Source organism: Kribbella sp. NPDC050459 (assembly GCF_040655315.1).
Classification (GTDB): Bacteria; Actinomycetota; Actinomycetes; order Propionibacteriales; family Kribbellaceae; genus Kribbella.
The window spans coordinates 509649-735291 of sequence record NZ_JBFAJQ010000001.1 but is presented as its reverse complement, the minus strand read 5'-3'; the positions used below and the strand labels follow the sequence as shown (position 1 = coordinate 735291).

The 225643-nt window shown below is 70.1% G+C and carries 220 protein-coding genes (2 of these 220 only partly in view); 84 read left to right on the top strand and 136 right to left on the bottom strand.

From position 1 onward, the window contains the following. Positions 1 to 1357: the 3' portion of an FAD-binding oxidoreductase gene (locus tag AB0I12_RS03480; RefSeq protein ID WP_359923928.1), read on the top strand. It extends 23 nt beyond the left edge of the window; 1357 of the gene's 1380 nt are visible here — the last part of the coding sequence; the start codon falls outside the window, past its left edge; it ends in the stop codon at positions 1355 to 1357. Here AB0I12_RS03480 and AB0I12_RS03475 read toward each other — a convergent pair. Further along, positions 1300 to 2184: an NAD(P)-dependent oxidoreductase gene (locus AB0I12_RS03475; protein ID WP_359923927.1), complete on the bottom strand. Its 885-nt coding sequence runs from the start codon at positions 2182 to 2184 to the stop codon at positions 1300 to 1302. The genes AB0I12_RS03480 and AB0I12_RS03475 overlap by 58 nt on opposite strands. A 68-nt stretch (positions 2185 to 2252) precedes the next feature. On the opposite strand from AB0I12_RS03475, the gene AB0I12_RS03470 reads away from it, so the two are divergent. The 4 genes from AB0I12_RS03470 (at position 2253) to AB0I12_RS03455 (ending at position 4666) form a co-directional block, all read left to right on the top strand. Next, entirely contained in the window at positions 2253 to 3392 is a 1140-nt protein-coding gene (locus AB0I12_RS03470; RefSeq protein WP_359923924.1) for a pyridoxal phosphate-dependent aminotransferase, read from the top strand. A gap of 70 nt (positions 3393 to 3462) precedes the next feature. Continuing rightward, entirely contained in the window at positions 3463 to 3711 is a 249-nt protein-coding gene (locus tag AB0I12_RS03465; RefSeq protein WP_359923921.1) for a hypothetical protein, read from the top strand. A gap of 6 nt (positions 3712 to 3717) precedes the next feature. After that, positions 3718 to 3927 carry a hypothetical protein gene (locus AB0I12_RS03460; protein ID WP_359923919.1) on the top strand — a complete coding sequence of 70 codons (210 nt, stop codon included), beginning with the start codon at positions 3718 to 3720 and terminating at the stop codon, positions 3925 to 3927. Positions 3928 to 3934: 7 nt separating this feature from the next. Beyond that, on the top strand, positions 3935 to 4666 hold the full coding sequence (locus AB0I12_RS03455; RefSeq protein WP_359923918.1) for an alanyl-tRNA editing protein: 732 nt from the start codon (positions 3935 to 3937) through the stop codon (positions 4664 to 4666). Between the two features lie 22 nt (positions 4667 to 4688). Here AB0I12_RS03455 and AB0I12_RS03450 read toward each other — a convergent pair whose 3' ends face one another. Continuing rightward, on the bottom strand, positions 4689 to 5060 hold the full coding sequence (locus tag AB0I12_RS03450) for a DUF5997 family protein (RefSeq protein WP_359923916.1): 372 nt from the start codon (positions 5058 to 5060) through the stop codon (positions 4689 to 4691). Positions 5061 to 5093: 33 nt separating this feature from the next. Here AB0I12_RS03450 and AB0I12_RS03445 point away from each other — a divergent pair, with 33 nt between their 5' ends. Together AB0I12_RS03445 and AB0I12_RS03440 are read left to right on the top strand one after the other, a co-directional pair. After that, on the top strand, positions 5094 to 5756 hold the full coding sequence (locus AB0I12_RS03445) for a LysR family substrate-binding domain-containing protein (RefSeq protein WP_359923913.1): 663 nt from the start codon (positions 5094 to 5096) through the stop codon (positions 5754 to 5756). Positions 5757 to 5788: 32 nt separating this feature from the next. Continuing rightward, on the top strand, positions 5789 to 6304 hold the full coding sequence (locus AB0I12_RS03440) for a VOC family protein (RefSeq protein WP_359923911.1): 516 nt from the start codon (positions 5789 to 5791) through the stop codon (positions 6302 to 6304). Positions 6305 to 6382: 78 nt separating this feature from the next. Here the strand turns inward: AB0I12_RS03440 and AB0I12_RS03435 are convergent, their stop codons facing one another. Then, positions 6383 to 8335 carry a GMC family oxidoreductase gene (locus AB0I12_RS03435; protein ID WP_359923908.1) on the bottom strand — a complete coding sequence of 651 codons (1953 nt, stop codon included), beginning with the start codon at positions 8333 to 8335 and terminating at the stop codon, positions 6383 to 6385. A gap of 68 nt (positions 8336 to 8403) precedes the next feature. Between AB0I12_RS03435 and AB0I12_RS03430 the strand changes: the two genes are divergently transcribed. Further along, positions 8404 to 9501, top strand: coding sequence for an aldo/keto reductase (locus tag AB0I12_RS03430; RefSeq protein WP_359923906.1), 1098 nt, complete (start codon positions 8404 to 8406; stop codon positions 9499 to 9501). Here the strand turns inward: AB0I12_RS03430 and AB0I12_RS03425 are convergent. Together AB0I12_RS03425 and AB0I12_RS03420 are read right to left on the bottom strand one after the other, a co-directional pair. After that, on the bottom strand, positions 9488 to 10072 hold the full coding sequence (locus AB0I12_RS03425) for a TetR/AcrR family transcriptional regulator (protein ID WP_359923904.1): 585 nt from the start codon (positions 10070 to 10072) through the stop codon (positions 9488 to 9490). The two genes, AB0I12_RS03430 and AB0I12_RS03425, sit on opposite strands and share 14 nt — an antisense overlap. A gap of 22 nt (positions 10073 to 10094) precedes the next feature. Next, positions 10095 to 11096, bottom strand: coding sequence for a hypothetical protein (locus AB0I12_RS03420; protein ID WP_359923901.1), 1002 nt, complete (start codon positions 11094 to 11096; stop codon positions 10095 to 10097). A 63-nt stretch (positions 11097 to 11159) separates the two neighbouring features. Between AB0I12_RS03420 and AB0I12_RS03415 the strand changes: the two genes are divergently transcribed. Next, positions 11160 to 11768 carry a helix-turn-helix domain-containing protein gene (locus tag AB0I12_RS03415; RefSeq protein WP_359923899.1) on the top strand — a complete coding sequence of 203 codons (609 nt, stop codon included), beginning with the start codon at positions 11160 to 11162 and terminating at the stop codon, positions 11766 to 11768. Here the strand turns inward: AB0I12_RS03415 and cpt are convergent. Both cpt and AB0I12_RS03405 read right to left on the bottom strand, forming a co-directional pair. Next, positions 11747 to 12280 carry a chloramphenicol phosphotransferase CPT gene (gene cpt, locus AB0I12_RS03410; RefSeq protein ID WP_359923896.1) on the bottom strand — a complete coding sequence of 178 codons (534 nt, stop codon included), beginning with the start codon at positions 12278 to 12280 and terminating at the stop codon, positions 11747 to 11749. The genes AB0I12_RS03415 and cpt overlap by 22 nt on opposite strands. Continuing rightward, positions 12277 to 13527 (bottom strand): MFS transporter, encoded by a 1251-nt coding sequence (locus tag AB0I12_RS03405; RefSeq protein ID WP_359923893.1) that lies wholly within the window; start codon positions 13525 to 13527, stop codon positions 12277 to 12279. The genes cpt and AB0I12_RS03405 overlap by 4 nt, the downstream gene beginning before the upstream one ends. 71 nt (positions 13528 to 13598) lie before the next feature. Between AB0I12_RS03405 and AB0I12_RS03400 the strand changes: the two genes are divergently transcribed. From AB0I12_RS03400 to AB0I12_RS03370, 7 genes are all read left to right on the top strand, one after another. Then, the gene (locus AB0I12_RS03400) at positions 13599 to 15548 is read left to right on the top strand and encodes a potassium transporter Kup (protein ID WP_359923890.1); all 1950 of its coding nucleotides are present in this window, start codon (positions 13599 to 13601) and stop codon (positions 15546 to 15548) included. Positions 15549 to 15674: 126 nt separating this feature from the next. Then, positions 15675 to 16037, top strand: coding sequence for a hypothetical protein (locus tag AB0I12_RS03395; RefSeq protein ID WP_359923888.1), 363 nt, complete (start codon positions 15675 to 15677; stop codon positions 16035 to 16037). Beyond that, positions 16018 to 17241: an FAD-binding oxidoreductase gene (locus tag AB0I12_RS03390; RefSeq protein ID WP_359923885.1), complete on the top strand. Its 1224-nt coding sequence runs from the start codon at positions 16018 to 16020 to the stop codon at positions 17239 to 17241. The genes AB0I12_RS03395 and AB0I12_RS03390 overlap by 20 nt, the downstream gene beginning before the upstream one ends. Then, positions 17238 to 17792: a dihydrofolate reductase family protein gene (locus tag AB0I12_RS03385; RefSeq protein ID WP_359923882.1), complete on the top strand. Its 555-nt coding sequence runs from the start codon at positions 17238 to 17240 to the stop codon at positions 17790 to 17792. Before AB0I12_RS03390 ends, AB0I12_RS03385 begins: the two co-directional genes overlap by 4 nt. Then, entirely contained in the window at positions 17789 to 18397 is a 609-nt protein-coding gene (locus tag AB0I12_RS03380; RefSeq protein WP_359923879.1) for a DinB family protein, read from the top strand. The genes AB0I12_RS03385 and AB0I12_RS03380 overlap by 4 nt, the downstream gene beginning before the upstream one ends. A gap of 131 nt (positions 18398 to 18528) precedes the next feature. Continuing rightward, complete coding sequence (locus AB0I12_RS03375) at positions 18529 to 19536, top strand: glycoside hydrolase family 43 protein (RefSeq protein WP_359923876.1); 1008 nt, start codon at positions 18529 to 18531, stop codon at positions 19534 to 19536. 17 nt (positions 19537 to 19553) lie between these two features. Continuing rightward, the gene (locus AB0I12_RS03370; RefSeq protein WP_359923874.1) at positions 19554 to 20327 is read left to right on the top strand and encodes an endonuclease/exonuclease/phosphatase family protein; all 774 of its coding nucleotides are present in this window, start codon (positions 19554 to 19556) and stop codon (positions 20325 to 20327) included. 6 nt (positions 20328 to 20333) lie between these two features. Here the strand turns inward: AB0I12_RS03370 and AB0I12_RS03365 are convergent, their stop codons facing one another. After that, entirely contained in the window at positions 20334 to 20948 is a 615-nt protein-coding gene (locus tag AB0I12_RS03365; RefSeq protein ID WP_359923871.1) for a maleylpyruvate isomerase family mycothiol-dependent enzyme, read from the bottom strand. Between the two features lie 85 nt (positions 20949 to 21033). Between AB0I12_RS03365 and AB0I12_RS03360 the strand changes: the two genes are divergently transcribed. The 6 genes from AB0I12_RS03360 to AB0I12_RS03335 all read left to right on the top strand — a co-directional run bounded on the left by AB0I12_RS03360 (position 21034) and on the right by AB0I12_RS03335 (position 28916). After that, positions 21034 to 22248, top strand: coding sequence for a hypothetical protein (locus tag AB0I12_RS03360; RefSeq protein WP_359923869.1), 1215 nt, complete (start codon positions 21034 to 21036; stop codon positions 22246 to 22248). A gap of 145 nt (positions 22249 to 22393) precedes the next feature. After that, the gene (locus AB0I12_RS03355) at positions 22394 to 24274 is read left to right on the top strand and encodes a PQQ-binding-like beta-propeller repeat protein (protein WP_359923866.1); all 1881 of its coding nucleotides are present in this window, start codon (positions 22394 to 22396) and stop codon (positions 24272 to 24274) included. Next, positions 24271 to 26217 carry a hypothetical protein gene (locus AB0I12_RS03350; RefSeq protein WP_359923864.1) on the top strand — a complete coding sequence of 649 codons (1947 nt, stop codon included), beginning with the start codon at positions 24271 to 24273 and terminating at the stop codon, positions 26215 to 26217. Before AB0I12_RS03355 ends, AB0I12_RS03350 begins: the two co-directional genes overlap by 4 nt. A 16-nt stretch (positions 26218 to 26233) precedes the next feature. Beyond that, positions 26234 to 27466, top strand: a complete 1233-nt coding sequence (locus AB0I12_RS03345; protein ID WP_359923861.1) for a DegT/DnrJ/EryC1/StrS family aminotransferase — start codon at positions 26234 to 26236, stop codon at positions 27464 to 27466. Next, entirely contained in the window at positions 27463 to 28191 is a 729-nt protein-coding gene (locus tag AB0I12_RS03340; protein ID WP_359923859.1) for a hypothetical protein, read from the top strand. Before AB0I12_RS03345 ends, AB0I12_RS03340 begins: the two co-directional genes overlap by 4 nt. Beyond that, positions 28185 to 28916, top strand: coding sequence for an amidohydrolase family protein (locus AB0I12_RS03335; RefSeq protein ID WP_359923856.1), 732 nt, complete (start codon positions 28185 to 28187; stop codon positions 28914 to 28916). Before AB0I12_RS03340 ends, AB0I12_RS03335 begins: the two co-directional genes overlap by 7 nt. A gap of 139 nt (positions 28917 to 29055) precedes the next feature. Here the strand turns inward: AB0I12_RS03335 and AB0I12_RS03330 are convergent, their stop codons facing one another. From AB0I12_RS03330 to AB0I12_RS03315, 4 genes are all read right to left on the bottom strand, one after another. After that, positions 29056 to 29577 carry a GNAT family N-acetyltransferase gene (locus AB0I12_RS03330; RefSeq protein ID WP_359923853.1) on the bottom strand — a complete coding sequence of 174 codons (522 nt, stop codon included), beginning with the start codon at positions 29575 to 29577 and terminating at the stop codon, positions 29056 to 29058. Positions 29578 to 29621: 44 nt separating this feature from the next. Further along, positions 29622 to 29960, bottom strand: coding sequence for a hypothetical protein (locus AB0I12_RS03325; protein WP_359923851.1), 339 nt, complete (start codon positions 29958 to 29960; stop codon positions 29622 to 29624). A gap of 72 nt (positions 29961 to 30032) precedes the next feature. Further along, positions 30033 to 30908, bottom strand: a complete 876-nt coding sequence (locus AB0I12_RS03320) for a type II CAAX endopeptidase family protein (RefSeq protein ID WP_359923849.1) — start codon at positions 30906 to 30908, stop codon at positions 30033 to 30035. 3 nt (positions 30909 to 30911) lie between these two features. Then, positions 30912 to 31496 (bottom strand): TetR/AcrR family transcriptional regulator, encoded by a 585-nt coding sequence (locus AB0I12_RS03315; protein WP_359923846.1) that lies wholly within the window; start codon positions 31494 to 31496, stop codon positions 30912 to 30914. Between the two features lie 46 nt (positions 31497 to 31542). Here AB0I12_RS03315 and AB0I12_RS03310 point away from each other — a divergent pair, with 46 nt between their 5' ends. Continuing rightward, complete coding sequence (locus tag AB0I12_RS03310; protein ID WP_359923843.1) at positions 31543 to 33957, top strand: glycoside hydrolase family 3 C-terminal domain-containing protein; 2415 nt, start codon at positions 31543 to 31545, stop codon at positions 33955 to 33957. 19 nt (positions 33958 to 33976) lie between these two features. On the opposite strand, the gene AB0I12_RS03305 is transcribed toward AB0I12_RS03310, so the two are convergent. Then, positions 33977 to 34948: a helix-turn-helix domain-containing protein gene (locus AB0I12_RS03305; RefSeq protein WP_359923840.1), complete on the bottom strand. Its 972-nt coding sequence runs from the start codon at positions 34946 to 34948 to the stop codon at positions 33977 to 33979. A 59-nt stretch (positions 34949 to 35007) separates the two neighbouring features. Between AB0I12_RS03305 and AB0I12_RS03300 the strand changes: the two genes are divergently transcribed. Genes AB0I12_RS03300 through AB0I12_RS03290 form a run of 3 tightly spaced genes read left to right on the top strand, consistent with a single transcriptional unit; the run spans position 35008 to position 37641 of the window. Then, complete coding sequence (locus tag AB0I12_RS03300; RefSeq protein ID WP_359923837.1) at positions 35008 to 36234, top strand: hypothetical protein; 1227 nt, start codon at positions 35008 to 35010, stop codon at positions 36232 to 36234. Further along, a complete protein-coding gene (locus tag AB0I12_RS03295; protein WP_359923834.1) occupies positions 36173 to 36988 on the top strand; it encodes an ABC transporter ATP-binding protein in 816 nt (271 codons plus the stop codon). Before AB0I12_RS03300 ends, AB0I12_RS03295 begins: the two co-directional genes overlap by 62 nt. Further along, on the top strand, positions 36985 to 37641 hold the full coding sequence (locus AB0I12_RS03290) for a hypothetical protein (protein WP_359923831.1): 657 nt from the start codon (positions 36985 to 36987) through the stop codon (positions 37639 to 37641). The genes AB0I12_RS03295 and AB0I12_RS03290 overlap by 4 nt, the downstream gene beginning before the upstream one ends. Here the strand turns inward: AB0I12_RS03290 and AB0I12_RS03285 are convergent, their stop codons facing one another. Together AB0I12_RS03285 and AB0I12_RS03280 are read right to left on the bottom strand one after the other, a co-directional pair. Continuing rightward, on the bottom strand, positions 37642 to 38700 hold the full coding sequence (locus tag AB0I12_RS03285; protein WP_359923828.1) for a LacI family DNA-binding transcriptional regulator: 1059 nt from the start codon (positions 38698 to 38700) through the stop codon (positions 37642 to 37644). Positions 38701 to 38704: 4 nt separating this feature from the next. Next, on the bottom strand, positions 38705 to 41062 hold the full coding sequence (locus tag AB0I12_RS03280; protein WP_359923825.1) for a glycoside hydrolase family 3 N-terminal domain-containing protein: 2358 nt from the start codon (positions 41060 to 41062) through the stop codon (positions 38705 to 38707). Positions 41063 to 41319: 257 nt separating this feature from the next. Between AB0I12_RS03280 and AB0I12_RS03275 the strand changes: the two genes are divergently transcribed. From AB0I12_RS03275 to AB0I12_RS03265, 3 genes are read left to right on the top strand one after another with little or no spacing between them, the layout of a single operon-like run. Beyond that, on the top strand, positions 41320 to 42684 hold the full coding sequence (locus AB0I12_RS03275; RefSeq protein ID WP_359923822.1) for an extracellular solute-binding protein: 1365 nt from the start codon (positions 41320 to 41322) through the stop codon (positions 42682 to 42684). Then, positions 42681 to 43622, top strand: coding sequence for a sugar ABC transporter permease (locus AB0I12_RS03270; RefSeq protein ID WP_359923820.1), 942 nt, complete (start codon positions 42681 to 42683; stop codon positions 43620 to 43622). The genes AB0I12_RS03275 and AB0I12_RS03270 overlap by 4 nt, the downstream gene beginning before the upstream one ends. Position 43623: 1 nt before the next feature. Further along, positions 43624 to 44514, top strand: a complete 891-nt coding sequence (locus AB0I12_RS03265; protein ID WP_359923817.1) for a carbohydrate ABC transporter permease — start codon at positions 43624 to 43626, stop codon at positions 44512 to 44514. Here the strand turns inward: AB0I12_RS03265 and AB0I12_RS03260 are convergent. Beyond that, positions 44511 to 44867 carry a DoxX family protein gene (locus AB0I12_RS03260; protein ID WP_359923815.1) on the bottom strand — a complete coding sequence of 119 codons (357 nt, stop codon included), beginning with the start codon at positions 44865 to 44867 and terminating at the stop codon, positions 44511 to 44513. The genes AB0I12_RS03265 and AB0I12_RS03260 overlap by 4 nt on opposite strands. Before the next feature lie 74 nt (positions 44868 to 44941). Between AB0I12_RS03260 and AB0I12_RS03255 the strand changes: the two genes are divergently transcribed. After that, positions 44942 to 45517 carry a TetR/AcrR family transcriptional regulator gene (locus AB0I12_RS03255; RefSeq protein ID WP_359923812.1) on the top strand — a complete coding sequence of 192 codons (576 nt, stop codon included), beginning with the start codon at positions 44942 to 44944 and terminating at the stop codon, positions 45515 to 45517. 29 nt (positions 45518 to 45546) lie between these two features. Then, the gene (locus AB0I12_RS03250; RefSeq protein WP_359923809.1) at positions 45547 to 46194 is read left to right on the top strand and encodes a hypothetical protein; all 648 of its coding nucleotides are present in this window, start codon (positions 45547 to 45549) and stop codon (positions 46192 to 46194) included. Here the strand turns inward: AB0I12_RS03250 and AB0I12_RS03245 are convergent. From AB0I12_RS03245 to AB0I12_RS03235, 3 genes are read right to left on the bottom strand one after another with little or no spacing between them, the layout of a single operon-like run. After that, entirely contained in the window at positions 46175 to 46936 is a 762-nt protein-coding gene (locus AB0I12_RS03245; RefSeq protein WP_359923806.1) for an FAD:protein FMN transferase, read from the bottom strand. The two genes, AB0I12_RS03250 and AB0I12_RS03245, sit on opposite strands and share 20 nt — an antisense overlap. Next, positions 46933 to 47406, bottom strand: a complete 474-nt coding sequence (locus AB0I12_RS03240; protein ID WP_359923804.1) for an FMN-binding protein — start codon at positions 47404 to 47406, stop codon at positions 46933 to 46935. Before AB0I12_RS03240 ends, AB0I12_RS03245 begins: the two co-directional genes overlap by 4 nt. Before the next feature lie 5 nt (positions 47407 to 47411). Further along, on the bottom strand, positions 47412 to 48761 hold the full coding sequence (locus AB0I12_RS03235; RefSeq protein ID WP_359923801.1) for a ferredoxin reductase family protein: 1350 nt from the start codon (positions 48759 to 48761) through the stop codon (positions 47412 to 47414). 259 nt (positions 48762 to 49020) lie between these two features. On the opposite strand from AB0I12_RS03235, the gene AB0I12_RS03230 reads away from it, so the two are divergent. Then, complete coding sequence (locus tag AB0I12_RS03230; protein WP_359923798.1) at positions 49021 to 51240, top strand: ATP-binding domain-containing protein; 2220 nt, start codon at positions 49021 to 49023, stop codon at positions 51238 to 51240. On the opposite strand, the gene AB0I12_RS03225 is transcribed toward AB0I12_RS03230, so the two are convergent. Together AB0I12_RS03225 and AB0I12_RS03220 are read right to left on the bottom strand one after the other, a co-directional pair. Continuing rightward, positions 51209 to 51610 (bottom strand): cupin domain-containing protein, encoded by a 402-nt coding sequence (locus tag AB0I12_RS03225; protein ID WP_359923795.1) that lies wholly within the window; start codon positions 51608 to 51610, stop codon positions 51209 to 51211. The two genes, AB0I12_RS03230 and AB0I12_RS03225, sit on opposite strands and share 32 nt — an antisense overlap. A 2-nt stretch (positions 51611 to 51612) precedes the next feature. Beyond that, positions 51613 to 52479, bottom strand: a complete 867-nt coding sequence (locus AB0I12_RS03220; RefSeq protein ID WP_359923793.1) for a helix-turn-helix transcriptional regulator — start codon at positions 52477 to 52479, stop codon at positions 51613 to 51615. 101 nt (positions 52480 to 52580) lie between these two features. Here AB0I12_RS03220 and AB0I12_RS03215 point away from each other — a divergent pair, with 101 nt between their 5' ends. From AB0I12_RS03215 to AB0I12_RS03205, 3 genes are all read left to right on the top strand, one after another. After that, complete coding sequence (locus AB0I12_RS03215) at positions 52581 to 53618, top strand: alcohol dehydrogenase catalytic domain-containing protein (protein WP_359923790.1); 1038 nt, start codon at positions 52581 to 52583, stop codon at positions 53616 to 53618. Positions 53619 to 53732: 114 nt separating this feature from the next. Beyond that, positions 53733 to 56150 carry a transglycosylase domain-containing protein gene (locus AB0I12_RS03210; protein WP_359923788.1) on the top strand — a complete coding sequence of 806 codons (2418 nt, stop codon included), beginning with the start codon at positions 53733 to 53735 and terminating at the stop codon, positions 56148 to 56150. A gap of 43 nt (positions 56151 to 56193) precedes the next feature. After that, the gene (locus tag AB0I12_RS03205) at positions 56194 to 57465 is read left to right on the top strand and encodes an aminotransferase class I/II-fold pyridoxal phosphate-dependent enzyme (RefSeq protein ID WP_359923786.1); all 1272 of its coding nucleotides are present in this window, start codon (positions 56194 to 56196) and stop codon (positions 57463 to 57465) included. On the opposite strand, the gene AB0I12_RS03200 is transcribed toward AB0I12_RS03205, so the two are convergent. Continuing rightward, positions 57456 to 57968, bottom strand: coding sequence for a PaaI family thioesterase (locus AB0I12_RS03200; RefSeq protein WP_359923783.1), 513 nt, complete (start codon positions 57966 to 57968; stop codon positions 57456 to 57458). The genes AB0I12_RS03205 and AB0I12_RS03200 overlap by 10 nt on opposite strands. 65 nt (positions 57969 to 58033) lie before the next feature. On the opposite strand from AB0I12_RS03200, the gene AB0I12_RS03195 reads away from it, so the two are divergent. After that, positions 58034 to 58522 (top strand): helix-turn-helix domain-containing protein, encoded by a 489-nt coding sequence (locus tag AB0I12_RS03195; RefSeq protein ID WP_359923780.1) that lies wholly within the window; start codon positions 58034 to 58036, stop codon positions 58520 to 58522. Positions 58523 to 58600: 78 nt separating this feature from the next. Then, positions 58601 to 59260, top strand: coding sequence for an excalibur calcium-binding domain-containing protein (locus AB0I12_RS03190; RefSeq protein ID WP_359923778.1), 660 nt, complete (start codon positions 58601 to 58603; stop codon positions 59258 to 59260). Here the strand turns inward: AB0I12_RS03190 and AB0I12_RS03185 are convergent. After that, positions 59200 to 60096: a hypothetical protein gene (locus AB0I12_RS03185; RefSeq protein WP_359923775.1), complete on the bottom strand. Its 897-nt coding sequence runs from the start codon at positions 60094 to 60096 to the stop codon at positions 59200 to 59202. The two genes, AB0I12_RS03190 and AB0I12_RS03185, sit on opposite strands and share 61 nt — an antisense overlap. Before the next feature lie 85 nt (positions 60097 to 60181). Beyond that, entirely contained in the window at positions 60182 to 61543 is a 1362-nt protein-coding gene (locus AB0I12_RS03180; protein ID WP_359923772.1) for an NAD-dependent succinate-semialdehyde dehydrogenase, read from the bottom strand. 206 nt (positions 61544 to 61749) lie between these two features. Here AB0I12_RS03180 and AB0I12_RS03175 point away from each other — a divergent pair, with 206 nt between their 5' ends. After that, the gene (locus tag AB0I12_RS03175) at positions 61750 to 63837 is read left to right on the top strand and encodes a M6 family metalloprotease domain-containing protein (RefSeq protein ID WP_359923770.1); all 2088 of its coding nucleotides are present in this window, start codon (positions 61750 to 61752) and stop codon (positions 63835 to 63837) included. Here AB0I12_RS03175 and AB0I12_RS03170 read toward each other — a convergent pair. Continuing rightward, positions 63802 to 64443 (bottom strand): histone deacetylase, encoded by a 642-nt coding sequence (locus tag AB0I12_RS03170; protein ID WP_359923767.1) that lies wholly within the window; start codon positions 64441 to 64443, stop codon positions 63802 to 63804. The genes AB0I12_RS03175 and AB0I12_RS03170 overlap by 36 nt on opposite strands. 144 nt (positions 64444 to 64587) lie before the next feature. Between AB0I12_RS03170 and AB0I12_RS03165 the strand changes: the two genes are divergently transcribed. Further along, entirely contained in the window at positions 64588 to 66618 is a 2031-nt protein-coding gene (locus AB0I12_RS03165; protein WP_359923764.1) for a phosphocholine-specific phospholipase C, read from the top strand. A 65-nt stretch (positions 66619 to 66683) separates the two neighbouring features. Here AB0I12_RS03165 and AB0I12_RS03160 read toward each other — a convergent pair whose 3' ends face one another. The 6 genes from AB0I12_RS03160 to AB0I12_RS03135 all read right to left on the bottom strand — a co-directional run bounded on the left by AB0I12_RS03160 (position 66684) and on the right by AB0I12_RS03135 (position 75418). Then, on the bottom strand, positions 66684 to 67571 hold the full coding sequence (locus tag AB0I12_RS03160; RefSeq protein ID WP_359923762.1) for an ABC transporter ATP-binding protein: 888 nt from the start codon (positions 67569 to 67571) through the stop codon (positions 66684 to 66686). Next, the gene (locus tag AB0I12_RS03155) at positions 67568 to 68389 is read right to left on the bottom strand and encodes an ABC transporter ATP-binding protein (protein WP_359923759.1); all 822 of its coding nucleotides are present in this window, start codon (positions 68387 to 68389) and stop codon (positions 67568 to 67570) included. Before AB0I12_RS03155 ends, AB0I12_RS03160 begins: the two co-directional genes overlap by 4 nt. Then, entirely contained in the window at positions 68382 to 69257 is an 876-nt protein-coding gene (locus AB0I12_RS03150) for an ABC transporter permease (RefSeq protein WP_359923757.1), read from the bottom strand. Before AB0I12_RS03150 ends, AB0I12_RS03155 begins: the two co-directional genes overlap by 8 nt. 5 nt (positions 69258 to 69262) lie before the next feature. Further along, a complete protein-coding gene (locus AB0I12_RS03145) occupies positions 69263 to 70357 on the bottom strand; it encodes an ABC transporter permease (protein WP_359923754.1) in 1095 nt (364 codons plus the stop codon). Then, positions 70354 to 72195, bottom strand: a complete 1842-nt coding sequence (locus AB0I12_RS03140) for an ABC transporter substrate-binding protein (protein ID WP_359923751.1) — start codon at positions 72193 to 72195, stop codon at positions 70354 to 70356. Before AB0I12_RS03140 ends, AB0I12_RS03145 begins: the two co-directional genes overlap by 4 nt. 250 nt (positions 72196 to 72445) lie before the next feature. After that, complete coding sequence (locus AB0I12_RS03135; RefSeq protein ID WP_359923748.1) at positions 72446 to 75418, bottom strand: hypothetical protein; 2973 nt, start codon at positions 75416 to 75418, stop codon at positions 72446 to 72448. Positions 75419 to 75497: 79 nt separating this feature from the next. Between AB0I12_RS03135 and AB0I12_RS03130 the strand changes: the two genes are divergently transcribed. After that, positions 75498 to 76292 (top strand): SGNH/GDSL hydrolase family protein, encoded by a 795-nt coding sequence (locus tag AB0I12_RS03130; protein ID WP_359923746.1) that lies wholly within the window; start codon positions 75498 to 75500, stop codon positions 76290 to 76292. On the opposite strand, the gene AB0I12_RS03125 is transcribed toward AB0I12_RS03130, so the two are convergent. From AB0I12_RS03125 to AB0I12_RS03115, 3 genes are all read right to left on the bottom strand, one after another. Beyond that, positions 76189 to 77091 (bottom strand): GNAT family N-acetyltransferase, encoded by a 903-nt coding sequence (locus AB0I12_RS03125; RefSeq protein WP_359923743.1) that lies wholly within the window; start codon positions 77089 to 77091, stop codon positions 76189 to 76191. The two genes, AB0I12_RS03130 and AB0I12_RS03125, sit on opposite strands and share 104 nt — an antisense overlap. Beyond that, a complete protein-coding gene (locus AB0I12_RS03120) occupies positions 77088 to 77255 on the bottom strand; it encodes a hypothetical protein (protein ID WP_359923741.1) in 168 nt (55 codons plus the stop codon). The genes AB0I12_RS03125 and AB0I12_RS03120 overlap by 4 nt, the downstream gene beginning before the upstream one ends. 73 nt (positions 77256 to 77328) lie before the next feature. Further along, positions 77329 to 77823, bottom strand: coding sequence for a MarR family transcriptional regulator (locus tag AB0I12_RS03115; RefSeq protein ID WP_359923739.1), 495 nt, complete (start codon positions 77821 to 77823; stop codon positions 77329 to 77331). 66 nt (positions 77824 to 77889) lie between these two features. Here AB0I12_RS03115 and AB0I12_RS03110 point away from each other — a divergent pair, with 66 nt between their 5' ends. Further along, positions 77890 to 78633 carry a hypothetical protein gene (locus AB0I12_RS03110; RefSeq protein WP_359923736.1) on the top strand — a complete coding sequence of 248 codons (744 nt, stop codon included), beginning with the start codon at positions 77890 to 77892 and terminating at the stop codon, positions 78631 to 78633. Next, positions 78630 to 79394: a hypothetical protein gene (locus AB0I12_RS03105; protein ID WP_359923733.1), complete on the top strand. Its 765-nt coding sequence runs from the start codon at positions 78630 to 78632 to the stop codon at positions 79392 to 79394. The genes AB0I12_RS03110 and AB0I12_RS03105 overlap by 4 nt, the downstream gene beginning before the upstream one ends. 39 nt (positions 79395 to 79433) lie before the next feature. Here the strand turns inward: AB0I12_RS03105 and AB0I12_RS03100 are convergent, their stop codons facing one another. Together AB0I12_RS03100 and AB0I12_RS03095 are read right to left on the bottom strand one after the other, a co-directional pair. Continuing rightward, positions 79434 to 80141, bottom strand: a complete 708-nt coding sequence (locus AB0I12_RS03100; protein ID WP_359923731.1) for a DUF2071 domain-containing protein — start codon at positions 80139 to 80141, stop codon at positions 79434 to 79436. Continuing rightward, positions 80138 to 80452: a hypothetical protein gene (locus AB0I12_RS03095; RefSeq protein ID WP_359923729.1), complete on the bottom strand. Its 315-nt coding sequence runs from the start codon at positions 80450 to 80452 to the stop codon at positions 80138 to 80140. The genes AB0I12_RS03100 and AB0I12_RS03095 overlap by 4 nt, the downstream gene beginning before the upstream one ends. Between AB0I12_RS03095 and AB0I12_RS03090 the strand changes: the two genes are divergently transcribed. Continuing rightward, on the top strand, positions 80411 to 80938 hold the full coding sequence (locus AB0I12_RS03090) for an epoxide hydrolase N-terminal domain-containing protein (RefSeq protein ID WP_359923727.1): 528 nt from the start codon (positions 80411 to 80413) through the stop codon (positions 80936 to 80938). The two genes, AB0I12_RS03095 and AB0I12_RS03090, sit on opposite strands and share 42 nt — an antisense overlap. Next, entirely contained in the window at positions 80939 to 81124 is a 186-nt protein-coding gene (locus AB0I12_RS03085) for a hypothetical protein (RefSeq protein WP_359923724.1), read from the top strand. Here AB0I12_RS03085 and AB0I12_RS03080 read toward each other — a convergent pair. The 8 genes from AB0I12_RS03080 to AB0I12_RS03045 all read right to left on the bottom strand — a co-directional run bounded on the left by AB0I12_RS03080 (position 81121) and on the right by AB0I12_RS03045 (position 94946). Next, positions 81121 to 82122 carry a sugar phosphate isomerase/epimerase family protein gene (locus AB0I12_RS03080; RefSeq protein ID WP_359923722.1) on the bottom strand — a complete coding sequence of 334 codons (1002 nt, stop codon included), beginning with the start codon at positions 82120 to 82122 and terminating at the stop codon, positions 81121 to 81123. The genes AB0I12_RS03085 and AB0I12_RS03080 overlap by 4 nt on opposite strands. A gap of 169 nt (positions 82123 to 82291) precedes the next feature. After that, positions 82292 to 87670: a ThuA domain-containing protein gene (locus AB0I12_RS03075; protein ID WP_359923720.1), complete on the bottom strand. Its 5379-nt coding sequence runs from the start codon at positions 87668 to 87670 to the stop codon at positions 82292 to 82294. Positions 87671 to 87758: 88 nt separating this feature from the next. Next, a complete protein-coding gene (xylA, locus tag AB0I12_RS03070; RefSeq protein ID WP_359923718.1) occupies positions 87759 to 88919 on the bottom strand; it encodes a xylose isomerase in 1161 nt (386 codons plus the stop codon). Further along, on the bottom strand, positions 88916 to 90079 hold the full coding sequence (locus tag AB0I12_RS03065) for a Gfo/Idh/MocA family oxidoreductase (protein WP_359923715.1): 1164 nt from the start codon (positions 90077 to 90079) through the stop codon (positions 88916 to 88918). Before AB0I12_RS03065 ends, xylA begins: the two co-directional genes overlap by 4 nt. 11 nt (positions 90080 to 90090) lie before the next feature. Further along, on the bottom strand, positions 90091 to 91131 hold the full coding sequence (locus tag AB0I12_RS03060) for a substrate-binding domain-containing protein (RefSeq protein WP_359923712.1): 1041 nt from the start codon (positions 91129 to 91131) through the stop codon (positions 90091 to 90093). A gap of 13 nt (positions 91132 to 91144) precedes the next feature. After that, positions 91145 to 92173, bottom strand: coding sequence for an ABC transporter permease (locus tag AB0I12_RS03055; RefSeq protein ID WP_359923709.1), 1029 nt, complete (start codon positions 92171 to 92173; stop codon positions 91145 to 91147). Further along, complete coding sequence (locus AB0I12_RS03050) at positions 92173 to 93675, bottom strand: sugar ABC transporter ATP-binding protein (RefSeq protein ID WP_359923707.1); 1503 nt, start codon at positions 93673 to 93675, stop codon at positions 92173 to 92175. Before AB0I12_RS03050 ends, AB0I12_RS03055 begins: the two co-directional genes overlap by 1 nt. Then, positions 93672 to 94946: an ROK family transcriptional regulator gene (locus AB0I12_RS03045; RefSeq protein WP_359923704.1), complete on the bottom strand. Its 1275-nt coding sequence runs from the start codon at positions 94944 to 94946 to the stop codon at positions 93672 to 93674. The genes AB0I12_RS03050 and AB0I12_RS03045 overlap by 4 nt, the downstream gene beginning before the upstream one ends. 159 nt (positions 94947 to 95105) lie before the next feature. On the opposite strand from AB0I12_RS03045, the gene AB0I12_RS03040 reads away from it, so the two are divergent. After that, positions 95106 to 96605, top strand: coding sequence for a lectin (locus AB0I12_RS03040; protein ID WP_359923701.1), 1500 nt, complete (start codon positions 95106 to 95108; stop codon positions 96603 to 96605). Here the strand turns inward: AB0I12_RS03040 and AB0I12_RS03035 are convergent. From AB0I12_RS03035 to AB0I12_RS03020, 4 genes are all read right to left on the bottom strand, one after another. Continuing rightward, on the bottom strand, positions 96602 to 97315 hold the full coding sequence (locus tag AB0I12_RS03035) for a hypothetical protein (RefSeq protein WP_359923699.1): 714 nt from the start codon (positions 97313 to 97315) through the stop codon (positions 96602 to 96604). The genes AB0I12_RS03040 and AB0I12_RS03035 overlap by 4 nt on opposite strands. 225 nt (positions 97316 to 97540) lie before the next feature. After that, positions 97541 to 98338 carry a dienelactone hydrolase family protein gene (locus AB0I12_RS03030; RefSeq protein WP_359923697.1) on the bottom strand — a complete coding sequence of 266 codons (798 nt, stop codon included), beginning with the start codon at positions 98336 to 98338 and terminating at the stop codon, positions 97541 to 97543. Then, on the bottom strand, positions 98335 to 99684 hold the full coding sequence (locus AB0I12_RS03025) for an amidohydrolase (protein ID WP_359923694.1): 1350 nt from the start codon (positions 99682 to 99684) through the stop codon (positions 98335 to 98337). The genes AB0I12_RS03030 and AB0I12_RS03025 overlap by 4 nt, the downstream gene beginning before the upstream one ends. Then, positions 99685 to 101748, bottom strand: a complete 2064-nt coding sequence (locus AB0I12_RS03020; protein WP_359923692.1) for a hypothetical protein — start codon at positions 101746 to 101748, stop codon at positions 99685 to 99687. Between the two features lie 224 nt (positions 101749 to 101972). On the opposite strand from AB0I12_RS03020, the gene AB0I12_RS03015 reads away from it, so the two are divergent. After that, a complete protein-coding gene (locus tag AB0I12_RS03015; RefSeq protein WP_359923690.1) occupies positions 101973 to 102617 on the top strand; it encodes an alpha-ketoglutarate-dependent dioxygenase AlkB in 645 nt (214 codons plus the stop codon). 58 nt (positions 102618 to 102675) lie between these two features. Here AB0I12_RS03015 and AB0I12_RS03010 read toward each other — a convergent pair whose 3' ends face one another. After that, positions 102676 to 103194 carry a hypothetical protein gene (locus tag AB0I12_RS03010; protein ID WP_359923688.1) on the bottom strand — a complete coding sequence of 173 codons (519 nt, stop codon included), beginning with the start codon at positions 103192 to 103194 and terminating at the stop codon, positions 102676 to 102678. 121 nt (positions 103195 to 103315) lie between these two features. On the opposite strand from AB0I12_RS03010, the gene AB0I12_RS03005 reads away from it, so the two are divergent. The 3 genes from AB0I12_RS03005 to AB0I12_RS02995 all read left to right on the top strand — a co-directional run bounded on the left by AB0I12_RS03005 (position 103316) and on the right by AB0I12_RS02995 (position 106423). Then, the gene (locus AB0I12_RS03005) at positions 103316 to 104572 is read left to right on the top strand and encodes an MFS transporter (RefSeq protein WP_359923686.1); all 1257 of its coding nucleotides are present in this window, start codon (positions 103316 to 103318) and stop codon (positions 104570 to 104572) included. Continuing rightward, the gene (locus AB0I12_RS03000; RefSeq protein WP_359923684.1) at positions 104572 to 105210 is read left to right on the top strand and encodes a pyridoxamine 5'-phosphate oxidase family protein; all 639 of its coding nucleotides are present in this window, start codon (positions 104572 to 104574) and stop codon (positions 105208 to 105210) included. The genes AB0I12_RS03005 and AB0I12_RS03000 overlap by 1 nt, the downstream gene beginning before the upstream one ends. Before the next feature lie 79 nt (positions 105211 to 105289). After that, positions 105290 to 106423 (top strand): sensor histidine kinase, encoded by a 1134-nt coding sequence (locus AB0I12_RS02995; RefSeq protein WP_359923681.1) that lies wholly within the window; start codon positions 105290 to 105292, stop codon positions 106421 to 106423. A 15-nt stretch (positions 106424 to 106438) separates the two neighbouring features. Here AB0I12_RS02995 and AB0I12_RS02990 read toward each other — a convergent pair whose 3' ends face one another. Next, complete coding sequence (locus AB0I12_RS02990; RefSeq protein ID WP_359923678.1) at positions 106439 to 107650, bottom strand: alpha-hydroxy acid oxidase; 1212 nt, start codon at positions 107648 to 107650, stop codon at positions 106439 to 106441. Positions 107651 to 107724: 74 nt separating this feature from the next. Here AB0I12_RS02990 and AB0I12_RS02985 point away from each other — a divergent pair, with 74 nt between their 5' ends. Next, positions 107725 to 108486 (top strand): FCD domain-containing protein, encoded by a 762-nt coding sequence (locus tag AB0I12_RS02985; protein ID WP_359923676.1) that lies wholly within the window; start codon positions 107725 to 107727, stop codon positions 108484 to 108486. Here the strand turns inward: AB0I12_RS02985 and AB0I12_RS02980 are convergent. Further along, positions 108409 to 108936 (bottom strand): DUF6069 family protein, encoded by a 528-nt coding sequence (locus AB0I12_RS02980; protein WP_359923673.1) that lies wholly within the window; start codon positions 108934 to 108936, stop codon positions 108409 to 108411. The two genes, AB0I12_RS02985 and AB0I12_RS02980, sit on opposite strands and share 78 nt — an antisense overlap. Positions 108937 to 109093: 157 nt before the next feature. On the opposite strand from AB0I12_RS02980, the gene AB0I12_RS02975 reads away from it, so the two are divergent. The 6 genes from AB0I12_RS02975 to AB0I12_RS02950 all read left to right on the top strand — a co-directional run bounded on the left by AB0I12_RS02975 (position 109094) and on the right by AB0I12_RS02950 (position 113991). Next, complete coding sequence (locus AB0I12_RS02975; RefSeq protein ID WP_359923671.1) at positions 109094 to 110233, top strand: histidine kinase; 1140 nt, start codon at positions 109094 to 109096, stop codon at positions 110231 to 110233. Further along, the gene (locus AB0I12_RS02970; protein ID WP_359923668.1) at positions 110230 to 110877 is read left to right on the top strand and encodes a response regulator transcription factor; all 648 of its coding nucleotides are present in this window, start codon (positions 110230 to 110232) and stop codon (positions 110875 to 110877) included. Before AB0I12_RS02975 ends, AB0I12_RS02970 begins: the two co-directional genes overlap by 4 nt. A gap of 9 nt (positions 110878 to 110886) precedes the next feature. Further along, positions 110887 to 111552 carry a response regulator transcription factor gene (locus AB0I12_RS02965; RefSeq protein ID WP_359923666.1) on the top strand — a complete coding sequence of 222 codons (666 nt, stop codon included), beginning with the start codon at positions 110887 to 110889 and terminating at the stop codon, positions 111550 to 111552. 166 nt (positions 111553 to 111718) lie between these two features. Beyond that, a complete protein-coding gene (locus AB0I12_RS02960; RefSeq protein WP_359923664.1) occupies positions 111719 to 112144 on the top strand; it encodes a hypothetical protein in 426 nt (141 codons plus the stop codon). A gap of 76 nt (positions 112145 to 112220) precedes the next feature. Further along, positions 112221 to 113156: an ABC transporter ATP-binding protein gene (locus AB0I12_RS02955; RefSeq protein WP_359923661.1), complete on the top strand. Its 936-nt coding sequence runs from the start codon at positions 112221 to 112223 to the stop codon at positions 113154 to 113156. Beyond that, on the top strand, positions 113146 to 113991 hold the full coding sequence (locus tag AB0I12_RS02950) for an ABC transporter permease (RefSeq protein ID WP_359923658.1): 846 nt from the start codon (positions 113146 to 113148) through the stop codon (positions 113989 to 113991). The genes AB0I12_RS02955 and AB0I12_RS02950 overlap by 11 nt, the downstream gene beginning before the upstream one ends. On the opposite strand, the gene AB0I12_RS02945 is transcribed toward AB0I12_RS02950, so the two are convergent. Genes AB0I12_RS02945 through AB0I12_RS02930 form a run of 4 tightly spaced genes read right to left on the bottom strand, consistent with a single transcriptional unit; the run spans position 113984 to position 119289 of the window. Beyond that, the gene (locus AB0I12_RS02945) at positions 113984 to 115252 is read right to left on the bottom strand and encodes a glycoside hydrolase family 125 protein (RefSeq protein WP_359923655.1); all 1269 of its coding nucleotides are present in this window, start codon (positions 115250 to 115252) and stop codon (positions 113984 to 113986) included. The genes AB0I12_RS02950 and AB0I12_RS02945 overlap by 8 nt on opposite strands. Before the next feature lie 8 nt (positions 115253 to 115260). Then, entirely contained in the window at positions 115261 to 116490 is a 1230-nt protein-coding gene (locus tag AB0I12_RS02940; protein WP_359923652.1) for an ROK family transcriptional regulator, read from the bottom strand. After that, positions 116483 to 118048 carry a hypothetical protein gene (locus AB0I12_RS02935; RefSeq protein WP_359923650.1) on the bottom strand — a complete coding sequence of 522 codons (1566 nt, stop codon included), beginning with the start codon at positions 118046 to 118048 and terminating at the stop codon, positions 116483 to 116485. The genes AB0I12_RS02940 and AB0I12_RS02935 overlap by 8 nt, the downstream gene beginning before the upstream one ends. A 35-nt stretch (positions 118049 to 118083) precedes the next feature. Beyond that, positions 118084 to 119289: a cysteine desulfurase-like protein gene (locus AB0I12_RS02930; RefSeq protein ID WP_359923647.1), complete on the bottom strand. Its 1206-nt coding sequence runs from the start codon at positions 119287 to 119289 to the stop codon at positions 118084 to 118086. A 100-nt stretch (positions 119290 to 119389) separates the two neighbouring features. Between AB0I12_RS02930 and AB0I12_RS02925 the strand changes: the two genes are divergently transcribed. Beyond that, the gene (locus AB0I12_RS02925; RefSeq protein ID WP_359923644.1) at positions 119390 to 120346 is read left to right on the top strand and encodes a DMT family transporter; all 957 of its coding nucleotides are present in this window, start codon (positions 119390 to 119392) and stop codon (positions 120344 to 120346) included. A gap of 119 nt (positions 120347 to 120465) precedes the next feature. Here the strand turns inward: AB0I12_RS02925 and AB0I12_RS02920 are convergent, their stop codons facing one another. The 4 genes from AB0I12_RS02920 to def are packed head-to-tail and all read right to left on the bottom strand — an operon-like array spanning position 120466 to position 124387. Further along, positions 120466 to 121458, bottom strand: a complete 993-nt coding sequence (locus AB0I12_RS02920) for a DMT family transporter (RefSeq protein WP_359923641.1) — start codon at positions 121456 to 121458, stop codon at positions 120466 to 120468. Between the two features lie 48 nt (positions 121459 to 121506). Then, the gene (locus AB0I12_RS02915; protein WP_359923638.1) at positions 121507 to 122913 is read right to left on the bottom strand and encodes a transcription antitermination factor NusB; all 1407 of its coding nucleotides are present in this window, start codon (positions 122911 to 122913) and stop codon (positions 121507 to 121509) included. After that, entirely contained in the window at positions 122910 to 123842 is a 933-nt protein-coding gene (fmt, locus tag AB0I12_RS02910) for a methionyl-tRNA formyltransferase (protein WP_359923635.1), read from the bottom strand. Before fmt ends, AB0I12_RS02915 begins: the two co-directional genes overlap by 4 nt. Continuing rightward, positions 123839 to 124387, bottom strand: a complete 549-nt coding sequence (gene def / locus AB0I12_RS02905; protein ID WP_359923633.1) for a peptide deformylase — start codon at positions 124385 to 124387, stop codon at positions 123839 to 123841. Before def ends, fmt begins: the two co-directional genes overlap by 4 nt. Positions 124388 to 124547: 160 nt before the next feature. On the opposite strand from def, the gene AB0I12_RS02900 reads away from it, so the two are divergent. Both AB0I12_RS02900 and AB0I12_RS02895 read left to right on the top strand, forming a co-directional pair. Next, positions 124548 to 125876: a C39 family peptidase gene (locus AB0I12_RS02900; RefSeq protein WP_359923631.1), complete on the top strand. Its 1329-nt coding sequence runs from the start codon at positions 124548 to 124550 to the stop codon at positions 125874 to 125876. Next, entirely contained in the window at positions 125877 to 127016 is a 1140-nt protein-coding gene (locus AB0I12_RS02895; protein ID WP_359923629.1) for a hypothetical protein, read from the top strand. It abuts the gene before it with no gap. Here AB0I12_RS02895 and AB0I12_RS02890 read toward each other — a convergent pair. The 3 genes from AB0I12_RS02890 to AB0I12_RS02880 are packed head-to-tail and all read right to left on the bottom strand — an operon-like array spanning position 127013 to position 129405. After that, a complete protein-coding gene (locus AB0I12_RS02890) occupies positions 127013 to 127546 on the bottom strand; it encodes a DUF1707 domain-containing protein (protein ID WP_359925121.1) in 534 nt (177 codons plus the stop codon). The two genes, AB0I12_RS02895 and AB0I12_RS02890, sit on opposite strands and share 4 nt — an antisense overlap. 13 nt (positions 127547 to 127559) lie before the next feature. Next, positions 127560 to 128180: an HAD family phosphatase gene (locus AB0I12_RS02885; protein WP_359923628.1), complete on the bottom strand. Its 621-nt coding sequence runs from the start codon at positions 128178 to 128180 to the stop codon at positions 127560 to 127562. A 10-nt stretch (positions 128181 to 128190) separates the two neighbouring features. After that, positions 128191 to 129405, bottom strand: coding sequence for an MFS transporter (locus tag AB0I12_RS02880; protein WP_359923625.1), 1215 nt, complete (start codon positions 129403 to 129405; stop codon positions 128191 to 128193). 64 nt (positions 129406 to 129469) lie between these two features. Here AB0I12_RS02880 and AB0I12_RS02875 point away from each other — a divergent pair, with 64 nt between their 5' ends. Both AB0I12_RS02875 and AB0I12_RS02870 read left to right on the top strand, forming a co-directional pair. Next, positions 129470 to 130459, top strand: coding sequence for a winged helix-turn-helix domain-containing protein (locus AB0I12_RS02875; protein ID WP_359923623.1), 990 nt, complete (start codon positions 129470 to 129472; stop codon positions 130457 to 130459). A 190-nt stretch (positions 130460 to 130649) separates the two neighbouring features. Continuing rightward, positions 130650 to 131723, top strand: a complete 1074-nt coding sequence (locus AB0I12_RS02870) for an aminoglycoside phosphotransferase (RefSeq protein WP_359923621.1) — start codon at positions 130650 to 130652, stop codon at positions 131721 to 131723. Between the two features lie 4 nt (positions 131724 to 131727). Here AB0I12_RS02870 and AB0I12_RS02865 read toward each other — a convergent pair whose 3' ends face one another. The 11 genes from AB0I12_RS02865 to AB0I12_RS02815 form a co-directional block, all read right to left on the bottom strand. Continuing rightward, on the bottom strand, positions 131728 to 133764 hold the full coding sequence (locus AB0I12_RS02865; RefSeq protein ID WP_359923619.1) for a primosomal protein N': 2037 nt from the start codon (positions 133762 to 133764) through the stop codon (positions 131728 to 131730). 74 nt (positions 133765 to 133838) lie between these two features. Next, positions 133839 to 135032, bottom strand: coding sequence for a methionine adenosyltransferase (gene metK / locus AB0I12_RS02860; RefSeq protein ID WP_359923616.1), 1194 nt, complete (start codon positions 135030 to 135032; stop codon positions 133839 to 133841). Between the two features lie 189 nt (positions 135033 to 135221). Beyond that, positions 135222 to 136334, bottom strand: coding sequence for a winged helix DNA-binding domain-containing protein (locus AB0I12_RS02855; RefSeq protein WP_359923615.1), 1113 nt, complete (start codon positions 136332 to 136334; stop codon positions 135222 to 135224). Positions 136335 to 136344: 10 nt separating this feature from the next. Then, on the bottom strand, positions 136345 to 136845 hold the full coding sequence (locus AB0I12_RS02850) for a GNAT family N-acetyltransferase (protein WP_359923613.1): 501 nt from the start codon (positions 136843 to 136845) through the stop codon (positions 136345 to 136347). A 4-nt stretch (positions 136846 to 136849) separates the two neighbouring features. Continuing rightward, positions 136850 to 138079, bottom strand: coding sequence for a bifunctional phosphopantothenoylcysteine decarboxylase/phosphopantothenate--cysteine ligase CoaBC (gene coaBC, locus AB0I12_RS02845; RefSeq protein WP_359923611.1), 1230 nt, complete (start codon positions 138077 to 138079; stop codon positions 136850 to 136852). Positions 138080 to 138089: 10 nt separating this feature from the next. Continuing rightward, entirely contained in the window at positions 138090 to 138392 is a 303-nt protein-coding gene (rpoZ, locus tag AB0I12_RS02840; RefSeq protein ID WP_355478349.1) for a DNA-directed RNA polymerase subunit omega, read from the bottom strand. Positions 138393 to 138394: 2 nt separating this feature from the next. After that, positions 138395 to 139015 (bottom strand): guanylate kinase, encoded by a 621-nt coding sequence (gmk, locus tag AB0I12_RS02835; RefSeq protein WP_359923608.1) that lies wholly within the window; start codon positions 139013 to 139015, stop codon positions 138395 to 138397. Between the two features lie 66 nt (positions 139016 to 139081). Continuing rightward, positions 139082 to 139396, bottom strand: coding sequence for an integration host factor, actinobacterial type (gene mihF, locus AB0I12_RS02830; RefSeq protein WP_132145957.1), 315 nt, complete (start codon positions 139394 to 139396; stop codon positions 139082 to 139084). Positions 139397 to 139513: 117 nt separating this feature from the next. Next, entirely contained in the window at positions 139514 to 139888 is a 375-nt protein-coding gene (locus AB0I12_RS02825; RefSeq protein WP_359923605.1) for a hypothetical protein, read from the bottom strand. Positions 139889 to 140003: 115 nt separating this feature from the next. After that, positions 140004 to 140381, bottom strand: a complete 378-nt coding sequence (locus tag AB0I12_RS02820) for a hypothetical protein (RefSeq protein ID WP_359923602.1) — start codon at positions 140379 to 140381, stop codon at positions 140004 to 140006. Between the two features lie 9 nt (positions 140382 to 140390). Then, positions 140391 to 141380, bottom strand: a complete 990-nt coding sequence (locus tag AB0I12_RS02815) for an EamA family transporter (protein WP_359923599.1) — start codon at positions 141378 to 141380, stop codon at positions 140391 to 140393. 70 nt (positions 141381 to 141450) lie between these two features. On the opposite strand from AB0I12_RS02815, the gene AB0I12_RS02810 reads away from it, so the two are divergent. Further along, positions 141451 to 142314, top strand: a complete 864-nt coding sequence (locus AB0I12_RS02810; protein WP_359923596.1) for a LysR family transcriptional regulator — start codon at positions 141451 to 141453, stop codon at positions 142312 to 142314. On the opposite strand, the gene AB0I12_RS02805 is transcribed toward AB0I12_RS02810, so the two are convergent. The 9 genes from AB0I12_RS02805 to pyrR all read right to left on the bottom strand — a co-directional run bounded on the left by AB0I12_RS02805 (position 142284) and on the right by pyrR (position 153011). Continuing rightward, complete coding sequence (locus AB0I12_RS02805; RefSeq protein ID WP_359923593.1) at positions 142284 to 143243, bottom strand: DUF4037 domain-containing protein; 960 nt, start codon at positions 143241 to 143243, stop codon at positions 142284 to 142286. The genes AB0I12_RS02810 and AB0I12_RS02805 overlap by 31 nt on opposite strands. 112 nt (positions 143244 to 143355) lie before the next feature. Continuing rightward, complete coding sequence (gene pyrF / locus AB0I12_RS02800; RefSeq protein ID WP_359923591.1) at positions 143356 to 144192, bottom strand: orotidine-5'-phosphate decarboxylase; 837 nt, start codon at positions 144190 to 144192, stop codon at positions 143356 to 143358. A 24-nt stretch (positions 144193 to 144216) separates the two neighbouring features. Beyond that, complete coding sequence (locus tag AB0I12_RS02795; protein ID WP_359923590.1) at positions 144217 to 145263, bottom strand: quinone-dependent dihydroorotate dehydrogenase; 1047 nt, start codon at positions 145261 to 145263, stop codon at positions 144217 to 144219. Beyond that, positions 145256 to 148558, bottom strand: coding sequence for a carbamoyl-phosphate synthase large subunit (gene carB / locus AB0I12_RS02790; RefSeq protein WP_359923588.1), 3303 nt, complete (start codon positions 148556 to 148558; stop codon positions 145256 to 145258). The genes AB0I12_RS02795 and carB overlap by 8 nt, the downstream gene beginning before the upstream one ends. Continuing rightward, entirely contained in the window at positions 148558 to 149679 is a 1122-nt protein-coding gene (gene carA, locus AB0I12_RS02785) for a glutamine-hydrolyzing carbamoyl-phosphate synthase small subunit (RefSeq protein ID WP_359923585.1), read from the bottom strand. Before carA ends, carB begins: the two co-directional genes overlap by 1 nt. Then, entirely contained in the window at positions 149676 to 150161 is a 486-nt protein-coding gene (locus AB0I12_RS02780) for a hypothetical protein (RefSeq protein ID WP_359923583.1), read from the bottom strand. Before AB0I12_RS02780 ends, carA begins: the two co-directional genes overlap by 4 nt. Continuing rightward, a complete protein-coding gene (locus AB0I12_RS02775; RefSeq protein ID WP_359923580.1) occupies positions 150158 to 151483 on the bottom strand; it encodes a dihydroorotase in 1326 nt (441 codons plus the stop codon). The genes AB0I12_RS02780 and AB0I12_RS02775 overlap by 4 nt, the downstream gene beginning before the upstream one ends. Further along, positions 151480 to 152418: an aspartate carbamoyltransferase catalytic subunit gene (locus tag AB0I12_RS02770; RefSeq protein WP_359923578.1), complete on the bottom strand. Its 939-nt coding sequence runs from the start codon at positions 152416 to 152418 to the stop codon at positions 151480 to 151482. Before AB0I12_RS02770 ends, AB0I12_RS02775 begins: the two co-directional genes overlap by 4 nt. Continuing rightward, on the bottom strand, positions 152415 to 153011 hold the full coding sequence (gene pyrR, locus AB0I12_RS02765; RefSeq protein WP_359923575.1) for a bifunctional pyr operon transcriptional regulator/uracil phosphoribosyltransferase PyrR: 597 nt from the start codon (positions 153009 to 153011) through the stop codon (positions 152415 to 152417). The genes AB0I12_RS02770 and pyrR overlap by 4 nt, the downstream gene beginning before the upstream one ends. A 204-nt stretch (positions 153012 to 153215) precedes the next feature. Between pyrR and AB0I12_RS02760 the strand changes: the two genes are divergently transcribed. Then, positions 153216 to 153731 carry a transcriptional regulator gene (locus tag AB0I12_RS02760; protein ID WP_355478378.1) on the top strand — a complete coding sequence of 172 codons (516 nt, stop codon included), beginning with the start codon at positions 153216 to 153218 and terminating at the stop codon, positions 153729 to 153731. A gap of 221 nt (positions 153732 to 153952) precedes the next feature. On the opposite strand, the gene nusB is transcribed toward AB0I12_RS02760, so the two are convergent. Together nusB and efp are read right to left on the bottom strand one after the other, a co-directional pair. Then, complete coding sequence (nusB, locus tag AB0I12_RS02755) at positions 153953 to 154363, bottom strand: transcription antitermination factor NusB (RefSeq protein WP_355691682.1); 411 nt, start codon at positions 154361 to 154363, stop codon at positions 153953 to 153955. 33 nt (positions 154364 to 154396) lie between these two features. Continuing rightward, on the bottom strand, positions 154397 to 154930 hold the full coding sequence (gene efp / locus AB0I12_RS02750) for an elongation factor P (protein WP_359925118.1): 534 nt from the start codon (positions 154928 to 154930) through the stop codon (positions 154397 to 154399). Positions 154931 to 155095: 165 nt separating this feature from the next. On the opposite strand from efp, the gene AB0I12_RS02745 reads away from it, so the two are divergent. Then, positions 155096 to 155902: a hypothetical protein gene (locus AB0I12_RS02745; protein ID WP_359923571.1), complete on the top strand. Its 807-nt coding sequence runs from the start codon at positions 155096 to 155098 to the stop codon at positions 155900 to 155902. A gap of 13 nt (positions 155903 to 155915) precedes the next feature. Here AB0I12_RS02745 and AB0I12_RS02740 read toward each other — a convergent pair whose 3' ends face one another. Next, the gene (locus AB0I12_RS02740; RefSeq protein ID WP_359923568.1) at positions 155916 to 156413 is read right to left on the bottom strand and encodes a MarR family transcriptional regulator; all 498 of its coding nucleotides are present in this window, start codon (positions 156411 to 156413) and stop codon (positions 155916 to 155918) included. A 74-nt stretch (positions 156414 to 156487) separates the two neighbouring features. On the opposite strand from AB0I12_RS02740, the gene AB0I12_RS02735 reads away from it, so the two are divergent. After that, on the top strand, positions 156488 to 157396 hold the full coding sequence (locus AB0I12_RS02735; protein ID WP_359923566.1) for an EamA family transporter: 909 nt from the start codon (positions 156488 to 156490) through the stop codon (positions 157394 to 157396). A gap of 2 nt (positions 157397 to 157398) precedes the next feature. Beyond that, positions 157399 to 158007: an NAD(P)H-binding protein gene (locus AB0I12_RS02730; RefSeq protein WP_359923564.1), complete on the top strand. Its 609-nt coding sequence runs from the start codon at positions 157399 to 157401 to the stop codon at positions 158005 to 158007. On the opposite strand, the gene AB0I12_RS02725 is transcribed toward AB0I12_RS02730, so the two are convergent. The 3 genes from AB0I12_RS02725 to AB0I12_RS02715 all read right to left on the bottom strand — a co-directional run bounded on the left by AB0I12_RS02725 (position 158004) and on the right by AB0I12_RS02715 (position 159823). Then, entirely contained in the window at positions 158004 to 158720 is a 717-nt protein-coding gene (locus tag AB0I12_RS02725) for a response regulator transcription factor (RefSeq protein ID WP_359923562.1), read from the bottom strand. The genes AB0I12_RS02730 and AB0I12_RS02725 overlap by 4 nt on opposite strands. Positions 158721 to 158783: 63 nt before the next feature. Beyond that, complete coding sequence (aroQ, locus tag AB0I12_RS02720) at positions 158784 to 159221, bottom strand: type II 3-dehydroquinate dehydratase (protein WP_359925115.1); 438 nt, start codon at positions 159219 to 159221, stop codon at positions 158784 to 158786. 14 nt (positions 159222 to 159235) lie between these two features. After that, the gene (locus AB0I12_RS02715) at positions 159236 to 159823 is read right to left on the bottom strand and encodes a TetR family transcriptional regulator (RefSeq protein WP_359923559.1); all 588 of its coding nucleotides are present in this window, start codon (positions 159821 to 159823) and stop codon (positions 159236 to 159238) included. 56 nt (positions 159824 to 159879) lie between these two features. Between AB0I12_RS02715 and AB0I12_RS02710 the strand changes: the two genes are divergently transcribed. Continuing rightward, positions 159880 to 161838, top strand: a complete 1959-nt coding sequence (locus AB0I12_RS02710; RefSeq protein ID WP_359923556.1) for an AAA family ATPase — start codon at positions 159880 to 159882, stop codon at positions 161836 to 161838. 7 nt (positions 161839 to 161845) lie between these two features. On the opposite strand, the gene AB0I12_RS02705 is transcribed toward AB0I12_RS02710, so the two are convergent. The 5 genes from AB0I12_RS02705 to AB0I12_RS02685 all read right to left on the bottom strand — a co-directional run bounded on the left by AB0I12_RS02705 (position 161846) and on the right by AB0I12_RS02685 (position 166216). Beyond that, complete coding sequence (locus tag AB0I12_RS02705) at positions 161846 to 162931, bottom strand: Gfo/Idh/MocA family oxidoreductase (protein ID WP_359923554.1); 1086 nt, start codon at positions 162929 to 162931, stop codon at positions 161846 to 161848. Between the two features lie 249 nt (positions 162932 to 163180). Beyond that, entirely contained in the window at positions 163181 to 164272 is a 1092-nt protein-coding gene (aroB, locus tag AB0I12_RS02700) for a 3-dehydroquinate synthase (protein ID WP_359923551.1), read from the bottom strand. Then, positions 164269 to 164769: a shikimate kinase gene (locus tag AB0I12_RS02695; RefSeq protein ID WP_359923549.1), complete on the bottom strand. Its 501-nt coding sequence runs from the start codon at positions 164767 to 164769 to the stop codon at positions 164269 to 164271. Before AB0I12_RS02695 ends, aroB begins: the two co-directional genes overlap by 4 nt. Next, the gene (gene aroC, locus AB0I12_RS02690) at positions 164766 to 165965 is read right to left on the bottom strand and encodes a chorismate synthase (RefSeq protein ID WP_359923546.1); all 1200 of its coding nucleotides are present in this window, start codon (positions 165963 to 165965) and stop codon (positions 164766 to 164768) included. Before aroC ends, AB0I12_RS02695 begins: the two co-directional genes overlap by 4 nt. A gap of 50 nt (positions 165966 to 166015) precedes the next feature. Beyond that, entirely contained in the window at positions 166016 to 166216 is a 201-nt protein-coding gene (locus tag AB0I12_RS02685; RefSeq protein WP_355691658.1) for a hypothetical protein, read from the bottom strand. A gap of 120 nt (positions 166217 to 166336) precedes the next feature. On the opposite strand from AB0I12_RS02685, the gene AB0I12_RS02680 reads away from it, so the two are divergent. Next, a complete protein-coding gene (locus AB0I12_RS02680) occupies positions 166337 to 167464 on the top strand; it encodes an ADP-ribosylglycohydrolase family protein (RefSeq protein WP_359923543.1) in 1128 nt (375 codons plus the stop codon). Here AB0I12_RS02680 and AB0I12_RS02675 read toward each other — a convergent pair. From AB0I12_RS02675 to AB0I12_RS02595, 17 genes are all read right to left on the bottom strand, one after another. Next, positions 167449 to 169032 (bottom strand): FAD-binding protein, encoded by a 1584-nt coding sequence (locus AB0I12_RS02675; protein ID WP_359923541.1) that lies wholly within the window; start codon positions 169030 to 169032, stop codon positions 167449 to 167451. The two genes, AB0I12_RS02680 and AB0I12_RS02675, sit on opposite strands and share 16 nt — an antisense overlap. A gap of 90 nt (positions 169033 to 169122) precedes the next feature. Continuing rightward, positions 169123 to 169830, bottom strand: a complete 708-nt coding sequence (locus tag AB0I12_RS02670; protein ID WP_359923539.1) for an A24 family peptidase — start codon at positions 169828 to 169830, stop codon at positions 169123 to 169125. Between the two features lie 20 nt (positions 169831 to 169850). Beyond that, complete coding sequence (locus AB0I12_RS02665) at positions 169851 to 170900, bottom strand: DUF2330 domain-containing protein (RefSeq protein ID WP_359923536.1); 1050 nt, start codon at positions 170898 to 170900, stop codon at positions 169851 to 169853. Between the two features lie 14 nt (positions 170901 to 170914). Next, positions 170915 to 172507: an FAD-binding oxidoreductase gene (locus tag AB0I12_RS02660; protein WP_359923533.1), complete on the bottom strand. Its 1593-nt coding sequence runs from the start codon at positions 172505 to 172507 to the stop codon at positions 170915 to 170917. Then, positions 172494 to 173318, bottom strand: a complete 825-nt coding sequence (locus tag AB0I12_RS02655) for a shikimate dehydrogenase (protein WP_359925113.1) — start codon at positions 173316 to 173318, stop codon at positions 172494 to 172496. Before AB0I12_RS02655 ends, AB0I12_RS02660 begins: the two co-directional genes overlap by 14 nt. Continuing rightward, positions 173318 to 174511: an endolytic transglycosylase MltG gene (gene mltG, locus AB0I12_RS02650; protein WP_359923530.1), complete on the bottom strand. Its 1194-nt coding sequence runs from the start codon at positions 174509 to 174511 to the stop codon at positions 173318 to 173320. Before mltG ends, AB0I12_RS02655 begins: the two co-directional genes overlap by 1 nt. Beyond that, positions 174508 to 174966, bottom strand: a complete 459-nt coding sequence (gene ruvX, locus AB0I12_RS02645) for a Holliday junction resolvase RuvX (RefSeq protein WP_359923527.1) — start codon at positions 174964 to 174966, stop codon at positions 174508 to 174510. Before ruvX ends, mltG begins: the two co-directional genes overlap by 4 nt. 13 nt (positions 174967 to 174979) lie before the next feature. After that, a complete protein-coding gene (gene alaS / locus AB0I12_RS02640) occupies positions 174980 to 177649 on the bottom strand; it encodes an alanine--tRNA ligase (RefSeq protein WP_359923526.1) in 2670 nt (889 codons plus the stop codon). A 5-nt stretch (positions 177650 to 177654) separates the two neighbouring features. Then, the gene (locus AB0I12_RS02635) at positions 177655 to 177891 is read right to left on the bottom strand and encodes a DUF6167 family protein (protein ID WP_359923523.1); all 237 of its coding nucleotides are present in this window, start codon (positions 177889 to 177891) and stop codon (positions 177655 to 177657) included. Next, a complete protein-coding gene (locus tag AB0I12_RS02630; RefSeq protein ID WP_359923521.1) occupies positions 177888 to 178298 on the bottom strand; it encodes a DUF948 domain-containing protein in 411 nt (136 codons plus the stop codon). Before AB0I12_RS02630 ends, AB0I12_RS02635 begins: the two co-directional genes overlap by 4 nt. A gap of 187 nt (positions 178299 to 178485) precedes the next feature. After that, on the bottom strand, positions 178486 to 179244 hold the full coding sequence (locus AB0I12_RS02625; RefSeq protein WP_359923518.1) for an excalibur calcium-binding domain-containing protein: 759 nt from the start codon (positions 179242 to 179244) through the stop codon (positions 178486 to 178488). 84 nt (positions 179245 to 179328) lie between these two features. After that, a complete protein-coding gene (locus AB0I12_RS02620) occupies positions 179329 to 180756 on the bottom strand; it encodes a replication-associated recombination protein A (protein WP_359923516.1) in 1428 nt (475 codons plus the stop codon). Between the two features lie 51 nt (positions 180757 to 180807). After that, positions 180808 to 181743: a hypothetical protein gene (locus AB0I12_RS02615; RefSeq protein ID WP_359923515.1), complete on the bottom strand. Its 936-nt coding sequence runs from the start codon at positions 181741 to 181743 to the stop codon at positions 180808 to 180810. Further along, entirely contained in the window at positions 181740 to 181988 is a 249-nt protein-coding gene (locus tag AB0I12_RS02610; protein WP_355691629.1) for a hypothetical protein, read from the bottom strand. The genes AB0I12_RS02615 and AB0I12_RS02610 overlap by 4 nt, the downstream gene beginning before the upstream one ends. Then, entirely contained in the window at positions 181989 to 182618 is a 630-nt protein-coding gene (locus AB0I12_RS02605) for a VC0807 family protein (RefSeq protein WP_359923512.1), read from the bottom strand. Between the two features lie 70 nt (positions 182619 to 182688). Continuing rightward, positions 182689 to 185391, bottom strand: a complete 2703-nt coding sequence (locus tag AB0I12_RS02600; RefSeq protein ID WP_359923509.1) for an accessory Sec system translocase SecA2 — start codon at positions 185389 to 185391, stop codon at positions 182689 to 182691. Positions 185392 to 185445: 54 nt separating this feature from the next. Further along, entirely contained in the window at positions 185446 to 186243 is a 798-nt protein-coding gene (locus AB0I12_RS02595; RefSeq protein WP_359923507.1) for a GNAT family N-acetyltransferase, read from the bottom strand. 64 nt (positions 186244 to 186307) lie between these two features. Here AB0I12_RS02595 and AB0I12_RS02590 point away from each other — a divergent pair, with 64 nt between their 5' ends. Beyond that, complete coding sequence (locus AB0I12_RS02590; RefSeq protein WP_359923504.1) at positions 186308 to 186928, top strand: hypothetical protein; 621 nt, start codon at positions 186308 to 186310, stop codon at positions 186926 to 186928. A gap of 51 nt (positions 186929 to 186979) precedes the next feature. Here AB0I12_RS02590 and AB0I12_RS02585 read toward each other — a convergent pair whose 3' ends face one another. Together AB0I12_RS02585 and AB0I12_RS02580 are read right to left on the bottom strand one after the other, a co-directional pair. Further along, the gene (locus AB0I12_RS02585; RefSeq protein WP_359923501.1) at positions 186980 to 189001 is read right to left on the bottom strand and encodes a GxGYxYP domain-containing protein; all 2022 of its coding nucleotides are present in this window, start codon (positions 188999 to 189001) and stop codon (positions 186980 to 186982) included. 173 nt (positions 189002 to 189174) lie between these two features. Next, on the bottom strand, positions 189175 to 189720 hold the full coding sequence (locus AB0I12_RS02580) for a hypothetical protein (protein WP_359923499.1): 546 nt from the start codon (positions 189718 to 189720) through the stop codon (positions 189175 to 189177). A 57-nt stretch (positions 189721 to 189777) separates the two neighbouring features. Here AB0I12_RS02580 and AB0I12_RS02575 point away from each other — a divergent pair, with 57 nt between their 5' ends. Beyond that, complete coding sequence (locus tag AB0I12_RS02575) at positions 189778 to 190482, top strand: methyltransferase domain-containing protein (RefSeq protein WP_359923498.1); 705 nt, start codon at positions 189778 to 189780, stop codon at positions 190480 to 190482. On the opposite strand, the gene AB0I12_RS02570 is transcribed toward AB0I12_RS02575, so the two are convergent. Genes AB0I12_RS02570 through AB0I12_RS02560 form a run of 3 tightly spaced genes read right to left on the bottom strand, consistent with a single transcriptional unit; the run spans position 190466 to position 191717 of the window. Further along, the gene (locus AB0I12_RS02570) at positions 190466 to 190819 is read right to left on the bottom strand and encodes a GntR family transcriptional regulator (RefSeq protein ID WP_359923495.1); all 354 of its coding nucleotides are present in this window, start codon (positions 190817 to 190819) and stop codon (positions 190466 to 190468) included. The genes AB0I12_RS02575 and AB0I12_RS02570 overlap by 17 nt on opposite strands. A gap of 12 nt (positions 190820 to 190831) precedes the next feature. Then, a complete protein-coding gene (locus tag AB0I12_RS02565; protein WP_359923492.1) occupies positions 190832 to 191257 on the bottom strand; it encodes a VOC family protein in 426 nt (141 codons plus the stop codon). Between the two features lie 34 nt (positions 191258 to 191291). Next, the gene (locus AB0I12_RS02560; protein WP_359923490.1) at positions 191292 to 191717 is read right to left on the bottom strand and encodes an AraC family transcriptional regulator; all 426 of its coding nucleotides are present in this window, start codon (positions 191715 to 191717) and stop codon (positions 191292 to 191294) included. 92 nt (positions 191718 to 191809) lie between these two features. On the opposite strand from AB0I12_RS02560, the gene AB0I12_RS02555 reads away from it, so the two are divergent. Continuing rightward, complete coding sequence (locus tag AB0I12_RS02555) at positions 191810 to 192454, top strand: methyltransferase domain-containing protein (protein ID WP_359923487.1); 645 nt, start codon at positions 191810 to 191812, stop codon at positions 192452 to 192454. Between the two features lie 80 nt (positions 192455 to 192534). On the opposite strand, the gene AB0I12_RS02550 is transcribed toward AB0I12_RS02555, so the two are convergent. Beyond that, on the bottom strand, positions 192535 to 192732 hold the full coding sequence (locus AB0I12_RS02550) for a hypothetical protein (RefSeq protein WP_359923484.1): 198 nt from the start codon (positions 192730 to 192732) through the stop codon (positions 192535 to 192537). A gap of 26 nt (positions 192733 to 192758) precedes the next feature. Between AB0I12_RS02550 and AB0I12_RS02545 the strand changes: the two genes are divergently transcribed. From AB0I12_RS02545 to AB0I12_RS02535, 3 genes are all read left to right on the top strand, one after another. Beyond that, positions 192759 to 193439: an arginase family protein gene (locus tag AB0I12_RS02545; protein ID WP_359923481.1), complete on the top strand. Its 681-nt coding sequence runs from the start codon at positions 192759 to 192761 to the stop codon at positions 193437 to 193439. Positions 193440 to 193544: 105 nt separating this feature from the next. Continuing rightward, positions 193545 to 194915 (top strand): chloride channel protein, encoded by a 1371-nt coding sequence (locus AB0I12_RS02540; RefSeq protein WP_359923478.1) that lies wholly within the window; start codon positions 193545 to 193547, stop codon positions 194913 to 194915. Between the two features lie 112 nt (positions 194916 to 195027). Then, positions 195028 to 195930: an MIP/aquaporin family protein gene (locus tag AB0I12_RS02535; RefSeq protein WP_359923475.1), complete on the top strand. Its 903-nt coding sequence runs from the start codon at positions 195028 to 195030 to the stop codon at positions 195928 to 195930. Here the strand turns inward: AB0I12_RS02535 and AB0I12_RS02530 are convergent. The 5 genes from AB0I12_RS02530 to AB0I12_RS02510 all read right to left on the bottom strand — a co-directional run bounded on the left by AB0I12_RS02530 (position 195924) and on the right by AB0I12_RS02510 (position 202049). After that, positions 195924 to 196652, bottom strand: coding sequence for an ion channel (locus AB0I12_RS02530; RefSeq protein WP_359923472.1), 729 nt, complete (start codon positions 196650 to 196652; stop codon positions 195924 to 195926). The genes AB0I12_RS02535 and AB0I12_RS02530 overlap by 7 nt on opposite strands. 34 nt (positions 196653 to 196686) lie before the next feature. Further along, the gene (locus AB0I12_RS02525; protein WP_359923470.1) at positions 196687 to 198129 is read right to left on the bottom strand and encodes a DUF2252 domain-containing protein; all 1443 of its coding nucleotides are present in this window, start codon (positions 198127 to 198129) and stop codon (positions 196687 to 196689) included. Between the two features lie 127 nt (positions 198130 to 198256). After that, positions 198257 to 200035 (bottom strand): aspartate--tRNA ligase, encoded by a 1779-nt coding sequence (aspS, locus tag AB0I12_RS02520; RefSeq protein ID WP_359923467.1) that lies wholly within the window; start codon positions 200033 to 200035, stop codon positions 198257 to 198259. Next, a complete protein-coding gene (hisS, locus tag AB0I12_RS02515) occupies positions 200032 to 201363 on the bottom strand; it encodes a histidine--tRNA ligase (protein ID WP_359923465.1) in 1332 nt (443 codons plus the stop codon). Before hisS ends, aspS begins: the two co-directional genes overlap by 4 nt. A 2-nt stretch (positions 201364 to 201365) precedes the next feature. Continuing rightward, complete coding sequence (locus AB0I12_RS02510; RefSeq protein WP_359923462.1) at positions 201366 to 202049, bottom strand: MBL fold metallo-hydrolase; 684 nt, start codon at positions 202047 to 202049, stop codon at positions 201366 to 201368. 237 nt (positions 202050 to 202286) lie between these two features. Here AB0I12_RS02510 and AB0I12_RS02505 point away from each other — a divergent pair, with 237 nt between their 5' ends. After that, the gene (locus tag AB0I12_RS02505) at positions 202287 to 203513 is read left to right on the top strand and encodes a DUF349 domain-containing protein (RefSeq protein ID WP_359923459.1); all 1227 of its coding nucleotides are present in this window, start codon (positions 202287 to 202289) and stop codon (positions 203511 to 203513) included. A gap of 21 nt (positions 203514 to 203534) precedes the next feature. Here AB0I12_RS02505 and AB0I12_RS02500 read toward each other — a convergent pair whose 3' ends face one another. Beyond that, positions 203535 to 204209 carry an HNH endonuclease family protein gene (locus AB0I12_RS02500; RefSeq protein WP_359923457.1) on the bottom strand — a complete coding sequence of 225 codons (675 nt, stop codon included), beginning with the start codon at positions 204207 to 204209 and terminating at the stop codon, positions 203535 to 203537. A 69-nt stretch (positions 204210 to 204278) separates the two neighbouring features. Between AB0I12_RS02500 and AB0I12_RS02495 the strand changes: the two genes are divergently transcribed. Both AB0I12_RS02495 and AB0I12_RS02490 read left to right on the top strand, forming a co-directional pair. Then, positions 204279 to 205142: a hypothetical protein gene (locus AB0I12_RS02495; protein WP_359923454.1), complete on the top strand. Its 864-nt coding sequence runs from the start codon at positions 204279 to 204281 to the stop codon at positions 205140 to 205142. A 148-nt stretch (positions 205143 to 205290) separates the two neighbouring features. Continuing rightward, positions 205291 to 206451, top strand: coding sequence for a hypothetical protein (locus tag AB0I12_RS02490; RefSeq protein WP_359923452.1), 1161 nt, complete (start codon positions 205291 to 205293; stop codon positions 206449 to 206451). A gap of 136 nt (positions 206452 to 206587) precedes the next feature. On the opposite strand, the gene AB0I12_RS02485 is transcribed toward AB0I12_RS02490, so the two are convergent. Both AB0I12_RS02485 and AB0I12_RS02480 read right to left on the bottom strand, forming a co-directional pair. Continuing rightward, a complete protein-coding gene (locus AB0I12_RS02485) occupies positions 206588 to 207370 on the bottom strand; it encodes a hypothetical protein (protein WP_359923449.1) in 783 nt (260 codons plus the stop codon). 1 nt (position 207371) lies between these two features. Next, positions 207372 to 207953 carry a papain-like cysteine protease family protein gene (locus AB0I12_RS02480; RefSeq protein WP_359923447.1) on the bottom strand — a complete coding sequence of 194 codons (582 nt, stop codon included), beginning with the start codon at positions 207951 to 207953 and terminating at the stop codon, positions 207372 to 207374. A gap of 185 nt (positions 207954 to 208138) precedes the next feature. Between AB0I12_RS02480 and AB0I12_RS02475 the strand changes: the two genes are divergently transcribed. Next, the gene (locus AB0I12_RS02475; protein WP_359923444.1) at positions 208139 to 209038 is read left to right on the top strand and encodes a hypothetical protein; all 900 of its coding nucleotides are present in this window, start codon (positions 208139 to 208141) and stop codon (positions 209036 to 209038) included. 79 nt (positions 209039 to 209117) lie between these two features. On the opposite strand, the gene AB0I12_RS02470 is transcribed toward AB0I12_RS02475, so the two are convergent. The 12 genes from AB0I12_RS02470 to AB0I12_RS02415 all read right to left on the bottom strand — a co-directional run bounded on the left by AB0I12_RS02470 (position 209118) and on the right by AB0I12_RS02415 (position 221363). Continuing rightward, on the bottom strand, positions 209118 to 210095 hold the full coding sequence (locus tag AB0I12_RS02470) for a hypothetical protein (protein ID WP_359923441.1): 978 nt from the start codon (positions 210093 to 210095) through the stop codon (positions 209118 to 209120). A gap of 19 nt (positions 210096 to 210114) precedes the next feature. Further along, on the bottom strand, positions 210115 to 210510 hold the full coding sequence (locus tag AB0I12_RS02465; RefSeq protein ID WP_359923439.1) for a hypothetical protein: 396 nt from the start codon (positions 210508 to 210510) through the stop codon (positions 210115 to 210117). Between the two features lie 80 nt (positions 210511 to 210590). Continuing rightward, positions 210591 to 212780 (bottom strand): bifunctional (p)ppGpp synthetase/guanosine-3',5'-bis(diphosphate) 3'-pyrophosphohydrolase, encoded by a 2190-nt coding sequence (locus AB0I12_RS02460; protein ID WP_359925111.1) that lies wholly within the window; start codon positions 212778 to 212780, stop codon positions 210591 to 210593. Positions 212781 to 213085: 305 nt separating this feature from the next. After that, positions 213086 to 213625: an adenine phosphoribosyltransferase gene (locus AB0I12_RS02455; protein WP_359923437.1), complete on the bottom strand. Its 540-nt coding sequence runs from the start codon at positions 213623 to 213625 to the stop codon at positions 213086 to 213088. After that, a complete protein-coding gene (gene secF / locus AB0I12_RS02450) occupies positions 213625 to 214800 on the bottom strand; it encodes a protein translocase subunit SecF (RefSeq protein WP_359923434.1) in 1176 nt (391 codons plus the stop codon). Before secF ends, AB0I12_RS02455 begins: the two co-directional genes overlap by 1 nt. Then, positions 214800 to 216551, bottom strand: a complete 1752-nt coding sequence (secD, locus tag AB0I12_RS02445; RefSeq protein WP_359923431.1) for a protein translocase subunit SecD — start codon at positions 216549 to 216551, stop codon at positions 214800 to 214802. Before secD ends, secF begins: the two co-directional genes overlap by 1 nt. 87 nt (positions 216552 to 216638) lie before the next feature. Continuing rightward, the gene (yajC, locus tag AB0I12_RS02440; protein WP_359923428.1) at positions 216639 to 217121 is read right to left on the bottom strand and encodes a preprotein translocase subunit YajC; all 483 of its coding nucleotides are present in this window, start codon (positions 217119 to 217121) and stop codon (positions 216639 to 216641) included. A 237-nt stretch (positions 217122 to 217358) separates the two neighbouring features. Then, a complete protein-coding gene (gene ruvB / locus AB0I12_RS02435) occupies positions 217359 to 218411 on the bottom strand; it encodes a Holliday junction branch migration DNA helicase RuvB (protein ID WP_359923426.1) in 1053 nt (350 codons plus the stop codon). A gap of 3 nt (positions 218412 to 218414) precedes the next feature. Then, positions 218415 to 219017, bottom strand: coding sequence for a Holliday junction branch migration protein RuvA (gene ruvA / locus AB0I12_RS02430; protein ID WP_359923423.1), 603 nt, complete (start codon positions 219015 to 219017; stop codon positions 218415 to 218417). A gap of 41 nt (positions 219018 to 219058) precedes the next feature. Continuing rightward, positions 219059 to 219655 carry a crossover junction endodeoxyribonuclease RuvC gene (gene ruvC, locus AB0I12_RS02425; protein WP_355478490.1) on the bottom strand — a complete coding sequence of 199 codons (597 nt, stop codon included), beginning with the start codon at positions 219653 to 219655 and terminating at the stop codon, positions 219059 to 219061. Positions 219656 to 219728: 73 nt separating this feature from the next. Then, positions 219729 to 220889 (bottom strand): GNAT family N-acetyltransferase, encoded by a 1161-nt coding sequence (locus tag AB0I12_RS02420; protein ID WP_359923420.1) that lies wholly within the window; start codon positions 220887 to 220889, stop codon positions 219729 to 219731. Positions 220890 to 220898: 9 nt separating this feature from the next. After that, positions 220899 to 221363, bottom strand: coding sequence for a hotdog fold domain-containing protein (locus AB0I12_RS02415; protein ID WP_359923418.1), 465 nt, complete (start codon positions 221361 to 221363; stop codon positions 220899 to 220901). Between the two features lie 81 nt (positions 221364 to 221444). On the opposite strand from AB0I12_RS02415, the gene AB0I12_RS02410 reads away from it, so the two are divergent. The 6 genes from AB0I12_RS02410 to AB0I12_RS02385 all read left to right on the top strand — a co-directional run. After that, positions 221445 to 221831: a VOC family protein gene (locus AB0I12_RS02410; RefSeq protein WP_359923416.1), complete on the top strand. Its 387-nt coding sequence runs from the start codon at positions 221445 to 221447 to the stop codon at positions 221829 to 221831. A 138-nt stretch (positions 221832 to 221969) separates the two neighbouring features. After that, positions 221970 to 222869: an alpha/beta hydrolase gene (locus tag AB0I12_RS02405; RefSeq protein WP_359923413.1), complete on the top strand. Its 900-nt coding sequence runs from the start codon at positions 221970 to 221972 to the stop codon at positions 222867 to 222869. 80 nt (positions 222870 to 222949) lie between these two features. Continuing rightward, positions 222950 to 223966, top strand: a complete 1017-nt coding sequence (locus AB0I12_RS02400; protein WP_359923410.1) for a LacI family DNA-binding transcriptional regulator — start codon at positions 222950 to 222952, stop codon at positions 223964 to 223966. Beyond that, a complete protein-coding gene (locus AB0I12_RS02395) occupies positions 223966 to 224601 on the top strand; it encodes a DUF1961 family protein (RefSeq protein ID WP_359923408.1) in 636 nt (211 codons plus the stop codon). The genes AB0I12_RS02400 and AB0I12_RS02395 overlap by 1 nt, the downstream gene beginning before the upstream one ends. Before the next feature lie 261 nt (positions 224602 to 224862). After that, on the top strand, positions 224863 to 225480 hold the full coding sequence (locus tag AB0I12_RS02390; RefSeq protein ID WP_359923406.1) for a DUF624 domain-containing protein: 618 nt from the start codon (positions 224863 to 224865) through the stop codon (positions 225478 to 225480). Positions 225481 to 225490: 10 nt separating this feature from the next. Next, positions 225491 to 225643, top strand: partial view of an extracellular solute-binding protein gene (locus tag AB0I12_RS02385; RefSeq protein ID WP_359923403.1) — the 5' portion only. 1395 nt of this gene lie beyond the right edge of the window; 153 of the gene's 1548 nt are visible here — the first part of the coding sequence; its start codon is at positions 225491 to 225493; the stop codon falls past the right edge of the window.

Below are 225643 nucleotides of genomic sequence, written 5' to 3'. Positions count from 1 at the left end.
GCTGCGGGGCGAGGTCGCGGGACCGGTGCTGGCGCCGGGTGACGAGGGGTACGCCGAGGAGCTGTCCGGGTTCAACCTGGCGGTGACGCACACGCCGGACGTCGTGGTCGGGCTGACGTCCGAGGACGACGCGGTCGCGGTCGTGCGGTCAGCGGCGGCGACCGGTACGCCGGTCCGCGTGCTGGCGACCGGCCACGGCATCCCGAACCCGATCCGGGACGGCATCGTCGTGACGACCGGCCGGATGACCGGCGTGACCGTGGACGCCGAGGCGCAGGTCGCGCACATCGCCGCGGGCAGCCGCTGGGCCGAGGTGGTCGCGGCGGCCGCACCGCACGGGCTGGCGCCGATCACCGGCGCGTCCGACGCGGTCGGCTGCATCGGGTACACGCTCGGCGGCGGGCTCGGCCCGCTCGCCCGGACGTACGGCTTCTCGTCCGACTGGGCCCGCGGCTTCCGGGTCGTGACCGCGGCCGGCGAGGTCGTGACCGCGAACGAGACCGAGCATGCGGACCTCTTCTGGGCGTTGCGCGGCGGCAAGGGCGGCTTCGGCATCGTCACCGCGATGGACTTCGGGCTGGTCGAGCTGGGCACCCTCTACGGCGGCTCGGTGTTCTTCGACGCCGAGTACATCGCGCCCGCCCTGACCACCTGGGCCGAGTGGACCAAAACGCTGCCGGAGAGCGCCAACACGTCGGTCGTGATCCTGCGGCTGCCGCCGCTGGAGTTCATCCCGGAGCCGTTGCGCGGCAAGACGGTGCTGAGCGTGCGGTTCGCGTACGTCGGCGCCGCGGCCGACGGGAAGGCGCTCTTCCAGCCGATCCGGGACGCCGGCACGACGCTGATCGACGCCGTCGGCGAGATGCCGGCGAGCGACATCGCGCTGATCCACAACGACCCGAAGGACCCGACGCCCGCCTGGGACCGCGGGCTGATGCTCGACGAGCTGGACGCCGAGTTCGTCACCGCGTTCCTGGAGGTGGCCGGCCCGGACCAGCAGCTCCCGCTGGTCGCGGTCGAGCTGCGGCACCTCGGCGGCGCCACCGAGCGCGACGTCCCGGAGGGCAGCGCGGTCGGCGGCCGCAGCGGTGCCGGCACGCTGACGATGATCGGCGTACCGGACCCGAACCTGTTCGAGAAGGTGCTGCCGGCAACGGTCGACGCGGTGCTCGGCCGGCTCGAGCCGTGGGTGTGCACGGAGACCACGGTGAACTTCGCCGGCGGCTTCGCGCTGCCCGGGTCGTACCAGGCGTCGTGGCCGGCCGACACGTTCGCGCGGCTGGCCGACGTCCGCGCGGCCTACGACCCGGACTCGCTCTTCCCGTTCGGGCCCCGCCAGGAGAACTCGGGCTCGTAGCCGAGCAGGCGGCGCGCCTTCTCGATCGACAGCAGGGTGTCGTTCGGGCCGAACGGCCGCTTCACCGGAACGCCGGGGAACACCTCGGCGAGCAGCTCCTCGTTCGGCCGGGACATCACCGTGTCGGCGTTCGCGACGATGAACACGTCCGTCCCGGTCACGTCGTACTCGAGCGACTTCCGGACGGCCTGCGCGCCGTCGCGGGCGGCGATGTACCCCCAGAGGTTCCACTTGCGCGCGTGCGCGTCCGCGTCGAACCCGGGGAACCGGGCGTAGTCCTCCGGGTACATCACGTTCGAGAAGCGCAGGCCGATCAGCTTCAGGTCCGGGTGCCACCGGCACAACTGCCGGGCCAGCTCCTCCTCGAGCGTCTTGACCAGCGAGTAGGTGCTGTTCGGCCGCGGCGGGTAGTCCTCGTCCACGGGCACGTACGGCGGGAACTCGTCGAACGGCAGCCCGAGCACGGTCTCGCTGGACGCCCAGACGATGTTCCGGACACCGGCCCGCAGCGCGGCCGAGAACACGTTGTACGTCACGGTCATGTTGTTGTGGAAGGTCGCCGCGTTCGGCCGCAGCCCCGGCGCCGGGATCGCGGCGAGGTGCACCACCGCGTCGACGCCGTCGTGCCGGTCGTCGATACCGGCGATCGCCTCGTAGGTCTGACCGAAATCGGTCAGGTCCACGCGTGTCGACGTCACATCGGCCCGGGCCGGTGCAGCCTGGTCGAGAGCGACCACGTCCCAGCCGTGGTCCGCCAGGTGGTCGACGACGGCCTTGCCGAGCTTGCCGCTACTTCCGGTGACCGCTACCCGCCTCGCCTCGTTCACGCCGAGATCATCGCACTAATGTGTGACATGCCACCGTGGAAGGACACATCGTGAAACTTGCTGGCCGGATGGATCGGTTGGGAACCGAGTCGGCGTTCGAGGTGCTCGCCAAGGCGAAGGCCCTGGAGGCCCGGGGACGCGAGATCGTGCACCTGGAGATCGGCGAACCCGACTTCGACACGCCGCCGCACGTGATCGCGGCCGCGCAACAGGCCCTCGACAAGGGGTTCACGCACTACGTCCCGGCGCCCGGCATCCCCGAGTTGCGGACCGCGGTCGCGGACTTCCTCGGCCGCACGAACCGGCTGACCACGACGCCCGACCGGGTGCTGATCACCCCGGGCGCGAAGCCGATCATGTTCTTCACGATCCTGGCGCTCTGCGAGGAGGGCGACGAGGTCCTCTACCCGGACCCCGGCTTCCCGATGTACGCGTCGATCACGTCGTTCGCCGGTGCGACGCCGGTGCCGGTACCGCTGCGCGAGGAGAACGGGTTCGTCATCGATCCCGACGAGCTGCGGTCGCTGGTGACGGACCGGACCAAGCTGCTCATCCTCAACTCCCCGCACAACCCGTGCGGCAGCGCGTCGACGCCGGAGCAGCTGCAGGCGATCGCCGAGATCGCGATCGAGCACGACCTGGTCGTGCTCAGCGACGAGGTCTACTGGGCGCTGCGGTACGACGGGGAGCACCACAGCGTGCTCGACCTGGACGGCATGGCGTCGCGGACGATCCTGCTCGACGGCTGGTCGAAGACGTTCGCGATGACCGGCTGGCGACTGGGGTTCGGCGTGTTCCCCGAGCCGCTGGTCGAGCCGGTGACCCGGCTGATGATCAACTCGGTCTCGTGTACGTCGGCGTTCAGCCAGCACGCCGCGATCGCCGCCCTCGAAGGTCCTTGGGACGACGTCGACCGGATGCTCGAGGCGTTCCGCGAGCGGCGTGAGGTGATCGTGTCCGGGCTCAACGCCGTACCGGGCGTGTCGTGCGTGGAGCCGGGCGGAGCGTTCTACGCCTTCCCGAACATCACTGAGCTCGGCGTCTCCGCCGCCACCCTGGCCGACCGCCTGCTCGACGAGGCCGGCGTCGCCTGCCTGCCCGGCACGTCGTTCGGCACGTACGGCGAGGGCCACCTGCGCTTCTCGTACGCGAACTCGGTCGAGAACATCCGCCGCGCCCTCGACGCCTTCACGACTCTCGTGCGCTGACCGCCATCAGCCAGTCGGCGCCCACCACCCGGTAGCCGAGCCGGTACAGACCACGCAGGATGCCGGGCACATGCTTGGCGCCGTACACCACAGCCACCTCGAGCTCCTCGTCGCCGCGGTCCCGGACCACTTCCGCGACCGCCGCGACAGCACGGTCGTCGCGACGGTCGAGCAGCAGGTCGAAGAAGCGGTCCCACTCCGCGCCGCGCAGCTCCTCCTGCCGGGTCGGCAGGTCGTCGACCTCGATGTCAGCCCGGACTCCGCATCGGCCGGCAACACCCGGTACGTCATGGTCATCCCCTCGACCGCCGAGGACTGACCCTGGATGCCTTCGACGACGAGCAGGTCGCACCTCCGCAGCCGCGCCTCGACGTCGCGGAAGAACTGCGGCTCGGCCACGTGCAGCATCGGGAAGATCACGATCGCCGGTCCCCCGCCGCGCTTGGTCAGCCGCAGTACGGCGGACCGGGTGCCGACGATGCTGTTCTCGATGATCTGCATGTCCCCATCCCCCAACGGCCGTGTGGCACAGTGAGCTGATCATGACTGATCAGCACGGGCACACCCATCGGCTCGACCTCGACGACGCGTCCGTCCGGGAGTGGGACGCGACGGTGGTCGGCTCGGATCCCGAACGCGGGATCGTGCTCGACCGGTCCGCGTTCTACCCGGGTGGCGGCGGGCAGCCGCCGGACCAGGGGGTGCTGCTGTGGGGCGGCGTCCGGACCCGGATCGTCGGGACCACCAAGGGTGACGACCTGTATCTCGTACCGCACGAAGACGACCCGGTCCCGCCGGCCGGGACCGCCGTCCGCGGGGCGCTCGACGACGAACGGCGTACCCAGCTGATGCGGACGCACTCCGGCCTGCACGTGCTGACCGGGGTGGTGTTCCGCGACTTCGGCGCCCTCGTCACCGGCGGGAACATGGAGCCGCTGTCGGCGCGGATGGACTTCGACCTGGCCGAGGTGCCGCCGGACTTCAAGGACCGGGTCGCCGAGGCGGTGAACGCGGAGATCCGCACCGACCGCCGGATCACGGTTAGCAACTTGCCGCGCGACGAGGCGTTCGCGATCCCGGACATCATCCGGACCGCGACCAACCTGCTCCCGCCCGATCTCGAAGTGGTCCGGATCGTCGACATCGCCGGCCTCGACACCCAGGCCGACGGCGGCACCCACGTCGCCTCTACCGCGCTGATCGGCCGCATGGAGGTCGTCAAGATGGAGAGCAAGGGCCGCGGCTTCCGGCGCCTCCGGGTGCGGATCGTCTGAGATCGTCCGAACCGGCCGACGGTCAGTCGGCCGGCTGCTGCTTCTGCTCGGCGGCCTGCCTGCGCACGTCGGCCTGGACCGCGCGCTCGTGGTCGAGCCAGTCGGGGTTCTCGGTCTTGATCGCCTCGATCTGGGTGCTGGTGAGCGCCTCGGTGATGCCGGCCCGGGCCAGCCCGCTGATCGACACCCCGAGCTTCGCGGCCACCACCGGGCGCGGATGCGGACCATCGCGACGCAGGTCGCGCAGCCACTCGGGCGGGTCCGCCTGCAGCGCGTTCAGCTCGTCGCGCGACACCTCGCCGTCCTGGAACTCCGCCGGGGTGGCCGGCAGGTACACGCCGAGCTTCTTCGCCGCCGTGGCAGGCTTCATGGTCTGGGTCTTGCGCGCCGTCATGGCAGCAGCGTAACGGCAGGTAGCCTGACCACCGTGACCGGATTCCGGCTGGGCTACGTCCCCGGCGTGACGCCCGCGAAATGGGCCCGGATCTGGACCGAACGGCTCCCCCGCGTCCCGCTCGAGCTCGTCCAGGTCACCGCCGCGGACGCCCCCGGCGTCCTGCGCCGGACGGAGGCCGACGCCGCCCTGCTCCGGCTCCCGATCGACCGCACCGGGCTGCACGCGATCCCGTTGTACGTCGAGCAGACGGTCGTCGTGGTCCCCAAGGACCACCTGATCACCGCCGCCGACGAAGTCACGCTCGACGACCTGGCCGACGAGCTGATGCTGCATCCGCGCGACGACGTCCTCGACTGGGAGCATCCGCCCGGCCGGTTGATCGACGACCGCCCGGCCCGGACCGCCGACGCGGTCGAGTTGGTTGCCATGGGCACCGGGCTGCTGGTCGTACCGCAGTCGCTGGCCCGCCTGCACCACCGTAAGGACCTCACCTACCGCCCGCTGGCCGGCGTGCCGGAATCGCAGGTCGCGCTCAGCTGGCCCGAGGACGAGACCAGCGAACTCGTCGAGCACTTCATCGGCATCGTCCGCGGCCGGACTGCGAACAGCACCCGCGGCCCCGCCGTCGCGAAGAAGCGGCCGGCCCGGACCCCGCCGCCGGCCCGCCCGAAGAAACCGCGCCGCCGCCGCTAGATTTCAGTTGAGCCTTCAACTATCATCGTCGTATGGCGATCTTCCGGTTGAACCACGCGGTCCTGTACGTGCGCGACGTCGCGGCGAGCGTCGCGTTCTACCGAGACGTTCTCGGCTTCGGTTACACCGAGACCGGTGACGCCATCCCCGGCGCGGCGTTCCTGCGCGCGCCCGGGTCCACCAACGACCACGACCTGGGCCTGTTCCAGATCGGTTCGCAGGCCGGCCCGTCGGGCGCCGGGCGGACCACGGTCGGGCTGTACCACCTCGCCTGGGAGGTGGACACGCTCGGCGACCTGGAGGACCTGGCCGCCGCGCTCAGCGAGCACGGCGCCCTGGTCGGCGCGTCCGACCACGGCACCACGAAGTCGCTCTACGGCAAGGACCCTGACGGCCTCGAGTTCGAGATCGTCTGGATCATCCCCGCCGATCTGCTCACCGACGAGGACCGGACCAGGACCGGCATCGCCCGGCTCAACCTCCCGGCCGAGATCGGCAAGTACGGCCGCGAGGCGCGGAGCGGCGTCGGCATCTCTCGCGTCGGCTGACACTGACGACAGGAGGTGTGCCGCGATCCGCGCCGGTTCGCGGCGAACTCAGGCGGGCGACGGCATCTACGTAGACGACTACGTCCTGTCGTCACGGCACAGGTGGTCGGCGATGCGGAGAGCATTGGCGAGGACGGTGAGGACCGGGTTGACCCCGCCGTTGGTGACGTGGACCGAGGCGTCGGCGATCCAGACGTTGTCGTGGCCCCAGACCTTGCCGTACGGGTCGGTGACCGAGCGTGCGGCGTCGTCGCCCATCCGGCAGGTGCCGGCCTGATGCTGGCCGGTGCTCGCCCCGCCCAGCGTCCCGAGCTTGCCGACCGCCGTCCGGACCGCGCCCGCTTCCTCGAGCCAGGCCTTCGCCTTGGCGCTCATGAAGCCGTGCGCACGGACGTCCTCCGGGTGGATCGACCCGCTGGTCACCACCACGGGGTTGCCGAGACGGTCCACGACGGCCGGATCGACGCGGACGCGTGAGTCCGCCGACGTGACTTCCTGGATCGGGCCCACCACCCGGAGCATCCGCCGTACCTGGTGACGCATCGCGTCCACGCTCTCCGCGCCGGCCGGCGGGATCAGCCCGGCACCGGTCAGGTAGTCGTACGTCGCCGCGGGCGTCGGCACGAACTCGTTCGCGAGCATGCCGCCGCCGACGATCCCCTCGTTGCCGTGCCGGAAGTCGCAGGTCGCGATCGACACTCCCGGCCCGACGAGATCGGCGACCTCGTCCGCGAACAGTCCGACCGCACCGGCGTACACATGCGCCTGCAGGTGCCGGCCGACCTGGTCCTGGTTGTTGCCGATCCCGTCCGGTTCGCCGTCGTGCGCGCTGTTCAGCAAGAGCCGCGGTGTCTCGGACGCTCCGGCGGCGACCACCACCTCATCGCACGAGACGGTACGCCGCCAACTCCCGTCGCTCGCAGCCAATGCGACGCCGACGACTCGACCGGTCGAGTCGGTCACGAGACGCTCGGCCGTGGTCTCGGTGACGAGCGTGCAGTTCCCGGTCGCGAGCGCCGCGGGCAGTGCGGTGTTGTGCGTCCCACCCTTCGCCTCCACCGGGCAGGCGAACCCGACGCACAGGCCGCACCGCACGCACCCCGAGCGTCCTTGGTAGTCGACCGAGTTGATGAGCAGCGGTACGTCGAGCGTCCCCCACCCCAGGCGGTCCGCCGCGGCGGCCAGCGCCGAGGCCGGTCCGGTCCGCGGCAGCGGCGGCATCGGCAACGGGATCGACCGCGGCCCGTGCCACGGATCGGTCCCACCACCGCTGACCCCGAAGCGCTGTTCCGCCAGCGAGTAGTAGGGCTCGAGGTCGTCGTAAGAGATCGGCCAGTCGGCGAGCGCGCTCCCGTCCGGTACGCCGTACGTCGTGGCCATCCGGAAGTCCCGCGGCACGAAGCGCCACGCCTGCGCGCCGTACACGCGGGTGCCGCCGCCGACCGTGAACGCGTTGTTCCCCCAGCCGCCGTCGGGCGGGAGCACCGCGCTCCGTACGCCGTCCACCAGGGACACCCGCGGACGCCCTGCCGGATCCGGGTCCGTCAGCGCCGGAAGGCCGGCCACCGACCGCGGATTGCGGAGGTGGTCGCGCGCCAACGACTCCGTCGACGGGTAGCTGCCCAGGTCGACGACGAGCACCGACCGCCCCGACTCGGCCAGCACCTGAGCTGCCGCGCCGCCGCCTGCGCCGGACCCGATCACCACGCAGTCGTACCGCTCCGCGACCTGCTCCCGCGGCGTCACGCGCAACTCGGTCCGCACCGGCTCGACCTCGTCGCTCCGCCAGCCGACCATCGCCCAGGCCACCGGATCCGCGTAGAACCCCTGCGCGATCAACCGCACCAGCCAGGCCCGGTCCGCGTCCGTCGCGTTCGAGAGCCCGCGCTCCACGCGACCGAGCCAGTCCGGCCGATCCTGCGTCAGCACCTGCTCGACGAAGCCGACCGCCGCCCGCTGCCACCCCTGCCCCGGCACCACGGACTCCGCCAGCCGCTCCAACCCGACCCGTTGCTCTTCAGACAAGCGCACCCGCAGATCCTTTCACGGGTCGAGGTTCTGTACTTGCCGGTCCATTTTTTGCGAGCAACGCTGTGGGCATGGCACTTGACGACTATTACCTGCTCGGGCGATCGGGGCTGCGGGTCAGCCGGCTCGCCCTGGGCACGATGAACTTCGGGCAGTCCGGTTTCCATGCGCCGTACGGCAGGACCGAGGACGAGGCGCGGGCGATCTTCCGGGCCTATGTCGAGGCCGGCGGCAACTTCATCGACACCGCCGACTTCTACACCGCAGGTGAGAGCGAACGGATCCTCGGCCGGCTGATCGCCGAGGCCGGCGTCCGGGAGCGGATGGTGCTCACCACGAAGGCGACCAACAGCGTCGACGCCGGCGACCCGAACGCGGGCGGCAACAGCCGCAAGCATCTGATCCGCGCCCTCGACGAGTCCCTGCGCCGGCTCGGCACCGACTACGTCGACCTGTTCCTGCTGCACACCTGGGACCGCATCACGCCGGTCGACGAGGTGCTGCGGACCCTCGACGACCTCACCCGCGCCGGCAAGATCCGGTACGCCGGGCTGTCCGACGTACCGGCCTGGTACGCCGCCCGCGCGCAGACCCTCGCCGACGCGCACTCGCTGACCCCGATGGTCAGCCTGCAACTGCCGTACTCGCTGGCGGAGCGGACGATCGAGACCGAGCACGTCGGGATGGCGCAGCAGCTCGGCCTCGGGATCACGGCGTGGAGCCCGCTGGCGGGCGGCTTCCTGACCGGCAAGTACCGGCGTAACGACACCCACGGCGTGACAGGCGACGGCCGGCTGACCGGGGACGGCGCACCGGAGCGCAGGTGGACGGAGGAGCACTGGGACCTGCTCGCGACGGTCCGGGACGTTGCGGACAAGCTCGGCGTGACACCGGCGCAGGTTGCGGTCAACTGGGCCGCGACCCAGCCCGGGATCGCGTCCGCGATCGTCGGGGCGAGCCGCCCCGAGCAGCTCGAGTCCAGTATCGCGGCGCTCGGTTTCGAGCTGCCGGCCGAGCTCCGGGCCGCCCTCGACGAGGCCGGCGCCGTCCCGCCGGACTCGGTCTACCGGATGTTCACGCCGCAGTACCAGGGCTGGCTGGTGAACCCGGGAGCGAAGGTGGCCGACAAGCCGGCCGGGTATCAGCCGCCGGTGCTCAACTGGCGCTGAGGTAGTCCAGGCACAGGTCGAGCGCGTACTCCAGGTGCGTCGACGAGCCGGACGACATCAGGATCGCGACGCCGCCCTGGATCGCGGCGATGAGTGCGCCGGCCGCGCGGGCGGGATCCACATCGGCACGGATCTCGCCCGTGGCCTGCATCTCCCCGATGCCGAGCTCGAGCCGGTGCTGCCACTGCGCGAGCAGCTGGCCGGTCACCGCCTGCGCGGCCGGGGTGTGCCGGCCGATCTCGGTGATGAGTACGCCGAGCGGGCAGTGCACACCCTGCCGGCGGTACTTCTCGACGACGGCGTCCCGCCAGTCGTGCCACGCGTCCCAGGTGGTGAGCTTCCCCAGGTGCGGCTCCTGGTCCTCGAGCACCTGCTGGGCCTCGCGCTCGGCGACGGCGAGCAGCAACTGCTCCTTGCCCTCGGGGAAGTAGTGGAACAGCTGGCTCTTCCCGGTCAGGCTGCGCCGGCCGATGTCGTCCAGCTTCACCGCGGTGATGCCACGCTCCCGGATCTCCGCCGCGGCCGCCGTCACGATCCGCTCGCGCGTCGCCACGCCCTTCGCTGTCAGCACACCGTCAAATGTACCTGCGGGTTCATTCGTTCAGCGCGGCCAGCCTCGCGAACACCGGCTTCGGCTCCCAGTGCCCGTCGTCGTCGACCGCGACCAGCCCGTACGACGAGAGGTCGAGATCGTGCTCCGGGTCGTCCGGACGGTGCGGCAGCGCGAAGCCCGCGAAGCTGAACCAGAACGCCGCCGCCAGGTCGATCCGGTCGAACTCCTCGACGAGCTCGATCAGGTACTCCACCTGCTCCTCCTCGTCCCGCTCGTACCCGCCGTTGATGACCGGCGGGTCGACCTCGCGGTTCACGATCATCCAGCCCGTTCCGCCGCGGTCGGCCGCGCCCCGATAGGCACAGCAACCGAACTCGGTCGCGACGACCGGCTTGCCCCACTTCTTCCGTGCCGCCAACTCCTCGGCGAAGGTCGCCGCGTTGGCGGCGTCCCGGTACGCGTCGACGGCGACGATGTCGAACAGGTCCCAGTTCACGTCTTCCCACAGCCCCGCGGCGTACGTGATCCGGCCGCCGAAGACACTCCGCGCCGCGGATGCCAACTGCTGCTGCACCTCGCCCCAGCGCGCGAGTCCCGCCTGCAGCTGTGTGAGCTTAGCGGGATCGGCCCAGGTCGCGGGATCGGCCATCAACGCGAGCCGCTCCCCCGACGTCTCGCCGGGCACGAAACCCTTGCAGAACACGGACAGCTCGCACCCCAGCACGAGCACCACGTCTCCCCGGCCCGACTGCCGCAGCGCCTCGGCGCGCCGGCCGCAGTCGGTCAGGAAGGCGATGAACTCGTCCGGCTCAAGGTCCATCGGCACCGGCGAGAACCACAGCTCCAGGCCCGCCGCCAGCGCGGCCTCGCCGGCTGTCCCGAGCCGGTCCGGATCGTTGCCCGACACCCGGACTGCGGGCGCGTGCAGCTGGTCTGCGATCACCGTCAGGTCGCGGCGCACCTCCTCCGGGTCGAAGCGCTCGCGGGTACTGCGGCCGTCGTACCGCAGGCCGGTGTCGTAGTTCACCCCGATCGAAAGCATGACCAGCACGGTAGCAAGCAAAATCATACTCAGTACATCTTTTTATCCGGTATGGTCAGCGCCATGGAGGGGCGCCGGGAGCGGAAGAAGGCAGAGGTCCGGACCCGGATCTCGGAGATCGCGACCGCGCTGTTCCTCGAGCGCGGGTTCGACGCGGTGTCGGTCTCGGAGGTCGCCGAGGCGGCCGACGTCGCGCGGCCCACGGTGTTCGCGCACTTCGCGCGCAAGGAGGACCTGCTGTTCGACCGCTACCCCGAGGCCGAGGCGCTGGTCGTCGCCGCGGTCGAGGATCGTCCGGCCGGGACGTCCGCGGTGCAGGCACTGTCCGGTCTGCTCGTCACGCTCGCCGACGAAGGGCATCCGCTGTCGGCGATGCGCGGGCAGTTCCGCCGCTTCTGGGAGGTCGTCGCCGAGTCCAGGGCGCTGCAGTCCCGCGCTCGCGAGCTCCTCGACCAGCTAGAGCAGGCGATCGCCGCCGCGATGGCGCACACCGCCGTACCGGAGCCGCGGCTGACCGCCGCGCTCGCAGTCGCTGCGTATCGCACCGTCCATCTGGAGGCGGTACGCCGGATCCTCGCCGGCGAAGACGCCACGGCTGTCGCGGTGGACCACCGCGCGCAGACTCTGCACGCCATCGCCGTCGTCGACGGTCACCTGGCAGACGTCAGGTAGGCGGCGATCGCGCGGGCGCAGTCGACGGACTCCGCGTGCGAGCTGTCCACCTCGACGTCGTACGTGACGCCCTCGTGGACGACGTATGCCTGCTGCGCGGCCATGCCGCGGGTGCGGTCGCCCCGGGCCAGTTCGCGCCCGGCGGCGACCTCGGGGTCGCAGTGGACGCCGACGAACAGCGTCTCGACGTCACCGGCCGCGTCCCGCCAGCGCTGCTGCGAGCCGGCGCCGCCGAGGAAGACGTCGTCGACGATCACCCGGCCGCCGGCCCGGCACATCGCCACGATCCCGGCGGTCCAGGCCGCGTCCAGCTCGCGGAACGCGGGCCCGACCGAGACCTCGCCGTCCGGTCCGAACTCGATCCCGCCGTCCATCACCGCGGGCAGCGCGTCCACGAAGTCGTCCACGCTGAACCCGAGCCAGGGCTCCGGCAGCACCGCCTGCAGGCACCGCACGATCCCGGTCTTCCCGGAGCTGGAGCCGCCGTTGATGATGATCAGTCGAGCCGTCACCCGCGCAAGGCTAGGGCCTGACCGGCCGTCGCCTCGACAGATTTCCGGCGCCGCGCGAGCCCGAGCAGCGGCAGCGCCAGGGTCTGGATGCCCGCCGTCAGCAGGTACGCCGGCCCGTAGCCCCAGGCGTCCGCGGACCGGCCGAGCACCGGCTGGATCACGACGCCGCCGGCCGATCCCAGCAGACTGTCGAAGGACAGCACGGTCGCCCGTTGCGCCGACGGGATGTGGCTGTTCAGGTACGCCTGCCGCACCGGTGACATCGCCGCGAACAACGTGCCCCACAGCATCAGCAGCACGAGCGCGACGCCGAACGACGTGACCAGCCCGATCACCGCGATCACCACTCCGGACGCGGTGATCGCCCCGATCAGGATCCCGATCCGGTCCCGGAACACGCGGGCGACGGACGCCGCGGACGCACCGCCGGCGATCTGCGCCGCGGCAACGATCCCGGCCGACAGACCTGCGATCGCGTACGAGCCGGTGTGTCCGTACAACTGCAGCAGGTACGGCTGTGCGGCGTAGAAGCCGTAGACGGTCGCCCCCGCCGTGAACGGCCCGGCCAGCATCACCCAGCGCACCCGCCGGTCGAGCAGCCCGTGCCGCAACGACGCCCGGACGATCCCGGCCATCTCGCCCCGCACGGACCCGCGGGCCTTGGGGGTGAAGCCGATGTCGCGCATCGACCGCGCGGCCACCACGAAGGTGACCAGCAGCAAGGCGGCCCGCACGACGTACGGCGTGCCCAGGTTCGTGAGCTGCGCCAGCACCCCGCCGCCGATCGTGCCGGCCATCATCGCGATCCCGTTCACCACCTGCCCCTTCGCGAACGCCGCGTCCAGCGACCCGGTGTACCCGGTCGCGTGCAGCCCGTCGACGAGCCACGCCTCGGTCGCGCCGCTGAAGAACGTGAACCCGAGTCCGAGCAGCATCGACACGATCGCCCACCACACGAACGGCGCGTGCGCACGCCACAGCAGCAGGTACAGCACTGTGGTCCCGATCAGCGTGGCGGTGCCGAGCAGGTACGACGTACGCCGCCCGACCGTGTCCGCGACCACGCCGGTCGGCACCTCGAACAGCACCATGCCCGCGGTGAAGAACGCGTTCGCGGCGAACGTCTGCCCGATCCCCAGTCCGGCGTCGAGCAGGAACAACGTGTTGATGCCCCAGATCATCGACGACGCGCCCGTCGACACCGCGACCAGCGTGAGGTAGGTCCGTAGTACCCGTTCGGCTGTCATATCCACTACGTCGGAGCCGGGAGCGGCGGTTCGACACGCCGTAGCTCCGGGGGCGGGTATCGTCCGGGGACGTGACGGACCAGAAGGCGGAGACGGCGGAGGCGCCGCAGCCTCATCACAACGCCCACGACACGGCCAAGCTCGCGGTGATCGTCGGCGCGCTCGGCGTCGTGTTCGGTGACATCGGAACCAGCCCGATCTACACCCTGCAGACGGTCTTCAACCCCGAGGACCCGCACCCGGTGCCGCTCAGTGACCACAACGTGTACGGCGTGGTGTCGCTGATCTTCTGGTCGGTGATGATCATCGTCACCGTCACGTACATCCTGCTCACGATGCGCGCGGACAACAACGGCGAGGGCGGCGTGGTGGCGCTGATCACGCTGCTCCGCAAGTGGACCCGTACGCACCCGGGCCGGAAGGCCTCCGCGGTGCTGGCCACGGTTGGCCTGTTCGGCGCGTCGCTGTTCTTCGGCGACGGCATGATCACGCCCGCGATCTCGGTACTGTCAGCGGTCGAGGGACTCAAGACGGTGCAGCCGTCCCTGGGCGAGTACGTGGTCCCGATCACCGCGGTGATCATCGTCGGGCTGTTCATGGTCCAGCGCCGCGGCACCGAGCAGATCGGCCGGGCGTTCGGGCCGGTGATGATCGTGTGGTTCGCCGTGATCGGCGCGGCCGGGATCGGCGGCATCCTCGAGCACGGGGCGATCCTCAAGGCGCTCTCCCCGACGTACGCGATCGGCTTCCTGACCGGGCACTTGCACATCGCCTTCTTCGCGCTGGCGGCGGTCGTGCTGTCGATCACCGGCGCCGAGGCGCTGTACGCCGACATGGGGCACTTCGGCCGGAAGGCGATCAGCCGCGGCTGGCTGTTCTTGGTGCTGCCGGCCCTGACGCTCAGCTACATGGGCCAGGGTGCGCTGATCCTGAAGAACCACGAGAACATCACCAGCCCGTTCTTCCTGCTGGTCCCGGGCTGGGGCCGGCTGCCGCTGGTACTGCTCGCGACCGCGGCGACCGTGATCGCGTCGCAGGCCGTCATCACCGGTGCCTACTCGGTGATGGCCCAGGCCGCCCGGCTCGGGTACCTGCCCCGGCTCCGGGTGACGCACACGTCGGCGACGACGATCGGCCAGATCTACGTACCGTTCGTGAACTGGCTGCTGTTCGTGTCGGTGCTGACGCTGATCTTCGCGTTCCGGAGTTCGGCCGCGCTGGCGTACGCGTACGGCATGACCGTGACCGGGACGATCACCATCACCACGCTGCTGTTCTTCTACGTCGCGCACTACCGCTGGAACGTGCCGCGCTGGCTGATCCTGGCCGGCGCCGTACCGCTGCTCCTGATCGACGGCCTGTTCATCGCGGCCAACCTGACGAAGCTGCTGCACGGCGCGTGGCTCCCGCTGCTGATCGCGCTCACCGCGTTCACGGTGATGACGACCTGGCAGCGCGGCCGTGAGGTCGTCACTCGCGAGCGGGAGCGGGCCGAGGGTTCGCTGCAGGAGTTCATCGACGAGCTGAGCTCCGGCAAGCTGCCGGTCCGGACGGTCCCCGGTACGGCGATCTTCCTCAACCGCGGCGGCGTCAGCGCACCGCTCGCGCTGCGGGCGAACGTCGAGCACAACCAGGTCCGGCACGAGCACGTCGTGATCGTCGCGATCGAGACCGAGCCGGTACCTCGGGTCCCGGACGACCGGCGGGTCACCGTGAACGACCTCGGGTACGGCGACGACGGGATCACCCACGTCACGATCAAGTTCGGGTACATGGAGTCGCCCGACGTACCGACTGCCCTCGCGCGGCTCGATCCGGCCGCCTCCGAAGGCCCACTCGACCTCGGCAAGGCGTCGTACTTCCTGTCGAAGATCGAGCTCCGGCGGGGCAAGGAGCCGACGATGGCGGGGTGGCGCAAGCAGTTGTTCCTGGCCACCTCGCACATCACCGCGGACGCGGCCGAGCACTTCGGGCTGCCGCGGGACCGGACCGTGATCATCGGCTCGCACATCGAGCTCTGATGGACCAGACGTACGACGAGAGCGCGCCGGTGCCCGCACTGGCCGGCCTCGTCCGTACGGTCTGGATCCAGCGCACCGGCGCGCAGCCCTATCCGCAACCGGGGCGCGGGCCAGCCGCTGCTCGGCGTGCCGGCGGACGAGCTGGTCGACTGCGCCGTCGACCTGTGGGGCCCGGCCGCGGACGCGCCGAGCCCGCAGGCGGCGCTGCTCGGCGTGCAGCGATACCTCACCGGGCAGGAGCTGCACCCGGATCCGGTCGTGGCGGAGCTGGTACGGCGACTCATGCCGTGGGAGCGGACCGGGATCGCGTCGCTGGCCGACGAGCTGGCGTTGTCGGAGAGCCAGCTGCGGCGGCGGTGCCTGACGGCGACCGGAGTCGGGCCGAAGGCGTCGTACCGGCCGTTCCTCGCCGGGTGGTACGACCGTTTCGTTCAAGCGCGGCGTGGCGGTCCGCTTCTAGCGTCGGCTCATGGAACTGATCGGTCCTGACCACGAGCTGTACGACGCACTGCGGCGCCCGGCGATGCCGCAGTACGAGGACGTCCGCCCGCGGGTGATCGCCCGCTGCGCTTGCGTCGACGACGTCGTCGAGGCGCTCGGCTACGCACGCTCGCACGGTCTGCCGGTGGTTCCCCGCGGTGGCGGCCACTGCTTCGCCGGTCGCTCGTCGACGACGGGTTTGATGATCGAGCTCTCGGCGCTGTCGGCGATCTCGGTGGAGGCCGAGCTCGCGACCATTGGGGCGGGTGCTCGGCTCGCGGATGTCTACCGCGGGCTGCACGAGTACGGGCTGACGATTCCGGCGGGGTGCGGGCCGACGGTCGGGATCGTGGGGCTGACGTCGGGCGGCGGGCTCGGGTTGCTCGGTCGGCGCTACGGGCTGACGTGCGACCGGCTCGTCGCCGCGACCGTCGTCCTCGCGGACGGCGACGTCGTGACGTGCGACGCGGAGCGGGCGGCCGACCTGTTCTGGGCGCTGCGCGGGGCGGGCGGTGGTCAGTTCGGCGTCGTCACCTCGCTGGTGTTCGCCGCCGTACCGTCGCCGGCCGCGACCCGGTTCCGGCTGACCTGGCCTCGCGACCGGGCGCCCGACGTGATCGCTGCGTGGCAGGAATGGGCGCCGGCCGCGCCGGACGAGATGACCGCGTGCCTGCAGGTGACCGCTGATGGGGTGCGGGTCTTCGGCGCCACCCTCACCGCCTTCGACGTCGGTCCGCTGGACGACGCTTCTGAGGTCGACGTCCGCAGCGATCTCAGCTGGCCCGCGCTGAAGGCCTCGCTCTCGGAGGGTGATCCGGACGACCGGGTCGTGCACAGCAAGTCCGAGTTCTTCCGTTCCGCGCTGCCGCCGGAGGTCGTCGGCCGGCTGCTCGGCACCGGCTGCGAGCTGAACTTCACGCCGATGGGCGGCGCCTACAACCGCGTCCCGGTCGACGCCACCGCCTTCGCCCACCGCACCGAACGCTTCCTGCTCGAACATGTCGGGCCGGATCGGACCGCCGTACGCCGGTCCTGGTCCATCGCGCACGCCTACGGCTCAGGGCATGTCTATCCCAACTTCCCCGATCCCGATCTGACCGACTGGGCCGCCGCCTACCACGGCGCGAACCATGCCCGGCTCGAGAACGTCAAGGCCGCCTACGACCCTGGCGACGTGTTCCACTTCCCCCAATCGCTTGGAGGTGGCAGATGATCCGGCTGTACATGAGCATGTCGGTCGACGGCTTCGTGGCCGGGCCCGGCGACAGCACCGAGGAGCCGATGGGGCGCGGCGGGTTCCGCCTGTTCAACTGGCTCGACGACCGCAACTCCGACGGGCCGAGCGGACAGGTCTATCGCGAATGCCTGGCCACGGGCGCGCTGATCGCGGGCCGTCGCACGTACGAGCACGCCGGACGCTGGAACGGCGACCACCACGACGGCGTACCGATGTTCATCCTCACCCACCACGCCGACGACGATCCGCCGGGAAGCGCCGTCTACATGACCGACGTCGCCGAGTGCGCCGCCCAGGCGAGGGCGGCCGCTGGCGACCGCGACGTGATGGTCCACGGCGCCGGCGCTGCCCAGTCCCTGCTCCGCGCCGGCCTCCTCGACGAAATCGAACTCCACGTCGTCAACGTGCTCCTCGGCCAGGGCCGCCGCCTGTTCGACAACCTCCCCGCCGAATACATCGAACTCGAACCACTCCGCCAACTCCCCGCCCACGACGTCACCCACCTGCGCTACCGCGTCCTGCGATGACACCGGAGAAGGAGCTCCTGCTCAAGCAGCTCACCGCGGTCCAGGAATCGCTCCTCTGGAAGGTCGAAGGGCTGAGCGACGACGAGCTCCGGCGGCCGATGACGCCGACGGGAACGAACCTAATCGGCATCGTGAAGCACCTGACCGGCATCACCGGTGGCTACTTGTGCGAGGCGTTCGGGCGGGACCGGGAGAAGCCGCCGCACGAGTACGACGAGGAGCTGTTCTTCGGTCTGGACCTGTGGGCGACGCCGGACGAGTCGACCGACGAGCTCGTCGGCGCTTACCGGCGAGCGTGTGCAGACGGCGCGCGGGCGATCGAGGAGCTGGACCTCGACACCGTCGGCACGCATCACACCGGCTCCGAGGTCACGCTGCGGGAGATGATCCTGACCGTGCTGCTCGACACGACACGGCACACCGGCCACGCCGACGTCGTCCGCGAGCTGACGGACGGACGTGTCGGGAGCCGGCCCGGCGATCCGATGTCGCCGGACGATCCCGAGTACCTGCGGATGTACCGAGCACGGATCACCGGGGAGATCGACCGGGACACCTGGATGACGTACGTCCGGAACCGGCCGGACCACGACCCGTCGGCGTAGACCGAGGTCGTGCCGCGGACACGGCGTTCACTGCAGGTGGGAAGAATGTTCGGGCTGGAGCCTTGAGCTGGTTGGAATTTGGCTTCACGATGTGGTGCGACTGATCCCACGCCCCTGGGAGGTTCGTTCGCATGTGGAAGGCTGCGCTTCTCGTTCTTGCCGGTTCGTTGGTCGCCGTGCTGCCTGCGCAGGCTGCCGCGCCTGGTCCTGTGTACGCGCCGGACAACTCTGTTGCCGATCCCGGCGTACTGCGGTCCGGTGGTGACTTCTACGCCTTCACGACCGGGCCCAAAGGGCGCGTGAGTCGTGGGGACACGGCGAGCGGGCCGTGGCAGAGCGTCGGTGCGGCGCTTGATCTGTCGACGCCGCCGGCTTGGATGGACACCAGCGCCGACGTCTGGGCGCCGGACGCGTGGCAGACGTCGGCCGGATACGTCCTGTACTACTCGGCCGTCGCGAAGAGCTTCGGTGGCCAGCGCTGCATCGGGGTTGCCACGTCGAGCGATATCGGCGGGCCCTACACGCCGATCGGCGACACCCCGCTCGTCTGCCCGGGAGGGCGGCACGGCGGCGAGGACGCCGTACCCGGGCGGCCGATCGCGGCAGCCGGCGTGATCGACCCGTCCCCGTTCCAGGACAGCGAAGGGCGGCGCTTCCTGCTGTACAAGACGCAGCAGGTCCCGTCGTCGTTGCGCATGGTCCGTCTCACCGACACCGGCCTGCACTGGGCGGGCAGCGACAGCCGCGAACTCCTGCAGCGCGACGGCATCATCGAGAACCCGACAATGGTCCAGCGCGGCTCGCAGTACGTCCTGTTCGCGTCCCGCTACGGCTACGACAACTGCAGCTACGCGACCGTCTGGCTGCGCTCGACGGATCGCTGGAACTTCGCCGGCGCGACCGAACACTCACTGATGACGTCGTCCGGCACCGGCCTGTGCGGCCCCGGCGGCGCGGACGTCACGCCGTCCCTCGACGGCGGCTGGCGCGTCTTCCTGCACGCCTGGGTCTGCGGCACCGGTACGTCGCCCTGCACCGACAGCCAGATCGCCAACGGCGTCGCCCACCGCCGCGCCCTGTACGCCGCGATCCTCAACTGGGCCTCCGACGCCACACCGTCCGTCGGCATGTTCCTCTGACCAGAACGGGAATCCCGATGCGCCGCACAACTCTCATCCTGGCCACGCTGCTCGCCACGCTCGCCGCGACCTTGTCCGGCCCGCCGGCCTCGGCCGCCTCCGCCGTACAGCTGCGTTTCGTCACCGCGAACGTCGACTTCGGCGCGCCGGAGACGACCCCCGCCAAGTGGCGGAACCTGATCGCCCCGAACGCCGACATCGTCTTCCTGCAGGAGGCGAAGAACCTCCGGCTCGCCGATTTCGTCGACACCTCGACCTGGATCATCCGGCACGGCACGGTCGCGAACGAGGCCGACTCCGAGGACCGGCTCGGCAGCGCGGTGCTGATCCGGCGCTCGGTCGTCACGGACCTGACCGACTGGGACCTGGTCAGGGGCGTCGACGCCAGTCCCTGCCCGGACGGCGGGATCATGACGCGCTGGATCGCGAAGCTGAAGGTCAAGCTCACGAACGGCCGCTGGGTGCGGATCGCCTCCCTGCACATGCCGCCACCGCGCTGCCAGACCGGCGTCGGGAGCCCGTACGACCGGATGTCCGGCAGCGTGGTCGACTTCGTCCAGCGGACCGACATGTTCACGGTCCTCGGCGCCGACTGGAACAAGACCGTCGACGACGACCCGAACGAGATCGGCCGTCGCTCCGGACTCGAGCCCAACGGACCCGACACCGGTGACCGCATCGACGGCTTCCTGTACTCACCGCAGCTGACCAACTGCTGCATGACGCAGCTCGGCCAGGTGAGCGACGGTCACCAAGCGGTCCAGCTCAAACTCACGGTCTCCGCGCCGTGACCCCGCTCAGAGCCAGGGCGGGAGCGACGCCGCGGGAGTGCCGTCCGAGCTGACGACATCGGCGTACGGACGACCGGACAGGTACGCCGCGAGCTCGGGCAGGGGCCCGCGGACCTCGGGTACGTCGCCGCGCTGCGTGCGGATGTCCTCGCACAGCGCCTCGAGGAAGTCCGGCGGAAGATCGGCGAACGTCACCCCGGCGCCGAGGTCGACCGCGTGGATCATCACCTCGCGGGACCGCATCCACGGGATCTTCGTCGCCGGGACCGGAACGCCTTGCGCGGTCCGGACCGCGGCCTGCCACTGCGCGTCCGTCAGCGTCGCCATCGACGCGTTCAGCCCGGCGGACGACGCGTCGAACCAGGACCGCAGTTCGTCGGCCGACCGCGACGTACCGGCCTCGATGTCGGCGTTGCGCGCCGCAGCGGACGGGTACATCGGCCGCTCCTCGCCGGTGCGCGCCCACTCGACCAGGTTCCCGAGCGCTTCGGCGTTGAGCGACAGGTGCGCGGCCACGTGCCGCCGCGACCAGCCCGGTAACAGCGACGGGGCTTCCAGGTCACCCAGTGCAGTCCGGCACAGCGCCGTACCCTCGTCGATCCACTCCAGCACGCGCTTCATCAGGCGAACGTAGCCCACGTCGGCGCGGGTTCTTGCAGCGGTGGGGTCTTGTGGTGAGACTGGCCCGCATGAAGGGGGCCCGCGCATGGTGACGACGATCGGCGTAGTAGGACCGTCGGACCTGGTCACCTCCACCAGCAGGATCATCAAGGGACTGCGGGGCGTCGAGGTGGTCCCGCTGCGGTACCGCCGGGAGACCGACACACCCAAGGTGATGGCCGATGCACCGGGCAGTGTCGACGCGTGGCTGTTCACAGGTGTCGTCCCGTACCAGATCGCCGCCGCGCAGGACCTGCTGGACCGCCCGGCCGCCCACGTCGAGTACACCGGAGCCACCTTGATGCGCGCCCTGGTGCAACTGCTCCGCGACGGGCAGGACGTGACCTCGCTCAGCATCGACGTCCTCGACGAGGCCGACGTCCGGGAGACCTTCGACGAGGTCGGGCTCCCGATGCGCGGCGTGCAGGTGCTGCCGTACCGGCCCGGGCTGAGCCTCGACGAGATCGTGGCGTTCCACCAGGACGCCGGCGCGACCGTCGCGATCACCTGTCTGCGGACGGCGTACGAGAAGCTCCGGACCGAGCAGACCACGCTCCGCCTGGCGCCCTCGGTGCACTCGGTCCGCGCCGCGGTGAACAGACTGCTGCTCGTCCATGACGCTTTGCGCAGTGACGATGCGCAGATCGCGCTCGGCCTGGTGGAGATCTCCCCGGACGCCGAGACCGCGCTCCGGCGCGAGGCCGGGTCGCTCGGCGGCAGCGTGATCCGGTACGACGACAAGCGCTGGCTCGTGGTGGCGACCCGCGGACCGCTCGAGCAGGCGACCGCGGCGTTCACCGAGCTCGGCATGCTGACCCGGCTGAAGGAGCAGTTCGGGCCGGTGCGGATCGGGTTCGGCATCGGGGGGTCCGGGACCGAGACCGAGGCCTTGGCCCGCCGCGCGCTAGGCCGGGCGAAGACGGCCGGCCGGACCGCGGCCGTGGTGTCGCTGCGCAACGACATCGATCTCGTGCTGGTCGGCGGCGCGGCGCCGCGGGCGCAGCAACGGTCGAAGCTGCAACTGCTCGCCCAACGCGCCGGTCTCTCGAAGGCCACCCTCGAGCGGCTGCAGGAGCTCGTCCACTCCACCCCTGAGGAGGGGCTGACCACGCGCTCGGTGGCCGACTACCTCGGCATCCAGCCGCGCACCGCGCGCCGCGTCCTCAACCGGTTGGAGCGCGCCGGCCTGGCGGACGCCACCGGCACCCAGCTCGGCACCGGCAGCGGCCGCCCGCTCGTTGTTTATCGCGTTCATCTCTGATTATTTCTCAGGCGGTTGACGCACTGACGCACGTCCGGCTAATTTCAGCCATGACCGTAATTCGGTGCGTACTGTCCCGGGAGGCCTTGTGGACAAGCGATTCGCACGGGGATTGATTGCTCTACTGGTCAGCTGCGCAGGATGGATGAGCGTTTCCGCTCCAGCCGGCGCCACGATTCCGGTCGGGACCGAAACCCCGACCGTGACCAGCCTCGGTCCGGCGTCCGCCGTGACCTCGACCAGCGTCGCCGAGCAGGTCGGCGACCGGATCTGGACCATCACGTCCGGCGTCTCGCCCGTCCAGGTCGGCGCGTTCGACCCGGTCGGCAAGACCGTCGACCGTAAGTTCTCGCTGCCGACCGGCGCCGGGGCCTGGGCGATGACCCACCTCGGCACCGACCTGTACATCGGCCTTTACACCCCCGGTGACGTCTACAAGGTCGACACCACCACCGGCACCGCGGCCAAGGTCGCGCAGTTCGGCTCGTTCATCTGGTCGCTGGCCGCGACGCCGGACGGCAAGATCGTCGCCGGCACGTACCCCGACGGAGCCGTCCACGAGTACGACCCGGCGACCGGCGCCACCAAGTCGTACGGCGCGGCCGTCGCCGGCGAACAGTACGTGCGCAGCATCGCTGCCGACGCCACCACGATCTATGCGGGCGTCGGGACGAAGGCGCACCTGGTCGCCATCGACCGCGCGACCGGCGCTCGCCGCGACGTCCTGCCGGCCAAGTACGCGGACCGCACGTTCGTCGCCACGCTGGCGCTCGACGGGACGAAGCTCGCCGCGAGCCTGTCCCCCACCGGCACGATGCTGGTCTACGACACCGCCGACCTGAGCAACCCCGTCGAGGTCCAGACCCCGGGCGGCGATCAGTACATCACCGCGATCACGATCGACGGCCCGGACATCTACCTCGGCACCCGCCCCTCGGGCACCCTCTACCGGTACCGCGACGGCACGCTGACGCGCCTGGGTTCGCCGTACGACGGGGCGTACTTCAACCGGATCTTCGTCGACGGCGCCGCCCTGCGGGCCGAGCTGACCAGCCAGGTCGTCGACTTCGACGAGGCGAGCGGGACCTTCACCGGCACCGATCTCGGTCAGGCCGGTCTGCCGCCCGCGCCCGAGCAGGCGATGGCGATCGCCGCCACGCCGACGTCCGTCCTGGTCAGCGGCAAGGCCGGTGTCCAGGTGCACGACCTCGCCACCGGCGGCAGCAGCCGCACTTTCCTGCCCGGCGAGGCGAAGACCATGACGCCGGTCGGGAACAGCGTGTACCTGGGCGTCTACACACTGGCCCGGCTCTGGCAGATGCGGCCCGACGGCACCGGCCTGCACGAGCTCGGCCAGATCGGCAACGAGCAGACCCGCCCGACCGACGCCGCGTACGACGACCGCTCGCGGACGTGGCTGATCTCCACCGAGCCCGACTACGGCAAGTACGACGGCACACTCGTCGAGCAGCATCTGGACGGCGGCGCACGCGAGGTGCACCGCGGCGTCGTACCGCACCAGTCGGTGCGCTCGGTGACGACCGCGGACGGGATCGCGTACCTCGGCGGCGCGACCCGCAACAGCCTCGGCACCGACCCGATCCTGCCCAAGGCCACCGTGGTCGCCTTCGACCCGCGCCGCAACCGGGTGCTGTGGGAGTCGGCCGCACTGCCCGACGCACAGACGTACAGCGATCTCGTGCTCTATCGCGGCCGTCTGTACGCGACCACCGACGACGGCCGCCTCGCCGTCATCGATCCGGCCACCGGCAAGCTCGTCGGCAGCGCCACGCTCGGTACCGGCCAGAGCCGGCTGACGATCGCCCGCTCCGGCCTGTACGGCACCGACAACAAGCGCGTCTTCAAGGTCACGCCGAGCCCGACGGGTGCTCCGACGGTGAGCACCGTGGTCGACGGCCTGGCCGCGCAGATCTACAGCTACCCACTCATCACCACCTCGTCGACGGGTGACGCCCTGTACACGATCAAGGGCCGTGACCTCGTCCGGATCGGCGGACTCCGATGATCATCTCCCGACGGACCGCGCTCGCCGGCGCGCTGGCGACCGGCGCGGTCACCGCTCTCCCCACCACCGCCCACGCGGAGGACAGTCCCATCGACGGATCCACGCTGCCCACTTCCGGTCCCGCGGTCGTCACGGCCGCCGTCGTCGCGATGGCGGTGCACGACGGCCACGCCTACGTCATCAGCCGCGGCATCGTGCCGCCGCGGCTGACCGAGATCGACCTGACCACCCGGCGCGTCACCAGGACGGTCGAGCTACCAACCGGCGAGGGCGGCTGGGGCATCACCGTTGCCGCGGGCAAGGTGTACGCCGGTCTGTACCCGACCGCCGACGTCTACTGTTTCGACCCGGCCGACGGGTCCGTCGTCCACGTCGGGGCCCTGGCCGGCCCGGGCGGCTTCGTGTGGGACATGACGACGGCGCCCGACGGGCAGGTGTTCGCGGTCAGCTACCCGAACGGTGCGGTCTGGCAGATCGATCCCGCGACGAACGTCCCCACCCGGCTCGGCGCCCCGGTGGCCGGCGCGCAGTACGGCCGGTACGTCGGGGCCGCGGGCAACTACGTGTACGCCGGGATCTACACGCCGGCGCAGCTAGTCGGATACGACCGTGGCACCGGCGCCTTCCGGGATCTCACGCCCGAGGCGTTCCGCGGCCAGACCTTCGGCCCGGTCACCGGCGCCGGCGACCGGGTCTACGTGGGCACCGGCAAGACCCTGCTGACCATGGCCCTCGACGGCACCGACGTACGGAGCGTGCCGCTGCCCGCGGGCGAGTCGAGCGTCGACGCGATCACCGTCGCGGCGGACGGTACGGCGTACCTGACCACCCGGACCTCCGGGACCGTGTGGTCGTGCGGGCCGCAGGACACCAGCCTGACCGCGGTGGCGACGCCGGCGCCGGCGGACGAGCACCGCCGGCTCGTGATGCTCGACCCGGCCACGCTGCTCGGTTCGACCGGGTCCGGCGTGCTCTGGTGGCTCGACGTCGGAACGGGTGAGTTCGAGCTGCTCGACCTCGTCGACGCCGGGTTCACGCCCGCGCCCGACAAGCCGCAGTCGATCATCACCGGCGACCCGCACCTGTACGTCGGCGGGCACTGGGTCGTCACCGAGCACGCGATCGACACCGGCGCGACCCGCCGGATCCGGGTCGCCGGCGAGGCCAAGACGCTGACCTGGGTGCAGGGCGAGCTGTACTCCGCCCTGTACCCGAGCACCGAGGTGGTCCGGATCAACCCGCGCACCAAGGAGGTGCACAGCTTCGGGCCGATCGGGCACGAGCAGATCCGTCCCTGGCAGGCGGCGTACGACGCGAAGTCGAAACTGCTCGCGATCGCGTCGGCGCCGGGCACGGGCAAGCTCACCGGCGCCCTCACGCTGCTGGACATCCGGACGGGCGAGCTGGACGTGCACTACGGCGTGCTCCCCGACCAGAGCGTGATGACGGTCGCGGTCGTCGACGGCATCGCCTACCTCGGCGGGGACGTGGTCGGCGGCGGTGGCATCCCCCCGACCCGCACCTCGGCGGCGATCGCGGCCTTCGACCTGTGCCGCCGGGAGCTGCTGTGGACCGTCGAGCCGCTCGCGGGGGAGCGCTCCCTGCAGAGTGTCGCCGTCCACGACGGCGTCCTGTACGGCGTGCTGAAGCGGACCAGCGGCGCGTGGTTCACCTACGACCTGCGAACGCGCGCTGTCGTGCGCGGCGCGAACAAGCTCTCCGGCTACGGTCAGATCCACACCGACCGGACCGGCGTCTACTGTGAGACGAACTTCGGCGGGAACCTGTACCAGCTGGGTCCGGGGCTCAGTACGGCGAAGCTGCTCGTGAACAAGCTCGGCGACGGGTGGTACACCGTGCCGCAGCTGACCCCGGTGCGCGGCGCCCGGCACAGCGTCTGGGGCCTGTCCGACCGCGATCTCGTCCAACTGCCGTTGCCATAAGCAAAGGATTCGTGTGATGGAGAACAGTCAGCTCGCCCGCGACGGCGGGACGCCGGTGCGCACCGAGCCGCTGCCGTCGGTGATGAACGCCAGCGGCCGGCGCTTCGGCGACGACGAGGTCAAGGCGGTCGAGCGGGTGCTGCGCAGCGGCATGCTCTCGGCCACCTGGGGCACCGAGGTGCCCGCGCTCGAGCTCGAGTTCGCGTCCCTGCTCGGCGCCGGGCACGCGGTCGCGTGCAGCTCGGGGACGGCGGCCCTGCACCTCGCGGTGGCCGCGGTGAACCCGGAGCCGGGCGACGAGATCATCACCACGCCGATCAGCGACATGGGCACGGTGTTCCCGATCATGATGCAGAACGCCGTCCCGGTGTTCGCGGACGTGGACCCGATCACCGGGAACCTGACGCCGCAGACCGTGGCGGCCGCGATCACGCCGCGGACCAAGGCCGTGATCGTCGTTCACCTGTTCGGCAAGCCGGCCGCGGTCCGGGAGCTGCGCGAGCTCTGCGACCGGCACGGGATCCTGCTGATCGAGGACTGCGCGCAGGCGTACCTCGCCCCGGTCGGCGACAGCTACGTCGGCCGGATCGGGCACATCGGATGCTTCAGCCTGCAGCAGACCAAGCACATCAGTGCCGGTGACGGCGGCCTGGCGGTGACCGACGACGCGCAGCGGGCCCGCCGGATGCGGCTGTTCGCCGACAAGGGCTGGCCGCGCGACACCGACGAGCGGACCTACCTGTTCCTCGCGCTCAACTACCGGATGACCGAGCTGGTCGCCTCGGTCACCCGTGCCCAGCTCACCAAGTTGCGCGGCGTCGTGCAGGATCGCCGTGCGGCGGCCGCGCGCCTGTCCTCCGCGATCGAGGACCTGGCCGGGGTGACGGCACCGCGGGACGGTGGCGACCACGTGTACTGGCAGTATCCGCTGATCATCTCCCCGGAGGCGGGCGACATGCGCGAATGGGCGGCCGCCCTGACCGCCGAGGGTGTGCCCGCGAACGGCGGCTACCTGACCAGCCCGCTGTACGCCGCGCCGGCCGTCCGCGAGCGGATCACGTACGGTCGGTCCGGGTTCCCGCTGCAGGACGTCTCGTACCCGGCCGGCCTGTGCCCGAACGCCGAGGAGCTGATCGAGCGCCGGCTGCTCGTCCTCGGCTGGAACGAGAACTACACCGAGTCCGACGTCGACGACATCGTGGCGGCGATCCGCAAGGTCCACCACGCCCTGGCCCAGGAGACCCCATGACCGACTCTCCCCTGCTGCTCGACTGCGACGTCCTGGTCGGGCACGACGTGACGACGGGCCGCTGGGGGCGGCCCGAGAACGTCGCGAAGGTGTTCACCGACAGCGGGATCTCCGGCGGCGCCGTGGCCGCGCTGCGCGCGGTGCACTTCGACGTACCGTCCGGGAACGACGAGGCCCGGCAGGTTGCCGACGGCAACGGGTGGACGACGTGCCCGGTGCTCGACCTGCGGGACCCGCTCGGCGCGGAGAAGGAGCTCGAGCGGCAGCTGGCGAGCGACGCGCCGCCGCGGGCGATCCGGCTGGCGCCGACCGCCCAGAGCGTCGAACCGACGTACCCGGCCTTCGGTCACGTCGTGCAGCTGCTGGTGAACGCCGGGCTGACCATCTTCGTCGAGGGCGACGTCCGCAAGGTCGGGCCGGCGCTGCGCGGGCTCGGCGCCCGCGTGGTGTTCCTCGACACGCACTTCTACTACCTCGGCGACTTCGTGCTGCTGGCCCGCGCCGAGCCCGGGTTCCACACCTCGACCCGGATGCTGACCGGGCCGGACTCGCTGGAGATCGTGGCCGCGGAGGTCGGCGCCGAGCGGCTCGTGCTCGGCTGCCGGACGCCGTTCCACGAGACCCGCTCGGTGATCCGCCGGCTGCTGTCGTCCAAGCTCAGCGCCGACGAGATCGCCCAGGCCGGAAGCCGCAGCCTCACGACCCTGCTGGAGCCCGCATGCTGATCGACGTCCACGCGCACTGGGGACCGTGGTTCTTCTCGATGGACGTGGCGAGTATCGACACCAACATCGACGGACTCGACCGGTTCGGCATCGACCTGCAACTGGTCTCCGCGATCGAGGCCATCGTGTACGACGCCCCACTCGGCAACCGCTCGCTCGCCGCGCAGCTGCCGGCCGATCCGCGGCTGCGCGGGATGGTCGTCGTCGACCCGCGCCGCCTGGACGAGGCCCGGACCGATCTCGACGAACTGCTCGCCGGCGACGGGCGGAGCCGGTGGGTCGGCGCGAAGATCCACAGCGAGTACAGCCGGACGCCGATCAGCTCCCCCGCGATGCAGGCGGCGATTGAGCTGACCACCGAGTACGGGCTGCCGACGCTGGTGCACACCTGGGGCGACACCGTCGTCGATCTCGCCGACGTCGCCGCCCGGGTGCCGGGGGCGCGGCTGCTGGCCGGCCACATGGGCGCGAACGGCTGGCCCCGGGTCCCCGAGGCTGCGGACCGCTCGGACCGAATCTGGTTCGAGCCCTGCTGGTCGGCGCCCGAGGCGAACCGGATCCGCTGGATCCTGGACCGGATCGGCCATGACCGGATGATGTTCGGCACCGACGCCACCCTGATCGACCCGTCCGTCGCGCTCGGCGCCCTGGAGGCGGCCGACCTGACGCCCGAAGAACACGCCGCGGTCACCCACGCCAACGCCATCGCGCTGTTCGGCCTCTGACACCGCCGGGTTGCCCCCTCTGCTCTCCGCCCTGTGCAACCTCGACAGGACGTATACGCCCACTCCCGCGACCGCACAGCGGGCGACAGGCCGCATGGCCGCTCAGTGGGCGTATACGTCCTGTTGACCTTGCACGCAGTCACAGCGTGACGAACACGACGATGTCGTGTTCGGGGCCGCGGACCTCGGGCTCGCGCCAGCCGACGTGGCGGTAGAAGGCGATCGCGTCGTGATTCTGGTTCCAGGCGAGGAGCCAGGCTCGGGGGTGTTCGCGGGTGGCGGCTTCCAGGAGCCGGCGGGCGAGGCCGGAGCCGCGGGCGTGCTGGAGCACTCCGAGCTCGTCCACCTCGAAGGCGCCGATCAGCAGCTCTTCCACCTGCTCGGCACCGAGCCGGTCCAGGACACTGCCGTACGACCGGTCGGTGCGGAACGGCGCCGGCGTCGTCCAACCGGTCACGAACCCGGCGATCCGCCCGTCCGCCGACCGCTCGACCCACGCCTGGAACCCGTCCCGCCCGGCGTCGGCCGCGAGCCGCTTCCGGAACGCGGCCGCGGTCTCCCGGGGATCGCGGTGCGCGAACGGCGGCGCGGTGAACACATCGACGTACGCCGTGGTGAGCTCGTCCGCGATCTCCAGGATGTCCCGCCCATACGTCTGCACCGCTCCAACCTACTGACGGAGCGGTGCGTCCTGCGGGGACCGCGTCAGCTGGTCGTCGCGGCCGCCGACTCGAGGCTCGCCGGCGCGCTCTCCGCGACCGCCGGCGGTATGCCGGTGGTCATCGAGCCCGGCGCCGCCGCGATCGTCTCCAGCTCGTCGCGGAACTGCGGGAGCATCCAGCGCAGCGGCTGGTCGAGAACGCGGGCGATGGCGGCCTCGTCGACCTTCAGCAGCGCGCCGATCCGGGCGAGCGCGTCCGGCTCGTCGGTGGCGGCGTACAGCAGGTGGACGACCTCGTGCCGGTGCGCGAACACGGCGAGTGCCGCGGCCGCGAGGCCGGCGTCGATTTCGGGCGGACTGGTGATTTCCCCGTTGACTGTCACGACACCAACAACCCGTCGGGGCCCTGATCGGTTACGTCCGGGCCTTGACAGTTGACCAATGCTCAACAGCCGTCAGCTGGGCAGCCAGGACACTTTGCCGAGCAGATACGTGGCGCCGATGAGCGCGGCGGTGTCGATCAGGGCGTGCGCGACCACGAGCGGCATGACCCGGCCCCAGCGCCGGTACAGGTAGGTGAAGATCACGCCCATGATCACGTTCCCGGCGAACCCGCCGAGCCCCTGGTAGAGGTGGTACGAGCCGCGCACCAGCGCGCTGGTCGCGGTCGCCCGGCGCACCGACCAGCCGAGCTGGTCCAGGCGGTGGTTCAGGTAGCCGAGCACGATGACTTCCTCGAGGACGGCGTTCTGCGCGGAGACCGCGACCAGGATCGGGATCCGCCACCAGTAGTCCGGCAGCTGCGACGGGTCGACGGTCAGGTTCGCACCGGTCGCGTGTGCACCGATGTAGAACAACAGCCCCGCTCCGCCGACGGCGGCCGCGATCGTCGTCCCCCGGCCGAGGTCGCGCAGCCGGTCCCGCAGATCGAACCCGATCGTCCGGAACGACTCCCGGCCCCGTGCCAGGAAATGCCCGACCAGCGCCACCGGCACCAAGGCGGTCACCACCGCGAACACCTGCCACGCGAGATCCAGCCACGGCCGCCCAGGAGCCCGGGATCCGACGATCACCGCCGTCTGCCCGCTGATCGGCTTCGCCGACGTCAGCACACCGGCGAACGAGATGATCGCCGCCACCCCGGAGGCGCCGAGGGACAGCGCCAGCACGAGCCAGACCTCTTTTGTCAGCACCGACCGGGTGATGGCAGCCGGCTCGACAGGTGCTGCAGGTGCAGGAGTCGCGGCGGAGGTCCCGGACGCCGCCGAAGCTGCGGCTGGTGGACTGGCGAGCTCCGCCGGAGGGTCCTGGTCGTCGGCGGCACTCGTCATGGTTCAACTATCGCGCGTAGGTCCAGCCAGCAGGGTGAGCAGGTGGTCGAACAGGTCGCCAGGGTCGGTGGACAGCTCGTACTGGGTCTGAATCTGGAGGCCGTCGGACAGGGCGATCAGCAGCGTCGCGATCGCGTCGGGATCGGCGGAGGGGTTGAAGGTGCCGGCGGACTGGCGGGCCCGGACCGCGTCGGCGAGGGCCTCGCGAATGCCGGCGTACCGCTCGACGAAGTACTCGTGCGAGGTGTGGTCGGGGTCGCCGGCCTCGGCGGAGAACGTCGAGTACAGCTGCACGAGCCCCGGCACCGACCGGTTGTGCCGGACGATCGCGGTCAGGTTGTCGATCGGATCGGCGGTCCCGAAGCGGGTCATGTCCGCCTCGTCCCGCGCCCGGAGCACCGCCTCGAAGAGCTGTTCCTTCGAGCCGAAGTAGTGCAGCATCCCGGCCTCGCTGAGCCCGGCCGCGGCGGCCAGCTCGCGCGTCGACGTCTTCCGGTAGCCGTGCCGCGCGATCACCTCCAGCGCCGCCCGCAGGATCTCGGCGCGCTTGGCCACGCCCTTCGCATACGGACCCCGGGAATTCGCCATGGCCAAAACCTAGCATCACTTGGTTTTCGCACGTAGCATCGGCGCCATGAACGTCGACGACCTGCTCGGCCGCCTCTCCCTGGAGGAGAAGGTCCGGATCCTGACCGGCCAGGACTTCTGGTCCACGCACGCACTGCCCGCGATCGGGCTGCGCTCGATGGTGCTGTCCGACGGCCCGAGCGGCGTCCGCGGCGCGGTCTGGGACGAGCGCGACCCGTCGCTGAACCTCCCGTCCGCCACCGCGCTCTCGTCCTCCTGGGACCTCGGCATCGCGCATCGGTACGGCGTGGTGTCGGCGCTCGAGGCCCGGCGGAAGAACGTCGACGTCGTGCTCGGCCCGACGATCAACCTGCACCGCTCCCCGCTCGGCGGCCGGCATTTCGAGGCCTTCAGCGAGGACCCGGTGCTGACCGCGGACCTCGCCGCGGCGTATGTCGCCGGCGTGCAGGAGCTCGGTGTCGGCGCCACCCCGAAGCACTACGTGGCCAACGACTTCGAGACCGACCGCTTCACCGCGAACGTCGTGGTCGACGAGCGCACGCTGCGCGAGGTGTACCTGCTGGCCTTCGAGAAGGCGGTCACGCAGTCGAAGGCGTGGCTGGTGATGAGCGCCTACAACTCGATCAACGGCGCCACCGCGTCGGAGAACGAACTGCTCGAGACCCCGCTCAACACCGACTGGGCGTTCGACGGTGTCGTCGTCAGCGACTGGACGGCGGTCCGGAGCGTGGAGAGCGCCAAGCACTCGCAGGACCTCGCGATGCCGGGGCCGGTCGGCGCCTGGGGCGACGCGCTCGTCGGCGCCGTCCGGTCCGGCGAGGTCAAGGAGGACGCGATCGACCGCAAGGTCCGCCGGATCCTCGCGCTCGCCGCGCGCGTCGGCGCCCTCGAAGGCTTCGAGAAGCCCGCCGATCCGCCGCAGATCGACGGCGTGGCCTTCGCCCGTACGGCGGCCGCGGAAGGCACCGTCCTGCTCCGCAACGAGGGCGCGCTGCCCTGGAGCGACGTACGCAAGCTCGCGGTCATCGGCCACAACGCCCGGGACGCCCGGACTCAGGGCGGCGGTAGCGCGACCGTGATCCCGGAGCAGGTCGTCTCGCCACTCGACGGCGTCCGCGCTGCTCTCCCCCACGCCGAGATCACCTATTCGATCGGCGCGATCGTCCAGGAAGGCGTGGCCGAGCTGCCGCCGGCGACCATGACCAACCCGGAATCAGGTCAGCAGGGCGCCCGCGTGCGGTTCCTCGGCGCCGACGGTGCCGAACTGTTCGCGGAGGACCGGTTCTCCAGCGCACTCGTCTACCTCGGCGGCGACGCCCCGGTCGTCGAAACCGCGACGTTCGAGTTCCGCACCACCTGGACACCGGCGGAGTCCGGCGCCGTCCGGCTCGGCTTCGCGTCGGTCGGCCACGGCCGGATCTTTGCCGATGGCAAGCTTCTCCGCGAGGACACCGCGGTGCCGGTCGGCAACGACCTCGGCGCCGCGATCCTGTCGCCGCCGTCGATCTCCACGCCGCTCGACGTGACCGCGGGAACGCCGGTCGACGTGCGCGTCGAGCTCGACCTGCACACGGCCGAGGGCGGGCTCGGCAACGCGCTCAGCATCACGGTCGGCGTCGAGCCGGCCGACGACGACCCGCAGGCCCTGATCGACGAAGCGGTCGCGGCGGCGCGGGCGGCGGACGTCGCGCTGGTTGTCGTCGGCACCAACTCGAAGGTCGAGTCCGAGGGGTACGACCGGACCTCGCTCGCCCTCCCCGGTCACCAGGACAACCTGGTCCGCGCGGTGGCGGCCGCGAACCCGCGCACGGTCGTGGTCGTGAACGCGGGCTCGCCCGTCCTGCTCCCCTGGCGCGACGACGTCGCCGCGGTGCTGGCGACGTACTTCGGTGGTCAGCAGTACGGCGACGCGCTCGCCGACGTGCTGCTGGGCCGCGTCGAGCCGGGAGGTCGCCTCCCGACCACCTGGCCGCGGACGCAGGAGGACGTCCCGGTCATCGACGTGACCCCGAAGGACGGTGTCGTCCGGTACGACGAGGGCGTCCACATCGGGTACCGGGCGTGGTTGAAGGCCGGGACCGAGCCGGCGTACGAGTTCGGGCACGGGCTCGGCTACACCACCTGGGAGCTGTCCGAGCTGCGGGCGAACGACCCGTCGTCCGTGGCGCTGACCGTGCGCAACACCGGCGACCGCGCCGGCAAGCACGTGGTCCAGGTGTACGTCGAACGCCCGGAAAGCACCGTCGACCGGCCGGTGCGCTGGCTGGCCGGGTTCGCCGTCGTCCGCCTCGACGCGGGTCAGGCCCGCGAGATGACGGTGCACCTCCACGAGCACACCTTCGAGCACTGGGCTGTCACCGACCAGGGGTCGGGCTGGACGACCGAGCCCGGTGCCTTCACGATCCGAGCCGGCTCGTCGGTTTCGGACCTCCCGCTCTCCACGGAGCTCGAGGTCCGTTAGCTGCCCGGCTGCACGAGCTTCATCGGGGCTCGGGGCGGTTCGACGCCGGTCGCCGGACGACCCGGCGGCCGGTGTCGGACTGCCAGTACAGGACCGATCGGCCCGAGCGGCGGCGTTCCAGCAGCCCGGCGCCGGTCAGGACACGCAGGTGATCGGACACGGTGGCGAGCGACAGCCCCGTGGTCGCCACCAGCACGGTCGTGCTCACCGGTTCGGCCGCCTCGACGAGAATGCGGGCGCGGTTGCGGCCGAGGAGCTGGACCAGCGGTTCGTCGGGAGTCGCCGTGGTCGCGAAGATCCCGCTCACGGGGTACGTCAGCGCGAACCGGTCCGGCAGCCGCCAGCTCACGTTGACCTTCTGGGTGTGCGCGGCGATGAACATCAGGTCCCGGCCGCGTACGTCGGTCACCGGGTAGTCCCAGCGGTTGACCTGGATCCGCCCGTCGCCCAGCCACCGCACGTCGGGGCCGAGTCCGCGCAGTACACCGGACCACCCCTGCTCGCTGAGACGCGATGTCCGCGACACGACGTCGGCCTGCAGCACCCGCAACCGCCGCGGCCAGTCGGGCTCGACCGTCTCCTTCCACACCCAGCGCAGCAACTCCGCGGCCTCCGCGGCAAGCCCGGACGCCTCACTCAGCACGGCCGGCACCGGCGTCCGTACGACGCTGAGATCGGCGCGGATGCGGTCGTCGTCGAGCGATGTCAGGTACTCGAGCTCCTCCTCGATCGTGAGATCGGGCTCGAGCGGCGGAACGGTCAGGAAGTCCGCGACCCAGCTCCGCCCGAACGCACTGTCCACCAGTGCCGCCCACACCGGATCGGCGGCCACCGCGGCCTGGAACGCGGCGCTGTGCGTCTGTTTCCACGGCCGGAACCACGGCTCGACCGGCGCCCGCAGCAGCTTCAGCGCGGACACCGTCTCGGTGAGCTGCGACGTACCGAACCGCGCGTTCACCAGCGTGTCGGCATCGACCAGGAACTCGGACAACGTTTCGCCTCCACCCGAAACTGTAGGTGACCCGCGGCCGCCGGTCGATGCTGCCGGGCATGGGCACCTACCGGGCGATCTTCGCCAACCCCGAGTTCCGGAACCTGTGGATCAGCAGCGCGCTGGGCAACGCGTCCTCGACCATGACCAGCCTGACGCTCGCGATCCTGGTCGACGCCGCGACCGGCTCCGCGTTGCTCGCGGCGGCCGTCATGTTCGGGCCGTCGCTCGCGCAGGTTCTCGGTGTCTCCACGCTGATGTCCGCCGCGGACACCGCGCGGCCCCGCCAGGTGCTCACGCTGCTCGCGGTGCTCTCGACCGTCGCGGTCGCCGTCCAGGCCGCGGCCGATCTGTCCGCCGGCCTCCGGCTCGTGCTGTCGCTCGCGGTCGCGTACGGGCTCTCGATCGGCGCCGGCGTTCGCTGGGGTCTGCTCGGCGAGGTGGTGTCGCCGGACGAGTTCGTGCTCGGCCGGTCGGCGATGAACCTGTCGGTCGGCGCGATGCAGATCGCCGGCTTCGGCGTCGCGGGCGTTCTCCTGCAGGCGGTCGGCCCGTCGACGGTGCTCTGGATCGCGACCGGATGCGCGGCGCTCGCCGTACCGGTCATTCGCTTCGGTCTGCACGACCGCGCGCCGCGCCGGGTCGCGCGGACCGGCCTCGCCGAGACGTGGCGCGGCAACCGTACGCTGCTCGCCCAGCGCCGTACTCGTCCGCTGCTGCTCGCACTCACGCTCCCGAACGGCCTCATCGTCGGCTGCGAAGCCCTGTTCGTCCCGTACGCCGGTTCGCGCGCCGGTTGGCTGCTGGCCGCCGGAGCCGCCGGCATGATGACCGGCGACCTCGTCGTCGGCCGCTATCTCAGCTGGCAGCGGCGCCGCAGCGTGGCGCACTGGCTGCGCTTCCTGCTCGCCGTACCGTTCCTGGGCTTCGCGTTCGATCTCCCTCTCGCGGTGCTCTGCATCTTGGTCGCGGTCGGCAGCAGCGGGTACTCCGCATCGCTTGCACAGCAGGAGATCCTCGTCGACCTCACGCCGCCCGAGATGCGCGGTCAGGTCCTCGGGCTGGAGTCCGCGCTCCGGATGACGACGTTTGGCGTGACGGCGATCCTGGCCGGCGCGCTCGCCGACCTGACGGCGGCCGCGCCGGTGATGACAGCCTTCGCGGTCGCGTCCCTGCTGGTTTCCGTCGTCCTGAGTAGACCGCTGGCCCGGATAGGCTCGCCGCATGGAAGTGGTCCGGCTGCGGAAGGTCTCCAAACGGTACGGGCGTCGGGAGATCCTCGCTGACGTCGACCTGGGCCTCGACGCCGGCGAACTGCTGGCCCTGGTCGGTGCGAACGGCTCGGGCAAGTCGACGGTGCTGCGGCTGATGGTCGGCCTGTCGCAACCGTCCGCCGGAACGGTGCAGCGCAACGCCCGCGTCGTCAGCTACGTGCCCGACGTGTTCGCGTCCCACGATCGTCTGTCGGCGTCGGCGTACCTGCGGCACATGGGCCGCATCCGCGGACTCAGCACGAGAGCGGCGCGCGACCGGTCGCTCGAACTGCTCGACCGGCTCGCGCTCGCGGGCGGTGCGGACACCCCCATGCGGAAGCTGTCGAAAGGCAACGCGCAGAAGGTCGCGCTGGCGCAGGCGCTGCTCGATCCGCCGCAGCTGCTCGTCCTCGACGAGCCTTGGGCCGGACTCGACGCCACCGCCCACTCCACGCTGCGCGAGCTTCTCACCGAGGCTGCTGAGCAGGGCACCGCGGTCGCGTTCACCGAGCACTCCGCCGACGTCGTCCGTTCGACCGCGACCCGGGTCTGCGAGCTCGACCGCGGCCGGTTGACCACAGTGCACCGGCCGGCCGATCTCACCGAACTCCACCTGATCCCCGGCGCCGGCCTCGACTGGGATCACCACCCGGACGTGCTCGACGTACGGCGTACCGATGCCGGCGTCGTCCTGCTGCTGCCGACCGGCCGTCACGACGCCGCCCTGCTCACCGCGCTGAACCACGGCTGGTCGGTCGTCACCGTGCGGCAGGTGAAACCCGAGTGAGCGCGCTCTACCGCTACCTGCTGACCAGCGTCTTGCTCTCCCAGCGGTACCTGCCGCCGACGCTGATCTTCCTCGCCGCGATGGCCGTCGGAACGACGTCCGACAACGGGCCGCTGCAGTCGTCGTACGCGTTCTGCGTGCTCGCGATGCTCGTCTGCACCACGTGGCTCGCCGTCAGCGTCGTGAACCACGAGGATCCGACGCAGCGCCAGATCACCGTCGTGACGGTCGGCAGCTCGTTGCGCGTCCTGACGGCCACGGTCGCCGTCGTCGTCACCTGGTGCGTGCCGCTGCTGGTGATCGGTCTCGTCTACCCGATCGTCACCGGCAAGCACACCGTCACCGCCGCGGACCTCGCCGTCGGCGCCGCGGCCCAACTCGGGGCGGCGATGACCGGGATCGCGATCGGCCTGCTCTGCTCGCGTCTCGTCGTCGCGCGGATCGGCGTCGCGATGCTGACCGCGGCAGCCGCGATCCTCGCCGTCCTCCTGGTCCGCTGGATCTCGCCGATCCGCCCGATCATGACCGTGCTGTCCGACGAGAAGCCCGCCGGCACCAACGCCGTACCGCTGACGCTGCTCGCCGTCGTCTCGGCGATCCTGCTGACCGCCGCAGTGCTCGCGACGAAGGTGCTCGCCGACCGGAAGGAATGATCAGGACGCCGCGATCGACGTCAGCCCGTGCGGGGCGGCCGAGCCACGGATGATCAGCGTCGTGGCCAGCTCGACGTGATGCGACGCGACCGGCTCCCCCGCGGCCAGCTGCAGCGCGGTGCGGACCGCGACCGCGCCCATCTCGCGCAGCGGCTGCCGGACCGTGGTGAGCGGCGGCGAGGCGAGCCGGGAGACCTCGGTGTCGTCGAAGCCGACCACGCTGAGATCCTCCGGTACCCGCAGGCCGCGCGCCCGCGCCGCCTCCAGAATCCCGAGAGCGACCTCGTCGCTGCCCGCGAAGATCGCGGTCGGCCGGTCCGGCAGGTCGAGCAGCTTGGTACCGCCGGCCAGCCCGTCCTCGTACAGGAAGTCGCTCATCCAGAGGTACTCGGCCGGTACGCCGGCACCGACCGACTCCATCGCGCTGCGGTAGCCGCTCAGCCGGGCCTGGTTGCAGCCGGACGTCGGCGGGCCTCCCACGTAGCCGATCCGGCGGTGGCCGAGGGACAACAGGTGCTGCGCCGCGGCCATCCCGCCGGCGAAGTTCGTCGAACCCACGCTGATCACGTCGGGCTCCGGGGTGTTCGCGGGGTCGATGACCACCAGCGGCAGCCTCGCCCGGGCCAGCGCTGCCAGGTCCGCGGCAGACAGCTCGCTGGTGACACCGATCGCGGCCAGCCGGCTGCTGGCGGTCAGCTGCCGGATCCAGCCCGCCGCCCGGCCCGCGGTCGCGCCGCCGCTCGCGGTCGGCGGATGCTTCGGATGCGAGGTCAGCACGACGTCGACGCCGGCTGCCTGACCGGCCTCGACCACGCCCTGGATCACCTCGACCGAGTAGGCGTTGACGACGCCCTGGTAGAACAGCTCGATCGTCTCCCGTTGCACCGTGTCCGGGCGGCGACCGACGTACCCGTGCTTCTCGAGGACCTCCTGGACCCGTGCGCGGGTCGCCGACGACACGTCGCTGCGCCCGTTCAGCACCTTGGAGACCGTGGCGACCGAGACCCCGGCCGACCCGGCCACGGTGGCCAGGGTGACGCGACCCTTCAACCGCGACATCTCATCACCCTCCTCCAGGGTCCTCGCTGATCGTCACCGGGGTGGTCAGCACCCGGTCGTGCCCGACTACCCTCACATCTCCGGTGATCCGCAGCATCGCACGACACGGCAGGTCGAGTGACGACGTGCCCACCATCACTTCGACGTCACCGGGCTCGACGATCCGCCGCAGGCCGGGATCCGTGTACGCCGCGCGGTCGGCGTGCACCCGGAACGTGACGTCGGCCGCCTGTCCCGGCGCGAGCGACACCCGGGCGAACCCGGTGAGCAGCTTCAACGGCCGGGCGACCCGGGCGACGACGTCGCGCAGGTACAGCTGCACGACCTCGTCGCCGCCCCGGTCGCCCGTGTTCGTCACCCGTACCGTGGCGGTGAACTCGCCGTTGCTGCCGATCTCCGGCACGCTCAACCGGAGATCGGCGACCGTGAAGTCCGTGTACGACGCGCCGTACCCGAACGGATAGAGCGGCCTCGTCTCGAGCCCGCTGATGCCCGCGCTCTCCACACTCCCGAGCGCCGGCTGCAGGTAGGTGCCGGGCTGGCCGCCGACGTGCCGCGGGATCTGCACCGGCAGCTTCCCGCTCGGCACGATCCGCCCGCTCAGCACACCCGCGATCGCCGCGCCGCCTTCCTGCCCCGGGATGAACGCCTGCACCAGCGCCGCCGCGCGATCGGCGTACTCGCCGAGCGCATACGGCCGCCCCGACACCACCACGAGCACGACCGGCTTGCCGGTCTCCAGCAACGCGTCGAGCAGCTCACCCTGGACCCCGGGCAACCGAAGGTCCTCGGCGTCGCACCCTTCCCCGGACGTCCCGTGCCCGAACAGACCCGACAGATCACCGACGAACGCCACCGTCAGCTCACAGTCCTCGGCCAGCGCGACAGCTTCCGCGAACCCGGAACGATCCGCGCCGGTCACGTCACAGCCCTTGGCGTACGACACATTCGGCAGCTCGTTGCGCAAGGCATCCAACGGCGTGGTGATGGTGATCCCGAGGCCCCGCTCGGGGTACCGCGGCAGCACATGGTTCGGGAACGCGTAGCAGCCCATCAGCGTGCGTGCGTCGTCGGCGCACGGTCCGACGACCGCGACCTTGGTGGGGGCGGCGATCGGGAGCACCGAACCCGCTTCGAGAAGAACCACCGATTTCTCGGCCAGTTCGGCGGCGACGGCCCTGTTCGCGTCCGAGTCCAGGTCGACACCCCCTGCCTGGACCGAGCGCTCCGGGCTCCAGTCCTCGTCCAGCAGGCCGAGTTGTACCTTCTGCAGCAGCACGCGGCGCGCCGCGCGGTCGACCAGGTCCTCGGGGACCTCGCCGGCCTTCACCTTCTCCAGCAGGCCGGCATACCCGATCGCGTCCGGGAGTTCGACATCGGTGCCGGCTGTCAGCGCCAGCGCGCCGGCGGCATCGTCGTCCGCGGCCACCCGGTGCATCGACGCGAGGAACGGCACCGCCCAGTAGTCCGAGACGACCGTCCCCTCGAAACCCCAGTCGTCGCGCAGGACGTCGGTGAACAGCCACGGGTCCGCACTCGCGGGCAGGCCGTCGAGGTCGGAGTACGAGCTCATCACCGACCCGGCGCCGGCCGTCGCGATCGCGGTCTCGAACGTCGGCAGGATGATGTCCAGCAGCTCCCGGCGCCCCATCGACACCGGCCCGTGGTTCCGCCCGGCCCGCGAGGCGGAGTACCCGGCGAAGTGCTTCAGGGTCGCGACGACACCACCGCTCTGCAGACCCCGCACGTACGCCGAGCCCAGCATCGCCACCAGGTAAGGATCCTCGCCCATCGTCTCCTCGACGCGCCCCCACCGGTAGTCCCGCACGACGTCCAGCACCGGCGACAGTCCCTGGTGCACGCCGACCGCGGCCATGTCCCGCCCGATCGCCGCCGCCATCCGCTCGATCAGCCCCGGGTCGAACGTGGCGCCCCAGGCGATCGAGGCCGGGTAGACCGTCGCGCCGTACGTCGTGAACCCGGTGAGGCACTCCTCGTGGACGATCGCGGGCACGCCGAGCCGTGAGCCCTTCAGCACCACCTCGTGCTGCCGGATCACCTCGGCGACGCCCTGCTCGACCGTCTGCGGGTAACTGCCCCAGACGCGGGTCAGATGGCCGAGGCCCTCGCGACTGGCGTCCTCCAGCGACAGCGAGCCGCCGACCGAGAACACGTCCTCCATCGGCGCGACGTTGATCGTCTCGTCCTCGGGCAGCTCGTCGTCGGCCATGTCGTTGCCGGCCCAGCGACTGCCGAGCTGCGCGATCTTCTCCTCCAGGGTCATCGCCGCCAGCAGCAGGTCCGCCCGCTCCGCAGCCGGCCGCGCCGGGTCGCGCCAGGGCCGCTCAGTGTCGATGGACAAGAAAATCTCCCTTGATGAACGTTCGTTTCGGTGAGCAATTATCGAAAACTTTTCGATACTCTCCGTTCGACCCGGCGAGTGGACTCCGGTCGTTGAATCGCCTGCGTAACAGGGGATTGCGTGACCTTACTGTGACCCCGAACTGGGGTTAGTTCAAGTCTTGACAGCACTATCTCCGAAATCTATGTTTCGAAAACAAGTCATATCGGCAGGTGCTTCCGCAACCTGTGGGGGCAGCACGGACGACGGAGATCACTGTGGATCCCAACACGACATCCCGGCGGACCTTCCTGGGTCTCGTCGGTGGCGGCGCACTCGCTGCCGGCCTCGCCGCGTGCGGCAGTTCCGGCCCGACGAGCACGCCGGGGTCGACCACCGGAGCCAGCGGCAACGCCGGCAGCGGGGCGACGTACTGGTTCCTCACCGGCCAGCCGCAGCAGGGCATCCGGGAGGCGCAGGTCAAGCGGTTCAACGACGCCAACTCGGGCACCAAGATCAAGACCACCGAGTTCCAGAACGACGCGTTCAAGCAGAAGATCAAGACCGCCATCGGCGCCGGCCAGGGCCCGACGCTGATCTGGGGCTGGGGCGGCGGCGGCCTGAAGAGCTACGTCGAAGCCGGCCAGGTCGAGGACCTGACCGACTGGTTCAACAACGAGCAGGCCGACCTGAAGAACTCGATCTTCCCGTCCGCCTTCACCGCGGCGACCGTCAACGGCAAGCTCTACGCGATTCCGGGCGAGACGGTGACGCCGATCGTGCTGTTCTACGACAAGCGCTCCTTCGAGAAGATCGGCGCGCAGCCCCCGCAGTCCTGGGGCGACATCATGGACCTGGTGCCGAAGTTCAACGAGAAGGGCATCGCACCGTTCTCGCTCGGCGGCCAGTCGCGCTGGACGAACATGATGTGGCTGGAGTTCCTGTTCGACCGGATCGGCGGCGCCGAGGTCTTCCAGAACATCTTCGACGGCAAGAAGGACGGCTGGTCCGACCCGTCCGCGATCAAGGCGCTCGAGGAGATGCAGAAGCTGATCAAGGCGAACGGCTTCGTCAAGGGCTTCTCCTCGATCACCGCCGACTCGAACGCCGACCAGGCGCTGCTCTACACCGGCAAGGCCGCGATGATGCTGCACGGCGCCTGGACCTACGGCAACATGAAATCGTCTGGTGGCGACTTCGTGACCGGCGGGCACCTCGGCTACATGAACTTCCCGCCGGTCGACGGCGGCAAGGGCGACCCGAGCGACACGGTCGGCAACCCCGGGCAGTACATGTCGATCTCCTCCAAGGCCAGTGACGCCGACAAGCAGACCGCGAAGAAGTTCATCGCCAACAACACCCTCGACGACGCGACCGTGTCGGAATGGGTGAAGTCGGGCAACATCCCGGTCGTGAAGAGCGCGAAGGACAAGCTCTCCTCGATCACGGACAAGAACGACTCCGCATGGCTGAACTTCGTCTACGACACCGCGGCGAACGCGAAGAACTTCGCGCAGTCGTGGGACCAGGCGCTCAGCCCGACCCAGGCCGAGACGCTGCTCGACAACATCGCGAAGCTGTTCCAGCTGTCGATCTCGCCGCAGCAGTTCGCCACCAACATGAACGCGGTGATCGGCCAGTGACGGCGACCGCTCCGCCCGTAGCGCCGGCAACCGGGCGGAAGGTCTCGTCCGGCGCCGGGCGGGGCGGCGCCGGGCGGAGCGGTCCGGTTGCCTGGATGGTGCTGCCCGCGCTGATCATGTTCGTCGTGTTCGGCGTCGTCCCGCTGGTCGGCGTACTGGTCCTCAGCTTCGTCCACTGGGACGGCCTCGGCGCGATCACCCCGGCGGGCCTGTCCAACTGGCGGACGATCCTCACCGATTCGTCGTTGCCGCACAGCATCTTCGTGACGTTCGAGATCATGATCTTGTCGTGGGCGGTGCAGACTCCGATCAGCCTGCTGCTCGGGACGTTCCTGGCCGGCCGCCAGCGCTACCGCGCGTTCCTGGCCGTCCTCTACTTCATCCCACTGCTGCTCAGCTCGGCCGCGATCGCCATCACCTACAAGGCCCTGCTCGACCCGAACTTCGGTCTGGGCCCGGGACTGCACCTCGATTTCCTGACCCAGGACTGGCTCGGCAACAGCAAGCTGGCCGTCGGCGTGGTCGTCTTCATCGTCTCCTGGCAGTTCATCCCGTTCCACTCGCTGATCTACCAGGGCGGGGTCCGGGCGATCCCGACCACGATGTACGAGGCCGCCTCGATCGACGGCGCCGGCCGGATCCGGCAGTTCTTCAGCATCACGATCCCGCAGCTCAAGTACACGATCATCACGTCGTCGACGCTGATGGTGGTCGGCTCGCTGACCTTCTTCGACCTGATCTTCGTCCTGACCGCGGGCGGACCGGGCGACGCGACCGAGGTTCTTGCCCTCGACATGTACAAAACCGGATTCATGTCGAACCAGATGGGCCCGGCGAGCGTGATCGCCGTGATCCTCGTACTGCTCGGCCTGGCTCTGGCTCTGCTGCTGCGCCGCCTCGGAGGCAGCACGACCGCCAGCCAGCAGGAAGGTGCATGACATGGCAGTGGCCACCAGCAGCACGAGTACGGCGACCAGGCCCGCGCGGGGCGGGCCGGTCCGCGCCCACAAACTGCTCCAACTGAACTGGTTCGGCGGTCTGGCGGGCTGGATCTGGCTGGCGATCGTGATGATCCCGCTGTACTGGATCGTCGTCACCAGCTTCAAGGACCAGAGCGCCTACTTCACCCAGAACCCGTTCGCGCTGCCGTCCGCCCCGACGTGGGCCAACTACAAACTGGTGATCGAGTCCGACTTCCCGCGGTACTTCCTGAACAGCGTGATCGTCACGATCGGCGTGATCATCCCGGCGGTCGCGATCTCGTTCATGGCGGCGTACGCGATCATCCGGGGCGCCGGCAGCCGCTGGCTGGCCGGGGTCAACGGCCTGTTCCTGATGGGGCTCGCGATCCCGCTGCAGGCCACCATCATCCCGGTCTACCTGCTGATCATCCGGATGCACCTCTACGACAGCCTGGTGGCCCTGATCCTGCCGTCGATCGCGTTCTCGATCCCGCTGTCGGTGCTGGTGCTGACGAACTTCGTCCGGGACGTGCCGAAGGAACTGTTCGAGTCGATGCGCGTCGACGGCGCGACCGAGTGGGACATGATGCGCAAGCTCGCGCTGCCGCTGACCCGCCCCGCTCTCGTCACGGTCAGCATCTACAACGGCCTCGCCGTCTGGAACGGCTTCCTCCTGCCGCTGATCCTCACCCAGAGCCCCGACAAGCGCACGCTGCCGCTCGCGCTGTGGACCTTCCAGGGCCAGTACAGCGTGAACGTCCCGGCGGTCCTCGCCTCCGTCGTCCTCACCACCCTGCCCATCGTCATCCTCTACGCCGTCAGCCGCCGCCAACTCCTCAGCGGCCTGACCGCAGGCTTCAGCCGCTAGATCCTTCTGCTCCGGGGACGGGTCGCCCACGACGCGAACGCCAGGACGGCGAACGCGGCGGGGGCGATCATCCCGGCGTACTCGTGTGCGGCGGCGTTCGACGCCGCCGCACCGGTCATGTTGATCAGCACGCCGGCGTACGCCCATTCCTTCAGCCGCGGCAACCTCGGTACGGCGATCACCACCGCGGCAGCGAGTTTCGCCGTACCGAGGATCGTGGCCAGGTAGCTCGGATACCCGAGGTCGATCAGCATCGGGTAGAACGGCGCCATCCGGAACAGGTCCATCGCACCGCCGACCGCACACTCCGCCACCACGATCGAGGTCACCGTCCAGTACGTCGCGGTCCTCATCGCGATCACCTTCTATCGAAACGGACCCGTACTCTTCACTAACGGTACGATAGCGTTTCGATGGAGGTGGATCAATGGTCTCGCGGGGAGATGGCGCGCGGCAGCGGATGCTGACCGCCGCGCTCGACGTACTGGACGAATCCGGGCTGGCGGGGTTCACCATGGAGGCCGTAGCGCGGCGGGCCGGGGCGAGCAAAGCCACGCTGTACCGGCGGTGGCCGACCACCGGCGCGTTGCTGGTTGACGCGATGGATGCGACCTACCGGCCGTTTCCCACGCCGGACACCGGGTCGGTGACCAAAGACGTCGCGGAGATCCTCACCGCGTTCGTGTTGCTGCTCGAACGGACACCGTTCCCGCGGCTGCTGGCGGCGTTCATCGATGCCGCCGAACGCGATCCCGCCCTCTCGAAGCTCCACACCGATCTGACCAACCGGCGCCGCGAACCGCTGCTCACGGTCCTGCAGCGTGGCCGGGACCGCGGCGAACTTCCTGCCGACACCGATCCCGAACTCACCACGGATCTGCTCACCAGTCCGTTCTTCTACCGTCACTTCGTCGCCCACCGCCCCATCCCCCGCCGAATGGTCACCGACGTCATCGCCCGCGTGCTGAATCCGGGCCGTGTCCGTGGCCTCACGGACTGCTAGCCTCGACGCTCGGTCTGGCCAGTGGGGTGATGAGTGCGTTGGTGGATGAGAAGCCCGAAACGAACAGCTGGTTCGACAGGCACCAGAGGAGTGCGTGGATCGCTGCCGCGGCGTCGATCGCCACCGCTCTGATCGCCACGCTGGTGCCGATTTTCGCCAACTCCGGTGACGACAAGGACACGGCGGGCGGCCCGGCCGCCGTACCCACGTCCTCGGCTTCCACGTCGTCGACGGCGTCGGCACCGGCCAGTGCGCCGACGACGACGCCCGGCGAGAACGAGTCGCCGAGCTCCAACGGCTCGCCCGCCGGGAGCGAGCGGTGGAAGGGGGCGCTGCTGGTCGACGCCGAGCCCAAGGATCTGGACGCGTTGCCGGACCCCGATGGTGCCGACGACCAGGGCGACGTGTTCATGGTGCTCAACTACGAGTTCGGCGGTCAGAACAGCACGCGGATCGCGCAGTGGGCAGGGGCTTCCGGTGCCCTGCCCGGCTACCAGGAATGCTCGGATGCGATCGACGCGCTCGGGAGCCGCGACAACGTGAAGCTCTCGAAGAAGACCGTGCTCTGTGTGCGGACCAGCGCCGGGAACGTCGTCAGGCTCAAGGTCTCCAAACTCGGCGAAACCAGCATCGACACCCACACCACCTTCGACGCGGTCATCTGGAACGGGAGCTGAGCCGGGCAGTCTGTCCGATGATCTGGCGGGTTCCGTCGACGAGGATGGCGAGCCCGGTGCGGTTGGGGCGGGCGTGGAGCCAGGCGGGGCCGTCGGGGCCGAGGGCGAAGGCGGTGGTGGCGTCGATGTCGGCGTGGGTGAGCGACCGGTGGATGACGGTGACCGACGCGAGCGCAGTCGGTGTCTCGCCGTTGCGGGCGTCGGTGATGTGCGGACCGCGGCGGTGCAGGCCGGACGTGGCGACGGCGCCGTTGCGGATCGGCACGATCGCCGCGATCTTCTCGGGGGCGAACGGGTCTTCGATACCGATCCGCCAGGCATCGGACTCCGGTCCGACGACGTGGCAGATCAGGTCACCGCCCGCGGAGAGGCAGTAGTCCGTGCCGGCCAGCCGCTCGAAGGCGGCCGCGGCCCGCTCGACGGCCCAGCCCTTCACGACGCCGCTCGGGTCGAGTAAACCAGCGCGTCGTACGTCGAAGGCGCCGCCGGACTCGAGCCGTGCCCGCTCGCCGAGCCGGAGGACCTCGGCGACCTCGGGCGGGCAGTCGACGACGGTCAGCTCGCCGCGGTTCAGGCGGGAGATGTGCGAGTCGGCGCGATACGTGCTGAAGATCCGGTCGGCGGTGTGCAGGACGTCGAGGGCGTCGGCCCAGGCCTGGGCGGCGAGTTCGTCGTCGGTGTGCCGGCCGCGCAGCGCGAGGCTGATCGGCATGCCCATCACGTGCTCGACGTACCGCTTCACTTCGTCTGGTCCAGGGCGCTCTGCAGGGACCGGATGTAGCCGTCGCTGGTGACGGTCGCGCCGCTGACCATGTCGATCTGCGCGTTCTGGGCCTTGACGGTCTCGTCGATCAGGATCGGCAGTGCGTAGTCGTTGATCTCGACGTCGCGGTGGTTCCCGTTCGGGTACTGCAGGACGTTGACCGCGGTGATCTTGCCGCCCTGCACGGTGAGCTGCACCTGTACCGGACCCCACTGCGTCTGCGCGACGTCCCCGGTGACCGTCGACGATCCCGACGAGGCCGACGGCGTCGCCGACGGCGTGGTGGATGGCGTTGTTGTCGGCGTGCTCGGAGCGCTGTTGCTGTCGGCGCCCTCGCCCCCGGCGATCGGCGTGACCGCGGCCTCCGGGCCGGACGTCGAGGTGTGGTAGCCGAACATCAGGACGACCGCCGAGACGGTGCCGAGGAGCCACAGGACGATTCGTTTCACGGCGGTCACCACTTGAAGGTCTCGAGATGGAGCCGCTCGACCGGCAGGCCGGCGGCGGTGAGGCTGGAGCTGACCAACGCGGTCCACGCCTCGGGTCCGCACAGGTACACGTCGCGATCGGCGATGTCCGGTATCCACTGCAGAAGCGCCTGTACGTCGTCGTACTCCCGCACGCCGGCCCCGAACCACGAGTCCGGGCGCCGCCGCGATCCCGGCAGCGTCAGCAACGACAGGCCACGGTCCCGCCACAACGCCTGGAACTCGTCGTGGAAGAGCTGCTGGTCCGTGTACCGCTGCACCAGCACCGCATCGCCCGGCGCGTAGTCGAGTCCCTCGGCGAGCGCCCGCAACGGCGTCACGCCGACACCCGCGCCGATCAGCGCGACCTTGCGCCGGGTCCGGGCCCGCGGGCTCATCCGCCCGTACGGTCCTTCGATCAGCACCCGCGTTCCCGGCAGCAGCGAACCGACGGCCGCGCTACCGTCCCCCGCGTCCTGCACCGTGATGCGCAGACCTCGACCGTCAGGCGCGGCGGACAGCGAGTACGGGTTCGCCCGCGTCCAGCCGGGCCGCCCGAGGAACCGCCACGAGAAGAACTGCCCGGCCTCGGCTCGCAAACGGTCCAGCCGGCGCCCGGCGACGTACACCGACACGATCCCCGCGCCCTCCGGTACGACGGCGGTCACCCGGAGCCGATGCCGCACGTTGCGGTGGATCGGTACGCCGACCCGGAAGACGAGCACGGCCCCGGCGGCGACCGCCCAGGCCGTCCACCAGAACACGGTCCGCCCGGTCGACGACAGGAACTCCTGGCCGGTCCACAACTGGTGCGGGAGCGCGATCCCGACTCCGAGGTACGCGTAGAGGTGCAGGAGATGCCACGACTCGTACCGGATCCGGCGACGAGCCGCCCTGATGCTCGTCAGCACACTCAGGCACAAACAGACCGTGCCGCCGACCGCGAGCAGCATGCCCGGGTAGTCGACCGTCAGGTCCCACAGCGTCGAAGGAGTCCGGTGCAACTCCCCCGCCGCGTAGCCCCAGGTGATCGTGACGACATGCGCCAGCATCAGGTTGAAGGACGTGAAGCCGGTGATGCGGTGGATCCGCGCGAGGCGGTCCTGCCCGAAGGCCGATTCCAGCACCGGTACGCGGGCCATCAGCACGACCTGCGCGAGCAGCAGCACCGAGGCGACCAGTCCGGTGATCCGGCCGATCGAGGTCAGGCCGGTCGCCCACCCGCCGAGCTCCTGCACGCCGCCACCGGCGACCCACCAGTACACGACGAGCAGCAGGCTCAGCCACAGGGCTGCCAGCGCGCCGAGCCGCACGGCGCTGTCGTTACGAGACCGCATGCCCGTCAGTCTCACGGCGCCTGCTGAGCGGGTCCTTCGGGTTGTCTGTGAGCCGGCTGTGAAGCGCTCGTTTGGCCGCCGCTGGTTGCCGGACGCCCCGGAAATAGATACCGTTGAGATTTGTGCCGGAAAACAAAAAAGAAGCCCTCTCCGGGCTTCTGAGTTCAGAATATCAGAGCTTTTCGGGCAACGCAAGAAACGATCGGGGGCAGGGGTGCTGGAGCAGGAGATCGCTGCAGAGCAAGGCGAAGTGACGCTCATGTACGAACGGCTCGACGTGCTGCGAGAAAAGGCCCGCGGCGAACTCGGCCGCGTTCAGGTCGAGGAAACCACCGGGACCGATCAGGCCTGGTCGGAACGCGAATCGTTCACGGAGCTGTTCTCCGGACGATTCTCGCAATTGTCGTCGGTCGAACGCGGATTGTGTTTCGGGCGGATCGACGAGACCGCCGGCGAGCGGTTCCACATCGGGCGGATCGGCCTGTTCGACGACGACTACAACCCGCTGCTGATCGACTGGCGGACGCCGGTGGCGCAGGTGTTCTACCGGGCCACCGCCGCCGAGCCGCTCGGCGTCAAACGCCGGCGGCACATCCGCCTGCACGGCCGGACCGTGGCCGGGATCGACGACGACCTCCTGGACGCCGAAGCACTGGGAGACGGCGAACGCAGCACGCTGATCGGCGACGCGGCGCTGCTGTCGTCGCTCGGCGCGAGCCGCACCGGGCGGATGAACGAGATCGTCGCGACCATCCAGTCCGAGCAGGACGAGATCATCCGCTCCGGACTGCCCGGGGTGCTGGTGGTGCAGGGCGGTCCGGGGACCGGCAAGACCGTGGTCGCACTGCACCGGGCGGCGTACCTGCTCTACACGCATCGCGAGCAGCTCGGGCGGAGCGGCGTCCTGGTCGTCGGGCCGAACAGCACGTTCCTGCGCTACATCGACCAGGTGCTGCCGTCGCTCGGCGAGAACGACGTCGTGCTCGCGACGATCAGCGAGATGTTCCCGGGCGTCGTCGCCTCCGCGCCGGAGCCGGCCGACGCGGCGCGGATCAAAGGCAACCCGGCCATGACGGAGGTGATCGCCCAGGCGATCGCCGGCTTCCGGGTGGTTCCTGCCGAGCCGATCCGGCTGAACGTCGACCAGGACGAGCTGGTGCTCCGGCCCGCCGCGATCCGCACGGCGCAGCAGGCAGCGCTCGCGGCGCAACCGCTGCACAACCGGGCCCGGCCGCTCTTCGCCCGGCGCATCCTCAAGACCCTGACCAACCAGGTCGTCGACCGCATCGGCCGGCAGTACGTCGGGGAGGCGGACATCGAGGACATCCAGCGGGAACTGTTCGAGGACGAGCGCGTGCTGCAGCTGCTCGACCGCTTGTGGCCCGAGCTCACGCCACAGCTCCTCGTCTCGGTCCTCTTCTCGTCCGACGATCGACTGGCCGCCGCGGCGCCGCACCTCACCGGGGCGGAGCGTGCCGCCGTACTGCGACCACTCACCGCGGGCTGGGCTCCGTCGGACGCCGCCCTGCTCGACGAGGCGGCCGAGCTGCTCGGCGAGACCGCGGAGGTCGTGGTCGGACGCAAACGCCGGGCGGCCGAGGAATCGGCCGCGGCGGAGGCGAGCCGGGTGTACGCGCACGGCATCGTCGACATCGAGCTGACCGCCGAGCGGATCACGATCGAGCCCTGGGAGATCGAGCAGTTCAAGGACCTGGTCGCCCAGCGCACGCGCGTCTTCGACAATCCGGCGGGCCCTACCGGCAGCGTCGGGTACGACCGCAGCTGGGTGTTCGGGCATGTGATCGTCGACGAGGCCCAGGAGCTGTCCGCGATGGACTGGCGGATGCTGATGCGCCGCTGCCCGCGGCGGTCGATGACGATCGTCGGCGACATCGCGCAGACCGGATCCGCGGCCGGCGTCCGGTCCTGGGCGGAGCTCCTCGACCACTACGCCCCGCGCCGCTGGCGCACCGCCGAGCTCACCGTCAACTACCGCACCCCGTCCGAGATCATGACCGTCGCCGCCGACGTCCTCGGCGCGATCGACCCGGCCCTGACCCCGCCGACCTCGGTCCGCGAGACCGGCACCGAGCCCATCCTCGACCCGGTCCCGGCCACGTGCCTCACCGATTCGGTCCGCACCGCGATCAAGTTCGAACGGAGCGAGATCGGCGACGGCCGACTGGCGGTGATCGTCCCGGCGGGCCGGTACGACGAGTTCGCCGCCGCCCTTCCGGAAGTTGCCCACGGCCATGACCCGTCGGTCCTCGACGGCACGGTCGCGCTGCTCGACGTAGCGCAGTCCAAGGGGCTGGAGTTCGACGCGGTCCTGATCGCCGACCCGGCCGGCATCGTCGCCGAGTCGGACCGCGGCCTGTCCGATCTCTACGTCGCGATCACGCGTGCGACCAAGCGGCTGGTCGTCCTCGGCGACCTCCCGGAGGTGCTCACTCAGGTACGACGTACTCCGCGTCGGTGACGTGCTCGCCCCACTCGGTCTCGGGCTCGTCGCTGTCGACGCCTTCCCAGATCGCGGTGTGAACCATGAAGTTCTCCGGGCAGCCACCGTGCCAGTGCCACTCCCCCGGCGGTGTGTAGATGACGTCGCCGGGGCGGATCACGGTGACCGGACCGCCCCGGGACTGGATCAGGCCGACGCCGTCGGTGACGTGCAAGGTCTGGCCGTTGGCGTGCCGGTGCCAGGCGGTCCGGGCGCCCGGAGCGAACCGGACGGTGTTCACCCGGACGCGCGACGGGACCTCGCCGCGGATGATCACGTCGAACCAGACGTCACCGGTGAACCACTCCGCAGGACCCTTGGCGGTCGGCGGTTTGGGAAGGATCTGCACAGCTATTCCTTGTCGTGAGCAACGGTTTCCTGGGTGGCCGCCCAGCTGGCCAGCAGCTGCAGCGCGTCCGCGGTCGGCGAGCCGGCCGGCGCGGTGTAGACGACCATGGCGAGCCCTGGGTCGGACGGGAAGTCCATCGCCTCGAAGTCGATCTCGAGGTCGCCGACCACCGGGTGGTGCAGCTTCTTGCGCCCGGAGCGGTGGAAGCGGACGTTGTGGTCCGCCCAGCGGGTCCGGAACGTCTCGCTGCGGGTCGACAGCTCACCGATCAGATCGCTGAGCGCCTTGTCGTGCGGGTTCTTGCCGGCCTGCAGTCGCAGGACCGCGGCGATGTCGTCGGCGGCCCGGTCCCAGTCCACGAAGAACTCCTGCGAGGCCGGGTCGAGGAACGTGAAGCGGGCGGTGTTCGGCGGCCGGTGCGGATCGGCGAACATCGACGTGTACAGGGCACGCGACATCCGGTTCGCCGCCAGGATGTCCAGGTGGCCGTTGCGGATCCACGCCGGGGAGTCGGTGATCGCGTCGAGGACCTGCTGCAGGGCCGGGCGGACACCCGGGCTCGGAGCGCGCCGGCGGACAGGGGTCGCGTCCGACTCGTGGGCGAGCGTGAACAGGTGATCGCGCTCGGCCTCGTCCAGCTGAAGTGCCCGGGCGAGCGCCTCCAGCACGCTCTCGGAGGCGCCGGCCAGGTTCCCCCGCTCCATCCGGACGTAGTAGTCCACCGAGACACCGGCGAGCAGGGCGACCTCCTCGCGCCGCAGCCCTCTCACGCGGCGGTTGCCGCCGTACGCCGGCAGGCCTGCCTGCGCGGGGCTGAGGCGGGCGCGGCGGGAGCTGAGGAACTCCTTGATCTCCGCTCGGTGGTCCATGTCGTCCAGCCTACGGACCGCGCGCGACCCGAGGGAGGCACTGGTGTTACCTGGAACGACAGGCACTGCCACGTCGCCGTACGACGTCCTTCACTGGAGCCATGCGAGCTACTTATCTGTACGGCGCCGGAGATGTGCGTGTCATCGACGTACCGGATCCGGTGATCCAGCAACCAACGGACGCGCTGGTGCGCGTCGTCAGGTCCTGCATCTGCGGCAGCGACCTGCACCCGTTCCACAACCTGCCCGCGACACCGGCCGGCAAGACCATGGGCCACGAGTTCGTGGGCGTGATCGAGGACGTCGGGCGGGACGTGACCACGCTGCGGAAGGGCGACTTCGTGATCGCACCGTTCGCGTGGTCGGACGGGACCTGCGACTTCTGCCGGGAGGGACTGCAGACCTCCTGCCGCCACGGCGGCTTCTGGAACGCGAACGGCGTCGACGGCGGACAGGCCGAAGCGGTCCGGGTACCGCTGGCGGACGGCACGCTGGTCAAGGTGCCCGGCGGTGAGGACCCCGCGCTGCTGCCGTCGCTGCTGACACTGTCCGATGTCTACGGCACCGGGTACCACGCGGCGCTCAAGGGCGGCGTCTCGGCGAGGACCACGGTCACCGTGATCGGCGACGGCGCGGTCGGGCTGCTCGCCGTCCTCGCCGCGAAGCAGTTCGGAGCGGAGCGGATCGTGCTGATGGGCCGGCACAAGGACCGCACGGATCTCGGGGTCGAGTTCGGCGCCACCGAGGTGGTGGCCGAGCGCGGCGCGGAAGGGATCGCGAAGGTCCGCGAACTGACCGGCGGCGACGGTACGCACGTGGTCCTCGAGGCGGTCGGCCATTTGCCGGCGTACGAGCAGGCGCTGGGCGTGGTCCGCGCGGGCGGGGTGATCAGCCGCGTCGGCGTGCCGCAGTACGACGAGGCGCCGATCGGCTTCGGCACGCTCTTCCTGCCGAACCTCACGCTCACCGGCGGCCCCGCACCGGCCCGTGCGTACATCGAGCGGCTGCTCCCCGGCGTCCTCGACGGCTCCGTTGCGCCCGGCAAGGTGTTCGACCGGACCGTCGGCTTCGACGACATCCCGGCCGGCTACCGCGCGATGGACGAGCGCACCGCGCTGAAGGTCATCATCGAGCCCTGACGATCGGCGAACAGTGAAGATATGGTCACTGCGGGTGAGATTGTCATTCAAGTGAGTAAATTCCGTGACACCTGAGCTGCCGGGAACCCCTTCCCTCACGTACTCTGCCCAACCATGCACAGAGGCGAGCGGCGGGCCAAGCGGCCCAATGTCGTGTGGTCCGTGTTCGTGTTCCTCGCGGTCAGTGCGCTCGCCGGTGCGCTCACCGCCGGACTGGCCCTTCCGTTCGCCGGTCTGGCCGGTGTGACCACGTCCGCGGCGCACGACAGCGTGCAGTACCTGCCCCAGGACCTGCAGACGGCACCGCTGGCGCAGAAGTCGATCATCCAGGACAGCGACGGCAAGGTCATCGCGACGCTGTACCAGCAGAACCGGACGCCGGTGACGCTGAAGCAGATCAGCCCGGTGATGCTGCAGGCGATCGTCGCGATCGAGGACGACCGCTTCTACGAGCACGGCGCACTCGACTTCAAGGGCACCCTGCGCGCGCTGCTGCGCAACCAGTCCTCCGGCGGTGTCCAGCAGGGCGGCTCGAGCATCACCCAGCAGTACGTGAAGCTGAGCCTGATCAACAAGGCCCAGACGCCGGAAGAGGTCAAGCAGGCCACCGCCGAGACCTACGAGCGGAAGGTCGCCGAGCTGCGCTACGCGATCGCGGTCGAGAAGGAGGTCAGCAAGAGCGAGATCCTGAACCGCTACCTGAACCTGGCCTTCTTCGGCGACCGGTCGTACGGCGTCGAGGCCGCGGCCATGCACTACTACGGCGTGCACGCCGCCAAGCTGACGCTGCCGCAGGCCGCGATGCTGGCCGGCCTGGTGAAGAACCCGACCGGCTACGACCCGATCGACAACCCGAAGCGCGCCAAGGCCCGCCGCGACGTCGTCCTGCGCCGCATGCAGGAGCTGAACGTCATCAACGCCAAGCAGGCCGCGGACGCGATCAAGACACCGGTGATCGACCCGGCCAAGGTCCGCGTGATCCCGAGCGGCTGCGCGAACTCGACGTTCCCGTTCTTCTGCGAGTACGTCGTGTCCAAGCTGAAGGCGAACAACGCGTTCGGCAAGACTCCGGAGGAGCGGGAGAACTACATCGAGACCTCGGGCCTGGTGATCAAGACCTCGCTCGACCGGAAGATGCAGGCCGGCGCGGAGGCCGCGGTCCGGAGCCACTCGAAGCCGACCGACCAGGTCGTCGCCGCGATCACGCTGGTCGAGCCGGGCACCGGCCTGGTGAAGGCGATGGCGCAGAGCCGCCCGTACGGCGCGAAGAAGGGTCAGACGGCGTACAACTACAACGTCGAGAAGACCTACGCCGGCGGGTTCGGCGGCTTCCAGAACGGTTCGACGATGAAGGCCTTCACGATCGCCGCCGCGATTGCAAAGGGCGTGCCGACGACGTACCGGATCCGCTCGCCGCAGACGATCGACCTCAGCGGACAGAACTTCAGCACCTGCAACGGCCCGGTGGCCGACGACTCGTACAACCCGAAGAACTCCACGAAGACCGTCCTCGACCCGTCGATGGTCGACGCGGCCCGCGCCTCGACCAACACCTACTTCCTGCAGCTGTCGCAGCAGATCGGGATCTGCCCGATCGCGACGATCGCCTCGAAGCTCGGCATGTACAACGCACAGACGCTGAAGCCGCTCGAGCAGGTGGTCTCGTTCACGCTCGGCTCCGCGGGTCTGGTCACGCCGCTGATGCTGTCGAACGCGTACGCGACGTTCGCGGCCCGTGGGATGTACTGCACTCCGCAGATCATCACGTCGGTCGCCTCGCTGAAGACCGGCAAGGCGATCCCGACTCCCGGCCCGAGCTGCCACCGGGTGCTGTCGCCGGGCGTCGCGGACGGCGTCAACTACGTCCTGCAGCAGGTGATGGACAAGGGCGGCACGGGCGCCAAGCTGAAGTTCGGCAAGAGCGACCTGGCCGGCAAGACCGGTACGACCGACGAGAACAAGGCGGTCTGGTTCGCCGGGTACACGTCGAGGCTCGCGGGGGCCTCTGTGGTCGCCGACGCCGATCCGCCCGCGGAGAACATGATCAACCAGGTCTTCAACGGCGAGAAGCTCAAGGACGCCTCGGGTTCCGGGACCGCCGGCCCGATCTGGGAGGCCGCGATGCAGGCGGCGCTGCAGGGCATTCCGACGAGCAAGTTCGTGAAGCCGGACGACAAGATCATCCGCGGCAACGTGAAGGACCTGCCGTACCTGAAGGGCATGACGCCCGCGGACGCAGCCGCGAAGCTGCTGTCGATGGGCTTCAAGGTCCAGATGAGTCACGGGCCCCAGGTCGACTCGGACGCTCCGGCCGGCACGGTCGCGTGGACGACCCCGCGGCAGGAGGACGGCGCCCCCGAAGGCTCCACGGTGCTGCTCTACATCTCCAACGGCAGCAAGGCCCAGCCCCCGACGCCCCCGGTCACCCCGCCGGTCCCGCCGGGTACCCCACCGCCGACCATCAAACCCCCGCCGGGCTGGCCCACCTGCCCACCATGGGACCCGCGCTACCCCAAGTGCAATCGCCGCTGACTAGGCTGGGGTCCAACACCTAGTACTTGTGAAAGGACCCCCCGTGAGTGTGGATGAGCTGACTGCCCAGGTCGAGCGTGCGCGCCAGGACTACGAAGCGCTGGTGGCGAAGGGGCTCAAGCTGGATCTGACGCGGGGGAAGCCGTCGCCGAAGCAGCTCGACGCGGCCAACGGGGTGCTCGGCCTGAGCGGTGAGCCGGTGGGCGCGGACGGCACGGACCTGCGCAACTACGGCGGGCTGAACGGCCTGCCCGAGGTGCGGGCGATCTTCGCCGCGGACCTGCAGGTTCCTGTGGAGCAGCTGCTCGCGGCCGGGAACTCGAGCCTCGAGCTGATGCACGACGCGGTCGTGTTCGCGCTGCTCGGCAAGGTACCGGGCGCCGAGCAGCGGTGGGCCGACGTGGAGGGGTTGACGTTCCTGTGCCCGGTCCCGGGGTACGACCGGCACTTCGGGATCTGCGAGCGGTACGGCATCAAGATGGTCCCGGTGCCGATGACTCCCGAGGGCCCGGACATGGACGTGGTCGAGCGGCTGGTCGCCGAGGACGCCGCGATCAAGGGCATCTGGTGCGTGCCGAAGTACAGCAACCCGGACGGCACCGTGTACTCCGACGAGACGGTCCGGCGGCTGGCCGCGATGGAGACCGCGGCGCCGGACTTCCGGATCTTCTGGGACAACGCGTACGCCGTCCACCACCTGACCGACTCCCCCGCGCAGCTCGCCGACATCCTCGCGCTGAGCGCCGAGCACGGGCACCCGGACCGGCCGTTCGTGTTCGGCTCGAGCTCGAAGATCACCTTCGCCGGCGCCGGCGTCGCGTTCTTCGGGTCCTCGCCGGCGAACATCGAGTGGTGGCTCAGCCACACGGTCAAGCGGAGCATCGGCCCGGACAAGATCAACCAGCTGCGGCACGTGCAGTTCCTCCGCGACGCCGACGGCCTGCACGAGCACATGCGGACGCTGGCGGAGCTCATCCGGCCGAAGTTCGACGCGGTCGACAAGATCCTCACCGCCGAGCTCGGCGGCACCGGCCTGGCCTCCTGGACCGCTCCGGCCGGCGGCTACTTCGTCAGCCTGCAGGTCCCCGAGGGCTGCGCGCGCGAGGTGGTCGCGAAGGCGAAAGCCGCCGGGATCGCGATCACGCCCGCCGGCGCCACGCACCCGTACGGCGACGACCCGACCGACCAGACGATCCGGATCGCCCCGACGTACCCGGAGCTGCCCGAGGTCGAGACGGCGATCGCGGGCCTGGCCACCTGCGTCCGGCTGGTGGCCAGCGAGAAGCTGCTCGCCGACCAGGACCGTCAGGCCTGAGGCAGGTCGAAGATCAGGCAGTTCGACGTCGCGTGGGCGAGGAGCTTGCCGCGTTCGTCGTACAGGTGCGCCTCGGCGACCGCCGTACGACGACCGCGGCTGATGATCCCGCCCTCGCAACGGAGCAGGCCTGAATCGATCGTGACCGGCCTGACGAAGCGGGTCATCAGGTCGAGCGACGTGTAGCCGACGCCGGGCGGCAGCGTCGAGTGGACGGTGCACCCGGCGGCGGTGTCGAGCAGGGTGGCGATCACGCCGCCGTGCACCGTGCCGAGCGGGTTGTAGTGGAACTCGGCCACCGGCATCAGCACCGTGACCTTGCCTTCCTCGACCTCGATGCCGGACCCGCCGACCAGGTGCAGGATCGGCGGCGCCGGGAGCTCCCCGTCGCGCATCGCCCGCAACATCTCCAGCCCCGACGACCGGCCGACCCGGGCCGCGGTCTGCGCCGGGTCCGACCACGAGAACGTCCGGCTCCTGGTCGCCTGCTGAGTCTCAGTCATAGATCGAGCCTCACACCGGCGACCTGGGTCTGTCAACGAGACCTAGACCTCACTACCATGACGGCATGAGTGGTACGACGTACAACGCGCTCGACTGGTCGGTGGCGAACTGCCCGATCGGCCGCGCCATGGAGATCATCGGCGAACGCTGGACCGTGGTCGTGCTGCGCGAGGTGTTCAACGGCATCCGCCGGTTCGACGACCTCCGGGTCCGCACCGACATCCCGCGGCAGGTGCTGTCCAATCGGCTCGCCACGCTCGTCGAGCACGGCATCCTGCGGCGGACGCCGTACCGTGAACCGGGCGCGCGGCAGCGGTACGAGTACCGCCTCACCGAGCAGGGGCTCGACCTGTACCCGGTGCTGATCGCGATCCGCGACTGGGGCGACAAGTACCTGGCCGGCCCCGAGGGCTCGCCGCTGACGATCGAGCACCGCGACTGCGGCGCCCCCGTCCACACCGAGATCCGCTGCGCGTCGGATCATCGCGTGCCGTCACCGCGCGACGCCGTACCGCGACCGGGTCCGGGCGCACGCCGACGGACAAGCGCTTAAATTACTGGGATTTCCGGCCCTGCTGTCTCTCTGTGACCCGTAACTCGCTAGTCTTCTGCGGGTACTGGGGGAGGAAGAGTGAGGCAGTTCAACGCACCGCCCGGATGGCCCGACCCGCCGACCGCGCGCTGGCGACCACCGAAACGCTGGCAACCGCCCGAGTCGTGGCCGCCTGCACCGCCCGGCTGGGCGTTCTGGGTCGACGCGTCCGGCAAACGGGTTCGCGGTCCGATCGGCAGGTACGGCGGACCCGGCAGGATCAAGGTCGGCGCGATCGCGGCCGTACCGCTCGCGCTGATCACGCTGGTGCTGCTCAACCCGTTCGGCAACGGCGACGAGTCCGCGAGCACGGCGCCCGTGCGGACCTCGGAGCCCACGTCGGCGCCGACGAGCACACCGGTCACGGAGCCGACGACCACCGGGCCGACAGCGACGACGGAGCCGACGACTCCGCGCCGGGCCGAGCCGAGCCCGGAACCGACGCCGACGCCGTCAGCGGTACCGTCGGAGAGCCGGACGCCAAGCGTGACGCCGAAGCCGACCGAGCCGTCGCCGACGAGCTCGCGGACGGAGCCGACGCCGACCACGGTCCCGGTCACCACCGGGGCGGCCGTGTACCAGAGCTGCGCGGAGGCTCGGGCGGCAGGCGCGGCACCGCTGCACCGTGGGGACCCCGGCTACTCGGCGGCGCTCGACCGCAACGGCGACGGCGTGGCCTGCGACCGCGGCAACTCCTGACGCAGGCCCTCGTTCCACAGCTCCTGCGTCTGGCTGATCCAGAAGGCGGCGAACAGCACGATCAGCGTGCCCTCGATCCACAGCACGGCATGCTCCCAGCCGAAGACCTTCTTCCAGCCGACCATCAGGAGCGGTACGACGACCATCGCCGCCGCGATCACGGAGTACCGGTTGGCCGGTGAGTGCCGGACCGCGTGCGTGCGCTGCTTGCGCCGGAACTGCTCGGCGTTCAGCAGGACGACCGCGACAATGCACCCGAACATCACGATCGCGGCCGCGTAGTGCGCGTCGCCGATGAACCCGGACCGGTCGACCAGGAACCAGGCCAGCCCGCCGCCGAAGATCAGCGCCGCGACCGCGAGACCGAGCACGTACATCGGCGTCCAGCCAGCGGGCTGCCGGATCCGGTCCCGGATGATGAAGACGGCGGCCAGCAGCAGGCACGGTACGCCGACCACGAAGACGGCGAGCATGTTGTTCGTGACGTTCGCGGCCGCGTCACCGAGCACGACCGGCACCGAGTGGCACCGGCCCTGCCCCGGCGTCGGCACCAGCGCGACGCCCGGAGCGAGGATGCCGGCCACGTTGAGCAGGATGTCCTCCGGCTCGGTGTTGCCCTTCAGCACCACCATGCAGACGCCGATGGTGATCAACGAGCCGACGAAGATCGCCCGCACCGGCGTGTAGTAGTACGCGCTGATCGAGGTCTGCAGGCAATGCGGATCAGTCGTGGACCACTCGATCACCAGCGACACGGCGAGCAGGGCGATCATGGCCACCATCGCCATCCGCAGGTACCGATAGGTCTTGATGGCGTAACCACCCGGCACGGTCATCCGCGGCCCCCTCGCGACGAGCTCCCTGGTGCCGTCAGTATGCGCCCGTTCACGGACCGACGCCGACCGGACGGAGCGCCGCCTGTCAGCCGAGCCGGATGGACTTCTTGTTCATGAACTCCTCGATGCCGGCCGGGCCGAGCTCGCGGCCGAGGCCGGAGCGCTTGATGCCGCCGAACGGCAGGTCCGCCTGCGAGCCGCCGGCGCGGTTGAGGTACACCATGCCGGCGTCGATCCGGTCGGCGACGCGGCGGTTGCGGTCGGGGTCGGTACCCCAGACCGAGGCGCCGAGGCCGAAAGGCGTGTCGTTGGCGAGCTCTACCGCGTGGTCCTCGTCCCGTGCTTCGAAGACGATCGCGACCGGGCCGAAGATCTCCTCGTAGTACGCGTCCATCTCCGGCGTGACGTCGGTGAGCACGGTGGCCTCGAGGTAGGCGCCGGGGGTGATCCGGTTCCCGCCGGCGCGCAGCGTGGCGCCTTGCTCGACCGCCTTCGCGACCTGTGCGGCGACCTCGTCCGCGGCGGCGGCCGAGGCGAGCGGCGGGAGCTTGGTCGCGGGATCGGCCGGGTCGCCGGGCAGGTAGTACTCCGTGACGCGCTTGGTCAGCCGGTCGACGTACTCGTCGTAGAGATCGGCGAGCACGATCATCCGCTTCGGCGCGTTGCAGGACTGCCCGCAGTTCCGCATCCGCGCGGTCGCGGTGGCGTTGACGGTCTCGTCCAGGTCGTCGGTGTCGAGGACGATCAGCGGGTCGGAGCCGCCGAGCTCGAGCACGGTCTTCTTCAGGTTCTTCCCGGCCTCGGCGGCGACCGAGATGCCGGCCTGTTCGCTGCCGGTCAGCGAGACGGCGGCGATCCGCGGGTCGGCGAGGATCGCCGGGATCTGCCGGCTCGAGGCGAACGTGTTCACGTACACGTCGGCCGGGACGCCCGCCGCGTGCAGGACCTCCTCGATCGCGCGCGCCGACCGCGGGCAGATCGAGGCGTGTTTGAGCAGGATCGTGTTCCCGAGCACCAGGTTCGGCGCGACGAACCGGGCGACCTGGTAGCACGGGAAGTTCCACGGCATGATCCCGAGCAGCGCGCCGATCGGCCCCTTGGTGATGACCGCCTGCCCGCCCTTGATGTCGATCGGCTCGTCGGCGAGCAGCGCCGGTCCGTGCTCCGCGTAGTACCGGAAGATGTCGACGACGATCCCGACCTCGCCGAGGCCTTCGCTGACCCGCTTGCCCATCTCCAGCGTCATCGTCGCGGCGAGCTCGTCGGCCCGCTCCGCGAACAACTCCGCCGCCCGCGCGACGATCCCCGCCCGCGCCTGCACACCGCGCCGCCGCCAGTCCGGGTACGCCGCATGCACCCGCCCGATCGCCGCCCGCACCTCCTCCTGCGTCGAGTTCGCCACTTCCTCCACCAGCACCCCGCGCGCCGGGTCGACAACCGAGTACATGGGCAACCTCCATCCAGAAGCCGAAGACGCCACCATACTGTATGCAATCCTGCTTTGAGCACCCATCAACCGTTTCGGACGCCGCGAACTGGTTGGTGGGTGCTCAAAGTCGCGGTGCAGCGCGCCGGGTCGTGTTGTGTCAGTTGTGTCTTGCGGGCATGCTCGTGGCTGCCCGTTGTCCCGCCTCTTTGATCGGATGCCCGCCCGTGTCTGAGCAACGGAAGTTTCGTCGTGTTGTGCAGCTGGTCGCCGTACTGGCTGCTGTTTCGGTGCCCTCGATGGCGCTTGCCGCGCCTGCGGCGCCGCCGGATCCGGTGAACGCCTGGCAGTATCCGCACTGGCCGCAGAAGCAGCCCTGGCAGGAGTCGGGGCCGGACTCGCGCGTCGCGAAGACGCTGTCGAGCGGTCTGCCGGGGCCGATCGACCCGCAGAACTGGGAGAACCCGGACCACATGACGTGGGACGACTACGTCAAACCGCCGGGGACCAACTGGGCCGACCCAAAGGTCCTGGGATCCCAGCGCACCTTCAAGGGCGCGCTCGTGCTGCTCGACTACCCGAACCAGGACTTCGTGGTCACCCAGCCCAAGGGCTCCACCGTGTTCGGCAACCCGAGCGCCGCCGCGAACGGCGTACCGCGGGACCAGGTCGCGAGCTTCTACCACGACTTCCTCAACAAGCCCGAGCCGCTGAACCACGGCCACACGCTGCACGAGTACTGGATGGAGGACTCCGGCGGCCGGTACGGCGTCGACCTCACCGCGTTCGGCCCGTACCGGATGCCCGGCAAGTCGCACGAGTACGCGATGGAGTTCCAGGGCCCCACGGCCTGCCCCGCCGGCGACACCTGCGACCGCGACATCCGCACCGACGGCCGCGCCGCCTGGGTCGCCGACCAGGGGCCCGACGTACCGGCCGGCTACGACTTCGTGTTCTTCCTCAGCGCCGGCCAGGACGAGTCGTCCACCTGGCAGGAGTTCGGGATGATGAAGTTCCCGACCAAGGAGGACGTCACCGACGACTTCGGCCCGCCGGACCCGGCGCTGCCGAACTGGTCCGACACCCGGTACGTCGACTGGACGTCGTGGGCCGCGGGCGCGTCGATCTGGCCGAACGCCGGCGGCGGCTCGTCGACCCAGGCGGAGAGCTCCGGGATGGCCGTGTTCGCGCACGAGTTCAGCCACATCCTCGGCATCGGCGACAACTACAACAATCCGTACGGCGTCCCGCCCCGGCGCGCGTACACGGGCATCTGGGAGATGCTCAGCCGGGGCAGCTTCAACGGCCCCGGCGGACCACACAGCCGCTGGATGATCCCGGCCACCGGCGGCGCCTCGATGGGCGCGCAACACATGCTGCGCAACAAGATCAAGCTGCAGATGGTCGACGAGCAGAACGTGCTGCGGCTGTCCCGCGAGGCGCTCGCGTCGTCGGGGGTGGTGATCGCGAACGTGAAGGCCCGCAGCGTGAACCCGGGCGCGAAGGACCTGTCCGGGATCAACATCGAGCTCGGCGGCGCCGGCGATCTGGACGCGCCGTGCAGCACCGCCACCGACCCGATGTGCGACGGCCGCGGCTACCAGAACTACACGGTCGAGGTCGTCGACCGGATGGGCACCGACTCGTTCACGCCCGACGCCGGCGTCCTGCTCGCGAAGACCAAGAACCAGGACCGCGCGCCGTTCGAGTGGGTCATCGACGCCAACCCGCAGAACATCAACATGACCGACTATGTGCTGCCCGACGGCACGAAGGTCCCGATCACGATCGGCGACTACCGGCAGCTGTCCGACGCGCTGTTCCACGCCGGCACGAACTCCGGCAGCGAGTACGAGTACACCGACACCGCGAACCGTCTGCACTTCTACGTCACCAACGTGCACCGCAACCGCCAGGGCATCCTGTCCTACACCGTCGCCATCCGCTCCCTCGACGGGGCGGGCGCCCAGCAGCGCGGCGTACGGCTGCTGCCGGCCGTCGCGAAGCCGGACCGCAGCGGCGTCCAGACCTGCAGCTTCAGCCTCACCAACACCGGCAAGGCCGGTACGACGTCAGGCCCCGAGGACATCACGCAGTACGTGAAGGGCGACGTCTACCGCCTGTCCGCCAAGTCCGACGGCTGGCCGATCTCCCTGCCGAACGCACTCGCCACCGCGAACGCGGGCCAGCAGGTGACCGTCCCCGTCCACACCAAGGCCGGTGCCGGTCCACTGGCCAAGATCACCCTGACCGCCACCTCCGAAAGCGATCCGACGAAGTCAGCGACCGCCACCTGCATCGCCGTCAAGCGCTGACCGCAGCGCGCCGGGCGTCCACGCCAGACCGACGCCCGGCGCCGCGTGCAGGTAGTCGATCACGCGCGTGAGCGCCCAGCCGTGGGCCTCGACCAGGCCGGTCGCGATCCAGCGCAGGTACGGCGCGGTGGGCGCGACCGGTTCGAGGTCCGCGGCGCTGTCGTGGGTGACGGTGAACATCGGGACGCCGTCGCGCTCCCCCAGGCGGACCACGGTCTCGTAGCGGCCGGGGCCCATGGTGTGGATCGCGTCGACGTCGGGCAGCAGCGCCGCCACGTCGCACGCGAACTCGCCGCCGGGATCGCGACGCATTTCCTGCGCGGCGACGTCACCGACCTGGCCGGGCGTCAGCAGGTACCCGCGCGCGGCCACCTGACCGGGCGCGGAAGCGTCGTAGAACGCGGAGCCGCCGCCCCAGACCTTGGAGGCGCCGGCGAAGACCAGACCGCCGGGAATCAGGACACCTGCGGTGCGGGCGGGATCGGAGCGATCACGGCAACCGGGGTACACCCGGGCGCCACCGTGTGGCCGTCCGCCGGACAGGTAGCAGCGGAATCGTGCGAGGGCGAGGTTGGAGCCGTAGGCGACGTACCAGACGCGATCCACCGCACCTCCGTGAGCCGGCCACCAGCTGCCCGCTCACAATAGTTTGAAACTCACTGCAACTGAACAGCACGGTTCACCTTCCGTCAGTTAAACGTTCAGACTAAGGTGCCGGGAGGCTCCACCCGCCCCGACAAGGAGACCCGCATGCCAGACATCAATCGCCGGAGATTCCTGCAGCTGGCCGGTGCGTCGGCCGCGTTCGCCGCGATGGCGGACAGTATCGAGCAGGCCGCCGCGATCCCGGCGCACCGCCGCCTCGGCAGCATCCAGGACGTCGAGCACATCGTCGTGCTGATGCAGGAGAACCGGTCCTTCGACCACTACTTCGGCACCATGAACGGCGTCCGCGGTTTCGGTGACCCGCGGCCGGTCACGCTGCCGAGCGGGAAGCCGACGTTCTACCAGAACGCGCTCGGCAAGGAGATCCTCCCGTTCCGGCCGGAGGCGGACAACCTCGGTCTGCAGTTCATCCAGGACCTCGCGCACAGCTGGCCGGACGCGCACCAGGCGTTCAACAACGGCAAGTACGACCAGTGGATCCCGGCGAAGAGCTCGACCACGATGGCGTACCTGACCCGCGAGGACATCCCGTTCCACTACGCGCTCGCGGACAAGTTCACGGTGTGCGACGCCTACCACACCTCGTTCATGGGCTCCACCGACCCGAACCGGTACTACATGTGGACCGGCTACACGGGCAACGACGGCACGGGCGGCGGCCCGGTCCTCGGCAACGACGAGGCCGGCTACGGCTGGACGACGTACCCGGAACGGCTCGAGCAGGCCGGTGTCTCGTGGAAGATCTACCAGGACATCGGCGACGGCCTGGACGCAGCAGGCAGCTGGGGCTGGATCAACGACGCCTACCGCGGCAACTACGGCGACAACTCGCTGCTGTACTTCAACAAATACCGCAATGCGCAGCCCGGGAACCCCCTGTACGACAAGGCGCGCACCGGCACGAACGCGAAGGCCGGCGAGAGCCTGTTCGCCCAGCTCGCCGCGGACGTGCAGAACAACCGGCTGCCGAAGATCTCGTGGATCGCGGCGCCGGAGGCGTTCACCGAGCACCCGAACTGGCCGGCCAATTACGGCGCCTGGTACATCTCCCAGGTCCTCGACGCGCTCACCGCGAACCCCGAGGTGTGGAGCAAGACCGCGCTGTTCATCACCTACGACGAGAACGACGGCTTCTTCGACCATGTCGTACCGCCGTACCCCCCGATGGACGCCAGCCAGGGCCTGTCGACCGTCGACCCGAACCCGGACCTGTACACCGGCAGCAAGGCCGCGCACGGCCAGTACGGTCTCGGTCAGCGCGTCCCGATGCTGGTGGTGTCACCGTGGAGCACCGGCGGCTACACGTGCTCGGAGGTGTTCGACCACACGTCGATCATCCGGTTCATGGAGACGCGATTCGGCGTCCACGAGCCGAACATCTCGCCGTGGCGCCGCGCGATCTGCGGCGACCTGACCTCGGCGTTCGACTTCGGTACGTCGGCCACGCGCCCGGCGCAGCTGCCGGACACCAGCGCCTATGAGCCGCCGGACAACAAGCGGCACCCGGACTACGTCCCGACGCCGCCCGCGGTCGGTCAGCTCCCGGCCCAGGAGCGCGGCTCCCGTCGTACCCGCCCGCTGCCGTACGCACCGGTCGTCGACGGAGCCGTTGCCGACGGCAAGTACCGGCTGAGGTTCGGGTCCGGGGCACGCGCCGGCGCGCAGTTCCTGATCACGTCCGCGAACCGTACCGACGGTCCGTGGACGTACACCACCGAGGCCGGCAAGACGGTCGCCGACAGCTGGAACCCGATCTACTCGGGCGGCGTCACCGACCTCACGGTGCACGGCCCGAACGGCTTCCTCCGCACCTTCAAGGGCAAGCCCGCCACCGGCCTGGAGATCACCGCCCGCGAGAACCCGGCCACCGGCAACGTCGACCTCACCTTCACGTCCGACGCCGCCCGCACGGTCACCCTCGCCGACTCCTACGGCGGCACGCCGAAGCAGATCGCCCTCCGCACAGGCAAGACCACCTACACCGTCACCACCACGAACCGCTGGTACGACGTCTCCGTCACCACCACCGCCGACACCACCTACCTGCGCCGCTTCGCCGGCCACGTCGAAACCGGCGCCGCGGGCGTGAGCGACCCCGCGATCAAGACGGTCTGACCACAGCAAACGGGGTCCTTGGACAAGCAATACCTTGTCCAAGGACCCCGGGGCTTGTCGCCGGTTCAGATGATCGGCGCCTCCGGCTTCGTGGTGTCGGCCGGGGTGTTGTCGTCGACCTGGTCGAGTTCGTCGACGGCGATGCGGCTGGTCCAGCGCTGGTCGGGGTCGGGTTGCGGGATGGAGTCCAGGAGGAGCTTCGTGTACGCATGCGACGGCTCGTGCATCACCTCGGAGACCGGGCCGCGTTCGACGATCTGGCCCTTGGTGATGACCATGACCTCGCCGCCGAGGTAGTAGACCGTGGACAGGTCGTGAGTGATGAACAGCGTCGTCATGCCGTGCTCGCGCTGGAAGTCGAGGAGGATGTCCAGGAAGTGCCGGCGCACCTGGGCGTCCAGCATCGACACCGGCTCGTCCGCGATGATGAACGACGGCCGCAGCATGTGCACCCGGGCCAGCATGATGCGCTGCCGCTGACCGCCGGACAGCTGGTGCGGGTACCGTCCGAGCACGTTCTCCGGCTCCAGCCGGACGGCGCGCAGCGACTCCTCGATCAGCGCGAGACCGGCCTCCCGGGTGGACGCCAGCTTGAACTTCTTCACCGCCTTCCAGAGCACGCGATCGACCCGGTAGAACGGGTTGAAGATCGCGTACGGGTCCTGGAAGACCGGTTGCACGTCGCGCCGGTACTCGTCGTACTCGGCCCGGCTCAGCTTGAAGATGTCCTTCCCGCCGTACAGCACCGATCCGGCCGTGGGCTTCTGCAGGCCGAGCACGTTGCGGGCGATCGTGCTCTTCCCGCTGCCGCTCTGGCCGACCAGGCTGATGATCTGCGGCGGCGACGCGGCCAGCGTGAAGCTCACGTCGTCGACCGCGGTCACGTACCCTTCCGCGACCCCGCGGGCGTGGAACCGTTGCTGTACGCCGCGGAGTTCGAGTTCCGACTTCATGAGGCCCTCCGTCCGACCTGCGGGATCGAATCGATCAGCTGCCGGGTGTACGGGTCCTGCGGATCCTTGAACACCTGCCGTACGCCGCCCACCTCGACCAGCCGGCCCTCGTACATCACCGCGACCCGGTCGGCGAGCTGTGCGTGCACGCCCATGTCATGCGAGATCACCATCAGCGTGACGCCGAAGTCGGTGCGCAGATCGGCGAGCGACTGCAGGATCACCCGCTGGATCGTCACGTCCAGCGCGGTGGTCGGCTCGTCGGCGATCACCAGGTCGGGCTCGAGCGCGACCGCGATCGCCATCAGAATCCGCTGCTTCATCCCACCGGACAGCTCGTGCGGGTACATCCGGGCCACCCGCGGCTCGAGACCCACCTGCGCCAGGAGCCGCGGAATCAGCTCGCCCAAGGAGTCCCTGCGCTGCGGCGCGTGTTCGAGGATGACGTCCTTGAACTGGTCCTCGACGCGCATCACCGGGTTCAGTGAGCTCATCGAGCCCTGCGGCAGGTAGGAGAGCGCCGACCACCGCAGCACCCGCAGCTCCTCGCCCTGCACCTTCAGCAGGTCGACCGGCGATCGGCCGGCCGGATGGAACATCGCTGAACCGCCCGTCACCTTGCCGGGCGCCTTCAGGAGCCGCAGCAGCGCGACCGCGAGGGTGCTCTTCCCGCTGCCCGACTCCCCCGCGATCCCGAGGATCTCGCCGCGGCGGACGTCGAGGTCGATCCCGCGGACCGCCTTCACGTCGCCGCGGTTGGTGGAGTAGGCGACCTCGAGTCCCTTGACCTCCAGGACGTTCCCGGACACGTCACTCACCGGCCACTCCCCTCAGCCGCGGGTTGTAGACCTCTTCCAACCCGATGTTCACCATGTTCAGCGCCGCGAACAGCAACGTCAGCAGCGCGATCGGTACGACGAACATCGGCCACGCTCCGAGCGTCAGCGCACCGGTGCCGATCGCGTTGAAGATGATCTGGCCCAGGTCGATCACGCCGCCCGGCCCGAGCCCGATGATCTCGAGTCCGACCAGGCCGAAGATCGCGCCCAGCGCCGACGACGCGAACCCGACGCCGATGAACGGCAGCAGGTTCGGCAGCAGCTCGGTGACGATGATCTCCATGTCGCGCGACTTGCTGACCCGCGCCAGGTCGACATACGGCCGGGTGCGCAGGCTGAGCACCTGGGACCGGATCGTCTTGGCCGCGAACGGCCAGGAGAAGATCGAGATCATCACGCCGACCTGGAACAGGCTGACGTTCTTCGCGTACGCCGACAGCGCGATCAGCAGCGGGAACGTCGGGATGACGAGCAGGATCCCGGTGAACGTCGAGAGCACGTTGTCGATCCAGCCGCCCTTGTAGCCGGCGACGAACGCGACGACGACACCGGCGACCGTCGAGATGACACCGGCGATCGCGCCGATCTGCAGTGAGACCGAGAGCGCCTTCACCACCATCGCGAACACGTCGCGGCCGAACTGGTCGGTGCCGAGCAGATGATCGGGTCCCGGGACCAGCCATTTGTCGTACGCCGCCAGCTCGATCGGGTCCTTGCCACCACCGATGGCCTTGGTGATCAGCGGGCTGAACAGCGCGATCAGCACCAGCGCCCCGAGGATGGCCAGTCCGGTCGCGAGGCGCCTGCTGTTCCGGATCGTCCGCAGTACCGCGGTCAGGATTCTCATCGCCATCACTTCCAGTACTTGACCCGCGGGTCGAGCAGCGGGAGCAAGAGGTCGAGGAGCAGGACAGCGGTCAGCACCGAGAAGATCGCGATGTCGGTGACGCCGAGGATGGTGTTGAAGTCGAGCTGCTGGATCGCGGTGACCAGCGTGGTGCCGAGCCCCGGGTAGTTGAACAGCTGCTCGACCAGCACGTTGCCGTTGAAGATGAAGCCGAGCGAGATGCCGAACGCGGTGACCTGCGGGAGGTAGCAGTTCCGCAGCGCGTACCGGGTCAGGATCCGCCAGCCCTTCAGGCCCTTCGCCTCGGCGTACACCAGGTAGTCCTCGCCGAGCACGGGGATCATCAGCATCCGGGTCGACAGGATCCAGCTGAACGTCCCGATGATCACGATCGACAGGCCGGGCAGCAACCCGTACTTGAGCACGCTGCCGATGAACTCCGGCGTGATCCCCGGATTGATGTTGGAGTCGTACGCCGATCTCGCAGGCAACACGCCCATCGAGTACGCGAAGATGTACACCAGGATCAGCGCGACGAAGAAGTACGGCACGTGCGACAGCGCGATCGACAGGTTGGTGGCGATCGCGGAGCCGAGCTTGCCGCGCCGCCAGCCGGCGATCGCGCCGATCACGACGCCGAGGATCCAGGCCAGCACCGCCGAGATGCCGAGCAGACCGATGGTCCAGGGCAACGACCGGAGGATGACGGTCTGGGCCGGCGTCGGGTAGTTGATCAGGCTCGGGCCGAGGTCGCCGTGCAGCACCAGCTTCTGCATGTACGTCACGTACTGCGTCAGCAGGTTCCCGTCCAGGCCGAACTCGTGCCTGTAGCGGGCGATGATCTCCGCGCTCGCGGTCTGGTTGTAGATGTAGTTCTGCTGCAGGGTCTGGATCAGTGTGTTGATCGGGTCACCCGGCATCAGCCGGAAGAAGAAGAACGCGATGGTGAGGGCACCCCACAGCTCGACCACGTACAACCCGAGCCTGCGCAGGGCGTACGCCGCCAGCGGATGCCGCGACAGCCAGGCCCGCACCCCCGATCGGGGCGCGGAGTCCTGGCTCTTGTCGACAGCTACCACCGGCGGGGCTTCCGCCGTCACGCCGGGCCCTTCTGCCCGGTGGGCTCGATCTTGCCGAGGACGAAGATGAAGTGCTGCCACCAGTTCAGCGGGACCTCGTACAGGTCGTCGTCGGTCGGCCAGCCCTTCCAGAACGTGGTGTTGAAGTACGACGGGTAGCCGGTCTGGATCACCGACAGCATCGGGAGCTCCTGGAAGTAGATCTCCAGCGCCTCCTTCAGCAGCGGCTTGGCTTCCTCGCTCTCCGGGTTCAGCCCGGCCAGCTTCTTGGAGATCTCGTCGAACTTCGCGTTCCGGAACCGCAGCTTGTTCTTGCCGGCCGCGTTCTTGCCGACCGGCTGGTACTTGTCGCTGGTCCAGTCGGTGTAGAGCTGCTCGGGGTCGATCGCGATCCCGGCCCAGCTGGAGTCGATGTCGTACTCGCCGCGCTGGAACTTCTCGTCGTGCACGTTGCCGGCCAGGCTGCGCAGCGTGGCCGGGACGCCGACCTTCGCGAGCTCGGTCTTCAGCACGTTCGCGATCGCGTACTCGCCGCCGTCGACCGGCGACGGCGTGATGATCTCGAGGTTGATCTCCTTGCCCTTGTACGTCCGCTTTCCGGCGGCGTTCTTCGGGGCGATCTCGTCGAGCAACTGGGCGGCCTTCTCGGGCGAGAACTCGAACTTGTACTTGTTCGCGATCTCGTCGTCCTTCCACTTGTCGTTGGTCGGGTAGTCCGCCCACGGGTACTGCGCCGGCGGCACCGGAACGGGCCAGATCGACTTGCCGATCTTCTCCCGGTCGAGGCAGTAGTTGATCGCCCAGCGCATCTTCGGCTCCGAGATCACGCCCCGCGACGGGTCGCAGTTCAGCCACATCACCCGCGGGTTCGGGTCGTGGAACTGGGTGGTCTGCAGGGCCGGGTAGCCGGTGTTGCGCAGCTGCTTGGCGTGCTGCTCGTCGATCGAGCCGACGTCGAACTCCGCGCGCTCGAACGCCAGTGACGCCTGGTCGAGCTGCTTCGACGTGCTCTGAAAGACGACGTACTGCGGCTTGACGTCGAGCTTGTCCTTGTTCCAGTAGTTCGGGTCCTTCTCCCAGACGAACATCTTCTGGGCGCGGATCGCCTGCTTCAGCTTGTACGGACCGCTGTGTACCGGCGGGTTGTCCTTGTACTTTGTCGGGTCCTGGGTCTTCCAGATGTGCTCGGGCATGATGCCGAGCGGCGGACCGGCGATCGCGGAGATGAAGTTGTAGTGGAACCGGGGCGTCGGCTTGAGCAGCTTGACGACCGCGGTCTGGGCGTCCGGAACGTCGATGGCCTTGACGAACTCCTTCAGCTCACCGCCGCCGCCGAACAGGTCCGGCCGGTCCTTCAGCAGCATGATCGTGAACTTGAAGTCGGCGGCGCCGAGCGGCTTGCCGTCGTTCCAGTGCGCCTTCGGGTCGAACTTGAACGTGACCTCGGTGAAGTCGTCGTTGTACTTGTACTCGGTGGCCAGCCACGGCTTCATCTCGCCGGTGGCGAAGCTGAGGTAGAACAGCGGCTCGGTGCTGAGCTCGACGCCGGCGCCGCCGGGCGAGCCGTTCGGGATCATCCCGTTGAAGCTGTCGAAGACCGTGTACTCGACCTGGCCCACGATGACCGCCTGGTCCCGCGGCACCGGGATGTTGGCCTTGCCGATCTGGATCGACTTGGTGGCGACGGGCTTGTTGTTGTTCGCCGGTTTGTCGGAGTACGAGGAGCCACCGCCGGAGCAGGCCGCCAGGAAGGCGGTCATCGCGGCCGCGGCACCTCCTCCGACCAGGCTTCGCCGACTCAGTTGATAGCGGACGACGTCGTTGACGTCTTCGAACTGGGGCCGCGGTGCTTCGTTCATGACGAAAGTCACCTCCGTTTCCGTTGCGCGGACGAGCTGATCACCGACCGAGAGGTGCCACGGACTATAAGTAGGCCTGACAACGTTGGCAAGAGTTCATTCCCACGTTGAAACCGTGAGGTTATATCCGCAGATCAGTCGATATACCAACCGATGACAACGTTGGCTCGCTCTCCGTGACGCCGTACGCGGAAACGCTTCCAGCGACGGTCACGCGGAGTGCATTTTCGGGCCCTGCGGCCGGTTCCGGTCAGTCGTAGACGGCGTCGACCAGAAGTTCCACGGATCGGTCCGGTTCGTTGAGAACCGCGCGGATCACATGCCGCCGGTCCCAGCGCCCGGCGGCCCAGGCGAGCGCCTTCGCCAGCCCGTCGAAGGTGGCCGCGTGCGCGGCGCCGCCGGCGTCCACCCACCACGAGACCTCGACACCGTCGACGGTGAGCTCCTCGTGCTCCCACCAGGTCGCCGGCACCTCGGGCACCAGCTCACCGACCAGCGCCGGTACGTCGGCCTCCGTCCCGGCGGCGTCAAGCTTGCCCTCGGCAACTTCCTGGGCGAGCGGTACGTCGAACAGGTCGCTGAGCCCGTCCGCCGCCGCGCCGGATCCGATCACGAACCCGCCGAGGTCCTCCCGCTGGACCCACATCGGGCCGTCGACCACCACGGCGTGCTCTGCGTCGGTCACCCGGGTCGTCCCGTCGGCGTCGAGCACCCGGACCCGGGCCGGCGCGTCGCCGGGGAACAGCGCGAGCGTGCCGAGCCGGTTCCACAGCCGCAGGATCGACGCCTCGTCCACCTCCCGCTCGGGGTCCGCGAGCCGGTCGAGCACCAGGGCGAGGCCGTCGGCGTCGAGGTCGGTGACGTCACGGACCAGGCCGGCCGCCGTCCGGACCTCGGGATCGAGCCCGGCGGTCCAGGCGGGCGCCGGGTCGAGGAAGGTCGCGAGCACCGGTTCGGCGTCGGGGTCGGCCCGTCCGGCCAGCGGTTCACCGTCGTCGAGCAGGACGTGCTCACGAATCCACCAGGCCGCGTACGACGGTACGCCGAGCGGCCGGTCGTCCGGGCCGACGACCCGTACCTGCGTGACCAGCGCGCGGCGCAGCGCGGGGTCGGATCCCAGCAGCTGCAGGACTTTCGGCCAACTGTGGTCGGTGATCCAGTCGAGGTCGCGGATCGCCTCGAGTTCGCCGACGGTAGCACCGAAGCGGGATCCGTCCGGGGCGACGTCGTACGCCCAGTCCTCGATGCCGTCGAGATCCTGGAGGGCCTCCGGCAACCGGTCGAGCGTGACGTCGGACGCGGCGACCACACCGAGCGACGCGAGGACGCCGACGGCCTCCAGCGCGGGCAGTCCGTAGCGGTCGAGGACGTCGCGCGCGATCGGTGCGACCTCCTCGGCGTCGAGGACCGCGTGCGCGTCGGAACCCTCGACCACCAAGGCGTTCGCGGGCACGAGGTCGCCGTCGGCGTCGCGCAGGACGAGGTCGGACAGCCACCAGAGTCCGTCGGCCTGCGCCGGGTCGGCGGCGATCAGGCTGAGCACGGCGTCCGCGATCGCGTCCGGATCGTCGGCGTCGGCGGAGTGCTCGACCGCGGCCCGGACCGCGCCGTCCTCGAGGAGTGAGCGAGGTGTCGCGGGGATCGCGCCGAGACGTTCGAGGACCGGGTCGACGGCGTCCGGGTGGACGACGCGGACGCCGTACGCACCGAAGGCGGCGAGCGTGCCGACCGGGATCTCAGGCCCGGGCAGCAGCAGTCCGCGGGCGCCGCGGACGAGCCGGCCGTCGGCGAGCGGAACCGGGACGGTGCCGAGCGATTCGCGGATCAGCGGGTCGGTGGTCATCGTCGCGAGGCTGGTGTAGAGCGCGCGCCACCAGTCCGGCGGCTCTTCTCCCCCGAGTTGGTCCACCACCTCGGCGAGCTCGAGACGCTTTACCTGCAAGGCATCCAGCGCGATCCGCTCCTCACGGCGCGCGTGGATCAGCCCCGGGACGAGCGGCGCGAGGACGGCGTTGAACGCCTCGTCGGCGCCCTCCACCAGCACCGCCTCCGACGGCCGCAGCACGGCGCCGTCGACGCCCTGGAGCATCGGGGTCCGGGGCAGGGTTGCGAGGATCTCGTCGCGGAGCATTCGATCGAGTGCACCCGCCGCGAGACCGGTGGGCACGAGCCGCAGTACGTCGTCGCCCTCCGCGGCTCGCTCCCGCAGCAACTGTGCGTACGCTGTCGCCGCCTCCTGGACGAGCCGATCCGTCAGCGGGCCTTTCGCCACGTGCCGCCGGGTGGAGTCGAGCGGGAAGGTTGCCAACAGCAACGCGGGTAGTGCCAACGGCTCGTCGGTCGGGGTGGGCGCGTGGATGACTCCGGGCAGTTCGGTGAGCGGTCCGCGTGGGAGGGCCCAGACGACGGACCAGTTCGGTCGGCTCCGTTCTTCGGTGGGCCGGTCGGCGAGAAGAGCCGGGTCGAGAGTGCCGGCGGTGCGGTGGATGTGCCAGCGGGCATTGACGTTCTCGAGGATCCGGTGGCCGTCCTCGGTCTCGATCTCGATGCGTTCCAGGCCGGGGAGAGCGAGGAGGAGAGCATCGTCGGCTTCGGCAAGCAGGCGGCGGACCAGGGCCGCGGCGGCCTCGTCGCGGAGCGGGAGGATGACGGCGGTGTCGTACCCGGCGGGCGGTTCGCCTTCGGTCGCGAACGGCAGCCGCAGAACCGGAACCTGCCCGTCGCGACGGCGGAGTTCGGTGTCGAGCGACGCATTGCCGAGGTCGGCGATCGCCGCCGCGGTGTCCGCCTTCGAGAACCGCACGCCGCCGCTCCGCGACAACACCACTGGCTCGTCCGTCACCGCCAGCACGGCAGAGAACCCGACCCCGAACCGCCCCACGGGCTCCCCCGCGTCGTCCGGCCCGGTCGTCAGGACGTCGCGCTTTGCCGACGCGCGCAGGGTGGCGAGCGACTCGACGCCTGCTGCGTCGAGCGGAGCGCCGGTGTTGGCCACGACGAGGGTGTTGTTGCGGAACTCGTACAGCACTCGGCCGGGAGTGCCGGCGCGGGCAGCTGCGTCGGCGGCGTTCTGGGCCAGTTCGACGACCAGCCGGTCGACGTACCCGCCGAGGGCGAGTTCCTCCTCGGCGTTGGCGTCCTCGCGGAACCGTACGGGCGCCGCCGCCCACCCGGCCAGCACCCGTTCGCGGATTCTCGTCGTACCGAAGGCGTCGTCAGTCACCGACGCAGTATGCCGTACCGCCGGGCACCGGGTTTCTGCGTCCGGTGGAGAGGTGGGAGCCATCATCTATCGTGGTGCGGTGATCACCTCCGGCAGTCGGTACGTCGCACTCGGCAGCTCGTTCGCGGCCGGCCCGGGGATCAGCCCGATCGAGCACCCGCAGGCCGGCCGCTCGGGCAACAACTACGCGCACCTGGTCGCGCGCGAGCTCGGCCTCGACCTGGTCGACGTCTCGTACTCCGGCGCCACAACCGCGCACCTGCTCGACACCCGGCAGGACGACGCGCCGCCGCAGCTGGAAGCACTCACGCCGGAGACGGCGCTCGTCACGATCACAGCCGGCGGCAACGACCTCGAGTACGTCGGCAGGTTCCTGCGCGGGAGTTTCCTGAACACGATCGCGAAACCCGCGACGATCCTCGGCCGCCGGGTCGCGAACCGGATCCGCGCGCGGGTCAGCTACCTCACCGACGACGCGGCGTACCAGGCCGTCACGGATTCGCTGACCGCCGTGGTCGAGCAGGCCAGGCAGCGATCCCCCGAGGCGCGGATCCTGCTCGTCGACTACCTCAGCCTGGTCGGACCGGCGACCCGGCCGCGTCTCGACGTACCGCTGAACGAGGAGCAGCTGCCGAGCATCGCGCTGATGGCCGACGGCTTGGCGGCTGCCTTCGCGAAGGCAGCCGCCGCGACCGGAGTCGACCTGGTCGCCGCATCGACGGCGAGCCGGGACCACGCGATCGGCTCGACCGAGCCGTGGACCACCGGCTTCACGATGCTCCCGCCCACCCTCGGCGGCTTCGTCCCGTACCACCCGAACGCCGCCGGCATGCAGGCCGTCGCCGAGCTGATCCTCGCGACGCTGCGGGCCTGAACGCGTGCCCTACTTCGCGGGCGTGTAGACGTACGGCGTGGGTGGTGGTGACTGCTACGAAGCCGAGGCGCTGGAGGATCGGGGAACTGTCGTCGGAGGCGTCGACGTGGAGGTACTTGTAGCCGAGCTCGACGGCGCGGGCCGCGCGGACCGCGACGAGTGCCTTGTAGATGCCCTTGCCGCGCCACTCAGCAAGGGTCGAGCCGCCCCAGAGACCGGTGAACTCGGTGCCCTTCTTGTACACGGCCCAGGCGGCGGAGACGACCTCGCCGTCGGCCTCGGCGACGTAGACGTCGGTGCCGCTCGCCTGCCGGCGGACCAGATCGTCGGCCAGCCAGGACCAGTCCTCGCCCCAGACTGCCGACTCCATCGCGGCGATGCGCTCGAAGTCGGCGCGCTCGCCGACCGGGCGGATCGTGATGCCGTCGACCGCGTCGCGGCCCTGCAGGCGCTCGACGACGGCCGTGCTCTCGGCGACCAGGACGGTCTCCTGCTCCTCGGGCTCGAACCCGGCGGCCCTCAGCCGGTCGGGGAGATCGGCCGGCAGGTCGTGGCCGCGGAGCTTCCACTCGACGGCCTGGCCCTTGGCCGCGAAGAAGTCGCGCTGGCGGGCGATCAGCGCGTCGATCTCGCCGCTGTCGAGGCCGTCGAGCGAGCGGTAGCTGACGAACCCGCGGCTCGGGTACTCGACCCGGATCACCGGCCCGTCGGTACTCGTCGGAACGCCGGCGGTCTCGCTCGTCCCGCGCAGCTGGTCGTCGTACGCGGCGAGCAAATCGTCCTTCGAGGCATCTGTCACGGGGTGACTCTGACACGACTTGCCCAGATCCGCCGCACATTTCGGCTCACCCGAACCTTCGGCGCGCGGCGGCGACGCCCGGCGGGCTGGCTCAGGCCGTGCTTGTTCTCACGCTCGGCGTTCGCGAAGTGGCTCAGCGACACCATCAGGTTCAGCGGTTCCATCGGTCCGTCCTCCGGGTTCTTCGGCGCTTACACCCGGAGGTCGGATCAGATCGGCCGAACTCGACATCGGCGGTCAGGAATTCTTCTCGGTCACCAGCACCAGGCGCCGCAGCAGGCCGTCGAGCCGGGTCCGGTCGGCCTCGGGCAGGTGGTGGACCAGCTCCTCCTCGACCCGCTGGATGTCGCCGATCCCGCGCTGCCAGAGCTCGTTCCCCGCCGGTGTCAGCGTCGCGACGACCTTGCGCCGGTCGTCGCGGTCGTGCGCGCGCTCGACGTACCCGCGGCGCTCGAGCGCGTCCAGCCGGTTGGTGAGGGCGGCCGCCGACATCCCGAGCTGCCGGGCCAGCTCGCCCGGTGTCGCGCGGTACGGCGCACCCGCGCGCCTGAGCATGTGCAGCGTCTTGAACTCCCACAGCTGCAACCCGTACGCCGCGAGCACGGCCTCGCGCCGGCGCTCGAGGTAGCGGGTCAGCACCTGCAGCCGCACCGTGATGCCCTCCACGTCGCGATCCAGGTCGTCCAGCTGTCCCGCCCAGAGATCGACATGCGCGTCCACGAAATCCTTCACCGGTCCAACTTTTCAGCGACTGAAGGTTAGTTGTCAAATATTTCGATGTCGAAATATTGTGCCGCCATGAGCCACCTCGCAGCCACCGACATCGCCGCCGCCGCTGTCCAGCTGATGCGCGCCGGCCGCTGGGCCGCCGCAGCCGACCTGCTGATCGCGGCCACCCCCGACGATCCCGACGAGCGCGAGCTGCTCGCGCTGACCCGCGCCGAGGTCGCGGTCGACCAGGACTTCGGCCGGACGACCGACCACGCCACAGCCGCACTCGCGGCGGTCCCCGGTGACTCCTGGGACCTCGCGATGCTGACGTTCCGCAAGGACTACGCGAACGCCCTGTTCCAGGCAAGCGACCCGGACCTCCGGGACCGCGCTCGCACGCTCATCGAGCAGGCGCCCGACCACGCGCGACGAGGGACGGCCAGCTTCTGGGCGGGCGCGGTGGCCGACAACGTGGACGAACAGCCCGCGGAGGCGTGCGCGCACTACGAGGTCGCGTTGGAGCTCGGCGAGAAGTGCGGCGACGAGTTGCTGGTAGCGCAGGCCCTTCGCCATCTGGGCCATCACGCTCACGCGGCCGGCGACCTGGCACTTGCGCGAAGCCAGTGGGAGCGGTCGATCGAGCTCTTCCAGAAGGTAGGGCACCTGCGCCCTGCGCTCGCCCAGCAGGTGTCGCTCGCGGTTCTGCTCCGCGACGAAGGCGACCTCGCGGGATCACGAGCGCTCGCGACCGAGACGAACCGCTGGGCGCGGCAGCTGGACGTCCCGTTCATCGCCCAGCAGACCGCCGACCTGATGGCGGTGCCGGCATGAGCCAACTCACCGCCGCCGACATTGTCGCCGCCGCTGCCGAGCTGATGCGCGCCGGCCAATGGGCCGCCGCAACCGATCTGCTGACCGCCACCCGCGCCGACGATCCGGGCGAACGCCGTAGCTTGGCGTTGGCACTGGCCGAAGTCGCGGTCGACCGGGACTTCGCGCAGCAGACGGATCACGCCTCGGCCGCGTTGGCCGCTGTCGACGAGGTCGCCGACAACAGCATCGCGTGGGACGTCGACATGTTGAAGCTCCGCAAGGACTACGCGAACGCGCTGTTCGGATCAGAGTGCGACGCCGACGAGTTGGCAGAGCGGGCCGCGCGGCTGATCGACCAGGCGCCGGACGACAGGCGGCGCGGAGCCGTCACCTTCTACGCCGGTGTCATGGCGGACAACCTCCTCGACCGGCCGGACGAGGCGTTCACCCACTACACGACGGCACTCCGGCTCGGCGAGAAGACCGACGACCCATTGCTGATGTCCTACGCGCTCCGACACCTCGGCGACCACGCCCACACCGCCGGCGATCTCCCCCTCGCCCGGCAGCACTGGGAGCTCTCCACCGAGCAGCGGCAGCAGACCGGCCACCTGCTGGGCGCGCTGGCGCAGCAAACCTTGCTGGCCATGCTGCTGCGAGACGAGAGCGACGCCGCCGGATCACGAGCGGTCGCGACCGAGGTCAACCGGTGGGCACGCCAGGTGCCGATCCCCGGGATCGTCCAGCAGACAACTGATCTGATGACGCCGAGTCGTTGACAGCTCCACCGGGTCCCCGACGCGAACGCGGCGCGCTGATCACGTAGTCCACCGAGCGAACTCGGCAGCGACGCCGGCGCTGAACGCCACGTGGTCGGGCACCCGCTCCGGTGGAACAAGGCCGACTGAGCTCAGCAGGGCGTCGGCCTCCAGGGCGGTGAGGGTCGCGGCGTTCAGGATCCACGGCGGGTGACGGTTCGGCAGGTACCAGGTTCGGCCGGCGCGGTGGACGTGCAGGCCCCAGCGTGCGGTGAGGAAGTCCTCGAGCGGCCCGGCGGGCAGGCGTTCGCCCATCTCGACGCCGACGACTGCCTCAGCGCCGGAGCTGCGGACAGTCGACGTGTACGTGTGGTGGTTGCCGTGGCGTTCGTGGCACATCCGCGCCCAGCGGTACGGCAGCCCGAAGACCGTCCGCGCGGCCGCCACCACGGCCAGTCGGTTCGCGTCGAGGCTGAGGAACACGACACCGCGCCGGCCCGTCTCGTCCACGGAGTACAGGCGGATGTTCGTTTCCAGGAACGAGCCGAAGTACGGAACGCCGGGGCCGTACGGGAGCCCGGTGCCGACCATCCGGAACGGGACCAGGCCGACGTACGTGCGTCCCTCGAAGGTGTCCGGCCGGGTGCCCGGCGGGAAGAAGTGCGCGACGTCCTCCGGCGCGAAGGCCCAATGCACGAAGGTCAGATCCAGCCACCGCTGCCGCAGGATCCGCGGCCGCGGCAGCTCCGGCGCCTCCGGCCAGCTCACTGCGCCGACGGTCTGACCTCGCACGTCGGCCTGCCGTCGTTCAGTTCACACACGAGGTACGCCGGTGTGCCGGGCTCGGCGGGCTTCCACGGCATCACCGCGTCACCCGCGAGCAGCGCGTCGAGCGTCTGCAGCTCCGGGTCGCGCTGCTCCGCATGATGCCGGTATCCGGCCGCACCCAACGCCAGCGCGATCGCCATCCCGAGCAGATTCACCTCGGTCGGCTTGTCCGGCACCGTGGTCCCCTCCCCCGGCTCGAACTTGATGCCGTGGTCAGCCACCTCGACGATGCGAGCTACGTACTTGCTCATGATCGGAAGTCTAGGGTCAGACCCACGAACTTCGAAGATTTCCGCGCCGAGGTTCCCCCGGAGGACCTGTCCGACCTCCACCGCCGACTGGATGCGACCCGGTGGCCGGACCAGTTGCCGGACGCCGGCTGGTCGTACGGCGTGGAACTCGGGCGACTGCGGGAGGTGACCGACCACTGGCAGACGTCGTACGACTGGCGGCGCTTCGAGGATCGGTTGAACGTGCACCCGCAGTACGTCACGGAGATCGACGGGCAGCGGGTGCATTATGTCCGAGCAGGTTCCTCGGGAACGCCGCTGTTGCTGCTGCACGGGAGGACGAGAAGCAACGGCTCAGCGGGCTCGAGCGCTGGCAGCAGGAACGGTCCGGGTACGCCTCGATCCAGAGCACGCGGCCGCAGACGCCGGCGTACGCGCTGGTGGACTCCCCGGTCGGCCAGCTCGCGTGGAATCTCGAGTGGTACGACGACTACGGGCACCGGGTAGGTGCCATCGGCAACGACCGGATCGGGGCTGGCGGTGTTTCCGGGCGACAGCACGGTCCGGCGGCTGGTGGAGCGGGAGTTCGGCGTCGTGCACTACAGCGAGTTCGACCGTGGCGGGCACTTCGCCGCCCTGGAGGTCCCCGAACTCGTGGCCGGGGACCTCCGGGACTTCTTCGGGAAGGTCTAGGACGAGAACGCGGCGTCGAACGAGGCGGTCGGTGGGTCGAAGGCGAGCGACTTCACGAACTGGAGCGCCTCGGCGGCGCCGACCAGGCGGTCCATGCCGGCGTCCTCCCACTCGACCGAGATCGGGCCGGCGTAGCCGATCGAGTTGAGCATCCGGAAGCACGCCTCCCACGGGACGTCGCCGTGGCCGGTGGAGACGAAGTCCCAGCCGCGCCGCGGGTCGCCCCAGGCGAGGTGGGAGCCCATCCGGCCGTTCCGCCCGTTGCCGACCTGGCGCTTCGCGTCCTTGCAGTCGACGTGGTAGATCCGGTCCTTGAAGTCCCACAGGAAGCCGACCGGGTCCAGGTCCTGCCAGACGAAGTGCGACGGGTCCCAGTTCAGCCCGAACGCCTCCCGGTGCCCGATCGCCTCCAGCGTCGCGGTCGTCGACCAGTAGTCGTACGCGATCTCCGACGGGTGCACCTCGTGCGCGAACTTCACCCCGACCTCGTCGAACACGTCGAGGATCGGGTTCCAGCGGTCCGCGAAGTCCCGGTACCCGGCCTCGAGCATCGCCGGCGGCACCGGCGGGAACATCGCGACCGTCTTCCAGATCGACGACCCGGTGAAGCCGACGACCACATCGACGCCGAGCGCCCGGGCCGCCCGCGCGGTGGTCTTCATCTCCTCGGCGGCGCGCTGCCGGACCCCTTCCGGGTCGCCGTCGCCCCAGATGTGCGCGGGCAGGATCGCCTGGTGCCGCTGGTCGATCGGGTCGTCGCAGACCGCCTGCCCGAGCAAGTGGTTGGAGATCGTCCACACCTTCAGGTTGTGCTTGGCCAGGATGTCCAGCCGGTCCTGCACGTACGCCGGGTCCTCGGCGGCGCGGCGGACGTCGAGGTGGTCGCCCCAGCAGGCGATCTCCAGCCCGTCGTACCCCCATGACGACGCCAGCCGCGCCACCTCCTCGAACGGCAGGTCGGCCCACTGGCCGGTGAACAACGTGATCGGTCGTGCCATCTTTCTCTCCTTGTCGGGTGGTACTGCAGGGGTGTCCCCGGCGGCGTCCGGAGCGCGTGTACGCCGCCGGGGACGGTCACCGCGGGACTCGCCGGGCCGTCGCCCGTCCGGGGCCGAACCAGCCGGGGCGGCGGCAGGTGTACGGCAGCGAGATCCCACGGCGACGTCATCAGCCGAGCCGCGCCTTCAGGTCCTGGCCGACCGCGGTCAGCAGGGTCCGGGCCGGTCCGTCGGCGACCGTGCCGGCCGTGGCCAGGTACAAGGTGAGCGCGACGTCCGCGGCCACGGTCTGGTGCCGGGCCGCGGCTCGTTCGGCGGTTCCGAGGTGCGCCTTCAGCACCGTGGCGGTTGCCAGCGGCACCTTTCCGGCGGCGCGGTAGCGGTCGACGAGCTTGACCGCCTCGGCGTACGACACGACCACCGAGAACGGCACGTTCTTCACCGAGGTGTTCCCGGCGACATCGGTTGCCGTAGCCGTCAGCGTATGCGCACCCAACCCGAGCACGACTCCGTCAAGCGCCCCTGTCGTTGGTTTGCCGTCCAGCGCCATCACTACAGTCCCTGGCCCGGACAGCGCATCCGTCACAGCCGCTTGCACCGAGGCGGTCGAGGCAACGCCCAGACTCGCCGGCAGCCCGGTCACGGTGGCCGTAGGTGCCGTCTGATCGATCTTCACCGTGACCGACGAAGGCTCCGAGACGTTGCCGGCGGTGTCACTCCCCCGGACCGCGACCGTGTGGGTCCCGTCCGCAGTCAGCGTCAAGGGCGCGGTGTACTCCGACCAGTTGCCGTCGCCAACCTTCTGCTCCAGGTACACCTGCCCCGGCCGATCGTCCACACCCATCGCCGTCGCGGTCACCGGCCCCGTCCACCAGCCCGCTTGTCCGGACGGGGTCGACGGGTCGAGTCCCAGGCTGACAGTCGGTGCCGTGGTGTCGGTGACGCGCCGGAAGTAGTCGAACTTCGCGGTCTTCGAGGCGGACTGATCCACCCCGAACGCGTAGACGCCGAACTTCGCCGCCGCCAGCGCGGTGTTCGTCACCGGCGGCAGATCGGACCACGTGACGCCGTCCGAGCTGTAGGAACCGGTGAAGCTGGAGTCGGACTTCGAGAGTCGCAGGTACCAAACACCCTGAACCGGCGTCGGGGCGTTGGGTTGGGGCGATTGGACGACGTTGGCGACCTCGCTGCGCAGCTCCAACCCTCGGGTGATTGTGCTGCCTGCGGCGTTGGTCGTCAGGTAGTCGAGCTTCACGTAGTTCGCGTCGTCGGCGTAGACCAGCAGACCTGCCTGCTGGAACGCCTCGTCGAACGACGACGCGTCGACCTTCGTCTCGATCGTCCAGTCACCGTCCGGCGCCGGCTGCAGCATCAGGTTGCGCGGGTTGGTCGCCGTACCGCCGTAGATGTCACCCTTGCTGGTGTCGATCTCCAGCCCGCCGCCGGTCACCCGGTAGGCGGCAGGATCCGGCCGTACGACGTCGGACCAGCGGCACGCGTCGAGCGTCGTACCGGCGAACTCGTCGTCCGGTGCAGGCTGCTCGGCGGTGTCGTCAGGCGTGATCGAGAAGTAGTCGAACGACGCCGTGATCGGCAGCGCCTCGGTCCGGTTCGTCAACCCGAACAGGCCGATCCGCGGGTTCGTGATACCGGCCAGCTGCTTCGTCTCCGGCATCTCGGTGAACGTTGCTCCGTCGGCGCTGTACGCCGCCTTCAGGTTCGCGCCGTCGGACGTGAACCGGACCCACACCGTGTCCGGATAGACCGCACCGAGGTTCCCCGTGTTCGACGCGGCCACCTCGTTCGGTACGCCGTTCTCCTCGCGGATGAACTGGAAGATCCGGTCCGCCGCGGACGGTGCGCCGGTGGAGCGGCCCTGCAGCACCATCTTGGCGTAGTTGTCGTCGTCGCCGTACACGATCAGGCCGGCCTGCTGGTAGGCCAACCGGGCCGGCAGCGTGACCTTCGCAGTTGCCGACCAAGCGCCCGCCGGGAGCGGCTGGAGCACGAGGTTCGGTGTGCCGGTGTTACCCGTGCCGTAGATGTCCGTGGCGGTCAGCGGAATCGACAACGCGCCGTTGCCGACGGACAGCTCTTGGTTGCCGCGGACAACTGACGACCAGCGGGCGGTGTCCAGTGCGGTGCCGTCGAAGCCGTCCGAGCGGCCTGTCAGGCAGGTCGGCGCCGACGGCGAGTCGACGGTCACCTCGACCCTTGCCGTTCCTGTCGCCCCGCGCGAATCGGTGACCGCCGCGGTCACCGTGTGTTTGCCCGGGACTGTGAACGTGTGCGAGGCAGCCGGCCCGGTGGCGGTGCCTCCGTCGCCGAAGGTCCAGGCATAGCTGAGCGGAAGATCGCCTTCCGGGTCGGTGGCCGACGCCGTGAAGTCGACCGCCAACGGCGCCTTGCCTTGGGTAGCCGAAGCCGTGACCGTGACCGCGGGGCGTTGGTTCTCCGTGACGCCCTTGCCGATGAACTTGACCCAGTTCACGTTCAGCTGCCCGGTCGTCTTCACGAAGTACAGCGGGCCGCTCGCGGCCGACGCACCGCTGACCGCGCCGGTGAAGTCGCCGTACGTCTGCCAGGCGCCGGTCGGCGGCACCTGGATCGTCGCGACCACCGGGCCGTCGGTCGGCGAGCCCTGCCGGACCTGCACCGTCGCTCCCGCGTCCGGGGACGCCGCGCGCAACTGGATCTGGTCGATGTTCGTCAGGTTGGTCGGCTTCCAGCCCCACCAGTCGCCGTCCTCGATGAACCCGATGTTCTTCCCGCCGCCCGCGGTGTCGCCGGTGTCCTCGACCTGTACGCCGGGAGCCGATCCCGGCCCGCCGGTCTCGTCGAAGAACTCCGCTTCCCGGGTCTTCGGCTGTAGCTGGACGACCTTCTGCGTGGTGATCCTGCCGGTCCCCGGCGCGCCCTTGTCGGTGTAGGTCACGGTGACGATGCCGAAGATGTTCGCGCCGACGTGGCCCTGGTCGCCGGGCAGCGGGAACGTCCCCTCACACCCGTGGTACTGCTCGTACCCGTGGGCGTGCTCGTCGTGGCCGAGCGCCGGCTGGGTGACGACGTCGTTGCAGTCGACCGTGCCGTCCTCGGGATCGGTGACCGTGACCCGGTAGCGGATCGTGTCGCCGAAGTCGAAGAACCCGCCGTCGACCGGCGCCTGCACGGTGATCGTCGGCGCGGTGTTCCCGGCCGTGATGGTCCGGTTGGACACCGCTGTCCGGCCGTCCGGATCCGTCACGGTCAACCGGGCGGTGAAGACCCCGGCCGTCGTGTACGTGTACGTCGGCTTGGCGTCGGCGCTGTCCGTCGTACCGTTGCCGTCGAAGTCCCAGGCGAACGTGACCGGCTGACCGTCCGGATCGCGGGAACCGGTCGAGTCGAAGGCGACCGTCAGCGGCACCGGGCCGGAGGTCTTGTCGGTGTTGAACTGCGCGATCGGCGCCCGGTTCCCCTGGATGTAGTCGATCCGGTAGAGACCCGAGTCCGCGTTGTTGCCGCCGAACCCGCTCCCCCACTCGATCACGTACAGGGCGCCGTCGGGACCGAACTGCAGCGCGTGCGGCCGGATGAAGTTCAGCTTCTGCAGCATCCGCGACACGTCCGCCACACTGCTGCGGTCGTCGTTCAGCTGCACCGAGAACAGCCGGCTGTCGTTCCAGTCCGCCCACACAGCCTTGCCGTCGAAGTACTCCGGCCACTTTCGGTCCGACGGGTTCGCGGCGTCGTACTTGTACGCCCCGCTCGTCATCGGCGCACCGCTGCCGCCGATCTCGGGGACGCCGGTCGTCGACTTGCCCTGCCACATCGTCGCGGGGATCGCGGCCGGCAACTGCGTGAGGCCGGTGTTGTTCGGCGACTCGTTCACCGGAGCGGCGCAGTTGAACGTCGGCCCCGACGTACCGGTCGCGAAGTCGTAGTCGTTGTACGGCGTGTTGGCGCCCACGCAGTACGGCCAGCCGTAGAAGCCCGGCTTGGACAGGATGTTCCACTCGACGCGACCGTCCGGGCCGCGCGTCGGCGAGACAGCGCCGGCGTCCGGGCCGTAGTCCGCGACGAACAGGTGGTTGGTGGTCGGGTCGATCCCGATCCGGAACGGGTTGCGGAAGCCCATCGCGTAGATCTCGGACCGCGTCTTCGCTGTGCCCGGCGGGAACAGATTGCCGGCCGGGATCGTGTACGTGCCGTCGGTCTCCGGGTGGATCCGCAGCACCTTGCCGTTCAGCGCGTTGCTGTTGGCTGCCGACCGTTGCGCGTCCCAGGCGGCCCGCCCGGCGCGCTCGTCGATCGGCGCGTAGCCGTCGGAGTCGAACGGGTTGCTGTTGTCGCCGGTCGCGACGTACAGGTTCCCGTTGCCGTCGAACTCGAGTGCGCCGCCGGCGTGGCAGCACTGGTCGCGTTGCGTGTCGATCCGCAGCACCTGCTTCTCGCTGGCGAGGTCCAGGGAGTCACCGGTCACCGTGAACCGCGAGACCCGGTCGTACGGCTCCGTGCTCACCGGCGAGTAGTACAGGTAGATGAATCCGTTGGACGCGAAGGCGGGGTCGAGCGCGATACCGAGCAGCCCGAACTCCTGGCCGGTGTAGACGTTCAGCGTCCCGGCGGTGACGACCGAGCCGTCGGTCTTGACGATCTTCACCGCGCCGTTCCGGTCGATGTAGAACACCCGGCCGTCCTGAGCCACGGCCAGTTCCATCGGGTTCGAGGTGTCGTCGTCGAGCGTCACCTTCTCGTAGCTGTCGCTCAGCGACGCGCCGCAGTCCGCGGGCTCGGCCCCGGCCGCGGTCCGGATGCCGCCGAGCAGCTGCTTGCGGAACGTCGGGTCGGCGTACGACTCGGTCGTGTGGCCCATGCCGGTGTACCAGGCACGGCCGCCGTCGTAGTCCTGGCACCAGGTGATCGGGTGCTCGGGGCCCATGGTCCCGCCGCTGTACGACGACTCGTCGAGCGACGCGAGGACGTGCACGGTGCCGCGCGGATTGGTCCGGTAGTTGTACCACTCGTCGGTCCGCGGCCACAGCGTCGGCGCGTCCTTCGTCGACGGGTGCGCGTGGTCCTCCACCTTCACCGTCGCGTTCGGCGTACCGGCGGGATGGCTGTCGAAGTAGCTGCCGACGAGCTTGCCGTACCAGGGCCAGTCGTACTCGGTGTCGGACGCGGCGTGGATACCGGCGTACCCGCCGCCGCCCCGGATGTAGCGCTCGAACGCGGCCTGCTGGTCGGCGTTCAGCACGTCACCGGTGGTGGACAGCCAGATCACCACCTCGTACTTCGCGAGCTCGGTGTCGTTGAACATCGTGGCGTCCTCGGTCGCGGTGACCGTGAAGCCGTTCGCGGTCGCCAGGTCCTTGATCGCCTGGATGCCGGCCGGGATCGAGTCGTGCCGGAATCCGGCGGTCTTGCTGAAGATCAGTGCGTTGAACGTCTCGTCGCCGTGCCCGGGATGGGCCCGGGCGGTCGACGGGGTCAACACTGTCAACACCGCCGCGAACAGGGCGAGCACGAGTAGCCAGGCCATCGTGCCGTGTCTGCGTAGCTGGATCATGCGGAGCTCCTCATGGGACGGACAAGGGTGCGCGCTCCATCAACTACAAATCCCGTGCTCTGCCCTGCGCGGGAGTACTACCGGCCGGTCAGCGGACGCCGAGCAGGTGCTCCATCGCCAGCTGGTCCAGCCGTTCGAACCCGAGACCGCGCTCGGCCAGCGCGTCCCGGTCGTACGTCGCGTTGCGGAGGTCGTCCAGCGACTCACCCTCGGCCAGGGTGGGCTCGGACATCTCCGCGACGCGTGCGGCGGCGAGTGCCTCCGCGACCTCGGGGTCGGCGCGGAACGCCTGCACCTTGTCGCGCAGGATCAGGTAGTTCCGCATACAGCCCCGCGCGGTCTCCCAGACGCCTTCCTCGTCCTCGGTGCGCGGCGGCTTGTAGTCGAAGTGGATGTAGCCCTCGTACGCCGGGTAGCTGCCGGCGCCCTGCAGCACGTCGACCGTCCAGAACGCCTCGCGCAGGTTGCCGGCCCCGAACCGCAGGTCCTGGTCGAACCGCGGACCGTGCTGGCCGTTGAGGTCGATGTGGTACAGCTTCCCGTGCCACAGCGCCTGCGCGATCCCGTGCGCGTAGTTCAGCGACGCCATCTGCTCGTGCCCGACCTCGGGGTTGATCCCGACCAGGTCGGGGTCGGCGAGGTCGTTGATGAACGCGATCGCGTGCCCGATCGACGGCAGCAGGATGTCGCCGCGCGGCTCGTTCGGCTTCGGCTCCAGCGCGAACCGGATGTCGTAGCCCTGCGCGCGGACGTAGGCGCACAGGATGTCCATCGACTCCTTGTACCGGTCGAGGGCCGCCCGGACGTCCTTCGAGCCGCCGGACTCGGCGCCTTCCCGGCCGCCCCAGAGCACGTACGTCGTCGCGCCCAGCTCGGCCGCCAGGTCGACGTTGCGCAGCACCTTCGCCAGCGCGTACCGCCGGACCTGACGGTCGTTCGCGGTCAGGCCGCCGTCCTTGAACACCGGGTGCGCGAACAGGTTCGTGGTCATCATCTCGACGACCATGCCGGTGTCGGCCAGCGACTTCGTGAAGCGCTCGAGCGTGCGGCCCCGGGTGCTGTCGTCCGGTACGACGTCGTCGTCGTGGAACGTGACCGCCGCGGCGCCCAGTTCCGCGAGCTTCTCGACCGCGTGCACCGGGTCCATCGCCGGGCGTACCGCCGTGCCGAACACGTCGACGCCCTGCCAGCCGACGGTCCACAGACCGAAGGAGAACTTGTCGTCCTTGGTCGGGGTGTACTTACTCATTGCGGAATCTCCTGCCATTGTCGGGATGCCGAGCTGGCCTCGACCGCGGCCAGCACGCGCTGGACTCGCAGCCCGTCGGCGAACGACGGTTCCGGATCGGCGCCTTCGGCGATCGCGGTGACCAGGTCGACGACCTGATGGGTGAACCCGTGCTCGTAGCCGAGCAGGTGGCCTGGCGGCCACCACGCGGCGACGTACGGGTGGGCGGGTTCGGTGGCGAGGATGCGGCGGAAGCCCGCCGTCCTCGGGTCTTCGGTGGCGTCGTAGAAGTGCAGGAGATTCATGTCCTCGAAGTCGAACGCCAGACTGCCGAGGCTTCCGTTGATCTCGATCCGGATCGCGTTCTTCCGGCCGGTCGCGAAGCGGGTCGCCTCGAAGACGCCCAGCGCGCCGGAGCGGAAGGTGGCCAGGAACACCGCGGCGTCGTCGACCGTCACCGGTCCGCGCTCGGTGCCGGCCGTACCGGCAAGTCCCGAGTGCTCGGCGGCGACCGGGCGCTCCTTCACGAACGTCTCGAGCCGCGCGCTGACCTCACCGATGGTGTCGCCGGTGATGAACTCCGTGAGGTCGATGATGTGCGCGCCGATGTCGCCGAGCGCACCCGATCCGGCCTTCTCCTTGTCCAGCCGCCACGACAGCGGCGCCTCCGGATCGGCGATCCAGTCCTGGAGGTACTGCGCGCGGACGTGCCGGATCGTGCCCAGCTTGCCTTCGGCCACCAGCTGCCGGGCCAGCCCGATGGCCGGCACCCGGCGGTACGTGAACCCGACCATCGACCTGATCCCCTTGGCCTTGGCCGCCTCGGCGGCCGCGGTCATCGCCTCGGCCTCCTCGACGGTGTTGGCCAGCGGCTTCTCGCACAGGACGTGCTTGCCGGCCTCCAAGGCGGCGATCGCGATCTCGGCGTGGCTGTCGCCCGGCGTGCACACGTCGACCAGCTGGACGTCGTCGCGAGCGATCAGCTTGCGCCAATCGGTCTCGGTCTCCTTCCAGCCGAGCTTCGCCGCCGCCGCGTGCACAGCCTCGGCGTTGCGACCGCCCAACACGTTCATGGCCGGGTCCAGCGGCAGGTCGAAGAAGCGCGGCGCGCTCCGCCAGGCCTGCGAATGGGCCGCTCCCATGAACGCATAGCCGATCAGGCCGATGCCCAGGTTCGTCATGACTCTCCTTGTCAGCTCTCGAATGCTGTCGGCAGGTACTGGTCCACGTTCTCCTTCGTGACCACCGGCGCGTACAGCTTGACGGTCCGCGGCACCTCGACCTCCACCAGGTCGCCGAGGGCCTTCTTCTGCACCAGCAGCCGGGCCAGCCGGACACCGTCGGCCCCCTGCGTGGACGGGTAGATGACGGTGGCCTTGAGCAACGAGTTGCCGGACTTGATGTCCCGCATCACGTTCGCCGAGCCGGCCCCGCCGACCACGAAGAACTCCTTGCGGCCGGAGTTCTTGATCGCGGCCATCACGCCGACGCCCTGGTCGTCGTCGTGGTTCCAGATCGCGTCGATCTTCGGCGCGGCCTGCAGCAGGTTGGCGGCGGCCTTCTCACCGGACTCGACGGTGAACTCGGCGGCCACCCGGTTGCTGACCTTCAGCCCGCAGTCGGCGAGCGCCTCCTTGAACCCCTTGCTGCGGTCCTGAGTCAACGGCAGCGAGTCGATCCCGGCGATCTCCGCGACCACCGCGTCCTTCTTCCCCTTCAGTTGCTGGCAGACGTACGTGCCGGCCGACACGCCCATCCCGTGGTTGTCGCCGAGCACCGTCGTACGAGCCGCGAACGGGCTGTCGAACTCACGGTCCACGTTCACCACCGTGATGCCGGCCTCCATCGCCTTCGTCGCGACCGGGGTGAGCGCGGCCCCGTCGAACGGCAGCAGGACGATGGCGTCGACCTTCTGGTTGATGAACGTCTCGACCTGGCTGATCTGCAGGTTCACGTCGTTGGTGCCCTCGGCGACGATCAGCTCGACGTCGGAGTACTTCTTCGCCTCGGCCTGGGTGGCCTTGGTGATCGCACCCATCCAGCCGTGGTCGGCCGCCGGTGCGGAGAAGCCGATCTTGACCTTCTTGCCGGGCTCGTCGTTCTTCACCGCGGCCTGCTCGGCCGGCTTGCTGCCGGTGTCCTCCTCGGCCTTCGGGGTGTTGCTGGTGCAGGCCGCCAGTGCAAACACACTCAGGCCTGCGATCACGAGAGTTCGGGCGGAACTTCGGGACATCGTTGTCCTCCTTCTACGATCCTGTGGAACGTCGCGCCAGGCGCTGCTGGAGGAGGACGGCGATCACGATGATCGCGCCCTTCGCCACCGACTGGGCGGAGATGCTCAGGTTGTTGAGGGTGAAGACGTTGTTCAACGTCGTGAAGATCAGTACGCCGAACACGGTGCCGACGATGGTGCCGCGGCCGCCGGACAGCAGCGTCCCGCCGATCACGACCGCCGCGATCGCGTCGAGTTCGTACAACTGACCGTGGGTGGAGCTTCCCGTGGTCGTCCGTGCCATCAGCATCACCGCGGCGATCCCGCAGCAGAGTCCGGCCAGGACGTACAGCGCCACGGTGTGACGCTGGACCTTGATGCCCGCGAGGCGGGCCGCCTCGGCGTTCCCGCCGACGGCGAAGGTACGGCGGCCGAACGTGGTGCGGTTGAGCACCACCCAGCCGGCCGCGGCCACCAGCAGGAAGATCCAGACCAGCACCGGTACGCCGATCAGCGAACCGCCGAAGAAGTCGACGAACGAGTCGACCGTGATGATCTGGGTCTTCCGGTCGGAGATGATCTCGGCCAGGCCGCGGGCCGCCGCGAGCATCGCCAGCGTGGCGATGAACGGCACGATCTTGCCGTAGGCGACCAGCAGGCCGTTGACCAGGCCGCACGCGGCGCCGACCGCGAGCGCCGTGGTGACCATCAAGATCCAGTGGTAGTCGGCGGCCAGCTGCTGGGTGGCAAGCGTGGTCGCCCAGACCGACGCCAGCGCGACCATCGCGCCGACGCTCAGGTCGATCCCCCCGCCGGTGATGACGAACGTCATCCCGACGCTGACCACGCCGATGACCGCGGCCAGTCGCAGGATCGTCAGCACGTTCGCTCCGGTCGCGAACGTGTCGCCGGCGGTGACGACGCCGACGATGCAGAGCAGCACCAGCGCGACCACGAGTCCGAGATTGCGGCCGAGCCCGCCCTGCAGCAGGTTCGTGGAACGTCGCGTGGCGGGCGGCGTGACGGTTTCCTGCGTCGATGATGTGGTGACGTCCTCACTCATCACACGGCTTCTCCCTCCATCACCAGGTCGAGCACCTGGTGTTCGTCGATGTCTTGCGCGGGCCCCGTGTGGACGGCACGCCCCTCCCGCAGTACGACGACCCGGTCGGACAGACCGAGCACTTCCTCGACCTCGCTGGAGACCAGGACGATCGCGACCCCGTTGGACGCCAACTGCCGGATCAACGCGTAGATCTCCGAGCGGGCCCCGACGTCGACTCCCCGGGTCGGCTCGTCGAGCAGCAGCACCCGGCAGTCGCGCAGCAACCAGCGTGCGAGCACGACCTTCTGCTGGTTGCCGCCCGACAGGTTGCGCACCGGGTGGTCGACACCGGCCGGGCGGACGTCCAGGGCCTTGGCCAGCTTCCCCGCCGCTTCCCGCTCGGCCCGGTTGTTCAGGAATCCGGTGCTCGCGAACCGGCCCAGCGTCGACACGGTGATGTTCTTGAACACCGCTTCGTCGAGCAGCAACGCCTGGCTCTTGCGTTCCTCCGGCGCCAGCCCGACCCCGGCCTTGACGGCGGCCTGCACCCTGCCCGGCCGGAGCGTGGCCCCGCCGACCCGCACGAATCCGGTCGCGGGCCGGCGGGCGCCGTACACGGTCTCGAGTACTTCGGAACGCCCGGAGCCGACCAGTCCGGCCAGGCCGACGATCTCTCCCGCGCGGACCTCGAAGTCGATGCCCGAGAACTCACCCGGCCGGCTCAGGCCGACGACCTCCAGGAGGACGGGCGCTGCGGCCGGGACCTCGGTGCGCGGCGGGAAGACGTACTCGATCGACCGCCCGGTCATCAGCTGGATGAGCTCCTTGGTCGGCGTCTCGCGGGCGTCCAGGCCGGTCGCGACGGTGGTGCCGTCCTTCAGCACCGTGACCCGGTCGCCGATCTCCCGGATCTCCTCGAGCCGGTGCGAGATGTAGACGACCGCGACCCCGCGGTCGGTCAGGCCGCGGATCACCCGGAACAGGTTCGACACCTCTTCCGGGTCGAGCACGGCCGACGGCTCGTCCATCACGATCAGGCGGGCGTCACGGGACAGTGCGCGGGCCATGCTGACGATCTGCTGCCCGGCGGCCGGCAACGAGCCGACCGTGCGATGCACCGGGATCTCGGCGTGGCCGAGGCCCTGCAGGATCGTGCGTGCCTTCGCGTTCGCCTCGTGGGTCCGGCTGAAGCCGTAGCGGGACGGCTCGTGGCCGAGGAAGACGTTCTCGGCGACGGTCAACTCCGGCACCAGGTCGAGCTCCTGGTAGATCGCGGCGATGCCCCGCTGGATCGCCGCGGTCGGGCTGTTCAGCTGCACCGGCTCGTCGTTGATCCGGATGGTGCCCGCGTCCGGCTGGTGGGCGCCGGTCAGCACCCGGATCAGCGTGGACTTGCCGGCGCCGTTCTGTCCGAGCAGGCAGTGCACCTCACCCGCGCGGACGTCGAGGTCCACGCCGTCCAGCGCGCGGACGCCGGGGAACTCCTTGACGATCCCCGTCATGGTCAGCAGATCGGTCATGCCGCGACCCCGATCCGGGTCGGGTCGACGAAGATCTGGTCGAGCGAGATCTGCGCCCCGCCGCGGACGGCCGCCGCGAAACCGAGCTCCGACCGGACGACCCGGCAGCCGCCGCCGTCCGGTGCGATCACGCGGTCGCGGATCGCCTTCTCCAGAGGTTCCTTCAGCCACGGCCCGAGGACGGCGAAGTAGCCGCCCAGCACGAGCACGTCCGGGTTCAGGATGTTCACCAGGATCGCTCCCCCAATCCCCAGCCAGGTGCCGACGTCCTTCAACGCGGACAGCGTCCGCGTGTCCCCCGCTTCGGCGCGCCGGGTGATCCCGGCCAGCCGTTGCTCCACGTCCAGCGACGGGTCCCGCACCGGGTCGTCCCTGTCCGTTGCCTTATGCAACAGTGCGGTCAGCCCGACGACGGTCTCCCAGCACCCGGTCCGCCCGCACCCGCAGGTCCGCCCGGGCGGGGCGACCGGCATGTGCCCGACCTCGCCGCTGTACCCGCGGCCGCCGCGCAAGAGGTGCCCGTTCGACACCATGCCGCCGCCGACGCCGACCGCGCCGGTGAGCAGGACGAGGTCGTGGGGCGGGCGGTCCTGGCCCGCGTCTGCCGCGCTCTGGAGCTCGGCGTACGCGGCGAGCGCCGCCAGGTTCGCCTCGTTGTCGACGTGCAGCGGATAGCCGGGGTCGCCCAGCCGGGTACGCATTTCCTGCGCGACCGAGACCTCGCCCCAGCCCAGGTTCGGTGCGAGCTTCAGCTCCCCGGTCTCGCCCTCGACCAGACCCGGTACCGCCAGCGTCACGCCGGCGAGCTGCCCGCCGCGGGCATCCATCGCCGCGAGCGCCTCCCGGACCAGGTCGGCCAGCCGGTCGAGCGTCGTCGCCGGCTCGAGATGCGCGACGTCCAGGGGCACGCGCTTCTCCAGGACCACGCGGCCGGCCAGGTCGAGCGCCGCGACCGCCAGGTAGTCGACGTTGATCTCGGCGCCGACACCGCAGACGCCGGTGCCGTCGAGCTCGACGAGCTGGCCCGGGCGGCCCAGGGCGCGACTGGAGTCGGCCGAGCCTTCGCGGAGCAGGCCGCGCTCGACGAGTTCGGCGACCAGGCTGCTGACGGTCGCCTTGTTCAGGCCGGTCTCCTCGGCGATCCGGGCGCGGGACCGCGGGCCGAGGTCGCGGACGTGCCGCAGGACCACCGAGAGGTTGTTGCGCCGCAGCGACACGTGATCGGCGGCAACGCCCCGGCTTCCCGGGCGGCGGCCGTCGGTCAAGGTCATGCGAGCACCCCCTGTGCAGACTTTGTCTGTTGATCCAACAAACTAAGTCCACGCCTTTTCGTCGTCAAGAGTTCGTAACAGTCGAGTTCTTGCAGCGCTTTGTGGGGTTTTGTACGCTCACGGAGCTTTCTCCTGCCCGCCCCCTCCAGGAGCCCGCCCATGAAGCTCACTCGTCGTACCCTCCTCGCCGGCACCGCCGCAGCCGCGCTCGCCGGCAAGACCCAGTTCGCCTTCGCCGCCAGTCCCCCGGGCGACGTCGTCGGCAAAGTCACCGTCGGCTACCAGGGCTGGTTCGCCTGCGCCGGCGACGGCGCCCCGATCAACGGCTGGTGGCACTGGAGCCAGAACTGGGGCCAGCCGCCGTCGCCGACGAACACCGCGATCGTCAGCTGGCCCGACGTCCGCGATTTCACCGCGACGTACGAGACGGCGTACCCCAACCTCGGCAACGGGCAGCCGGCGCGGCTGTTCTCGTCGTACGACCAGCAGACGGTGAACACGCATTTCCAGTGGATGCAGCAGAACGGCTGCGACACGGCCGCGCTGCAGCGGTTCAACCCGACCGGCGGCGAAGGCCCGACGCGCGACGCGATGGCGGCGAAGGTGCGCCAAGCCGCGGAGCAGTACGGCCGCAAGTTCTACATCATGTACGACGCGACCGGCTGGACGTCGATGCAGTCCGAGATGAAGGCGGACTGGATCAACAAGATGCGCGCCTACACGTCCTCACCGGCGTACGCGCGCCAGAACGGCAAACCGGTCGTCTGCATCTGGGGCTTCGGCTTCAACGAAGCGAACAAGGCGTGGCCGGCCGACGTGTGCCTCGACGTCGTGAACTGGTTCAAGGGCCAGGGCTGCTACGTCATCGGCGGCGTGCCGACGCACTGGTTGCCGGGCAACGAGGACTCGCGGCCCGGGTACCTGGACGTGTACCACGCCTTCAACATGCTCTCGCCGTGGATGGTCGGCCGGATCAGCGACATCGCGGGCGCGGATCACTACTACAACAACGTCAACCAGCAGGACCAGGCGGACTGCAACGCCCACGGGATCGACTATCAGCCGTGCGTGATCCCCGGCGACCTGCAGTCCGGGCACCGGCGGCACGGCGACCTGATGTGGCGCCAGTTCTACAACCTCACGCGCGTCGGCGTGCAAGGTCTGTACATCTCGATGTTCGACGAGTTCAACGAGGGCAACCAGATCGCCAAGACCGCGGAGACGTCCGGCTGGGTCCCGGCCGGCTCGGGGATCCGCGCCCTCGACGAGGACGGCACGGCCTGTTCCGCGGACTACTACCTGAGGCTGACGAACGACGGCGGGCGGATGTTCAAGGGGCAGGCGCCGCTGACCGCGACGCGCCCGACCGTACCGATGCCCGCAGCCGGCGCCGGCGTGATCTTCTACGAGCACGTGGACTACGGCGGCGCGGCCGGCGCCGTGCTTGCCAAGGGCAACTACTCACGAGCGCAGCTGCAGGCGGCCGGCGTCCCGGACAACTGGGCGTCGTCCGTGCGGGTGCCGGCCGGCTGGACAGTGACGGTCTACGCCGAGGACAACTTCGGCGGGCAGTCGTGGGTACGGACCGCGGACACGCCGAACTTCGTCGCGCTGACGCCGAACGCGAACGACCAGCTGACGTCCTGCCGGATCTCCTAGAACAGCTCCATGCTGTCGGCGGTGGCCGTGATGACCGGGTTGTCGAAGTAGAGGCGGCAGGCGATCGCGTGGCCGGTGCAGGTGAGCAGGGCCGGCCCGGCGGCGTCGACGACCCGGTACGCGACCGGGTGCTCGCAGCGCTCGACCTCACCCTCGTTCTCACGGCCACAGCCGAGGACGTGGCAGGTGACGGTCTCGCCGACGTTCATCAGCGTCAGGCCGTGCTCGGGGCAGACGCCCCAGCCGACGCCACAGGCCTGTCCCTCGTTCGCGGCCAGGCGGACGAGTTTGCCGGCGGTGACCTCCAGCCTGCTCGCCAGGTCGCGGAAGGTGGTCGCGGCCTGGTCGAGGTCCTGCCGGAACCTGCGCAGCTCGACGGACTCGGGCATGTTCTGCGTCGCGGCGTGCAGGTCCTCGGCGAGCGTCATCGCCGCGACCGCGATCTCGTCGACCCGGACCGGCGTGTTGAACTGCCGCAGCGTCGTGCCGGACGTGTCCCGCGGCCGGTCGCGCACCTCCGACAGCCACTCCGAACGCCGTACGACGTCGGCCGGCTGACCTAGCTGGATCTCACCGACCTGCTGCCCCGACTGCCACTCGGACGCCGGTTCACGGTGCGGAGCTGATTGCGGAGCGTGACCGTTGGTGCCGTTCGCCGCTGCGTCCCCGCTCTTCGGGAGCCGGCTTTCCTGCGCTGTCCGCCCGTTCATAGAGCCTCACTCGTCCCAGTCCCCTGTGGTGCCTCGGTGGCCGATCGTGCCATGCGTCCGGTACCCAGGACCAGAGGAAAAACGACAGCGTGACCCACCGCTCCCCCATTTTCGCAGACAGCAACGAACACCCCCAGCAAAACCGAGGATTCCCCGCCGGAGGGCCACTGAATCACACCGTTCGGGTTACCGAACGCGATCTTTGCATTTCCGTACGGAGCGTGGTCACATAGTCGCTGTCAGCTGTCGACGGAGGAAGTCCACGGTCCGGGTCCGGGCGTGGTACGCCGAGTTCGGCGGATCCTCGCGCAACTCCCGGGTGAGCACCGAGTGCGCGGACCGCCCGTACCCGTCGGGGTTCCCGGGCGCCGAGTCCAGCTCGATCACCTCGAACGCGTCGCCGAGCTGCGCACGCAACGTGACGAACCTCTCGGCCGGCGACATCCGGTCCCGGCTGAAGCGCAGCCCGAGGACGCAGAGCCCGTCGGCCCGGGTCCGCTCCTTGACCTTGTCGAGTTCTTGCGGCGACAGGCCGGGATCCCGCCGCAGCTTCGGCGTCACTGCGAACGGCGTCGACGGCTGGCTCAGCACCGGCGCGGTCACCACGTCCTCGACCGCGGTCGCGAGCGCGAACCCGCCGGAGAAGCACATCCCGACCACACCGACGCCCCGGCCCGGCGTCCGCGCGGCCAGATCGGTCGCGACGGCCCGCAGGTACCTCGTGATCGGGCGCTCCGCATTCGCCGCGAAGCACCGGAACTCCTTCGAGACGCACAACCGGGCGATCACGCCGAGCGTGTAACCCGGGGTCTCGGCGCGTCCCGGCGTACCGAACGGCGACGGGATCACGACGGTGAACCCCTCGCGCACCAGATGCTCACCGAACGCGGCCACCTCCGGAGTCAGCCCGGGGATCTCCGGGATCAGGACGACACCAGGTCCCTCGCCCTTCTCGAAGCAGTCATAGGTCAGGCCGGCACCGGCGAACGGCGCCCTCCGCCAGGAGGCCAGATCCGCGGTCATGGCGCGTAGTGTTGCACGGCGCCGCCCGCGGACAGGTCCACGAGCGTGTGGGCGAGGGATCTCGCATCGGCCAAGACCCCGGCCAGGTCCATGGTCGTCAGTCGGCGGTCGCGCACCACGACCTGACCGGCGACGAGGACAGTGACCACGTCGGAGGCTCGGACCGAGTAGACGAGCGCGGCGCGGGGGTCGTGCAGCGGCTGGTTGTGGGGTGCGCTCAGATCGACGAGGACGATGTCGGCCTGCCGGCCCGGCTCGAGTACGCCGATGCGGTCGGCGAGGCCGGCGGCCGCGGCACTGCCCCGGGTGGCCAGACGGAGGGTGTCGGACAGCGTCATCCACTCGGCGTCGTGTTCACGTTGCTTTTGGGTGAGGGCGACCATCCGCATCGCTTCCCAGACGTCGAGGGTGTTGTGCACGGCGGCGCCGTCGGTGCCGATGCCGACGTCGACGCCTGCTGCGCGCAATGCCTTGATCGGGGTGACTTCGCCCATCGCGAGCTTCAGGTAGACCTTCGGGCAGGACGCGACGGTCGTCCCGGCGTACCGCTCCAGGATCGGCAGGTCGTCCGCGCGGATCCCGCAGCCGTGCGCGACGAGGGCACCTGCGTCGAGGACACCGGTCCGTTCGAGCACCTGGACCGGTGTGACGCCGTGCTTGTCGAGCGAGGCCTGCGTCTGACCGTCGGTCTCGGCGGCGTGCAAGTGGATCCGCAGCCCTTCCGCCCGCGCGAAGTCCGCCGTACGCCGGAGGTCGTCGTCGGTCACCGTGTACGTCGCGTGCGGGCCGAGGCTCGCGGTGATCCGCGGATGCCGCTGCGCGAGCTCTCGTGTCGTCTCGAACGCATTGCCGACGGCCTGGTCACCCGCCGAGGAGAAGAACGTCGGCGCGAGGTCCGCGCGGATCCCGGACTCGACCGCGGCCTCGGCGATCTGGTCGGCGTGGAAGTAGTGATCGACAAAGGTCGTCACCCCACCCAGCAACATCTCCGCACACGCCAGCCGAGCCCCGACCCGCACCCGCTCCGGCGTCAGGTTCACCTCCATCGGCCAGATCCGCCGGTTGAACCAGTCCGCGATCGCCAGATCCTCGGCCGCCCCGCGCATCATCACCATCGGACTGTGCGTATGCGAGTTCACCAGCCCAGGCACCGCCAGCAACCCGGTCCCGTCCACAACCTCAACACCCGAACTGCTCCCCCAACCGCCCTCCGCCCCGGCTGAGGTGGGCGTGATCGCGACGATCCGGTCGCCCTCGACAGAGATGTCCTGAGCTTCGTCGACGCGGCAGTCGCCCTGCTCGGGCACGACCAGGACGGACACGTTGCGGATCAACAATCGCGACATTCATCCTCCAGCCCGGCCGGCTCGTCGACGTACAGAAGTCTTGTCCATCCCCGGGTCCACCCGATGGGTGCCGTGGGGGTCGACGTGGAAGGTGAACCCGTGCGGCGTACTCCATTCGAGCGTGCTTGGGCCGACCCGATGCACCGACCATCCGCGGGCATGCGTCTTCACCCGATGACCGAACCGGCCGAGCGGCGCCAGGTTGGCCGTACTGGTCTGGCCTCTTGGTCCGTGAGGGTCGTACGGCTCGATGTGGTCGAGGTCGATGCGGTCGCTGCTCTCGCGGGTGCCGTACGGGAACAGCTCGACGGGGTGGATCAGCCGAACCCGCTCTCGAATGCGGGTGGGGATCTCGTACGCGTCGACACTGACCGCGTCGTTCAGATCGATCACAGGCTTCACGGTGTATGGCCCATGCCCGACCAACTCGGCCAACTGACCGGCCAGCAGCGGCCCGATGCCCTCGGCGCGCACAACACCGGCACCACTCGCCAGAGTCTTGTCGGTGAGATGCACGATCACCTCGGTCTGTCCTGGACGCACCTGTCCCCTGGACCGACCTGCCGGATCGGTCCGCCTGATCGAACCGGCGGCGTAGGCGTCCTGTTTGATCTGCGCGAGCCGTCCGTCGAGCGCCCGCAACGCGGCAGCATCCATCGCAGACTCGTCGTCATTCCGAGCCTCCGGATCAGCCAACCGGCTGCCATACGGATCAACCGGCAGATCGGGATCACACGGCCCTGACGCTTCCAACCACGGATCCTCCACCGGCCCGACTGGCTCCTGCGGATCAAACAGCAGGTCATCCTCGCCGCCCGGACACGCGGCCCCGACCCTCTCGGCCCGCAGAATCACCCCGCTCCCCGAACACACGCGATCGCCCGTCATGGCCTCGGTCGACGCAACCGCAGCGTCGCCGGCCGGTGCGGGACACGGCGTTGCCGTCGTATCTGGCGCGGCCTCCGGGCCGGCGTAGGCAGTCGCCGCAGCACGTACGTCACCAGACGCTCGGCCGCACGCCCCGCCGGGATCGCGGCGACCGGCGCCTCCGGCCAGAACGTCAACTCCGGCCCGGACATCAACTCCGTCCCGGACGTCCACCCCCGCATCAGCCCCGGCGCGCGCATCCACCCTCGCGTCGAGCCTCGCATCGGCTTCGGTCCGGGCGTCGGTCTCGGGGGCGGCTTGAGGTTGGGTGGCGGTGTTGGTTTGGGCTTGGGCGAGGAGTTCTTGGGTGAAGGCGGGGTCGCAGATGATGCCGACGGCTTCGGCGCGGCGGTGTTGCACGGGGCGGGTGTCGCCGAAGGTCTTCAGGGCATCGGCGATCGCGGCGATGGTCGCGTCGTGGCGGTTGACCGCGGCTGCGGCGGCTTTGATGTAGATGGACTTGTTGCCGTGCCCGTCGCCGCGCCCGACGAACACGCCACGGTCGGCGGCTGCTTCCGCGGCGTCGGTTTCAGCGAGCCCCGGATCGGCCTGCTTCTTGGCTGCGGCCACGATCTTGTCCAGCCGGTACGGGGAGATGGTGTCCACGATCGGCGCGACTCGCCGGTCCACGTACGCCGCGGCGCACGGGTCGAGCTTCACGCAGTACCGCACGATCTGACAGGCTTTCCACGGTGTCGCCGCACCGGCCTGGACCTGCGCCCAGATCCGCGGGAACCGGTGCCGCAACGCGAGGCCATCGGCGATGATCTGGCGGCCGACGCCGGGAGAGACGCCGAGCACGACGGCGAACTCGGCGACCGCGAACTCGGCGATCTCCGGGCAGCCCTCTCCACCGAGCACCACTGCGCGCTCGCCGCCGTCGCGGACGCGCCGGCCCGGCCGGACCTCGCACACCGCGGGATGGAACCGATCGGCGTAGACCTGGGCGCACTCCAGCACCCGCGCGTCGGCCCTGCTGGCGACCGCGCGGCATTCGGCCGCGGCCTCCAGCAGGTCGCGGGTCGGCAGCACACCGAGATCATGATCGAACATGTGTTCGATTCTATCGAATGTCTGACTGTGCGCCAAATCCGTCAAACTCACGGAATCCCATGCCTGCAAGGCGAAGCGGCGCATCCACCGACCGCCGCCGGGTTCGATTTCCGAGAGTCGGCGATGCAGATCGGGTACCGGGGGCGGACTGAGCGGCGGCTCAGACAGGAGCAGGTGGATCGCATCCCTCAGTAGGCGCTCGCAACACCACACCATGACCCCAGCCCCAGCGCTTAGCCCTTGGCGCTCACCGCAGATGAGGGACAGATGATGGGAACATTTGTTCGAGTTTCGGGTATGGTGGGCGTATGGGTGCTGACCTTCAGGGCTCGTTGCTGGATGCGTTCGCGGATCCGGAGTTGGGGTCGCTGGACGGGGTGTCGCGGACCGAGTTGGGGCGCGGGGCCTGGATCGATGTGCTTCCGGGGTGGTTGACGGGGGCGGATCAGGTGTACGAGCGGCTGGCTCGGGAGGTGCCGTGGCAGGCGGAGCGGCGGCAGATGTACGACCGGGTGGTCGACGTGCCGCGCCTGCTGTGCTTCTACGGTGAGAACGCCGAGCTGCCACTGCCGATCCTCGACGAGGCGCGGGATGCGTTGAGCGGGTACTACGCGGACGAGCTGGGTGAGCCGTTCCGTACGGCGGGGTTGTGTTTCTACCGCGACGGCCGGGACAGCGTGGCGTGGCACGGGGATCGGATCGGGCGCGGCAACCACGAGGACACCATGGTCGCGATCCTGTCGGTCGGCGAGCCTCGCGTGCTTGCCCTGCGACCGCGACCGGGCGGATCCAGCGGTCCGGTCGGCTCGACGGTGCGGTATCCACTCGGGCACGGCGACCTGATCGTCATGGGCGGCTCCTGCCAGCGCACCTGGGAACACGCCATCCCGAAGGCAGCCGGCCGCGTAGGCCCACGCATCAGCATCCAGTTCCGCCCCCGGGGAGTCCGGTAACCACCACACCCAGCCGACGGCCGGGACGAGGTGGCCGCAGACCGTCGGGTGGGCCGGTTCAGGCGGCGGCTGCGGGGGTGTTGGTGATGTCCGGGCTGTAGATGCCGTCTTTGGTGGCGATGTAGAAGCCGAGGAGGCGGATGCCGGCGGCGCGGCAGATCGCGGTGGCGGCTTGTGACCACTGGTTGTCCAGGTCGGTCAGGCGGGCGGGGCCGGGGCGGCCGAGGGTCAGGATGAGAGCCGCGTCGGGGGCGGTGCGGACCGCCGGGATGATCGGGTGCATGGCGGTCCCGCAGAGCTGGGCCGGGCTCGGACCCACGGCATGGGTCGACCGGTCGGCTGGGACGGCCTCAGGCGGGACGGCCGCAGCTGGGATGGCGTCGGCCGGGATGGCGTCGGCCGGGAGTTCGACGGTGACGGTGGCCAGGTAGTGGTCGTCGGGGGCGCAGATGAGGACTGTGAGGGTGCCTCGGCGGCGGTCGCCGTGGCTGACCATGAGGTCTACGACATCGGCTGTGACGGCGGGGTCGGTGAGCGGGCGGTCGGGCCAGGTGGCGGAGAGGTTCTCGAAGCTCATGCCTGTAAAGATGCCGCGATTCCGGCCGCCGGGCCGGGTTGTCCACAGCTGAAATTGGCCCATGTTCTGAAGGTGGGAATGGATCTCTCGGGTGGGCCGTTGCGCATCTAGGCTCGAGGACATGAGCAGCAGACTTGGGCAGATGCTTCCCCCGGCCGGAGCGCCGCGGGATCTCGCGATGGCGCAGTTGGCCAACTCGGTCGGGGACGGGGCGTTCGTCGTCACCTCGGCGTTGTTCTTCACCCGCGTGGTCGGGCTCTCGACCGCGGAGGTCGGGCTCGGGCTGACGATCGCCTGGCTGGTCGGATTCCTGGCGGGCGTCCCGCTTGGAAACCTCGCGGACCGGCGGGGAGCCCGCGGCACCGCGGTCCTGCTGGCGCTGACGACCGCGACAGCAGTCGCCTCGTTCCTGGTGGTCAGGAGCTTCGCCGGCTTCCTGATCGCCGCGGTGATCTACGCGTGCAGTCAGACCGGGCTCACCGCGGCGCGGCAGGCGTTGCTCGCGGGCCTGGTCGCCCCGGCGGAGCGGACCAGGATCCGCGCGTTCCTGCAGTCCACCGTGAACGCCGGGCTCGCGATCGGCGCGCTTCTCGGCGGCGTGGCGCTCCGCTTCGACAGCACGGCGGCGTACCTGACTGTGTTCGCGGTCGACGCCCTCAGCTTCCTGATCGCGGCCGGGCTACTGCGCCGGGTGCCGTCGATCGCGACCACGCTGCGCGTCGCGGGCGAGCCGCGGCTGGCCGTGCTGCACGACCGCCCGTACGCCGTGCTCGCGCTGATCAATGCGGTGATGCTGCTCTTCATGCCGCTGATCAGCCTGGTCGGCCCGCTCTGGATCGTCACCCGCACGAACGCGCCCAGCTGGGTCGTCGCCTCGCTGATGATCGTGAACACGCTCGGCGTGACGTTCTTCCAGGTCCGGATCGCGAAGAGCGTCAAGGATCTGCGCACCGCGTCCCGCAGCGTCCGGTACGCCGGTGTCGCGATGCTGGCCGCCTGCGCAGTCTTCGCGACCACCGCCGCCGGCCTGAGCGCCCCGCTCACCGCCGTCGTCCTCGTCATCGCCGCCGCACTCCTGACGCTCGGCGAGATGAAACTCGCCTCCGGCGCGTGGGAAATCAGCTTCGGGCTGGCCCCCGCCGACAAGCAGGGCCAGTACCAGGGCTTCTTCGGCACCGGCCCCGCGATCGCCCGGATGCTCGGCCCGGCACTGCTCACCACAGTGGTGCTCGGCTGGGGCCCGATCGGCTGGCTGGCCGTCGGTGCACTGTTCCTGGGGACCAGTTGCGCGACTGGTCCCGCCGTACGATGGGCTGCGCGGACGAGGGCCGTCAATGAGGACGCCACGCCGTCGCTGGCAGAGGAGAACGCCGCCTGATGGAGATTCCCGGACTGGTCGAGATCACAACGTACGACGAGCTGCGGGAGGTTGTCCCGCAACCACTGGCAGCCGCCGCAGGCAAGGCCCGCAAGGAGTTGCACGACCTCGACCGGGAGTGGCTCGCGGCCTCGCCGTTCTGCCTGATCGCCACCTCCGCGGACGACGGCACCTGCGACGTCTCCCCCAAGGGCGACCCGGCCGGGTTCACGAAGATCTTCGACAGCACGACGATCGCGATCCCGGAGCGGGCCGGCAACCGGCGGGTCGACGGGTTCACCAACATCCTCTCCAACCCGCACGTCGGGCTGATCTACTTCCTGCCCGGCCGCGGCGACACGCTGCGGATCAACGGCCGCGCCCGGATCGTCCGCGAGGCGCCGTTCTTCGACGAGATGGTCGTGAAGGGCAACCGCCCGCAGCTCGCCCTGCTGGTCGAGATCGAGGAGATCTTCCACCACTGCTCGAAGGCGTTCCTGCGCTCCCAGCTGTGGAAGCCGGAGACCTGGACCCCGGAGGCGATGCCCAGCCGCCCGCGGATCGCGAAGGCGCTGGAGCGGCCCGACGACGAGCTCGCGACGCTGGAGGAGTACTACGGCACGGCGTACGAGGAGAAGATCTACAAGGTCAAGTACTGAACTACCGCGGCGGGCGCAGGCCGATGTACTCCGTGGCGACGATGACACCGGCCCCGCCCGGCCTCTACGGTTCCGTACTGTGAGCACGACCGAGACGCCCCCGCCCCTGGGGGCACGAGTGCGCCGCGCGGCCCTGCCCGTGGCGCTTGCCGTGTTCTCGGTGGTCGGCACGTTCGGGGCGTCCCGCGGTCAGACCGACCGCCACGAGCCGGACTTGTTGATGGTGGTGCTGCTGCTGATCGGCTCACTGTCGCTGTACTGGCTGTGGACGAAGCCGATCCCGGTGCTGTGGGCAACGGTCCTTTCGACGCTGGTCTACATGCTCCGCGAGTACCCGTGGGGCCCGGTGGTGTTCGCGTTCGTGATCGCCGTGTTCACCACGATCCGCCTGGGGCACCGGCTGGCGGGCTGGCTCGGGCTGATCACCTTGTACGTCGGGCACGTCGGCGGGCGGATGATCCTCGGGATCAACGAGCAGGGCATCTATCAGGTGCTGCTCGTCGGCACCTGCTTCTGCGTCCTGGGCTTCCTCGCCGAGCTCTTCCGCGCGCACCGCGACCGCGTGATGGCCGCCGCGCGGACGCGGAAGGAGGAGGAGCTGCGCCGTGCCGGCGAGGAACGGCTGCGGATCGCGCAGGAGCTCCACGACGTCGTCGCGCACCACATCTCGCTGATCAACGTGCAGGCGTCCACCGCGCTGCACCTGGTCGACCGGCAGCCCGAGCAGGCCGCCCCGGCGTTGTCCGCGATCAAGGACGCGAGCAAAGAGGCGCTGGTCGAGCTGCGGTCGATCGTCGGCGTCCTGCGGCAGTCCGACGAGTCCGCGCCGCGGCAGCCGGTCACCGGACTCGATCACCTCGATCACCTGATCAGCCGGACCGAGCGGGCCGGCCTCGACGTACACAAGATCGTGCACGGCGATCCGCGGCCGCTGCCGGCCGGACTCGACCGCGCGGCGTTCCGCATCGTCCAGGAGTCGCTGACGAACGTCGTACGGCACGCCCGGGCGACGTCGGCGACGGTCCGGATCCAGTACGGCGAGCAGTCCCTGGTGCTTCAGGTCGACGACAACGGCGAGTCGCTGGCCGGTGCACCCAAAGAGGGCAACGGCATCTCCGGGATGCGCGAACGCGCCACCGCACTCGGGGGCACCCTGACCGCGAACCGCACACCGACCGGCAGCCTGCGGATCACGGCGACGCTGCCGCTGTGAACAAGCCGGCCGGTGTCAGGGCAGGCGGACGTGGGACGGGTTCAGGTCGGCCACGCGGGAGACGCCGAGCAGGGCCATCGTGCGGCGTACCTCCTTGGTCAGGATGTCCGCGGCCCGGGCGACACCGCGCTGACCGCCGGCCATCAGGCCGTACAGGTACGCGCGACCGACCAGGCAGGCGTCGGCGCCGAGCGCGATCGCCGCGACGATGTCGGCGCCGGACATGATGCCGGTGTCGAGGTAGATCTCCGCGTCGCTGCCGACCGCCTTCCGGACGTCCGGCAGGATCCGCAGCGGCGTCGGGGCGCGGTCCAGTTGGCGGCCGCCGTGGTTCGACAGCACGACCGCGTCCGCGCCGGCGTCCACAACCCGGCGGGCGTCCTCGACGGTCTGGATGCCCTTGACGATCAGCGGGCCGTCCCAGATCGAGCGCAGCCAGTTGAGATCGTCGATCGTCATGGTCGGGTCGAACAGCTTGTCGAGCAGTTCCGCGACGGTGCCGTCCCAGGTGGACAGCGAGGCGAACGTCAGCGGGCGCGTGGTCAGCAGGTTCGCCCACCAGGCCGGGTGCAGCGACGCGTCCAGGACGGTCTTCGCGGTGAGCGACGGCGGGATCGTGAAGCCGTTGCGGACGTCGCGGAGCCGGGCCCCGGCGACCGGTACGTCGACGGTGAGCATCAGCGCCTCGTACCCGGCGGCGGCCGACCGCTTCACCAGGTCCTCACCGGCCGTGCGGTCCTTCCACACGTACAGCTGGAACCACTTGCGTGCGTTCGGGCCCGCGGCCGCGACGTCCTCGATCGAGGTGGTGCCCATCGTCGACAACGCGTACGGGATGCCGACCTGCTCGGCGACCTTCACGACCGCGCTCTCGCCCTCGTGGTTCATCATCCGGGTGAAGCCGGTGGGCGCGAACGCGAACGGCAGCTCGGAGCGGCCGCCCAGGATCGACGTCCCCAGGTCGATGTCGGAGACGTCGCGCAGGATGGACGGCTGCAGCTCCATCTCGGCGAACAGCCGGCGGGCGCGGCGCAGGCTGATCTCCGCCTCGGCGGCGCCGTCGGTGTAGTCGAACACCGACCGCGGCGTCCGGCGCTTCGCGATCGCCCGCAGGTCCGCGATCGTCAGCGCCTTCTCCAGCCGCCGCTCGGTCGGGTTCACCGTGATCGGCTTCGGCCGCAGCAGCGGCTTCAACTCGGACCATTTGGGCATCTGGCGATCGGTCATCACGTCTCCCGGCTGAATCTGTGGTCGGACCACACCCTACCCTGTGGTCCGACCACACAGATAGGCTCGTCCACATGAAGAACTACGAGCTGGTCCTGCACCGGGTCGAGGCCGATCTGGCCGCCGGGCGGCTGCGGATCGGCGGGCGGCTGCCCGGTGAGCGGGCGCTGGCCGAGCAACTCGGGATCAGCCGGCCGTCGGTGCGGGAGGCGGTCCGGGTGCTGGAGGCGATGGGCGTGGTGCGGACCGCGACCGGCTCCGGGCCCGAGGCCGGCGCGGTGATCGTGGCGGAGCCGGTGTCGCCGCTGACCGCCGTACTGCGGTTGCACCTGGCAACCAACCACCTGCCGATGGGCGACGTCGTGCAGACCCGGCTGCTGCTGGAGTCCTGGTCGGCGCGGGAGGCCGCGGCGCGGGAACTCGAAGCGGACGAGCTGAAGGTCGCGGAGGAGCTGCTCGACCGGATGGACGACACCGCGCTGTCGCCGGAGGAGTTCCACGTGCTCGACGCGGAGTTCCACGTTGCGCTGTCCGGGCTGGCGGGGAATGTGCTGATCGCCGCGGTGATGACCTCGCTGCGGTCGGCGATCCACGGGTACGTGCTGGCCGCCGTACCGAACCTCCCGGACTGGGAGGCGACGGCGGTCGGGCTGCGGGCCGAGCACCGGGCGATCCTGGCGGCGGTGCGGGGCGGTGAGCCGGAGCGCGCGGCCGGGCTCGTGACCGCGCACATCCGGGGGTTCTACCAGGCAGCCCAGTTAGCACCGTTCGGCGGCGCTGAGGGCGGTGCGGCGCAGGCCCAGGATCACGACCGCGCCGACGACCAGGTGGAGTGACGCGAGGCCGAGCTTCGCGCCGAGGCCGATGCCGTTCGTCAGCGGGCTGCCGAGCGAGGTGGTGCAGACGATCGCGGCGACGACGGTCCAGATGTTCTGGGCGCGCGGCGTACGGCGCTCGAGGATCGCGAGCAGGGCCCAGCCTGCCAGCGCGACGAAGACAGTCGAGACGACCACGGCGGCGGCGCCGATGTGCTGGGTGCCGCCCTGTCGGGCCTCCAAGGTGATGCCGGCGAGCGGGCCGAGAATCGCCCAGTCAGCGAGCGCTGCAAGAGCGGCAACCCCGACAACGGCCAGGCGGCTACGCCCAGGAACCCGGCGAGGAGCCGCCGAGGCAGCCGGGTCGGCAGGCAGCGCGGGGGCCGCGGGCAGTGCCTCGGCCGTGGGCTGGGAATGAGCCGCGCGCTGCGACTGGCCCGTGGGCTTGGGCTGGGATGTGTGGTTGTGCATTGAGGGCTCCTGGGGTGATGGGGTTGTGGGATCACCTTCTTGTGGAGTGGGGGGTGGCGGCATCGGTCGTGGGGCTGGGGGTGGGCGGCCGGAAGTCTGTGGGGGTTCGACTTTGGTTGGTGGTGCCGATCGAGGTTGACCGCCTAGGGTCGGCGGCATGGAGGAGTGTGTGCCGCCGAAGCCGTCGAGACAGGTCGACCTTGTCGCGACCGGCGCGATGAGCGTGCTCGTCGCGCTGACGATCGTCGGGCGGCTGCCGGATCCGGAGCACGACAAGTTCCTGTTCCTCGACATCGCGGTCGGCGTCGTCGCGGTCGCGCTGATCCCGGTGGCGCTCCGCCGCCCGGTGCCGGGCGCGATCGCACTCGCCGTCCTGGCGGCCCTCTCCCCCGCCGCTACACCGCCCTCCACCCTCGGCACGTTGAACGTGGCCATGCGCCGCCCGTGGCGTCCGGCGATCCTGGTCGCCGTGATCGGCACCGTCGCGCATCTGATCCAGGGCCTGTGGCAACCGATCCACGGCCTCCCGTTCCTCTGGTTCGCCGTCCTGGACGTGGCCGTGCACGCCGCACTGCTCGGTTGGGGTCAAGGAACGCAGGCCCGGCAGCAGCTGCTGGAGTCGCTGCGGGAACGCGCCCGGCGCGCGGAGGCCGAGCAGGGCCGCCGGGTCGCCGAGGCGCGATCGCTCGAGCGCACCAAGATGGCCCGCGAGATGCACGACGTCCTCGCCCATCGCCTCTCGCTGCTCGCGACGTACGCCGGTGCGCTCGAGTACCGCCCGGACTCGTCACCGGAGAAGCTCGCGAAGGCGGCCGGCGTGATCCGGACCGGCGTCCACCAGGCGCTCGACGAGTTGCGCGAGGTGATCAACGTGCTGCGCGACGAAGACGTGTACGAAGGCCGACCACAACCGACGTTCGGGGACCTCCGGGCGCTGGTCGACGAGTCTCGCGACGCCGGTACGACGATCGCGTACGAGGACCAGGTCGCCGATCCGGCATCCTTGCCGCCGGCAACCGGGAGGACGGCGTACCGGGTCGTGCAGGAGGGGCTGACCAACGCCCGCAAGCACGCGGCCGGACACCCGGTGACCGTGCTGGTGTCCGGCGAACCGGGTGATCGGTTGCGGATCGAGCTGACCAACCCGGCCTCGAACGGTAGGCCGCTGGCGCCCGGGAGCGGGACCGGGCTGGTCGGGCTGACCGAGCGCGTCCAGCTCGCGGGCGGCACGCTGGACCACGGGCAGGTGCCCGGTGGCGGGTTCCGGCTGGAGGCCTCGCTACCGTGGCCCTCGTGAACATCCGGGTGCTGGTGGTGGACGACGACGCGTTGGTACGGGCCAGCCTCGAGATGATGCTGGACGGTGCGAACGGGATCTCCGTGGTCGCGCAGGCCGCCGACGGGGACGAGGTACCGGCGGCCGTCGACGCGCACTTCCCGGACATCGTGCTGATGGACCTGCGGATGCCGCGGGTCGACGGGATCGTCGCGACCCGGCGGCTGCGGGCGCGGACGAACCCGCCCGAGGTCGTCGTGCTCACCACGTTCGACACCGACGAGAACGTCCTGCACGCGCTCCGCGCCGGGGCGAGCGGGTTCCTGCTCAAGGACACGCCGCCCGCGCAGATCGTCGACGCCGTCCGGCGGGTCGCGGCCGGCGACCCGATCCTGTCGCCGGCGATCACCCGCCGATTGATGGACCGCGCCGCCACCCAGGCTGACGCCCACACGATCGCGCAACAGAAGCTGCAGCGGCTTTCGCCCCGCGAGTACGACGTGATGCTCGCGGTCGCGCAGGGCAAGGCGAACGCGCAGATCGCGTCCGAGCTGTTCATGAGCCTGGCGACCGTGAAGGCGCACATCTCGCACATCCTCACCAAACTCGAGCTCGGCAACCGCACGCAGATCGCGCTGCTCGCACATGACGCGGGGCTCGCATAGGCTCCGCGCATGATTCGGGTGCTGCTGGCGGATGACCAGGCGTTGGTGCGGGCCGGGTTCCGGTCGTTGCTGAACGCCGAGGACGACATCACGGTGGTCGGCGAGGTCGCGGACGGCGCCGAGGCCGTCGCGGTGGCGCGGCGGGACAAGCCCGACGTCGTACTGATGGACATCCGGATGCCCGGGACGGACGGGCTCGAGGCGACGCGGCAGATCGGCGCGGATCCGGAGCTGGCCGACGTCCACGTGGTGATCCTGACGACGTTCGACCTCGACGAGTACGTGTTCGAGGCGCTGCGGGTCGGGGCGAGCGGGTTCCTGGTGAAGGACACCGAGCCGGTCGAACTGCTGCAGGCCGTGCGGGTGGTGGCGCGCGGTGACGCGCTGCTGTCCCCCGGTGTGACGCGCCGGCTGGTGGCGGAGTTCGCGTCGCGGTCGCGGCAGCCGCATGCGAGCAAGGAGCTCGACGTCCTCACCGAACGCGAGAAGGAGATCGTCGCGCTGGTCGGCGAAGGCCTGTCGAACGACGAGATCGCCGGGCGGCTGGTGCTCAGCCCGGCGACCGCGAAAACCCACGTCAGCCGCGCGATGATCAAACTCGGCGTCCGCGACCGCGCCCAGCTGGTGGTGGTCGCCTATCAAACCGGGCTCGTGCGGCCCGGCTGGCTCGGTTGACCTGCCGACGCGTGCAAGGTCGACAGGACGTCTCTGCAACTCGCGGCTGTCGGCTCGCGTGATTCGAGGTCTGGTGCCTGGTTGCAGACGGATACGTCCTGTCGAGACTGCACGGGTTCGTCTGCGGAGTTGACCTTCCAGCTGGTCGAGGGGCGAGGGTGGTTGCATGATGCGACTGGAGGAGATCACCGCCGCTGTCGAGGCCGGACGGGGCGGGGATCGTGAGGCTGCCCGCACCCGGTTGACCGCGCTCTGGGAGGAGATCGACGACCCGGCGACCCGGTGCGTGATCGCGCATTTCCTCGCCGATGTGCAGGAGGAGACCGAGGACGAGCTGAGCTGGGATCTGCGGGCTTTGGAGCTCGTCTCGGACGACCAGTGGCTGCCGTCGCTGCACCTCAGCCTCGCCGACGACTACCGCCGGCTGAGTCGGCCCGAAGAAGCCCGAGAGCACCTCGCGGCGGCGGAGGCCAACCTCTCGAAGCTCCCCGCCGGGGACTACGGCGACCTGATCAGGAGCGGCTTCGAGCACGTGGCGGAAGCTCTCGCGGCCGGCAGTGTGCAACGGCTGGAGACCAATCCCAGTACCTGACTACTCCCCCAGGGGTAGGGCCGGTGACTCCTCCAGGGCGACGCCGGACGTGGGGGCTGACAGCCAGGCTCTAGGTATGGATGCGCTAGTTGAGGTCAGCGGGCTGACGAAGCGGTACGGCGACACCTTGGCGGTTGACGGTGTCGATCTGACGGTGTTGCCGGGTGAGGTGTACGGGTTCCTGGGGCCGAACGGGGCGGGCAAGACGACGACGCTCCGGATCCTCACCGGGCTGATCGCGCCGACGAGCGGCCGGGTGCGGGTGCTGGGCGGCTGGCCGGGTGAGTCCGGCGTATTGCGGCGGACCGGGTCGATGATCGAGTCGCCCGCGTTCTACCCGTACCTGTCCGGCCTGGACAACCTGCGGCTGCTGGCCGAGTACGCCGGGGTGTCGCGACAGCGGATCGACGAGGTGCTCGGGCTCGTCGACCTCGCCGATCGCGCGACCGACCGGTTCTCGACGTACTCCCTGGGGATGAAGCAGCGCCTCGGCGTCGCGGCGGCGCTGCTCAAGGACCCGGAGCTGGTGATCCTCGACGAGCCGACCAACGGCCTCGACCCGGCCGGGATGCGCGACATGCGCCGCCTGATCCGCGAGCTCGGCACCGGCGGCCGGACGGTGCTGCTGTCCAGCCACCTGCTCGGCGAGGTGCAGCAGATCTGCGACCGGGTCGGCATCATCAACGCCGGGCGGATGGTTGCCGAGCACACCGTCGACGAGCTGCGCGGCGAGCAGGAACTGGTGGTCCGGGCCGCACCGAAGGACCAGGCGCAGTCGATCCTGACCCGCTTCGGCAGTGTCCACCGCTACGACGACACGCTCCGGGTGCAGGTGGATCCGGCGAAGGCCGCCGAGGTGAACCGGACGCTCGTCGAGGCCGGTATCGAGGTGTCCGAGCTGCACACCACCGAACGCGCGCTCGAGGACATCTTCTTCGAGCTGACCACAGAGCTGACCACAGAGCTGTCGACAGAGCTGTCGGCCGGGGAGGAGACCACCGATGCTGGGTAGCTACCGAGCCGAACTGCTCAAGCTCCGCAAGCGATCCGCCGTCTGGGTGCTGTTCGGCGCCGGCCTGGTGCTGAGCCTGATCTTCGGGTACCTGCTGCCGTACCTGGGCTACGCGACCGGCGACGACAACCCGCAGACCAACGGCGTACCGCGCGCCGAGATCCTGCGCGGCATGCTGCCCGAACGCGTCGTCGACAACACGATCGGCGGCTACCCGATCTTCGCCGGCGCGCTCGCGCTCGTGCTGGGCGCGATCGTGATCGGCGGCGAGTACACCTGGGGCACGCTGAAGACCGTCCTCACCCAGCGCCCGCAGCGCGGCACGATCCTCGGCGCGCAGTTCCTTGCGCTGGCCACGATGATCGCGCTCTGGGTGCTCGGGATCTTCGCCGCCTGCGCGCTGTGCAGCCTCGGCATCGCCGCGGCCGAGAACGGCTCGACGAACTGGCCGGGCATCGTCGATCTCCTGCAAGGCCTCGGCGGCGGCTGGCTGGTGCTGATGATGTGGTGCCTCGCCGGAGCCGTCCTGGCTGTTGCCTTCCGCAACGTCGCGTTGCCGATCGGCCTCGGCGTGGTGTGGATCCTCGGCATCGAGACGCTGCTGGCGGGCGTCGTGAGCAGTCTGCTGCCGAGCCTGGACTGGCTCGCCAACGCGCTGCCCGGTACGAACGCCGGCTCACTCGTCTTCAGCGTCACCGGCATGGCCGCCGCCGACGCACCACCCGGCGTCCGCGATGCCGTCGGCGGCGGACGGGCGCTGCTGACCCTGATCGGTTACTGCGCGGTGTTCGCCGTCCTCGCGGCCTGGACCACGCGGCGCCGCGACGTCACCTGATCCCGGCGTGCACCAGCGCGAGCTCGCAGAACATCGCGTTGGCCCAGGAGAACCACTCGCGGGTGTACTGCGTGGGGTCGTCGACGTCGAAGCCTTCGTGCATCTGGCCGGTGCCGCCGGTGGTGTCGCGCAGGAGCTCCAGCAACTGCTGGCGCTCCTGCGCCGCCGTGCTGGAGATCCCCTGCACGGCGAGCGCGATGTGCCAGATGTAGCGCGGCGGGGTGTGCGGGCTGCCGATACCGGCGGCCGCCGTACCGCTGTAGTAGTAGGGATTCGACGGGCTGAGCAGCAGGGAGCGCGTGGCGAGGTACGTCGGGTCGTCCGGCGCGGCGTACCCGGTGAGCGGGATCGACAGCAGGCTCGGCATGTTGGCGTCGTCCATCAGCAGCGTCTCGCCCAGGCCGTCGACCTCGTACGCGTACACCCGGCCGTGCACCGGATGATCCACCGTGCCGAACGTCGCGATGCCCTCGTCGATCTCGGCCTTCAGCGCCTTCGCCCGGTCGGCCAGCGGCTCGTCCCGTAGCACCTCGGTCGCGATCTCCTGCAGGTACCCGAGCACCACCGAGGCGAACATGTTCCCGGGTACGTTGAAGCCCAGCTCGGTCGCGTCGTCACTCGGCCGGAACGCGCTCCACGACATGCCGGTCGGTCGCGTCAGCCGCCCGCGTCCTTCGCGGACCAGGGTGTCCGACGGCCGATCGTCGTGCCGCTGGAACCGGTACGGCGAGCGCGCCTCGTGGTCCTGCTCCACGGTCCACAGCTCGACGATCGCCTCCGCGGCGGCCCGGAAGCGGTCGTCGATCACGTCCGCGCGGCCGGTGATCCGCCACAGCCGGTAGGCCAGCTCGAGCGGGAAACACAGCGAGTCGATCTCGTACTTGCGCTCCCACACCCACGGCGACATCTCGGTCTCGTCGGTGACGTGACCGGCGCCGTTCGCCTCCTGGTTGAAGGCGTTCGCGTACGGGTCCAGGACGACGTACTCGAGCTGCCGGTGCAGCACGCCGATCAGGATCTCCTGCAGGCCCGGATCGTCCTTGCACAGCAGCAGGTACGGGCGCAGCTGAGCGGCCGAGTCGCGCAGCCACATCGCCGGGATGTCGCCGGTGAGCACGAACGTGGTCCCGTCCGGCAGCCGCTCGGCGACGGCCGGCAGGTTCTCGGCCATCGAGCGCCGGAACATCTCCGCGATCACGTCGTCGCCGCCGGCCTTCCGCACAGCCTCCGTGGCGCGGGCGAGGACCTCGGGGTCGATCATCAACACATCTACCTTTCACCATCAAGAGTCAGGCCGAGAGAGGGGTCGGGCGAGAAGGTCCGGTCCAGGACCAGGCTCGCGGCGCCGATCGCGCCGACGTCCACGCCGAGCGCCGTACCGGTGACCTCGAACGGATGCACCGCCCGCAGCAGGAACCGGCCTTCCAAGGCCTCCCGGACCGCGGCGTCGAGGACCGGTGCGAGCTGTTCCCAGTGCGGGCCGCCGAAGACGACCCGCTCCAGATCGAGCAGGTTCGCGATGTCCTCGACCACCTTGGCGATCCGCTCCGCGAGCGCGGTGACGATCGCCCGCGCCGGCGCGGAGCCGTCCGCGGCCAGCGCGCACAGCCGGGAGAAGGCCGCCTCGACGGCTTGCCGGTCGTCCAGGTCGATGCCCTCGGCAAGCACTTCGGCCTGGACGCCCTGCTGTACCAGGAACCGCGGCTGGCTGGCTTCGCCGACGCAACCGCGCCGGCCGCAGTAGCACAGCGGACCGTCCGGATCGACGATCACGTGGCCGATCTCGCCGACGTTGCTGGACGAGCCGCGGACCACCTCGTCGCCGATCACCAGCCCGGCGCCGACGCCGGTGCCGAGGTAGAAGAAGACGAAGCTGCCGCCCTGGCCGGCCCACCGCTCGGCGGAGGCGGCCGCGGTCACGTCCTTGTCCAGGACGATCGGCAGGCCGGTGCGCTCGGCCAGCTCGTCACGGAGCGGCACCAGGTGCCAGGTCGAGAGGTTCGGTGGGTCGACCACCACGCCGCGCTCGACGTCGATCGGCCCGGGCGCGGCGATCCCGACGCCGGTGACCCGGTCCCGCGGTGCGCCCGCCTCGGCGATCACTTCCTCGATCGTCTTCGCGATGCCGTCGATCAGCAGGCCGGGGTCGTCGGCGTACTGGTCCACCGGCCGCCGCGCGACCACCTCGCCGGTCAGGTCGAGCAGGACGACGGTGACGACGGACGGGTCGAGGTGGACGCCGACGGCGTACCGGCCGGTGGGCTCGAGCTCGAGCAGGGTCCGCGGCTTGCCCAGTCCCGCGCCCCGCAACCGTCCGGCTTCGCGGACCAGGCCCGCGTCGAGCAGGCGGCGCGCGATGTTCGAGATCGCCTGGCCGGACAGACCGGTGGCCTCGGCGAGCTCGACGCGGCTCAGCTGCTCGCTGCGGCGGATCGCGTCCAGCACCACGGCGTCGTTGAAGCCCCCGACGCGATCGAGGTTCGTCCCCCGTCTAACCAATTGGATCCGCACCCCACGGTTGCGACCAGTCGTACCGGATGGTGTCCCCACCCGTGCGCCATTCGTTCGGAGTGGTGTTGACCAGCCAGTCGACCGGCTCGATTTCCGACGCAGCACCACCGTCGAGCGCCAACCGTATACCGTCCCGCAACGCACGGTCCGTGCGGTCCGTCCGCGCCGCCGGGTCGATCGACAGGAACAGCGCCGTACCGGACCGGGCGACGAGATCCAGGAACCGCTCGTTCAGCTCCCACGGCGTCTGCGGCGTGCACGGGACGCAGTCCGCGTCGACCGTGAAGAACCGGTTGTGCTGCGGGAGCCGGAACGCGAGGGTGTTCACCCCCATCTTCCGGGTCCGCTCCCAGTCCCGGCCGGAGGTGTCGTCGCCGGTCCGCTGGACGTCGACGAGCCCGGCCGCGAGGTGGCCCACGGTGTTGCAGCCGATCAGTACGACGTCCTCGGCCGCCGCCCGGATCTCGCGGTAGAACGCCAGCACGATCTCGGCCGTCGTCCGCGACCGGTCGTGGAACTGCCAGCCCCCGGTGGTCAGGCGGGATCCCATCGCCGGCCCGAAGTTGCCGAAGATGTCGTACGTACTGAAGTCGTGCTTGACCAGCTCGAATCCCCAGGACCGGAAGCGTTCGAGATCGGAGCGCACGCCGTCGAGGACCTCGGGGCGGGTCGGGTCGAGCGCACGGCCGGGTTTGTCGTGCGAGCCGGACTTCGCCCACCGGCTGGGTTCGCGGACCAGGAGCGGGCGGAACCACAGGCCCGGGCGCGCACCGATCGCCTTGATCGCGGCCGCCGTACCCGCCAGGTCGTCGAAGACGCCCGGCGTGCCGCGGTCCCAGGGGCCGCCGGAGGCGATGCCGCCCGGGTACCAGCCGTCGTCGACGACGCTGAACGGCTTCACCGGGTGGCCGTCGGCGAGCTCGACGATGGTCGACGCGTCCTTCAGGACGGCCTTCTCGTCGAAGTTCTCGCCGTAGGCGTAGTACCAGTTGTTGGCACCTACAACTGGCCCGGCAACAGGCCCGGCCACCGGCGCGGGCTCAGGTCGCGCCGGTAGCCGGGTGCTCATGGTGGCGACCGCTGCGTGCAGGGTCTGCCAGGGTGTGCCGACGTCCTCGAATCGTCGCACGACCGCTGCTGTCAGGGTACGACCGTCCAAAAGCGCCGGGCCGTCGCCGTTCCGCAGATCGAGCCACAACGTGAAGCCATCGCCGTCGACCGTCCAGGCGCAGAACGCGTTCGGCTGCACGTCGACGCCCATGCCGAAGGTGCCCGCGGCGGAGTGGGCGAGGAAGTACCACGGCAGCAGCCGCTCGGGCTGCCGGTGCCGCCACTGCAGGTCGCCGTACGAGCGTTCCCACGCGTCGCCGAGGATCAGGGCGTCGCTCGGCAGCTTCTCCGACCAGCGCAGCGCGACCCGGGAGACCTTCGCCGCGGTGACCTCGACCGTCCCGTCGTTCCAGCTGACTTCGATGCCGGCGCGTGCCGGAATGGCCAAGCCGTCCGAGGGGTCCGCCTGGACGAAAACAGCGCTCGGTTCTCTCACCTGACTCCTCGGGGTGATTAATTTCCCCAGAGACTTTAGTTAGTCGCGCTCGGGCCGGTCAAGGCGGTCACGGCGGCGACGAGACGCTCCACGTCGGAGCGGTCCGTGTACGGCGCGAGACCGGCCCGGACCGCGCCCGCCGCGCCGAGCCGGAGGTGTTGCGCGGGCTCGTACGCGTAGAACGAGCCGGCCGGGGCATTGACGCCCGCCTTCGCGAGATGCTCGGACACCTCCCCCGGCGTGTGCCCGTCGAGCGTGAACAGCAGGGTCGGCGTGCGGTGCGCGGCGTGGCCGTAGAGGGTGACACCCGGGATCGCCTTCAGGGCCGCCTCCAGCTCGTCACGCAGCCCGTCCTCATGCACTTCGACGCTCCGCAGCGACGTAATCAGCCGCTCGCGCCGCGTCGTGCCGCTGCCTCCGAGCCCGGCGATGAAGTCGACCGCGGCCGTCGTGCCGGCGAGCAGTTCGTACGGGAGCGTGCCCAGCTCGAAGCGCTCCGGTACGGCGTCCGTCGACGGCAGGAGCTTGTCGGGCCGCAGCGTCTCGAGAAGCTGCGGCGCCGCGGTCAGCACGCCGAGATGCGGGCCGAAGAACTTGTACGGCGAGCACACGAAGAAGTCGGCGTACCGCGCGTCGACCGGCGCGTGCGCCGTCAGGTGGACGCCGTCGACGTAGATCAGTGCGCCGGCCTCGTGGACCTGGTCGGCGATGCGCTGCGTGTCCGGACGGGTGCCGAGCAGGTTCGACGCCGCGGTGACAGCGACCAGACGGGTGCGGTCCGTGAGCAGCGGCGCGATGTCGTCCAGCTCGGAGGTCTCCGGGTCGAACCCGAGCCACTTGACCGTGGCGCCGGCGGCCTCGGCGGCCTGCACCCAGGGACGCACGTTCGCGTCGTGGTCGAGCCGGGTGACGATCACCTCGTCACCCGCGGACCAGGTCTTCGCGAGCGCGCGGGAGAAGTCGTAGGTCAGCTGCGTCATGCTGCGGCCGAACACGATCCCCTCGGCGGTGGTGCCGAGCAGGTCGGCCATCGCCTGCCGGGCGCCGACCACGATCTCGTCGGCGCGGCGCTCGGCGGCGGTCAGCCGGCCGCGATTGGCCAGTGCCGAGGTCATGGTGTGCGCCACCGCGTCGGCCACGGCCTGCGGGGTCTGCGACCCGCCGGGGCCATCGAAGTGCGCGGCTCCCTCGTCGAGCGCAGGGAACTGCTTGCGGACGGCGACCACGTCGAAGGCATTCATGCGCGTCATCCTCTCTCGGTCCTGACAGCGCGCGCTACCGCCTGCCCGAATACGGATAAAAATGCGCGAACTGTCCGGGGAGTAGTGCAGGATGTCAGGAGTGAGAACGGTAACGACTCCTGACAGTACGGCGGCCCCGGTCCGGGCCTGGCTCCCGATCATGCTGGCGCTGGCGGCCATCTGGGGCTGCAGCTTCCTGTTCATCTCGGTCGGCGTCCGCGAGCTGCCGCCGCTCTACCTCGCGCTCGGCCGGGTGATCGCGGGATCGGTTGTCCTGCTCACGATCCTGATCGCCAAGCGCGAGCCGCTGCCGCGCGACCCGTGGCTGTGGGCGCACTCGTTCGTGGTCGGGGCGATCGGCTCGGCGATCCCGTGGACCCTGTTCGGGTACGGCGAGGAGCGGATCCCGTCGCTGCTCGCCGGGATCTGGAACGGCATCACCCCGCTGGTCGTGCTGCCGATCGCGGTGCTGATCTTTCGGACCGAGAAGTTCTCGGCGCAGCGCGGGATCGGGCTGCTGATCGGCTTCGCCGGGATGCTCGTCGTCCTCGGCGCCTGGCGGGTGCAGGGCGGCGCGAACCTGGCCGGTCAGGCGCTGTGCATGCTCGCCGCGGTGTCGTACGGGCTCGCGATCCCTTACCAGAAACGGTTCCTGGCCGGTACGACGCTGTCCGGCACCGCGCTGTCCACCAGCTTGTTGCTGTGCGCAACCGTCCAGCTGGCCGTCGTCGCCCCACTGGTCACCAGGCAGGCGCCGCCCGCGCCGTGGTCGCTGTCGCCGGAGACCGTGCTGAGCGTGCTCGCCCTGGGCGCGCTGGGCAGCGGACTGGCCTTCGTCCTGAACATGCGCAACATCCGCCTGATCGGCGCCAGCCGCTCGTCGATGGTCACGTACCTGATGCCGATCTTCTCGATCGTCGTCGGCATCCTCGTCCTGCATGAGCACCTGACCTGGTACCAGCCCGTCGGCGGTCTCGTCGTCCTGCTCGGCGTCGCCGTCTCCCAGGGCCTGCTGACCCTGCGCCGCAAACCAGTCGTTGCGGCCGCGGCAACCTGAGGTGTGCGGACCTGCGCCACTCAGTAACCCCGCCCGGCAGGTGGCCGTCGGCCGGCGCTGAGCGTCGGGCGCCGGGGCGGGCAGCAGTTGTTGAGTGGTGGAGGTCCGCCCCGCGCTCGTCAGATGCGGCGGAGGTTAGGGATCGCGGCGACCACCACCGCGACCAGGGCGAGCAGGGTGCCGGCGACGACCGGTGTGGTGACGGGCTTGTCGGCCACCGGCAGGAAGATGTCGATGAACAGGCTGGCGATCAGCTGACCGGCGATCGTGCCGAGGCCGAGCACGAAGACGCCGACCACCCGGACCACTGCCGCCGCGGCGCTGATGAAGATCACGCCGCACGCGCCGCCGAAGTACAGCCAGGGTTCGCTCGGCAGGTGCCGTGGCGCACCGCGGAGCGAGAGATCGACGAGGAACACGAGCAGCAGCGCGACGAATCCGACCAGGAAGTTCACCACTCCGGCCGCGACCGCGCCATACGCGTCGGAGGACGCGGTCCGCGCCACCCGTCCGTTGATTGCCTGCTGCACAGCCGTGCCGACGCCGCCCAGCGCAGGCAAGATCGCCAGCATCAGGCCGTCGGGGTGACTCAACTGCTCGGACACGGCGAGGCCGACCGCCACCAACGCGATCACCGCACCGACTATGCGGACGGCGGTCAGCGGCTGCGGGCCTGCCGGACCGAAACCGAGACGGTCGACGACGAGGCTGCTGATCGCCTGCCCGGCCACGCCCGCCACCAAGAACACCGCCACACCGATCACGGAGACGGTGATCGACTGCGTCGCCACGAGGAACGCCCCCGCGATTCCGCCCAGGCACTGCCACCAGCGCAGGCCGCCGTACCCGCGCATCGGACGCCGGATCGTGCGCCACACCGTGACCAGGCCGCGCCGCACCGGCGGTACGACGGCGGTGGCGACCAACAGGATCAGCAGACCGGTGCCGAACGAGATCAGCGCCGCGGGGATGCCGTCGCCGAGGATGCCCCCGAGCTCACCGTTCAAACGCGACTGGACCGCTACCAGCATCCCGATCCCGAACGCCGAGGCGAGGCCGACGACGTGGTGCCGCCGGGTCGAAGGGGCGGGACGGGTGGCGGTGGTGGTCACCGCACTATCATCACCGTTCGACCAATAGCGCCTGACAGCAGGTCCGCATCATGACCGGCGGATCAGCGCCAGATACATCGCGTCGGTGCCGTGCAGGTGCGGCCAGAGCTGGACATCCGGACCGGCGCCCAGGTGCGGTACGCCGGGGAACAGCGGCCGCGCGTCGTCGAGGGTCGCGTCGCCGCGACGGCCCAGGACGGCGTCGACCACCGCGCGGGTTTCGTCGGGATGCGGCGAGCAGGTCACGTACGCCACCACCCCGCCGGGCCGGACGGACGTGATCGCCGAGTCGAGCAACGCCTCCTGCAGCGGGCGGAGCTCCTCGACATCCTCCGGCGTACGGCGCCAGCGCGCTTCCGGGCGGCGGCGCAGCGCACCGAGACCACTGCACGGCACGTCCGCCAGCACGCGGTCGAACGACCCAGCCGGCCAGGTCGGCTTCGTGCCGTCGCCGACGAGCACCTTGTGGTTGCCGTGGATCGCGCGCAGGTTCTGGCGGACGAGTTCCGCGCGGTGTTTGAGCGGCTCGACCGCGGTCAGCTCACCGTCCTGGACGAGCGCCGCCAGCAGCGCTGACTTGCCGCCCGGGCCCGCGCACAGGTCCAGCCAGTGCGCGTCGTCCCCGTCGACCTTTGCCGAGGCCAGCGCGACCGCGACCAGCTGCGACCCCTCGTCCTGCACACCAGCCCGCCCGGTCGCGACGGCCTCGATCCGCCCCGGATCCCCACCTCCGTCGAGCACAGCCCCATACGGCGACCACCGCGCCGGCGTCGCGCCTGCCGCGACCAACTCATCCACATCTGCAAGCCCAGGACGAGCCACCAGCGTCACCCGAGGGGGCTCGTTGTCGGCAACCAGCAACCGCTCCAGCTCGTTCGCGGCCTCACCCGCCGGTGCGGCGCCCGGACCAGCGGCGAGTGCACGGTCGAACGACTCGATCACCCACCGCGGATGTGCTTCGGCGATCGCCAGGTAGCCGAGGAGATCATCGTCCGGGTGTGGCGCGGTCGTCGAGATCCACTGGTCCAGCGTGCGCTGACTGATCTTGCGGAGTACGGCGTTCACCAGGCCGGTGCGCTTCTGACCGAGCTCGGACCGAGTCAACGTGACCATCTCGTCCACCGCGGCGTACGAGTCCACCCGCATGTTGAGCAGCTGATGCGCGCCGAGGCGAAGCACGTCCAGCAGCTCGGGGTCGAGGTCGGCGAGCGGCCGCGAAACGCACCGCTTCAGAAAGGCGTCGTACGTGCCCTGCCAGCGCAGCGTGCCGTGCACGAGCTCGGTGCAGAACGCCGCGTCCCGCCCGCCGAGTCGTGCTTCCCGCAGCGCCTTGTTTAGCGCGAGGTTCGCGTACCCGCCCTCACCGGTGACCTGCCGGATGACCTGGTACGCGACCCGCCGTACCGGATCCGGCCGCCGCTGCGGCGCCCTGTTCCGCGCGTTCCGATCGCTCACGCCGCAGGTCCCAGCCGGTCCTCGTCGGTGAGGCGCACGCCGCGGGCCCAGTCGGGCGCGGCCATCGGCTTCTTGCCCTGCGGCTGAACCGTCACCAGCTCCACCGCCTTGCTCCCCGTGCCGACGCGCACACTCGACTTCGTCGCCCGCAGCTCACCGGGCTTCAGGTCGTCGTCGGTCGGCCGTACGGTGAGCACCTTCAGCCGCTCGCCGCGGAACATCGTCCACGCACCCGGCGCCGGGTTGCAGCCGCGCACGAGCCGATCGACCCGCTGCGCCGGCGCGGTCAGATCCAGCTCCGCGTCCTCGACGGTGATCTTCGGCGCCAGCGTCACGCCGTCAGCGGGCTGCTCGCGGGCCTCCAGCACGCCGGCCTCGATGCCGTCGAGCGTGTCGACGAGAAGCTTCGACCCCGACACCGCCAACCGGTGCAGCAGGTCGCCCGAGGTGTCCTCGGGGCCGATCGGTTCGGTGAGTGCGCCGTACACCGGTCCGGCGTCCAGCGCCTTCACGATCCGGAACGTGCTCGCACCGGCCACGTCGTCGCCCGCGATGATCGAGTGCTGCACGGGTGCGGCGCCGCGCCACGCGGGCAGTACCGAGAAGTGCAGGTTGATCCAGCCGTGCCGCGGAATGTCGAGCGCCGCCTGCGGCAGCAGACCGCCGTACGCGACGACCGGGCAGCAGTCCGGGGCGATCTCGCGCAGCCGGGCCAGGAACTCGGGGTCACTCGGCTTCACCGGCTTCAGGATCTCGACGCCGCCCAGCTCCTCGGCGTACTGCGCGACCGGCGACGCGACCAGCTTCCGGCCGCGGCCGGCCGGCGCGTCCGGGCGGGTGACGACACCGACCAGTTCGTGCCGGCTGGCGACGATCGCCTCGAGCGCGGTGACAGCGGGTTCCGGCGTACCGGCGAAGACGACTCTCACAGGCCGAATCCGTTCGTGGGGTGCGGGGAGACCTTGATCTGCGGTGGGCCGCCCAGGCCCGACCACTCGGCCTCGCGGATGGCCTTCATCGCCTGCTTGCGGGTCTCGCGGTCGAGGCGGTCCACGAACAGGACGCCGTCCAGGTGGTCGGTCTCGTGCTGGATGCAGCGCGCCAGCAGGTCGGAGCCCTCGATCACCACCGGGTCGCCGTACATGTTGAAGCCCTTCGCGATCACCGACTGGGCCCGGCGGCAGTCGAAGGTCAGGCCGGGGATCGACAGACAGCCTTCGGGGCCGAACTGCTCCTCCAGCGACAGCGTCAGCTCCGGGTTGATCAGGTGCCCGAGCTCGCCTTCGACGTGGTAGGTGAACAGCCGCAGGCCGACGCCGATCTGCGGCGCGGCCAGCCCCGATCCGGGCGCGTCCTGCATGGTGTCGGTGAGGTCGGCGACCAGGCGGCGCAGCTCGGCGTCGAAGTCGACGACCGGCTCGGCCTTGGTGATCAGAACGGGGTCGCCGAACAGACGGATGGGTTGGACCGACACAGACTCTCCACAGGGCTCCACGAACCGGGACCGGGCAAGTCTAGTTGGCCCGCCGGAGCCGTTTCCGGTGGGAGGCCCCTCCCGTTTGTTGCCACAAGCACGTACTGTGGTCCCAGGCGTACCCTCAGTCACTGCCGTCACACGCCGCTCGGGAGACCCAATGCGCACAGCAGCACGGGGAGCAACACTGGTCCTCCTGGGTGCACTGCTCGTCCAGGCACCCCTCACCGCCCAGGCCTACCAGCCGCGCGAACCGGAGTTCCGCACCGGACCGACCGGTCCGACGACGCCGACCCCGGAACCTACCGCGGAACCGAAGTCGAGCTCCGGTGAGCCTGCGGCGCGGTCGTGGAGTGAGGTGGTGAAGCAGGTCAGCGAGACGTCGCCGGGCGATGTGCAGCTCCGCTCGGCCGACACCTCCGCGCAGGCCGCGTCGATGCTCCGATGCTTCAAGCTCGACGCCGAGAACTACTGCCTCGGGCTCGGGTTCGTGCAGGAGGTGCCGACCGGGTCGCAGCGGCACGCACTGATGGCCGAGCCGAGCCTTCGCGCCGCGGACGAGGTAGGTGCCGAGCAGGACATTTCGACCGGTGATCTGACGCCGGCCGCGTTCGTGGCCGAGCGGGCCGCGCTGCCGAAGACCCAGCGGGTGACCGCCGAACTCGACGAGATGGAAGCCGCGTGGAACGGCCGCGCGAAGGCCCGCGAACTCCGCGAACTCGCCGAAGCCGAGACGCCGCCGCCCAACCCAGAGACACAGCAGACACCGCGGAGCGCACAGCCGACCGCGCCCACGACACCTCCGGACGAAGCAACCACGGCACCGACCAGCACGCCGACTGTCACGCCGACCGGCACTCCCACTGTCGCGCCGACGCGGACCGCTCCCACCGGCGGGACGCCGACCGCGGTGCCGACGACTCCGGTGGCGCCGGTCGCCGCACCTGCCTCGGCGTACCTGATGAAGGGGTTTCAGACCTCGCAGGAGAAGGGGTACTGGTGCGGTCCGGCGACGTTCCAGTCGATCGACTGGGCCGACGACAACCAGAAGGACACCCAGGCGTCGTGGGCGAAGGACCTCGGCTCGACCACGTCCGGTACGGCGATCTCGGCGATGGTGAAGCAGACCAACCTGAAGACCGCGTGGCCCAAGTCGGCCGGCACGTACATCGTGCAGAACGTCTCGCACTGGACCGCGCAGACCTTCTTCACCGTGCACCAGAAACACCTCGGCGTGTACAAGGCCCCGGTGATCGAGCACGTGCAGCTCCTCAAGCGGTACTTCCCGTACCTGGCCTTCAACCACAGCGGCCACTACCAGGTCGGCCGCGGCTACGACCAGGCGAAGGGCACGATCGCGATCTTCGAGGTGTTCAACGAGCGCCGCTTCAACAGCCGCGGCAACGTCACCGACGGCCCGAAGAACATCCCCGCCAGCGCCCTGTTCAACGCCACCCTGGCCAACTCCTTCCAGAACATCGGGCTGTAAATGCGTCGTCGTACCGTTGCCGCAGGCACCCTCCTGGTGCTGCTCGTCGCGGGCTGCTCCTCCGAACCGCCGCAGAGCAGCCCGTCCCCCAGCCGCACACCGACCACGTCAGCAGCACCGACGACACAGCCCCAGCCGACCCGCCCGACGGACACCGGTACCGCGCTGCCGGCCTGGGCGAATGTTCTGCGGCAGCCGGTCGACGGGCAGCATCTCGTGACGCGGCAGCGCAAATACGTCGTCACGCGTGGCAGTGACGAGGCCGGTACGACGACCATCGCGGACCGGGCCAGCAAGAAGGTCGTCGTCCGGCACGTCCCGGCGAGCGGGTTCGTCGCGCAGTCGCCGGTCGTCATCGACGATCGGTGGGCGCTGGTCGAGGACATCCGCTCCGACGGGCCTGACCCGCAGATCAAGGTCGTCCGCTACGACCTCACGACCGGCAAGGCCACCGTTCCGGCCGCGCTGCCGCCTGTGTCCGAGCCGGAGATCGGCGCGTACGACGGCACCTTCGCGTACAGCTCCACCGACGCGAAGAACCGCTCCTGCCTGGTCGTCGCCGACCTGACGACGCTGAAGTCGCGCACCGTCACCTGCGTCGCGGCGCCTGGCTACGTGGCCGATCCGGTGGTGTCGGCCGACACCGTGACGTTCAGCGCGATCGTCGCGCCGGAGACTGCCCGCCGGTGCAAGCGCCTCCTCGCCGCTCCGCTGTCCGCGGGTGCCGCACAGCCGGTGCCCGCAGCAACCAACTGCATCCAGTGGAGCGGCGCGACCCTGCGTGGCGCGACCGTGTGGTCCGAGGTCGGCGCCTCGGACCCGGACCAGTACCAGAGCAAGGCGTACGTCCGGGAGTCCGGCGACTCCCCCGCCCGCCCGCTCGGCACCGTCGTCACCGACACGATTCTTGCCTGCGGCAACTGGATCCTGTGGGAGACGAGGACCGTGAGCCCGGCCGGCGAGGAGACCTACCAGATCAACCGCTGGCGTCCCGGTCTCGCCGCCCCGCAGCGGCTGTACGCCGCGAAGCCCGGCGTCGCGCTCACGCCGATGACGTGCCAGGACAACACCGTGTACGTCGAGGCCGCGTACTTGGCGAGCTCCCCGACGTACACCGAGACCATCTCGGCAGCGCTCTAGCGGCGCGCGTGCCGGATCTTCAGCCGGCCGAAGCCCATCACGCCGGTGATCCGGATCCGCGGGCCGTCGCCGGTGGAGTTGCGCGCCGGCTTGTACCGGGTGTCCTTCCACTCGGTGCGGACCGCGTCGAAGTCGACCACCGCGTCCCGCGGCAGCGTGATCTTGACGCCGCCGTGCAGCACGTTCAGCTCGATGTCGACGTCCCCGTGCTCGAACTGCGCCTGCGACAGGTCCAGCCGCACCCGCCCGTGCAGGGACTCGACCTTGAGGTGCCGCGGCACCCGCCACACACCGCGCCGGACGATCCGGCCGGCGGACGCGCCGATGGTCGCCGAGCGGCCCGGCTGCTCGGCCGGCAGCGCGGCGACGGCGACCTCGAGATCCTTGCGGGTCCTGGCGGACAGCACCTGGTGGAGCTGCTGCTCCATCTCGTCGTGGGTGAGATACCCGCCGGTGTACGCCGCCTGGACGCGTTCCACCGCCGCGTTGCGATCCACGTCCCCGATCGCGGGCGAGCGGTCTTCCGGCATCGACGTCACCGGCTCACTCTAGTGGCAGACCCCGCTCACGCAGCTGGATTCGCAGATCCGCGGCGCCGGTGAAGACCTCGGCGTCGAGCCCGACCGCCCGCGCGCCGTCGACGTTGTACGCCATGTCGTCGGTGTAGAACGTGCGCGCCGGGTCCAGCCCGAAACGCTCGATCAGGATCCGGTAGATCTTCTCGTCCGGCTTCACGGTCTGCTCGACACCGGACACGACCTCGCCGTCGAAGTGGGTGAGGATCGGGAACGCCTCCTTCGCGACCTCCCACTTCTCACCGGAGAAGTTCGTCAACGCGTACGTCGGAACGCCGGCGGCCTGCAGCTGCGCGAGAACGTCGGCGGTGTCCTCGAACACGCCCTTCACCATCTTCAGCCACCCCGTGTCGTAGGCCTCGATCCACTCGGCGTGTTCCGGGTGCAGGCTGGTCAGCTCCGCGACCGCCTCCGCCCACGGACGACCCTCGTCCTGCTGGTGGTTCCAGGCAGGCGTGGCCACCTTGGTCAGGAAGTGCGTGCGCTGCCCCTCGTCCGGGATGAGGTCGGCGTACAGGTACGTCGGACTCCAATCCAGCAGCACCCCACCGATGTCGAACACCACCACGTCGATCGTCCGCTCGCTCATAACTGCAACCCTACGAGGCCACCTCGGCGTTCGACGCGGCGCGGGCGTGCAGAGCGGGAGCCAGTGCGTACTGGCCGAGGAAGATCGTGACGCCGAGGACCGCGCAGCCGAGCCAGGTGACGGTCGGGCCGAGGTGCTCGAGCGCGTTCGTCCCGGCGAGCGGGCCGATCACCGTCCCGACGCCGAACGCCATACCGGACAGACCCATGTACCGGCCGCGCAGGTCGATCGGGGCGAGGTCGGCGAACACCGCGCCGATGACCGCGGCGAACCCGATCTCCCCCAGCGTCCACACCACGACCGACAGCGCGTAACCCCACCAGCTGTGCACGACCGCACCCACGCCGAACCCGAGTCCGACGACGAGCATCGAGGCGGCCAGCAGCTTCGGGCGGTCGAGCTTGACCATCCACCGGCCGAGGAAGGGCTGGACGAGCACGATCACGACGCCGTTCAGCCCGATCACCAGGCCGTAGACCCGCGACGACAGACCGTCACCCGCCATCGCGAGCGGAAGAGTCGAGTAGCCCTGCATGTAGATCGTCGCGTAGCCGATCTGAATCAGGATCATCAGCAGGAACACCGTGTCGCGCGCGACCACCGGCAGCAGCGCCCGGCTCGCCGCCCCGGCCACGGGCGCCGGGCGGCTCTCCGGCACCATCGTCCAGATCACCAGCCCGGCGATCACCGACGTGGCGGCGTTCACCCAGAACAGCAGGCCGTACCCGAAGGAGGCCAGGACGCCCGCGGCGACCGTCGAGACCGAGAAGCCGAGGTTGATGGCCCAGAACAGCAGACCGTAGGCGCGGACCCGCTCGGTCGGCTGCAGCAGGTCCGCGACGGTCGCCTGGACCGCCGGGCGGAACAGGTCACCGAGCAGGCCGACCAGGAACGCGGTCGCCCAGACCAGCGCCATCGACCGGGCCGAGCCGAGCAGGACCAGCGCGGCGCCGGTCCCGAAGAAGCAGATCAGCATCGTCAGCCGGCGACCGATGCGGTCGGTGAGGAAACCGCCGACGAGCTGCGCGGCGACCGATCCCAGGCCGACGGCAGCGGCGACGGCGCCCGCCGTGCCCGCGGAGAGGTGCCGGTCCTGGGTCAGGTAGAGGACGAGGAAGGGTTGCACGAAGCTGCCGAGCCGGTTCACCAGCTGGCACACCCACAACGCCCAGAAGGCCCGCGGCAGCGCGGTGGACGTGGGGTTGCCGACGGCTGTTGCACTCATGGGGCAACTGTCCGCGAACGGCCCGGACCTTGTCGACGATTAGGCTCACGGCTAATCTTGGCCGGTGATCACGATCAGGCTGAACGCCGGCGACATCGGGCGGATCCGGTTCGCACTGTCACCGGTCTGGGAGGCCGTCACGAGCGTGCGAGCGCTGAGCAACAACACGGCGCGGAGCGTGCACGGCCCGTGGCTGCAGAAGGTCCGGCCGGCGATCGAGGGCGACGACCTGACGTTGCTCAGGGCCCTCATCCCGTCGGCCGGCTACATCCCGGACTTCCTCACGCCGGCCCCGCCGCGACGGTCGACGAGCCTGGAGTCCGGTCTCGCCGCGATCGCCGCGACACCGCACGCGCTGGCGACGGCCGAGCTGACCAGGCTGTACCGGGCCACTCCGCATCCGATGCTGCCGGACCTGATCGCCCGGCCGGCGGCGGCGCTCGACCTGATCACCTCGGCGCTGGAGACGTACTGGCGGCGCGCGATCGAGCCCGACTGGCGGCGGATGCGGTCGCTGCTGCAGGAGGACCTCGCGTTCCGGCTGGACGAGCTGGCCGCCGGCGGCATCGAGCGGCTGTTCCGCAACCTGCACCCGTCGATCAAGTTCAGCGGCGATCGGATCGACATCGACCGGCCGTACTGCTGCGACGGCGAGCCGATGGCCGGACAGGGCGTCCTGCTGGTGCCGTGCGTGTTCACCTGGCCGGCCGGGCTGGCGGTCACCGGCGCGCCGCACGTCCCGACCATCACGTACCCGCCGCGCGGCCTCGGCCGGCTGTGGGAGGACCGCCAGGAGACCACCGACTCGCCGCTCGCCGACCTGGTCGGCCGCACCCGGGCCGCGATCGTCAGCCACCTCGACCTGCCGATGTCGACGACCCATCTGGCCAACCAGCTGGGCGTCTCCGCCCCCACGCTCAGCGTTCACCTGAGCATCCTTCGCAACGCCGGCGTCGTGACGTCCCGCCGCGACGGCCGGGCCGTGCTCTACCACCGCACCGCGCTCGGCCATCAACTCCTCGCCGCCTCCACGACCCTCGCCACGACCGCCTGATCCTTGACAAGCGCCGCGGCGATCCGCGAGATTGGCTGACGGCGCCGACCGGTCGCCGAGCTGTGGGACATCCGCCCCAGTCGGGGTTCCATTCGCGAAGGGGAGTCAGCCCTCTCGGTCGTCGATGCCAGCAGGCCATCTCTCAACACCACGTCACTGGGGGACGAAGGTGTCGACGGAGAGGCTTGTCATGACGAAGGACGGCAATTTCAAGAAGGTCGTACGGCGGCACGCCCAGGAGACCGGGCAGCGCTACACCGAGGCACTGACCGATCTCGAGGGTCTCGACGACCGCATCTACCACGAGCCGGACGCGGACCGGCTGCTCGCCCACCTGCGGAAGCGGTACGGGATCGACGCCGTCTCGGCGACCAAGCTCAGCGTGCACAAGACATACGTCTTCCGCATCGACCGCAACAACGGCGCCCCGTGGATCGCGCGGGCGTTCCCGCCGGCGCGGCCGCGGGCCCACGTCGAGGGCGATGCCGCGGTCCTGCGCTTTCTCGAGCAGCACGACTATCCCGCGGAACGTCTCGCCGTCGACGATGCGGTGTCCGACTTCGACGGCAGCTCGGTGCTCGTCACCGAGTTCATCGACCACACCCCGCTTCCGCCCGGCGAGGGATTCGCGATCATGGGCGACCTGCTCGGACGGCTGCACGCGCTGCCGTTCGACGAATCGGTCAGCCGGCCCGGTGGGGCGAGCGGTGAGGACCCGCGCCGGACGGGCACGCCGCGGCAGGATCTCCTGGCGGGCTTGGCCTTTCTCGACGCGGTGGACACGAAGGTCGGGGCGGCCGATCGGGAGCGCTTCGAGCAGCTCCTCGAGCAGGTGCGCACGGCGGACGACGGCGACGGCCTGCCCGAGGGTCTGCTGCACGGCAACCTCCTGCATGCTCCCGACCACGCCGTGATCGGCCCGGACGGGCCGGTGGCCATCAACTGGAAGGCATCCGGCCGCGGGGCGCGGATCGCCGACCTCGCGTTCCTGCTGTGGGGCACCGGAGACTGGGCTCCCACCCGACGCACCAACGAAGGGCACGTCGAAGCGGTCGTCAGCGCCTACCGCAAGCATGTCGAGCTGACCGACGAGGAACTCGACCGGCTCGAGGGCGTGATGTACATCAGGCCGCTCTACCTGGTGTGCTTCGGCTACCACCGCGACCTCACCAACGGCGTGCCGTTCGACGAGTGGTGGTTCATCGAGCCACCGGAGTACATCGCCTCCACCGCGGCCGCGACCAGAGCCGCGTTCCGCAGGTAGCGCGTCAGCCGAAGCCGGGCGGGTCGACCTGGACCCTGACCGCGCCCGGGCTCTTCTTCGTGGCTCGGGTCGACTGGGCTTCCTTCAACGCGCGGACGAGAGCCGTGCCGTGGGCTCGCGGGGTGCGGACCACGGCACGGACCGTCTCGTCGTCGACGTCCACGGGGCCGAGGACCTCGAGGCCGGAGGACGGCGGGATCAGGTCGCGGAGGCGGGTGACGAGGTCGTTCACCGACTCCGACGGGCCGGTGAGCTCGGCGAGCTTGGCGGCGGGGGCGAGGCGCGCCGTACGGCGTTCCTCGATCTCGCGGGCGGCGTACCCCTCGGGGCTCCAGCGGACGATCGCCTGCAGCGGCAAGGCCGACGGGTCGCCGACCAGGATGACGGGGCTGCCCGCGCGCACCAGGGCGGCCGCGTTGAACCAGCGACGGACAGCCTCTTCAGGGGCGCGCAGGTCGGGGCGGGCGAGCATCAGCCAGGTGTCGAGGAGCAGCGCCGCGCTGTATCCGCCCTCGGCGACCGGTTCGGCTCCCGGCGTGGTGACGACCAGCGCCGGCGCGTCCGGTACGACGTCGAGCATGTTGTCCCCGCCCGACGTCCGCACGACGACACCGGGGAACGCGCGGCCCAGTTCCTCCGCCGTACGACGGGCGCCGATCACCGCCGCACGCATCCGGGTGTCGCCGCACTCCGGGCACCGGTGATCGACGGCCGGCCGGCCGCACACACTGCAGCTGGCCGGTCCGGATCCGCCGGTACGACGCAACGTGCCGCCGCACGTGGAGCACCGCGACGGCGCCCGGCACGTCTGGCACACCAGACTCGGCAGATATCCCGCGCGCGGCACCTGCACCAGCACCGGCCCGGTCCGCAGCCCTTCACGGGCGATCTCGAACGCGCGGTGCGGCAACCGGGCAGCACGCGCCGCGGGGTCGCGCGCCAGGTCGATGTCCGACTCCCCCGCGATGTGCACCGACGGCGCGGCGGCCCGGATCGTCTTCCGGTCCGCGATCAGCTCGTGCGCGAACCCGGACTCGATCAGCGCCGCCGCCTCGGCGGAGCGCGCGAACCCGCCGAGCAACGCCGCACACTGCTGCCGGAACGCCCGCAGCAGCAGCACCTCCCGGGCATGCGGGTACGGCGCGCGCGGCTCGGCGTACGACTCGTCGCCGTCGTCCCACATCGCCACCAGCCCGAGATCCGCGACCGGCGCGAACGCCGCCGCCCGGGTCCCGATCACCACCCGCGCACAGCCGTGCAGCGCGGACAGGAACGCGCGATAGCGAGCCGTCGGCCCGAGATCCGCGGACAGCGTGACGAAGCCGGACTCCCCCAGCACCTCAGCGCACGCGGCAGCGAGCCGCTCGAGATCCCGCGCATCCGGCGCGAGCAGCAACGCACCCCGCCCCGACGCCGCACACACCGCGGCGGCCTGCGCGAACGCCAGCGCCCAGTCGGCCCCCGGTACAGCGGTCCACACGGCCCGCGGCGACTCCGAACGCTCGATCGCATCGAGGAACCCCGGCGGGTACGGCGACCACTCGGAGCGGGACGTCGACACCGGCGGACGCGCCGGCTGATCGCAGCGCAGCGGCTCCCCCTCGACCTTCGCGTGCCGCGGCGGGACCGCCAGCCGGGTGACGTCCGCGAGCACCCCGGCGTACCGGTCCGCGACCGCCCGGCACAGGTCCGCGATCTCCGGTGTCAGCACCCGCTCGGGTGAGACGACCTTCCGCAGCCGGACCAGCTTGCCGTCGTGGTCCGACTCGTCGAGCCGCTCCAGGACGAACCCGTCGAGGTCCTTGCCCGCGAACCGCACCTTGACCCGGGCGCCGGGCTGCGCCGCCTCGGCCATGTCCTCGGGCACCAAATAGTCGAACGGCCGGTCCAGGTGCGGGAGCGAGACGTCGACCGCGATCCGGGCCACCGGCAACGACGTGGTGATCTCGGCCGGTTCCTTGGTGCGTGACTTGCGGACGGTGTCGCGCAGCAGCGTCAGCTGCTCCGGCGAATCCCCGTCCGAGGCCACGTTCGATGTCACTGAGGAATGCTAGAGCAGCGGGCCGACAGTGCGGTTGTGCACTGCCGACCCGCTGTGGATAACGATGGGGCCAACTACTTGCCGACCGCGGCCTTGAGAGCCTCGACGCGGTCCGTGCGCTCCCAGGTGAAGCCCTCGCCGGTGCGGCCGAAGTGGCCGTTCCGCGCGGTCTGGGCGTACACCGGCCGGAGCAGCTCGAGGTCGCGGATGATCGCGGCCGGCCGCAGGTCGAAGACCTCGCGGACCGCGTCGGCGATCTTCTCGACCGGGACCTTCTCGGTGCCGAACGTGTCGACGTAGAAGCCGACCGGCGCGGCCTTGCCGATCGCGTACGCGACCTGGCACTCGACCCGGTCCGCGAGACCGGCCGCGACGATGTTCTTCGCCACCCAGCGCATCGCGTACGCCGCCGAGCGGTCCACCTTGGACGGGTCCTTGCCGGAGAACGCGCCGCCGCCGTGCCGCGCCATCCCGCCGTAGGTGTCGATGATGATCTTCCGCCCGGTCAGCCCGGCGTCGCCCATCGGGCCGCCGATCTCGAACCGGCCGGTCGGGTTCACCAGCAGCTTGTAGTCGCTCGCGTCGATGTCGAACTGCTCGAGCACCGGGTCGACGACGTGCTTCTTGATGTCCGGCGTCAGCATCGACTCCAGGTTGATGTCCGCCGCGTGCTGGCTGGACACCACCACGGTGTCGATCCGGACCGCCTTGTCACCGTCGTACTCGACCGTGACCTGGGTCTTGCCGTCCGGCCGCAGGTACGCCAGGGTGCCGTTCTTGCGGACCTCGGCGAGCCGCTCGGACAGGCGGTGCGCGATGGTGATCGGCAGCGGCATCAGCTCCGGCGTCTCGTTCGACGCGTAGCCGAACATCAGGCCCTGGTCGCCCGCGCCTTGCAGGTCCAGGGCGTCCTGGGACGCGTCCGAGCGCGTCTCGTACGCCGTGTCGACACCCTGCGCGATGTCCGGGGACTGACTCCCGATGGCGACCTGCACCCCACAGGACGCGCCGTCGAAACCCTTCAGGGACGAGTCGTAGCCGATCTCCAGGATGCGCGAACGCACGATCCCGGGAATGTCGACGTACGCCGTCGTGGTGACCTCTCCCGCGACAACGACCAGACCCGTGGTGATCAGGGTCTCGACCGCGACCCGGCTCTTCGGGTCCTCGGCCAGCAGCGCGTCGAGAATGGAGTCGCTGATCTGGTCAGCGATCTTGTCCGGGTGACCTTCGGTCACGGACTCGGACGTGAAAAGGCGCCTCGCCACAGTTCTCCCTCGGATTCCTCTTGTGCCGCCCGGTTGCGCGTTGGCACGACCGCGCGATCCCCCCATGCACCGGCGGTTGGCGATGCATCTTGGGAAGTATGCCAGCAGTTTCCACCCGCGTCCCGGTAACGCTCCGAATTCATCCAGGATACGAGATCCGTGATCATATTCTGGACGATCGACGCCGTTTCAGGCGTGCGCGCCGACCGTCACGTCGCCCAGTGTGAGCGACGCCGTACCACCGAGGATCGCAGCCACGCGGTCCACCTCCGCGTCCAGCAGGGCGCGGCGGCGCCGGTTCAGCGGGGCGAGCGCCTCGACGGTGACCTGCACCCTCCGGCCGGACTTCTTCTGGTGCCAGACACCGGCCACGATGCCGTCGACGAGCAGCAGCGGGTAGTTGCCGGCCTGGCCGCGGGCGGTCGCGCGGGCGAACGCCGTGCCCGGGAAGAGCAGTTCGCGCGGGAAACTGCCGACGCCGTACGCGTCGAAGTACGGCAGCAGCCGGACTCCCTCGGCGCGGTCGTCGGGGAACTCGTCGTCACCGGGAGCCACCCAGGCGGCCTGACCGTCGAGCTCGACCTGCGGGAGGCCCTCGAAGTACGGCTTGACTCGCGTCGGAGCGACGCTGAGCCAACGGGCGAACTGCTGCGGGGTCGCGGGACCGTACGAGTAGAGGTACCGCTGCAGGAGCTCGGTCAGGGCCTGCTCGGCGGGCATCGGCTCGAACGGCCGGAGGCGATGCGGGTTCGCGTACGTCACCAGGCGGCCGCGCATCGGCCCGTGGCAGAGGACGCCGGCGTGCGCTGCCACGTAGACCGCCTGCCGCCAGCGGGCCCAGGCGCCCTGGAACGCCGGGATCGTCGGCTCCCGGGCCCACTCACCGGTCCGCCGGACGACCTCCTCGGTCAGCTCGTCGACGGTCAGGTCGTCGTGCGCCAGCGCCGCGCCGATGGCGACGACCACCTGATCGATCTCGTCCGGCGTCATCCGGATCGGCTCCGGCTGCGAACCGTTCGCCGGCAGCGCACCCAGCGCCCCGGTCCACATCGGCAGATCCTCGAGCGGCAACAGATGCACCGTCCCCCGCGGCCCGAACGTCTTCACCAGCCCTTCGTCCCGCTGCACCGACACCCGATCCGCCCCGTCCACGCGCAACGCCACGGAGGTCTCCCCCGCCGCCGCGATCTGCGCATGCGCCCCACACATCGCCCGCACAGCCTCCACCGCCGTACCGACCGGCGCCGCCAACCCATGCCGCCGCATCCGCCGCGCGACGACGGCTTCCCAGGAGATCTCCATGGCCACCACGCTAGAACGGAAAGCGGACAGCTTCTGTCCTCTTATAGCGGAAGACCTGCCGCGAGCCGCCCTCCGGCCCGTCCGGCGCAGGCTCGGCAGGCAGGAAGCCGAGGCGTTCGTAGAACACGCGTGCTCCGCCGGCCGCCGCTCCCGGATGGTCAGCGCCGAAGGTCACCACGTCGACGAGCTCGCCCTCGGCGAGCCCTTGGCCCGCCGTGAGCCGCTCGATCGCCGCGGCCATCAGCCGCCGGCCGACGCCGAGGCCCCGGGCCCGCTCGGAGATCACCAGCCAGTGCACGGCGTACCGCGGCGACGAGCCGCCGAACAACACTGCTCCTGCCGGCTGACCCTCGTCAGTCGCCACGAGCGCACGCTCGTCGGCGATGTGACTGTCGAGTGCGCGGTGGAAGCCTGGTTCGGCCACCATCGGGCCGAACCAGTGCTCGACCTCGCCGGCCAGTCCGAGGATTGTCGGCCTGTCGGCCTCGACCGCCGGTCTCACCTGCAGCACGGAATCACTGCCAGTGGGTGGCGACGAGGTTCCAGATGACGCCGGCGAGGGCGTCCTTGCTGCCGGAGGGGACCGGGAGGGCGTTGCCGGCGCGGTCGAGGATGACGGCCTCGTTGACGTCGCTGCCGAAGACCTTGCCGCCGGAGACGTCGTTGACGACCAGGAGGTCGCAGCCCTTGCGTTCGAGCTTGGCGCGGCCGAGCTCGAGGACCGAGTGGTCCGCGTCGCCGGTCTCCGCGGCGAAGCCGACGATCACCTGACCGGTGCGGGCCCGGTCGTGCGAGATCGTCTGCAGGATGTCCGGGTTCTGCACCAGGCTGACCGCGGGCACCGAGCCGTCGGCGGTCTTCTTGATCTTGTGCTCGGCGACGTCGGCCGGGCGGAAGTCGGCCGGCGCGGCCGCCATCACGATCGCGTCCGCGTCCCCGGCGCGCCCGGTGATCTCGTCGTACAGGTCGCGGGTGCTGGTGACCGGGACGACCTGGACGCCGGCCGGATCGGGCAGCTCGGAGTTCGCCGCGACGAGGGTGACCTTGGCGCCGCGGGCGGCGGCGATCCGGGCCAGCGCGTAACCCTGCTTGCCGGACGAGGAATTGCCGAGATACCGGACCGGGTCGAGGTGTTCGCGGGTCCCGCCGGCGCTGATCAGCACCTGCTTGCCGGTCAGGTCGGCCACCGACTGGCCCGCCGCGCGGGCGGCCTCGTCGGCGAGCATCAACTGGCTGATCGCGAAGATCTCCGACGGCTCCGGCAGCCGGCCGCGCCCGGTGTCGGCGCCGGTCAGCCGCCCGACCGCCGGGTCGAGGACCGTGATCCCGCGCGAACGCAGGGTCGCGACGTTCGCCTGGGTGGCCGGGTGCTCCCACATCTCGGTGTGCATCGCGGCCGCGAACAGGATCGGGCAGCGCGCCGTGAGCAGGGTGTTCGTGAGCAGGTCGTCGGCCAGCCCGTGGGCGGCCTTGGCGATCAGGTTCGCGGTCGCGGGCGCCACCACCACGAGCTCGGCGGCCTTGCCGATCCGGACGTGCGGGACCTCCTGCACGTCGTCGAACGGATCGGCGGTCACCGGCTGCCCGGACAGCGCCGCCCAGGTCGCCTCGCCGACGAACTCCAGCGCGGCCGCGGTCGGCACCACGCGCACGCTGTGCCCGGACTCGGTCAGCCTCCGGAGCAGGTCGCAGACCTTGTACGCCGCGATGCCGCCGCCGACCCCGAGCACCACGTTGGGCTTCATACGGGGTGAGTTACTCGGACTTCTCCGCGGCGGCGGCTTCCGCCTCGGCCTCGGGGTCGATGTCGGTGCAGGTCAGCACACCGTCGTTGATCTCGCGCATCGCGATCGACAGCGGCTTCTCCTGGACGTGCGTCTCGACCAGCGGCCCGACGTACTCCAGCAGGCCCTCGCCGAGCTGCGAGTAGTAGGCGTTGATCTGCCGCGCCCGCTTGGCCGAGTACAGCACGAGCTTGTACTTGGAGTCGGTGTGGGTGAGCAGGTCGTCGATCGGCGGGGAGGTGATGCCGATGGCGACGGGCTGGTTGCCAGACAAGTTCAGCTCTTTCCAGAGATGGAGGGTGATCGAATCAACTTTACCAACTGATCGGCGGCCTCCCGAACCGAGGCGTTGACGATCGTCACGTCGAACTCCTTCTCGGCGGCCAGCTCGACGGTCGCAGTCTCCAGCCGGCGCTCCCGCTCCTCCGGCGTCTCGGTGCCGCGGAACAGCAGCCGGCGGACCAGCTCGTCCCAGGTCGGCGGCGCGAGGAACACGAACTGCGCCTCCGGCATCGTCTCGCGGACCTGGCGCGCACCCTGCAGATCGATCTCCAGCAGGGCCGGGCGGCCGGCCGCGAGCTTGTCGAGCACCGGCTGCTTCGGGGTGCCGTAGCGGGCGGCCTTGTGCACCACGGCCCACTCCAGCAGCTCGCCGTCGGCGATCATCCGGTCGAACTCGGCGTCCGACACGAACAGGTAGTGCACGCCGTGCACCTCGCCCGGCCGGGGCTTGCGGGTGGTCGCGGAGACCGAGATCCAGATGTCCGGGAACCGTTCGCGGATGTCGGCCGCGACGGTGCCCTTCCCGACCGCGGTCGGTCCGGCCAGCACGGTCAGCCGTGCCGGGTCGGGAGCCGCCGCCGGCTCGTTCGAACTGTGTCCCGCGTGCGTGGTCATCGTCACACCAGTGTCCAACGAGCCGGTCGAGGTTTTGGTCTGGCTCACCCTGAAATCACTCGGCAATCACTCAGCGAATTCGCGCTCGAGCGCGGCGATCTGGTTCGAGCCGAGGCCGCGCACCCGCCGCGTCTCCGAGATCCCGGCGCGCTCCATGATCTGCTGGGCGCGGACCTTGCCGACGCCGGGGATGCACTGCAGCAGCTGGCTGACCCGCATCTTGCCGATCACGTCGTTCGTCTGCCCCTCGTGGAGCACCTCCGTCGGAGACGCTCCCGAGTGCCGGATCCGGTTCTTGATCTCGGCTCGTTCACGCCGCGCCGCCGCGGCCTTGTCCAGAGCCGCCGCACGCTGCTCCGGGGTCAAAGAAGGAAGTGGCACCGTTTCACCTGTCCCGTTGTATGGCTTCGCAAGGGAACCTAACACGGGTTCAGCCCGCGGTCTGGCCGTGGTGGAACAGAGTCGCCGGACAACGCGCGAATTAGAACGATCAGTTGATCAGTTCAGTGCCGGGAGGTCGACCTTGCAGCTGTCCTTCGCCTGGCTGGAGATGTTCTTGTACGCCGTCATGACGCCGCCGGTCTGCTTGCTGAGCTCGGCCAGCTTCACCGCGTCCGTACCGGCCTTCTGCGCCTTCTCGGCGAACGTGACGACGACGCCCCAGTCGTCCTTCACGTCCTGCGGCGCGGACTCCTGGAGCTTCTTCGCATCGTCCAGGATCTTCACGTAGTCGACCGGTTTCTGCGGATCGACGTCGACCGCCTTGGCGGCGTACTTGGCGAGATCGACGCAGTACGCCTGCTCGTCGGTGCAGGCGGTCAGCGCACCGGCACCGGCGGCCACGGTCGCGAGGATGGCGAGAGAACGCTTCATCGGGCTCACGCTACCGGGAGTGACCAAATCATCCGAAACGAATACGTTCCGGGCTGGTGGGACGGAACGGGCAGAGCCGTCCCACCAGGTCACGTCGGCCTGGGTCAGGACCGCGTCAGTTGCCGGCGCCCGGCAGGTCGATCTTGCAGGTGTCCTTCGCCTGCTTGGTGATCGCGTCCATGGCGGGCTTGATCTTGTCGCCGTCGGCCTTCGCCAGCTCCACGAGCTTGTTCGTGTCGCCCTTGGCGTCCTGCGCCTTCTCGGCGTAGTCGATGACGGTCTTCCAGTCGTCCTGCAGGTCCTTCGGCGCCGACTTCGACACCTTCTTCGCCTGGTCCAGCATCTTGCCGACGGCGTCGGAGTCCTTGATGTCCAGGTCCTTCGACGAGTCGACGTACCCCTTCAGGTCCGCGCAGTAGTCGCCACCCGAGCAGGCCGTCAGGGCGCCAACACTCATCGTCACAACGGCCGCGAGGGCTGCCAGCTTCCGCATCGTGTTCCTTCACTGTGTCGCGCGGGAAGTCCGTGGCTCCCCGTCCGCCGACACCTTTCCGAACGCCGGGGTCAACGCGAGCTCCGGCACGCCGTGAAGAACGTCGCACCCGGCGACTGGAACCGGGTTGTGATGTGGAGCGTCGCCGTCCTTCGAGTGGACTTCAGGTCTGGCGACGGTGATCGCGACCGCGTTCGCCGACACGATCACCAGGATCGCCGCCCAGTCGAGGATCGCGAGCCGCTGCCCCAGAACCACCAGCCCGACCAGGGCCGCGAGCACCGGGTTCACGCTCATGAACACGCCGAAGAACTGGGCCGGCACGCGCCGGAGCGTCAGCAGGTCGACGAGGAACGGCACGGCCGACGAGAGCAGACCGGCCACCAGCGCGTACGACACCGCGGCCGGCGTCGGCGGGTGCTGCAGCAGGACGACCACGCCGACCGGGACGTACGCGAGACCCGACAGCGCAGCCGCCGCGGCCGAACCTGTTGCGCCCGGCAACTCCCGGCCGACCTTGCGGTTGAGCAGGATGTAGAACGCCCAACACGTTGCCGCGAGCAAGCCCAGGCCGACGCCGAGGTAGTCCGTCGTCGCTTGCGGGCGGGTCAGCAGGACGACTGCGGGGGCGGCGACCGACGCACACACCAGATCCACCCTGCGCCGGGAGCCCAGCAACGCAACGGCGAGCGGTCCGAGGAACTCGAGCGTGACCGCGAGGCCCAGTCCAACCCGGTCGATGGCGGTGTACAGCGACAGGTTCATCACCGCGAAGACCATCGCCAGACCGACCACCGGGCGCCATTGGCGGCGGGTGATCGACCGGAGCCGCGGGCGGCCGACCGCGAGCAGCGCGATCGCCGCGACCCACTGCCGGATCGCCACCACGCCCGCCGGGCCGATCACCGGGAACGCCAGCGCCGCCACCGACGCACCCACCTGCGTCGACAGCCCGCTGCCGAGCATCATCACCACACCGGTCAACCGTTCGCGCCTCACGATCACCGAGCGTCCGCCGGACGCCGCCAATCGCAAAATGCATACGACCGCCGATCTATACGCTGGAGTCATGGATATCCGGCAGCTGCGGTGCCTGGTCGAGATCGTCGACTCGGGCACGTTCACCGATGCCGCGATCGAGCTGGGGATCTCACAGGCGGCGGTGTCGCGCAATCTGCTGGCCCTGGAGCGTGAGCTCGGCGTCCGCCTGCTGCATCGGACCAGCCGTTCGCTGACCCCGACCGCGGCCGGTGTCCGGGTGCTGGCCCGGGCGCGGCACATCCTCGCCGAGCTCGACGAGCTGGTGAGTGAGGCGACAAGCGGCCACACGCGACTGCGGGTCGGTCATGCGTGGTCGGCGTTCGGCAGCCGGACCCGCGAGTTCCAGCGCCGCTGGGCAGCCGAGCACCCCGGTGTCGAGCTGCAGTTGATCCGTACCAACACCGCGACCGGCGGTCTCGCCGAGGGGCTGTGCGATCTCGCGGTGGTCCGCAGCCACCTCGAGCTCGGCCGCTTCGCGCACGTCCTGCTCACCCGGGAACCCCGGTACTGCGCCCTGCCCGCCGACGACCCGCTGGCGCGCAAGCGGTCGCTGACGCTCGACCAGCTCCGGGACCGCACCATCGTCATCGACCGCCGGACCGGAAGCACCACGGCCGACCTGTGGCCGGACGACGCGCGGCCGAAGATCGAGCTCACCCAGGACGTGGACGACTGGCTCGCCGCGATCTCGTCGGGGCGCCGCGCCGGGCTCACGCCGCAGGCGACCACGACGCAGTACCGCCGCGACGGCGTCGTCTACCGGCCGGTGCGGGACGCGCCGCCGGTCGACGTCCACCTGATCTGGCATCGCGAGGACCCGCACCCGGCGACCCAGGCCGCCGTCGACCTGCTGACCGCGCTCTACCGCGAGTCGAGCAGCCCGAGAAGCTGACGGCGGTCGTTCGCCTTCCACAGCAGGTCGCGCACGCGGTCGATCCCGCCGACCGGCCAGCGGTCGAGCAACCGGAGCACCTCAGGATCCTTTATGCCGGCGGCCAGTGCGCCGATGTAGTCGCCCCACACGGTGTCGAACGGCCGGCCGAACAACCGCTCCATGCCGAACTTCAGCGGCTCGCTGATGCCGATCCGGTTGTGCAGCTCACCGGCAGCGCGATAGGCCGCCTGCAACGCCTCGTCACGCTGCTGCCAGGTCTCGGCCCGCCCGACCGCGCGCAGCAGCGGCGCCATCGCCGGACCGCAGGACAGCCGGCCGAACGCCGTGCCGAACCATTTGGAGTACGGCGCGTAGGTGCGCTCCATCAGGAAGCACAACCGCATCAGGTCCTCGACGAGCCGGGCGCCGATCAACGCCGACCCGAGCTCGTCCCCGACGTACCCGGAACGGCCGACGAGATTCATCTCGGGATGCACACGCCACCAGCCGGCGATCATCAGATAGCGCCAGACGTCGTCCGGGTAGTACGCGAGCCGATCGCGGACCGCCTCGAGACCGAGGTCGTCGTGGAACACGCCACCCGCGGCGTGCTGCCGCAGAATCGACTCGGGAAACGTCAGCCAGTCCCCCGGCGTCAATTCACCGTCGACGTCGAAACCGAACTGCTGCCGGAAGTATTCGCGCACGGTGTGTACTTCCACCCAGGTGGGTCGCCCCGCGAAGGTCTCGGGCACCTCCACCCGGAGTTCCACACCGTCCTCGACGAACAGGAGCACCCGTGCCTCGCAGTTGTGGTCCGTCGACATCTCGTCGTCGAACCCCAGAACCTCCGACCCGCGCCCCAGCAACGCCGCACTGTGCGGCACACCGACCAACGGCCGGACGACCTCGGAATAGAACCGCTCGCAGATCTCCAGACCGGACATGCGAAGAAAATCGCAGATTGCCGGGCACTCATTCAAGAGAAATCAGAAAATCCCGCGAAATTACTTCGCGGGATTTGCTGATTCAGACCTTATCAGTTTTACCGGCTGTTTGTCAGTAGCCGAGGACCGTCCGGTACGCCGCATTCGCCCGGTCGGCCGCGTCCTGCAGACCGGTCGCGCTCGGACCCGCGCCGAGGATCTCGCGGGAGCTGGACGGTACGACGTTGCGCACCGCCGGACCGAACACCTTCGCCAGGCCCTCGGCCGTGCCGCCCTGGGCGCCGAGGCCGGGGGCGAGCAGCGGGCCGTTGATGTCCAGGTTCTCCTCGGTCGAGCTGATGGTCGCCCCAACAACCGCGCCGAAGGAGCCCAGGCCCTCGACGCCGGCGTTCAGCTCGCGCAGCCCGTCGAGCACCGCACCGGCGACCGTCGGTCCGTCCGCGGTCCGGGCGGACTGGAACTGCGGGCCTTCCGGGTTCGAGGTCAGGGCGAGCACGAACAGTCCCGCCCCCGCCTCCCGCGCCTCGTCGATCGCCGGCTGCAGCGAGCCGAACCCGAGGTACGGGCTGACCGTCAGCGCGTCACAGGCCAGCGGTCCCTTCTCGGCCAGGTACGCCGCCGCGTAGCCCGCCATCGTCGTACCGATGTCACCGCGCTTGGCGTCGATGATCACCAGCGCCCCGGCCTCGCGGAGCCGGATCGTCGCCTGCTCGAGGACGGCGACCCCGGCCGACCCGAAACGCTCGAAGAACGCCGACTGCGGCTTGAACACCGCGACCCGGTCGGCGAGCGCGTCGACGACGCCGTACGTGAAGGACGCGAGCCCCTCCGCGGTGTCGGGCAGGCCCCAGGCGTCCAGGAGGTGCTGGTGCGGGTCGATGCCGACGCACAGCGGACCGCGGGCGTCCATGGCGGCGCGCAGCCGGGCGCCGAACGGCTTGTTACGCATGTCGCTCCCCAAGGGGTTGGTTGCTCATGGCAAGCTCCTGTTGATCCGGCGGATCAGGCCGGGACCTTTGTAGATCAGTCCGGAGTAGACCTGGACGAGGCTCGCGCCGGCGTCGAAGAGGCGGATCGCGTCCGACGGTTCGACGATCCCGCCGACGCCGATGACGGGCAGCGCTCCCCCGGTTTGGCTGTGGATGTGGGCCACCACCTTGGCCGACGTCTCCGCGAGCGGGCGGCCGGACAGACCGCCCGCCTCGCCGGCGAGCGGGTGGGTCTCGACGCCGGGGCGGCCGATGGTGGTGTTGGTGGCGATGATGCCGGCGACGCCGGTGTCGGTGCAGACCTGGAGCAGCTCGTCGATCGCCGACGTGGTCAGGTCCGGCGCGATCTTCACCAGGATCGGCTTCGGCTCGAGGCCCGCGACGGTCAGCTCCGCGGCTTCGGTGTGCAGCGCGGTCAGCAGTTCGCGGAGGTGGCCGGCATCCTGCAGCGAGCGCAGGCCGGGGGTGTTCGGCGACGACACGTTGACCGCGAAGTAGTCGCCGTACCGGTAGAGGCGGCGCAGGGAGGTCACGTAGTCCTCGACCGCCTCTTCCAGCGGCGTCACCTTCGACTTCCCGATCGAGATGCCCAGCGGGTAGCCCAGGTCGCCGTACGCCGCCAGCCGCGCGGCCAGTGCCTCGCTGCCGAGGTTGTTGAAGCCCATGCGGTTGATGACGGCTTCGTGCTCCACGAGGCGGAACAGCCGCGGTTTCTCGTTGCCGGGCTGCGGGTGCGCCGTGACCGTGCCGACCTCCACGAAGCCGAAGCCGATGGCCGGCCAGGCGCGCAGTGCGACCCCGTTCTTGTCCATCCCGGCGGCGAGCCCCACCGGTGAGGGGAAGCGGACGCCGAAGACCGTGCGCGGCGCGGGCGCGCCGTACAGCCGGGCTCCGGCGCGGGGAGCGCCGGGGATGCGGCCGAGCAGGCGGAGGGCGGCGAGCGTCTGCTCGTGCGCGACCTCCGCGTCGCCCTTGCCCAGCCGGTACAGGACCGGCCGGACAAGGCGCTCGTACATCGACCGGTCAGACACCGCGGATCCTCGGGACCCAGTCCTGCAGGGACCGGACGCCGATGTCGCCGGCGCGCTGCGCCTCGATGCCCTGGACCGCGGCCGCGAGGCCCTGGACCGTCGTGATGCACGGGATGTTGCGGGCGACGGCCGCGCTGCGGATCTCGTAGCCGTCCAGACGCGGCGAGCCGCCCTGGGTGATGCCGATCGGCGTGTTGACGATCAGGTTCAGCTCGCCGTCCTGGACCATCTGGACGATCGTCGGCTCACCGTTCGGGCCCGGGCCCTGGCTGCTCTTGCGGACCGTGACCGCCTCGACCCCGTTGCGGCGCAGGACGTCGGCCGTCCCCTCGGTCGCGTAGATCTGGAAGCCGAGATCCGCCAACCGCTTGACCGGGAAGATCATGTGCCGCTTGTCCCGGTTCGCGACCGAGACGAACACCTTGCCGGCACCGGGCAGCGGCTGCGAGGCCGCCGCCTGCGACTTCGCGAACGCCGTACCGAAAGTGTCGTCGACGCCCATCACCTCGCCGGTCGACTTCATCTCCGGCCCGAGCACCGTGTCGACCGACGAACCGTCGATGGTCCGGAACCGGTTGAACGGCATCACGGCCTCCTTGACCGCGATCGGCGTGGTCGGCGGCAGCGTGCCGCCGTCGCCGGCCGCCGGCAGCAGGCCCTCGGCGCGCAGCTCGGCGATCGTGGCGCCGAGCATCACCCGGGCGGCCGCCTTCGCCATCGGCGTCGCGGTCGCCTTCGACACGAACGGCACCGTCCGGGACGCCCGCGGGTTCGCCTCCAGCACGTACAGGACGTCGCCGGCGAGCGCGTACTGGACGTTCAGCAGGCCGCGGACGCCGACACCGCGGGCGATCGCCTCGGTGGACTTCCGGATGTTCTCGATGTCGGCGTTTCCGAGCGTGATCGGCGGCAGCGCGCACGACGAGTCGCCGGAGTGCACCCCGGCCTCCTCGATGTGCTCCATCACGCCGCCGAGGAACAGCTCGTCGCCGTCGAACAGCCCGTCGACGTCGATCTCCACCGCGTCGTCCAGGAACCGGTCGATCAGCACCGGGTGCTCGAAGGCCCCGTCGCCGCCGAGCCGCTCCAGCGCGGCGGTCAGCTCGGCCGAGCTGTAGACGATCTCCATGCCGCGACCGCCGAGCACGTACGACGGCCGGACGAGGACCGGGAACCCGATCTCCGCGGCAACCTGGTGCGCCTCCTCGGCCGACAGCGCCGTGCCGTGCTTCGGCGCCGGCAGCTTCGCGTCCGCGAGCACCTTGCCGAACGCGCCCCGCTCCTCGGCCAGGTGGATCGCCTCCGGCGACGTCCCGACGATCGGTACGCCGGCGTCCGCGAGCCGCTGCGCCAGCCCGAGCGGCGTCTGGCCGCCGAGCTGGACGATCACGCCCGCGACCGGTCCGGCCTGCAGCTCGGCGTACACGATCTCGAGCACGTCCTCGCAGGTGAGCGGCTCGAAGTACAGCCGGTCGGAGGTGTCGTAGTCGGTCGAGACCGTCTCCGGGTTGCAGTTCACCATCACCGTGCAGTACCCGGCCTCGCGCAGCGCCATCGACGCGTGCACGCAGGAGTAGTCGAACTCGATCCCCTGCCCGATCCGGTTCGGCCCGGAGCCCAGGATCAGGACGGCGGGCGTGTCGCGCGGCGCGACCTCGGTCTCCTCGTCGTACGACGAGTAGTGGTACGGCGTCTCGGCCTTGAACTCGGCCGCACAGGTGTCGACCGTCTTGTAGACCGGCCGGATCCCGAGCGCCTGCCGGACACCGCGGACCACGTCCTCGGTCAGCCCGCGGATCTCGGCCAGCTGCAGGTCGGAGAACCCGTGCCGCTTGGCCAGCTTGATCACGTCGGGCGTCAGCCGCGGCGCGGCCGCGACCTGCAGGGCGGTCTCGTGGATCAGGTACAGCTGGTCCACGAACCAGGGATCGATGCGCGTCGACTCGAAGATCTGCTCCGGCGTCGCCCCCGCCCGGATCGCGTCCATGACGATCCGGAGCCGGCCGTCCTGCGGCGTCTTGATGGCCTCGAGCAACGGCTCGAGCTCCGACGCGGGCTGCCCGGCCCAGGAGAACCGGGCCTCCGGCTTCTCCAGCGAGCGCAGCGCCTTCTGCAGCGCCTCGGTGTAGTTCCGGCCGATCGCCATCGCCTCGCCGACGCTCTTCATGTGCGTGGTCAGCGTCGCGTCAGCGGCCGGGAACTTCTCGAACGCGAACCGCGGCACCTTCACCACCACGTAGTCCAGCGTCGGCTCGAAGCTGGCCGGCGTCTGCCGGGTGATGTCGTTCGGGATCTCGTCCAGCGTGTAGCCGATCGCGACCTTCGCGGCGATCTTCGCGATCGGGAACCCGGTCGCCTTCGAGGCCAGCGCGGACGAGCGGGACACCCGCGGGTTCATCTCGATCACGATCAGCCGGCCGTCGGCCGGGTTCACCGCGAACTGGATGTTGCAGCCGCCGGTGTCGACCCCGACCTCGCGGATGATGCCGATGGCCAGGTCCCGCATCACCTGGTACTCGCGGTCGGTCAGCGTCATCGCCGGCGCGACCGTGACCGAGTCGCCGGTGTGCACGCCCATCGGGTCGACGTTCTCGATCGAGCAGATGATCACGACGTTGTCGGCCTTGTCGCGCATCACCTCCAGCTCGTACTCCTTCCAGCCGAGGATCGACTCCTCGATCAGGACCTCGGTCGTCGGCGACGCGTGCAGCCCGGCGCCGGCGATCCGCCGCAGGTCCGCCTCGTCGTAGGCCATCCCGGAGCCGACGCCGCCCATCGTGAACGACGGCCGGACGACCAGCGGGTACCCGAGCTCGCCGGCCGCACCCATCACGTCGTCGAGGGTGTGGCAAATCCGCGACCGGGCGACCTCGGCGCCGAGCTTCTCGACGATCTGCTTGAAGGACTCCCGGTTCTCACCGCGCTGGATCGCGTCGACGGACGCGCCGATCAGCTCGACGCCGTACTTGTCCAGGACGCCGTTGTCGTGCAGGGCGATCGCCGCGTTCAGCGCGGTCTGGCCGCCGAGGGTGGCGAGCAGCGCGTTCGGGCGCTCCTTCTCGATCACCTTCTCGACGTACTCCGGGGTGATCGGCTCGACGTAGGTGGCGTCGGCGAACTCCGGGTCGGTCATGATCGTGGCCGGGTTGGAGTTCACCAGGACGACCCGGAACCCCTCCTCCTTGAGCACCCGGCAGGCCTGGGTCCCGGAGTAGTCGAACTCGCAGGCCTGGCCGATCACGATCGGCCCGGATCCGATCACCAGGACCGAATCGATGTCTGTACGGCGCGGCATCAGTTCCGCCCTTCCATCAGCTCGACGAAGCGGTCGAACAGGTACGCCGAGTCGTGCGGGCCGGCCGCCGCCTCGGGGTGGTACTGGACCGAGAAGGCGAGCACGCGGCCGTCCTTGCCGGTGAGCTTCAGCCCTTCGACGACGTTGTCGTTGAGCGAGACGTGGGACACCTCGGCGGTCCCGTACGGCGTCTCGACCGTCTCCTCGATCGGCGCGTCGACCGCGAACCCGTGGTTCTGCGCGGTGATCTCGACCTTGCCGGTGGCCCGGTCGAGCACCGGCTGGTTGATGCCGCGGTGCCCGTACTTCAGCTTGAACGTGCCGAGCCCGAGCGCCCGCCCGAACACCTGGTTGCCGAAGCAGATGCCGAAGTACGGCTTGTTCTGCTCGAGCAGTTGCTTGAGCAGCGTGGTCGGGTGCTCGGTGGTCTCCGGGTCCCCCGGGCCGTTGCTCATGAAGATGCCGTCCGGGTTCACCGCGAGCACCTCCTCGAGGGTCGCGGTGGCCGGCAGCACGTGCACCTCGATGCCGCGCTCGGACATCCGCTTCGGCGTCATCGACTTGATGCCCAGGTCGAGCGCGACCACCGTGAAGCGCTTCTCCCCCTCGGCCGGCACGACGTACGGCTCGAACGTCGTCACCTCCGACGCGAGGTCCGCGCCGACCATCGGCGGCTGCTCGAGCACCTTGGCCAGCAGCTCGGCCGGGTCCAGGACCTCGGTGGAGATCCCGGCGCGCATCGCGCCGCGCTCCCGCAGGTGGCGGGTCAGCGCGCGGGTGTCGATCCCGGAGATCCCGACGATCCCCTGGCCCTTCAGCTGGTCGTCGAGCGAGCGCGTGGCGCGCCAGTTCGACGGGACCCGGGCCGGGTCGCGCACGACGTACCCGGCGACCCAGATCTTCTGCGACTCGTCGTCCTCGTCGTTGATCCCGGTGTTGCCGATGTGCGGCGCCGTCTGGGTGACGATCTGCCGGTGGTACGACGGGTCGGTCAGTGTCTCCTGGTACCCGGTCATCCCGGTGGTGAACACCGCCTCGCCGAAGGTGGATCCGGTCGCTCCGTACGACGTGCCGGCGAACGACCGGCCGTCTTCCAGGACCAGCAGTGCTGGCTGGCTCATGATGCTCCGATCAAGGTCGAGATGGATGCGGTCAGGGCGGCGGTGTCGGCCTTACGGCGCGGACGGAACCCGGTGTCGAGCTCACGTCCGTCGTGGGTCCAGGTGACCACGACCAGGCCGGACTTCTCCGCGGTCACCTTGCCGGCGATGCCACGGTCGGTCCGGACCCCGGTCAGCCGGTCCGCGGGGATGAAGACATCCGCCGCGCCCTGCCGGTGGAAGATCAGGCCGGCCTCACTGACGGCCAGGTCCGCGGTCGCGCGGACGCCCAGTTCGTGCACGGCGATCCGGTCCATCCAGTCGCCCGCGCTCGTCGTCGCGACGTACACACCTTCGACGCCGCGTGTCGCGTCCTCTGGTGCCGTGGGCAAGGGCGCCAGGTCGGCCTGCCGGGACTGGCGGTTCCGCCAGCCGCGGTACATACCGAAGTAGGCAGCCGCCAGCACCACCAGCGTGCCGAGAATGCCCAGGAAGGCCTTCACTCCGTTGAATTCCTTCCCCGCCCCACCGCCCCGGTCGTGAGCTCACCGTCCAGGACGGTCGGCGTACCCCGCAGGAACGTCGCCACCACCTTGCCGGGCAGCGTCATTCCCTCGAACGGCGTGTTCCGCGACAGCGACACCGATTCCTCGGGGACCACGGTCCGCTCGACGCGGGGGTCGTAGAGCACGATGTTCGCCGGTGCGCCGGCCTCCAGCGGACGGCCGTGGTCAGCCGCCTGACCGATCGCGGCCGGCGCGTAGCTCATCCGGTCGGCGACGTCGGCCCAGGTCAGCAGCTTGGTGTCGATCATCGCGTGCTGGACCACGGACAGCGCGGTCTCCAGGCCGGTCATCCCGAACGCGGCCGCGCTCCATTCGCAGTCCTTGTCCTCGACCGGGTGCGGCGCGTGGTCGGTGGCGACGATGTCGATCGTGCCGTCGGCCAGGCCCTCGCGGACGGCCTCGACGTCCTCCTTGGTGCGCAGCGGCGGGTTCACCTTGTACACCGGGTTGTAGGAGGCGGCCAGGTCCTCGGTCAGCAGCAGGTGGTGCGGCGTGACCTCGGCGGTCACCTCGAGGCCGCGGCGCTTGGCGGCCCGGACGATCTCCACCGAGCCCTTGGTGGACAGGTGGCAGATGTGCAGTTTCGACCCGACGTGCGCGTTCAGCAGGATGTCGCGGGCGATGATCGCCTCCTCGGCGACACTTGGCCAGCCGGTCAGGCCGAGGACGCCGGACAGCGCGCCCTCGTTCATCTGCGCGCCCTGGGTGAGCCGCGGCTCCTGCGCGTGCTGGGCGATCACGCCGTCGAACGCCTTCACGTACTCCAGCGCGCGGCGCATCAGCGCGGCGTCCCAGACGCAGTCGCCGTCGTCGGAGAACACCCGGACCCGGGCCGCGGAGTCCGCCATCGCGCCGAGCTCCGCGAGCTGCGTGCCCTTGCGGCCGACGGTGACCGCGCCGATCGGGTACACGTCGGCGTACCCGGCGTCGCGGCCGAGGCGCCAGACCTGCTCGACGACGCCGGCGGTGTCGGCGACCGGGTCGGTGTTGGCCATCGCGAACACCGCGGTGAAGCCGCCCTGTGCGGCCGCCCGAGTGCCGGTGAACACCGTCTCGGCGTCCTCCCGGCCGGGTTCGCGCAGGTGCGTGTGCAGGTCGACCAGCCCGGGCAGCGCGATCAGGCCCGCGGCGTCGATCGTGGTGACGTCCGCCGGCGCGTCCAGGCCGGTGCCGGTGGCAACGATCTCGCCGTTGTCGATCAGCAGGTCCGCCACCTCACCGCCAACGATGCTCGCGCCGGTGATCAGGTAAGCGGTCATGCCGTGGGCTCCTCGGTCTCGTTCGTTCCAGAAAGCAGCAGGTACAGGACGGCCATCCGGATCGCGACGCCGTTGGTGACCTGCTCGACGATCACCGAGCGGGTCGAGTCGGCGACCTCGGCGCTGATCTCCATCCCGCGGTTCATCGGGCCGGGGTGCAGCACGATCGCCTCGTCCGGCAGCTGCGCCATCCGGTTCCTGTCCAGGCCGTAGCGCCGGGTGTACTCCCGGGCGCTCGGGAAGAACGCGTCGTTCATCCGCTCCCGCTGCACCCGCAGCATCATCACCGCGTCGCTCTTCGGCAGCACCGAGTCGAAGTCGTACGACGTGACGCACGGCCAGGTGCTCATGTCGACCGGCAGCAGTGTCGGCGGGGCGACCACGGTGACGTCGGCGCCGAGCGTCGAGAGCAGCAGTACGTTCGACCGGGCGACCCGGGAGTGCAGGACGTCGCCGACGATCGTGATCCGGCGGCCGTCCAGCGCACCGAGGTGGCGGCGCATCGTGAACGCGTCGAGCAGCGCCTGGGTCGGGTGCTCGTGGGTGCCGTCGCCGGCGTTCACCACCGAGCCGGTCATCCAGCCCGACGTCGCCAGCAGGTGCGGCGCCCCGGACGAGCCGTGCCGGCAAACGACCCCGTCCGCGCCCATCGCCTGCAGCGTCAGCGCGGTGTCCTTGAGGCTCTCGCCCTTGCTCAGGCTCGACCCCTTCGCGGAGAAGTTGATGACGTCCGCGGACAGCCGCTTGGCGGCCGCCTCGAACGAGATCCGGGTCCGGGTGGAGTCCTCGAAGAACAGGTTCACCACGGTCCGCCCGCGCAGGGCGGGCAGCTTCTTGATCGGCCGGTCGGCGAGCGAGCGCATCTCCTCGGCGGTGTCGAGGATCAGCTGCGCCTCGTCGCGGCTCAGGTCGCCCGCGCTCAGCAGGTGCTTCATGCCTGTGCCCCCTTGTCCGCGATCAGGACCGCGTCTTCCCCGTCGAACTCGTCGAGATGAACGGTGACCCGCTCGACGAGCGAGGTCGGCAGGTTCTTGCCCACGTAGTCGGCGCGGATCGGCAGCTCGCGGTGGCCGCGGTCGACCAGGACGGCGAGCTGGACCGCGCGCGGGCGGCCGAGGTCGCCGAGCGCGTCGAGGGCCGCGCGGATGGTGCGGCCGGAGAACAGCACGTCGTCGACGAGCACCACGACCTTGCCGTCGATCCCGTCCGCCGGGATGTCGGTGTGCTCCAGGCCGCGCGGCGGTTTGAGGCCGATGTCGTCGCGGTACATCGTCACGTCGAGTGACCCTGTCGGTACGCTCTGCCCCTCGACGGCCTGGATCCTGGCCGAGACGCGCTGCGCCAGCGGGACGCCGCGGCGCGGGATGCCGAGCAGGACGACCGGGTCGGCGCCGCGGTTCCGCTCGAGGATTTCGTGGGCGATCCGGGTCAGTGCCCGGGAAATGTCGGAAGCGTCCAGGACCTCGCGACCGCTGCGTTTCGGCGGCTGCTCGGCCTGGTGCTGCTCTGCGCTCTGGGCAGGGCTCATCGCTACCGTTCCTCCTTTCCCGCCTCTCTGGACGGGTCTTTAAAGGACGTTCGGACCGCTTGACATGGTATCGGATGTGACACGCCGTCTTGACGCTGGCCCACACCCCAGAATATTGTTACTCTGTGTAACCGAGGGGGGTTCACCTTACCGGCCCGTTCCGGCGGGCCGGACATGACGAACTAGTCGGAGGGAAGAACCAGCGTGCCTAGCGAATACGCGAAGACACTGGGTGGCAAGTTGCGCGCCATCCGCCAGCAGCAAGGACTGTCGCTGCATGGCGTGGAAGAGAAGTCCAAGGGTCGCTGGAAGGCGGTCGTCGTCGGCTCGTACGAGCGCGGCGATCGAGCCGTCACGGTCCAGAAGCTCGCGGAGCTCGCCGATTTCTACGGCGTGCCGATCCGTGAACTGCTTCCTGGGTCCGCCAGCGCGGCCGCCGCGGCTGCCGCTCCTCCCCGGTTGATCCTCGACCTGGAGGCCCTGCAACACCTCGACGCGAGCGAGGCCGGTCCGCTGACGCGGTACGCGGCCACGATCCAGGCTCAGCGCGGGGACTACAACGGCAAGGTGCTGTCGATCCGTCAGGACGACATGCGGACGCTGGCGGTCATCTACGACGAGTCGCCGACGACGCTCACCGAACGCTTCATCTCCTGGGGTGTGCTGAACCCGGAGGCGAAGGGCGAGGTCGAGGAGTCGCCCGAGGCCGCCGGAGCCTGACGCCTGAACGAAGGCACCAGACGGTCGGGGCTTGTAGCAGCTGGCCCGCGGCCGCCCGCCTTCCTTCAGCTGACCGAACAGAGCAGCAACCGCAACAACCACGCGGCGGGTATCACCTCACCGGCCGCAGAACGGGGACGCAAACGGCGGCCCGGGACCGTACCGAGACGGTCACCGGGCCTGACAACTACAGAGGGCTCGCCCCCCTCGCTTCCGCTTGCTCAGACGCCCAATGTGGGCTTCAACTGCAGCAGTCTGGCCAGCAGTCCGTTGACGAACGTCGGGGACTCGTCGGTCGACAGATCCCGCGCCAGCGCGACCGCCTCGCTCACCGCGACCACGTCCGGCACCTGGTCGTCGTACAGGAGCTCGTAGGCGCCGATCCGCAGGATGTTCCGGTCGACGGCCGGCATCCGGTCCAGCGACCAGCCCACCGAATGGGTCTCGAGCAGCTCGTCGATCTGCTCGATGTGTTTCGCGACCCCCTCGACCAGCGCCACGGTGAACTCGTTCACCGGCGGGTCGTTGTCGGCCACCCGGTCGGCCAGGGTGCCGCCGACCGGCAACCCCCTGACCTCCGACTCGAACAGCACGTCGAGCGCGCGCTTGCGGGCCTTGCTCCGGGCAGACATCTTCTGTTGTCGCTTCCCTTGGTTAGTCAGCGATCAGGAGGTGACGCGGCCGAGGTAGTCCCCGGTCCGGGTGTCGACCTTGACCTTCTCGCCGGTGGTCAGGAAGAGCGGGACCTGGATCGTGTAGCCGGTCTCCAGCTTGGCCGGCTTGGTGCCGCCGGTCGACCGGTCGCCCTGCAGGCCGGGCTCGGTGTACTCGACCAGGAGCTCGACCGAGGCCGGAAGCTCGACGTACAGCGGGAGGTCGTCGTGCACCGCGACGATCGCGTCCTGGTTCTCCAGCAGGAAGTGGGAGGCGTCGCCGACCACGTCGGGCTGGATGTTGGTCTGCTCGTACGTCGACTTGTCCATGAAGACGTAGGACGAACCGTCGTTGTAGAGGTACGTCATGTCACGCTTGTCGACCGTGGCCACCTCGACCTTGACGTCGGCGTTGAAGGTCTTGTCCACCACCTTGCCGGACAGCACGTTCTTCAGCTTGGTCCGGACGACGGCGCCGCCCTTGCCCGGCTTGTGATGCTGGAACCACACGACGGACCACAGCTGCCCGTCCAGGTCGAGCACCATGCCGTTCTTGAGGTCGTTCGTCGTTGCCACGCGGGTATGCCCTTCGAAATCGATCAGCGGTAACACGTGATTGTAGCGGTCGCTTGCGGTTTCCTCCGATTCCGCGGACCCCGCTGGCCTTAGGCTGGTCGCCCAGACTGTCCACAGAGGCGCAGGAGGCCGGCGATGACGGGGTTCGTGATCTTCGTCGTGGTGATGATCGTGGTCAGTCTGATCTCCAAGGCGCGGCAGCAGGCCACCCGCGGCAACGGTCAGCCGAACGCGCGGATGCAGGCGCTGATCGAGCGGATCCAGGCGCAGCAGGCCGGCAGCCAGCCGGTGCAGATCCACGGCCAGTTCACCGAGGCCGCCGGCCCGGGCGGACCGCGTCCGGCGCCGAGCCCGACGTTCCCGGTGCAGGCCGGAAACCCGCAGGGCAGCCAGCAGGCTGCGGCCGCTCTGCAGCAGCTCATGCAAGGCGGTCGGCAGGCGCCTCGCCCTGGTGAATGGGCCACGCCCGCCCAGCCGCAGTACCCACTGCAATACAACCCTGCGCCGTACCAGCCGGGGCCCTACCAGCCGCCGGCGCACCGGCCGCAGCAGAACAACCTGCCGACGCCGAGGCAGGACCTCGACGCCAGGGTGCGCGAGTTGATGACCGCAGGCAACGAGGTCGGCGCGATCCGGTTGCTGAGCGACGAGCGCGAGCTGGGGATCCTGGAGGCGCAGAAGTACGCGCGCGACCTCGTCGCCCCGCCGACGGCTCCGCGGCCGAACGCGGACGTGCTCGACGAGCCCGACGAAGGCGAGGGCCGGTATGTCGGTTCGGCCGCCTTCGCGGAGTCGATCTTCAACCTCGACGACCGCGACGAGAACGTCTGGGCCAGCGGCTGGGTCGACAAGCCCGACCCCGACGACCGCTCCGACATCGACGAGCTCTGGCAGACCGTCAGCAACCCGCCGCGCCCGACTCCTCCCACTACGACTCAGTAACGCGGGACGCCGGTCAGTCGCGCCGGTCGCCGAGTGACTCCAGCAGTGCGCGCAGCAGGTCTGCCAGCTGCTCGCGCTCGGTCTGCGAGAGGCCCGCGAGCAAATGCGACTCGGTCTCGATGTGGGTCGGCAGCACCCTGTCGATCAGCTCGAGCCCTTCGGGCGTCAAGGTGACCAGGACGCCGCGGCGGTCGGTCTCGCTCGGCGCCCGGGTGACCAGGCCGCGGGACTCCAGCCGGTCCAGCCGCTGACTGATCGCGCCGGACGTGACCATCGACGAGTGCATCAGACCGGCCGGCGTCAGGCTGTGCTCGGCGTTGCTGCGCCGCAGGGTCGCGAGGACGTCGAACGACGCGCGGTCCAGGTCGTGTTTGGCGAAGTTCCGCCGCAGCTCGGCGTCGAACAGCGCGCCGAGCCGGCCCATCCGCCCGATGATGCCCATCGGCGACGGGTCCAGGTCGGGCCGGCGAGTGCGCCATTGCTCGAGGACCAGGTCGACGTGATCTGCCATGGGTCCAGCGTAGCGCCAGATTGCTTAGCGATGAGCGACTTGAAAGTTACTTAGCGCTGAGATACTTTATCTTAGTGCTAAGCAATCGACGACTCTTCCTACTCCTGACCACGGCGGTCGCACCGATGCTGTGGGGCACCACCTATGTGGTCACCACCGAGTTCCTGCCGCCGCATCGCCCGCTGCTGGCCGCGCTGCTGCGCGCGTTGCCGGCCGGCCTCCTGCTCGTCGCGATCACGCGGGTCCTGCCGCACGGCAGCTGGTGGTGGCGCTCGCTCGTCCTGGGCACGCTCAACATCGGCGCCTTCAACGCCCTGCTGTTCGTCGGCGCATACCGGCTGCCGGGCGGCGTGGCCGCGACGGTCGGTGCGATCCAGCCACTGCTGGTCGCGCTGCTGTCCGCGGGTCTGCTGCGGCAGCGCCTGTCTCTTCGCACCGTCCTCACTGCCATCGCCGGAGTGTTCGGGGTCGGCCTGTTGGTACTGCGTGCGACTGCACGACTCGACACCTGGGGCGTGCTCGCAGCTGCCGGCGGTGCGGTCGTCATGGCGTTCGGGGTCGTGCTCAGCAAGCGCTGGACGTCCCCCGCTCCCCTGCTGGCCACGACCGGATGGCAGCTGGTCGCCGGTGGGCTCGTGCTCCTGCCGGTGACGTTCTTGGTCGAGGGTGCGTTCCCCGCCTTCACACTGCGGAACCTCGCCGGCTACTCGTACCTGGCGCTGTTCGGCTCCGCGATCGCCTATGCCTTGTGGTTCCGCGGACTCCGCGAGCTCGTCCCGACCGAGGTCACGTTCCTCGGCCTGCTGAGCCCGGTAGTAGCCACCACCCTCGGCTGGCTGCTCCTGGCCCAGCACCTCACAACGCTGCAGGCCGTCGGCGGCTTCGTCGTACTGGCAGCGCTCGTCACCGCACAGGTCCGCCGTACGCCGAAGAAGCCGGTCGTCGAGACACGGGTACTCGTCCCGGCCGGGGAGGGGTGCTGAGAATGCGGATCCTCGTGTGGGGAGCGACGGGCTCTGTCGGAAGCCGGGTTGTCGCCGAGGCAACCGCCCGCGGTCACAGCGTCACCAGCGTCAGCCGGTCCGGCTCGGATCACCTGCGCGGTGATGCCTCCGACCCGGAGGACGTGGCGCGCTTGAGTGCTGGGCACGACGTGGTCATCAGCGCGACCCGGCCGCGGGACGGGAGTGAAGGTGAGCTCGTGGACACGGCCAAGGCCCTGCTGATCGGGCTGCGCGGCAGTGGCGCGCGGCTGGTTCTGGTAGGCGGTGCAGCGAGCCTGCTCGTGCCGGGGAGCGAGCTGACGCTCATGGAGTCCCCGGAGTTCCCGGCAGCGCTGTTGCCGATCGCCCGGGCATGCGCCGCGCAGTACGCGCTGATGCGGTCAGCTGATGCGTTGGACTGGACGTATGTGAGTCCGCCGGCCCTGCTGGAGCCTGGTCCGCGCACCGGGCGGTACCGCAAGGGCTACGACCACCTCGTGACCAGTGCGGCCGGCGAGTCCTCCATCTCGGTCGAGGACTTCGCCGTCGCACTGGTCGACGAGGCGGAGCAGGCTCAGCACATCGGACAGCGCTTCACCGTTGGCTACTAGATCAAGCCCTCGCGGAGTGCGTACGCGACGGCGTGTGAGCGGTTTCTGAGTTGCAGGCGGCTGGTGACGTCGTGCAGGACGTTCTTGACCGTGCGCTCCGAGTACGACAGCTCGCGCGCGATCTCCTGCGTGTCCTTGCCGTCCGCAACGAGTCGCAGTACCTGCGTCTCCCGGTCGGACAGACCGGTGTGGGCCAGCCCGCGCGGTGCCAGCACATGCCGCTCCATGCGCGACACCTGACCGAGCAACCGTCCCAGTAGGTCAGGTGGCAGGCTGCCGTCACCCGCGGCGGCGGCCTGCACCAGGTGCACGATGCGGTCGGCGGTCGCCTCGGTACGTCGCAGTACGCCGGAGACCCCCAGCTCGACCGCGGTCATCAGCGCCTCGTCGTCGATCGAGCTGCCGATCAGCACGGTCCGGCGGCAGCCCCGCTGTGCCGCCGACCGCAGTACGTGCACGGCGCCGGCGTCCAGCGCGTCGACGGCGACCAGCGCGACCACTGGCGAGGCGGTGCGCTGTCCGGCCGACGGCGCCGGCAAGAGAGCCGGCAGGTCGGCGTCGCCGATCAAGTTGATCTCCGGCCGCTGCCGCAGCGTGTGCACCAGCCCGAACTGCGAGAGCGGGTCGAGCGCCTTCACCCAGACCGGAATCCGGTTCTCCCCACGGTGGTGCCCGAGATGTTGCCCGTGGTGTTGCGTCATACGAACCCCCAAGTCGTCATTGTCCGCCCGATCGTGCTGCCCACACCTAACCTGATGCCCGAAAGGGCAGATCGGTTACGAATCGAGCGTCGTGAGCGCGCGGAGGGCGAGACGGTAGGAGTCGAGACCGAAGCCGGCGATGGTGCCGGTGGCGACCCCGGCGACGACGCTGGTGTGCCGGAAGTCCTCGCGGGTGGCGGGGTTGGTCAGGTGGATCTCGATCAGCGGAGCGGTCCGCTGCGCGATCGCGTCCCGCAGCGAGTACGAGTAGTGGGTGAACGCGGCCGGATTGAGGACGACCGGTGTCCGGCCGTCGGCCGCCTCGTGCAGCCAGCCGACCAGTTCGGCCTCGTCGTCGGTCTGCCGCACCTCGACCTCGAGCCCGAGTTCGGCACCGGTCTTCTCGCACACCCCGACCAGCTCGGCGAAGGTCGTCGTACCGTACTTCTCCGGCTCCCGCGACCCCAGGCGCCCGAGGTTCGGCCCGTTCAGTACCAGCACCCGCCTGCTCACATCCGTCACAGCACTCACCCTAGCGGCAGCCCGTCGAAGGCGGTTTCGGCTTCGGTCACGGCATCCAGGTAGCGGTCGCCGGCGCGCTGACCGGCGTCGATGGCGGCCCAGTTGCGGCGAGACAGGACCCGCTGGACCGACACCACCTGCGCGGCCAGGAGTTCGCCCACGAGATCGCCCCCGAGGGCGTCCGCGAGCGCGCTCTCGTCGTCGTCCATGAACTGGTGGAGCCGGGTCGTCAGCGCAGGCGTGGTGAAGACGAGCCGGTAGTACGCGAGGACCTGCGGGTGGTCGTTCAGGCCGGTGATGGGGTCGCGCGCGACGAGCCCGGCGAGGAAGTGCTCGCGCAACGCCCGGACGGGCGGAACCGCGGATGCTGTGACGACGCGGGCGGACTCGTGCCGGTGGTCGGCGATCCGGTGCAGTACGAGGTCCTGCTTGGTCGGGAAGTACTTGAACAGCGTCGGCTTGGAGACGTCGGCGGCCGCGGCGATGTCGGTCACCGACACCTCGTCGAAGCCGCGCTCCAGGAACAGCGCGATCGCCGCCTCGGACAGGGCGTCGTACGTCTGCTGCTTCTTCCGCTCGCGAAGTCCGGTCACGAGCCCATGTTAACCTAGGCAAAAGATTGACCGAGTTAATCTTTTGTGGAGGGGCGATGCGGGACATCAGCGAGGAGCGCGCGTACGCCGAGCGGTGCCGGGAGGCGCTGCACCGGATGGTCGCCGGCGCGCGGGAGAACGTGGCCGTCGGCGAGCACACCTGGGGCGACCGCTACACGGCCGAGCGGCTGGGCTACTACCTCAAGACGCTGGCCAGGGACATCGCCGACGAGGGCGAGAACCCGCCCTTCTTCGGCGTCATCGCGCACGGCGCCGACGCGAGCGAGCACAGCCGCCAGACCTACTACCTCGGACGCCGGCACATCGCGGACGCGATCGGCCGGCCGCCGATGGTGATCGACTGGCGCGCGCCGGTGTCCGCCGCGTTCTACCAAGCGTCCGCCGTCGAGCCGCGCGGTATCGACACCCGCCGCCGCTTCGGCTGGTCGGCCGGCGTCCTCACCGGCTTCGAGGACGAACACCTCCGGTCCGGCGGACCGTCGACGCCTGGCGAGCTCGTACGGCGCGAGATCGAGCGCGCCCGGGTCGGTCCGATGCGGGACATCGTCGCCACGATCCAGCCCGACCAGGACACGCTGGTCCGGACCGGCCTCGACGTCTCGGTCTGCGTCCAGGGCGCGCCGGGCACCGGCAAGACCGCTGTCGGCCTGCACCGCGCCGCCTACCTCCTGTACGCGCACCGTTCGCGGCTCGAACGCACCGGTGTCCTCGTCCTCGGGCCGAACCGCGCGTTCCTGCACTACATCTCCGCCGTGCTCCCGACGCTCGGCGAGGTGAACGTCGAGCAGACCACGATCGAGCAACTACTGGATCGCGAGGTGCGCGCGACCGACGATCCGGCGGCGGCCGCGGTCAAGCACGACGCGCGGATGGCCGACGTGCTGCACAAGGCGGTGTACGACCGGATCCGACCACCGGGGCAGGCGGTCGTGGTGAACGACGAGTCGTACAGGTGGCGGGTCGCCCAGCACGAGTTCGCGGAGATGGTGGCCGAGGCCGAGCCGACGACGTACCTGACCGGCCGGGAGCGGGTCGTCGCCCGCCTGGTCGCGGCGCTGCAACGGCAGGCCGAGGCGCGCGGGCAGAACTGCAACGGCGCCTGGCTGCGACGGATCGCTCGTGGCGTGACGCCGTACGTCGACGCGGTGTGGCCGCATCTGAAGGCCGAGGACGTGCTGGCCGAGTACCTGAGCGATCCCGGTCAGGTAGGCATCCTGACGTCCGACGAGCAGCGGGCGATCGCGTGGCCGCGGCCGCGGAAGGCGAAGAGCGCCCGCTGGACGGCGGCGGACGCGGTGCTGCTCGACGAGGTGAGTGCGTTGCTGGAGCGCCCGCCGACGTACGGGCATGTGATCGTGGACGAGGCGCAGGACCTCTCCCCCATGCAATGCCGAGCGATCGCGCGGCGCAGCGAGCACAGCTCGATCACGGTGCTCGGCGACCTCGCGCAGGGTACTGCGGCGTGGGCCGCAACCGACTGGCAGACGCAGCTCGCCCATCTCGGGAAGCCGTCCGCCGAGATCGTTGCGCTGAGCACCGGCTACCGGGTTCCGGCGACCGTGGTCGAGCTGGCGAATCGTCTCCTGACCGCACTCGACGCCAACGTACCGCCGACCACGTCGTACCGCTCCGACGGCGAGCTCACCGTCACCCGGGTCGATGACCTGGCGGCCGCCTGCGTCGACAGCGTCCGGCGCGCGCTCGACGCCGAGGGATCGATCGGCGTGATCGCGGCCGATGACCAACTGCCGGTGTTGACCGATGCGTTGAAGGCGGCCGGGATCGAGACCTCCGCGGCCGACGTGGACGGCCGCGTGACCGTCGTCCCGGCAAGCCTCGCCAAGGGGCTCGAGTACGACCATGTCATCGCCGTTGAGCCGACTGACATCGTCGCGGCGGAGACGCGCGGCCTCAACCGGCTGTACGTCGTCCTCACCCGGGCGGTGTCCCGGCTGGACATCCTGCACAGCCGGGACCTGCCTCCTGAGCTCTAGGGCGTGTCTAGCTCCAGGGTGCGCCGGGGCCGCCCATGCGCTGCGCGTACGGCGTACCGTGGCCGAGCTCACCGCGACGGATCGGCTTGTCGGTGAACGCGGATGCGTAGATGGCCGCTGCAAGTTCGAGCGTGTTGCGCGCCTCCGCCAGCGTCACCGGCGCCGGCTCCCCCGCGGCCTTGGCGTCGAGGATCGCGGCGAGCTGCGCGGTGTGACCGCTCGCGACGTCGGGCAGATCGGCCGACCAGGCGTCCGCGACGGCCTCGTGACCAGGCGCCGGCGTGATCGTCCAGTCCAGGTTCTTGTACCCGTACAGGTGTTCCAGCTCGACGGTCGCGTTCTCGCAGTCGAACCGCAGCTGCGACGTCTGCCGAGCCGAAACCAGCGAGTTCACGATCGAAGCGACCGCGCCGTTCTCGAACGTCACGAGCGCCATCGACACATCCTCGGTCTGCGTCGGCCGGGCCTGCCTGGCGGCCAGCGCGGTCACCTTCTCCCACGGGCCGAGGACCGACAACAGCAGGTCGTACTGGTGGATGCCGTGCCCCATCGTCGGGCCGCCGCCCTCGACGTCGAACGTCCCGCGCCACGGCACCGCGAAGTACGCGTCGTCGCGATACCAAACGGTGTTGCACAGGGCAACCAACGGGCGGCCGAGGACACCGTCGGCGAGCAGCTCGCGCAGCCGGACCGCGCCGGATCCGAACCGGTGCTGGAACACGCACGCGACCTGCGCCGCGGACTTCTCCTCCGCCGCCACCAGCGCGTCGAACTCGTCCAGCGACAGCGTCGGCGGCTTCTCCAGGTACACGTCGACATCCGCCGCGAGGCACTCGGCAGCCAGCGGGACGTGCGAGTTCGGCGGGGTGCACAGGTGGACCAGGTCGACCTGCCCGTCCGCGAGCAGATCGGTCAGGCTCGGGTAGGTCGCCGGGATGTTCCACTGGGCGGCGAACTTCTTCGCCCGGTCCAGATCGACGTCGACGGCCGCGACCAGCTCGGCCCGGTCCGGCAGCGCGGCGACGGCCCGCGCGTGCGAGCCGGCGATCCCACCGGTCCCGACGATCGCGATCCGATGCTTGCGGTCAGTCATGGAAAGCCCTTTCCGAGGCGTAGGCAGCATCGTCCGCCACCCCGGCGCCGTTCCACAACCCGCAGCCCGCCATCTGACCGCATCCGGTCGCCCGGTCGCCCCGGCTCTCCCGACCGCTCCGTGGGTACTGCGGACCTGGGTCACTCACCAACCGAAGCACCACGAGCCGCTGCACGCTCAGCTCCGCGCCCGGACCACCCGACAATCAGGGTTGGTGAGTGGCCCAGGTCCGGTGGATCGGTTGGTGGATCAACTGATCTCGCCGTACGCCGCGACCAGGAGGCTCGGGTCGGGAGCCTCGAGGATGGTGGGCTTCGCCAGCGCGTCGAGGACGACGAAGCGGAGCCGGTCGGCGCGGGTCTTCTTGTCGAGCTTCATCGCGTCCTGCAGGTGCGGCCAGGCGTCGGCGCGGTAGCTGACCGGGAGGCCGAGCGACTCCAGGACGGCGCGGTGCCGGTCGGCGGTCGCGTCGTCGAGGCGGCCGGCCGCGCGGGCCAGCTCGGCGACGAACACCATGCCGATGCTGATCGCGGCACCGTGGCGCCACTTGTACCGCTCGACGCGCTCGATCGCGTGGCCGAGCGTGTGCCCGTAGTTCAGCGCCTCGCGCCCGATCCGGCCGCCGGCCGTCGTCGTCCGCTCGCGGAGATCCGCGCCCACGGTGTCGGCCTTGACCTGGATCGACCGGGCGATCAGCTCCTCGGTCGCGGCGTACGACGGACTCGTCGCGCCGGACGGGTCCTTCTCGACCAGGTCGAGGATGACCGGGTCGGCGATGAAGCCGCACTTCACGACCTCGGCGAGGCCGCTGACGTAGTCGTTGACCGGCAGCGTCTCCAGCGCGGCCAGGTCGCACAGCACACCGGCCGGCTCCCAGAACGCGCCGACCAGATTCTTGCCCTCAGCGGTGTTGATCCCGGTCTTCCCGCCGACCGCCGCGTCGACCATGCCGAGCAGGGTGGTCGGGATGTGCACGACCTTGACGCCGCGCAGCCAGGTGGCGGCGACGAAACCGGCGAGGTCGGTCGTCGTCCCGCCGCCGACGCTGACGATCGCGTCCGAGCGGGTGAAGCCGGCCTGGCCGAGGACCGACCAGCAGTACGCCAGCACCTCGGCGGTCTTGGCCTCCTCGGCGTCCGGGATCTCGATCGCGTGCGCGGTGAAGCCCGACCCGGTCAGGTCGTCGCGGATCGCGTCGCCGGTCTCGCGCAGTGCGCGCGGGTGGATCACCGCCACCCGCTGCACGCCCTCGCCCAGCAGGCCGGGCAGCTCGCCGAGCAGGTTGTCGCCGATCACAACGTCGTACAGCGCGGCTGCCTGGACGCGGATCCGCGCGCTCACGAGAGCTGCCCCAGGATCTCGTCGGCGATCTGGTCCGGGGTCTTGGCGTCCGTCATCACGGTCAGCTTGGCGACCTCGGCGTACAACGGCCGCCGGGCTTCCATCAGGTTGCGCAGCTGGGTGCGAACGTTGCCGAGCAGGAGCGGCCGGGCGACGCTCAGCCCGACGCGCTTGGACGCCTCGCCGAGGCTGACGTCGAGGAACACCACGGTGTGGCCGGCCAGGTCCGCCCGGGTCGCCGGGTCCAGGATCGCGCCGCCGCCGAGCGACAGCACCTCGCCGTCGTCCAGCAGCGCGGCGACGATCGCGGCCCGCTCCAGCGCGCGGAACTGCGGTTCGCCCTCGTCGACGAAGATCTCGGAGATCGGCTTGCCCGCGCCGGCTTCGACGTCGGAGTCGGTGTCGCGATGCCTGGCTTCCAGCCGCTCGGCCAGCAGGGCCGCGATCGTGGACTTGCCCGATCCGGGCGGGCCGACCAGGACGACGACGGGGCTCACTCCCACTCCCGCGGGGTGATCGTGGCCGGCAGGTTCGCGAGGTACGACTGGTGGTTGCGCGCGGTCTCCGCGACCGAGTCGCCGCCGAACTTCTCCAGCGACACCTCGGCCAGCACCAGCGCGACCATCGCCTCGGCGACGATGCCGGCCGCCGGTACGGCGCAGACGTCCGAGCGCTGGTGGTGCGCCGCGGCGGCCTCGCCGGTCGCGGTGTCGATCGTGCGCAGCGCCCGCGGAACGGTCGCGATCGGCTTCATCGCGGCGCGCACCCGAAGCGTCTCACCGGTGCTCATGCCGCCCTCGGTGCCGCCCGAGCGGCCGCTGGTCCGCCGGACCGCGCCGTCCTCGGCGACGATCTCGTCGTGCGCCTGGGAACCCGGGGTCCGGGCCAGCTCGAAGCCGTCGCCGAGCTCGACGCCCTTGATCGCCTGGATGCCCATCAGCGCACCGGCCAGCTTGGAGTCGAGGCGGCGGTCCCAGTGCACGTAGCTGCCGAGGCCAGGCGGCAGCCCGTCGACGACGACCTCGACGACGCCGCCGAGCGTGTCACCGGCCTTCTGCGCGGCGTCGATCTCGGCGACCATCTGCTTGCTCGCGTCCGGGTCCAGGCAGCGCACCGGGTCCTCGTCCAGCCTGGCGACGTCGCCGTACGCCGGGATCACGCCGTACGGCGCCTTCACGGTGCCGAGCTCGACGACGTGGCTGACGATCGTCACGCCGTACGCCTGGCGGAGGAAGCGGGCCGCGATCTCGCCGAGCGCGACCCGGGCCGCGGTCTCGCGGGCACTGGCCCGCTCGAGCACCGGGCGGGCCTCGTCGAACCCGTACTTCTGCATGCCGGCCAGGTCGGCGTGACCGGGCCGCGGCCTGGTCAGCGGCGCGTTCCGGGCCAGGCCCTCGAGCGTCTCGGCGTCCACCGGGTCGGCGCTCATCACCTGCTGCCACTTGGGCCACTCGGTGTTCCCGACCTGGATCGCGACCGGGCTGCCGAGGGTCAGCCCGTGCCGGAACCCGCCGACGAACGTCACCTCGTCCCGCTCGAACTTCATCCGGGCGCCGCGGCCGTAGCCCAGCCGACGACGAGCCAGGGCGTCGGCCACGTCGTCCGTGGTGACCTCAACGCCTGCGGGAAGACCTTCGAGTACGGCGACGAGCGCTTGTCCGTGCGACTCGCCGGCGGTGAGCCAGCGCAGCATGGGCCCGATTCTTTCACGTCCGTCCCGACCCGCAGACACGGGTCTCAGACTCAGCCGCAGGCCTGGTTCTCCTGGGTCGGGCCGGTGCGCACCGCCAGGACCGCGTTGAAGGTCTTGGCGATCGGGGAGTCCTGACAGCTGGTGCTGGCCGTGGCTGCCTGACCGCCGGCGATCGCGGCGCCCGTGAGGGCCGCTGTGGCGAGGGCCGCCACGGCCAGGCGCCCGGCGGTACGACGGAATGCGGTGGTCATCATGCGCTCCTTCGAACGATCTGCTGATACAACGACCGTAGAAGCCAGAAGCGCCGCACGAACTGGCCCTGGAACCCGTCCTGAGGTAGCGCTGGCACCACCCCTCTATAGGGTCCTGGCATGACGCAGGGCATGACTCGAAGGGCTGAGGAGACGTGGCGGGCGCGGGTGCGTGGGTGCCTGCTGGGCGGTGCGATCGGGGACGCGCTCGGCGGGCCGGTGGAGTTCCAGGACGGTCGGTCGATCGTCGAAAAGCACCCGGACCGGCTGCGGAGGTTCGTCGACGGCGGTCCGGGCTGGCCGGCCGGGACGATCACCGACGACACGCAGATGACGTTGTTCACGGTCGAGGGGCTGATCCGCGCGGCTGTCCGGACCGACCGCGGGATCGGCTTCACCGTGGGCGTCGTCCACGGCGCGTACGACCGGTGGTTGGACACGCAGACGCTGCCGGGGCCGAGTGGTGAACGCAACGGATGGCTGCAGGGCGAGCAGTGGCTGTACGTGCGCCGGGCGCCGGGCAACACCTGCCTGACCGCGTTGACCGAGGCCCGGAAAGGCGAGCCGAAGATCCCGCAGCTCGGCGGGCAGGCCGTCAACGACTCGAAGGGTTGCGGCGGGGTGATGCGGGTCGCGCCGTTCGGGCTGCTGCCCGACTACTTCCCGGCCGACTGGGTGTTCGACAAGGCCGCGGAGGCCGCCGGGTACACCCACGGGCACCCGACCGGCAAGCTCGCCTCCGGGACGCTGGCCGCGATCATCCGCGAACTCTGCGACGGCGCCGGTCTCGACGAGGCGATCACGCGCGCGACGAGCCTGCTGATCCAGCACGACGGACACGAGGAGACCAGTACGGCGCTCGCGCTCGCCCGGCAGCTGGCCGCGACGGCGCCGGCGGGACCGGTCACTGTCGAGCGCCTGGGCGGCGGCTGGGTCGCCGAGGAGGCCCTGGCGATCGCCGTCTTCGCTGCGTTGTGCTACCCGGAGCCCGACCAGTTCCTCGACGCGCTCGCGCTGGCCGTCACGCATTCGGGCGACAGCGACTCGACCGGCGCGATCTGCGGGAACATCCTCGGCGCCCTCCACGGCGAGACTGCGCTGCCCGCCGAGCTCGTCTTCACCGTCGAGGGACGTCCGGTCATCCTCCAGCTCGCCGACGACTTCGCGCTGGAGTTCACCCAAGGCAGGCGGCTGCACGGCGACTACGGGCCGTACACCGCGTGGACCAACCGCTACCCGGGCGGCTGAATCGAGAGTTTGTGCTGGAACACGTTGCGCGGATCCCACTTCGCCTTGATCTGCTGCAGCCGTGGGTAGTTCCCCAGGTAGTACAGGTCGTGCCACGGCACCACGGACGTGTTGTACGCCGGATCCGCCAGGTCCACGTCCGGATAGTTGATGTACGACCCGGCGTTGATCGCGTTCGGCACCGGGACGCCGCCCGTGCCGCGGTAGATGTCGGCGTACACCTTCCGCGCCCACCCGATGTGCTTGTCGTCGTCGGCCGCCGCGGACCACGACGCGCTCAGCACCATCTTGGCGACCACGTCCCGCTGCGCGGCGGCGGTCGCGCCGGACGGCACCGTGTTCACCTTGCCGCCGTACGGGATCAGCAGCACCGAGGACTCCGGCCCGCTGTACGTCGCGTCCGTGAGCCCGCGGTACATGGCGAGGATCTGCTCGTCGGTGTACCCCTTCTTCAGGTAGCCGGCCTTGTACTTCCCGCGGCCGGGCGACGGCGTCTCCGCGATCGACCGCTCCATCGTGGTGTGCAGGAACGCTCCCTCGCCGACGTCGATCACCTGCGGCTTCGGGTCCACGCCGGCGACCATCGCGGCGTTGAACGCGTTCATCAGTCCGGCCGCGTCCGGCGCGGCCGCGTCGATCTGCGTGGACAGCAGGAACTGGCCCGCCGACGAGTGCGTGAGGATGCACGGCGCGTAGAGCGTCGCGTACGGCGAGTCGGCGGTGTTGTGCTGCTCGAAGAACGTGAACCAGTTCCGCACCGTGCGCAGGAACCCGGCCGGCGTCATCGTCTTCCAGTCGTAGAGCAGCAGGCTGGACCGCAACGCAGCCGGTGCCTTGGGCAACGAGTCGGCCGGCGCTCGGCCGGACGCGCCGGCGGTCCGCATCAGGTACCGGGTGACGACGCCGAAGTTCCCGCCGCCGCCACCGGTGTGCGCCCACCACAGGTCGCGGTGCGCGTTGTCCCGCGTGGCGACGACGGACCGGGCCCGTCCACGAGCGTCGACGACGACGATCTCCACCCCGTAGAGATGGTCGACGACCGAGCCGTACTTCCTGGACAGCGGCCCGTATCCGCCCCCGGCGAAATGGCCGCCGACGCCGACGCTCAGGCACCCGCCGCCCGGCACCGTGACACCCCAGCCGTAGAACAGGTCCTTGTAGACGGTCTCGAGCATCGCGCCCGCGCCGATCGAGAAGGCGCGGTACTGCGGGTCCCACGTCACGGCGTCGTACGTCGACATGTCGAGCAGCACCTCGACGTCGCCGCTGTCGACGAAGTCCTCGAAGCAGTGCCCGCCGCCGCGCACCGCGATCCGCTTCCCGCTCCGGACCGCCTCCTGCACGGCCGCGACCGCGTCCTCGGTCGACCTGATCACCCGCGCGTAGTCGGGTGTCGCCACGAACCGCCGGTTCTGGCCGCGCAGCACCAGGTCCTGGTACCGCGCGTCGTCCGGACGGATCGTGTCGCCGGCCGCGGTGCCGACGGCCGCCGACGCCGTACCAGGGATGGCGAGCGCGGCACCCGCGACAGCGGTTCCGGCCAGGAGACCACGACGACTGACTGGCATTGAGTTTCCCTCCCGAGAGTTCGAATGCTGCGACCCTAGGAAGGCAGGCAGTGTCCGCACATCAACCATCTGGTTGAGTCCGGTACTCCCCTATCCGGCGTACAGCCGCTCCAACGGCGCGCCCAGCAGGACACCGGCCAGCGCCCCGGCGAGCATGAACGGCCCGAACGGGACCATCTGTTTGCGGGTCATCACGCGGGTCGCGATCAGCACGATCCCGACGACCGAGCCGAGAAAGAACCCGCCGTACAGACCGGACGCGAACTCGCCCCAGCCGAGCCAGCCGAGCGCGAGCCCGAGCAGCCCCGACAACCGCACGTCACCGAACCCGACGCCGCGCGGGAACGCGAACCACAGCACGTAGAACACCGCGAACCCGATCGCTCCCGCGATCGCTGCCCGGCGCAACGATCCCCACTCCCCCGTCGCCGCCGCCGCGGCCACGAGTCCGGCGCCGACGACCGCGTACGTCGGCCAGATGATCACCGACGGCAGGAACCGCGTCCGCGCATCGATGTAGCCGAGGATCGCGCCCGCCACCGCCAGCACGAGCCACGTCGGCAGCACCGCATCCAGGCCGAGGAACAGGCCGAGCAGGCCGCCGGCGACCGCAGCCAGTCCGCCGCACCAGTACGCCGCGCGCCGGCCGGCCAGCGCCGCGTACGGGACCTTCGTCTCGCCCTCGTCCAGCTCCGGCTCCGGAATGCGGCGCATCAGCCAGGGACCGAGCACGGCCGCCACGGGACCACAGACGACCACGCCGATCCCGGCAGCGAGCAACGCGTTGTCAGCCGGCACGATCGACGACCCTAGACGATCTACCGGCCGGCGCGCGCGGCCGCCCGCCGGGCCAGCACCCGCGCGAGCACCAGAGCAGCAGCAACGAACAGCAGGAGGAGTCCGACGAGGACCGCGACCGTGCTCCAGAAGCCTTCGTTCTCGGTGACGTACGTGATCCGCTGGTACTCGTCGTCGTTCGCCGCCTGCGCGAACGTGAAGTCGTCGGTGATCTTGCCCGGCTCGCGGTACGTCGCGGTGTACGCGGTGAGGAAGTCGGTCGGCTTCGGCAGGATGTCGGTGTCCACCCGGCCGGCGAACAGCAGCTCCGGTGTGACGTCGGCGTCCGGCGTCTTCGTCGCGTCGACCCGGTGCTCCGAGGCGACGTACACCGTGACGAACTGGGTCGTGGTCGCGCCCTTGCTGAGCCGCATCGGGTACACGATCCGGTCCGACGCGAACGTCAGCCGCAACGGAGGCGTCGCGCCGCCGAGGCTCTCCCCGGCCCGCTTCGGGGCGAGCTTGACCGCGACGATCTCCCACTTCTCGGTCAGGTACGGCGTGAGGTTCGCGGCCAGCGTCGACGGTACGGCGTACCCGTTCGTGCGCAGCCAGTCCGTGACCGCCGTACCGCTGGACCCGCCGAGCCGGGTGATCGCGAACGGGCCGAGCGTCATCTGCTCCTTGACCGTCACGCCTGCCCCGGGAGCCGGGGCACCGGCCGTGTCACCCTTGCCGCGGCCGAGCCCGAGGTCGCGGAACGGCCAATAGGTCTTCTTCACCACGCGCTTCGGCTTCGTCAGCTGGCCGAGCCGGTAGAACAGGCTGTCGTCGTCGCCGAGGTCGACCTTCGCGGCCGCCGGGACCGGCATGATCCAGGCCGCCTTCTTCGACGCGCCGCGCACCGCCATCGAGAGCGTGATCTGCTCGGTGCCGCCCGAGTGCTGCACGAGCGCGTTCTCGCCGTACGCCCGGGCCGCCGACTGCGCGTCCGGCAGGTACCCGCCGCAGGCGCACGCCCACGCCGGAGTCACCCCGGCCGCGACGAACCCGACAGCCAGCACACCCGCGACCACCCGCCAAAGCTTCACGGGCCGAACACTAGCTAGCCGAAGGTGTACGCCGTGTGGAAGAAGTTCGACGAGTCGTACTTCTTCTTCGCGGCGTCCAGCTTCGCCGCGCTCGCGCCGTAGTACGAACTGACCGCCCGGCCGGTCTCGACGTAGTTCACGTAGGCGCCGGCGGAGAACGCGCGCACAGCTCGGTGACCGTTCGCGATGAAGGTCTGCGCGCCCCTGTTCTGCGCCGAGGAGTACCACTGGATGACGGCCAGGGCGCTCCGCCACGGCCACGACGATCCGCCGGCCGGCGTCTTCGCGGCCTGTCCGCCGAGCGGGTCGAGGATCGCCGACGCCGGTGTCGCGGCCCGCGCGGCGGCCTTCACCGCTCCGAGGAGCGCGGTGATCGTCGCGGCGTCCATCGGGCCCTTGAGCACGTCGGAGCCGGCGAGGAATCCCTGGCGCGGACTCGTCGTACCGCCGCCGAGGTACTTGACCGCTTCCAGGTGCGACTTGACCGACAGTGTCCGCGCGGACGCCTTCGCGCCGACGAACGACTCCAACTGGGCGGCCGCCGCGGTCGCGTCTCCGGTCGTGGACACGCCGAGCACCCGGACCGACAGCGTTCCGTTGCTCTTGGCATCGATATGCAGGTTGCCCCAGACCGTGGTGGGTGCGCTCTGGGCGAACTTCTGCCAGCCACGGACGACGGCCGCGGCCTGCGACTCCGGCCAGGTCAGCCGGAAGAACCCGAGCTTCGTCGCCGGGATCGTGGCGAACTGGAACGACGTCACCACCCCCAGATTGCCGCCGCCGCTGCCGCGCAGCGCGGTGAACAGCTCGGGCTCGGAGGAGGCGTTGACGGTGTGCGCCTTGCCGTCCGCGGTGACCACGCCCATCGACACGACCCGGTCACAGGTCAGGCCGTACGTCCTCGTGTGGATCCCCATCCCGCCGCCGAGGGTCAGGCCGGCCACGCCGACGGTCGGGCAGGTGCCGGTCGGCAGCGACCGGCCGTAGCGGTCGAGGAACGCGTGGACGTCGTACAGGCGGGCTCCGGCGCCGACCGTGAGGACGCCGTTCGCGTAGCTCATGGTCTTCAGGCCGCCGACGTCGAGCTGCAAGCCGTTGGCGATCGTCGACGCGCCGACGTACGAGTGACCGCCGCTCTTCGCGACGAGGACGAGCTTGTTGGTGCGGGCGAAGTCGATCGCCTTCTGCACGTCAGCGGGGCTCGCCGCCTTCACCACGGCGGTCGGGCGGACGCTGTCCCAGCGCGGGTTGAAGAGCTGGTGCGCGGCGGCGTACCCCGAGGTGGACGGCAGGTAGAGGCGGCCCTTCAGTGACCTGGCGAAGGTGTTCCAGTTCGGCCCGGCCCCCGTCTGCGTCGTCGCCGACGTGCCGGGGCTGCCGCCCGGTGTCGTGCTCTGGGTTGTGCTCGGTGCTGTGCTCGGTGTCGCGGAAGAGGTGGTGCTCGGCGGAGCTGTCGTCGAGCTGGTGGCGCTCGGGGTCTGCGACGGGCTCGCCGTACCGCCGGTGTCGTTCGTCGAGTCGCCGCAGCCGGCCACGGTGACCACGGCTCCGCCAACCCAAACGGCGCCGCCGGCTTTCAGAACGGTACGACGGTCAAGCAGGCTCACGATCCCCGAGCTCCTCACGCGCGGCAGCCCTCATGGCCGCCAGAGGAGCCGGCGACCTACCCGTCATCATCTCCACCTGGAGGGTCGCCTGATGCACGAGCAGATCAAGTCCGTTCAACAACTCCGTACCGACCCGGTGCGCCGCGATCGCGAGCCGTGTCGGCCACGGGTGGTACGCCACGTCGAACACCACCGGCGCGACGCCGGCGAAGTGCTCGGCCCACGGGTCGGCCGCGCCGCCGGGCAGTGTCGACACGCACAGGTCGAAGCCGCCGATCTGCTCGACCTGCGAGAAGTCCGCGACCGCCGTCCGGAGCCCGAGCTCCGCGGCCAGATCGCGCAGGCGCTCGGCCTTGGCGATCTCACGGACGACGAGGGTCACCTCGCTCACCTGCAGACCGCGCAGCGCGGCGAGGGTCGAGGCTGCCGTCGCTCCACCGCCCAGCACGACCGCGGACTCGGCGGCGGTGATGCCGCGCTCGGCGAACGCGTTCACCAGCCCCGGTACGTCGGTGTTGTGCGCGGATCGAGATCCGTCCGGCTCGAGCAGCATCGTGTTCGCCGCGCCGATCAGCTCCGCGACCGGGTCCACCGTGTCCACGAGGTCGAGCGCGACGCGTTTCAAAGGCATCGTCAGCGACAGCCCGCGGACGTCCTGACCGAGGCCCGCCACGAACCCGGCGAGCTCGGCTTCCTCCACCTCGTACGCGTCGTACTGCCAGTCCAGGCCGAGGGCGGCGTACGCGGCCCGGTGCATCGCCGGGGACAGCGAGTGCGCGATCGGCGAACCGAGCACCGCGCACCGCGTCATCAGCACCGGCCCTTGTGCGCCTGGCACCAGGCCTGGAGCTTCGCCACGTTCGCCTCGTGCTCCTGGTTGGTGCTGGCGAACGCGGTCTCGCCGGTGTCCAGGTTGACCAGCGTGAAGTACAGCCAGGAACCCTGCGCCGGGTTGATCGCGGCCCGCAGCTCGTCACGGGTCGGCGAGTTGATCGGCGTCGGCGGCAGGCCCTTGTGCAGGTAGGTGTTGTACGGCGACGGGTCCTTCCGCTGCTCGGGCGTGGTGAAGACACCGCCGTCCCGGCCGACCACGTAGTGGATCGTCGAGTCCATCTGCAGCCGCATCCCGGCCGCGAGCCGGTTGTAGATCACCCGCGCGACCTTCGCGTAGTCCTGCGACCTGTTGGTCTCCGCGCCGATGATGCTGGCCACGATGACTGCCTGGTACGGGTCGAGCTTCTTCCGGCCCGCCGTGTTCACCAGATTCAGCGAGGCCGCGTTCTTGTTGTACTCGGCGGTCATCAGCTTGAGCATCGTGTAGGCGTTCGCGTTCTTCGGCACGTCGTACGTCCCCGGGGACAGGAAGCCCTCGGCGTTGTTGTGCGCATACGGCGGGAGGCCGAGCAGAGCGGGCTTGCCGAGCGCGGTCGCGGCGGCGCCGGCCGGCAGCTTCAGCTTCGAGCCCTGCAGGATCAGCGCGACCTCGGCCTTGGTCTTACCGGCCGGGACGCTGATCCGGGCCACCCTGACCGACTCGGCGGTGTTCAGCATCAGCGCGAGGGCCGCCTTGGCCGACATGTGCTTGCGCAGCGTGTACGTCGCCGCCTGGATCTGCAGTGAGCGCGGGTCGTCGCGGGCCACCCGCTCGAAGGCGCGGGCGCTCTTCACGACCTCCTTCTTCTCCAAGGTGTCCGCGATCGACGCGGTCGCCTGGCCCTTGGTGATCTCGACGACCACCGTGCCGGTGCCGGCGCCCTCGTAGTCGGGCGCGGAGAACAGGCCCTCGAGCGCGTCCTTGCCCTTGCCGAAGCCGACCACCGCGCCGGCCACCAGGGCACCGACGACGAGCAGCGAGACCAGGCCGGCGAAGCAGCCGAACGCGCGCCGGCCGCGGGCGCGGCGCCGGTTGGCGCGCCGCTCCACGCGGGACTCGGCGCGCAGCCCGAGCCCGCTGCCGAGGTCCTCGCCCTCGCTGGTCTGTTCGTCTACCGACGGTCCGTTCACAGGGGCCTCCCGGGTGGGTTGCCGGTCTCGCGCTCGAGGTCGAGCGCGTGCTGGAGAATCACGACCGCCGCGGCCTGGTCGACCACGGCCCGTCGCTTCGAGCCCTTCTTTCCCCGTTCCCGCAACATCCGCTCGGCGGTGACGGTGGTGAACCGCTCGTCCACCAGCCGCACCGTCGTTCCGGTGTCCTTCTCGTGCACCTTGTCCCGCACCTGCTCCGCCGTCTCCCGGATCTTCACCGCGGCCGGCCCCTCGCCCCCGGACAGGGAACGCGGCAGCCCGACCACGATCTCGAACGCCTCCAGTTCGGCGGCGAGTGCCGCGATCCTATCCAGATCGCCGGGGCCACGCCGGACGGTCTCCACAGGCGTGGCCAGGATCCCCTGCGGATCGCTGCTGGCGACGCCGATCCGGGCGTCCCCGATGTCCAGCGCGATCCGCACGCCACGTCTCATCTGACCACGTCCCTCAGCCGGTCACCTGGTGACCGATGGCGTGCTCGACGGCGCTCAGCGCGTCACCGGCACCGGCCGCGTCCGTGCCGCCACCCTGCGCGACATCGTCCTTGCCGCCGCCCCGGCCGCCGAGCTTCTCGGCCGCGACCCGAACCAGGTCGCCGGCCTTCAGCCGCCACTCGCGAGCGGTGTCGTTGAGCGCGATCACCACGCCGGGCTTGCCGTCGTTCACGCTCAGCACGGCGACAACGGCCGGCTTGTCGTTGCCCATCCGGCCGCGGACGTCCAGCGCCAGCTTGCGCAGGTCGCCGCCGTTGACGCCGTCGGGTGCGCGATGGCCGACGTACTGGACGCCGAAGACGTCCTTCGGCTCCTTCGCGAGCTCGGCCGCGGCCTCCAGCACCCGCGCGGCGCGGACCCGCTCGAGCTCCTTCTCGGCCACCCGCAGCCGCTCGGCCAGGTCGGCGACCTTGGCGGGCAGCTCCTCCGGGCGGGCCTTCAGGTTCTCGCTCAGCAGCCGGACCAGCGCCCGCTCGCGGCCGAGGTAGTGCAGCGCCTCCATGCCGACGAACGCCTCGATCCGCCGGACCCCGGCGCCGACCGAGGACTCGCCGGTGACGGTCAGCGCGCCGACCTGCGACGAGTGCTTCACGTGCGTGCCACCGCAGAGCTCACGCGACCACGGCCCGCCGATCTCGACCACACGGACCTGCTCGTCGTAGGTCTCGCCGAACAGCGCCAGCGCACCCCAGTCCCGGGCCTCCGGCAGCGACATGTACTGCGCCGACACCGGCAGGTCCTGCCGGACCGCGAGATTCGCGACTTCCTCGATCTCCGACCGGGTCGCCGCGTCCAGCGCCGACGACCACGCGAAGTCGAGCCGCAGGTAGCCGGGCTTGTTGTACGAACCGCTCTGCAGCGCGTTCGGGCCGAGCACCTGGCGCAGCGCGGCGTGCACGACGTGCGTGCCGGAGTGCGCCTGGCAGGCCGAGACCCGCCACTCGTGGTCGACGGCCGCGTGCACGTCCTCGCCCGGACGCAGGACGCCCTCGAGGATCTCGACCTTGTGCACGATCAGGCCCTTGACCGGCCGCTGCACGTCGAGCACCTTCAGCTTCAGGCCGTCACCGGTGATCAGGCCCTCGTCGGCGATCTGGCCGCCGGACTCGGCGTAGAACGGGGTCTTCTCGAGCACGACCTCGACGGTCTCGCCCTGCTCGGCGAACTGCGCGACCGCGCCGTCCCGGAGCAGGCCGCGGACCTGCGAGTCCGACGAGAGCTCCTGGTACCCGGTGAACTCGGTGACGCCCTTCTCCCGCAGCTCCCGGTAGCCCGAGGTGTCCGCGTGGCCGGCCTTCTTCGCGCGCGCGTCGGCCTTGGCCCGCTCGCGCTGTTCCTTCATCAGCGAGCGGAAGCCCTCGGTGTCGACGTTCAGGCCCTGCTCGGCGGCCATCTCGATCGTCAGGTCGATCGGGAAGCCGTACGTGTCGTGCAGCTGGAACGCCTTCGCGCCCTCCAGCTGGTGCGCGCCGCTCTCCTTGGTCGCCTTGACGGCGACGTCGAAGATCGTCGTACCGGCCGTGAGGGTCCGGCGGAACGCCTCCTCCTCGGCGTACGCGACCTGGCTGATCCGGCCGAAGTCGGTGACCAGCTCCGGGTACGACTTCTTCATCTGCTCCAGGCTCACCGGGAGCAACTCGACCAGGCTCGGGTCCTCGTAGCCGAGCAGGCGCATCGAGCGGATCGCCCGGCGCAGCAGGCGGCGCAGCACGTACCCGCCCTGCTCGTTGCCCGGCGTGACGCCGTCGCCGATCAGCATCAGCGCGCTGCGTACGTGGTCCGCGACGACCCGGAACCGGACGTCGTCCTCGTGCCCGGCGCCGTACTTGCGGCCGGTCAGCTCGGTCGCCTTCTCGATCACCGGGTAGATCTCGTCGATCTCGTACATGTTGTCGACGCCCTGCAGCAGGTACGCGACCCGCTCCAGGCCGAGACCGGTGTCGATGTTCTTCTTCGGCAGCTCGCCGAGGATCGGGTAGCCCTCCTTGCCGCCGCCCTCACCGCGGATGTTCTGCATGAAGACCAGGTTCCAGAACTCCAGGTAGCGGTCGCCCGCCTCCCAGTCCCGGTCGGCGCCGAACTCCGGGCCGCGGTCGATCAGGATCTCCGAGCACGGGCCGCACGGGCCGGGGATGCCCATCGACCAGAAGTTGTCCTTCATGCCGAGCCGGACGATCCGGTCGTCGGGCAGGCCGGCGACCCGCTTCCAGATGTCGATCGCCTCGTCGTCCTCGTAGTACACCGAGGCGTACAGGACCGACTCGTCGAACCCGTAGCCGCCCTCGTTCTGGGGCTTGGTGACCAGCTCCCAGGCGTACTCGATGGCCTTGTCCTTGAAGTAGTCGCCGAAGGAGAAGTTGCCGTTCATCTGGAAGAACGTGCCGTGCCGGGTGGTCTTGCCGACCTCGTCGATGTCGAGCGTCCGCACGCACTTCTGCACGCTGGTCGCCCGCGGGTACGGCGGGGTCTGCTGGCCGACGAAGTACGGCACGAACTGGGCCATGCCGGCGACGTTGAACAGCAGGTTCGGGTCCGGCGACGGCAGCGGCGCGCTCGGCACCACGGTGTGGCCGCGGTCCTCGAAGTACTGCAGGAACCGCCGCCTGATCTCACTGGTTTCCATGGGTGTTACCGGTAGTCCTCACGATCGTTGGTGTTCTCGATGCCCAGCGCGTCGCGCAGCTCGGTCTCCCGCTCGGCCATGCCCTCGCGGACCTGGTCGCCGAAGTGCCGGACCGCGGCGGCCAGCTTGGCCGCGGATTCCTGGACGCTGTCCGGCGCGAGGATCTGGGCGCGCTTCTTCAGCCGGGTGACGGCGTAGACGCCGACGGCGATCCCGACGATCAGCCAGAAGATCCGCTTCACCGCTTCCGCGCCTTCCGCTCGGCCTTCATCTCGTCCTTGACGCGCTTGGCGACGTCCTTGCGCTGTTGCTCGCCAAGTGCCCGGCGCACGCCGTACGAGAACGCGGCCGCCTTCACCAGCGGGCCGCCGGCGGTGGCCGAGAACAGCGACATCAGCGCGGCCGCGTTGGTGGTCACGGTGGTCGCGTTGTCGGTGATCGTGTCCACCTTCGCCAACTGGGCGTTGGTGGTCGCCACCGTGGTGGTCACCTCGCCGAGCAGCGGGATACTGGAGTCGGAGACGCCCTTCACCATGATCCGGGTCTCGTCGAACACCTTGCCGAGCTTCAGGATCGGATAGGCCAGCAGGCCCACCAGGATGAGCAGCGCGCAGGCGGCTATCAGCCCCGCGACTTCACCGACGCTCATGGAAACGATCCACCTTCCGTAGCGACCTCATGCGACCTGACGCGAACTCTCCGCGACTCTGCGCGACTCTCCGCGTCACTGTGGACCGCCTGACCTTATCGCGCGGCCCTGTCACACTCCGCTCCAGGACACCATCCCTCACATCACAGTCCCCCACCAAACCGCAGCACCGGGGACGTGCGAGTTCCTAGGAGTTCCCGTTCTCGCAGGCGATTCCGTCGCCGTTGCGGTCCAGGGCCGCGGTGTAGCCGGGGTCGCCGCGATACAGCGGCGCCATGCCGGCGGCGCGGACCTCGGCGCAGTTGCGGTACACGACGGACGGGGTGCTGCTCGGGGTCGCCGACGGGGTGGCGGTCGTCGTACCGGAGGTCGGCGGGCTCGTGCTCGGGGCGGCCGGGGTCGTCGGGGTGGTGCTCGGCGTGGCGCTCGGGGTGCTTGTGGACGGAGTGCTTGTCGACGGGGTGCCCGTGGACGAGGTGCCTGTGGTGGGGGCGGTCGTCGTCGGCGCTGCCGGGGTCCCCGTCGTACCGGTGGTCGGGGTTGTCGTCGTCGGGTCGCTCGGGGTGCCGGGCGTCCCGGTCGGAGTGCCGGACGTCGTCGTACCGGTGGTCGAGCTGTCCGGGGCGGCGGCTGTCCACGGGGTGGCCGGGGTCCAGGCCGTGCTCCACGGCGTACCGGCCTGCAGGGGCTTGCCAACCGGGAGCGACGGCCGGGCGCTCGACCGCGACGTACCTTCCGAGCGGCCGTCCGGCGGGGTCGAGGAGCCGACTGAGGACGGCGGCTGCGAGTCGGCGGTGTTGTGCGATCCGGTCGGGACGAAGAACCAGGCGCCGGCGGCCGTGACCACGACTGCCGCGACGACGCCGAGCTTCAGGAGCGGTAGGCGCCGACGGCTGTGCCGCGCTCCGAACTTCCGTGCATGTCGACCTAGGCGGAACTGCCTCACGAGAAAAACCCTTCACCCCCAGGCCGAGAGGCAGCCTACCCAATTCATACGCTTCAATCGAAGCTCACGTTGTGTGGTGACTCGCTAACGGTCCCGCAGGATCTTCCGGATCGCCGCCACCCGGTCGGCGTACGACGCCTCGCCGCCGCGGCGGGTGGGCTTGTAGTAGTCGGTGCCGTCGATCACGTCCGGCGCGTACTGCTGCGGGACGATGCCGCGCGGGTCGTCGTGCGAGTACTGGTACGACGAGCCGTGGCCGAGCTTCTTCGCGCCGGCGTAGTGCGCGTCCCGCAGATGCGGCGGCACCGGGCCGACCTTGCCGGCCTTCACGTCCGCGATCGCGGCGTCGACGGCCGTGATGACCGCGTTGGACTTGGGCGCGAGCGCGAGCGCGACGACCGCCTGCGCGAGGTTGATACGGGCTTCCGGCATCCCGATCAGCTGGACCGCCTCCGCGGCCGCGACGGCGACGCCGAGCGCGGTCGGGTCGCCCATACCGATGTCCTCGCTGGCCGAGATCACCAGCCGGCGGGCGATGAACCGCGGGTCCTCCCCCGCCTCGATCATCCGGGCCAGATAGTGCATCGCGGCGTCCACGTCGGACCCGCGGATCGACTTGATCAGCGCCGACGCCACGTCGTAGTGCTGGTCCCCGGCCCGGTCGTACCGCACGGCGGCCCGGTCGACGGCCGTCTCCAACGTGACGAGATCGATCAACGCCCGCTCGGCGGTGTCCTGCTCGGCCGGCCCGTCCTGCTCGGCCGAGGCGTACTTCAGCGCTTGCTCGTGCTTGGCGCGGGCGCCGCCGGCCGCGGCCTCCAGGTAGGTGAGGGCGCGGCGGGCGTCGCCGCCGGCCATCCGGAGCAGGTGGTCGCGGGCGTCGGCGGCCAGCTCGAACTCGTCGTTCAGCCCGCGGTCGTCGACGAGCGCGCGGTCGAGCAGGGTGGAGATGTCGTCGTCCGTGAGCGACTCGAGCGTGAGCAGCAGACTGCGGGACAGCAGCGGTGAGATGACGCTGAAGAAGGGGTTCTCGGTCGTGGCGGCGACCAGGGTGACCCAGCGGTTCTCCACGCCGGGAAGCAATGCGTCCTGCTGAGCCTTGGTGAAGCGATGGACCTCGTCGATGAACAGCACGGTCTCGACCGCGCCGGTGGCGCGGGACAGGTCCCGGCGGGCGCCGTCGATCACCTGCCGCACGTCCTTCACCCCCGCAGTGACCGCCGACAGCTCGACGAACTTCCGGTTGGTCTGATGCGACACCACCGCCGCGATCGTGGTCTTCCCGGTCCCCGGAGGACCCCAGAGCAGCAGCGACATCGGCTGGTCGCCCTCCACGAGCCGCCGCAACGGCGAGCCCGGCGCCAGCAGGTGCTGCTGGCCGACCAACTCGTCGAGGCTCCGCGGCCGCATCCGCACCGCCAGCGGCGCCGCCGTGTGGTCCATGTCCGCCAGACTGCCGCCACCACGGGCAGGCGCCGGCGCACCAGGAAGATCGAACAACCCATCACTCACGCCAGAAGCCTAACCAGGCCCACCGACAGGCCGCCCATCCGGCGGACGCGGCTACCGGCTGGGTCCGCCGGGACGGTTGTGCGAGCTGCGCAGGCTGCGGGTGTCACGGCGAGTCGCGGGCGGCGGGGTGTCGAGCGAATCGGCGATGCCCTTGCGTACGGAGCGCAGCTGGGCCTGCGCGGGATCGAGTCGGGTCGCGACAGCCTGGTCGTGGTCCCGCCAGGCATCGGCGGTTCCTTTGACGTACAGCGCGATCGCCGGCACCCGCATCGCGAGCTCGGCCCAGAGCGGCGCACCGGTCAGCCCCACTCCCGCGCTGTAGGCAAAGAACGCCCCGCTGATCCTCGCCTGCCGAAAGAGCGTCGGACGCCGGTCGATCGGCGCCTCCTGCTTCCGGGCGAGGTGACGGCGATCGTCCATGAACTGCTGCCCCTGCTGGACCAGGTCGTCGGCAGCCCGCCGCAGCGGCTCACTGACCCGGACCTGCGCTCCCTCGGCGATCACGTCCCGCAGCAGGCAGGCGCGGCCCAGCCGGGTCAGGGACTGCCCGAGCCATTCGTCGTCGCGGGCAGGCACATCCGCTCGCCCGCCGTACGCGTCCTCGAACTCCTTGCGGAGGTCCGCGACGGTGGTGGTCGGCATCGTCCGGCCGTCCATCGCGGCCCTGGTGACCGCCTGGGCGGAGGCCTCCTCGAGACTGAGTCCCCACTGGTTGTCGGGGTCGAGCGACAGGTCGGCCGCCGCGGCCAGGATCTGTTCGGCGTCGGACCCCTCCGGATCCAGGCGTACGTCGTCCAAGTCCAGCCTGCGCCACCAGTACGCGAGGCGGTCCGCGGTTCTGCGCGCCTGGTCGCTCGCCTGCGCCGGGAACGACCGCTCGTACCGATCGAGGGCCAGGAGGGCCTCAGCGGCGAACAGGTCCACCACCTGCTGGGCGGCGGCCAGCTCGTCCCGGGTGGGTTCCCGCCGTTCGGCCCGCGGGATCACTGCCGGCCGTCCAGCTCGGCCTGGACTCGCTCGACCGCCTCCGCCCGGCGTTTGAGCCGGTCGAACCGCTCGGACTTCTCCGGATCGGCCGGCTGGTAGTCGGCGTCCTCTGCCGCCTCGACCGGGATGTACCACCAGCGCCCGGCGTACCAGGTCGGACCAACCTCCATCTCCGCGAGCATCGGCGTCGCCTCGCCGGAGTCGAGCAGTTCACGCATGCGGTCTTGCGTAACGTAGTCGGTCACCTACCCGACTGTAGGACGCCGAGGGGCGAACACGAGGTGCCAGGTGCCGCTGCGTCGCAGCAGGACGAGCGTCGGGACCTGCAGGACGACGATGGTCGCGACGGTGATCACCGGGTCGGTCGCCGGGACCACGGAGATCGGCAGCGTGTAGGCCACCACGACGCGCACGATCCCGTCGATGATCGTGGCGATCCCCCACCACACCGTGATCCACTTCCACGCGTCGCGGAACCGCGCGTTCGTCTCCCAGAGCCGGTCCATCACCGCAGCCCGGCGCGCGAACAGCGCCCGGGTCACGACGTACGTCATCGGTTGCGGGTGCCGCAGCGACCACAAGGTGATGCCCGCGAACGGCAGGCTGATCCACGCGTTGCGGACCAGCAGCAGGCGTGCGTCCCCACCCATCACCGCGACGACCGTGCTCGCCACCATGCTGATCACCACGGCCATCCCGAGCAGGTCGGTACGCCGGGTGCGCGCCAGCGAGATCGCCGAACTGATCAGCCCTGGGACCACACCGACGACCAGTGCGGTCAGGTCACTCGCTCCGAGCGCTTTGAGGCCGTAGAACAGCGCGAGCGGGACGGCGATGTCGACGACGAGCAGCCAGGGGCCTTTGTGCGTGGGCATGCGGCGAGCTTCGCCGAGGCAGCCGCCGGCCGGCATCGAGCCGACGGCTGTTCACCCCTAGACCAAAGTCTCAGTCCTTCTTCTTCGCGGCCTCGTCGTCATCGTCGTCATCGGCGGCGCGGAGCTCCTCCGGGAGGTCCTCGTCGTCGAGGTCGCGGAGTTCCTCGGGGAGCTCGTCCGCGTCGAATTCCTCGGGGAGGATCTCCTCGGGCTCGGCGCCCGACTCCGGCTTGATCGCGTTCCGGAGGCGGCCGAGGATCCGGTCGGCCTCGGTGCCGAACGGGTTGTCGTTGACCAGGTAGGTCCAGGTCGCGGTCGGCCGCGGGATCCCGCTGGCCTCCTCGTTCAGGCCGTCGGCGCCGATCTCGGCGTCCGCGAACGTCTCGGCCGCGTCCTTCCAGGCGTCCTCGATCAGCGTGTCGAACGACGCGATCGCCGACTTGTTGAACTCGTCGATCGGCTTCAGGTGCACGATGCCGCCGGCCAGCGAGCGCAGGTGGATGCCCTCGCGCAGGTCCGCGAGGTAGGCCAGGTGGTCGGTCCAGCGTCGGTCCAGGTGCCGCAGCGCGATCCGCCGCGCCGCGCTCTTCACCACGTCCTCGCCGACCTCGTCGACCAGCTCGTCGTACCGCTCCTTGGCGCGGTCGGCCAGCTCGGTCGCGGCCAGGTCCTCGGTCAGCACCTGCTCGCGGGTCTCGAGCAGGATCGCGCGCTGCTGCCCGGTCAGCCGGTTGTACTGCCAGGTGGTCCGGTGCAGCTCGGCGTTGGCGCCGTCCGCGACCCGCTGCGCGTGCTCCAGCATCCCGATCGACTTGCGGTCGGTCAGTCGCCCGGTGTCGTCCGGGTGCGGCCGGAGACCGGACGACACGGAGTACCGCGTCACCAGCTCGTCGGCGAGCGAGGCGAAGAACAGCGATCCGCCCGGGTCGCCCTGCCGCCCGGCGCGACCGCGCAGCTGGTCGTCCAGCCGTCGCGACGCGTGCAGACCGGTACCGATCACGTACAGGCCGCCGAGCTCGATGGCCTTGTCCTTGTCGTGCGTCTCGTCCTTGCCGCCGAGCCGGATGTCGGTACCGCGGCCGGCCATCTGGGTCGACACGGTCACCGTGCCCGGCACGCCGGCCTCCGCGATGATCGCCGCCTCCTCGGCGTCGTTCTTCGCGTTCAGGACGACGTGCTCGATGCCGGCCGCCGCGAGCTGGTCGCTGAGCTGCTCGGACTCCTCGACGCTGTGCGTCCCGATCAGGATCGGCCGGCCGGTCTCGTGTACCTCGCCGATGTGCTTGACCAGTGCCTCGTTCTTCTGGTCGACGGTCAGGTACAGCCGGTCCGGGTCGTCCTTGCGGATGTTCGGCTTGTTCGGCGGGACGACGGCGACCTCGACGTCGTAGAACTCCTGCAGCGACTCCCCGACGACAACCGCCGTACCGGTCATGCCGCACAGGGACTTGTAGCGCTTGATCAGCGCCTGCACGGTGATGCTGTCGAGCACCTCGCCGGAGTCGCTGACCGGCACCGCTTCCTTCGCCTCGACGGCGGCCTGCAAACCGTCGGGCCAGCGCTGCAGCTTCGCGATCCGGCCGCGGTTGTTGTTGATCAGGCTGACCTTGCCGTCGCGGACCAGGTAGTCGACGTCCTTGCGCAGCAGCACCTCGGCGTGCAGCGCGACGTTGATCTGGGTCAGCCGGTCGAGGTTCTCGTCGTCGTACAGGTTGTACGTCGGACGCTCGGGCTCGGCCGCAGCCTCAACCTCGCCGTCCACGTCCTCAGCTGCCTCGTCGGCCTCGCCGTCCTCAGCCGCCCCGTCGGCCTCGTCCGCCTCAGCTGTCTCGGTCGCCGGCTCGGCTACGGCTACGGCTGAGGCCTCGCCGTCCTCAGCCGCCCCGTCGGCCTCGTCCGCCTCAGCTGTCTCGGTCGCCGGCTCGGCTACGGCTACGGCTGCGCGTTCGCCGAGGGCAGCCTCGACCTTGTCGGTGCCCCGGTCGGTCAGCGCGACGGTGCGGCCGTCGCCGTCGATCTCGTAGTCGACGCCCGCGCGCAGCGTCCGGACCAGCTGGACGACGTCGTCGTCGAGGGCCTCGTTGCGGGTCGCGCCGGCCAGCACCATCGGCACCCGGGCCTCGTCGATCAGCACCGAGTCGGCCTCGTCGACGAGCGCCACGTCCGGCTCGACGGTGACCCGGTCCGCCACGTCGGTGACGAGACGGTCCCGCAGCACGTCGAAGCCGATCTCGCTGACCGGGACGTAGCAGACCTCCGCCTGGTACGCCTCGCGGCGCTCCTGCGGGGTGGACGCCTGGCCGACATGCGACACGGTGACGCCGAGCAGCTCGTACACCGGGCCCATCCACTCGGCGTCGCGCTTGGCCAGGTAGTCGTTGACCGCCAGCACATGGACCTTGCGGCCGCCGACGGCGTACCCGGCGGCGGCGATCGCGCCGGCCAGCGTCTTGCCCTCACCGGTCGCCATCTCGACGATCCGGCCCTGCAGCATCGCCAGCGCGCCGACGACCTGGCCGTCGAACGCGCGCTCGCCGATCGCCCGCTTGCCCGCGTCCCGCGCCAGCGCGAGGAACTCGATCTGCTCGTCCTCGTGCAGCCCGCCGGTGGTCCGCAGCTCCGCGACCGCCTCGGTGAGCTCTTCGTCGGTCAGGGAGAGGACCGATTCCTCCGCCTCGCCGACCAGCTGGGTGAGCCGTTCGTACGGGCCGAGATCGATCGAGCCGGGGCGCTGCAGCAGCCGGCGGAAGCGAGAAGCGATTTTCAGGGCCATGATGCAGGAAACGTACAGCCTCGGCCGGTCGTTCCGCGCGTCAGGTCCGGTGTGTTACGGCGTCCATTGGTACGGCGTGGTTCTGGTGACCGCGTGCAGGCCGAGTTTTTGGAGGATCGGGCGGGAGTCCTCGGACGCGTCGACCCGGAGGAACTCGTAGCCGCGGTCCTTCGCGAGCTGCGCGCGGTGCACGAGGAGCGCGCTGTAGAGGCCCTGACGCCGCCACTGCGGCAGCGTGCCGCCGCCCCACAGACTGGCGAACCCGGTGCCCGGGTGGAACCGCACCCACGCGGCGGAGACGGCCGGGCCTTGCGCACCTTTGAGCGCGTCCTCGACCAGGAAGACGGACAGCCGGTCCGGGAACATCCGCGCCTCGCCCTGCAACTGCTCCACGATCCGTGCCAGCCCGCTGTCCCACAGGCTGTGCGTGAGTTCGGCGATCCGCTGGTAGTCCTCCGGTCCATCGGCCTCCCGCAGCCGGACCTTCGACGGCAACGCCGACGGCCGCTCCAGGATCCGGTCCACCTCGCCGAGGATCAGCGTCTCCGGATCCCCCGGCACGAATCCGGCACGAACCAGCCGCTCACCGACGTCGGCCGGCTCGTCGTACGCGTACGTCTTCCACTCGAACGGCAGGCCGCGCTCCCGGAAGAACGCCACCTCTCGCGCGATCACCGCGTCCGGGTCGTCCCCGAGGCCGCGCGGGGCCTCCACGAAACCGGCCCCGTCCGGCCCCTCGACGTACGACCGATGGACCAGACCCTCGTGCTCCTGTTTCCAGCCGGGGATCGCATCCGCGTCCGGCAGCCGGATCCGGCGGTGGAACACGTCGAGAAGTTCGTCAGGAGTCATCTGCGCAGTCAACCAACCAGGACCTTCGGGCGTCCAACGAGTAAGTCCTTGAAGGGGGGACACCATGAGAATTCACCACATCACCCCCAAGGCGATCCTCACCGCGGCCGCGGTGCTCGCAGTCCCGGCCGCGGCCTTCGCGGCCCCGTCCGTCGCCGGATCGTCCGCCGCCCCCCGAACCGCCGCCCCGCTCACCTCCGCGTCCGTCTCCTGCCCGACGGGCTGGGGCTCGTTGCCCGAGGCCAACAACAGGGTGCGGGCCGCGACGCCCGCCACCACGGCCGTGACCGGCGTCCGGACCGGACGGCACGCATGCTTCGACCGGTTCGTCGTCGACATGACCGGTGGTCCGACCGGGTACGACGTCCGCTACGTCAGCAGCGTCCACCAGGACGGCTCGGGGTTCCTCGTCCCGCTGCGCGGCGGGGCGAAGCTGCAGATCGTCGTCCGCGCGCCGGCGTACGACATCGACACCGGCAAGACGACGTACGCGCCGAAGAACGCCAAGGAACTGACGAACGTGCGTGCGTACAGCACGTTCCGGCAGGTCGCGTTCGCCGGCAGTTTCGAGGGACAGACGACGATCGGACTGGGCGTCCGCGCCCGGCTCCCGTTCCGGGTCTTCACCCTCGCGGGGCCGGGCTCGGCCTCCCGGCTCGTGGTGGACGTCGCCCACCACTGGTGACCGCCCTCCCAGCGGCCGCCCGATCCCACCCGGGCGGCCGCGCCTGCTTGTTTAGGGAAGCACTCGGTTGAGCAGGTCGTAGAAGCTGTTCGCGAGGATCAGCTCGTACGGATCGGTGAGCAGCGGCCCGAGTTCGGCCATGTCGGACGGCGTCCACGACCAGGCGCCGATCAGCCCCGACACGAACAGCGGGCTCGCACCGTCCCAGTTCGCGATCCGCCGGTCCAGCGCCGCCTTGAACTCCGCCGCCTTGCCGGGCGCGCCCCAGCCGCCGGTGATCGGGATACCGCCCTGCCGGACGGTGAGCGGATCGCCGTCCCAGGTCTGCATGATCCCCTTGGTCGGCGTGTACTCGGCGAACCCCTCGGCGATCTCTTTGGACAGCGGGACCCAGGTGTTGTTCTCGCGACCGCTGTACGCGTAGATCACGTCCAGCGCGGTGCGGCGCATGAACGAGCCGGTCATCTTCAGGTACTCCGTGAGCTCGTCGGGCTTCCACGAGGCGGGGTACGTGTACCCGCCGCCGGACGGGCCGCAGACCAGCAGGTCGTTCGCGGTCGCGGTGCGCTGGAAGTAGCTGTAGATGTTGGGGCCCGACTCGGCCAGCAGCGGGCTGATCGTCCAGTTGGTCGGCACCTGGCCGCGCTTCGGGTCGTCCCAGATCTCCCGCAGCCGGCGCTGGCAGTACTGGATGTTGTCGCCCTCACCGAAGGTCAGCGTCACGTAGACCTTGTTCTTCGGCTTGTCGATGCGCCGGATCGGCCGGGGCTTGTCGGAGATCGGGTCCGCCATCCCGGCGTGCACGGTGCCGTTCATGTAGAAGTCGGCCGCGACCACGGGCGAGCCGCCCTTGCTCGCGAGGTCGACGCCGTCCCACTCACCGGAGACGTCGTTCGCGAACCAGCCCATGTACGGCGCCAGCGTCGGGTACTTCGCGTAGTGCTCGATGAGCAGGTCGCCCGTCGCACCACCCGGCGGCAGCCAACTCACCAGGGCCTTGGTTGCCACCACATAGTCGCGGAAGTACGGGAACGGCTCGATGCGGGTCGGCGACGTGTCGGTCGCGGACACCAGGTACTGGTTCCACATCTCCACGGTGACGACGAGAGACGTCGTACCCGCGGGCGGTTCGAAGCGGTAGATCCAGTAGTTGCCGCCGTCGGCGAAGCGGTTGGCCTCACCGCCGATCGACGAGTGCGAGCCGTCGAACAGGTACGGCGCCTCCTCCGGGCTGTTCGGCTCGAAGCGGGCGATCTCGGCGCCGTTGGCCGTCACCACCACGTGCCGGACCGAGGCGCCCCAGCCGTCGTCGGTGAACGAGTCCGCGAACCGGACGTAGACGGCCTCCTTGCCGAGCTTGGCGGAGACGTCCAGGTTGTAGGTGCCGCGGTTCGACGAGTCGCGGATCTGCTGGGTCTCGCGGGCGATCTCCAGCCACTGGACGCCCTCGACGTCGACCACGCGGGTCGGCGGGAGGCCGGCGAGCAGCTTGTGCGTGACCTTGCCGAACAGGTTGTCGAGCTGCCAGCGGTAGGTCTTCACGCGGTCGTCGTCGAACATCCCGCGCAGGTCCTTCACGATCCGCAGCCCGTGCGCCTTGGCCTGGTCGGCGTCGGCGACGACCGCGTTCTCGAGGCCGGCGAGCGTCGTCGCCACGTTCAGCGAGTCCGGTACGGCGGGGTCGTGCACGATCGCGCCGCGGATCCGGCCGCGGTACTTCGCGACCAGGTCGAGCGGGTTCTTGTACTCCTTCTTCGGCAGGCGCATGTCGGACAGCCAGCGGGCGTCCGGCACGCTCTCGGTTCCGGTGTCGTAGATGAAGTACAACTCCGGCTCAGTACGGTTGACGATGCCTTGCAACGTTGTCAGCAGGGTCTGGTCTCCCCCGCTGAGTTTGCTGACGTCGCCGTAATCCAGGTGCCTTGGGCGGTTGAACACCGGCAGCAGCCGAGCGGGGCTGCCGGACGTCGATGAAACTGCGGCGTGTGCCTCACCCGCGAGCATCGGAACCACCCCGAACCCACCGGCCGCCACCGCGCCGCCACCCGCCAGGAACGTACGTCTCGAAACCATCGCGACCACTCCCTGAGGTTGACATCGATGTCAAATCAGCCCGGAATCTAGCAACGCGAAGAGAGCGTGTACATAGCTCACTACAACGTTGACCCGACTTTCTTGGAATCGTTTCCGCTGAACCGGTCCAGCGCGTCAGCTCAACGACGACGCGGACCGCATGTGGCCTGTCGTCACGCCGCGGGCGGCTTGCCGGTGGTACGGCGGAATCTGGCGCGGAAGGAGCCGTCGTACTCGAGTTTGGTGTAGCCGGCGGAGTGGACGCCGACGGCGAAGAAGGCGGTGAGGAGGAAGGTGATGCCGGCGATCAGGGAGATGTGCCAGAAGGCTGCCGTGAGGCCGACGAAGGAGGCGCCTTCGGCGAGGGTTTTGGCCACGCTGACCAGGCGTGATCTGGTGACCTGGCGGCGGAACGCTTCCTGACGGTTGAGTACCAGGAGCGCCGCCAGCAACGGGATCGCGACAGCGAAAGCCACGACGCAGATCGTCGCGGTCAGGTCGAGTGGGGACGTGGTCAGGAACGGCTGCACGACGACCAGGCCGGCGGCGCCGAGTCCGCCGTAGATCAGGTTGGACTGCCGGATCCACTCCTCCTGGACCGCCGGATCGGACTTCGCCTCCTCGGCGTCCTCCCGGAGCCGGTAGGCAGCCTCCACAGCGGCGTCCCCAGCCGCGTCGTCGGCTGCGCGGCTCCGCGCCGACTCGGTCTCCTCGCCCATCCGCCCGCCCTCCAAAACGACTGGTCCGCCGTACGGCGGCGAGCCATAGTAAGCGGGGTGCGGTACTACTACCCGGAGCACCTGGCGGCCTACCGACGACTCGAGCGGGAAGGCCTGACCCAGTGGAACGACCTCTTCGAGCAGGACCGGACCGACGACTTCGAGGCCTTCCCGAACCGGGCCTTCCTCGAGCGCGTACTCCCGGAACAACCGGCCGACGTCCTCGAGTACGGCTGCGGCACCGGCGCCGCGGCCTGCTTCCTCGCCGCGCGCGGCTTCCACGTCGACGCGATCGACCTGATCCCCGAAGCGATCCGGCTGGCCCGGCGATTCGCGCAGGAACGCGGCCTGGACGTCAACTTCTCCGTACAGGACGTCTGCGCCATGCCCGCGACGTCCAAGCAGTACGACGTGGTGCTCGACAGCTACTGTCTCCAGTCGATCGTCACGGACGCGGACCGCTCCCGCGTCCTCACCGCCGTACGCGACCGCCTGAAACCGAACGGCCGGTACATCCTCTCGACCGCCATGTACGATCCGACCCGCGTCTACGAGGACGACTTCCGGTACGACGCCACCACCGGCATCTGCTACCAGAAGACCACCGCCCCGATCGCCGACGCGGTCCACCTCGACAACACCTGGTATCTCCCCCACCGCCGCCACCTGCGCCCCGAAGCGCTGCAGGCCGAATTGCAGCGCGCCGGTTTCCACGTCGTCTCGCAGCAAGGCGGAGACGTCGTGGCTACCAGGCTTGGTTGAGGATCTGGGTGGCCTCTGCCAGGGACAGGCCGGCTTCGCGGGCGGTGCGGGCGAGGTTGACGGCGGCAGTGTGGGTGGCCGCGTCGTTGATCTGGCTGCGCGAGGCGAGGACGAAGGTGCCGTTGCGGCCGCGGGTCTCGACCAGCTGGTCGGCTTCCAGCTCCTTGTAGGCGCGGGCGACGGTGTTCACCGCCAGCCCGAGGTCGAGCGACAGCTGGCGTACGGTCGGCAGCCGGGTCCCGCGGGCCAGTTCGCCGGCCCGGATCAGCGCCTCGATCTGCGAGCGGACCTGCTCGTACGGCGGTGTCAGCCCGACCGGATCGACTGTGATGTCCATCCGGTCAGCATCTCAGGTGAAGTCCTCCGCCGTGTACGGCCGCTGCTCCACGAGGACGAGCCAGTTCCCCGAGTTGTCCCGCAGCACCGCCTCCACGCCGTACGGCCGGTCCGACGGCTCCTGGATGTACTCGACCCCCTTGGCGGTCAGCTCGGTGAACGTCTTGCGGCAGTCGTCGGTGGCGATGCCGAACCCGTGCATCGTGCCCTTCGCCATCATCCGCTTGATCGCCGCCGTGGACTCCTCGTCGAGCGGCGGACCCGGCAGCGCGAGCTGCAGTTCCAGCTCGGGATGATCGGCGTGGTGCACCGTGCACCAGCGGAAGTCGGGCAGCTTCACATCGGTGTTCAGCACGAACCCGAGCTTGCCGGTGTAGAACGCCAGCGCCTCGTCGATGTCGTCGACGAACACGCTGATCAGGCTGATGTTGGTGATCACAAGTTCCTCCTGGAGATCGGGTGTCGGCACGACGTTAGGCGCCGGACTCCCCCGCCGGCTTCTCCGGAATTGCGGAGTTGAGTCCGAGCATGAAAACGAAACAGCCAGGGATCCGCGCGCCGCTCTGGGTCCGCTGGTACTGCGTCGGCGGCATCCCGACCAGCTCGGTGAACCGCTGCGAGAACGACCCGAGGCTGCTGTACCCGACCAGCCCGCAGACCTCGGTCACGGTCAGGTTGGTCGCCCGGAGCAGATCGGTCGCGCGCTCGATCCGCCGCCGCGTCACGTACTGCATCGGCGTCTCGCCGTACGTCGCGGCGAAGCACCGCAGGAAGTGGTACTTCGAGACACCGGCCGCGGACGCCAGCGCCGCCAGGTCGAGCGGCTCGGCATAGTTGCGGTCAGCAACGTCCCGCGCCCGCCGCAGGTGCGGGAGCAGCTCCACCGGTACGTCGCTCACACCGCCGAGCCTAGATAGTTTCGGCGGGCACCGAAAGACTGGCACTGGCACCGCGCGCCGGCGGATCGTACGGCGCATGAGAGTCGGACAAGGTGGGACCGCACACGCCGGACGGCAGCGCCGTGGAGCTGTACGAGCTCACGCAGGCGCACGGCGAGGACGAGCTGATCAACGCCGCGATCGATCCGGGCAGCAGCATCCTCGAGCTCGGCTGCGGCACCGGGCGGATCACCCGTCCGCTGGTCGCCGTCGGCCACCACGTGGTCGCCGTCGACGAGTCCGCGGAGATGATCGCCCGGATCACCGGGACCGAGACGATCCGGGCGACGATCGGCGATCTGCGGCTGGAGCGGAGGTTCGACGTCGTGCTGATGATGTCGTTCCTGATCAACGTCGCCGACGACGCCGAACGCCTCCGCCTGCTCCGGACCTGCGCCCATCACGTCCGCCCTGGCGGCGCGGTCCTCCTCCAGCAGGAGATTCCGGGCACCAGGCACGCCCCCGCGACCATGGAACGCGAACACAGCACGATGGTGATCTCCGAGGTCGAGGACCTCCCCGACGGCGTCCAGGCCGCCACCCTGACCCACACCATCGACGGCCGCTCCTGGTCCCAGCGCATCGTGACCAAGAACCTGTCCGAGGACGCGCTGGACGCCCAACTGGCCGAGGCCGGACTGCGCCGCGCCGGCTATCTCACTCCCGACAGGATGTGGGTACGTGCACAACCGGTTTGAATACCCGATCGACGTGTAGCTTGGCTGCATGTCGCGCACGGTGCTCCCCTCACAGCGGTGTGAGCTGCGCGCGGCCGAGCTCAGGCGGTTGCTGCGGCAGCGCCGGGCCGGATGGGCTTGATCGATCGGCGGTCGGTCGTTTCCGGACGGGACATCGACCCGTTCGGCTCATCCAGCGCGAAGGGTTCGTTCTGTGTCAACTGTGCTTTGCGTACCGCAATGGCAAGGATCCGCAGCCGGGTCCGCATCGTTTCTGGCCGACGGCGCTCGCCGGACATCCGCCCTCGTCCCGGCGGATCGAGTGGTGACGGTGGAAGTTCCGGAGTCCGACTCGCCGATGGCCGACGGTGTGCGCGCCGCCGCCGCGCTGGTCGCCGTACAGCGGGCGACCAAGGCGGCGCTCGGGACGGTTGACGACTTCGTCCTGACCGCCGGCGGGGACTGTGCGGTGGACCTCGTCCCGATCTCCGCGGCAGCCGAGCGGTACGGCGAGGATCTGACGGTGCTGTGGATCGACGCCAACACCGACGTGTACGGGCCGGGCGATCCGTTCTCCGGCGCGTTCCACGGCATGGTGGTTCGTACGCTGCTCGGCGACGGCCCGCCCGCGTTGTCGCCGAAGCGGCCGCTCACGCCGCACCAGGTCGTCTTCACCGGCGTCCGGGTGATCGACGACTGCGAGCAGGAGTATCTGCGGAGCAAAGGTCTTCGTCCGTACGGCGTGAATGATCTGGAGGCGGCCGTCGACGGCTTGCAGGGGCCGCTGTACGTGCATGTGGACCTGGACGTCCTGGACCCGGCCGAGTTCGCCTCCGTCGGCTACTCCTATCCCGCCGGCCCGTCGGTCGCCCGCGTGCTGGACCTGATCGCCGGCCTCGACGACGTGGTCGGCGCCGCGATCACCGAGCACGCTCCGCGGGCGCGGAATCCGCACGAGGAGGAGATCGTCCGCGCCCTCGGAACGGCTCTGCTGCGCTTCGCCTGACTCAGCGACGGCAGGCCGCAGAGGTCTCCCGGGGGTTGTCGGGTCTTGGCCACGGCGCGCATGGTGGTTCGAGGGGCGGCGATCGTCGCAGGGGGTGCGCAGCCGATGAGTCAGTCGAGTGGGCAGTCGAGCGGACAGACGGGTGGGCAAGCGGGAGGGGAGCCGGCGACCGCAGGCCGGGCTGCCGATCCGCAGGTGCTGATGCGGAGCCGGCAGTACCGCGGTCTGCTGGTCGTGTCGGCGCTGGTCGGCATCGCCGTGTCGCTCGCGTCGTGGGGCTTCCTCGAGGGCACCCACTGGCTGCAAGAGGCGGTGTACACCGACCTGCCGAAGACCCTCGGCTTCGACTCGGCTCCCTGGTGGTGGCCGCTGCCGGTGCTCGCGGTGGCCGGACTGGTGATCGCGTTCGCCATCGTGCGACTGCCCGGTCACGGCGGCCACGAACCGTCCCAGGGGTTGAAGACCGGCGCACCGACCACTCCTGTCGAACTGCCCGGCGTCGTCCTGGCCGCCGCCGCCACGGTCGGCATGGGACTGGTCCTCGGACCGGAGGCGCCCTTGCTCGCCCTGGGGGGCGGCGTGGCGCTGTTCCTGGCGGATCGGGCGCGGCGCCCCGTCCCTGACCAGGCCAAGCTCATCCTCGCCGCGGCGGGCGGATTCGCCGCGCTGGCGACGATCTTCGGCTCGCCGGTCATCGGTGCGGTGATCATCATCGAGGCTGCGGGCCTCGGCGGACCGACGCTGCCGCTGATCCTGCTGCCGGGTCTGCTCGCGTCCGGCATCGGCTCCCTGGTCTTCGTCGGGATCGGCCATCTGACCGGCCTGAGCACCAACGCGTTCGCGCTGCCGCCGCTGACGCTCCCGGCCTACCCGATCCCGCGGTTCGTCGACTTCCTCTGGACGATCCCGCTGGCCTTGGTGGCAGCCGCCGGAGTCTTCGCGGTCATGACGCTGGCACGGTACACGCGCTCGCTGGTCGTACGGCGCCCGTTCTTCCTGATTCCGGCCGCCGCCCTGGTGGTCGGTCTGCTGGCCATCGCCTTCGCCCAGATCAGCGGGCAACCCGCCAACGCGGTGCTGTTCTCGGGCCAGGACGAGATGTCCGCAACCCTCAAGGACGCTGCGACCGTCTCGCAGGGCACGATCGCGCTCCTCCTGGTGGCCAAGGCCCTGGCGTGGGGCGTGTCGCTCGGCGCCGCGCGCGGCGGTCCGACGTTCCCCGCCATCTTCCTCGCGCTGGTCGGCGGCCTGCTGGCAGCGGATCTCCCCGGGTTCGCGCAGACCCCGGCCGTCGGCGTCCTGATCGGGGCCTCCGTCGTCGCCGTCCTGAGGCTGCCACTGTCCGCGATCGTGCTCGCTCTGCTGATCACCCGGGCCGGAGGTGGGGTCGCGCCGCTCGTCATCGTGTCGGTGGTCGTGGCCTACATCAGCACGCTGATGCTCTCGGCACGGCGCACGATCACCCCAGAGGGATGATGCCGTTCGCGCGTGCCGCCGGGGATGCTGGCGCTCGCCGGGGCTACGTGTGTGCGAGACGGCCCCGCGCCTGGCGAACGCCAGGTCCAGGGCAGCCGGAAAGAGGTGCCAGATGGCCAACAGTCCGGACGGGGAGGCCGCGCCCGCGACGCAGAGTCGCGTCGGCGGGAGAGACCACGTCGAGGTCGCGCTGCGATCCTTCGGGGTGCCGAACTCGGTGGCCCACGAATTCGACTTCTGGGACGGGAGTTATGAGGGCCGGCGGTTGTTCTCCGAGCTGCTCGGCACGTTCTTCCTCGTCCTCGTCGCCGTCGGCGGCGGCATGGTCAATGCGCGCTTCGGCGGCGACGCGGTCCCGTACGGCGCGCGCGTCGTGTCGCCGGCGCTGATGGTGGCGGCGATCATCCTGTTCATGGGCGCGGTGTCCGGGGCGCACCTGAACCCTGCGGTCAGCGTCGCGTTCGCGCTCCGCGGCGACTTCCCGTGGAAGCGGGTACCGGCGTACATCGTCGCCCAGTTCGTGGGCGCCGGACTCGCCACGCTCCTCCTGGTCGCGCTGATCGGCAAACAGGGCAGCGCGGGGCTGACCCTGCCCGGTTCGGGGATCTCGGGGACCACGGCGATGCTGTGGGAGATCGTGCTGACCACCGGACTCGTGAGCGTGATCCTGGGAACCGCCTCCGGTGCCCAGCAGATCGGCCCGTTCGCTGCACTCGGCGTGGGCAGCTACATCGCGTTGGCCGGGTTGTGGGGATCGGCTGTCAGCGGCGCGTCGATGAACCCGGCGCGTTCGCTCGGACCGGCTCTGGTGCTCAACGACTGGACCGCGTGGTGGGCGTATCTGGTCGGTCCCACCGCGGGCGCCGTCGTCGCCGTCGGTCTTGCCTTCGTACTCCGGGGCCGTGGCGGTGGCCGGAGCGGGATGTCGGCCGCGCAGGGCACCCTCGGTGTGGACTGGCGGACCGGGACGCAGCCGCGCACCGAAGCGCAGGATCCCCGGTCACGCGGTCACTGACCGTCGTCGCCGGGCGGGCGCCGCCGGCCTCGGCCGGGCTGGACGGCGTTCACGACCTTGGCCACGGCCGTCACCAGGAACAACTGGCCGAGCACCATCTCGCCGACCGCGAGGCTCTGGCCCGGGTTCCGCGCCGGCACCAGGTTGCCGTAGCCCGTTGTGGTCAGCGTCGTGAACGAGAAGAACAGGTCCTGGGAGATGTTGCCCTCGCCTTGGGCACCGAAGAACGAACCGTCCTGCAGGACCCCCAAGGCCCGGTAGGAGAACGCGAACGCCATCCCGAGCATCAGGTAGGCGGCGATCGCGCCTAGCAAAGTCTCGAAGTCCACGGTCGGGCGCAGCACCAGGTGCCGGACGATCACGCCGGGCGCGATCAGGTACAGCACGCCGCAGGTCACCGCGATGAGACCGCTGCCGGACGGCCTGTCAGGGACGAACAGATGCAGGACCGCGACACCGGTCGAGGCGAGCAGGACCGCGCTGGCGACAACACGGAGACGGCGCCGGGCCTGCGAGGCCTGGAGCGTCGTCCAGATGGTCGCGATCTGCACGAACAGCACCAGCGACAACGCCCATGACGCCGTGAGCGTCGCCGAGACGGTGTAGGTGACCAGAATGAGCACCAGCACCAGGCCGTAACTGTCAGGCGAGCCGAAGACGTCGCGGAGCGGTCTGGTGCGGCGTCGTGGTCGCCGCACCTGGTGGTCGGGGCTGTCCGCCATCACACTCAGCACTCAGACGGTACTCAGATGGTCTTCAGACGCCTTCGACCGCCTCGACCCGCCCGGATCGAACCGCCGCGGCGAAGGCCTGGTAGTCCTGCTCGTTCTGGTCGGCGTAGCGCTCGGAGAAATCGGCGATCGACTGCTCGAACTCGTCGCGCTTGCCCAGGTAGGCGTCCAGCGCGACCGGATCACCGGAGCGGGCGTGTGCCCTGGCCAGGGTCCATCCGCAGATCCGGGCGTACAGGGTGAGACCGGTCGGGATCATCGCCTCGACATCGGCCGATCCCTTCATGTCGCGCAGTTGCCGCCAGTAGAAGTGCCGTTCGACGTCGAGACCCTTCGTCCACCCGAGGAAGATGTCGCTGGCGGCCTGCATCATCCGCTGGCCGTACACCACTCGCTCGCCGTGCTGCTTGTACCGGCTCCGCGGCAGGTGATCCTCCAGGACGGACCTCGTGGCCTCCTTGACCTGCAGGAAGAGCGGATCACCCTGGTCGCGGCCCTGCAGCAGACCGATGAACGCCCGGGTCCCGACGCTCCCGACCCCGACCACCTTGCGGGCGACGTCGACCAGTTCGAACCGCTCCAGCAGTTGACGCTGATCGTCGCGCAGCGTGGCCCGGTAGGCGCGGAACTGCTCGCGGAGTCCGCGCTCGACCTCGTCGCCGGACAGGCCGTAGGTGCTCTGCAGCTCCCGGATCGGGACCACGATCGGCGGCCGGCTGACGATCCGGTACCGTCCGTCGACCAGCTCACCGAGCTTCGACAACGCCTGCAGACTGTCCCGTGAGTGGGCCTTCGCGAGGGTCTTCACGCCCGTGGCCTCGGCCCGCTTGGCCACCTTCGCCTGCTTCGGGTGCTTGCCGGCCTTGGCCGCGGCCTTGCGCATCGCGGCCACCAGGTCTTCCTCGTCCAGGTGTGCGTACCAGATGTCCAGCGTGCCCATCTGCGCGAAGTCGGCCATCGCCTTACGGTACGCCGCCGCCGACACGAGCGTGACCGCGCGGGCATCCGCCGCGCTGAAGCCGTTGTTGCGCGCCGCGATCGTGAAGCTGGCCGCCATCCGCTTGACGTCGTACTCGAACGGCCCGGGCAGGGTCTCGTCGAAGTCGTTCAGATCGAACAGCAAATGCCGCTCGGGCGAGGCGAACGCCCCGAAGTTCGAGAGGTGGGCATCGCCGCACAGCTGGACGCCGAGACCGGCCGTCGGCGTGCCGTTCAGGTCGGCGGCCATGATCTTGGCCGCGCCGCGATAGAAGGTGAACGGCGACGCCAGCATCCGCCCGTGCCGGACCGGAACCAGGTCGGACTCGCGGGTCGTGTTCTGCTCCTCGAGCAGACCGACCGGGTCGGGCCGGTCAGCGGCCGGCTTCCAGCCGCTGTGGCTGGAGCGTGGCACCAGCTCTCGCGCCGCCTTGCCCCGGGCCCGGCGTTCTTCGATGTTCGGGTGCGGAACGCTCCTTCTTGGTGTCACCTGAGTCACCCCTCCCCTGGTGTCCTCCCTCGCTCTTCGATGACACCTGAGACGGGTCGCCGGGGAATCACCCCGCCCGGATGACCGGACCGGCCGGGCCTCCGGGCCCGGCCGGCGCGGTTGCGGCTTATTCCGCCTTCTTCTCCTCGGGCTTCGCGTCGACGCCGGCTTCCTTGCGCTGCTCCGGCGTGATCGGCGCCGGCGCCGCGGTCAGCGGGTCGAACCCGCCGCCGGACTTCGGGAACGCGATCACGTCGCGGATCGACTCGGTACCGGCCAGCAGCGCGGTGATCCGGTCCCAGCCGAACGCGATGCCGCCGTGCGGCGGCGCGCCGAACTTGAACGCGTCGAGCAGGAACCCGAACTTCTCGGTCGCCTCCTCGTCGCTGAGGCCCATCACCTTGAAGACGCGCTTCTGCACGTCCTCGCGATGGATACGGATCGAGCCGCCGCCGATCTCGTTGCCGTTGCAGACGATGTCGTACGCGTAGGCCAGCGCCGACCCCGGGTCGGTGTCGAACGTCGCCAGCGAGTCCGGCTTCGGCGACGTGAACGCGTGGTGCACGGCGGTCCACGCACCGGAGCCGACCGCGACGTCACCGGCCGCCGTCGCGTCGTCGGCCGGCTCGAACAGCGGCGCGTCCACGACCCAGACGAACGACCACGCCGACTCGTCGATCAGGCCGCCGCGACGGCCGATCTCCAGCCGGGCCGCGCCGAGCAGCGCCCGCGACGGCTTGATCGGGCCCGCGGCGAAGAAGATGCAGTCGCCCGGCTTCGCACCGACGTGGTCGGCGATCCCGGCGCGCTCCTCCTCGGACAGGTTCTTCGCGACCGGCCCGCCGAGCTCACCGTCCTGGCCGACGAGCACGTACGCCAGGCCGCGGGCGCCGCGCTGCTTGGCCCACTCCTGCCACGCGTCGAGCTGCTTGCGCGGCTGGTCGGCGCCGCCCGGCATCACGACCGCGCCGACGTACGGCGCCTGGAAGACCCGGAACGGCGTGTTCTTGAAGTACTCGGTGCACTCGACGAGCTCGAGGCCCATCCGCAGGTCCGGCTTGTCGGAGCCGAACCGCGCCATCGCCTCGCCGTACGTCATCCGCGGGATCGGCGTCTGCACGTCGTACCCGACGAGCTTCCACAGCGCGGTGAGGATCTCCTCCGACAGCGCGATGATGTCGTCCTGGTCGACGAAGCTCATCTCGATGTCGAGCTGGGTGAACTCGGGCTGCCGGTCGGCGCGGAAGTCCTCGTCGCGGTAGCAGCGGGCGATCTGGTAGTACCGCTCCATACCGGCCACCATCAGCAGCTGCTTGAACAGCTGCGGCGACTGCGGCAGCGCATACCAGCTGCCCGGCTGCAGGCGGGCCGGCACCACGAAGTCGCGGGCGCCCTCCGGCGTCGACCGGGTCAGCGTCGGCGTCTCGATCTCGACGAAGTCGTGCGCGGCCAGCACGTCGCGGGCGGCCTTGTTCACCTGGCTGCGCAGACGCAGTGCGGTGCCCGGACCCTGCCGGCGCAGGTCGAGGTAGCGGTACTTGAGCCGGATCTCCTCGTTCACCGGCGTCGCGTGGTGCTCCTCGACCGGGAACGGCAGCGGGGCCGCCTCGTTCAGCACCTCGACCTCGCTGGCGATGATCTCGATCTCGCCGGTCGGCAGGTTCGGGTTCGCGTTGCCCTCGGGGCGCGGCGACACCTCGCCGACGATCTTCAGGCAGTACTCCGACCGCAGGCCGTGCGCTGCCTCCTCGTCGCGGATCACGACCTGGACCGTGCCGGACGAGTCGCGCAGGTCGATGAACGCCACGCCGCCGTGATCGCGTCGCCGCGCCACCCAGCCCGCCAGAATCACCGTCTGCCCGGCGTGCTCGGCACGCAACGAGCCTGCGGAATGGGTACGGATCACGAGTTCTCCTTGTGCGTGTTGATGCTTGGTCGTAGGTCCTGTGCCGGCGGAGTCCAGGTCGCGGCGTCGGCCGGCACCTGCTCACCGCTGCGGATGTCCTTCACCTCAGGACCGTTGTCGGTGCTGAACCAGACGAACGGGATCCCCCGCCGATCCGCGAACTTGATCTGCTTGCCGAACTTGGCCGCGGCCGGCGCCACCTCGACCGCGATCCCCCGGGCCCGCAGGGCGATGGCGGTCCGCATGGCCTCGGCCCGGTCCTCCTCGGAGTTCAGCGCGATCAGCACAGCGGTCGGCGTCCGGCGGCTGGCCGTCAGCAAACCCTTGCTGATCAACCGGTGCACGAGCCGCGACACCCCGATCGAGATCCCGACGCCGGGGTACGTCGTTTTGCCGTCCGAGGCGAGCGAGTCGTACCGCCCGCCGGAGCAGATCGACCCGTACCCCTCGTCGCCGATCAGCTGCGTCTCGTAGACGGTGCCGGTGTAGTAGTCCAGGCCGCGCGCGATCTTCAGGTCCGCGACCAGCAGCCCCGGCGCGTGCTCGTTGGCGGCGTTCATGATCTGCGACAGCCGCTCGAGTCCCTCGTCGAGGATCTCGTGCTGCACCCCGAGCGCCCGCACCTGGTCGGCGAACGACGCGTCCGTCGACGAGATCTCCGCGAGCCGCAGGACCTGCTTGGCGGTCTCGGCGGACAGGCCCGCGGCGGTCAGCAGCTCGGTCACCTTGTCCGGGCCGATCTTGTCCAGCTTGTCGACGATCCGGAGCGTGCCGGTGATGTCGTCGATGCCGACGCCGCGGTAGAAGCCCTCCGGGATCTGCCGGGTGTTCACCTGGATCCGGAACGGCGGGATCGGCAGCTTCCGGAACGCGTCCGCGATCACCAGCGGCAGCTCGACCTCGTAGTGGAACGGCAGCTCGCCGCTGTCGATGATGTCGATGTCCGCCTGGGTGAACTCGCGGTACCGGCCCTCCTGCGGGCGCTCGCCGCGCCACACCTTCTGGATCTGGTAACGCCGGAACGGGAACACCAGCTTGCCGCTGTGCTCCAGGACGTAGCGGGCGAACGGCACCGTCAGGTCGAAGTGCAGCCCGAGGGCCGCGTCCTCGTCGGCGCCGGCCGCGAGCCGCCGGACGCCGTAGATCTCCTTGTCCGCGTCCTCGCCCTGGTTGGACAGCCGCTCGACCGGCTCGACCGCGCGGGTCTCGATCGACGCGAATCCGTGCAGCTCGAACGTCTCCCGGATCACGTCGAGGAACTCCTGCTCGACGATCCGGTCCTGCGGAAGGAATTCGGGGAACCCGCTCAGAGGGGTCACCTTGCTCATGGTTAGGGAATCTCCAGGTCCTGCAAGTAGGGGTTGGTCGCCTTCTCCCGGCCGATCGTGGTCTGGCCACCATGACCCGGCAGGACGACGATCTCGTCGCGCATCGGCAGGATCTTGGTGGCCAAGGTATGCAGCATCGCCGGATGGTCGCCCCCAGGCAGATCCGTCCGGCCGATCGACCCGGCGAACAACACGTCACCGGAGACCAGCACCGCGGGCACGTCCTCCGGCCCGTCGTACGGCGTGGTGAACGTGACCGACCCGCGGGTGTGGCCCGGGGTGTGGTCGACGGTGAGGTCCAGGCCCGCGAGCTCCAGGGACTGCCCGTCCTTCAGCTCGGCGACGTCGTCCGGCTCGGCGAACGCGTGGTTGCCGCCGAGCAGCATCCGCGCGGTCTCCGGGCTGATCCCGGCCATCGGGTCGGCCAGCAGGTGCCGGTCGTCGGGGTGGATCCAAGCGGTCGCGTCGTACGTCCCGCAGACCGGGAGGACCGAGAACATGTGGTCGATGTGACCGTGCGTGAGCAGCACCGCGACCGGCTTGAGCTTGTTCTCCCGGACCACCTGCTCGACGCCCGGGGCGGCGTCCATGCCCGGGTCGATCACGAGGCACTCCGCGCCCTGGCCGGTGGCGACGACGTAGCAGTTCGTACCCCACGACCCCGCGGGGAACCCGGCGATGAGCACGACTGACCTTCCTGGACCTGAGATCGGGACCCACCAAGGCTACCGGTCGGCAATCGCCGAGATCGAACCGGATTGTGACGCAACACCGTTGCGCCTGAGCTGGGAGTTTGTGATTGTTCAGGGATAAGCGTCGAGAAGGCAGCTCGACGCGCCCAGGCGGGCCCTGTTCGCACGGTTGGACCGGGGACTGACCAGAATGGGCACGAGCGCAGTGCATACCGCCGGAAGGGGCGAGTTGTGGCCGGAGAGAACTGGGGCCGGGTAGCCGAGGACGGAACGGTCTTCGTACGGACGAAGGACGGTGAACGGGCGGTCGGCCAGTGGCCGGACGCGAACCCCGAGGAGGCGCTCGCCTTCTACACCCGCCGGTACGACGCGCTGGCGTTCGAGGTGGAGCTGCTGGAGCAGCGCGTCCAGGCGGGCACGGTGTCCCCCGACGACGCCCGCGCCGCGGTCAAGAAGGTGACCGGCGCGATCGAGGACGCCCAGGCGGTCGGCGACCTGGACGGCCTGCAGACGCGGCTCGAGGCGCTCACCCCGCTGGTCGCGCAGCAGCGCGAGCGGCGCAAGGCCGAGCGGGCCGCGAAGGTCGAGGAAGCCCGCTCCGCGAAGACCAAGATCGCCACCGAGGCCGAGACCATCGCGGCCGGCACCGACTGGCGGCACGGCGTGACGCGGCTGCGTGAGCTGCTCGACGAATGGAAGGCCCTCCCCCGGCTCGACAAGTCGTCGGACGACGAGCTGTGGCACCGCTTCTCTTCCGCGCGCACGACGTACACCCGGCACCGCAAGCAGCACTTCGCCGAGCTGTCCTCCAAGCGCGAGGAGGCCGCCGTGGTGAAGGACCGGCTCGCCGCCGAGGCGGAGACGCTGGCCTCGTCGACCGAGTGGGGCCCGACGTCCGGGCGGTTCCGGGACCTGATGCGGCAGTGGAAGGCCGCCGGGCCGGCGCCGCGCGAGGTGGACGACAAACTATGGGCCCGGTTCCGGGCCGCGCAGGACCAGTTCTTCGGCGCGCGGGACGCCGTCCAGGCCGAGGAGAACGCCGAGCAGGTGGAGAACCTGCGGGCCAAGGAAGCGCTGCTGACCGAGATCGAGACCATCCTCCCGGTCGAGGACGCGCGGGTCGCCCGCGAGCAGCTCCGCGACTACCTGGACCGCTGGGACCAGATCGGCAAGGTGCCGCGCGACTCGATGCGCGCCGTCGACGGGCGCCTGCGGGCCGTCGAGCAGGCCGTGAAGGCGGCCGAGGACGAGGTCTGGAACCGCTCCAACCCGGAGGCACGCGCCCGCGCCGAGGCGACCGTCAAGCAGCTCCAGTCACTGATCGCGGACCTGGAGAAGCAGGCGGCCAAGTTCGAGTCCCAGGGCAACACCCGCAAGGCCACCGAAGCCCGCGAAGCCATCGCCGCCCGCCGCGAATGGCTGACCCAGGCCCAGAACGCCCTCACCGACTTCAGCTGAGCAACCAAACCCACGCAGCCGTCACGGGCAGGTGTGGGTGATGGATCTGGCGGTGGTGGCCTCGGTCGTGGTGATCGGGAGGGTGTACTTCGCGGCCACCCGGAGGTACTCGAGGACGTAGGTGCACCGGTAGGTGCGGTTGAGGGGGAGCCACTCCCCTGGGCCTTCGTCGCTCTTGGAGGCGTTGGAGGAGCCGTCCACCACCAGGAGGTTGGCGGACTCGTCGTTGGCGAAGTCGACTCGGCGTTGGGTGGGCCAGGTGGACGCGCCCATGTCCCAGGCGCGGGCCAGTGGGTAGATGTGGTCGATCTGGAGCTTGGACGCGTCGGCCTTGCGGAACTCGATGCGGCGGCCGGTGTACGGGTCGGACGTCAGGACCCCGGCGGTGACCACGCACTTGGTGTGGCCGCGATACTGAACGGCCGTCAGGCGTGCGGCCAGCATGTCGTTGCGGGTGTCGCAGCCGTTGTGGCCCCCGACGCCGGCGTGGTTGTCCGACCAGGTCTGGCCGAACCGGTCGCGTTGATAGCCAGGGACCTTCGGGCGGTTCGGGACGACTCGCACCTTCGCCAGCTCGGCGGTGATCAACTTCGCCGTACCGGTGGCGGGCGGGGCCGGTGTCGATTCGGTGCCTTCCACCGGGAGCGTGCAAGCGGTCAGAAACAGAACTGCCAGGGCGGCGAGCAGCGGGCGCATCAGGCGACCTTAGGGCAAGGCTGTGGACAACGTCCGGCAGGATCGCGGGGTTTCGACGATCCTGTCCGGATGCTCCCGGCCGACTTCCCGTACTACTTCTGCGGTCTCCCCTTCCGGCCTTACCAGGTAGGGCGAAAGCTCAAGTGGTTGCTCGGTCTTGGTGACATCCGCCCGGTGCTGAAGGGCGTGTACGTCGACCACCGCGTGCCGGACTCGCAGCAACTGCGGGCGGACGCGCTGCGGCTGCTGACGCCTCCGGAGGCGGTCGTGTGCGGCGCGGCCGCGGCCTGGCTGCACGGCATCGACACGACCGCGCTCGGGCCTGCCGAGCTCGTGGAAGCCCAGTGGACACGCGAAGCCGACGACACGGTGGAGGTATGCGGCCTACGCGTCCTGAGCCCGGTCGCGAGCGCCGTGGAGCTCGCGATGCGACTCCCGAGACCCTTCGCGCTGTCGGCCGTCGACGCATTCCTCCGCACCGGCAAGGCCGACCTCTGGGCGCTCCGCGCGGCCTCCGCCGAGTGCGAACGGCACGCGGGCTACCGGCAGGGCCAGGAGGTGCTGCGCTGGGCCGACCGTCGGGCGGCGTCTCCGGGCGAATCCTGGCTGCGGCTCCGGTTGATCGACGCCGGCTTCGGCCGGCCGGATCTGCAGGTGCCGGTCAACGGACCGCGGCGCACCTATCGGCTCGACCTCGGGTATCCGGATCGGCCGGTGGACGGGCGGCGGCTCGGGCTGGAGTACGACAGCGACGCCTGGCACTCGTCGACCAAGCAACAGCTGAAGGACGAAACCCGCCGCACCGAGCTCGAAGGTCTCGGCTGGCATGTCATCTCCGTGCGGCGCACCGACCTGTGGGGCTCGTACCCAGCCCTGGAACTCGCCGTCGGCGGCTTCCTCTGCCAGGAACCGCGCCTACCGCGGCGGTGGTGAGACGCGACGACATCGGCGGGTACGAGCGGACTGGGATAAAGTCGCAGCGGTCCGAGGGTGGGGTGGAGGGGTGTCGCCGTACGGGCGAAGCCTGGAGGGGGTTGTGGATATGACTGAAGAGGTGCCTCAAGAGGTCCAGGTTCGACGCTTGGGCAAGGAGGGAGCGGAGCTCGCCGTCTTCGAGTTCCAGGGCAAGCTGCGAGAGTTGATGATCTCCAGCCTCCGCGAGGGCTATCTGGCCACCGGGAACTATGTCCCGGACGCGAGGGCCGTCTCTCTGCAAGGTGCGCTGTCGCTGGCTGTCGCAGGCGCGGCGACGGGTGCGACCGCGCTGTCGGCAGCGTTCTCGTCGACGCTCTTCATGGCGACCGCGAACCCCGCCACGCTGATGACCGTGGGCAACGGCGTCGGCAGCGCCGTGATGGGAGCCGGTGGGATCGTGGGACAGGCGCCGTTCATCGCCGTGGCGAGCTCACTTCCGGTCGTGGCGCCGATCCTCGCGGTCCTGGCGCTCAACACGGCAGTGATGATGCAGCAGTTCAAGCAGGTCGATCGCAAGCTCGACACCATCAAGAGCGCGTTGGACAAGGCGATCGCCCGGAGCGAGGCGACGCACGCGGGCGAACTGCTCGCCGCCTCCAGGACCGTCGACGACGTCTACCGGCAGTACAGCCTCGAAGGCTCCTTCTCCAACGACATGCTCGTGCGCCTCGCGCTCGCGGAACGCGACGTGCGAGCACTGTCCGCCAGGTTCCGACGCCTTGTCGAAGCGCGCAGCGCGACGAACGTCGACGACCTCAAAGAGGTTCAGCAGGCGAACTACGACGCCCACAGCGCGATGCTCGCCTCGTTCGTGGAGCTCCGGGTCTCCTACCTCCGGGTCTGTGTCGACATGCAGGAGAACCCGAAATCAGTCACTTCCTCGATGGAACACCTGAAGGCGGTCATCGACGACGGGATCGTGTTCTGGCAGGAGTTGCAGGACCGCTCACGAGGGCTCAAGGACGAGATCGGTCAGCGCGAGGCGAAGCTCCAGGACATGAACTGGGCGACACGTAACCTCCCGGGCGGCGAGGGCGCCACGCTCGAGAAAGAGCTCGCGAAGCTCAAGGACGCTTTCACGGCGACGATGGAGAGCGAGCGGCAGATCATGAGCGAGTTCCATTCGCTCATCGAGTCCGCCCGAACGACTCGGAAGGCCCTCGAGACGTCGGGCCCGACGAACGGCGCCACCTCGCCGACCCTCGTCTACTGGAAGGACGAGGCCGGCGAGCATTCGTTCGTGACGGAGCAGAACCTCATCTCCTGATCGGCGCGTGCTCCCAGCCACCCGGTTCACCGATGGTTGGTGAACCGGGTGGTGTGGAACCCGCGCGCCCCGGCGGGGACATGGTGCCCTGGTGGCGACCAGTCCGGGGCGGCGGGATCGGCCCAGGTACCGACGGTCAGTCGTTGTACCGGCGGCGGGCCAGCAGGAGGAGAACCAGGCCGAGGACGCCGGTGGCTGCGGCGATCGCGGCGACGTGGTGGTTCGTGGACCGGGCAGTGGTTGCGGCGGTGGCTGAGGCTGTGGTTGAGGCTGTGGTCGAGGCGGTGGTGTCGTAGCCGCCGGCCATGCCGGACTCGTTGTACTGGGTGCCGGGGAGCTTGTCGGCGTAGCGGTGGGCAACCAGTTCTTGGTAGGCCGTGATCGTGATCGGCTTGGCGCCGATCGACTTGACGGCCGACTGGTTCAGCGGCCGTACCTGGGTTCCGGCAACGGCGTACCAGGCGCCGATCTGGGGTTCGGTGAACACGAGGGCACCGGCTGCGACCGACACCATGCGGGCCTCGGTGTTGCCGGAGGCCACGTTGACTGCGTGCCAGGCGCCGGTGTCGTCCGGGGCGGTGAAGACGGTCAACGTCCGGCCACCTTGTGCGGCGCTGGTTGCCGCGTACCAGAAGGTTGCCACGGGCGCCGATGCGTCGCGGACGAAGGCCGGGTTGAGCGCGTAGATCGGGTGCGTGTCCCGCGCGACACTCGCCGCGGCCTTCGCCGTACCGCCGGCCTTGCCCAGCAGGCTCAGCGCGTCCGACGACCTGGCGGCATCAGTTGCCTTGGACAACTCGCTCGGCGACACCGGCTGCGGACCCGCCGCGCCGGCCGGGCCGGAGGCCGCGAACGAGAACGCGAGACCGGCCGCAAGGACGGCGGCGCAGCGGAGCAGGAGGTTCTTCGGGCGGCGCATGTCAGGCTCCGATCCGGTACAGGGAGTGCGTCCAGGTGAACTGCGAGTTGGACCGGTACCAGGTGTAGGTCGAGTAGTTGTACCGCGGGTCGTCCGGCCACGGGTTGTAGTACTCGATCGTCGAGTCGGAGGCGTCGTACCCGATGATGTCCATCATGTGGCCGCCGCCCGACGTCCAGCCGATCCGCGTCATCACCGGGCGGCCGGCCGCGATCTCGGTGACGAGCGTGCTGAAGCTGAGCGTGGACGAGACGTAGCTGCCGGCGCTGATCCCGATCGTGCGGAACGCGCGCTGATCGTTCGCGAGCGTCGCCTGGTTGTTCGGGCAGGTCGCGTTCACGGCGTACCCGAAGGCCAGGTTGCAGAACTGGTTCTGCGAGTAGGAGCGTCCGTAGAACGCGGCGATGCTGTTGCCGCTCGCGGCCCAGCACCAGTTCGACTTCTGCTGGGCCTGGCCGGTGACGTTCAGGTAGTAGCTGCCGGGGGCGGCCGAGGCCGGCGGGGCGAGCGGTGCCAGCGTCGCCAGGCCGAGGATCGTGGCCAGGAGCAACGACCAGGTGCGGCTGGGGCGGGGCCTGCGCATGAGTCCTCCTTCGAGAGGTACTGCGGGGTGGGCGGAGTCCATCGTCGAGACGTCACCACCGCGCGGCAAGGACTCGGGACGCGGGCCGGACGGCGGTGTGAACGGCAGCTCCGCGTGAACAGCGGGTGACGAGCCAGTGCCGGACCGTGCTGTGAATGTTTACACTTCCCCAAAGGAGCGTGGACATGATCGATTCCACTGTCCCGGTGGTGACGCCGGAAGCGCCGTTCGCGGACGCGCTGCGGCAGGCGATCGCCCGGCGCGGCCTGGCCCTGAACCGGATCCGGACCCATCTCGCCGACCGCGGGCTGAACGTCGGTGTCGCCACTCTGAGCACCTGGCAGAGCGGCCGGCGGGTGCCGCGCGAGGACTCGCTGGCGATCGTGACGGCGCTCGAGGACCTGCTGGAGGTGCCGCCCGGCTGGCTCACCGTCCGGATCCCGCCGTCCCGGACCGATCCGTCGGCGACGCTGCAGCCGTACGCCGTGGTCGACTACGCCGAGGCCCTCACCAGGCTGCTGGACCGGCTCCGCCGCGACGCCCACGGACGGCTGCGCAACGTCACCGTTCTCGAGGAGGTCCGGCTCGGCCCGGACCGAAGCGCGCACCGGCGGCGCGTGACCCAGAGCGTGGTCGCCGTACAACCGGTGGACCGGCTCATCATCGCGCACCAGGGTGAGCCGGGCTGCGATGCCGAGCAGCTGACGCTCCGGGCGCTGAGTGGTTGCCGGACCGGCCGGATCGCGCGCTCCCCCGAGGCCGGCGCGCTGCTGGGCGAGCTGCTCCTCGACCGGGTTCTCGCGGTCGGTGAGACGGCCGTCGTGCACTACGAAGTCGAGGACCGCTCCGGGCTGCCGGCGACCGAGTACCAGCGGTTCAGTGAGTGGGGCGGGATGCATTACGTGCTGGAGGTGCAGTTCGATCGCGCCGCGCTCCCGGTCCGCGTCCACGAGATCCGCCGCTGCCACACCTCCGGCCCGAATCTCGTCCACCGCGAGTTGATGCTCACCCCCGACGGCCGCGTCCATGTCATCGAGGCGTCGGCCGACCCGGGCACGGTCGGCATCGAGTGGGAGTGGGACTAGAACCTGAGACCGGAAGTGGTCCGCTGGGACCTGCTGCTGCAGGGCTCAGGTTGCCGGTTCCGGTCGCAGGTCGGCGGGCTCAGGCGCGGAAGCCGGCGTGGATGTGGTCGTGGTGGGTGCGGTCGGAGAAGTACGCCGGACCGGAGAGTTGGTACGGGCCGCCGACGTTGTAGGAGCCGAGCGCTTCGGTGGCGCGCATGTACGCCGTGACCAGTGAGCGGGGCGTGCCAGGGTCGACGACCGCGCGGCCGTCGATCTGCCAGGTGTCGAAGGCGCGGCCGCGCGGATGGTCGCTCGGGCGGTCGGTGCCGAACACGTTGATCGGGTGGCCGGAGCGAATGACGCTGACGCCGATCCGGTACGTCTGGGCAAGCTCGAGCATCGCGGCCAGCACGCTCTGGTGGACCTGACCGGAGCGGATGTCCGCGGCGGAGGCGGGTGGTAGCGCGATCCGCGCGTTGTTCAGCACCTGTCGTGCAGCCGGCGACAGCTGCGTCGTCGCCTTTCCCGGCTGTGCGGGATGCATCGCGGTTACCCGCCAGGTCCCCCGCGTCTTGGTGAGCCGTACGTCGACGGTGGTGCCGCCGGTCGCCACCTGGCTGTCCGCGAGGGTGAAGACGCGGCAGGGTACGAGGACGCTGGCGGTGTCGCTCAGGATCCCGCCGTACTGCGCGTCGATCACCTCCACCACACCGCGGGTGTCCCGCGGCCGCACCAACTCCACCACCGCCGCCACCGCGGCCCGCTTCGCCGCAGGCTCGATCTCCCCGGGACCAGGCGCCCAGGACCGCACCCTCGGCAGAACGATCTCACGCGGCGTCCCTGACGCCGGACCGCTCGACGGGGCGCTCGACGACGGGCCGCTCGGCGTTGGGGTGCTCGGCGTTGGGGTGCTCGACGACGGGCCGCTCGGCGACGGGGTGCTCGGCGTGCCCGCCGACGAGCCGGTGCCTGACGGAACCGATGTACCACTCGCCTGTCCGCCGGACGACGCGCTGCAGCCGGCCAGCACCCCCACGCCGGCAAGCAACAACCCACGCCGCCCGAAACCGCTCATACCCGCAGTCTGCCCGCCCTCACAAACAGAGCCGGCAATCCGTGTAATCACCCAGGAACAACCCGTGCCGGAGGCACCGCCTGAACGCCGCATCCTCCGGAGCCGGATCCCACATCCGCGCCGGCTCGACCGGCCCCACCGGCGGCCGGTAGTCCCGCACCAGCCGCTCGTACTCCGCCAGATACACGTCGACGAACGGCGGCTCGTACGACAGCAGCTCCCACCCGAACCGCGTCCGAGCCAACTCGATCACCCGGAGCAGGAACGCCCGCTCGTCCGCCCACTCGGCCGACCACGGCAGCTCGTCCAGGTCGAAGCCGTCGTTGCCCGACCCGATCCGCGCATTGCACACCAGCAACGCGAAGCCGCGCTCGAACCCGGTCCTGGCGAGCTCGCACGCGGCCGGCGCGAGCACATCCAGGAAGACCGCGGCCGCGCCGTTCGACAGCCTCAGCCCCGGTCCGCCGGCCGAACCGCCGAACCAGTCCCCACGGCCTACTGCGTGACGCGGTAGACGTCGAAGACGCCCTCGACGGAGCGGACGGCCTTCAGGACGTGGCCCAGGTGGGTCGGGTCGCCCATCTCGAAGGTGAAGCGGGACTTGGCGATCCGGTCGCGGGTTGTGGTGAGGGCCGCGGACAGGATGTTCACGTGGTAGTCCGACAGCACCCGGGTGATGTCCGACAGCAGCCGCGCCCGGTCCAGCGCCTCGACCTGGATCGCGACCAGGAAGACGGACTGGGCGGTCGGCGCCCACTCGACCTCGACGATCCGCTCGGGCTGGGTCTTCAGGTTCTCAACGTTCGCGCAGTCGGCGCGGTGCACCGAGACGCCCGCGCCGCGGGTGATCCAGCCGATGATCTCGTCGCCGGGCACCGGCGTACAGCACCGGGCCAGCTTCGACAGCACGTCGGTCGCGCCCTTGACGATGACACCGGCGTCGCCGCGTGCGGTCCGCTTCCGGCGCTCGCGGGACTGCGGCAGCCGCAGGCCCTCGGCCAGGTCCTCGGCCGCGCCCTCCTCACCGCCGTACGTCTCGATGAGGCGCCGGACGACCGCCTGCGCGCTCACGTGCTGCTCGCCGACGGCGGCGTACAGCCCGGTCACGTCCGGGTAGCGCAGCGAGTTCGCGACCGCGGTCAGGGTCTCGTGCGACAGCAGGCGCTGCAGCGGCAGACCCTCCTTGCGGAGCTGCTTCGCGATCGCGTCCTTGCCGTGCTCGATCGCCTCGTCGCGGCGCTCCTTGGAGAACCAGTGCTTGATCTTGTTCCGCGCGCGCGGGCTCTTGACGAATGTCAGCCAGTCGCGCGACGGCCCCGCGCCCTGCGCCTTCGAGGTGAACACCTCGACGACGTCGCCGTTCTCCAGGGTGCTCTCCAGCGGCACCAGCCGCCCGTTGACCCGGGCGCCGATGCAGCGGTGCCCCACCTCGGTGTGCACGGCGTAGGCGAAGTCGACCGGGGACGACCCGGTCGGCAGCGACATCACGTCACCGCGCGGGGTGAAGACGTAGACCTCGGCGTTGTTGATCTCGAACCGCAGCGAGTCGAGGAACTCCGACGGGTCGGAGGTCTCCCGCTGCCAGTCGACCAGCTGCCGCACCCAGGGCATGTCGTTCGGCCCGCCGATGTCGGTGCTCGGCGCGGCCGGCGCGACCGACGTCGGGTCCTCCTTGTACTTCCAGTGCGCGGCGATGCCGTACTCCGCGCGGCGGTGCATCGCGAACGACCGGATCTGCAGCTCCACCGGCTTGCCCTGCGGGCCGATCACCGTGGTGTGCAGCGACTGGTACATGTTGAACTTCGGCATCGCGATGTAGTCCTTGAACCGGCCGGGGACCGGGTTCCACCGCGCGTGCATGATGCCGAGCGCCGCGTAGCAGTCGCGGACCGACTCGACCAGGACCCGGATGCCGACCAGGTCGTAGATATCGCCGAACTCGCGGCCGCGGACGATCATCTTCTGGTAGATCGAGTAGTAGTGCTTCGGCCGGCCGGTGACGGTGGCCTTCACCTTCGCCGAACGCAGGTCCTCGTGCACCTGGTCGATCACGGTCGCCAGGTACTCGTCGCGGGACGGTGCGCGCTCGGCGACCAGGCGGACGATCTCGTCGTACACCTTCGGGTGCAGGGTTGAGAACGCCAGGTCCTCGAGCTCCCACTTGATCGTGTTCATACCGAGCCGGTGGGCCAGCGGGGCGTAGATCTCCAGCGTCTCGCGAGCGATCCGCTCCTGCTTCTCCTGGCGCAGCGAGCCGAGCGTGCGCATGTTGTGCAGCCGGTCGGACAGCTTGATCACCAGCACCCGGATGTCCTTGGACATCGCGACGACCATCTTGCGGATGGTCTCGGCCTGCGCCGACTCGCCGTAGCGGACCTTGTCCAGCTTGGTGACGCCGTCGACCAGCATGGCGATCTCTTCGCCGAAGTCGCGGGTCAGGTCCTCCACCGTGTACGGCGTGTCCTCGACGGTGTCGTGCAGCAGCGCGGCGCACAGCGTGGTCGCGGTCATGCCGAGCTCGGCGAGGATGGTGGCGACGGCGAGCGGATGCGTGATGTAGGCGTCGCCGCTCTTGCGCATCTGGCCGGTGTGGTACTTCTCCGCGGTCCGGTAGGCGCGCTCGATCATGCCGAGATCGGCCTTCGGGTGGGTCGCGCGGACCACCCGGAACAGCGGCTCGAGCATCGGCGCCCGGTTCGGGTGCCGGGTGCCGCCGAGGCGGGCGAGCCGGGCACGGACCCGGGCCGGCGCGATCCGCGGCGGCTGGGTCGCGGGCGGCTGGGGCACCGGCGCCGGGCGCACCGGTGACGGCGCGCGCGGAGGCTCCTGCGGTCCTGCGTTCGGTACCGCAGATGTCATCGCCGGGTCTTCGCCCACGTTGTGTCCCTCCGCCGACAGAGCACCAGTCTAGAGGCCCGCGTCCAACCAGGCCGAACCGCCTGTGGACAACACGCCGAGTCAGCTCGCGGCGACGGAGAGTTTGCCCGAATTCAGACCGTGACGAGGGAGTTGACGGTCTCGCCCTCGAGGCGTTCGCGGCCCGGGAGGAAGGAGAGTTCGAGCAGGACCGTCGTCCCGAGGACCTCGGCGCCGCAGCGCCGGATCAGCCGCAGACAGGCCTCGACGGTGCCGCCGGTGGCCAGGACGTCGTCGATGACGAGCACGCGGTCACCAGGAGCGAACGCGTCCTGATGCACTTCGATCGTCGCCTCGCCGTACTCCAGCGCGTACGACTCCTCGTAGGTCGCCGCCGGCAGCTTGCCCTTCTTCCGCACCGGCACGAATCCGGCGCCGAGCGCGAGCGCGACCGGAGCGGCCAGGATGAAGCCGCGGGCCTCGATCCCGACCACCTTGTCGACCACCGGGGTGCCGTCGTCGTCCTTGCCGGCCGCCGCCAGCGCCTCCACCACCTGGGTGAAGCCGGTGTGGTCGGCCAGCAGCGGGGTGATGTCCTTGAACACCACCCCCGCCTGCGGGTAGTCCGGGATGTCGCGAATGCCGTCGGTGAGAACCTGCTCGAGCGACCGCATCACTTACCGCGCTTCGACCGCGGCTTGCGCGTCGGCTGCGGCCGGCCCGCCGCAGCCGCCTTCATCGGCCGCGACGACGGCGTCGGGGCCGCACCGGTCGTCCGGTCCGCCTTCCGCGGCGTGTCCTGGACGGCGGAACGGGTCGCCCCCGCACCTGCCGGCACGGCCACCGGAGCGGCCGCGGCGGCAGCGGTCTGCGCCTTCTTCGCGGTGACGCGCTTGCGCAGCGCCTGCATCCCCGGCTCACGCTCCTTGAAGACCGCGAGCAGCGACGGCGCGATGAAGATCGACGAGTACGCACCGACGGCGATACCGACGAACAGCGCCAGCGACAGGTCCTTGAGCGGGCCGGTGCCGAGCACCCACGTACCGACGACCAGGATCGCGCCCACCGGCAACAGCGCGGTGACCGTGGTGTTGATCGAGCGGACCACGGTCTGGTTGACGGCGAGGTTGGTCGCGTCCGAGTACGTGTAGCGGTTCGACCCGGTGATACCGCGGGTGTTCTCGCGGACCTTGTCGAACACCACGACCGTGTCGTACAGCGAGTAACCGAGGATGGTCAGAACGCCGATCACGGTCGCCGGCGTGACGTCAAAACCGATCAGCGCGTACAGGCCGACGGTGATCGTGACGTCGTGCACCAGCGCGATGATCGCGGCCAGCGACGCCTTGGGTTCGCGGAAGTACACCCAGATCACGAAGAAGACCAGGCCGAGGAACACCGCCAGCGCCAGGATCGCCTTGTCGGCGATCTGCTTGCCCCAGGAGGCGCCGATCTGCTGCGAGGTGACTTGGTCGGCCGGGAGGCCGGCCTCCTTGGCGATCGCCGCGCGGACGACGCCGATGTCGTTCTGGGCCAGCGGCTTGGTCTGGACCCGGACCTTCTCGTTGTTGATCGTGGTCACGACCGGGTCGCCGAGGTCCTTGGCGTTGGTCGCCTTCACGGCGTCGCTGAAGTCCTGCACCGTGCTGTCGGTGACCTTGACCTTCGCCTCGTACTCGACGCCGCCCTTGAACTCGATCCCGAGCGCCAGGCCGCGGGTGAACAGGCCGGCCAGCGAGATGATGACCAGCACCGCCGAGAGGCTGAACCAGAACTTGCGGTGACCGACGAAGTCGTAGGAGACCTCGCCGCGGTGCAGCTTGGCACCGATCTGTCCGAGCTTCGACATCAGACCTCCCCTCCGACCGGCTTGCGCGTGGACGGCGTCTTCCGCGGCCGGGCCGTCGGTTTCGTCTGTCCGGGCAGTCGTTCGACGCCCAGATGTTCCGGATCGAGTCCGGACAGCTTGTGCCCGTGGCCGAAGAAGTCGGTCCGGGCGAGCAGCGTGACCAGCGGCTTGGTGAACAGGAAGACCACGACCAGGTCGATCAACGTGGTCAGGCCGAGCGTGAACGCGAAGCCGCGGACGCTGCCGATCGCCAGTACGTAGAGCACCAGCGCGGCGAGCAGCGAGATCGAGTCGGCCGCGATGATCGTGTGCTTGGCGCGGGCCCAGCCGGTCTCCACCGACGACCGCAGGCTGCGGCCCTCACGGACCTCGTCGCGGAGTCGTTCGAAGTAGATGATGAACGAGTCCGCGGTGATACCGACGGCCACGATCAGACCGGCGATACCGGCCAGCGTCAGCGTGAACCCGATCGCCTTGCCGAGCAGGATCACCAGCGATCCGGTGAGGACGGCGGCGACGCCGAGCGACAGGACCACGACGATGCCGAGGCCGCGGTAGTACAGGAAGCAGAACACGACGACGAGCGCGAGACCGGCGAGACCGGCCCAGATACCCGCGGAGAGCTGGTCGCCGCCGAGCTGCGGCGACACCGTCTCGACCGAGGAGATGTCGAACTTGACCGGCAGCGCGCCGTACTTCAGCACGTTCGCCAGGTCGCGGGCCTCGGCCTCGGTGAAGGTACCGGTGATCTGCGCCTGGCCGCCCGGGATCGGGTTCTCCACGCTCGGCGTCGAGATGGTCTCGCCGTCCAGCACGATCGCGAACAGGTTCTGGCCCTGGCCGCGCTTCGAGATCGCGGTGGTCGCCTTCAGGAACTTGTCGCCGCCCTCGCCGGTGAACTTCAGGTTCACCTGCCACTGCAGGCCGTTCTGCGGGATCCCGGCGGAGGCGTCCGACAGGTCGGTGCCCTTCATGATCGCCGGGCCGAGCAGGTACTTGTAGGTGCCCTGGCGGTCACAGGAGAAGATCGGCTTGTTCGGGTCGTCGACCTGCTTGTCGCCGCACTTGAACGTCGCGAACGCCGCCTGGGTGGCCGCGTCCGGCGTGTAGTTCAGCGGGTCGCCGGCGACCGCCGGGGTCGACGGCGTCGCCGATGGCTTCGCGCTCGGTGTCGCGGACGGCGTGCTGGGCTTGGGGGTCGGCGTCGGCGTCGCCTCACCGAGCGCGCTGCTCCAGGCCCGGCCCTTCGGCGAGCTGGGCGTGGTGCTCGGCTTGATCGTGGCGCTGGGCTTCGGCGTCGTGGTCGCCTTCGGCGTGGTGGTCGGCTTCGGCGTCGTCGACGGGGTGGTCGACGGCGTCGGCTGCGGCGCCGCGGCCTGCGCGTCGTACACCATCCGGAAGTACAGCAGGGCGGTCTGGCCGACCTGCGACACCAGGGATTCCTTCGTGGCGCCCGGGACGGCCACGTTGATGTGGTTCGCCCCGGAGGTGGTGATGTCGGACTCGGCGACACCCGCACCGTTGACCCGCTGGCCGATGATGTTCTTCGCCTCGTTCAGCTGCTCGGCGGTCACCTTGCCGCTGCCGTCGATCGTGCTGGCGGTCAGCGTGATGGTGGTGCCGCCCCGGAGGTCCAGCCCGAGCTTGGGCTTCCAGGTCTTGGTCAGCGCCATGATCCCGAACAGCAGAACCACGACCACCAGCAAGCCGATCAGGCTCCGCCCGGGGCGGGATGTCGAAGTCGTTGCCACGTCAGTTTCAACCTTTGTACTTCTGGGCGCGCCGCACCGTCTGGTGGACGCCGAACGCCGCGCCGCAGGCCGTTGTGGGGAAGGAGATCAGTTCTCGGTGTGCGTCGGCGGCAGCTTCGGCGCGTCCTGCACCTTGCCGTCGGCCTTCTCGCCGGCCTTGCCCGCGTCCGGTACGTCGACCTTCGCAGCGTCGTCGGCCTCGTCGGTGACAACCGTCGTGGCGGCCGGGGCCTCGTCGGCAGCCACAGGCGCCTCGACCTCGTCGGCGGCGGCGTCCTCGTCCGGGATCACCCGGCCGATCGCGGCCTTGACCACCTGGACCAGCACACCTTCGGAGATCTCCAGCGTCACGTAGTCGTCGTCCGTCTCCTCGACGATGCCGACCAGGCCGCTGGTGGTGATCACCTTGGTGCCGGGCGAGAGCGCAGCGACCGTGTCGGCCTGACGCTGACGCTGTTTCTTCTGCGACCGGCTCATGAACCAGATCATTCCGACGATCAGGATCAGCGGCAGCAGCAGCGTGATGCCACCGCCCCCGGAGGAGGCCATCGGTACGGCGAGGAGTTGCATCGGGTCTCAGAATCCTTCGTCGGGTCGGTTGTCGGAGTGCCCTGCACGAATGCGCAGGTCGGAGCGGACGGCCTGGAGGTCAGGCCACCGGGGAGTCTAACCCTGAGCGTCCACAACTACCTCATGACACCGGGTCACGTTTGAGTTACTCACCACGTCCACGTCACGCAGTGTCTACGTTCCGGCGCCGGTCGGTGTTCCCCGGACTCCGCTCTTGTTCAGTTGGAGCCGAACTCCTCAGTCCTCGTCGGTGTCGAAGAGCGTGTCCGCGAACGTCGCGCCCTTCGGTACCTTCAGCCCGATGTGCCGCCAGGCCGCGGGCGTGGCGACGCGACCGCGCGGCGTACGGGCCAGATAGCCCGACCGGACCAGAAAAGGTTCCGCTACTTCCTCCACAGTCTCACGTTCCTCGCCGACCGCAACCGCGAGCGTGGAAAGACCCACCGGCCCGCCGCCGAACCGGCGGCACAACGCGTCCAGAACCGAACGGTCCAGCCGGTCCAGGCCCATCTTGTCCACCTCGTACAGATCCAGGGCCGCCTTGGACAGCACGAGCGTGATGATGCCGTCCGCCCGGACCTCGGCGTAGTCGCGGACCCGGCGCAGCAGCCGGTTCGCGATCCGGGGCGTCCCGCGGGACCGGGACGCGATCTCGGTCGCGCCCTCGGGCGTGATGTCGACCTCCAGCAGCGCGGCCGACCGGTTGACGATCTTCTCCAGCTCGGCCGCCTCGTAGAACTCCAGGTGACCGGTGAACCCGAACCGGTCACGTAGCGGTCCCGGCAGCAGACCGGCCCGGGTGGTCGCGCCGACGAGGGTGAACGGCGGGATCTCGAGCGGGATCGCGGTGGCGCCCGGGCCCTTGCCGACGATCACGTCGACCCGGAAGTCCTCCATCGCCATGTAGAGCAGCTCTTCGGCGGGCCGGGACATCCGGTGGATCTCGTCCAGGAACAGGACTTCGCCCTCGCTCAGCCCGGACAGGATCGCGGCCAGGTCGCCGGCGTGCTGGATCGCCGGACCGCTCGTCACCCGCAGCGGCGCGGACATCTCGCTGGCGATAATCATCGCCAGCGTGGTCTTGCCCAGCCCTGGCGGACCGGACAGCAGCACGTGGTCCGGCGCGCGGTTGCGGCCGCGGGCCGCGTGCAGCACCAGCTCGAGCTGCTCGCTGACCCTCCGTTGCCCGCCGAACTCGGCGAGCGTGCGTGGCCGGAGCGCGGACTCGATCTTGCGCTCCTCGAGATCCACTGCGTCCGCGGAGACCAGCGGCCGGACGTTGTCTTCCATCCTTTAAGCCTTGGAGAGCACGCGCAACGCGGCACGCAGCAGGTCGGGAACGGACGGGTTCGGGTTGTCGGCGGCGAGCGGCGACACGGCGGTGACGGCGTCCTCGGCGTCGCGGGCGGACCAGCCGAGACCGACCAGGCCGGCGTGCACCTGGTCGCGCCACGCCTCCTGCGCCTGCAGCGGCCGACCGGTGACCGTCTTGGACGGCGCGCCGATCTTGTCCTTCAGCTCCAGCACGATCCGCTGGGCGCCTTTCTTGCCGATGCCCGGAACCTTCACCAGGACGGCGAGGTCCTCGGTCGCGACCGCTTGGCGCAGCTGGTCGGGGCTCAGCACCGCGAGCGCGGCCTGGGCGAGCTTCGGCCCGACCCCGGAGGCGGTCTGCAGCAGCTCGAAGGTGGTCTTCGCATCGTCGTCCGCGAACCCGTACAGCGTCAGCGAGTCCTCACGGACCACCATCGACGTGGAGATCCGGGCCTCCTGCCCCGGTCGCAACCCGGCCAGCGTGCCCGGGTCGCAGTACACGAGCAGGCCCACTCCCCCGACCTCGACGACGGCACTGTCCACTCCGACGGCCGCCACCGGGCCCCGTACAAAGGCGATCATCGCCAGCCTCCAAGCCTGCTCACGTCGCGCTCACTGCTTGATCACCGCTTGCCCTGCTGAGCGGCCACCGCGGCCCGCAGCCGCGCCACCTGCAGCCGCGACTGCGCCTGCGCCGCGGCCTCGAGGTTGACCCGGCTCGCGGCCGCCTGCTGCAACTTGCTCGCAACGCCGCCGCGCCACACCTGGCAGATCGCCAGCGCGAGCGCGTCGGCGGCGTCCGCGGGCGTCGGACGCTCGCTGAGCTTGAGGATCCGGGTGACCATCGTGGTCACCTGCTCCTTGTCCGCGCGGCCGGATCCGGTGACCGCGGCCTTCACCTCGCTCGGCGTGTGCAGCGCGACCGGCAGACCGCGGCGCGCCGCGACCACCATCGCGATCCCCGACGCCTGCGCCGTCCCCATCACCGTCCGGACGTTGTGCTGGGCGAACACCCGCTCGACCGCGACCGCGTCCGGCTGGTGCCGGGCGATCCACTCGTCGAGCTCCTCCTCGATCCGCACGAGCCGCTTGGCCACGTCCAGATCGGCCGGCGTCCGGATCACCCCGACGGCGACCAGCGCCGGCGGCTTCCCCGGCGTCCCTTCGACGACGCCGAGGCCGCACCGGGTCAGTCCCGGGTCGACGCCGAGCACCCGCATGGACCACCTCCGAACGTTTGTTCGACAACCCTAGACGGAGGCGACGGGCCTTTGGAAATCGGCGCGCCGAGGCTCAGAAGTCGTCGAGCATGTACGGCGCGGGTCCGCCGAAGGCCGCGTCGAACGCCGCGTCGGCGGGCGCCGCTCCCCCGGCAGCCAGGCCGGCTCCGCGGAGCGTCGCCAGCGGCGTACCGGCGTACAGCGCGGCCAGCCCTCGCGGGCCGAGTCGCAGCGCGTCGCTCGACGGCTCGGCGGCGGTGAGCCGGGCCGATCCGTTGCCGACCGAGAGGTGCCAGTCGCCGGTGTTGGCGGGCAGTTCGGGGTCGTCGATCCGCAGGTCCGCCTCGAGTACGACGCCGTCCGGGAATCCTCGCCCCGCGAGGGCCGCCGGAGCGTCGACCAGCCGCAGCATCCAGCGGTTCTGCCAGGACTTGCCGGTGGCCTCGTGCTCGGCCATCAGATGGATCGCGTCGAAGGGCGGGCAGCACGCCTCCACGGTCTTCGCGATCGACGCACCCGAGCCGACGGTCGCCCAGAGCGCGCGAGCGGTCTCCTCCGATCCGGCGATCAGCTCCTCGACGGCGAGCTCGCGGTCGGACCACTTGTAGACCACGAAGCCGTCCTCGGCGACGTACGCGAAGCTGTTGTCGTCCTCCAGCCAGGACTCGACCTGCGCGCGCGGCCAGACCAGCGGACCGTTCGAACGCCGCGTCTCGTGCACCTTCCCGGCCAGCTCGAGGAACAGGTCGGCGTCGTCGCGACCCGCCTTGCGCACCGCCGTACCGTTGCCGCCCAGGGTCCGCAGATCGGCCGCCTGGAAGGTGTACAGATGCCGGCTGCCCGCGAACTCGTACCCCAGGCGCCGGTACAGCACCGTGGTCGCCGGATACAGCGAGGTCAGCGGATAGCCCTTCTCCGCGCAGCGATCGAGCACGGCGCGCATCAACAGACTGCCGACGCCGCGCCCGCGGTACTCCGGCGCGACGACCACACCGGCCACACCGCCGTTGGCCACCCGCCGCCCGCCCCACCACTGCTCCAGCGGCCAGATCCGCGCCGCCGCGACCAACTCGTCACCGTCGACGACTCCGAGATATCGCCCGTCCGCGATGAACTGCCGCGCCGACTTCTTCCACTCGTCCTTGTCACCGCCCGGCCCGAACGACCGCGTCCGCACCTCGAACACCGAGTCCAGGTACTCCTCGGCAACCTCCACCACCCGCAGCTCAGTCACGGGGCGACCCTACGTCGATTTCTTGTCCGTCACCCAGAGATAAATCGTCCCCTCGACGACCACCGTCCCGTCGTCACGAGTCGCCTTGACCCGCACCGGCACATCCGGCCCCGCGGCCCAGGTCTCCGGATCCGTCTCCGCCGAGCACGTCAGATCCGACGTCGACTTGGCGAGATACGCGACCTCCATCCCCTTCGGCAGCCACCGCTTCCCCGCCGGCACGGTCGCCTCGGCCAACGCCCCCATCGCCGCCTCCAGACCGTTGCACACGGCAATCGCATGCACAGTCCCGATGTGATTCAGCACCGCCCGCCGCTTGGGCAACGTCAACGCCGCATAGTTGGGACTCACCTGCAGGAACCGAGGCCGCACCGACCGAAAGTACGGCGCCTTCCACGCAAACCCCCAAGAAAACACCCGCTCCCCACCAGGCACCCCACGCAACCGCTCCCACAACCCCAACACCTGACTCATGCCCGCATGTTACTCACGAGTCACATCAGGTGTGAAGAGGAGAAGTAGGACCACGGGCCCTGGTCTGGGAGACGCTGGGGTATGAGCAACGGACTTCTGCGGCGCGTGGATGCGGTACAGGTCCCGGTTCCGAGCCTTGACGAGGGGATTCGGTTCTACGTCGACGAGCTCGGGCATCGGGTGATGTGGCGCAACGACGCGGTTGGGCAGGCGGGGCTCGGGTTGCCCGACGGGGACAGTGAGCTGGTGCTGACCGAGCGCCTGTCGTACGAGCCGAACTGGCTGGTCGACGACGTCCGGACCGCGGTCGCCACATTCACGGCAGCTGGCGGTACCGTTTTGAGTCCCCCGGAAGACATCCCGGTCGGCCGTGTCGCCGTCGTACAGGACCCATTCGGCAACGCCTTGGTACTCGTCGACCTCTCGAAGGGCCTCTACACAGCCGACAGCGCTCCGCCATCAGCCTGAGCCGGCCTCGCTCTGTCTGTTGTTTGCGGCTTGGAGTGCCTAGGGTCACCAAAGTGGCCGGCCGGTGCGGGTTGCGGTGGATGGTCCGGATACGGCTGGTACGACCACGATGGCCGGCCCGCAAGCGAGGAGAGCTTGATGGATCAGTCGGGAACTGCGTCGACACCGGTGCTGAACATCGCCTATGAGTTGGCCGGATCGGGTGGCGGGCCTACCGCCGTACTGCTGCATGGCTTCCCCTACGACGTTCGCTGCTACGACGACGTGGTGCCGGTGCTCGTCGAGGCGGGGATGCGGGTTGTGGTGCCGTATCTGCGCGGGTACGGGCCGACCCGGTACCGCAGCGATGACGTCATGCGCTCCGGGCAGCAAGGCGCGCTCGGTCAAGATCTGCTGGATCTTCTCGACGCGCTCGAGATCGAACACGCCGTCGTGGGCGGCTTCGACTGGGGTGGCCGCGCCGCCTGCATCGCCGCCGCCGTCGCGCCCGAGCGGGTCGTCGGCCTGGTGACTGTCGGCGGGTACAACATCCAGGACATTGCCCGATCTGCCGAGCCCGCACCTCCCGAAGCCGAGAGTGCTGCCTGGTACACCCACTACTTCCTCACCGATCGCGGGCGTGCCGGGCTGGAGCGCTACACCGACGAGCTCTGCGGGCTGCTGTGGCGGCAGTGGTCGCCGACCTGGGCGGGCGCAGCCACTGCCTTCGCCGCCAGCTCACCCAGCCTGCACAATCCGGACTTCGTCGCGACCGTCATTCATTCCTATCGGCACCGTCGCGGCATGGCACCCGGTGACCCGCGCTACGACCACCTCGAGGAACTGCTGGCGACCACACCCGAGATCACCGTGCCGGCCGTCGTACTCGACGCCCTCGCCGACGGCCTGGGCCCCGACGACTCGACCTTCGAGGAACCGCTCTTCACCGGCGGCTTCGACCGACGCGAACTCCCCGGCATCGGCCACAATCCTCCCCAGGAAGACCCTGGATCCTTCGCCCGAGCAGTCCTCGACGTCGCGACGACAGCCGACACGTAGAGCCCGGGGTGGGTGGATTTTGACGATTCAATTCGGGATAGACTGCGAGGGACCGGAACTACGCGGCTGGACGGGGGACGATGGCAACGCCCAGCATCAAGGAGGTTGCGCGGCGGGCCGGGGTTTCGGTGGGGACGGTCAGCAACTTCTTGAACCGGCCTGCGATTGTGGCGCCGGCGACGCGGGAGCGGGTGCAGGCGAGTATCGACGCGCTCGGCTTCGTGCGGAACGAGGCGGCGCGCCATCTGCGGGCGGGGAAGAGCCGGACGGTCGGGCTCGTGGTGCTCGACGTGACGAACCCGTTCTTCACCGATCTCGCGGAGGGCGCCGAGGCGCTGGCGTACGAGCACGACACCGTGGTGATGTTGTGCAACAGCAAGACCGACCCGGTGCGCGAAGGTCATCACCTCGACCAGCTCGAGCAGCAACGCGTGATGGGCATCCTGATCACGCCGTTCGACAGTACCGATCCGCGGCTCACCGCGCTGGTCGACCGCGGTACGCCGGTGGTGCTCGTCGACCGTACGGCGGATCGCGGCCTCTGCTCGGTCTCGGTCGACGACCAGCTCGGCGGACGCCTCGCCGGGAACCACCTGATCGAGGCCGGCCATCGCCGGATCGCCTTCATCGGCGGGCCGTTCACGATGCAGCAAGTTGCCGACCGCAAGGACGGCATCACGGCGGTCGTGGCGGAAGCAGGCGACGTCGAGCTGCAGTACCACGAGGTCGACGTGATGGGTGTCGTCGAAGGTCGAGCGATCGGCGAGCAGGTCGCCGCGCTCCCGGCGCGGTCCCGTCCGACCGCGGCGTTTCTCGCCAACGACCTGCTGGCGCTGGGGTTCCTGCAGGGTATGGCGGTGGCCGGTCTGCGGGTCCCGCGCGACATGGCGATCGTCGGGTACGACGACATCGACTTCGCCCGCGCCGCCGCCGTACCGCTGTCGTCGGTGCGGCAGCCGGCCGAGCTGCTCGGGCGGTCCGCGATGGAGTTGCTGCAGGAGGAGGTCGAGTCGGCCGAGCAGCACCGGCATCGTCAAGTCATCTTCCAGCCGGACCTCATCGTGCGTGAGTCCAGCGACTTCAAGCGCCGCCGCTGATGACCGTGCTGTACGAGAATCCGCTCGCCTCGCCGGTCGATCTCGAAGGTTTCCGGCTCGAGGGCGACGGCGCGACGTCGTACCCGCTCGGGCGGCTGCGGCTGGAGAGCGTGCGGCCCGCGGACGACGGCCAGCACGCGAACGTCGTGCTGTGGTGCCCGGAGGAGTTCCCGCCGGACATCACCGTCGAGTGGGACTTCTGGCCGATCCGCGAGCCCGGTCTGTGCATCCTGTTCTTCCACGCGAAGGGTCGCCACGGCGAGGACCTGTTCGAGCTGCGGCCGCGGACCGGGCCGTACGAGCAGTACCACCACGGCGACCTCGACACGTACCACGTCTCGTACTTCCGCCGGCGCTGGCCGGCCGAGCGCGCCTTCCACACCTGCAACCTGCGCAAGAGCTACGGCTTCCATCTCGTCGCGCAGGGCGCCGACCCGATCCCGGACGTCGCCGACGCCGACGGGCCCTATCACCTGCGCCTCACCGTCCAGCGCGGCGAGATCACGTTCGCCGTCAACGACCTGGTCAGCTTCACCTGGTACGACGAGCGCCCGCTGCCCGGCGGCCGGATCGGCTTCCGGCAGATGGCGCCGTTGATCGGCGAATACGCCAACCTCCGCGTCACCACCCCCTGACCCACCTACCCCAACGCCGGTGGTTATCCCCCGGCGTTGGGGGTTCTCCGCTGGCATACGAGCAGAGAACCCCACACACCAGTGGATATCCGCTCTTGTGCAGACCCGTCCGGCGGGCGCGGGTTGTCGGAGCGATGGTGGGGGCGGGTGGACGCGACGCGGTGACCGGTGTCTGACAAACGCTTTCCGAGGTGTTGACATTGAGACGATTCAACCATACGGTCACATCACTTTTCGCCCCGAAACAAGGCAGGAACCGGCATGGACACAGGCTGGGCCGTGAGGCTGTACGGCGCTGCGGACGAGGTCCTTTGGGTGATCAAGCTGAACGCCCTGTGGATCCTTTTCACGCTCGCCGGCGGCATTGCTCTGGGTATCGGACCGGCCACGCTCGCGGCATATTCACTCGCCAGACGCAGGTCATCCGATGAATCGTTTCACGCCTTTCCTGCCTTCCGTACCGCTTTCCGCCGGGAGTTCCGGCGCGGCACGCTCGTGGTACTGCCCCTGATCGCGGTCGCCGTCGTCCTGGTCGGCAACTACCTGTACTTCGCCGCGCTCGGGGCCGCACTCCCCCGCCTGGCCAGCCTCGCGGCACTCGTCGCGCTCGGGCTGATCGCCGCCTACGCGCTCCCGATGGCCGTGCACTACGACCTCGGGATCCGCATGTTGTTGCCCAAGGCATCGCTGGTCGCGCTCGCGCGGCCGGCGTCGTCCCTGGTCCTGCTGTTCGTCGCGGTGTCCGTCGCCTTCGTGTCGGTGAAGTTCCCGGTGTTCGGGTTCGTGCTGGCCGGCGGCGCCTGGATCCAGCTCGACACCTGGCTCTGCCTGCGCTTCTTCGCCGAGAACGACGCGCGCCTGCACCCGAGTGGTAACTGAAAGGGAACCGATGACCATCTTCTCCCGACGGCGGATCGCCGTCGCCGCCGTCACGACGGCACTGCTCGCTGCCTCTGCCTGCTCCGGCGGCGGCGACGACAAGGGCGGCGAGGCCGCCAGTAACGAGCTGACCGTGATGGCGCCGCTGTTCGGCACCGCACCG

What these genes read in the sequence shown, in the direction of transcription:
- AB0I12_RS03470 (WP_359923924.1), top strand. Translation starts at nt 2,253, where the DNA reads ATGGATCGGTTGGGAACCGAGTCGGCGTTCGAGGTGCTCGCCAAGGCG.
- AB0I12_RS03465 (WP_359923921.1), top strand. Translation starts at nt 3,463, where the DNA reads ATGCTTGGCGCCGTACACCACAGCCACCTCGAGCTCCTCGTCGCCGCG.
- AB0I12_RS03460 (WP_359923919.1), top strand. Translation starts at nt 3,718, where the DNA reads ATGCCTTCGACGACGAGCAGGTCGCACCTCCGCAGCCGCGCCTCGACG.
- AB0I12_RS03455 (WP_359923918.1), top strand. Translation starts at nt 3,935, where the DNA reads ATGACTGATCAGCACGGGCACACCCATCGGCTCGACCTCGACGACGCG.
- AB0I12_RS03450 (WP_359923916.1), bottom strand. Translation starts at nt 5,060, where the DNA reads ATGACGGCGCGCAAGACCCAGACCATGAAGCCTGCCACGGCGGCGAAG.
- AB0I12_RS03440 (WP_359923911.1), top strand. Translation starts at nt 5,789, where the DNA reads ATGGCGATCTTCCGGTTGAACCACGCGGTCCTGTACGTGCGCGACGTC.
- AB0I12_RS03430 (WP_359923906.1), top strand. Translation starts at nt 8,404, where the DNA reads ATGGCACTTGACGACTATTACCTGCTCGGGCGATCGGGGCTGCGGGTC.
- AB0I12_RS03420 (WP_359923901.1), bottom strand. Translation starts at nt 11,096, where the DNA reads ATGCTTTCGATCGGGGTGAACTACGACACCGGCCTGCGGTACGACGGC.
- AB0I12_RS03415 (WP_359923899.1), top strand. Translation starts at nt 11,160, where the DNA reads ATGGAGGGGCGCCGGGAGCGGAAGAAGGCAGAGGTCCGGACCCGGATC.
- AB0I12_RS03405 (WP_359923893.1), bottom strand. Translation starts at nt 13,527, where the DNA reads ATGACAGCCGAACGGGTACTACGGACCTACCTCACGCTGGTCGCGGTG.
- AB0I12_RS03390 (WP_359923885.1), top strand. Translation starts at nt 16,018, where the DNA reads ATGGAACTGATCGGTCCTGACCACGAGCTGTACGACGCACTGCGGCGC.
- AB0I12_RS03385 (WP_359923882.1), top strand. Translation starts at nt 17,238, where the DNA reads ATGATCCGGCTGTACATGAGCATGTCGGTCGACGGCTTCGTGGCCGGG.
- AB0I12_RS03380 (WP_359923879.1), top strand. Translation starts at nt 17,789, where the DNA reads ATGACACCGGAGAAGGAGCTCCTGCTCAAGCAGCTCACCGCGGTCCAG.
- AB0I12_RS03375 (WP_359923876.1), top strand. Translation starts at nt 18,529, where the DNA reads ATGTGGAAGGCTGCGCTTCTCGTTCTTGCCGGTTCGTTGGTCGCCGTG.
- AB0I12_RS03370 (WP_359923874.1), top strand. Translation starts at nt 19,554, where the DNA reads ATGCGCCGCACAACTCTCATCCTGGCCACGCTGCTCGCCACGCTCGCC.
- AB0I12_RS03365 (WP_359923871.1), bottom strand. Translation starts at nt 20,948, where the DNA reads ATGAAGCGCGTGCTGGAGTGGATCGACGAGGGTACGGCGCTGTGCCGG.
- AB0I12_RS03360 (WP_359923869.1), top strand. Translation starts at nt 21,034, where the DNA reads ATGGTGACGACGATCGGCGTAGTAGGACCGTCGGACCTGGTCACCTCC.
- AB0I12_RS03355 (WP_359923866.1), top strand. Translation starts at nt 22,394, where the DNA reads ATGAGCGTTTCCGCTCCAGCCGGCGCCACGATTCCGGTCGGGACCGAA.
- AB0I12_RS03350 (WP_359923864.1), top strand. Translation starts at nt 24,271, where the DNA reads ATGATCATCTCCCGACGGACCGCGCTCGCCGGCGCGCTGGCGACCGGC.
- AB0I12_RS03345 (WP_359923861.1), top strand. Translation starts at nt 26,234, where the DNA reads ATGGAGAACAGTCAGCTCGCCCGCGACGGCGGGACGCCGGTGCGCACC.
- AB0I12_RS03340 (WP_359923859.1), top strand. Translation starts at nt 27,463, where the DNA reads ATGACCGACTCTCCCCTGCTGCTCGACTGCGACGTCCTGGTCGGGCAC.
- AB0I12_RS03335 (WP_359923856.1), top strand. Translation starts at nt 28,185, where the DNA reads ATGCTGATCGACGTCCACGCGCACTGGGGACCGTGGTTCTTCTCGATG.
- AB0I12_RS03320 (WP_359923849.1), bottom strand. Translation starts at nt 30,908, where the DNA reads ATGACGAGTGCCGCCGACGACCAGGACCCTCCGGCGGAGCTCGCCAGT.
- AB0I12_RS03315 (WP_359923846.1), bottom strand. Translation starts at nt 31,496, where the DNA reads ATGGCGAATTCCCGGGGTCCGTATGCGAAGGGCGTGGCCAAGCGCGCC.
- AB0I12_RS03310 (WP_359923843.1), top strand. Translation starts at nt 31,543, where the DNA reads ATGAACGTCGACGACCTGCTCGGCCGCCTCTCCCTGGAGGAGAAGGTC.
- AB0I12_RS03300 (WP_359923837.1), top strand. Translation starts at nt 35,008, where the DNA reads ATGGGCACCTACCGGGCGATCTTCGCCAACCCCGAGTTCCGGAACCTG.
- AB0I12_RS03295 (WP_359923834.1), top strand. Translation starts at nt 36,173, where the DNA reads ATGGAAGTGGTCCGGCTGCGGAAGGTCTCCAAACGGTACGGGCGTCGG.
- AB0I12_RS03285 (WP_359923828.1), bottom strand. Translation starts at nt 38,700, where the DNA reads ATGTCGCGGTTGAAGGGTCGCGTCACCCTGGCCACCGTGGCCGGGTCG.
- AB0I12_RS03265 (WP_359923817.1), top strand. Translation starts at nt 43,624, where the DNA reads ATGGCAGTGGCCACCAGCAGCACGAGTACGGCGACCAGGCCCGCGCGG.
- AB0I12_RS03260 (WP_359923815.1), bottom strand. Translation starts at nt 44,867, where the DNA reads ATGAGGACCGCGACGTACTGGACGGTGACCTCGATCGTGGTGGCGGAG.
- AB0I12_RS03255 (WP_359923812.1), top strand. Translation starts at nt 44,942, where the DNA reads ATGGTCTCGCGGGGAGATGGCGCGCGGCAGCGGATGCTGACCGCCGCG.
- AB0I12_RS03250 (WP_359923809.1), top strand. Translation starts at nt 45,547, where the DNA reads ATGAGTGCGTTGGTGGATGAGAAGCCCGAAACGAACAGCTGGTTCGAC.
- AB0I12_RS03235 (WP_359923801.1), bottom strand. Translation starts at nt 48,761, where the DNA reads ATGCGGTCTCGTAACGACAGCGCCGTGCGGCTCGGCGCGCTGGCAGCC.
- AB0I12_RS03230 (WP_359923798.1), top strand. Translation starts at nt 49,021, where the DNA reads ATGTACGAACGGCTCGACGTGCTGCGAGAAAAGGCCCGCGGCGAACTC.
- AB0I12_RS03220 (WP_359923793.1), bottom strand. Translation starts at nt 52,479, where the DNA reads ATGGACCACCGAGCGGAGATCAAGGAGTTCCTCAGCTCCCGCCGCGCC.
- AB0I12_RS03215 (WP_359923790.1), top strand. Translation starts at nt 52,581, where the DNA reads ATGCGAGCTACTTATCTGTACGGCGCCGGAGATGTGCGTGTCATCGAC.
- AB0I12_RS03210 (WP_359923788.1), top strand. Translation starts at nt 53,733, where the DNA reads ATGCACAGAGGCGAGCGGCGGGCCAAGCGGCCCAATGTCGTGTGGTCC.
- AB0I12_RS03200 (WP_359923783.1), bottom strand. Translation starts at nt 57,968, where the DNA reads ATGACTGAGACTCAGCAGGCGACCAGGAGCCGGACGTTCTCGTGGTCG.
- AB0I12_RS03195 (WP_359923780.1), top strand. Translation starts at nt 58,034, where the DNA reads ATGAGTGGTACGACGTACAACGCGCTCGACTGGTCGGTGGCGAACTGC.
- AB0I12_RS03185 (WP_359923775.1), bottom strand. Translation starts at nt 60,096, where the DNA reads ATGACCGTGCCGGGTGGTTACGCCATCAAGACCTATCGGTACCTGCGG.
- AB0I12_RS03180 (WP_359923772.1), bottom strand. Translation starts at nt 61,543, where the DNA reads ATGTACTCGGTTGTCGACCCGGCGCGCGGGGTGCTGGTGGAGGAAGTG.
- AB0I12_RS03165 (WP_359923764.1), top strand. Translation starts at nt 64,588, where the DNA reads ATGCCAGACATCAATCGCCGGAGATTCCTGCAGCTGGCCGGTGCGTCG.
- AB0I12_RS03160 (WP_359923762.1), bottom strand. Translation starts at nt 67,571, where the DNA reads ATGAAGTCGGAACTCGAACTCCGCGGCGTACAGCAACGGTTCCACGCC.
- AB0I12_RS03150 (WP_359923757.1), bottom strand. Translation starts at nt 69,257, where the DNA reads ATGAGAATCCTGACCGCGGTACTGCGGACGATCCGGAACAGCAGGCGC.
- AB0I12_RS03140 (WP_359923751.1), bottom strand. Translation starts at nt 72,195, where the DNA reads ATGAACGAAGCACCGCGGCCCCAGTTCGAAGACGTCAACGACGTCGTC.
- AB0I12_RS03120 (WP_359923741.1), bottom strand. Translation starts at nt 77,255, where the DNA reads ATGGAACCGCTGAACCTGATGGTGTCGCTGAGCCACTTCGCGAACGCC.
- AB0I12_RS03110 (WP_359923736.1), top strand. Translation starts at nt 77,890, where the DNA reads ATGAGCCACCTCGCAGCCACCGACATCGCCGCCGCCGCTGTCCAGCTG.
- AB0I12_RS03105 (WP_359923733.1), top strand. Translation starts at nt 78,630, where the DNA reads ATGAGCCAACTCACCGCCGCCGACATTGTCGCCGCCGCTGCCGAGCTG.
- AB0I12_RS03095 (WP_359923729.1), bottom strand. Translation starts at nt 80,452, where the DNA reads ATGAGCAAGTACGTAGCTCGCATCGTCGAGGTGGCTGACCACGGCATC.
- AB0I12_RS03080 (WP_359923722.1), bottom strand. Translation starts at nt 82,122, where the DNA reads ATGGCACGACCGATCACGTTGTTCACCGGCCAGTGGGCCGACCTGCCG.
- AB0I12_RS03075 (WP_359923720.1), bottom strand. Translation starts at nt 87,670, where the DNA reads ATGATCCAGCTACGCAGACACGGCACGATGGCCTGGCTACTCGTGCTC.
- xylA (WP_359923718.1), bottom strand. Translation starts at nt 88,919, where the DNA reads ATGAGTAAGTACACCCCGACCAAGGACGACAAGTTCTCCTTCGGTCTG.
- AB0I12_RS03065 (WP_359923715.1), bottom strand. Translation starts at nt 90,079, where the DNA reads ATGACGAACCTGGGCATCGGCCTGATCGGCTATGCGTTCATGGGAGCG.
- AB0I12_RS03060 (WP_359923712.1), bottom strand. Translation starts at nt 91,131, where the DNA reads ATGTCCCGAAGTTCCGCCCGAACTCTCGTGATCGCAGGCCTGAGTGTG.
- AB0I12_RS03055 (WP_359923709.1), bottom strand. Translation starts at nt 92,173, where the DNA reads ATGAGTGAGGACGTCACCACATCATCGACGCAGGAAACCGTCACGCCG.
- AB0I12_RS03050 (WP_359923707.1), bottom strand. Translation starts at nt 93,675, where the DNA reads ATGACCGATCTGCTGACCATGACGGGGATCGTCAAGGAGTTCCCCGGC.
- AB0I12_RS03045 (WP_359923704.1), bottom strand. Translation starts at nt 94,946, where the DNA reads ATGACCTTGACCGACGGCCGCCGCCCGGGAAGCCGGGGCGTTGCCGCC.
- AB0I12_RS03040 (WP_359923701.1), top strand. Translation starts at nt 95,106, where the DNA reads ATGAAGCTCACTCGTCGTACCCTCCTCGCCGGCACCGCCGCAGCCGCG.
- AB0I12_RS03035 (WP_359923699.1), bottom strand. Translation starts at nt 97,315, where the DNA reads ATGAACGGGCGGACAGCGCAGGAAAGCCGGCTCCCGAAGAGCGGGGAC.
- AB0I12_RS03030 (WP_359923697.1), bottom strand. Translation starts at nt 98,338, where the DNA reads ATGACCGCGGATCTGGCCTCCTGGCGGAGGGCGCCGTTCGCCGGTGCC.
- AB0I12_RS03025 (WP_359923694.1), bottom strand. Translation starts at nt 99,684, where the DNA reads ATGTCGCGATTGTTGATCCGCAACGTGTCCGTCCTGGTCGTGCCCGAG.
- AB0I12_RS03020 (WP_359923692.1), bottom strand. Translation starts at nt 101,748, where the DNA reads ATGCGCCGCTTCGCCTTGCAGGCATGGGATTCCGTGAGTTTGACGGAT.
- AB0I12_RS03015 (WP_359923690.1), top strand. Translation starts at nt 101,973, where the DNA reads ATGGGTGCTGACCTTCAGGGCTCGTTGCTGGATGCGTTCGCGGATCCG.
- AB0I12_RS03010 (WP_359923688.1), bottom strand. Translation starts at nt 103,194, where the DNA reads ATGAGCTTCGAGAACCTCTCCGCCACCTGGCCCGACCGCCCGCTCACC.
- AB0I12_RS03005 (WP_359923686.1), top strand. Translation starts at nt 103,316, where the DNA reads ATGAGCAGCAGACTTGGGCAGATGCTTCCCCCGGCCGGAGCGCCGCGG.
- AB0I12_RS03000 (WP_359923684.1), top strand. Translation starts at nt 104,572, where the DNA reads ATGGAGATTCCCGGACTGGTCGAGATCACAACGTACGACGAGCTGCGG.
- AB0I12_RS02990 (WP_359923678.1), bottom strand. Translation starts at nt 107,650, where the DNA reads ATGACCGATCGCCAGATGCCCAAATGGTCCGAGTTGAAGCCGCTGCTG.
- AB0I12_RS02985 (WP_359923676.1), top strand. Translation starts at nt 107,725, where the DNA reads ATGAAGAACTACGAGCTGGTCCTGCACCGGGTCGAGGCCGATCTGGCC.
- AB0I12_RS02980 (WP_359923673.1), bottom strand. Translation starts at nt 108,936, where the DNA reads ATGCACAACCACACATCCCAGCCCAAGCCCACGGGCCAGTCGCAGCGC.
- AB0I12_RS02975 (WP_359923671.1), top strand. Translation starts at nt 109,094, where the DNA reads ATGGAGGAGTGTGTGCCGCCGAAGCCGTCGAGACAGGTCGACCTTGTC.
- AB0I12_RS02965 (WP_359923666.1), top strand. Translation starts at nt 110,887, where the DNA reads ATGATTCGGGTGCTGCTGGCGGATGACCAGGCGTTGGTGCGGGCCGGG.
- AB0I12_RS02960 (WP_359923664.1), top strand. Translation starts at nt 111,719, where the DNA reads ATGATGCGACTGGAGGAGATCACCGCCGCTGTCGAGGCCGGACGGGGC.
- AB0I12_RS02955 (WP_359923661.1), top strand. Translation starts at nt 112,221, where the DNA reads ATGGATGCGCTAGTTGAGGTCAGCGGGCTGACGAAGCGGTACGGCGAC.
- AB0I12_RS02950 (WP_359923658.1), top strand. Translation starts at nt 113,146, where the DNA reads ATGCTGGGTAGCTACCGAGCCGAACTGCTCAAGCTCCGCAAGCGATCC.
- AB0I12_RS02945 (WP_359923655.1), bottom strand. Translation starts at nt 115,252, where the DNA reads ATGATCGACCCCGAGGTCCTCGCCCGCGCCACGGAGGCTGTGCGGAAG.
- AB0I12_RS02930 (WP_359923647.1), bottom strand. Translation starts at nt 119,289, where the DNA reads ATGAATGCCTTCGACGTGGTCGCCGTCCGCAAGCAGTTCCCTGCGCTC.
- AB0I12_RS02900 (WP_359923631.1), top strand. Translation starts at nt 124,548, where the DNA reads ATGCGCACAGCAGCACGGGGAGCAACACTGGTCCTCCTGGGTGCACTG.
- AB0I12_RS02895 (WP_359923629.1), top strand. Translation starts at nt 125,877, where the DNA reads ATGCGTCGTCGTACCGTTGCCGCAGGCACCCTCCTGGTGCTGCTCGTC.
- AB0I12_RS02890 (WP_359925121.1), bottom strand. Translation starts at nt 127,546, where the DNA reads ATGCCGGAAGACCGCTCGCCCGCGATCGGGGACGTGGATCGCAACGCG.
- AB0I12_RS02885 (WP_359923628.1), bottom strand. Translation starts at nt 128,180, where the DNA reads ATGAGCGAGCGGACGATCGACGTGGTGGTGTTCGACATCGGTGGGGTG.
- AB0I12_RS02880 (WP_359923625.1), bottom strand. Translation starts at nt 129,405, where the DNA reads ATGAGTGCAACAGCCGTCGGCAACCCCACGTCCACCGCGCTGCCGCGG.
- AB0I12_RS02870 (WP_359923621.1), top strand. Translation starts at nt 130,650, where the DNA reads ATGACGAAGGACGGCAATTTCAAGAAGGTCGTACGGCGGCACGCCCAG.
- AB0I12_RS02855 (WP_359923615.1), bottom strand. Translation starts at nt 136,334, where the DNA reads ATGGAGATCTCCTGGGAAGCCGTCGTCGCGCGGCGGATGCGGCGGCAT.
- coaBC (WP_359923611.1), bottom strand. Translation starts at nt 138,079, where the DNA reads ATGAAGCCCAACGTGGTGCTCGGGGTCGGCGGCGGCATCGCGGCGTAC.
- gmk (WP_359923608.1), bottom strand. Translation starts at nt 139,015, where the DNA reads ATGACCACGCACGCGGGACACAGTTCGAACGAGCCGGCGGCGGCTCCC.
- AB0I12_RS02825 (WP_359923605.1), bottom strand. Translation starts at nt 139,888, where the DNA reads ATGAAGCGTTCTCTCGCCATCCTCGCGACCGTGGCCGCCGGTGCCGGT.
- AB0I12_RS02820 (WP_359923602.1), bottom strand. Translation starts at nt 140,381, where the DNA reads ATGCGGAAGCTGGCAGCCCTCGCGGCCGTTGTGACGATGAGTGTTGGC.
- AB0I12_RS02810 (WP_359923596.1), top strand. Translation starts at nt 141,451, where the DNA reads ATGGATATCCGGCAGCTGCGGTGCCTGGTCGAGATCGTCGACTCGGGC.
- AB0I12_RS02805 (WP_359923593.1), bottom strand. Translation starts at nt 143,243, where the DNA reads ATGTCCGGTCTGGAGATCTGCGAGCGGTTCTATTCCGAGGTCGTCCGG.
- pyrF (WP_359923591.1), bottom strand. Translation starts at nt 144,192, where the DNA reads ATGCGTAACAAGCCGTTCGGCGCCCGGCTGCGCGCCGCCATGGACGCC.
- carB (WP_359923588.1), bottom strand. Translation starts at nt 148,558, where the DNA reads ATGCCGCGCCGTACAGACATCGATTCGGTCCTGGTGATCGGATCCGGG.
- carA (WP_359923585.1), bottom strand. Translation starts at nt 149,679, where the DNA reads ATGAGCCAGCCAGCACTGCTGGTCCTGGAAGACGGCCGGTCGTTCGCC.
- AB0I12_RS02775 (WP_359923580.1), bottom strand. Translation starts at nt 151,483, where the DNA reads ATGACCGCTTACCTGATCACCGGCGCGAGCATCGTTGGCGGTGAGGTG.
- AB0I12_RS02770 (WP_359923578.1), bottom strand. Translation starts at nt 152,418, where the DNA reads ATGAAGCACCTGCTGAGCGCGGGCGACCTGAGCCGCGACGAGGCGCAG.
- pyrR (WP_359923575.1), bottom strand. Translation starts at nt 153,011, where the DNA reads ATGAGCCCTGCCCAGAGCGCAGAGCAGCACCAGGCCGAGCAGCCGCCG.
- nusB (WP_355691682.1), bottom strand. Translation starts at nt 154,363, where the DNA reads ATGTCTGCCCGGAGCAAGGCCCGCAAGCGCGCGCTCGACGTGCTGTTC.
- efp (WP_359925118.1), bottom strand. Translation starts at nt 154,930, where the DNA reads ATGGTGCTCGACCTGGACGGGCAGCTGTGGTCCGTCGTGTGGTTCCAG.
- AB0I12_RS02745 (WP_359923571.1), top strand. Translation starts at nt 155,096, where the DNA reads ATGACGGGGTTCGTGATCTTCGTCGTGGTGATGATCGTGGTCAGTCTG.
- AB0I12_RS02740 (WP_359923568.1), bottom strand. Translation starts at nt 156,413, where the DNA reads ATGGCAGATCACGTCGACCTGGTCCTCGAGCAATGGCGCACTCGCCGG.
- AB0I12_RS02730 (WP_359923564.1), top strand. Translation starts at nt 157,399, where the DNA reads ATGCGGATCCTCGTGTGGGGAGCGACGGGCTCTGTCGGAAGCCGGGTT.
- AB0I12_RS02710 (WP_359923556.1), top strand. Translation starts at nt 159,880, where the DNA reads ATGCGGGACATCAGCGAGGAGCGCGCGTACGCCGAGCGGTGCCGGGAG.
- AB0I12_RS02705 (WP_359923554.1), bottom strand. Translation starts at nt 162,931, where the DNA reads ATGACTGACCGCAAGCATCGGATCGCGATCGTCGGGACCGGTGGGATC.
- aroC (WP_359923546.1), bottom strand. Translation starts at nt 165,965, where the DNA reads ATGCTGCGCTGGCTCACCGCCGGCGAGTCGCACGGACAAGCGCTCGTC.
- AB0I12_RS02685 (WP_355691658.1), bottom strand. Translation starts at nt 166,216, where the DNA reads ATGACCACCGCATTCCGTCGTACCGCCGGGCGCCTGGCCGTGGCGGCC.
- AB0I12_RS02680 (WP_359923543.1), top strand. Translation starts at nt 166,337, where the DNA reads ATGACGCAGGGCATGACTCGAAGGGCTGAGGAGACGTGGCGGGCGCGG.
- AB0I12_RS02675 (WP_359923541.1), bottom strand. Translation starts at nt 169,032, where the DNA reads ATGCCAGTCAGTCGTCGTGGTCTCCTGGCCGGAACCGCTGTCGCGGGT.
- AB0I12_RS02655 (WP_359925113.1), bottom strand. Translation starts at nt 173,318, where the DNA reads ATGACGCGGTGCGCGGTGCTCGGTTCGCCGATCGCGCACTCGCTGTCC.
- ruvX (WP_359923527.1), bottom strand. Translation starts at nt 174,966, where the DNA reads ATGAGACGTGGCGTGCGGATCGCGCTGGACATCGGGGACGCCCGGATC.
- alaS (WP_359923526.1), bottom strand. Translation starts at nt 177,649, where the DNA reads ATGGAAACCAGTGAGATCAGGCGGCGGTTCCTGCAGTACTTCGAGGAC.
- AB0I12_RS02630 (WP_359923521.1), bottom strand. Translation starts at nt 178,298, where the DNA reads ATGAGCGTCGGTGAAGTCGCGGGGCTGATAGCCGCCTGCGCGCTGCTC.
- AB0I12_RS02605 (WP_359923512.1), bottom strand. Translation starts at nt 182,618, where the DNA reads ATGCCCACGCACAAAGGCCCCTGGCTGCTCGTCGTCGACATCGCCGTC.
- AB0I12_RS02600 (WP_359923509.1), bottom strand. Translation starts at nt 185,391, where the DNA reads ATGGCCCTGAAAATCGCTTCTCGCTTCCGCCGGCTGCTGCAGCGCCCC.
- AB0I12_RS02595 (WP_359923507.1), bottom strand. Translation starts at nt 186,243, where the DNA reads ATGACTCCTGACGAACTTCTCGACGTGTTCCACCGCCGGATCCGGCTG.
- AB0I12_RS02590 (WP_359923504.1), top strand. Translation starts at nt 186,308, where the DNA reads ATGAGAATTCACCACATCACCCCCAAGGCGATCCTCACCGCGGCCGCG.
- AB0I12_RS02585 (WP_359923501.1), bottom strand. Translation starts at nt 189,001, where the DNA reads ATGGTTTCGAGACGTACGTTCCTGGCGGGTGGCGGCGCGGTGGCGGCC.
- AB0I12_RS02580 (WP_359923499.1), bottom strand. Translation starts at nt 189,720, where the DNA reads ATGGGCGAGGAGACCGAGTCGGCGCGGAGCCGCGCAGCCGACGACGCG.
- AB0I12_RS02570 (WP_359923495.1), bottom strand. Translation starts at nt 190,819, where the DNA reads ATGGACATCACAGTCGATCCGGTCGGGCTGACACCGCCGTACGAGCAG.
- AB0I12_RS02550 (WP_359923484.1), bottom strand. Translation starts at nt 192,732, where the DNA reads ATGTCCGGCGAGCGCCGTCGGCCAGAAACGATGCGGACCCGGCTGCGG.
- AB0I12_RS02540 (WP_359923478.1), top strand. Translation starts at nt 193,545, where the DNA reads ATGAGTCAGTCGAGTGGGCAGTCGAGCGGACAGACGGGTGGGCAAGCG.
- AB0I12_RS02535 (WP_359923475.1), top strand. Translation starts at nt 195,028, where the DNA reads ATGGCCAACAGTCCGGACGGGGAGGCCGCGCCCGCGACGCAGAGTCGC.
- AB0I12_RS02530 (WP_359923472.1), bottom strand. Translation starts at nt 196,652, where the DNA reads ATGGCGGACAGCCCCGACCACCAGGTGCGGCGACCACGACGCCGCACC.
- hisS (WP_359923465.1), bottom strand. Translation starts at nt 201,363, where the DNA reads ATGAGCAAGGTGACCCCTCTGAGCGGGTTCCCCGAATTCCTTCCGCAG.
- AB0I12_RS02500 (WP_359923457.1), bottom strand. Translation starts at nt 204,209, where the DNA reads ATGCGCCCGCTGCTCGCCGCCCTGGCAGTTCTGTTTCTGACCGCTTGC.
- AB0I12_RS02495 (WP_359923454.1), top strand. Translation starts at nt 204,279, where the DNA reads ATGCTCCCGGCCGACTTCCCGTACTACTTCTGCGGTCTCCCCTTCCGG.
- AB0I12_RS02485 (WP_359923449.1), bottom strand. Translation starts at nt 207,370, where the DNA reads ATGCGCCGCCCGAAGAACCTCCTGCTCCGCTGCGCCGCCGTCCTTGCG.
- AB0I12_RS02480 (WP_359923447.1), bottom strand. Translation starts at nt 207,953, where the DNA reads ATGCGCAGGCCCCGCCCCAGCCGCACCTGGTCGTTGCTCCTGGCCACG.
- AB0I12_RS02475 (WP_359923444.1), top strand. Translation starts at nt 208,139, where the DNA reads ATGATCGATTCCACTGTCCCGGTGGTGACGCCGGAAGCGCCGTTCGCG.
- AB0I12_RS02470 (WP_359923441.1), bottom strand. Translation starts at nt 210,095, where the DNA reads ATGAGCGGTTTCGGGCGGCGTGGGTTGTTGCTTGCCGGCGTGGGGGTG.
- AB0I12_RS02460 (WP_359925111.1), bottom strand. Translation starts at nt 212,780, where the DNA reads ATGCTCGAGCCGCTGTTCCGGGTGGTCCGCGCGACCCACCCGAAGGCC.
- AB0I12_RS02455 (WP_359923437.1), bottom strand. Translation starts at nt 213,625, where the DNA reads ATGCGGTCGCTCGAGCAGGTTCTCACCGACGGCATTCGCGACATCCCG.
- secF (WP_359923434.1), bottom strand. Translation starts at nt 214,800, where the DNA reads ATGTCGAAGCTCGGACAGATCGGTGCCAAGCTGCACCGCGGCGAGGTC.
- yajC (WP_359923428.1), bottom strand. Translation starts at nt 217,121, where the DNA reads ATGCAACTCCTCGCCGTACCGATGGCCTCCTCCGGGGGCGGTGGCATC.
- ruvB (WP_359923426.1), bottom strand. Translation starts at nt 218,411, where the DNA reads ATGGAAGACAACGTCCGGCCGCTGGTCTCCGCGGACGCAGTGGATCTC.
- ruvA (WP_359923423.1), bottom strand. Translation starts at nt 219,017, where the DNA reads ATGATCGCCTTTGTACGGGGCCCGGTGGCGGCCGTCGGAGTGGACAGT.
- ruvC (WP_355478490.1), bottom strand. Translation starts at nt 219,655, where the DNA reads ATGCGGGTGCTCGGCGTCGACCCGGGACTGACCCGGTGCGGCCTCGGC.
- AB0I12_RS02415 (WP_359923418.1), bottom strand. Translation starts at nt 221,363, where the DNA reads ATGAGTCAGGTGTTGGGGTTGTGGGAGCGGTTGCGTGGGGTGCCTGGT.
- AB0I12_RS02410 (WP_359923416.1), top strand. Translation starts at nt 221,445, where the DNA reads ATGAGCAACGGACTTCTGCGGCGCGTGGATGCGGTACAGGTCCCGGTT.
- AB0I12_RS02405 (WP_359923413.1), top strand. Translation starts at nt 221,970, where the DNA reads ATGGATCAGTCGGGAACTGCGTCGACACCGGTGCTGAACATCGCCTAT.
- AB0I12_RS02400 (WP_359923410.1), top strand. Translation starts at nt 222,950, where the DNA reads ATGGCAACGCCCAGCATCAAGGAGGTTGCGCGGCGGGCCGGGGTTTCG.
- AB0I12_RS02395 (WP_359923408.1), top strand. Translation starts at nt 223,966, where the DNA reads ATGACCGTGCTGTACGAGAATCCGCTCGCCTCGCCGGTCGATCTCGAA.
- AB0I12_RS02390 (WP_359923406.1), top strand. Translation starts at nt 224,863, where the DNA reads ATGGACACAGGCTGGGCCGTGAGGCTGTACGGCGCTGCGGACGAGGTC.